The sequence below is a fragment of the Mycobacterium sp. NPDC050551 genome (assembly GCF_040674075.1).
Taxonomy (GTDB): Bacteria; Actinomycetota; Actinomycetes; order Mycobacteriales; family Mycobacteriaceae; genus Mycobacterium.
In genome coordinates this window covers 55,323-282,316 of record NZ_JBFARC010000003.1, presented here as the reverse complement: position 1 = coordinate 282,316, position 226,994 = coordinate 55,323, and the positions used below count along the sequence as shown (strand labels likewise).

The window sequence follows — 226,994 nt, the reverse complement described above, 5'->3', positions numbered from 1 at the left end:
GGCCCGCTCCGCGGGACTGCCGGCCTTGACCTTCTGGATCTGTGCGCCGCCCTCGGCCTCGTCGCCGACAGACTTCGCTTCGACCCCGATGGTGGGGTGAGCGATGAACCCGTCCCGCATCAGCGCCGAGGCGACGCGGGCGACCTCGTTGACCGGGATGGCGAAGCCCAGACCGCTGGAACTGCCGGACGCCGACTTCGCGGCGGAGTTGATGCCGATCACCTCGGCGTTCATGTTGATCAGCGGTCCGCCCGAGTTGCCCTGGTTGATCGACGCGTCGGTCTGCACGGCGGCGATCACGGTGGACTCGTCGCCGGATTCGTCCCGCGGCACCGCCACCGCACGATCCAGCGCGCTGATGATCCCCTGGGTGTCGGTGCTGCGCAGGCCGAGTGGCGCGCCGGCGGCGATGACCTCCTGGCCCACCCGTAGGGCGTCGGAATTGCCGAGCCGGGCGACGGTGAGCTTGTCGACGTTGTCCACCTTGAGCACCGCCAGATCGGTGTCGGGGTCGTGACCGACGAGGTTCGCCGGCACCGTCTTGCCGTCGTTGAAGATCACCGTCAGCTTGTATTCCTTCGGCTTACGGGCGGCGTCGGCGATGACGTGGGCGTTGGTGACGATGTAGCCGCGGCCGTCGACGACCACACCCGAGCCCTGATGGCCCTGTGACTCGCCCATCGCCTCGATGGTCACCACGGAATCCGCGACCGCGGCGGCCACCCGCGCGAAGCGGCCCTCGGGCGCCTCGTCGGGATCGGCCTGGGACAGCTCGACCTTCGGGGTGGTGAAGGCCTCGATGATCGACGTCGTCTTGCTGCCGATCCAGCCGCCGAGGAGTCCGAAGCCGATCGCCAGGACGGCGACGAGGACGAGCGCGAAGCGCGACACCTGACCGCTGAACAACAGGTCCCGCACACCCAACTTGGGTCCGCGGACTTCGGACGGAGCCGGTGCGGGCGGCGGTGCGACGGCGGGAGTGGCCTCGTCGTAGGCAGGCTGAGTCGGCACCGTCTCGGACGCGTCGTCGGACCGCCCGTCATCGACGTCGGTGCGGCCGAACGCCGCTGCGAGCACCGGCTCGGGCGACTGATTCGTCGGGGCGTCGGCGCCGTCGGCGGGCGACCGGTCGGGTCCGGCGAATGCGCCCTGGACCCCCTGGGGCCGACCGAACACCCGGCGGGTGGCCGGATCGGGTTCCGAAGGCGAGCCGGAACGCGACGTCGGGCCATTCGCGGCGGACTGGTCCTCATCGGTCACGCGGGCATCACCTTCTTCCTGACACGGCGCAGCCCAGCCTACCGACGTCCCGCTCTCGCCTCGGACATGCAGGTGAGCGCCGCCTCCACGACGGCGATGCGATGAAGCAAATCTGCAGTCGAACTGTGAAGATTAGAATTGCTGAGGTGAACGTCGACGGTCAGCAGCTCGCCGCCTTCGCCGCGGTGGTGGAACTCGGCAGTTTCGACGCCGCGGCCGGACGTCTGCACGTGACCCCGTCCGCGGTGAGCCAACGCATCAAGGCCCTCGAACAGCGCGTCGGCCAGGTACTCGTCATCCGGGAGAAGCCGTGCCGGCCCACGCCGTCGGCGGCTCCGCTGCTCCGCCTGGCCGCACAGTCGGCGATGCTGGAGGCCGAGGCGCTCGCGGAGATGAGCGGTGGCTCCGCCGCCCCGCGGGTCGCGCTGGCCGTCAACGCGGACTCCATGTCGACGTGGTTCTCCGCCGTGCTCGGCGCGCTGCCCGACGTGCTGCTCGACATCGTCATCGAGGACCAGGATCACTCCGCCCGGCTGTTGCGTGAGGGCGCGGCGATGGGCGCGGTGACCACGGAGCGCACGCCGGTGGCGGGATGCCGCGCCGTGTCACTCGGCGTGATGCGCTACATCCCGGTCGCGGCGCCGGGGTACGTGCAGCGCCGGCTACCGGCGGGATTCACCGCCGACGCGGCCGCGACGGCCCCGTCGCTGGCGTGGAACCGCGACGATGCACTGCAGGACATGCTGGTGCGCAAGACATTTCGGCGCAACATCAGTCGCCCTGTGCACTACGTGCCCACCGCGGACGGATTCGGTGCGGCGGTGCAGGCCGCCCTCGGCTGGGGGATGTATCCGGAGCAGTTGGCGGCGCCCAGACTCGAGGACGGCGCATTCGTCCGCATCACCGACGTGCATCTGGACGTGCCGCTGTTCTGGCAGTGCTGGAAACTCGACAGCCCGCTGGTCGACGCTGTGACCGCCGCGGTCCGGTCAGCGGCGGGGAGCCTGCGCTAGCGGGGGCTCAGCCACGCGGACAGCTTGTCGTACACCCGCGGATGGTTGAGCAGGTCGAAGTGGTGCAGGCCCGTCAGCACCAGGCCGTGGTGTTCTTCGAACGGAATCCGTCGGGTTCGGCCACGCCCCGAGGCGCTCGACGGGCGCACCAGGTGGTCGCCGAGCACCGCGCCGAAGGCGGCGGGGGCGATCGACGTCGCCACGAAGTGATACCTCGCGTGCGGTAGGAACGGCACCTCGTTGCAGCGGTCGCGCAGGAACTCGTCGGGGTCCGCGTCGGACCAGTCGGTGTCGGTGAGGGCGCCGAATCGCAGGTCCTTGATGCCGTCGCTGCGCAGGTTGAGGAACTCGGCGACGGCCCGGGTCTCACGGAGCTTCGCCAACAGCCAGGACGCGGCGTTGACGCCCTTCTCCAGGTCCGCGCCCAGGTGCGGCGAACCCAGGCAGACCACCTGTCGCACCGCCCGCGTCCACTCGTGGTCCGCCTGGTCTCCGTAGTGGCAGGCGCTGCGCACCACCAGACCACCCATGGAGTGGCCGACCAGGCTGATGTCCCGCACGGGCACCGGCCACACCTCGACGAGCCGGGTGAGCAGCTCGTCGAGCTCGTGGCCGTTGGTCGAGATGTGCAACCCGGTGTTGTACCGGATGTCGACCGGAGTGAAGCCGAGGTTCTCGCGCAACCGGTCACCGTAGGAGCGGGGGTCGGCGTCCTCCACGGGACGCGGCGGACGCCGCCACGACGCCTCCGTCTGGCACAGCCCGTGCACGAAGATGACGATGCGGTCGGTCGGTCGGGCGAATGCCGCAGCCACCCCGTCGGGGGTCAGCTCGACAGGCCGGCCGTCGACGCGAATCGACAGAGGTGCGGCGAACTGGTTGCCGCGCTCGGCGAGCTCGTCGCCGTAGATCCCGTTTAGAGCGGCGATCGCTTCGGCCACCCCCGCGCGTTCGTCGAGGGGACGGTCGTCGTCGAAGGCCACGCCGGCCGCGGCGAACGAGCCGATCGCCGGGGGTAGTCGGTGCCCCGCCGCGTCGATGGTGTTGTAGACGGCGCCCGCGATGACGTCGTGGACAGCCTCGACGGGTCGGGCCACCGGGCCGATCGTGCTGAACACCCGCCCGGCGATTCCGGTGTGGACGCCCCTCACCACGCTGTTGAGCACCGTCAATCCTTCGGTGACGACGCCGCCGAGTGCCTCCATGTCTGCGGTACGCATGTCCTGGTTGTACCCGTCCTGTCCCGCGATGTGCAGGTGAAGCGCCGGGATGTGACGCGACGCCGACGTGCGGTCCCCGTGCGCCTCGCGGCACAATCGGACCGCAGTTGTGACCATCGGCATATCCGCTGCGTATTCGCTTCCACCCGACCCGGGTGTCCAACACACTGACAGAGGAGGGTGACGATGTCAGAGGTGGCGGAGGACGCGGCGGGGCCCGATGAGGTCCTCGATTCCGGCGATGTGGCGATACTGAGGCCGGGGGACACGTGTTGGCGCACCGGGCATGCGGACCGGTTCGCCCGCGTCGTCGACGGCGCGGACTACCTGCGCCACGTCAAGGCGGCCATGCTGGGTGCGCAACACCGGATCATGGTGATCGGCTGGGATCTCGACTACCGGACCTTCTTCGAGCGGGAGCCGACGCTGCCGGGACCCAACAAGCTGGGCCCGTTCCTGCACTGGCTGGTCTGGCGGCGGCCGGAGCTCGAGGTGTACCTGCTTCGGTCCAACCTGCGGCTGCTGCCGGCGTTCGACGCGTTCTGGTACGGCATCACGCCGGTGTCGCTGCTCAACAGGGTGACGTCGCGGCGGATGCACTTCGCGGTGGACGGCGCTCACCCGACCGGCGCGGTGCACCACCAGAAGATCGTGGTGGTCGACGACGCCGTCGCGTTCTGCGGCGGCATCGACCTGACACTCGGGCGGTGGGACACCCGCGCCCACGCCCAGGACGACCCCGTGCGTTCCATGGCCGGCGACAGCTACGGACCGCGCCACGAGGTCGCGGCCGCGGTGGACGACGATGCCGCGGGCGTCCTGGCCGAGCAGGCCCGGCAGCGGTGGGAGGCCGCGACCGGGACGACGCTCGAACCGGTCACGTCCGACCGGTCGATCTGGCCGGCCCTGCTGCGACCGATGCTGCGCGACGTCGAGGTGGCCGTCGCCCGCACTCAGCCGGCCCTGCCCGAGCGCGACGAGATCCGGGAGGTGGAAGCGCTCAACCTGGCCGCGATCGCCGCAGCCCGCGACGTCATCTATCTGGAGAACCAGTACCTGGCCGCCCGCAGTCTCACCGAGGCGCTGGCGGCCCGCCTGTCCGAACCCGACGGCCCCGAAGTGGTCATCATCCTGCCGCGCAGCGCGGAGAGCCGGCTCGAACAGGAATCGATGGACAGCGCCAGGGAACGGATGCTTCGCGTGCTCTGGGCCGCCGACGATCACGACCGCCTCGGTGTCTACTGGCCGATGGCCCCCGGCGGGGTGTCCACGTACGTGCACTCCAAGGTGATGGTGATCGACGACCGGCTGCTGCGCATCGGGTCGTCGAACCTCAACAACCGCTCACTGGGCTTCGACAGCGAATGCGACGTGGCGATCGAGGCGATCCCCGGCGACCCGGCGGGCGATCGCATCCGCCGCGAGATCCTCTACACCCGAGACGATCTGGTGGCCGAACACCTCGGCTACTCCGTCGAGGCGTTCCGCGCCGAGCTGGCCAGGTGCGGTTCGTTCCGCGCCGCGGTCGACGCGTCGCGCACCAGCGGTCGGTCACTGCGCAGCTTCAGTCGCCTCATGGTGTCCGCGGATGTGGGCCCGTTCGCCGAGAACGATCTGATGGATCCGGACCACGTGCCGCCGTCGCTCACCGAGAGTGCGCGCACGCTGCTGGGCCAGGTGGCGTTGTGGCCGTTGCGGAAGGTGCTGCGGCGCGATTGACGGCCTGGTGTCAGTGCTTCTCGCGCTTGCCGAACGGCAGCACGTGCACGATCGCGACCACGACGGCGCCGACCACCAGGCCGATCACGGCGGACGCCGCGGTGTTCGTCAGCCACGCCAGCACCGCGCCGACGCCGGCGACCGCGTGGTGGACGGCCTCCTCGGCGTGGTGGACCAGTTCGTAGGGCGTGTGCCAGCCGAGCGTGTTGGTGCCGAGGAGCAGGATGTGCCCGCCGACCCACAGCATCGCGACCGTGCCGATCAGCGCCAGCGCGCCGAGCAGTTTCGGCATGAACGCGACCAGGCCGCGGCCGATGCGCTGGGCGAACTTCGACGAGCGCTGCGCCAGCGCCAGCCCGACGTCGTCCATCTTCACGATGCCGGCGACGACCCCGTACACCGCGGCGGTGATGACCACGGCGACGATGGCCAGGATGACCAGGCGCGGCCAGAACGACTGGTCGGCCACCTCGTTGAGCGCGATCACCATGATCTCGGCGGACAGGATGAAGTCGGTGCGGATCGCTCCTGTCACCATGAACTTCTCGGCGTCCTGACCGGCGGCGATGACCGGTGCGGCGCCGGCGTCGTGTCCTCGGATGCGCCCCCAGACCTTCTCGGCGCCCTCGAAGCACAGATACGTCGCGCCGAGCATCAGGATCGGGGTCAGCAACTGCGGCAGGAACTGGCTGAGCAGCAGCGCCGCGGGCAGGATGAACACCAGCTTGTTGCGCAGCGACCCGATCGCGATGCGCTTGATGATCGGCAGTTCCCGCTCGGCCGCCAGACCGTGCACGTACTGCGGCGTCACCGCGGTGTCGTCGACGACGACGCCGGCGGCCTTCACGGTGGCGCGCCCGGCGGCCGCGCCGATGTCGTCGATCGATGCCGCCGCGAGGCGGGCGAGCACGGCCACGTCGTCGAGAAGGGCGAACAGACCGGCGCTCATCGGGTCTCCGTCATGGTGAGCAGATTACCGGCCACGGCCTGGTTCAACCGTTCCGATCACGCACCGACGAGGGACTCGATCCAGTCGCGGGCGAAGTAGAGCAGGAAGCCGGCGGCGACGACCCACAGCAGCGGGCTGACCTCGCGCGCCTTGCCGACGGCCGAGCGCAGCACCACCCAGGCGATGAAGCCGACGCCGATGCCGTTGGCGATCGAGTAGCTGAACGGCATCGTCGCCACGGTCAGCACGACGGGCAGCGCCACCGAGAATTCCGACAGGTCGATGTGGCGCAGGTGCGAGACCATCATCGCGCCGACGACCACCAGTGCGGCCGCGGCGACCTCGGTCGGCACGATGGAGGCCAGCGGGGTGACGAACATGGCGGCGAGGAACAGCGCGCCGGTGATCAGGTTCGCCAGCCCGGTGCGCGCGCCCTCCTCGATACCGGCGCCCGACTCGATGAACACCGTGTTCGACGACGCCGACGTCGCACCGCCGACCGCCGCGCCCGCGCCCTCGACGATCAGCGCCGACTTCAACCGCGGGAAGGTGCCGTCGTCGTCGGCCAGGCCTGCCTCCCGGGACAGGCCGGTGAACGTGCCCATCGCGTCGAAGAAGTTGGTGAAGACCAGGGTGAACACCAGCATCAGCGCGGCCAGCACGCCGATGCGGCCGAAGCTGTCCAGGCTGAACGCGCCGACCAGCGACAGGTCCGGCAGGGCGAACGGCGAACCCGATAGCGTCGGCACCGACAGGCTCCAGCCGCCCGGTCGCTCGGTGGCCTTCCCCAACTCCCAGATCGCCTCCACCGCGACGGCCACCAGGGTGCCTGCGACGAGCCCGATGAGGATGCCACCGCGCACCCGCCGGGCCACCAGCACGGCGGTCACCAGCAGGGTGAACACGAAGATGACCGTCGGGACGGTGTTGATGGAGCCGACGCCCCCGAAGCCCAGGCCCACCGGCGGCGACGGCGCCCCGGTCGACCCGATGAAGCCCGCGTCGACCACCCCGATGAAGAGAATGAACAACCCGATGCCCGCGGTGATCGCCAGCTTCAGCTCCATCGGCACGGCGTCGAACACCAGCCTGCGCAGGCCGGTCGCGGCGAGCAGCACGATGATCAGGCCGTTGATGACGACCAGTCCCATCGCCTCCGGCCAGGTGAGCTCGCCGACGACGGTGGTCGCCAGGAACGAGTTGATGCCCAGCCCCGCGGCGAACGCGAACGGCATCCGGGCGATGACGCCGAACAGGATCGTCATCACGCCGGCGGCCAGCGACGTCGTCGCCGACACCTGGTCGAATTCGAGGCGACCGCCGGTCACGTCCTCGGAGCTCGACAGGATGATCGGGTTCAGCACGATGATGTAGGCCATCGCGATGAACGTGACGACACCGCCGCGGATCTCGGTGCCTACCGTCGACCCGCGCGCCGAGATCTCGAAGAAGCGGTCGAGACGATTCATTGCTCGACCCTAAAGCGATCCGGCGCTGCCGTCCTGTTCATCGGGCGGCCTCGTACCGTCGGTGCAACGGTAAGTGGCCCACTAGGGTGAGGGCAGACCGTTCGACGGAGAGAGGTCCGATAGTGATCAAGGTGATGGACGGCGTGCGGGTCCTCGAGGTCGCACAGTTCACGTTCGTTCCGGCCGCGGGGGCCATCCTCGCCGACTGGGGCGCCGATGTGATCAAGGTGGAGCATCCGGTGCGCGGTGACACCCAGCGCGGGTTCATCAACATGGGCGGCAAGCAGCTCGACCCGAACCGCCATCCGCTGATCGAGCACCCGAACCGCGGCAAGCGCAGCGTCGGCATCGACGTGTCCACGCCGGGCGGTCAGGAGGTGCTCTACGAGATCGCCAAGACCTCCGACGTGTTCCTGACCAACTACATGCCCGCGCAGCGCCAGAAGAACAAATTCGACATCGAGCACATCCGCGCCGCCAACCCGAACATCATCTACGCCCGCGGCAGCGCATACGGCGACAAGGGAGCCGAACGCGACACCGGCGGCTTCGACGGCACCGCCTTCTGGACCCGCAGCGGCGTCGGGCACGCGCTGACACCCGAGGGGCTGGGAGGCGCCCTGTCGCAGGGGATTCCGGCGTTCGGTGACTCGATCGGCGGGATGAACATCGCCGGCGGCATCTCGGCGGCGCTGTTCCACCGCGAACGCACGGGCGAGGCGGTCGAACTCGACGTGTCGCTGCTGAGCACCGCGTGGTGGGCCGCGGGAGCCAGCGTCACGCAGGGTATGGAGACCGGCGAGACCATGCGTTCGCTTCTGCCCGACGCCGTAGGGCCGACGGTCAACCCGTTTCTCGGGAACTACCTGACCTCCGACGGCGGCACCATCAACCTCTGCATCGTCAGCCCGACCGGGTACATCCGCGACGCGTTCGAGCATCTCGGACTGCCGGAACTGGCCGACGACCCACGGTTCAGCGATGTCCTGCCGTTGATCGAGAATGCCGCTGCCGCAGCAGAACACATCGCGGACTCGATCCGCAGCAAGCCGTTCGACTACTGGCGTGAGCACCTCAAGACGATGAAGGGGCAGTGGGCGCCGTTCCAGAGCCTCGTCGACCTGGGCGCCGACGAGCAGGCGCTGGCCAACGACATGATCGTCGAGGTCGAGGCCAACGACGGCGGCGCGCCGTTCAAGGTCGTGCGCGGCCCGGTGCAGTTCAACCACGAACCGCTGGAGACCACCCGCGCTCCGCAGGCATCGGAGCACACCGAACTGGTGCTGATGGATATCGGCATGGACTGGGACCGCATCGACGCCCTCAAGGCGGCCGGCGCCATCGCCTGACCCTTGACCCGCGAAGAACGGAGAGACCATGACCGACGTGCAGGATCGCCTCGACATCAGTGACGTCCTGGTGCGCTACGCGACCGGTATCGACCGGCGGGACTGGCCGCTGTTCCGCACGGTCTTCACCGACGACTGCGTCCTCGACTACGGCGAGATCGGCAGCTGGGACGGGGTCGACGCCGTCAGCGATTTCATGAAGCAGACGCACGCGATGGCCGGCCACACGCTGCACCGGATCACCAACCACGCCGTCGCGGTGGACGGCGACACGGCGTCGGCGCGCAGCTACGTCGACGCGCTGATCATGTCTGCCGACAACACCTCTGGGGTGAACGCCGCCGGGTTCTACGACGACGAATTCGCCCGCACCGCCGCGGGCTGGCGGATCTCGCGGCGCCGCTTCACCGTCGTGCGGGTGGTCGCGGTCGCCGCGGGGTGAGCTCCGCCGATCGTCACTGAGCCTGCGGGTGCGGAGGCGACCAGCAGACCCCGCTGGTGCCGCGGACTCAGTGCGGCCAACCGGATGTCGCCGCCGTAGTGCTGCACCACCCGCCAGTCCATCACCCGGCGCCACAGCGGCGGCACCAAGGCGAGCACGAGCATGGTGGCGTAACCGCCGGGCAACTGCGGTGCCTCGTCCGCGTGGCGCAGCGACTGATAGCGCCGCAGCGGATGCGCGTGGTGGTCGGAGTGGCGCTGCAGGTGGAAGAGGAACACGTTGGCGACGACGGTGTTGCTGTTCCAGCTGTGCGCGGCGCGCACCCGCTCGTACCGACCGTCGGGAAGCTTCTGCCGGCGCAACCCGTAATGCTCGAGGTAGTTGACCGCCTCGAGGAGGCAGAAGCCGATGATCGCCTGCCCGATCAGCCACGGCAGCACCGTGATTCCGAACCACGCGACCAGCACGACGAACAGCACGGCACTCATCAGCCAGGCGTTGAGCACATCGTTGCGCAACGTCCAGCGGGACCGGCCGAGGCGCTCGTACCGTGCGCTCTCGATCCGCCACGCGGAGAGGAGGCTGCCCAGCACCGAGCGCGGGATGAACGCGTAGAGGCTTTCGCCGAATCTCGCGCTCGCGGGATCCTCGGCGGTGGCCACCCGCGCGTGGTGACCGCGGTTGTGCTCGATGTAGAAGTGGCCGTACCAGGTCTGCGCGAGAGCCACCTTGCTCAGCCGCTTCTCCGCGGGTGCGCGCTTGTGGCCGAGCTCGTGGGCGGTGTTGATCGCGATGCCGCCGATGATGCCGACCGTGACCATCAAGCCGACCTTGTCGGCGACAGACATCGTCAGCCACCCACCGCCGGCCCAGAACCAGCACGCGAGCAGAACCGACCCGTACTGGTTGGGTAGGTACAGATACGTCGCCCAGCGGTAGAGCCGGTCGTGCTCCAGCCACGCCAGCGCACTGTCGGGCGGGTTCTCGGCGTCGTCGCCCACCACCCAGTCCAGGACGGGCACGGCGACGAACGCGAGTGCCGGGGTGAACCACCAGAACAGGCCGTTACCCGTGAGGTACACGGCGAGCCAGGACGCGGCGACGTTGGCGGGCACGACCGCCCCCAGCAGCCAGAGGTACCGCTTCGGGTCGTGCCATCGGGGAATGGGGATCTCGCCGCGCTCGGTGTGCACGGTCCGGGGGCGACTGGGCGATGCAGTGGATCCCATGGACTACCTATCTACCTTGCTGTTACCAACTCTGCAAATGTGGTAACACGTTCGTAACATAACTCTGTTTACAGTCTCGCGCGGCCCGCACGTGGTCGGCCCGCGCGAGAGGAGAGCAACAGTGGGTTCGGCGTTCTGCCCGGAATGCGGCTATCGGTACGACGAAAATGCAGGCCACGACCGTGAGGGATTCCCGCCTGGCACGCCGTGGACCGTGGTGCCACCGGACTGGAACTGTCCGGACTGTGGCGTGCGGGACAAGTCGGACTTTGTCTTCAGGGCATGAAGGACACACAGGATTGCATTTTTAGTTAAGTATTGTAGATTCGCTCTAGTCCGAGTCGACGAAGGATCGGAGGGCCGGGGATGACGGTGCTGTCGCGACGACGGTTCCTTCAGGCCGGCGCGGCGGCCGTGGCGGCCACCGCCGGCGCATCGGTGTGGCTGGAATCAGGTGCACGCCCGACGCGCACGCGAAGCCACTTCCCGGCGATCGTGGTCGGCAGCGGTTACGGCGGCGGTGTGTCCGCGCTTCGGCTCGGGCAGGCGGGCGTGCAGACGCTCATCCTCGAGATGGGACGGCTCTGGGATGCCGCCGACGACGACGGCAAGCGGTTCTCCCGGATCCTGCCCGCCGACACCCGGGCGGGCTGGTTCACCGAGACCCCGCCCAGCCTCGTTCCGTCTTTCCAGGGCATCTCGATGGAGATGGTGGCTCAGCGGACGCCGTCGGCCCAGCCGGTGCAGGCAGGCATCTGCGAGAAGGCGGTGCACGGCGCCCACAACGTCTTCCGGGGAATCGGGGTGGGCGGCGGGTCGATGGTCAACGCAGCGATCGCCGCGATCCCCACCACGGCGCAGCTGCGGGAGGCATTCCCCGACATCGACCCCGCCGAGTTCCTCGGCACCTACGTCGAGCGAGCGAAGTCCACACTGCGCATCAACTACCGCGACATGGACTGGTTCGAGCGCACGCCCTACTACCAGTACGCCCGGGTGGGCCGGCAGTATGCCGCGGCGGCGGGTTACTCCGTCGACTACAACGGCAGCGCCTACTCCTTCGACTACATGAAACAAGAAGAGGCGGGGCAGGTTCCGCGATCCGCCCTGGACTTCGAGCAGCAGTTCGGCAACAACCACGGGCGTTTCGGCAGCGTCGATCAGACCTACATCGCGGCGGCGCTGGCCACCGGCAACGTCAGCCTTCGCCCCCTCACCGAGGTCACCGACATCCGTCGCGAGCGCAGCGGCGAGTACGTGGTGTCGGTGCGCGAGATCGACCGATGGGGGACCGAGGTGGCCCGCGAGGAGATCGGCTGCGATCAACTGCATCTCAACGCGGGAGTGCTGGGCACCACGAAGCTGCTGCTGAAGGCTCGCGACACGGGCACGCTGCCGAATTTGAGCTCCGAGATCGGCGGCGGCTATGGCAACAACGGCGACATGATGGTCGCGCACATGCTCAGTGACAACACACCGGCGGGCACGCAGCAGTCGATCATGGGCATGATCAACCTCGACGGCCGCGACGATCCGGACAACCCGGTGTACGCGAGCATGTTCTCGATTCCGTTACCGGTGGAGACTTATGCGCTGGGCTACTACGTGATGGTCAAGACCGGTGACCGCGCCGCGATCACCTACGACAAGGGCTCCGACTCGATCGACATCCTCTGGCCCCAGGGCCATACCGAGCATCTCACCGCACGGGCCCGCGCGGTGTTCGACCGGATCACCCAGGCCAACGATGTCGAGTACCGTGACGACATCTTCGACGGAGAGGTGTTCGCGCCCAACACCGTTCACCCGCTCGGCGGATGTGTGCGCGGCCGCGCCACCGATGGCTACGGCCGGGTCAACGGATACGACGGCCTGTACGTCAACGATGCGTCGCTGCTGCCCGGTCACCTCGGTTGCAACCCGTTCATGTCCATCACCGCGCTGGCCGAGCGCAACATCGAGGCTGTGCTGCAGGGACGCAGGTGAATCGACCCGCCGGACGACGAAAGCCGCGGAGCCTGGTGGCTCCGCGGCCTTCGGGTCGTCTGGAGAACCGCACCGCCGGTGTTCGGCGGAGGCGATCGGATCGATCAGTCGCCGCTACGCGGCGGCGGGATGGCTCTGGTGGTGGCGGCGCTTCAGCAGGAACGACAGCCAGCGGACGTCAATCAACATGGTTATCTCGACTTTCTCTAGGCGGTCTTGGTCAGCAGCGGCAGCAACCGGCGGCGAGCCAGAATGCCCTCGCGGAAGTGGTGCATGGCTTCAGGCACCGAGCCGACGAGCGGGAAGTCGGACTCCGGGCCGGTGGCCCGCAGCGCCTGCAGAACCGGAGGGCTGGCGATCAGTGCCCACTCGACACCGGTGCGGTAGCAGTCGTCGTCCAGATCGAACAGCAACTCGACGGCCTGCACGGAGAAGGAGGTCACGCTGCTCATGTCGATCACGAGCGGCTTCTCGGCGAGGATGTTGCGCTTGGCGTAGGCGCGGACGCAGTTGGCGTTGCTGGTGTCGATGTCGCCGCTGACCGTCACCACGGTGGCCAGCTGGCGGCAGCATGCCCGCATCCGCACACCGTCGCAGTCGGTCGCCGGGTTGCCGTACCGAAAGGCAACACCGGGGGTTGAGTCGACGCTTCTCAGTGCCATGACCTGCCTCCCTCCGTTGGTTCGCTGTAGCGGCGTTTCGTGCGCCGCCGCTCGAACATGTCCCCAAAGCTAAGCGGCCAATCTAAGGCGGCTGGGTGGTGAGCGCTAAGCCTTTGGTAAGAACAGGATTTCGGCAGGTCTCGGCGGCTTTTGTTACTCACCGGTTTCACATGAAGGTCTTAGACTCCGGCCGCATATCCTTAACGTTCGGTGGGTACCGCGACGTTTCTCCGAGTTCTCGACAGGTGTTCGCTCAGCGATCCCGCATCTGGCCGCCGGAGTAGTTCTCCCACGGGTTGTAGTCGGCGAGCAGTTCTTCCTGCGGTGGCCGCTGATCCCGCGGAACGTGCTGGAGGTTGATCCGGATCCGGTACCAGATGGAGCTCGGCCCACGCATGCCGTCCACCAGCACGTCGGCGGGCTCCAGGCGTTCGGCGACCGCGGGATGCCGACCGCGCCAGGTGTCCAGCGCCGCCATCGCCTCGTCCTTGGTCTTGGTCCTGGCGATCTCGATCAGCGGCATCGTCGAGTGGCGCCGTCCGGTCCCCGCAGTCGATCCGCGGGCGGCCCCCCGCGGCGCCTTCTCCGCCGGCCCCAGCCGGTCCGCCAGGTCGAGCAGCCCGTCCAGGGCGCCCGGGTGGTCGTCCATGCCCTCCCACGGGTCGCCGAGTTCGGCGAACCGGGCAGGCACGGTCACGACGGTGAACGCCTCCGGCCGGCACCCGGCCACCTCGTCCCACCGCAGCGGCGTGGACACCCGGGCGTCGGGAAGTGCGCGCACCGAGTACGCCGAGGCCACGGTGCGGTCGAACGCGTTCTGGTTGAAGTCGACGAACACGCCTTCGCGCTCCTCCTTCCACCACCGCGCGGTGGCGAGGTCGGGCGCTCGCCGCTCCACCTCGCGGGCGACCGCCTGCGCGGCGAGCCGGACGAACTTGAACGGCCAGCGGCGGTGGATGCGCGCATAGATGTGGAAGCCGCGAGAGCCGGACGTCTTCGGCCACGCCGTGAGTCCGTGGTCCTCGAGCACCTCGCGGGCGACCTGGGCGACGGCGACGATCTGGCGCCAGTCGACGCCGGGCATGGGATCGAGGTCGACGCGCAGCTCGTCGGGATGGGCGAGGTCGTCGGCGCGCGTCGGATGCGGGTTGAGGTCGACGCAGCCCATGTTCACCGCCCACGCCAGGCCTGCGGCGTCCCGGATGACCGCTTCCTCGGCCGAGGTGCCCGAGGCGTAGCGGAGCTCGGCGACGTCGACGAAATCCGGACGGTTCTTCGGGGCGCGCTTCTGGAACACCGCTTCCTCGGAGATGCCCTTGACGAAGCGTTTCAGGATCATCGGCCGGCCCTCGACGCCGCGCAGCGCACCGTCGGCGACCGCGAGGTAGTAGTGGATCAGGTCGAGCTTGGTGACCGCCGGACGGCTCTCGAATGCCTCGAAGACGACCTTGTCCGGATGGGTGATCGACACCTGCCGACCGGCCACCTCGAGCGACTGACCCTTCGACGCGGATCCGGCCATACCAGCAATGGTAGGGACTGGCGATACCGCCCTCCGGTGCGACATGGAACACATAAGGTGTGGTCATGCCGAAGCTGACTGATCTCCCGTTGCAGGCTGCCGCGAAGGCCAAGCAGTATCTCGACCGGGGCTCGGCCGAACTGCACTACGCGCGCAAGATGTTCGAGGCGGGGGCCTTCAAGGTCGAGCCGCCGCAGAACGTCGCCGCCATGCTGGCCGACATCCGCCGATGGGGCGAGTTCGGCATGATCCCGGCGCTCAACGCACGCCGCACGCCGCACCGCGCGGCCGTGATCGACGATGACGGCGAGATGACGTTCGGCGAACTCGACGCCGCCGCGCATGCGGTCGCCAACGCCCTTCTCGCGAAGGGCGTCAAGGGTGGCGACGGAGTCGCGATCCTGGCCCGCAACCACCGCTGGTTCCTCGTCGCGGTGTACGGCGCCGCACGTACCGGGGCCCGCATCATCCTGCTCAACAGCGAGTTCTCCGGCCCACAGGTCAAGGAGGTGTCCGAGCGCGAAGGCGCCAAGGTCATCATCCACGACGACGAGTACACGAAGGCGATGGCGCAGGCCGAGCCCGAGCTGGGCTTCCTGCGGGCGCTCGGCACCAACCCCGACAACGACGAACCCTCCGAGAGCTCCGCGGAGACGCTGGCCGAGATCGTCGAGCGCAGCAGCAAGACCCCGGCGCCCAAGGCGTCGAAGCACTCGTCGATCATCATCCTCACCAGCGGGACGACCGGCACCCCGAAGGGCGCCAACCGCAGCACCCCGCCGTCGCTGGCGCCCATCGGCGGCGTGTTGTCGCATGTGCCGTTCAAGGCCGGTGAGATCACGTCACTGCCCGCACCGATGTTCCACGCGCTGGGCTTCCTGCACGCGACGATCGCGATGATGCTGGGCTCCACGCTGGTGCTGCGGCGGCGGTTCAAGCCGGCGACCGTGCTCGACGATCTGGAGAAGCACGGCGTGACGGCGATGGTCGTCGTTCCGGTGATGCTGTCCCGGATCCTCGACCAACTGGAGAAGACGGACCCCAAGCCCGATCTGTCGAAGCTGCGGATCGTGTTCGTGTCCGGTTCGCAGCTCGGCGCCGAACTCGCGACACGCGCGATGAAGGACATCGGGCCCGTCGTCTACAACCTCTACGGGTCCACCGAGATCGCGTTCGCCTCCATCGCCCGCCCGCAGGATCTGCAGAAGAACCCGGCCACGGTCGGCCCCGTCGTCAAGGGCGTCAGAGTCAAGCTCTACGACGAGAACGGCAAGGAGGTGCCCAAGGGCGAGGTGGGCCGCATCTTCGTCGGCAACACCTTCCCGTTCGAGGGCTACACCGGCGGTGGCCACAAACAGATCATCGACGGCCTGATGTCCTCCGGGGACGTCGGCTACTTCGACGAGCACGGACTTCTCTACGTCAGCGGCCGCGACGACGAGATGATCGTCTCCGGCGGTGAGAACGTCTTCCCCGCCGAGGTCGAGGACCTGATCAGCGGCCATCCAGAGGTCGTCGAGGCCACCGCGCTCGGCGTCGAGGACAAGGAGTGGGGTCACCGGCTCCGGGCGTTCGTCGTCAAGGTCGACGGCGCTAGCGTCGACGAGGAGACCATCAAGACCTACGTCAAGGAGAACCTCGCGCGCTACAAGGTGCCGCGCGAGGTGATCTTCCTCGACGAGCTGCCCCGCAACCCCACCGGAAAGATCCTCAAGAGGGAGCTCCGCGAGATCGACGTGGAGAGCTGACGGAATAGTCCGGCAGCGCAGGCCGTCGTAAACCAGTGTGAACATCGATCTCGGCGGTAAGACAGCACTCGTCACCGGTTCCACCCAGGGCATCGGCCTGGCGATCGCCCGCAGCCTGGCGGCCTCCGGCGCCCGCGTGGCGGTGAACGGCCGCAGCCATGACCGGGTGGACGAGGCGGTGGCCGCGCTCGACGGCGACGTGGTCGGCATCGCGGCCGACGTCAGCACCGACGACGGGGTCGCCGAGCTGCTGCGCGAACTGCCTGCCGTCGACATCCTGGTCAACAATCTCGGCATCTTCGGCGCGGTGCCTGCGCGGGAGATCACCGACGACCAGTGGCGCACCTACTTCGAGGTGAACGTGCTCGCCGCGGTGCGACTCATCCGGAGCTATCTGCCCGGGATGACCGACCGCGGCTGGGGCCGGGCGATTCAGATCGCCAGCGACTCGGCCATCGTCATCCCCGAGGAGATGATCCACTACGGGGTGTCGAAGACGGCGCTGCTGGCGGTGTCGCGGGGCTTCGCCAAGGATGCCGCGGGGACTGGCGTCACGGTCAACTCGGTGATCGCCGGGCCGACGCACACCGCGGGTGTCGAGAAGTTCGTCTACGAGTTGGTGGACCCCATGCTGCCGTGGGACGAGGCGCAGCGCGAATTCATGCGCCTGCACCGGCCACAGTCGTTGTTGCAGCGCCTCATCGAACCCGAGGAGATCGCGAATCTGGTGACGTACCTGGCATCTCCGTTGGCGTCGGCCACCACCGGCGCGGCGGTGCGGGTGGACGGCGGGTACGTCGACTCGATCCTGCCGTAGGACTACGCCACGGCCTGCACCGCCATGATGGCCGCGCCGGGTATCGACAGCGCCACCAGCATCAGCGCGAGCAGGAACCACCCGGCGCCCTGCCAGGCCGGCCAGGCGCCACGCGCCTTCCACACCCGGTAGGTCTTCACGAAGGCACCGATGCCGCCGAGCAACAGGATGGCCGGCACCGTCGAGGCCACCACCAATGAATCGCGCGCAGCAAGCGCGTAGATCGCGAACGCGATGCCCGCCACCGCGACGACCACGGCGGTGTAGGTGATCGCCGCCCGGAAGGTCGGCGGATCGTCCCACCGCTTCTCCACATCGTTGGTCATGGACACCGGCTACCCGGACCAATCGCCTCGAACCGTCTCGCGGGGCAGGCTGGGGACATGACGGCGCTCGAGGACAGGATCCGCGCGGGGCTCGTGGCGTTCGCCGTCGGGGACGCCACGGGTGTGCCCTGGGAGGGTTACCGGCCTGCGGCCATCGACCCCGACGCGGTGCCGGAGGTCCCCCGTCGCGCGGGGTGGCCGCCGGGCGCCACCTCCGATGACACGGCACTGATGCTGCTGACGGCCGACTACCTCGCCGACCGTGGCGCCGAGGTGGATGAGCGGGACTTCCTGACCCGTCTCGCCGACGCGGTGCCCGGCATCCGCGGGATCGGTCCGAGCACCCACGCCGCCGTCGAACGATTCGGTCGCACCGGAGGTCTGCGTGCGCCTACCGGCGACACGAACGGCGCGGCCATGCGATCACTGCCGATCGGCTGGGGCATCCCGACGGCGGCGGCCGGGCTGCGGCGCCGCGTCGTGACGCGGTTGTCCCGCACCACCCATGGCGCCGCGGGGGCGGTCGGCGCCGCCTGCGTGGTGACGGCGATGGCCGCGGCGGCCGTCGAGGCGGCCGGCATCGATCACCTCCTCGACGCGGCGTCCACCGAGATCCGTTATGTCAAAGGCCGGTTCGCCAGGCCGGACACCGTGTGGGCGCCGTTGTCCGACGCCCTCACCGGCCGGTGGCAGCCGGGTCACGACGGTGTGTCGCTCGACGGGATCGAGACGGCGGCCGCGGTCATCACGGTGGTCCGGCGATCCGGACAGCACCGCTGGGGTCTGGCCCACGCCGCGCGCGATGCCGTCATGCTCGGCGGCGACACCGACACGGTGGCTGCGCTCGCATGCGGAATCGTCGGCGGACTGGGACACCTCGACAGGGACGTCCCCTGGCTTCCCGAGCTGGCGCTGCCGGAGCCCGGCCGGCTGGATCGCAGTGCTGCGGCGCTGGCGGCGCTTCGTGCGACGCTCGCCTGACGGCGCGGGCCGTGCGCTCCCGCCGCCTCAGTACTCGATGGCTTCGATCAGTGGGCCGGGCTCGTCCATCAGGCCCCAGAACCGGTCCCGGATCGCGACGGTCATCGGGCCGGGCGCGCCGTCGCCCACCGGCTCACCGTCGAGCGAGTTGATGGGGGTGACGCCACCGGCGGTGGTGACGGCCATCAGCTCGTCGGCGTCGTAGAGCTCGTGGCTGGTGACGTCGCGCAGCGTGGCCTCGATGCCCATCGCGTCGGCGAGCTCGAACACCGTCTTACGGGTGATGCCCGGCAACGCGTTTCGCGACGGCGACGCCAGTACGCCGTCCTTGACGACGCAGACGTTGAAGCCCGGGCCCTCGGCGACGCAGTTGTCGGAGTCGAGCAGGATCGCGGTGCGCGCGCCGCGATCCTTGGCCTCGAAGCTGGCGGCCGTCAGGTCACCCCACTGGTAGTTCTTGATCGTCGGGTCGACGGTGTTGCGCCCGGCGCGGCGCACATGGCGGGGGACGATCGCGGTGGTGCCGAAGATCTGCTCCTGGGGAGGGAACGCCCACAGGTACGGGATCGCGTAGATGTACACCTGGTGGGTGAGCTTCGTCAGGTCCTTCTCGCCCTTGCGTTTTCCGTAACCCCGGGTGACCGTGAGGTTCACGAACGACTCACGGAGTTGCGAGAGGCTGACACAGCGCTTGGTGATGTCGGCGAGTTCGTCCTTGGTCATCCCCGGGTCGAGGCGGAGCTTGCGGGCGCCGTCGAGCAACCGGTCGAGATGGTCGCCGAGCCGGAAGATGTTGCCGTGCCAGACATGCGCGACCGTATAGGTCAGGTCGGAGTGGCCGAATCCGGTGTCGAAGATCGAGATCCTGGCGTCCTCGGCGGGCATGTACTCGCCCTCGATCCATGCCACGCCGCCGGCGAACGGACTCGAGGTGTCGAGTTCGTAGTCGCTGTACTGGATCACCGAACCGGGCGGAGTGGCCTCGCGGATGGCGCCGGGTTCGACGGCGACGAGATTGCTGGTGCCGAGAGTACTGGTCATGATGTGTCCTTTCGTGATTGCGATGAGACTGCATCCCTGGCGCGCACGGCCGAGTGGCCGGTGCCGTGGACGCGGAGTCGGCGGGGGTTCGTCAGATACCGTGGGTCTTGGCGTAGGTGGCGCCGGCGGATCCGTTGCGCAGCCGCGACTTCAAGCCGGTGGCCCACCACACGGCGGCCAGCGCCACGATGCCGAGGAAGATCCACTTGTTGCTGGTGAACTGCGGGAGGAACAGCAGCGCGACGGCGACGCCGACGAACACAACCAGTGCAGTGACGTAGAGCGGCAACCGGAACCGGCCGAGATCGAAGGTGCCCGGTTCGCCCTGCGGGATGGTGCCCCTGCGGTAGCCCACCAGCAGTCCGATGGTCTGCAGGATGTAGACGAAGAAGAACAGCAGCGACGCGATGCCGATGATGTAGTTGAACGCCTTCTCGTTCACCAGCGCCGAGAGCAGCAGCACCGTCGACAGGCAGCCCAGCCCGAGCACGGCGTAGGTGGGCGCCTTGCTCTTCGGTGACACGTGCCGCCACACCTGGGAGAACGGCAGCATGTTGTCGCGGGCCATCGAGTAGGTGAGCCGGGTGGCTACCAGGATGTTGGCCAGCAGGCAGGCGAGGATGTTCGTCAGAGCGATGGCGACGACGATCTTGGTGACGAGGGGGCCCGCCTGCTGGGTGATGATCTCCTCGATCGGCGCCGCGGCGTTGGCCTCGACCGCGGCCGTGTCCTTGATCGCGAGCACGTACACGACGTACATCAGCAGTTCGATGACGATCGAGGTGGCAAGCGCGTAGAACATCGTCCTCGGCACGACGCGGCGCGCGTCCTTGGTCTCCTCGGCGACGTCGGCTCCGGACTCCACACCGATCAGGCCGAAGAACGGGCCGAGCGCGGCTGCGAGCCAGGCCAACATGTAGGAGTCCTTGTCTCCGGACTCGCCGCCGGTGAACAACACCGAGATGGGCTGGTGGTTCTCCGGCGCGGAGAAGGCGATGATCGCGATCAGCGCGGTGGCGCCGACGGTGATGACGAGTTCCAGGCTGACGCCGATGTTGTTGACCATCGTGGCGAACCGGACGCCGTAGATGTTGATCAGCACGCAGACGAACACGACGGCGATGGCGAGCAGGATCTGGGTGCTCTGGGTCATGCTCCAGCCGAACAGACCGCCGAGATAACCCGAAAGGATGAAGCCGACGCCGGTCATGCCGCACACCCAGCCCATCAGCGCAATGAAGCCGGTGAACCAGGCGAGGTCAGGGCCGTTGATGCGGCTGATCCACTGGTAGGAGTAACCCGCCAGCGGCAGCTTCGCGGTGAGGTCGGCGGCGATGAACGTCCACAGTGTGAACACCGCCCCGGCCAGCAGCAGCGTCCACACGAAGGGTGCGCCCGCGGTGAAGTAGCCGGCGCCGAAGCCGGTGAACACCGCGGTGGTGGCGCTGATGGTCGCGAACCCGATGGCGAACGAGGCCAGCGTGCCGACCGAACGGTCCAGCTTCTGCGTGTAGCCGAGTTCAGCGAGTTTGGCGTCCTCTGCGTTGGGCGCGGGCGGTCGCTGTTCTGAATGAGTGGGTGATGTCATTGCGTCTGTCATGGTCGCTCCAGGTCAAGCCAATGGGAAGAACACCTGAAGACAGAAAAGCGTCATCGGCCGGACACCGGAAGTTCGAGGTTTTGATGTACTCATAACGACGGCTTATGAGTGATCGGCGTCGGGCGCCGACTCGCCGAAGCTCCACTGCGACTGCACGTGCCTGACCAGCGCATCCGCCTGGGGCGACAGCTTCTGCGGGTGCCACGCCAACGCCGTGTAGCTGGGCGGCCGATCCGTTATCGGCACGTAAACGATGCCCGGCCGGTCGTAGAACCTGGCCACCGACGAGGTGGTGAAGCTGATGCCGAGACCACGCGCGATCGACGTCGTCTCGGCTTCGTAGGTCGCCGCCACCGCGGCGATCGCCGGCGGCCGGTTGCCGCGGGCGTCCATCGCCAGCCAGTAGTCGCGCCATGTGCCTGCCGTCAGCGGCGCGCACACGATGGGGTCGTCGAGCAGTTCGGCGATCTCGACCTCGTGGCGGTCGGCCAGCGGATGGTCGCGCGGCAGGCACGCCATCCACGACTCGGAGTCGAGCACCAGCATCCGGTGCTCCGGCAAATCGACCGGTGGCCGGATGATCGCGACCTCGGTGCTGCCGTCGGCCAGACCCGCTGTCGGATCGGCGAAGTCGTACTCGATGGGCTCGACGCTGACCTCGGGGTAGGCGGCCTCGAAGTGTCGGACCACGCGGAAGAGCAGGTCCGCGCCGGTGCCGATGAGGTAACCGACCCGCAGGACCCCCTGCCTGGTGCCCGACAGGATGACCAGGTTGTCGACGACGGCGTCGACACCGGAGATCGCCTGCTGCACCTGCGGCAGCCACGCCGCGCCGAGGTCGGTCAGCGCGACCTCGCGGGTGCTCCTGTTGAACAGCAGCACGCCGAACTGGTGCTCGAGCTGTTTGATCGCCGTCGACAGAGCGGGCTGTGTGATGAACAGGCGTTCGGCGGCGCGCCGGTAGTTCAGTTCCTCGCCGAGCACGACGAAGTACCGCAGCTGCCTCAGCGTGACGTCCGTGGTGGTCCTCCTCGCGAGCGGCGGCCTACGGGTCGCGCGGCAGTCCGAGCAGCCGTTCGGCGATGATGTTCAGCTGCACCTCGGTGGTGCCGCCGTAGATCGTGGTGGCCCGGCTGCCGAGGAGGTACTCGACCCACTTGCCCGGCAGCGTCTTCGGGTCGCCGATCACGCCGTCGGTGCCGAAGGAGGAGACCGCGAACTCCGCGTAGCCCTGGCCGGTGCGCATCGAGAGCAGCTTGGAGATCGCCGCCGACGGCATCGCGTCGCCGCCGGCGAGGGTGAGCAGCGTCGAGCGCAGGTTGAGCAGCTTGGCGGCATGGCCCTCGGCGATCAGCTGGCCGGCGCGGTGCTGCGCGATCTGGTCGAACTGCCCCTCGCGCACGAAGTCGACGAAGCCCTCGAGGTTGGCCAGGAACGGCGGCTCACTGCTGCCGATCGACACCCGCTCGTTGGTCAGCGTGTTGCGGCTGACCTCCCATCCGCGGTCGACCTCGCCGAGCACCAGATCGTCGGGCACGAACACGTCGTCGATGAAGACCGTGTTGAACATCGCGTTGCCGGTCAGCTCGCGCAGCGGTTTGACCTCGACGCCGTCGCTGGCCATATCCAGCAGGAAGTAGGTGATGCCGTTGTGTTTCGGCGCGCTCGGATCCGTACGCGCCAGCAGGGCGCCCCACTGCGAGTACTGAGCGCCGGTGGTCCAGATCTTCTGGCCGGTGATGCGCCAGCCGCCGTCGACCTTGGTGGCCTTGGTGGTGAGGCTCGCGAGGTCCGAACCCGCGCCGGGCTCGGAGAACAGCTGGCACCAGATCATCTCGCCGCGGAACGTCGGCGGGAGGAAACGCTGCTTCTGCTCGTCGGTGCCGAACGCGACGATCGACGGGATCAGCCAGGCGGCGATGCCCATCTGCGGGCGCTTCACCCGCCCGGAGGCGAATTCCTGGGCGATGAGGATCTGCTCGACCGGGGCGGCCGCGCGGCCCCACGGCCTGGGCAGGTGCGGTTGCACCCAGCCGCCCTCGACGATCGCGGTGATCCGCTCGCCTCGCTCCATGTCCTTGAGCGCGGCGACCTCGGCGCGGATCTCCTCGCGCAGCTTCTCGGTGTCGGGGTCCAGGTCGATGTCGATGCTGCGCATGCCGGTGGCCGTCGCGGTGTCGACGACCTGCTGGGTGTAGTCGGCGGTCCGGCCGAAGCTCGCCGCGAGCGCAAGCGCCCGCCGGTAGTACACGTTGGTGTCGTGTTCCCAGGTGAAGCCGATGCCGCCGTGCACCTGGATGCACTCCTGGGCGCAGTGCTGACCGGCTGCGGGCGCCAGGGTGGCGGCCACCGCGGCGGCGAATTCATAACTGTTGTGGGGGTTCTCGCGCGCCTCGTCGATCGCGCGGGCGGCATCCCACACCGCGGCGGTGGCCCGTTCGGTGTCGGCGACCATCTCGGCGCACTTGTGCTTGATCGCCTGGAACTGGCCGATCGGCCTACCGAACTGTTCGCGGATCTTGGCGTAGCCGGTGGCGGTGTCGGTGGCCCACCGCGCGGCCCCGATGGCTTCGGCGGACAGCAGTGTCGAGATGAGCGCGCGGGCCAGGGTGCGGCTGACGTTCGACAGCACCCGGTCCTCGGACACCTCGACGGCGTTGGCGCGGACGTCGGCGACCGGTCGCAGCGGGTCGACGCTCTGGACGGGTTCGATCTCGAGCGCGTCGGCGTCGAGAACCACCCACTCCTCACCGCTTTCGATCGCGACGGGCAACACCAGCACGGAGGCCTGGGCGGCCGCGGGGACGGCGCGCACCTCGCCGCGGATGACCAGGCAGTCACCGTGGCGGGTGGCGGTCAGGCCGGAGTCGATGGCGTAGGAGGCGATGACCTCACCCGAGGCGAGTCCGCTCAGTGCGTCGGCCTCGGCGTCATGCGCGGCGATGAGCGCACTGGCGATCGCCGACGGGACGAACGGGCCGGGCACCGCGCCGTAGCCGAATTCCGCGACCACGATCGCCAACTCGAGGATCCCGAACCCCTGGCCTCCGACGCCCTCGGCAAGGTGCACCCCCTGCAGACCCTGCTCGGCAGCGGCCTTCCAGAACGGCGGCGGATTGGGGATCGGGTTCTCGAGTGCCTCGTGCAGCACCTCCGACGGCGCGACGCGCGCGACCAGAGACCGCACCGATTCGGCGAGGTCAGTGTGTTCGGGGGTGATCGCAATGGGCATGCCGTGCCTCCTGGGGCGCCGTCCCTATTAACCGGTCGGTTGGGAGCCAGGTTACCCCGGCTGGTTCACCACGTTCACCAGGTCCCGGCCCTCGTGCAGGCGCAGGCAGTTCTCCACGCCTTCTGCCAGGTCACGGCGCATGGTGTCTGCCGTGTACCAGGCCACGTGCGGCGTCACGACCACGTTGGAGAGGCCCAACAGCGGATGGTCGGCGGGCGCAGGCTCCTCGCCGAAGACGTCGAGGCCCGCAGCGGCCAGCCGTCCGGAGCGCAGCGCATCGGCCAGGGCGGCCTCGTCGACGATCGGCCCGCGCGAGGTGTTGACGAGCACCGCCCCCGGCTTCAAGCGGGCAAGGGCCGCCCGGTCGAGCAGTCCGGCGGTGTGTGCGGTGAGCGGAAGATGCAGGGAGACGACGTCACTGGCCGCCAGCAGATCGGGCAGTGTCCGCCAGCCCGGACGGCCGTCCTCGCGAGTGCTGGTGTGCAGCACCGTCGCCCCCATCACGGCGACGACGGCGGCCACCCGCTGGGCGACGTTGCCGTAGCCGACCAGACCGACTGTCGCACCGCCGATGTCACGCACGGTCTCGCCCAGACTCGGATCCGTCGGCCAGCCCTCGCCGGCTCGGGTGGCGCGGTCGAGCTCCGGCAACCGGCGTAGCGCGGCGAGCATGAGCAGAACGGTGCCCTCTGCCACCGAGGGGGCGTTGGCGCCCGGCATGTTGGCGACCGCGATGCCGCGTTCGGTCGCCGCGTCGACGTCGATGGTGTTCACCCCGGCCCCGAGCTTGTGGATGAGGCGGCAGCGGGTGGCCCGCCGGACGTCGTCTGTCGACAGCGGCCGAAGCACATGCCAGATCACGTCGGCGCTGGGCAGCTCGCGGTGCAGGGTGGCGTCGTCGTCCTCGGCGCAGAATCGCACGTCGAGCCAGTCGGACTCGGCGGCGAGGAGATCGAGCACCTTCTGCCCGGGCGTGAAGTGCGCCAGCACCCGCACGGTCACAGCACCTCCCGTGCCGGCGATGCGCATGCGGCGTCGCCGACGAGGGAGTCTAACGCCAGTGCTTGCCGATCCACTTGGCGATGAGATCAGCCTTCTCGCTGCGTGCACCCGGGGTGGTGAAGTAGTGATCGGAGTCGATCGAGCGCATCGTCTTGTCCTCACTCGCCAGTGCGCCGCAGATGCGCTGGGCATCGGACGGGAAGACGCCGGTGTCCTGCTCGGCGTTGATGATCAGGGCGGGACAGGTGATGCGCGCGAGGTGCGGTTCTGCCCGTGTCTGGGAATGCCGCAGGCTCCACATACTGAGCCAGTTGCGCAATGTGCATGCCGAAGCGACGCCGTGCGCCGAGCGGTTCGCCTTCGCCGGCGGTCCGACGTAACACATGTTCGGCGGCCGCTTGCTCGCATCGAGGGTGGGGTCGACCATGCGCGGGTCCGCCCAGGTGCGCATCACGTTGAACGGGCGGTCGGAGAAGCCGGCGGCCTGCACTCGTTTCAACTCGGCCTCGGCCCAGTCGGTGATCGCCTCGTTGCGTGCCACCTGCGCCGCGCGGTATCTCTTCACGAACTCGGCCGAGTAGGGCGGCCCATTGCCCATGTCGAACAGGTCGAGATCGGGATCGGTTGCCACCGGGTCCTTCTCGTCGATCACAGCGGCGTCCATCCAGGCGGTGAGCACGTCGGGCCTGCCGGGATGCGCCGCGCTGGCGATGTAGCCGTCGGCGGGCGGCAGGTCCATGAAGCCGGCCGCCGGGCGCATCCCGTCCAGCGGTGTGATGTGGCGGTCCAGCGCCTGCGCCTGATATGCGGCCATCAGCGACCCACCGCCCGAATTGCCGAGCAAAACAACAGTTTCGATGTTCTGCACCTCACGCAGATATCGCACACCGACACCGATGTCGACCAGTGCGTGATCGAGCAGGAAGCTGCTCTCGAATCCGCGGAATCGGGTGTTCCAGCCCAGGAACCCGATGCCGCGGGTGGCCATGTACTCCGCGAGGTAGTGCTCGGAGAAGTCGATCTGGTAGTGCGCGGCGATCATCGCGACCTTGGGCTTACGGCCAACGCCCCGGTAATAGATGCCCTGACAGGGGTGCCCGCCCGAGCCGGCCCGGCGCGCGGTGGGCGAGTCGAGCCCCACGAACTCGCGGGTGACCCCCGGTGTTCCTGCTGTCCTGGTCATGTTCCCCCAGCCCCCTGGTGGTAGATCGCCCGACGGAGGACGTCGGCGGGGGTGGAGGCGCACGCATCGTCGTCGGCGTTGCACGCGGCCTCGCCCCCCGACCATCGTGTGTAGCAGAAGTGGTCACGCATCGACAGCACCGCCACGGCACATCGGCAGTTCGCGCATGTCGGAACGGTATTCGGCGAGGCGATCGTGGACCAAGGCCAGGCTTCCCTCGCGGATGGGCGCCGTGGGCGCCGACCAGTCGGTGGCCGCACGGATATGCCGGCCACCGGCGGTGGGCAGGGCGTGGCGGGGCGCGGTCGTCACAGCCGGTGAACCCCTCTCCGGGCATTGAGCGGGTCTGAATGCGATGTTAGATTCAGTTCTGCCGCTTGACCGGTTTTTCGCCATAACCGCAGGAGCCGAGCATGATCAAGCCGCACAATCCGAATCGCGAATTCGAGCTCGGCAGAATCAATCACTGGCACTGGTTTGTTCGGACATGGAGAAGACGGTCGACTTCTACAGCAATGTGCTGGGTATGCCCCTGATCAAGTCGCTCCATCTGCCGGGTGGCGTGGGTCAGCACTTCTTCAGTTCGGCGACTTCTTCGATCCCGACGGCGTCACATTCGAGTTCGCCTGCTGGACACGTGAATTCACCGGTGAAGAGGCGCAGACTCCGCCGAAGACGGCGGCCGACCGGTCGCTCAGTCGCGGAACAGCCGCGGCGCACTGAGGTCGTCGATGATCGCCGTCAGCTGGTCGGCGAGCTGATCGGGAGCCAGCGCCAGCTCGCCGTCCAGCCAGGCGCTGATGGTCTGCCCGACGCCACCGACGACGAAATGTGCTGTCGCCTTGATGCGTTCGTTCTGGTCGCGACGAAGCGCGGCACTGACGTGCTGGCCGGAGAGCATGGCGAACAGGGCGCCTGATTCAGCCCGCTTGCGCACCACGACGGCGTTGGACAACTGCGAGCTGAACAGCAGGCGGCCGATGCGGGCGTCGCCGTCGACCGTGCGCACGATCTCGGCCATCACCGCCCGCGTCCGGTCCTTCGGTGTCGCGGCGGCCGCCGCGGCCTGCGTCGTGGCCGCGATGTCGGCGATCACCCAGTCGAAAACAGCGCCGACGAAGTCGTCCTTGTCGGTGAAGCCCTCGTAGAAATACCGGACGCCGACACCGGCCTGCCGGCAGATGGCCCGCACCGTCAGGTCCGCCAGGTCGTCGCCGGCGGAGCCGAGCAGGGCGAGACCGGCCTCGAGGAACCGGCGCCTGCGCTGGGCCAGCCGCTCGGGCGCCTCGACGCCGCGGTAGGGCCGGACCTGTGCCATCCAGCCATCTTGACACCTGTCAGCGGGGCAGGGCAATATCAGGAAACATTCGTTATCACTTTTATCGACGAGGAGTGCCCGATGACGGTCACCGAGCCGGTCCCGCACGTCGAGCGCCCGGTGAGCGAGCCCGCGCGGCCGCGGGCGGCGGCCCGCCCGTCGCTGCTCTCCAAGCGCAGGGCCACCCGCGACGACGGCCTGATGGGGGTGGCGCTGCTGGCCGGCGCCGCGAACGTGATCATGCAACTGGCGCGGCCCGGCGTCGGCTACGGCGTCTACGAGAGCCGCGTCGACAGCGGCCGTATCGACCTGCATCCGATCAAGCGGGCCCGCACCACGTTCACCTACCTGGCGGTCGCCACCCGCGGCACCGAGGCGCAGAAGGCGGCCTACCGGCGCGCGGTGAACACGGCGCACGCGCAGGTCTACTCGACCGACGAGAGCCCGGTGAAGTACCACGCGTTCGACAAGGACCTGCAGCTGTGGGTGGCCGCATGCCTGTACAAGGGCGGCGTCGACATCCAGCGCATCTTCATCGGCGAGATGGACGACGAGACCGCCGACGAGCACTACCGCGAGAGTGCGACGCTCGGCACGACCCTGCAGGTGCCACTCGAGATGTGGCCGGCCGACCGTGCGGCGTTCGACAAGTACTGGCAGGAGTCGCTCGACCAGGTCCACATCGACGACACGTTGCGCGAGTACCTGTTCCCCATCGCCGCGGGCCGCGTCCGCGGCGTGAAGCTGCCGCTCGCCGTCCAGCGCCGCCTCGATGCGGCCAACCTGCTGATCACCACCGGCTTTCTGCCGCAACGGTTCCGCGAGGAGATGCGGTTGCCGTGGGACGCCGGACGCCAGCGCCGGTTCGACCGCCTGATGGCTGTGCTGCGGACGGCGAACGACCTGGCGCCGGGCTTCATCCGGCAGTTCCCGTTCAACGTCCTGCTCAAGGACCTCGACCGGCGCATCCGCACCGGCAAGCCGCTGGTCTAGCTCGGGCGAGTGCGCCGACACTACGGTTGTTGACGGAAATCGGCCGAAACCCGTCAACAACCGTCGTTTCGGCGGGCAGGATCCTGTCAGCGAGGCGGCGTAGCCTCACTCGCGTGCGCACCGACGACGACTCATGGGACATCACCACCTCGGTCGGCTCCACGGCCTTGTTCGTCGCCGCGTCGCGGGCATTGGAGGCGCAGAAGGCCGAGCCGCTGGCTGTCGACCCCTTCGCCGAGGTCTTCTGCCGCGCGGTCGGCGGTGACTGGTCCGCCCTACTGGACGGCAAGGCGCCCGACCACCCGCTCGCCTCGGAGTTCGGCGCGGCCTTCGTCGACTTCCAGGGCGCACGCACCCGCTACTTCGACTCGTACTTCACCGCCGCCGCCGAAGCCGGTGTGCGGCAGGTCGTCCTGGTCGCGGCGGGCCTGGACTCGCGGGCCTACCGGCTGCCGTGGCGGGACGGCACCGTCGTCTACGAACTTGACCAGCCCCAGGTGCTGCAGTTCAAGCGGGAGGTCCTCGCGGCCCACGGTGACACCCCGCGCGCCGAACGCCGCGAGGTGGCGATCGATCTGCGCGGTGACTGGCCGGCCGCGCTCACCGACGGCGGATTCGACCCGGCGGCGCCGTCGGCGTGGCTCGCCGAAGGGCTGCTGATGTACCTGCCCGGCACCGCGCAGGAGCAGTTGTTCACCGGCATCGACAGGCTTGCCGCGGCAGGCAGCCGGGTCGCGGTCGAAGAGGCCACGCCGATGCCGCCGTCAGTGTTCGAGGCGAAGCGCGCCGAGGAGCGGGCAGCCGGTGCGGACAACTCGTTCTTCACGCTGATCTACAACGAGCAGCACGCGCCCGCTCAGGACTGGTTCACCGCCCGCGGGTGGACCGCCGAAACCACCCGGCTCGCCGACTACCTGCGGCGAGTCGGCCGTCCGGTGCCGGCGGCCGACACCGACGCGGGCCCGATGTTCCAGACGATCTCCCTGGTCAGCGCCGTCAAGCGGTGACCGGGCTCACGTTTGTGGGCGAGACCGTGAGTCTCGACAGTGAGGCTAGGTAATGCTAACTTTCTGCAAAAGTTAGCTTTACCTACATAAGGGGAGAAAACGGGGGCTGCCCGGCGGACTGTTCCGCCCGGGGTGCGCTTCCCGTGCACAGACATGGGTAATGACACGCTTGCCGCTCTCTCGCACGGAGCGCCCCGAATCGACCGCGACGTGGTCAGTCGGTTCGCCACCTGCTGCCGGGCGCTCGGCCTCTCGGTCAACGATCGCCAACGTCCCGCGGATCTGACCGGCGCGCGGTCGGGCTTCGCCGCGCTGGCTCACGTCGCCCACGATCACTGCGACGCCTGGACGGGTCTTGCCGCCGCGGGCGACGTCTCGGGGCATGTCATCGAATCCATCTGGCGCACCAGGCGCTCGGCGGGTCTGCTGCAGCGCGCGATCGACCTCGCGCCGGGCGCACTGGCCTTCATCTACGACACCGGGCTGTATCTACAGTTCCGGGCGTCTGATCCCGACGACTTCCAATTGGCATGGGCGGCAACTCTGGCCGACAACGAGGCCTACGCCGACGCCGACGAGCTGGTGGGCGAACTGCTCGACCGGCGACCCGGCTGGGTGCAGGCCCGGTGGGTGCGGGTGGCGATCAACTATCGGGCCGAACGCTGGTCCGACGTGATGCGGCTGCTGACACCGGTGGTCAACGACAGCACTCAGGACGAGACCTTCTCGCACGCAGCGCGGATCGCGCTCGGCATCTCGCTGGCCCGGATCGGCATGTTCGCCCCGGCGCTGTCCTACCTCGAGCAGCCTGCGGGCCCCGTCGCGGTGGCCGCCGTGGACGGCGCGCTGGCCAAGGCGCTGGTGCTGCGCGCCGAGGGTGAGGACGAGGACGCCGCCGACGTGCTGCAGGAGCTGTATGCGGCGAATCCGGAGAACGCGCAGGTCGAATCGGCGTTGACGGACAGGACGTTCGGGATCCCCACCACCACCGCCGCCCGGATCGAGGCGCGCAGCAACCCGTGGGATCCCGCCACCGAGCCCGGCGAGGCCGACTTCATCGACCCCGGTGCCCAGGACCGCAAATCGCACCTGCTCGTGGAGGCCGAGGCAGAACTCGCGGAGTTCATCGGCCTCGAGGAGGTCAAGTACCAGGTCGCCCGGCTGAAGAGCTCGGTGGCGATGTCGCTGCGCCGCCAGGAGCGCGGGCTCACCGTCGCGCAGCGCACCAACCACCTGGTGTTCGCCGGCCCACCCGGAACCGGTAAGACGACCATCGCCCGGGTGGTCGCCAAGATCTACTGCGGACTCGGCCTGCTGCGCAAGGAGACCGTCCGCGAGGTGCACCGCGCCGACCTGATCGGCCAGCACATCGGTGAGACCGAGGCCAAGACCAACGCGATCATCGACAGCGCACTCGACGGCGTGCTGTTCCTCGACGAGGCATACGCGCTGGTGTCGACCGGCGCCAAGAACGACTTCGGGCTCGTCGCCATCGACACGCTGCTGGCCCGGATGGAGAACGACCGCGACCGGCTCGTGGTGATCGTCGCGGGCTATCGCAAGGACCTCGACAATTTCCTCGACACCAATGAGGGCCTGCGCTCGCGCTTCACCCGCAGCATCGACTTCCCGTCCTACTCGGGCGCCGAGCTCGTCGAGATCGCCATGCGGATGGCCGAGAAGCGCGACAGCGTGTTCGAGAAAGCGGCGCACGACCACATGGAGGACCTGTTCGAGAAGCTCGCCCGGTCCACCACGCCCGACGGCAACGGCGTGGACCGGCGCAGCCTCGACATCGCCGGTAACGGCCGTTTCGTGCGCAACCTGGTCGAGCGTTCGGAAGAGGAGCGGGAGTACCGCCTCGACCACTCCGACGTCGACGACTTCACCGACGAGGAACTGATGACCATCACCGCCGAGGACGTCCGCAACTCCGCCGTGCCGCTGCTCAAGGGGCTGGGCCTGACCGTGCCGGAATTGTCGGTGCAGGCATGACGTCTCCCGAGGACCGGCGCTCCTTCACGTCCCGGACCCCCGCCAACGAGAACCCCGACCGTGTCGAGTACCGCCGCGGCTTCGTCACCCGTCACCAGGTGTCAGGTTGGCGATTCGTCATGCGCCGCATCGCCTCCGGCGTGGCTCTGCACGACACCCGCATGCTGGTCGACCCGCTCCGCACCCAGAGCCGCGCCGTGATCACCGGGGCGCTGATCGTGATCACCGGGCTGATCGGCTGCTTCCTGTTCTCCTTCATCCGGCCGTCGGGGTCGGCGGGCACGGACTCGATCCTCGCCGACCGCTCGACCGCCGCTCTCTACGTCAAGGTCGGGGACCAGCTGCACCCTGTGCTCAACCTGACGTCGGCCCGCCTCATCGCCGGCCGCGCGGACAACCCCACCACCGTCAAGACCAGTGAGATCGACCAGTTCCCCCGCGGCAACCTGATCGGCATCCCCGGCGCACCGGAACGCATGGTGCAGAGCACCGCCGCGGACGCGGACTGGACTGTCTGCGAAGCGGTCTCGGGGCCCGACACCGGCGTCACCGTGATCGCCGGTGCCACCGGCGCAGGCGGTGAGCGCGCCGCGACGCTGGCCGCGGACCAGGCCGTCCTGGTGCAGAACACCGAAGGCACCAACGCGGGCACCTGGCTGCTGTGGGACGGCAGGCGCAGCCCGATCGACCTGGCCAACCGCGCGGTGACCGACGCGCTCGGCTTCGGTGGCGACATCCCGTCGCCGCGCCCCATCGCCGCCGGTCTGTTCAACGCCATTCCGGAGGCTCCGGCGCTGGCCGCACCGCCGATCGCGGGTGCCGGTGCGCCACCGCAGTTCCCGCTGTCCGCCCAGGCTCCTGTCGGCGCCGTGGTCGCGGCGTTCGAGGCGGACAACTCCATCCGCTACTACGCCGTGCTGACCGACGGCCTGCAGCCGGTGTCGCCGGTGCTGGCAGGAATCCTGCGCAACACCAATTCGTACGGCCTGGCCCAAGCGCCGAGGCTGGGCGCCGACGAGGTGGCCCGCATGCCGGTCGCGCGCGGCATCGACACCGCCGCCTACCCCGATTCGACGGTCGACCTGGTCGACAGCTCGGCCGATCCGGTCACCTGCGCACGGTGGACGAAACCGTCAGGCGCCACCGAGAGTTCGCTCGCCCTGCTGTCCGGCGCCACCCTGCCGCTGCCCGAGAACCAGCGCACGCTCGCCCTGGTCGGTGCGGGCAGTGGCACGACGGCGAACCGGGTGGCGATCGCCCCCGGCAGCGGCTACTTCGTCCAGACCGTCGGCCAGGCCCCGGGCTCGCCGACCGCGGGTTCGCTGTTCTGGGTCGGTGACACCGGCGTGCGCTACGGCATCGACGCCGGCGCCGACGACGATGCCGTCGCCGCTTTGGGCCTGACCTCCCCGCCGCTGCCCGTCCCGTGGTCCGTGCTGGCGCAGTTCGCCGCGGGCCCGACCCTGTCGCGCAGTGACGCGCTGCTCGCGCACGACACCCTGCTGCCCGACCCGAGCCCCGCGCGACTGGAGAACCGATGAGCCGCTTGATCTTCGAGGCCCACCGGCGGCTTCCGCAGCCGATCACCCGCAAGGGCACCATCACCATCGAACCGCCGCCCGAACTACCGCGGCTGGTGCCGCCGTCGCTGCTGCGCCGGGTGCTGCCGTACCTGATCGTGATCCTCATCGTCGGCATGATCGTCGCGCTCGTCGCGACCGGCATGCGGCTGATCTCGCCGCAGATCCTGTTCTTCCCGTTCGTGCTGCTGCTCGCCGCCACCGCGCTCTACCGCGGCTCGGACAACAAGATGCGCACCGAGGAGGTCGACGCCGAGCGCGCCGACTACCTGCGCTACCTGTCGGTGGTCCGTGACAACGTCCGCGCGCACGCCGCAGAACAGCGTGCGGCACTGGAGTGGTCGCATCCCGATCCCGAGGTGCTGGCGACCATCCCCGGCACCCGCAGGCAGTGGGAGCGCGATCCGCGGGACAACGACTTCCTGGTGCTGCGGGCGGGCCTTCACGACACCCCGCTCAACGCGACGCTGCGGGTGAAGGACACCGCCGACGAGATCGACCTGGAACCGGTGTCGCACAGCACCCTTCGCGGACTGCTCGACGTGCAACGCACGGTCCTCGACGCCCCGGCGGGCATCGACATCGCCAAGCTGGCCCGCATCACGGTCTTCGGTGAGGCCGACGACGTGCGTGCCGCGGTGCGCGCCTGGCTGGCGCAGGCGGTCACCTGGCACGACCCGGCCGTGCTCGGGGTCGCCCTCGCGTCGCCCGACGTGGACGGCGACGACTGGTCCTGGCTGAAATGGCTGCCGCACGTCGACGTCCCCGGTGAGACCGACGGCGTCGGCCCGGCGCGCTACCTGACCACCACCGCAGGTGAACTGCGCCAGCTGCTCGCCCCCGCGCTGGCCGGCCGGGACGCCTTCCCGGGCAACAACGACGGTGCGCTCAAGCACCTCCTGATCGTGGTCGACGACCCGGAGGCCGACCTCGACGCGATCGTGCGGCGGCCCGGATCGGCCGGCGTCACCGTCATCCAGCGCACCACCACGCCGCCGAATCGCGAGCAGTACCCCGACCCCGAGCGGCCGATCCTCAAGGTCGCCGACGGCCGGATCGAACGGTGGCAGAGCGGCGGCTGGCAGCCCTACGTCGACGTCGCCGACGGCATCGGCGCCGACGACTGCCGCCACATCGCGCGGCGGCTGTCCCGCTGGGACTCCAACCCCAACCACGCGCGGTCGACGACCACCGGTGGCTCCACGTTCACCACCCTGCTCGGCATTCCGGACGCGTCCGCACTCGACGTGGCCGCGCTGTGGGCGCCGCGCAACCGCGACGACGAACTGCGGGTGCCGATCGGCGTCACCGCCACCGGCGAGCCGCTGTACTTCGACCTCAAGGACGAGGCCGAGGGCGGCATGGGCCCGCACGGCCTGATGATCGGTATGACCGGTTCGGGCAAGTCGCAGACCCTGATGTCGATCCTGTTGTCGCTGTTGACGACACACTCGGCTGATCGGCTCATCGTCATCTACGCCGACTTCAAGGGCGAGGCGGGCGCCGACATCTTCCGCGACTTCCCGCAGGTCGTCGCCGTCATCTCGAACATGGCCGAGAAGAAGTCGCTGGCCGACCGGTTCGCCGACACCCTGCGCGGGGAGGTGGCCCGCCGCGAGCAGCTGCTCAAGGAGTCGGGCCGGCGCGTGCAGGGCAGCGCGTTCAACTCCGTCACCGAATACGAGGCGGCCATCGCAGCAGGACATGACCTGCCGCCGATGCCGACCCTGTTCGTGGTCGCCGACGAGTTCACGCTGATGCTCGCCGACCATCCCGAGTACGCCGACCTGTTCGACTACGTCGCCCGCAAGGGCCGGTCGTTCCGGATCCACATCCTGTTCGCGTCGCAGACGCTCGATGTGGGCCGCATCAAGGACATCGACAAGAACACGTCGTACCGCATCGGCCTGAAAGTGGCCAGCCCCAGCGTCTCCCGACAGATCATCGGAGTGGAGGACGCCTACCACATCGAGTCGGGTCGCGAGCACAAGGGCGAGGGCTTCCTGGTGCCCGCCCCGGGCGCGGTGCCGGTCAAGTTCCGCAGCACCTACGTCGACGGCATCTACGAGCCGCCGCGGGTGGAGAAGGCCATCGTGGTGCGGGCGCTGCCGCAACCCCAGGAGTTCACCGCGACGCGGGTGGAGCCCGAGCCCGACACCATCATCCCGTCCGCGGACGCCGACATCGAGGTGCTGCCGCCGCGCAAGCTGATCGCCACCATCGGCGAGCAGCTGGCGCAGTACGGCCCCAAGGCGCCGCCGCTGTGGCTGCCGCCGCTGGAGGACTCCATCCCGCTGTTTGACCTGCTCCAGCGTTCGGGCGTGAACGCCCGGCAGTGGCGCTGGCCGCTGGGCGAGATCGACCGACCCTTCGAGATGCGGCGTGACGCACTGGTGTTCGACGCCAACTCGGCCGCAGGCAACATGGTGATCCACGGTGGCCCCAAGTCGGGCAAGTCCACGGCACTGCAGACGTTCATGCTGTCCGCCGCCGCGCTGCACTCACCTCGCGACGTGACCTTCTACTGCCTCGACTACGGCGGCGGCCAGTTGCGCCCGATGGCCGAACTGGCCCACGTCGGCAGCGTCGCCACTCCGCTGGAGCCCGAACGCATCCGGCGCACCTTCGGCGAACTGGAACAGCTGCTGCGGGCCCGTCAGGAGCGCGGAGCGGTCTCCCGGTCCGAGGACATCGCAGACGGCTACGGCGAAGTGTTCCTGGTGATCGACAACCTGTACGCGTTCAGCCGCGACAACACCGACACGTTCAACACCCGAAACCCGTTGCTCGCGAAGGTCACCGAACTGGTCAACAGCGGACTGGCCTACGGCATCCACGTGGTGATCACCACGCCGAACTGGCTCGAGGTGCCGTTGAACATGCGCGACGGTCTCGGCCTGCGACTGGAACTCAAGCTGCACGACGCCCGCGACAGCAATGTGCGGATCGTCGGCGGGCTGCGCAGGCCCGCCGAGAGCGTGCCCGCCGATCAGCCCGGCCGTGGCCTGACGATGGCCGCCGAGCACTTCCTGATCGCCGCGCCGCAACTGGATGTGATCCGGGCGATCAACAACCGGCACCCCGACGTCACGGCTCCGCGGGTACGGCTGCTGCCGACCGACCTGCGGCCGGAAGTGCTCGCCCCGCTGTACACGCCGCCGGAACGGGTGGTCATCGGTCAGCGGGAACAGGACCTGGCACCGGTCGCGCTGGACTTCGAGCGCAACCCGCTGCTGATGGTCTTCGGTGACGCCAGGGCGGGTAAGACCACCCTGCTCCGGCACCTGATCCGGACCGTGCGGGAGAACTCGCGGCAGGACGACGTGGCGTTCACCGTGATCGACCGGCGACTGCACCTCGTCGACGAGCCGCTGTTCCCGGACAACGAGTACACGCCGAACATCGACCGGATCACTCCGGCGATGCTCGGGCTGTCCGCGCTGATCGAGAAGCGGCGCCCGCCTGCGGGTCTCACGCCACAACAGCTGAGCAGCTGGGGATACAAGGGCCACACCCACTACCTGATCATCGACGACGTCGACCAGATCCCGGACAGCCCGGCGGTCAGCGGCCCCTATGTGGGTCAGCGGCCGTGGACGCCGCTGCTCGGTCTGCTCGGCCAGGCCGGTGACCTCGGGCTGCGGGTGATCGTCACGGCGCGGGCGACGGGTTCGGCGCACGCGATCATGACGGCGCCGTTGCTGCGCAGGCTCAACGACCTGCAGGCGACGACGCTGTTGCTGTCCGGTAATCCCCAGGACAGCGGAAAAATCCGCGGCCACAGGTTCAGCCGCCTGCCCGCCGGTCGCGGCATGCTGCTGGACGACGGTGACCTCCCGACGTTCGTGCAGCTCGTCAACCCACTCGTCGGCGAGGCCGCCACCCAGGGCGGCCGAGGGACGGACAGCAACGGAAAGGAATACAGCTGATGACGCTTCGTGTCGTACCCGAGGGCCTGACCGCGGCCGGCGCCGCGGTGGAGAGTCTGACCGCGCGGTTGGCGGCGGCGCACGCTGCGGCCGCACCCGCAGTGACGGCGGTGCTGCCGCCAGGAGCAGACGTGGTCTCGCTGCAGACCGCGGCGGGCTTCAGTGCGCACGGCAACCAGCACGCCGCGACCGCTGCGCTCGGCGTCGAGGAACTCGGCCGTTCGGGCATGGGCGTGGGCGAGTCGGGTGTCAGCTACGCCACCGGTGATGCGATGGCGGCGTCGTCGTACCTGATCGCACGCGGCGGCTGAGATGACCGCCCCCATCTTCATGGCCGTGCCACCCGAGGTGCACTCGACGCTGCTGAGCAGTGGTCCGGGCCCCGGATCGCTGCTGGCCGCCGCGGGGGCATGGCAGTCGTTGAGCGCCGAGTACGCCTCGGCCGCAGCGGAGTTGACGGCGCTGCTGGGGACGGTGCAGGCGGGCTCGTGGCAGGGACCCAGCGCCGAGCAGTATGTGGCGTCGCACCAGCCCTACCTGGCGTGGTTGGCCCAGCAGAGCGCGAACAGTTCGGTGACGGCGGCGCAGCACACGACGGCCGCCGCTGCGTACACGACGGCGTTGGCGATGACGCCGACGATGCCGGAGCTCGTCACCAACCATGTGGTGCACGGGGTGTTGGTGGCGACGAACTTCCTCGGCCTGAACACCATCCCGATCGCGGTCAACGAGGCCGACTACGTGCGGATGTGGATCCAGGCGGCGACCGCGATGAGCACCTATCAGGCGATCGCAGGCGCGGCGATGGCCGGCACGCCTGCCGCACTGCCGTCGCCGTTCATCCTCGCCCCCGGCGTCGGCGAGGCCGGCACCGCCATGGCCGGCCTGCAGCAGACCGGCGCCCAGGCACAGGCAACGGAATCCGGTTCGGCACTCAATAATTCGGACTGGCTCTCGGATCTGCTGAACCTCTTCCCCGGTGGTCAGGAGATCGCGGACTTCCTGCGGGATCCGATCGGCAACACGATCCAGCTGATCACCGACTTCCTGACCAACCCGGCTGCGGCGCTGCAGACCTGGGGACCCTTCCTGTTTGCCGTCGCCTATCAGGCGATCTCGTGGATCGGGGCCTCGCTGACGTATCCGCAGCTGCTGATCCAGCCGCTGCTCGCGCTGACGCTGGGGATCATCGGCGGCGTGCTGCAGTACCTCAAGCAGCTGCCGGTGCCACCGGCCGACGTGCCGGCCGAGGCCCCCGCCGCGCCCGCCCCGCAGGTGCCGGCCCGCGCCGACCAGCCCGGCTCCTTCACCGCGGCAGGCCTTCCGCCGGGCAGCGTGTCCGCGACCGCAGGTGGTGGTGCAGGCACCGGCGGGACCGCCGCGCCGTCCACGTCCGCACCGGCCCCCGCGGCGGCGCCGATCGCGCCGTACGCCGTAGCCGGATCCGACCCGGAGGAGGGGTTCTCCCCGACCTTCCGGGAAGGCTCGAGTGCCAAGGCGCCCGCGTCGGGTATCCCCGCCGCGGCCGCCGCTGCGGCGCTGACGGCCGCGGAGCGCCGGAAACGGCGGCGCAAGAACGTCGCCGAGGTCAAGGGACGCGGATACGCCGACGCATACATGGACTACGAGGACGAGCCCGACGGCGAATCTCCGTCGGCCGACGAGCCGCGGGTGAGCGCGTCGACCCGCGGTGGCGGACCGATGGGGTTCAGCGGTACCGCGGGCCGTCCGGATGCCGCGGCGACGGGGCTGACGACGGTGTCCACCGACGCCTTCGACGGGGGTCCGGTGGTGCCGATGCTGCCCACGTCGTGGGAGTCCGAGCGGGACGACCCGGAGGGGGGAGCGCGCAACTGAGCAACGTGCTGGGGGACAGTCTGTTTCGAACAAGGGTGAAGGGAAGCAATAGATGAGCATGTTGGACGCGCATATTCCGCAGTTGGTGGCCTCCGAGGCCGCGTTCGGCGCCAAGACCGCGCTGATGCGGTCGACCATGGCGCAGGCCGAGCAGGCGGCGACGTCGGCGCAGGCGTTTCACATGGGTGAGTCGTCGGCGGCGTTCCAGGCCGCGCACATGCGGTTCATCGAGGTGTCGGCGAAGGTGAACGCACTGCTGGACATCGCACAGGTGAACCTCGGCGATGCGGCAGGCACCTATGTGGCCGAGGACGCCGCGGCCGCGTCGACCTACACCGCGATCTGACCGGAATTTCGAAGGCGAACGAGAGGCTTTGTGATGTCACAGATCATGTACAACTACCCGGCGATGATCGCTCACGCCGGCGAGATGTCGACCTATGCCGGTGCGATGCACGCGGTGGGCGCGGACATCGCCAGCGAGCAGGCGGCGCTGGCCGGCGCGTGGCAGGGCGACACGGGTATGACCTACCAGGCGTGGCAGGCGCAGTGGAACATGGCGCTCGAGGAGCTGGTGCGCGCCTACCGGGCGATGGCGTCGACCCACGAGATGAACACCACGTCGATGAACGCCCGCGACATGGCCGAAGGCGCCAAGTGGGGCTGAGCCCCTCGAGCGGCGTCAGGCTCAGTGAGTCCTAACGCCGTCGAACTGACCGTCGAGCAGGCGTGGTTCGTCGCCGACACCCTCGGTGCGGGGTCCTTTCCGTGGGTGTTGGCGATCACGCCGCCGTACAGCGACCTGTCTCAACGGTCTGAGTTCGAAGCCGAACGCACCGCCGAGTTGACCGCACTCGGGGTGATGGACGCCGACGGGACGATCAATTCCGTGGTGGCACAGTGGGTCCGGGTGACGACGCGTGCCGAGCAGTGGCTCGATCTGCGCTTCGTCTCCGGGCCGGGCGATCTGCTGCGCGGCGTGATCGCGCGCCGTGAGGGCCGCACCGTGGTGGTCCTGCGCAACGCCCACCTCGTGACGTTCACGGAGATGGCGATCGACCATCCGCATGCGCTGGTACCGGTGCTGGCCGTCGGACTGTCTGGGCGCAGACCCGCTCACTTCGACGAGTTCGCCCTGCCCGCGGCGCTGGGCGCCCGATCCGATCAGCAGATCCGCGACGGTGTGCCGCTGGCGGAGGTGCTCGACTTCCTCGGGATCCCGGGGTCCGCGCGGCCGGTGGTCGAGGCCGCGTTCTCCGACACCAGGACCTATGTGGAGATCGTCGCGGGTGAACACCGTGACGGCCACCGCGTCACCACCAGCGTCGGCGTGAGCATCGTCGACACCGTCGCAGGCCGGGTGCTGGTCAGCCCGGCCAAGGCGTTCGACGGGGAATGGGTCTCGACCTTCGCTCCCGGCACCCCGTTCGCGATCGCCGCCGCGGTCGAACGACTGACCGGCTCGCTGCCCAGCGGACCCTGGTTCCCCGACCTCAACCTCACCCGCGACTTCGACGCGGAGACAACCGAAGACACAACGAGAGATCCGAGAAACGAGCAATGTCCGACAACACTGTGATGCCGATCGTGCGCGTGGCCGTCCTCGCGGCCAGTGACGACGGAGGCCGGCTGACGGAGGTCGCGCTGCCGGCCGACCTGCCGCTGCGCGAGATCCTGCCCGCGGTCCAGCGCCTGGTGCTCCCGGCCGGCGGTTCAGACGATCCCGACGCCGAGGTGCCCGACCCGGTGCGGCTGAGCCTGGCGCCCATCGGAGGGGCGCCGTTCAGCCTGGACGCCACGCTGGACACCGTCGGCGTCGTCGACGGTGATCTCCTTGCGCTGCAGCCTGTTCCGTTGGGCACGCCGGCACCGCGGATCGTCGAGGACATCGCCGACGCGGCGGTGATCTTTTCGGCGGCACGCGCCAAGCCGTGGGGCATCGAGCAGATACAGCGCGGTGCGACGCTGGCGGTGCTGGGTCTGGTGCTCGTCGCCACGGCGCTGTCCGTCACCCACCGGGTGGCGACCGGCGAACTGGTCGGCCTCTTCACCGTCTGCGGGCTGGCCCTGGCCACCGCGCTGGCCGCGCTGCTCGCCCGCCCGGGTGCCGCCCGCTTGGGCACCGCGCTGTCGGTGGTGGCACTGGCGCCGGTGGCGGCCGCGTTCACACTGTCCGTACCCGGCGAGTTCGGGGCGCCGCAGATCCTGCTCGGCGCGGCGGGCGTGGCGGCATGGTCGGTCATCAGCCTCACCACCGGGGCCCGCGCCATCGGCCTGTTCACCGCGACGGCGACCGTCGGGGTCGGCCTCCTGCTGGCTGCGGGCGCGGCCACCGTCTGGCAGCTGAACCCGGTGAAGATCGGCTGCCTGCTGATCGTCATCGGCCTGCTGGTCACCGTGCAGGCGGCGCAGCTCTCCGCGACGCTGGCCCGGTTCCCGTTGCCGAACATCCCGGCGCCGGGCGACCCGACGCCGTCCGCCCAGCCGCTGCGGGTGCTCCAGGACCTGCCGCGCCGGGTGCGGATCAGCCAGTCCCACCAGGTCGGCTTCATCGCGGCCGGTGTGCTGCTGGCGGTCACCGGCTCGCTGTTCCTGGTCGCGCCGTCGGACGCCTCGCCGTGGGCGTGGTACGTCGTCGCGGCAGCCGCCGCGGGGGCCGCTCTGCGTGCCCGCGTGTGGGACTCGGCACCGTGCAAGGCCTGGCTGCTCGGTCACTCCTACCTGGTGACCACCGCGCTGCTGGTGACGTTCGCGGTGACCGACCGCTACCAGGCGGCGTGGTGGACGCTGCTCGCACTGACCGTCCTCGTCCTGGTGTGGGTGATCGTCGCGCTCAACCCGAAGGTGGCGTCACCGGAGAGCTATTCGCTGCCGATGCGGCGTCTGGTGGGCTTCGCCGCGGCCGGCGTCGACGCCTCGCTGATCCCGGTGATGGCCTACCTGGTCGGGCTGTTCACCTGGGTCCTCGAACGATGACGCCGCGGTGATGCACAAGGTATTGGCATCGCTGACCGCGACGTGCACGGTGCTGCTGATCAGCAGTCCGCCGGCCGCCGCCATCAGCCCGCCCGAGGTCGATCCGCTGCTGCCACCGCCGTCCGGCAGCGCCGGACCCGCGCAGCCGATGGAACAGCGCACCGAATGCGTGGCGAGCGGCGTGATCGGCGGCAGCGACCCCGACGCGGTCAGCCCGAACACCGTCGCACTCGACCTGGCCGGCGCATGGAAGCACAGCAGGGGTGACGGGCAGACCGTCGCGGTCATCGACACCGGTGTGCAACCCGGCCCGAGGCTGCCCGACGTGCAGCCGGGTGGCGACTTCGTGGAGTCGACCGACGGCCTGACCGACTGCGACGGGCACGGCACCCTGGTGGCCGGCCTGATCGCGGGCAAGCCCGGCGCCGACGGCTTCTCCGGGGTGGCGCCGAACGCCCGGATCCTGTCCATCCGGCAGAACTCCGCGGCGTTCTCCCCGCGGAACCCGGGGGAGGACCAGGCCACCGCGCGGGCGGCCGGCGACGTGACCAGCCTGGCCAGGGCGGTGGTGCGGGCAGCCGACCTCGGGGCCCGCGTCATCAACATCTCGGTGGTGACCTGTCTTCCGGCGAACAGGTCGGTGGACCAGGCCGAACTGGGCGCCGCGCTGCGGTATGCCGCCGTCGACAAGGACGTGGTGGTCGTGGCGGCCGCGGGCAATCAGCGCGGCGGTCTGACCACCGGGACGGCATGCGAGTCGAATCCGGTCGCCGACGCGGGCAATCCTGCCGACCCGCGCAACTGGGCCGGCGTCACCTCGGTCTCGATCCCGTCGTGGTGGCAGCCGTACGTGCTGTCGGTCGGATCCCTGACCCCCGGCGGGCAACCGTCGGACTTCACCATGGCCGGACCGTGGGTCGGGATCGCGGCGCCCGGCGAGAACATCACGTCGGTGAGCAATGCGCCCGGCGGCGGACTGGCCAACGGCCTGCCCAACGAGCGGCAGGAGTACAACCCGATCAAGGGCACCAGCTACGCGGCGGCCTACGTGTCGGGTGTCGCGGCGCTGGTCCGCAGCAGGTATCCGCAGCTGTCGGCCGAGCAGGTGGTCCGCAGGCTGACCACCACCGCCCACGGTGGCCCACGGACGCCGTCGAGCGTGGTCGGTGCGGGCAGCGTCGACCCGGTGGCGGCGCTCACCTGGGATGTACCCGAAACCGCGACGGCGGCAGCCGTTTCCAGCAAGCCGGTGGCCGCGCCACCGGAACCACCCGCGAAGGACGACACCCCGAGGATCGTGGCGTTCGCCGGTGCGGGCGCGCTCGCCTTGATCGTGGCGGCCGTCGCGGTGTTCGGCTCGGACCGACGAAAGGATTCCGCATGACGGTTCGGACCACGCTGGCGGCGCTCGTCGTCGCCGCGGCCGCGCTGGCCTACCCGTGGCAGACCACCCTCGACTGGTGGGTGCTCGGCGTCGCCGCCGCGGTGCTGATCATTGTCTTCGCTTGGTGGCGTGGGCTCTTCGCCACGACAATCGTCAGCCGGCGGCTCGCGGTGTGGCGCCGCAACCATGGCAAGCGGCACGCCAAGCGGTCCGGCCGGGATGCGGCCTACGCGACCGTGGTGCTGCGGCTGGATCCATCGGAGCGGCGCGCAGTGCCGTTGCCGCTCGTCGCGGGCTACGTCGAGCGCTACGGGATCCGTGCCCACAAGGTGAGGGTCGTCAGCCACGATGCAGGCGGCACACGCACCACATGGGTGAGCCTGACGCTGGGAGCGGCGGACAACCTGGCGGCGCTGCGAGCGCGGTCGACGAGCATCCCGCTGCAGGAGACGGCCCAGATCGCCGGCCGCAGGCTGACCGACCACCTCCGCGAGGCCGGCTGGAACGTGACGCTGGAGGAGCGGGCGGACACCCCCGTCCCTCCCGCCGCCAAGGAGACCTGGCGGGGCCTGCGCGACGAGTCCGGCTTCGTCGCGGCATACCGGGTCGCGTTGCAGGACAACCTGTCTGACACACTTGCCGCCGTTCCCGCGCTGTCGTCGGACACCTGGACCGCGTTGGAGATCACCGGCAGCGCCGCGCGTCCGACCATCACCGTCGGGTGCGCGGTCCGCACCGTGGAGCGGCCGGGCGCCGGTGCACCCGTCGCCGGCCTCACCCCGCAGCGCGGCCGGCACCGCCCGGCGCTCGAGGCGCTCGCCCCGGCGTCCGGCGAGCGGCTGGAGGGCGACCCGACCGCGCTGCCGGACGGCCTGCTCGGCCGGCTGTGGTGGCCGACGGAGCAGCCGCGCCGCGATGAATCCGTCGCACAGGAAGCCGTTGCCGCTCAGGCCAGCATGTAGCCGCTCATGAACCGGGTCATCCGGCGCAGATAGTCCGGCTGGCTGACGTGCAGCAGGTGGTTGCCGGGGAACCAGTGGAACGCACAGCGATCCCAGTGTTCCCAGAGCATCTCGGCCTGCTCCGGCGGGGCGAGCCGATCGCCGAGGCCGGTGATGATGAGCCGGCGCTCCCTGGGCACCAGCGGAGTGTAGTTCAGCGGCGAGGAGTACCTGGCGGCGGCCTCGGCGATCTGCGGGTCGGTTTGTGCGACAGCGCGATTCAGCGCGACCAGCTTGCTGGCGGGGAACCACTCGTCGACCGTGCGATCCGGCGTCACGACGGGAACGTTCGGGATCACCACCTGGATCCGCTCGTCGACGGACGCGAGCAGCGCCGAGGTGTAGCCGCCGAGTGAGATGCCGGTCAGCGCGATGCGGTCGACGCCGGTGAACTCGAGATAGTCCAGCAGCGAACGGAAGTCGTGCACGGCCTGCGCCATCGCCTCTGCGAATCCGGGGGCGCCGCCGGCGAAGTAGCCGTAACCGCTGAACGGCGACCACTTCTCGGCTCGCCTGCCGTGAAAGGGCAGGGTGTAGAGCAGCACGTCGTAGCCGGACCGGTAGAACCACGGCAGCGACAGGAACAAGCCGTTGGCGAGGTACGCCGAGCCGAGGAACCCGTGGATCACGCACAGCGTCGGGTGCGGGCCGTCGTCGTGGCGCCAGTGCTGTGCGTGCACCACGTTGTTGCGCTGGAAGCCGCTGCACCGCTCCCGCATCGCCGGGTTCACCGCCTCGAAGCTGCTCGTGAACCTGATGTTGTGCACACGCCCGTGTGCGATCCACTCGGCGACGGGATTGGCCGGGCGCGACGAGATCCGCGGCGGCGCCTTCGGCGCCGGAAAGGACACCGCAGGGTCGCGGGCCGCCGCCAGTTCGCCGTAGAACCGCAGGTTTTCCTGTTCGATGCCGGCCTGTTCTGGGCGGAACAACGAACCGATCACCGACGGCAGCATCGCCGCGCCGACCATCGACGCCAACCCGGTCCGCAGCGCGATGTCGGCGACGGCGGACGAGTCGACGATCAGCCGCTGGCGGACGGTGAGGTCTTCGCGACGGGGCAGCCCGCGCGCGCCTGCCTCACCACCGGGCACGTCGGGGACGGGGATGGGAGGATCGACCGGGTCGGCGCTGGACGGCTCCACGGCTTCCGATGGTAGCGAAGTGGGACACTGGCGGACATGTGGAATCCCGACACCTACCTGGCGTTCGCGGACCACCGCGGGCGGCCGTTCTTCGACCTGCTGGCGCGGGTGGGTGCGCAGGATCCCCGCCGGGTCGTCGACCTGGGCTGCGGGCCGGGCAATCTGACCACCACCCTCGGCGAGCGGTGGCCCGGCGCGGTGATCGAGGCCTGGGACAGCTCGCAGGAGATGGTGGACGCCGCCCGCGGGCGTGGCGTCGACGCCCGGGTGGGTGATGTGCGCGCATGGACACCGGCGCCGGACACCGACGTCGTGGTGAGCAACGCCACCCTGCAGTGGGTGCCCGAACACCGCGAGGTGCTGGTGTCCTGGACGCGCGCGCTGGCCGCGGGCGCGTGGATCGCCTTCCAGGTGCCCGGCAACTTCGATGCGCCGTCACACGTCGCGGTGCGTGACCTCGCGAGCAGCGCCGAGTGGCGAGACATGCTGAGCGACATCCCCTTCCGAGTGGGGAAGGTGGTCGACGCGCCCGACGGCTATGCCAAACTGCTCACCGGGGCGGGTTGCACCGTCGACGCATGGGAGACCACGTACCTGCACGAGCTGACCGGTGAACACCCGGTGCTGGACTGGATCACCGGCACCGCGCTCACCCCGGTGCGCAGCCGTCTCGACGACCACCAGTGGCAGCGGTTCCGTACCGAGCTGATCCCGCTGCTGGACGCGGCCTACCCGGCCACGCCCGACGGGCGGACGTTCTTCCCGTTCCGCCGGGTGTTCGTGGTGGCACGCGTGCAGTGAATCGCCCTACGGCGAGCGCTTCTGGTCGAGCAGTTCGAGAACCTGGGCGACCAGCGAGTTGATGTCGGCGCCCGTGGTGTCGAGTACCAGATCCGCGTCCTCGGGCGCCTCGTAGGGCGCGTCGACACCGGTGAGCCCCTTCAGCTCTCCGGCGCGGGCCCGCTTGTAGAGGCCCTTGGGATCGCGCTTCTCGCACTCCTCGGCGGGCGTCGACACGTACACCTCGATGAACGGCAACTTCGCCGCGTCGTTCAGTGCGCGGGCGATGTCGCGGTCGGACTTCAGCGGCGACACCAGCGACGCCAGCGCCACCACACCCGCGTCGGCGAACAGCCGGGTGAGATGCCCGACCCGGCGGATGTTCTCGGCACGGTCGCCGGCGGAGAAGCCCAGATCGTCGGACAGGCCGTGCCGGATGTTGTCGCCGTCGAGCAGGTACGCGACCTGACCCGATTCCACCAGGGCCCGCTCCACCGCCACCGCGATCGTCGACTTGCCCGACGCAGGCAGTCCGGTGAACCAGATCGTGGCACCGCGCTGCCCGGTCGCCGTCCACCGGTGGTCGCGATCGAGAGACGAGGAATGCCAACGGATGTCGTTGCGCGTCTGCTCGCCGGGCTTGACCTCCCGCGCTTCGTTGATGGTGCCGGCGCCGACGGTGTCGTTCGTCGTCTCGTCGATGAGGATGAACGCGCCGCTGTCACGGTTGTCGACGTAGGCGTCGGCCACCACGATCGAGCTGGTGCGCAACGTGACCAAGCCGATGTCGTTGAGCGACAGCTCGACCGGGTTGTCGAGCTCCTCGAGGGTCTCGGGGTCCAGCCTGCTGTGCAGGGCCTGCACGGTGGCCCGCACCGTCCGGGTGCCCTGCTTGAACGCCAGCCGGTCGCCGGCCCGCAGCGGGGTGTCGCGGAACCAGCACACCGTGCCGTCGACCTCGCGGGCCAGCACGGGCAGGGTGGCGTCCTCCTCGCCGCTGACGAAGACGTCGCCGCGGCCGACGTCGATGTCGTCGGCCAGTTCGATCGACACCGACAGCGGCGCAACCGCCACCGGCCGGTCGTCGTCGAGGGTGTCGACCACGGTGACCGTCGACCTGGTGCCCGACGGCAAGCTCACGACGGTGTCACCGACACTCAGCGTGCCCGCCGCGAGTCGGCCGGTGTAGCGGCGGCGCTGCTCGGCGGTCGGTCGCGACACCCACTGCACGGGCAGCCGCAGCTTGCTCGCCTCCGGTTGCGGGGCAGCGAGTTCGACGTTCTCGAGGTACTCGAGCAGTGTCGGCCCCTCGTACCAGGGCGTGTTGTCGGAGCGGTGCACCACGTTGTCGCCGAGCTTCGCGGCGATCGGGATGACCGTGAGGTCGAGGCCGCCGAGGCGGGCCGCCACCTGATGCAGCTCCTCCTTGACCTCCTCGAAGCGGTTGCGGTCGAAGTCCACCAGGTCGATCTTGTTGACCGTCGCCACGAAGTGCTTGATGCCGAGCAGCTTCGCGATGCGGGCGTGCCGGTTGGTCTGGCGGAGCACACCGGCGCGGGCATCCACCAGCAGCACGGCGGCGTGCGCGTTGGACGCGCCGGTGAACATGTTGCGGGTGTAGCGCTCGTGGCCGGGGGTGTCGGCCAGGATGTAGCTGCGGGTCTCGGTGGAGAAGAACCGGTAGGCGACGTCGATCGTGATGCCCTGCTCGCGCTCGGCGCGCAGCCCGTCGGACAGCGCCGCCAGGTCGGCGACCCCCTCCTCGTCCTTGACCGCCTCCAGATGGTCCAGCGGGAGACTGTCGGTGTCGTGCAGCAGCCGCCCGATCAGCGTGCTCTTGCCGTCATCCACCGATCCGGCGGTGGTGATCCGCAGCAGCTGGCGGGTGACCGGGGTGGTCGGTGCGGTCACAACGCTGGTCATCAGCTGGGCCCTCTCTTCTTCGCGCGAGCGCTCATCAGAAGTAACCCTCTCGCTTGCGGTCCTCCATGGCGGCCACCGAAGTGCGGTCGTCGGCGCGGGTCTCACCGCGCTCGGAGACGGTGGCCGCGGAGATCTCCTCGATCACCTTCTCGATGTCGACGGCGCGCGAGCGCACCGCACCGGTGATCGTCAGGTCACCGACGGTGCGGTAGCGCACCCATTCGACCGCGGCGGTCTCGTCGCCCTGGGGTTGCACGTACTGCGACACCGCCAGCAGGATGCCGTCGCGGGCGACCACCTCGCGCTCGTGGGCGAAGTAGATCGACGGCAGCTCGAGGTTCTCCAGCTGGATGTATCGCCAGATGTCGAGTTCGGTCCAGTTGCTCAGCGGGAAGACGCGGACCTGCTCACCCTTCTTGATGCGGCCGTTGTAGAGCGACCACGGCTCCGGGCGCTGCGCGCGGGGGTCCCACTGGCCGAACTCGTCGCGGAAGCTCAGGATCCGCTCCTTGGCGCGGGCGCGCTCCTCGTCGCGCCGCGCGCCGCCGAAGGCCGCGTCGAAGCCACCGGCCTCCAGCGCGTCGAGCAGCGTGCGGGTCTGCTGCCGGTTGCGCGACGCGGTCGGCCCGGGGTCGGGGACCCGGCCGCTGTCGATCGACTCCTGGACCGACGCGACGATGAGCTTGTGGCCCTCGCCGGTGGTCCGGCGGTCGCGGAACTCGATGACCTCGTCGAAGTTGTGGCCGGTGTCGACGTGCATGATCGGGAACGGCAGCGGCGACGGCCGGAAGGCCTTCTCCGCCAGCCGCAGCAACACGATGGAGTCCTTGCCCGCCGAGAACAGCAGCACCGGCCGCTGCAGTTCGGCGACGACCTCGCGGATGATGTGGACGGCCTCCGCCTCGAGCAGGCGCAGTTCGTCTACCCGCAGGTCCTCGATGGTGGTGGTCATGTCGGAAGTCCTTCTCTCTGCGCGTCGGCCTTGTAGCGGTCGACCCATTCGTCGGAGCGCTGATCGGCCTGGCGTTCGAGCACCGGTGACGGCGCCAGCCGGGGGTCGAGGCCGAGCCGTTCGAGGATGTCGCCGACGACCTGGGTGAGGTTGCGCCACAGCACCGGGTACGGCACGTCGACGTAGTCGACGTTCTCCTCGGCGAACCAGGCGTGCCAGCCCTGCTCCTGGTCGCGCAGCATCTTGACGACGTAGGCGATGGCGCCTGCGTGGTATTCGGCGCGGGCGTCGCGCACCGGGTCGGGCCTGCCGCGCCAGACCCTGGTCTGCACGGCCCGCCAGAACGACACCGCCTGGGAGATGACGTCGGGTCGGTACACGTGCACCAGCAGCGGGTCGGAGCCGACGACGTCACGGATCGCCGCGAGCAGGCCGTCGCCCGACCGGTCGGGAAGATCCTTGGCGCGGTCGAGCAGCAGCGGTGTCTGGTTCCACATCAGCTTGCCGCCCCAGACGCCGTTGGGGGTGCGTCCGACGGTGCGGATGTAGTCGCGCCAGATCGTGGCCGGGGCGAGGTCCGGTGTGCCGGCGTCCAGCGGGTCGAGCAGTTGCAGGATCGTCTCGTCGTCGACCTCGGCGAACCACTCGCGGGGCTGGGGCGCCTGGCTGGTGCGGGGCAGATACTGGAAGAACTCCTGCGGTTCGCCGGCGACGCCGGTCGCCCGCAGCGACTCGACGAGCAGCGTGCTGCCGCTGCGCTGCGACGCCAGGACGAGATACGCCGTGGGATGGGCAGGCATGCGCGAGAGCCTAACTGGCGCCGTATTGCGTTGCAGAACGGGCTATTTGAATCACGATGATCCTGACTATTGTGTGGCGCTGTGCTGATCTTCGATGCCGCGCTCGGCCGCGAGTGCCGACCTGCTGGTGATCCTTCCGCCGTGGATGCGCAGGTAGGTCTCGGTGAAGCGCTCGGAGATCCGGGTACCCGCGAAATCGGAGGGAATCACGTCGTTGGTCTTCTGTCGCCAGTCGTGCAGCAACAGGGCGAGGTCGTTGGCCACCGCCTCGGCCTCCGCGGTCGCGTCGGGGCCGAGCAGATTGTCCCGCTCCGCCGGATCCGTGCGCAGGTCGTACAGCTCACGTTGCGGCCGTTCGGAATTCACCAACGGCGCCACCGCCCGCCCCGGTGCACTGGCGGCGATGTCCCATGGCAGGTCGAGCAGCGGCCGCGCGGCGTAGTTCTCGATGTAGCTGTACTCCTTGGTCCTGATCGCGCGGATGGGATCGAACGAGTCGTGGTAGGTCTTCGTGGAGAAGAGGTGGGTGCGGGTCTGGTCAGCGTGCGCCGGCGGCGCGACCAGGTTCGCCGCATGGCTCATGCCGTCGATCTCCTGGGGCACCTCGAGGCCGAGCAGCTCGAGCAGCGTCGGCACCAGGTCGACACCGCTGAACAGGTCGTCGTACGCCATCGGCGCGATGCCCGCGTCCCGGGGAGGCCGGATGATCATGGCGATGCCGGTGCCGGCGTCGTAGAGCGTCGACTTGGCGCGCGGCAGAGCCGGGCCGTGGTCGGTCATGAACACCACCCAGGTGCTGCGGTCCAGGCCGGTCTCTTCGAGGGTGTCTAGCAGCCGGTCCACCGCGGCGTCGGCCACCGTGATCGATCCGTAGAAGTCGGCCAGGTCCTGGCGGACCTCGTCGCTCTCGGGCAGGAACCCCGGCACCGCCACGCTGTCGGGGTCGGCGGGGGTGTAGCGGTCGTGCGGATACGGCCGGTGCGTCTCGAAGAACCCGGCGGTGAGCAGGAACGGCCGGTGCGGGGACTGCCGCAGCCAGTTGGCGGCGTGCTCGACGACGTACTCGCAGAACGAGTTGGACACGTCGAACTCGGTGAAACCGAGCCTGGCCGGGAAGGATGTCTCGTGCTGCATGCCGAAAAGGGCGGTGTGGTAGCCGGATTCAGCCAGGATGTGCGGCAGGGTGCGGATACCCGAGCGGTACTCCCAGCCGTGGTGGGCCAGGCCGACCAGCCCGTTGGTCTGTGGATAGCGGCCGGTGAACAGCGACCCGCGCGACGGTGAGCACAGCGGCGCGGTGGCGTGGGCGCGGGTCAGCAGGATGCTCTCCGCGGCGAACGCGTCCAGGTGCGGGCTGGTGACGTCGGGGTGGCCGTAGACGCCGAGGTAGCGGCCCAGGTCGTGCCAGTGCACGATCAGGACGTTGTCTCGACGGGTGCCGTCTCGGCGTGGCTGGGTCACCGAACTCCTCTCGCTGGTGTGCTGTCACCGCACAGCGTCCGGTGTCGATGCGCAACCCTTTGCCTCATCCAAAAGATTCCAAACCCGTCGCCCGTCGGACGGCGCGGAGGGGTTACCTGGTGGAAGGCCGAGGACCGGCGCCCTGCTGCACGTGGCGTGTCACCCACTGTGCGGCCAGCTTGACCAGACCGGACTGCGGATAGCGGACGTGGGCGTCGAAGTCCTGTCCGAGCGAGCAGACCGGGTCGTTCTTGTTGCACAGGTCGGCGGTGCGTGCGCCGAAGTCGGGGCTCATGCGGGTCAGCGGTTGGCCCACCCGCGCCGAGGGATTGCCGAAGACGGTGATCGCGGCGATGTGCGGGACGACCGCGGCGGGAAGTGGCGCGCTGTAACCGAGCCCCGCGATCGGCGATGTGGCCACGACGTCGATGACGGCCGCTCCCTGCGAGTAGCCGCCCAGGACGATCTTCGTGTCCGGGCACTTCGCCGCCGTCGACTGGACGCGTCGGCTGGCGTCGTTGGCGCCGGCGGCAACCTGGACGAAGTCCCACGATGCCGGGTATTCGACGGCGTAGGTGCCGATCGATTTCCCCTTCACCATCGGACGCAGCGCGCCGACCAGTGCCTTGCCGACCACCCCGAGGCCGGGCGGTTCATCGGTGCCGCGGGCGAAGATCACCTCGATGTCGGAGCACTTGGGGGCGGCGGACGCCGTGGGGGCGCCGGGCATGGCGAGGATGGCGAGCACAGTCGCCGATGTGGCGACCGAGACCGCCCATCGTGCGAACCGGCTGTCGACGGACACGAAGACTCCTCGGTAGGAAGATCTTGATTTTATACCCAGAACTCACAGAGATCACTCCCGTCACAGCTGACCTGGCGTTGAGCGGTTCAGCCCGCGGGGCGCCACCCGTGCATCGCGGCGTCCATCTGTTTCTCGTCCAGCGCCTCGACGTCGAGGGGATCCTGCCCCTGGCGCCGGCGCATGCCGTCGAGCAGCAGCGCCACATACCGCCGCCAAAGTCCGGGCTCGACGTGCCCGGCCCACTCGCCGACGGTGCCGGCCAGCAGTCCGAGGCAGGGCACGTCGGTGGGCTCGATGTCGGCCCGCAGATGGCCGTCGTCGCGTGCCCGCTCGACCAGTTTCGACGTCAGCGGGGCGATGCGCTCGCGGGCGCAGTCCACGCCGTAGCCGCCGTAGGCCGTGCTGTAGACCATCTGGCGAAGGCCTCGGTCGGTGGCCGTGAGTTCGCAGAGCTGTTCCACGAACCAGACAAAGCCCTCCCATGAATCCTCTTGCTGCAGTGCAGCTTCCGCGAGGGCGACGACCTGCTGGATTCCGTGTTCGAAAATCGCGTCGACGAGTTCCTCTTTGGTCGCGAACCGCCGGTAGACGGTGCCGACGCCGACGTTCGCATGCTGGGCGACGTCGTTGAGGGTGGCCTCCATGCCCTTTGTCGCGAACAGTTCGCGCGCGGCCTCGAGCACGCGTTGCCGATTGCGTTCGGCGTCCTTGCGCAGCCCGCGGCATGGTTTGTCAATCATCACGGCCACTTTAGTGATGTGCGTAACGGGCGTCCATAAGTGGATTGACGCTATCCACTTAGCGGCTTAGATTGCCTTTCTAGATCAATCGCCGCTGCATCCGCGGCAGGGACCTCCCCGAAAGGCCGACGTGACCGCAGTCTTCGTGATGCTCAAACGCGTTTGGCTGCCGCTGCTGTTCGCGGTTGCCATCGCGGTCGGCGTCGTCAGCGTCGCGCACCTGCGTTCGGTGTTCGGCTCGGACGGCGCAGTGGTGACCCCGGTCGGCACGGACACCGCGGACAACTTCAACCCGAAGGTCGTGGTCTACGAGGTCTTCGGATCGGGCGGCACCGCGGTGATCAACTACACCGACCTCGACGGGCTGCCGCAGCGGACCGGCGAGGTGACGCTGCCGTGGTCCCTGCGGCTCGAGACGACGGTGCCCTCGGTGACGCCGAACCTCCTCGTCCAGGGCGACGGTCAGTCGATCGGATGTCGCGTCACCGTCGACGACGAGGTGAAGGACGAAAGGACGGCCCAGGGAGTGAATGCCGCGACGTACTGCTTGGTGAAGGCGGCATGAGCAGCCCCCACGGCTGGGACGCAGGAGCCGGGACCGACGACACGCCGACCGACGCCATGCCGCCCGCGCGGCACGCCGCGCGCCCAAGAGTGGCGAGATTCATCCGCGCCTTCGCCGTCCCGATCGTGCTGGCCTGGGTGGTGATCGTCGGCCTGCTCAACACCGTGGTGCCCCAGCTCGAAGAGGTGGGCAAGCTGCGCGCGGTGTCGATGAGTCCGAACGACGCTCCGGCGCTGGTCGCGACCAAGCGGGTCGGCGAGGTGTTCGGTGAGTACGACACCAACAGCAACGTGATGATCGTGCTCGAAGGCGACGACCCGCTGGGGGCGGACGCGCACATCTTCTACGACGAGATGGTGCGCCAGTTGCGCGCCGACACCGCCCACGTCCAGCACGTCCAGGACTTCTGGGGCGACACGCTGACCGCGGCGGGTGCGCAGAGCGTCGACGGCAAGGCCGCCTACGTGCAGGTGTACATCGCAGGCGATCAGGGCGAGGCGCTGGCCAACGAATCGGTGGAGGCGGTGCGCGCCATCGTCGCCGGCGTCCAGCCGCCACCCGGCGTGCAGGCCTACGTGACGGGTCCGGCGGCCACCACCACGGACCAGAACGCCGTCGGCGACGCCAGCATGAAGACCATCGAGGCGCTGACGTTCGCCGTCATCATCGTGATGCTGCTGCTCGTCTACCGGTCGGTGGTCACCATGCTCGTCACGATGGTGATGGTGGTCGTCGGCCTGCTGTCGGCTCGCGGCATCGTCGCCTTCCTCGGCTATCACGACGTGTTCGGCCTGACCACCTTCTCGACGAACATGGTGGTGACGCTGGCGATCGCCGCCGCCACCGACTACGCGATCTTCCTCATCGGCCGTTATCAGGAGGCGCGACGGTCGGGTGAGGATCGGGAGTCGGCGTATTACACGATGTTTCACGGCACGGCGCACGTCGTGCTGGCCTCCGGGCTGACGATCGCCGGAGCCACGCTCTGCCTGCACTTCACCCGGCTGCCGTACTTCCAGACCATGGGCATCCCGCTGTCCATCGGCATGGCGATCGTGGTCGCCGCCGCGCTGACGCTGGGTCCCGCGCTGATCTCGATCGCGAGCCGGTTCGGCCGGGTGCTCGAGCCCAGGCGGTGGGGACGCTCACGGGGATGGCGGCGGGTCGGCGCCGCCACCGTGCGGTGGCCCGGCGCGGTGCTGGTGATGGCCGTCGTGCTGGCCCTCGTCGGGCTGCTGACCCTGCCCGGCTATCACACCACCTACAACGACCGGATCTTCCAGCCCGACGACGTGCCCGCCAACATCGGTTACGCGGCGGCCAACCGGCACTTCTCCGAAGCGAAGATGAACCCCGAACTGGTGATGGTCGAAGCCGATCACGACCTGCGCAATCCCGCCGACTTCCTGGTGATCGACAAGATCGCCAAGGCGATGGTGCGCGTGCACGGTATCGCGCAGGTGCAGACCATCACCCGCCCGGACGGCAAGCCGGTCGAGCACGCGTCGCTGGCCTACACGATGAGCCAAAGCGGCACAGGGCAACTCATGAACAACGACAACCAGCAGCGGGTGCTGGAGAACACGCTGAAGCAGGCCGACGAGATGCAGGTGACCATCGACTCGATGGAGAAGATGCAGTCGATCACGCTGCAGATGGCCGACGTCACACGGCGGATGGCCGACAAGTTCAACTCCACCTCACTGACCGTCGCCGAGGTGCGCGACCACCTGGCCGACTTCGACGACTTCTTCCGCCCGATCCGGAACTACTTCTACTGGGAGCCACATTGTTTCGACATCCCGGTCTGCTGGTCGCTGCGGTCGATCTTCGACAGCCTCGACGGCATCGGCGCACTCTCCGACGACTTCCAGGACCTGGTGCCCGACATCGAGCAACTGGCTGATCTGACGCCGCAACTGGCGGCCTTGATGCCGGCGATGATCCAGACGATGAAGAACCAGAAGCAGATGATGCTGAATCAGTATCAGGCGCAGAAGGCGCAGCAGGACCAGAACATCGCCACCCAGGAGGACGCCACCGCGATGGGCAAGGCGTTCGACGCCGCCCAGAACGACGAGAACTTCTACCTGCCGCCGGAGGCGTTCGAGACGGCCGACTTCCAGCGCGGCATCAAGTTGTTCCTCTCGCCCGACGGCCATGCCGTCCGGTTCACCGTCTTCCATCAGGGCGATCCGCTGACCGAGGAGGGCACGTCGCACATCGAGCCGCTGCGCATCGCGGCCGCCGACGCGATCAAGGGCACCCCGCTGGAGGGCTCGACGGTCTACATCGGCGGCAGCGCAGCGATGTTCACGGACATGCAGCAGGGCGCCGACTACGACCTGCTGATCGCCGCGATCTCGGCGCTGATCCTGATCTTTCTGATCATGGTGGTGCTCACCAGGGCCGTGGCGGCCGCGGCGGTGATCGTCGGGACCGTGGTGCTGAGCCTCGGCGCCTCGTTCGGCTTGTCAGTCCTGTTGTGGCAACACCTGATCGGGATACCCCTGCACTGGATGGTGCTGCCGATGTCGGTCATCGTGCTGCTCGCGGTCGGCGCGGACTACAACCTGCTGCTGGTGTCCCGGATGAGGGAGGAGATCCACGCCGGACTGAGCACCGGCATCATCCGGTCGATGGCCGGGACGGGATCCGTGGTCACCGCCGCGGGACTGGTGTTCGCCTTCACCATGATGTCCATGGCGAGCAGCGAGCTGATCGTCATCGGTCAGGTCGGCACCACCATCGGCCTCGGGTTGCTGTTCGACACCCTGGTGGTGCGGTCGTTGATGACACCGTCGCTGGCGGCGCTGCTCGGACGCTGGTTCTGGTGGCCGCAGAACGTCCGTCGGCGTCCGGTGCCGCAACGCTGGCCGAGCCCGCGGCAGGCCGACGCTTCGGAGCACGTGCCCGAGAACGCCCTGTCGTGATCAGGGCAGCAGTCGCTGCAGCACGCCCTTCGAGACCTCCTCGGGTCGGTACTGCTCGGCCGCATACGAGCCGATCGCGACGATGCCGCCGGTGAGTGCGGGCACCGTCCACTGCAGGATCTTCAGCTGCTTCTGTGCCGCGGCGACGTCCGGCGGGGTGGCCGCCGCGGGAGTGGTGCCGTCGGCGGCCGGGACCGCCCGGTGCTCGGAGACCTTCTTGCCGAGCACCCTGCTGTAGGCCGTGACGCCGAGCGCCGCGGCGGTCAGAGCGATCTTGGTGGCAGCCATGGTCGGTACGCCCTGCTGTGCCCGCAGTCGGCCGAGGTCGTGCTTGAGCAGTCCGACGGCGCCGGCGAGGTGAACGCCGATCGCGGCCGCATTGACCGGGGTCCAGCGGTCCCAGCCGGCGTTGGCGACCGCGCCGACCCGGGACGGGTCACCGCTTGCCGCGGCGGCGGGATTGAGTGCGACGGCGTTGGCGAGGGTGCCGCCGAACCAGGCCGCGAGGCCGAGATCGTGAAGTTGGTGCGAGAGAGTGGCGCGGGCCATGTGAACTCCTGGGGACGTCGAGCGGTCGAGTGCCCGGCTGGTACCCCGGGACCCGGACGCCAAACGGCGACCCCGCCGACGCCTCAGGGGTGGTAGGGGACGCCGACGGCGCGGAACACCCACTCCGGCGGCACGTCGTAGGCCAGCGTCCGTGCGGGCAGGCGGCTGAGCACCTCGTCGGGGATGTCGTGCTTGTAGTACAGCGAGAGGCTGCCTTCGCAACGCTCGTCGACGGCCGCGATGTCGACGTCGAGTTTCAGCCCGGAGGGCGAGATCTCGGCGGTCACGGCGCCGGCCTGCGGCGCCGACCACGGCTGGTCGATGGTGCGGCCCGCGAGCTTGGGCACCGTCGACAGTGTCGCCAGCACCCGCTGGTCGGTCAGGGCGAGCGAGCCCGCGTAGCCGGCGACGCTGCCGGTGGCGCGCTTGCCCGGGATCGACCCGCTGAACCGCCGGGTCACCGGGACGTATTCGGCGAGCAGGAGCACACCCTCGGACTCGACCTGGGTGCGCAGCTCACCCGGTAGCTTTCCGATGCGCAGCAGCTTGCGGACGATCACGGCCATCTCTGCACGGTAGCTCAGCCGCGGGGGATGCCGAGAGCGCTGTAGACGAACTTGGGTGGAACATCGAAACCGATGGATCGGGTGGGAATCCGGGTGAGCACGTCGGCGGGCAGGGCGGTCTTGTAGATCAGCGAGAACTGGCCGGAGAAGTCGGGATGGACGACGGCGAGGTCGGCGATGTCGAGGAGCAGGCCCGTTTCGGACAGAGTGCCGGCGACCATGCCGCTCTGGACGGCGGTCCACGGCTGGTCCACCGACCGCCCGGCCTTGCCCGGGATGGCCGAGAGCGTCGCAAGGACGCGCTGGTTGGTCAGCACGAGTGCGCCGCCGTAGCCGCGGACCAGTCCGACCGACCGCCGGCCCGGCACCTGACCGGTGAACCGCACCACCGCGCTGAGGAATTCGGCGGAGAAGATGACGCCCTCGGCCTCGACCTGCGCGCGCATGTCGTCGGGGAGTTTGCCGATCCGTAGCAATTTGCGTAGCAGCGCCATGATCAAAAGGTAGCTGAGCGCCCGGCGTGATACAGCTAATGAGATGAATCGGCGCGCGGTGCTCATCGCTTCTGCCCTCGTCGCCGTGGCGATTTACGCGGCGTTGTGGGTGGGCTTCGCGCAGGGCTGGCATTGGCAACAGGCGATGGATTCGGCCGCGCTCGGCCCGCTGCACCGGTTCGGCTCGGCCCATCCGGCCTGGGTGACCGGATGGGACGTGTACTGCACGGTGGTCAACCCGGTGGTGATCAGGATCCTGTCGGTGTTCGTGATCGTCTGGGCGTTCGTCCGGCGGCGGCATCGCGTCGCCGTGTTCCTGGTGTTCTCCGTCGTGTTGAGCGGCCTCGTCACCGAGCTGGCGAAGGCCGCAGCCGACCGCCCGCGGCCAGCGTCCGCCTTCGTCGGCGCCAACTCGACGTCGTTCCCCTCCGGACATGCGCTCGGGCTGATGGTCATCGTGCTCGCGGTGCTCACCGTCGTCTGGCCCGCGGTGCGGCCGGGACATCGCGTCCCGCTGGCGGTGTTCGGCGGCGTGGTCGTGGCGACCATCGGCGTCGGCCGTGTGGTGCTCAACGTCCATCACCCGTCCGACGTGCTCGCCGGCTGGGCGCTCGGCTATGCCTGGTTCGTACTCTGCCTGCTGCTGGTGTCGCCGCGGGTCAGGGCAGCGGACGAAACACCTGAAGTGCCCGGTAGCGAACGCTGAAGCTCGCTTTGTCGCAGACGGTTCCGATCTCGCCGTCGCGGGCCAGCTCCGTCGGCCCGTCCACCGCGGTGAAGGTGAACTCGGGCACCCGCATCTCGTGGTAGAGCGGGCTGCGGGTGAGCCGGCCGAGCATCAGGGCCACCAGGATCCGCAGTCGGCTGAACCGCCTGCCGGTCTCGAGGATCCGCACATCCATCAAACCGTCATCCATCTTGTGTCGCCGGGCGGGTGCGAAGCCCGATGGCAGATATGTCGAGTTGCCCAGGAAGAACAGCGACGTCTGCAGCGTGTGGTTGTCGTACTCGATGCGTACGGGTACGCCCCGCCGCAACGTGTAGAACATCGCGTAGACGCCGGCCAGCGGTTTGCCGATGCGGTGCTCGAACTTCTCCCGGGTCTGGACGAACATCGGGTACGCCCCGATGCTCGCGGTGTTGATCACCGTGTCCTTCTCGTTCAGGCACACCAGGTCCACGCAGGAGACGTGGCCCCGTCGGATGGTGTCGACCGTCTTCGCCACGGTGTCGCAGCCGATGTCCCTGGCGAAGTGATTGAACGTGCCGCCGGGAAACACCGCCAGCGGCATCTCCATTTCGACGGCGATCTCGGCCGCACACGCCACCGTCCCGTCGCCGCCGCCGACGGCCAGCACCTCGGCGTTCTCGGCGGCCGACCGCATCACCGTCTTCAGGTCCTCGTCGCCGCTCAGTTCCACGATCTTGGCCTGGGGCAGCGCCTCGCGGACCTCGTCGACCACCCGGGCTCCGGTTCCGCTGCCCGACGCCGGGTTGATCACCAGCGTCACGCCTGCGCCGTCGGGGCGCGGATCGGTCTCGACACGTAGAGGTGCCGCCGTCGGCATCTTCGTCGGCACCGCGGTCGGCACGATGCGGCCGCCGAGGACGGCCAGACCTGCGCCGAGACCCAGGCCGGCGAGGACGTCGCCCGGATAGTGCGCCCCGACCGCGATGCGCGACATGCCGACGAGGCCGGCCAGCAGCGCCAGCCCCAGCCCCACCGGGGGGCTCTCCAGCCCCACGCCGACCGCGAAGGCCGCCGCACTGGCGGAGTGACCCGAGGGCAGCGAGTTCGATGTCGGGAACCGCCGGGACCGCCGGGCCAGCGGCACGATGATGTAGTTCGGCCGGGCCCGCTTCCAGATCTTCTTGGCGCCCTGGTTGGTCACCAGGCTGGTGGCCGCCAGGGTGATCACTCCTCGGGCGGCGCCGCGTTTCACCGACGCGCTGCCGAACGCTCCGAGCGCGGCCGCGAGGGCGAACCACAGCTTCGAGTGGTCCGCGGCCCGCGTCAGCCGGGGCATCACGGAGTCGAGCAGTGGGCTCGGGGATTCGGCGATGGCTTCGAAGACCTCGCGGTCGAGTGTCCCCAGCCCACGGCCGATCTGGCGGAGGCCTTCACGGCGGCGGCGGATCGGCAGTTCCATGGCATCAACGTAACCGCTCCCCTTGACAACAAAACCTGTCAAGGGGACGCTGGCGACCGTGTTGGACGTCGAGGTGATCGCTGACCCGGCCGCGGCCGTCAGCGCGCTCGACCCGATCCGGAGCCGGTTGCTCGCCGAGCTCACCGAACCGGCCTCGGCCGCGACGCTGGCCACCCGGGTCGGGATCAGCCGCCAGAAGGTCAACTACCACCTGAAGGCCCTGCAGGAGCACCGGTTGGTCTCCCCGGCGGGCGAGCGGCGCTGGGGTGGACTGACCGAACGCCTGCTGGTCGCCACCGCCTCGTCGTACGTGGTGTCTCCGGGCGCACTCGGTCCCGTCGCCGCCGACCCCGCCCGTACCGCCGACCGGCTCTCCGCCGGCTATCTGATCGCGGTTGCCGCGCGCGCGGTGCGTGAGGTCGGCGACCTGTGGCGTTCGGCTCGTGCCGCCGACAAGCGCCTGGCGACGCTGACGATCGACACCGCGATCCGGTTCCGCTCACCCGCCGACCGGGCCGCGTTCACCGAGGACGTCTCCGCTGTCCTCACCGCCCTGGTGGCGCGCTACCACGACGAGTCCGACCCGCGCGGCCGCACGCATCGGGTGCTGCTCACCGCCTATCCCGCCCCGCCCGAGGAGGATTCCCATGCCCGTGAGAAGTGATGATTCCGGCCGCCGCTGGGTCGAGATGGAGCTGCTGGTCCCCGGCACCCCCGAACAGGTGTGGCAGGCCATCGCGACCGGACCCGGCAACAGCGCGTGGTTCACTCCGACCACCATCGAGGAAAAGCCGGGCGGGGACATCGAATTCGACTTCGGTGGCGGGACCGTGCAGCGCGGCACCGTGACCGGCTGGGAACCGCCGTACCGCTTCGCCTACGAGGAAGGTGACTGGAGCTCGACCGTCTCGCCCGGCCCGCTGGCCACCGAGATCACGGTGACCGCCCGCTCGGGTGACCGCTGCGTGATCCGGATGGTGCACAGCCTGTTCACCGAGAAGGACGACTGGGACGACGAACTGGAGACCTTCGAGCAGGGCTGGCCCGGCTTCTTCGAGGTGCTACGCCGCTACCTGCGGGACTTCGCCGGGCAGCAGCCCGCGACGGTGCACGCGATGGCGCCGCTTGCCGGTGACATCCGCCCGACCTTCCGGCGGCTCACCGATGCGCTCGGCCTCGCGGGCGCCGACGTCGGTGACCACTGCCAGACCACCGGCGCCGCACCGGCATTGGCCGGCGTGGTCGATCTCATCCACCAGGACGCGGCCTTGCGCGACGTGATCGTCCGGCTCGAGCAGCCCGCGGCGGGCCTCGCCGTGGTCGGTGGATTCACCGCAGGCGACGCAGGCCGGATGATGGTCACCATCTACTTCTACGGTGCCGGCGCCGCCGACACTGCCGCGACCGAACAGCCGAAATGGTCGGCGTGGTTGGCGGACCTGTTCGCCGATCAGCCGGTTGCGACCTGATCGTGTCCCAACGTTGACAGGACCGAGAGCGGCGGCGTCGACGATGGGTGTGTGCGCCGGTTGTCGATCCTGCTCTGTGCGGCGGCGGTGCTCTCCGTGCTGCCTGGGGCGCCTGCTGCTGCCGCAGCGCCGTGGTTCGCCCGCTCGGTCGGGGCCGCCACCCAGGTGATATCCGTTGTCGGCGTTGGTGGTTCGAAGGCGAAGATGGACGTCTACGAGCGCACGGCGGCGGGCTGGCAGCCGGTCGGTGCCGGGATTCCGGCGTTCATCGGCGCCAACGGGATGGCTCCGCAGACCCACGACGGGCAGATGAAGACGCCGATGGGGGTGTTCACCCTGGACTTCGCCTTCGGCACCGAACCGAATCCGGGTGGGGGACTGCAGTACGTCCAGGTCGGACCGGACCACTGGTGGGACGGCGACATGAAGAGTCCCACCTACAACACCATGCAGGTGTGCAAGAAGGACCGGTGTCCGTTCAACACGTCGCCCGCCAGCGGCACCGAGAATCTCCAGATCCCGCAATACGCCCACGCCGTCGTGATGGGTGTCAACAAGGCCAGGGTGCCCGGGAACGGCGGCGCGTTCTTCCTGCACAGCACCGACGGTGGACCCACCGCGGGCTGCGTCGCCATCGATGATCCGACCCTGGTGCGCATCATGCGCTGGCTGCGCCCCGGCGCGCTGATCGCCATCGCCCAGTAGGGCGCCCGGCGGTGTCTACAGGTGCAGCGCGCGGCCCTTCTTGAGTTTGAAGTTCAGGTTCTCCAACGACATGCTCGCGTCATACGTGCGGTCGTAGCCGGTGGCGCTGATCTTCCAGCCGTCGGAGGTGCGCCGGTAGCGGTCGCGGTAGAACGCGGCGCCGATCAGCATGAAGTTGAAGTCGGCCGCGATCACCCGGTCCTGCAGATACCAGGTGCCCGACGCCTCGTCGCCGTCCACCGTGATCTCCGGGTGGCTGACGCGGTGCTCGGTGACGATCTCCGGCCCCAGCGACGTGCGCATGAACTCCACGAGACCGTCCCGGTCGGTGAAACGGTGGTCCTCGCCCAGTGATTCGCCGTAATCGCCGGAGACGTCCTCGGTGAGGGTGGCGGCGAACGTCTCCCAGTCCTTGGTGTCCAGCGCTCGCAGATAGCGGTACTTGACCTGCTTGATGTCGTCGATGTCACCCATGCGCTGACTGTACGGATGCAGTCAGCCCCCTGGTCGCAGGACCCTCCAACAGCGTGCCGTCCGGCGCGAACCGCGAGCCGTGCAGCGGGCATTCCCACGCCTCGTCGGCGTCGTTCCAGTTGACGATGCCGCCCAGGTGCGGGCACACCGGTGAGACCCGGTGTTCGACGCCGTCGACCACGCAGCGGGCCTCCAGGTGCCACGGTGGGCCGCTCACCACACCGCCGGACTCCGGCGACCGGTCCGAGATGCGGGTGACCGGCGTGATCCAGCCCTTGGCCAGGTTGAAGCCGACCTCGAGGTTGGCCTGCAACGCCTTCGGGATCCCGGACAGCTCGTGCGGACTCCAACTGGCGAAGGCGTCGGCCCAGTCCATCCGGCCCCCGAGGATCCGTCCGGCCAGCGCCAGCGCCGCGGCGATTCCGTTGGTCATCCCCCACTTGTCGAAACCCGTTGCCACGAAAATCTTGTCGTCGCCGGGCAGGATCGGCCCGACGTAGGGCAGCTCGTCGGCGGGAGTGTAGTCCTGCGCGGACCAGTAGTGGGTCTGCATGGCGCCCGGGTAGTGCTGCTTGGCCCAGGAGTCGAGCTCCTGCACCGAGGACGACGGACTCTTCTCGCGGCCGACCGGATGGCCCGCCCCGCCGACGATCAGGCGGTCGCCGTCGGGGGTGGGCGCGTAGCGCACCGACCGGGTGGGCGAGTCGACCGAGAGGTACATCCCGCGGGTGAGGCTGCCGGGCACCTTGTAGGCCATGCAGTATGACCGGCTCGGCTTGAGCCGGGCGAAGAAGCCACCGCGGTCGAGGATGGGAATCCCGGTCGCCAGCACGCACTGTTTGGCGTGCACGTCGAATTCCTCGCCTGCCGATGTGCGCACGCTCAGCGCGAGCCCGTCACCGTGCCCGGACACCTTCTGCACCCGTGTGCTCTGCACCAGCCGGCCGCCGCGTTCGTCGAGTTCGACGACGAGGCTGTCCAGGTACGGCATCGGATCGAATTGAGCCTGATCGGCAAGGCGCACACCGCCGTTGAACTCGAACGGCACGTCGGCGTCGTCGACCCAGTCCGCGGCGAGCCCGGCAGCCTGACAGGCCTCGAGTTCCTGCCGCGCGGAACTGACACCCTTCTCGGTCTGGGCGTAGGTGTAGGCGTCCTCGCGCTGTACCGAGATGCCGCGCGCCTCGCAGTACCCGAGCAGCCACTCCTGCCCCTCGCGATTGCCCTGGGCGTACATCTTCGCGATCTTCGGCCCGTGCTTGCCGACGATCTTCGACATCTTGCTGCCCTGCAGCAGGCTGATCTTCGCGGTGGTGTTTCCGGTGGCGCCGGCACCCACGGTGAACGCCTCGAGGACGAGCACGTTGCGGCCGGCGCGGGCCAGCAGCACTGCCGTGGTGAGCCCGGTGATGCCCGCGCCCACCACCACGACGTCGGCGTTGCGGTCGAAGTCCGAGGACACCGATGAGGGATGTGCCGCCTGTTGAACGCGGTCGGCGAGCCAGAGTGACGTCATGGACACGAGATACCCAGCGGCGCTGTCGCCAAACGCGCCCACCCCGTGCGCCGAGCGGTTGCCGCGCACGCGTCAATTACCGGTGACACCGTTGGTGAAGCGTTGCTGAGGATGCCAAAACCTTGTTGGCCGAACGCGGTTGGCGCAGCTCGGCGCGGAGTGTCTGGCGGCCGAACCGGTTCCGGGGCGCTAGGGTGTGGGGCGTTATGAGCGACCCCCTGGGGTTGTCGATCGGCACCACCAACCTGGTTGCGGCGCGAGTCGGCGACCGACCCGTGACGCGACGTTCGGTGTTGACCCTGTTCGGCGACCGCACGCCCCAGGTCGGCTCGACTCCCGAACACGGTGCCGGCCCTGGCGTCGTGCTCAGCGGGTTCGTGGAGCGGGTCGGCGATCCGGTGCCGCTGGTCGCCGCCGACGGTTCGTCCTACCGGGCGGAGGCGCTGCTCGTCGAGGCGCTCGACGCGATGATCGACGTCGCAGGCGGGACCGGCTCGCCGGAAGTGTCGATCGCCGTGCCCGCGCACTGGGGCGCCTCCACGCTGTGGGCGTTGCGCAGCGCATTGCGCACCAACCCGCGATTCGCGCCGGGCGGCACGCCGGTGCGGTTGGTGCCCGACGCCGTCGCCTCCCTGTCGGCACTGAACGCCGATCCGGGGCTGCCGTCGCAGGGCGTGGTGGCACTGCTCGACTTCGGCGGCAGCGGCACCAGCATCACCCTGGCCGACGCCGGGGCGCTGTTCGAGCCGATCGACGAGACCACCCGGATCGCCGACTTCTCCGGCGACCAACTGGACCAGGCGTTGCTCACCCACGTGCTGGAGGGCGTGGCCGCCGCGGGCGGCGTGGATCCGGCCGGCACCGCGGCCGTCGGATCGCTGAGCCGGCTGCGGGATGAGTGCCGCGGGGCCAAGGAGCGGCTCTCGGCGGTCACCGCGACCGAGCTGCCCGTCGAGCTGCCCGGCTTCGGTTCGACGGTCCGGGTCACCCGCGCCGAGCTCGACGGCATGGCCGACATCCCGCTGAACGGCGTGCTGTCGGCGCTCGACGATGCGTTGCAGCGCAACAGGATCGGGTGGGCGAATGTCTCCGCGTTGGTCACCATCGGTGGCGGGGCGAGCATTCCGCTGATCACCCAGCGGCTCTCCGAGTACTCACGGGCGCCGGTGGTGACCACACCGCAACCGGCGCTCGACGCCGCGGTGGGCGCCGCACTGTTCGCCGCCTACGGGCCGACGTCGGACGCGCAGACCGGCGTGGCCCCGACGGTCGTCGTCCCGCCGGTGGTGGAGGGTGCAGCGGACGCGCCCGGTTCGGCGACGTTCCGGGCACTCGCCTGGTCGCAGGACGACGACAACGCCGCCGAGCCCGTGGCGTACACCGGCGGCGAGGCGTACGACAGCCCCTACTCCAGTGGCTTCGACAGCGGATTCGACAGCGGCGCGACCGGAGCGCGACCGCCCGTTCAGTACGTGCCCGGCACCGGACCGATCGAACAGCGCCGACCGTGGCTCGGTTTGCCGCAGATCGTGATCGGCCTGGCAGCTGTGGTGGCCCTCGTCGCGGTCGGCGGCGTGGCCTACGGGCTGACGAGTTCGAGCAGCACCACGCCGAGCCCGCAGGTGGAGACCACCAAGGTGCCTGCCGGCGCGCCGCCGCCCCCGAGCGCGGCGCCACCGCCTCCGGCGCTCACGGTGATCAGCGAGCCGCCGCCGCCACCCCCGCCGCCGCCCACGACGCAGGCCCCCGCGCCGCCGCCTCCGCCGCCGCCGGCGCCGACGACGACTCAGGCCGTCACCACCACCACCACGGCGCCGACGACCACCACGACGACCACGACCACCACCACGACCACGACGACGCCGTCCACGACGACGACACCGCCGACCACCACCACGACGCGGACCACCACGACGAACCCGATGACGACGACCTACGTCACGGTGCCGTTCGTCCCCGTGCCGATCCCGATCCAGGTGCCGGCTCAGCCCCAGAATCCCTATCAGCCCCAGAATCCGTACGCGCCGAACCCGTATCAGCCGTCACCGTTCGGGCCCTGACGCTCGAGCTCGCGCGGCACGCGGGCCTCGACCTCGGAAATGTCACGTCAGGATCTCGTTGCCCTCCGGATCCGTCTGCGGCAGGTCCGCGTCGTCCGCCGCGAGGACGAGGTGGACCCGGTTGCGCACAGTCTTGGGCGTATCGACGCGAATGAACTCCACCCAGAAACGCCCCTCCTGACGCAGCGACGCGTACTGCGGATGTGACCGGGTGACAGGCAGCCCGGTCAGTCCGGCCCAGACCTCGGCCTGCGCAGGGGGATCGAGCGCATCGATCACGACCGCGGCGACGGGTCCGACACCGCGGTACACCTCGCGCGGTTCCAGCACGCAGAACTCGTTGCCGCCGGGATCCGCCAGCACCACCCAGGGCACATCCGACTGGCCGACGTCGACCGGTTGCGCTCCGAGTCCGCGGGCGGTGCGAACCAGGTCGGCCTGATGCTCGGCGGACATGGAGGCCAGGTCGAGGTGCAATCGGTTCTTCACCCGCTTGGATTCAGCCGTGGCGGCGAACCGCAGCGCCGCACCGTCGCCGAGGGTGACCGCCTCGTCGTCGACCACCGGCAGGTCCAGCAGGGCCGACCAGAACTGCAGGAGCGCCGCGGGATCGGCCGACTCCACCAGGATGTGGCGAATGAGGTGGGGCATCGGCGCCACCCTAGTGGCCGGTACTGACATCACTGTGCTCGAGCCACTTCGGTCGTTCGGGCCCATTCAACCGGCGCCGATGCCTATGGTTGAATCGGGGCAATTTGCTGGACGGCGGGAGGCGAATGGCCGGTGGGTTGCGTTTCGGGGTGAGCACGCAGGGCGGGCCGCTGGCCGCGCAGGAGCTCGCGGAGGTGGGTGACGCGGTGGGCACTCCTCCCGAATTCGAGCTCTGGTACGAGGATTTTGCCTCTCCACCGCCGGTGGCGAAGATCGATGCGGTGATCGGCCGAGCCGCCGAGCCCGTCATCACCTGGGAGCCCCGGCTGTGGCACGACGCGTCCGCGGAGACTTCCGGCGCCATTCTCCCCAAGATCAATTCGGGTTGCTACGACGATTACCTCCGAGGGTGGGCCGACGAACTCGCCGGTGCGTCCCACGCCGTCCTTCTCAGATTTGCCCATGAATTCAATGGCACCTGGTATCCGTGGTCCACCGGGGCAGGAACGTCTGCCGAGGATTACGTCGCGGCGTGGCGGCACGTCCACCGCATCTTCTGCGAGCGCGGCGCCACCAACGTCCGATGGGTGTGGGCGCCGGACGCGGGGCCGATCTCCGATGAACCGCTCGCCGCCTGGTACCCGGGCGACGAGTGCGTCGACGTGCTCGGGATCGACGGCTACAACTGGGGCACCACCCTGCCCGGCAGCCGGTGGACCGGACCGAAGGAGATCTTCGGCCACGGACTGTCCGAGTTGCGCCGGCTCTGTGACGCCAAGCCCATCCTGGTCACCGAGGTCGGTTGCGCCGAGGCGGGCGGCGACAAGGCCGAGTGGATCGGCGAGCTCGTGCGCATGGCGGCCGCCGAGCCGCAGGTGATCGGCTTCATCTGGTTCCACCACGACAAAGAGACCGATTGGCGACTGACCAGCACCGCGGCCGCGGCCGCGGCGATGGCTGCATCGCTGGATGAGGTGGCGGCGTGAACACCGATACGTTGAGTCAGCGGTACGCGCTGCCGCCGGAGGTGGAGAACGAGAGGGTGCGTTCCCTCGAGCAGATGCACATCCTCGACACGCCGCCAGAGGATCGGTTCGCCCGCATCACCCGGATGGCGCGCTGCGTGTTCGGCGTGCCGATGGCATCGGTGAACCTGATCGATCGCGACCGCCAGTGGTTCAAGCAAGCCGACGGGCTCTCCCTTGGCCCCCAGACGACGCGGCGCAACTCGGTGTGTCAGGCCACCATCGCACGCACCTACCAGCACCCGGAGGAGCCGGCGTTGATCCTCGAGGACGCCGCCGACACCGAGTTCGCGTGCGTGCCGGGCGTCGGCGGTGACGGCATCAGGTTCTACGCGGGCTACCCGCTCTACGGCCCCGGCGGTCATCCGGTGGGCACCTTCTGCATCTTCGACAACAAGCCGCGGGCGCTGGCGGGCTCGGAACTGGAGGCTTTCAAGGAGCTCGCCGCATGGGCACAACGTGAGCTGGAGAGCACCGACGATCTGGAGCGGGCGTCGGCGGTCCAGCGGCAACTGCTTCCCCGGCCGCTGGGTGACCTGCCGGGTTACTCGGTGTGCGCGATGTGCCTACCGGCCTACGCGGTGGGTGGCGACTTCTATGACCACTACCGCGTGCAGGGCGGCGCCATGTTCACCGTCGCGGACGTGATGGGCAAGGGGCTGGGTGCTGCCATCCTCGCGGCCAGCGTGCGATCGTCCCTGCGGGCGGCCTCACGCGCAGTCGACCGGCTCACGGCGACCGCTGTCGACGTAGCGGACACGGTGAATTCCATTGCGGCGCAACTGAGTGAGGACCTGGCCAGTACTGACACCTTCGTGACGCTCTTTCATGCCAAGCTCGATACCGACAGTGGACGGGTGGACTTCGTCGATGCGGGCCACGGCTTCGCGGCGGTGATCCGCGACGACTCCCGGGTGGAACCCCTCAACAGCGCGGACCTCCCCGTCGGCGTGCTGCCCGGATACAGCTGGACACGCGGCGAGGTGACGCTGCAACCCGGCGACACGCTGGTCATCGCCTCCGACGGCGTCCTCGATCTGGTCGGCGACGGCAGTGACGTCCGGCCCGCGCTGCAGTTGGTGGCCCAGTACCGTGACCCGGCCGAACTGTGTGACTTCGCCCGCAGCCTGCATGCGAGGACCCCGCCGCTGGACGACGTCACCCTGGTGGCCGTACGCCGCGAGCTGCCATGAGGCACCAGATGCCGCACGCCGCCTCCGGGCGGTATCCCTCCCTGTGGCTGCGAGGCCTGATCCTGGCGACGGTGATCCTGGGCGTGAACTACATCGTCTGGCGCTGGGTGGCCTCGGTGAACTGGACGGCGTGGTGGATCGCCGTTCCGTTGGTGGTGGCGGAGACCTACAGCGTGATCGACTCCCAACTCTTCGGGTTGACGATGTGGCGGATGCTTCGCCGGAATCCACCGGAGCCGCCGCCTGACGGCGCCACCGTCGACGTGTTCATCACCACCTACAACGAACCGATCGACATGGTGATGGCGACTGCCAAAGCGGCGCAAGACATCCGGTACCCGCACAGCACCTGGATCCTCGACGACGGTGACCGTCGCGAACTGGCCGACGCCGCCGCGGAGAAGGGTGTCGGCTACATCACCCGGTCGGCGCACTGGACTCAGGACAAGCCTCGCCACGCGAAGGCCGGCAACCTGAACAATGCGCTGTTCGAGACCGACGGCGAGTTCATCCTGATGCTCGACGCGGATCAGGTACCGGTTCCGGAGATCCTGGACAACACGCTCGGCTATTTCCGGGACCCGTACATGGCGCTGGTCCAAACGCCGCAGTTCTTCCACAACGTCCCGATGAGCGACCCGCTGGGCAGTCAGGCACCGTTGTTCTACGGTCCGATCCAGCAGGGCAAGGACGGCTGGAACGCCGCGTACTTCTGTGGCTCCAACGCGGTGCTGCGCCGGGAAGCACTGATGCAACTGGGCATTCGCGGGTACGTGCGGGCGATCGAGGAGGGCATCAAACGCACGCTGTACACCGCGGACAAGATCCTCAAACAGACGGCAGGGCAGATCGGATCCGACGAACGCGAGGCCCAGACCGCGCTCGACGCGGTCCGCGACGCGGTCCGCGACGCCCGCCGCGAACTGCGCGACAAGCGACCACTCGCCGACATCACCTACACGTTCCAGCAGCGGGTCGACGCCGCGGCCCGCACCCTGGTGGATTCCGACATCATGACGATGCGCGCAGATCTCGAGATGATCGCGGCCATGAACGCCGACCTCGAAGACCCGTCGGCCGATCTCGTGTTCGACGACGAGGCCCTCGCCACGCTGGCGGATCGTGAGTGGTCGCCGCTCGGCGCGATCGAGTCGATCCGCGCCATGATCCGGGCGGTGGACGTCGACCGTGACGACGAGGCGCAACCGGTGCTACCGATGGCGACCATATCGGTCACCGAGGACATGGCGACGTGCATGCGACTGCACTCGATGGGTTGGCACTCGGCCTATCACCACGAAAAGCTCTGCGAAGGACTGGCACCGGAGGACGCCGGCACCATGCTGACGCAGCGCCTGCGATGGGCGCAGGGCACGATACAGGTGATGCTGCGGGAGAATCCCTTCGTGCAGAAGGGCCTCAGCCTGGGCCAGAAGTTCATGTACTGGTCGACGATGTACAGCTACCTCGCCGGTTTCGCCGCCCTGGCCTACATCGCGGCGCCGGCCATCTACCTGATCACCGGCATCATGCCGGTGCAGGCCTACAGCTGGGACTTCTTCGGGCGGCTCATTCCCTTCCTGCTCCTGAATCAACTGATGTTCATCATCATCAGCCGGGGCACCCCCACGTGGCGGGGCCAGCAGTACAGCCTGGCGCTGTTCCCGGTGTGGATCCGGGCGTGTGTGACCGCATTCCGCAACGTCTACTTCGGGCGCCCGCTCGGCTTCGCGGTGACGCCGAAGACCCGTCAGTCGGTCGGCGCCACGCCGTGGCACCTGGTCAAGTGGCAGCTGGCGGCGATGGCGATGCTGGTGGTCGCGTCGGTGATCGGGATCATCCAGCTGTACTTGGGCGCCATCTCCGTCCTCGGCGTCGGGGTGAACCTCTTCTGGGTGCTGTTCGACCTGCTGATTCTCAGCGTAGTGATCCAGGCGGTTCGCTACCGCGGATATCGATCGGAAGGAGCGCTATGACTCAATATCCCACGCGTACAACGGCATCCGATACAACGGTGATAAGGCCGGAGGGTCGGCTCAACATGGTCGCGGCACCCGGTCTGCGCAAGCAGCTGCACTCCCTCGTCGAGGCGGGCAGCACGAAGCTGGTCGTCGACCTCAGCGGAACCGAGTTCATCGACTCGTCGGGCCTGGGCGCGCTGATCTCCGGACTCAAGGCCGCACGTCAGGCCGGGGGTGACCTGCGCATCGCGGCGCCGACGCGGCAAGTGGTCACCGTGCTGGAACTGACGAACCTCAATCGCGTGCTGCGCGTCCACGATTCAGTAGACGGTGCGTTCGATGGCGCAACCTGACGGGCCCTACGTCCTGCACACCACCACCGGACCGGAGACGCTGGACGCGATCCAGCAGACCCTCGACGGTGTGTGGTCCGCGCACGACATCCCGGAGATGGTGCGCATGCACATGGATCTCGCCGCCGGCGAGATCGGGGCCAACATCATCGAACACTCCGGTGGCGGCAGGCCCGTGCACCTCCGGATGGAGGTGCACGTGCTCCCCGAGTCGGTGCGCGCTGTCTTCACCGATGACGGCCGTCCGGCTCCGGTCGACCTGTCGCAGGCCGAGATGCCCGACGGACTGTCGGAGCGAGGTCGCGGTCTGGCGATCGCCCACCGGGTGCTCGACGAGTTGTCCTACCGGCGCGACGCCGACGGCAACCATTGGACGTTGGTGCGTAGCCGCGCGGAGTGAGCCGGAAATGAGTTGACGCCTGCGAATATTTTCGTCGAAAGTGGTGCCGGTGTGGCTGTGGGGGTCTAGTTTGGGGCGACCGGCGGCCGTGCGCCGCCGGAACTCTTTCCGTCGGGGGATGGCTTCGAGGGCGGAACAATGGGTGCATCGGCGTACGTGGGGCGTGTCGGCGGACTGGCAGTGGCGTTGGGGGTAGGCATCGCCGTGGTCTCCGGCGGTACTGGGGTGGCTTGGGCGGAGGAGTCCTCCGCATCCGACACCACATCGAAAGACACGTCGCAGGACGAGTCGAACGACACCGCGAAAGACAGCTCGAAGGACGCGGCGAAGGACGCGTCGAAAGACACAGCGAAGGACGCGTCCACGGCAGCGGATGACGAGACGCCCGCTGCAGATGTGAAGAAGAAGAAGTCGTCGTCATGGCCGTCGCGTCCGGCGAGGCGCTCGGGAGTGTTGAAGACGTTGGACGCCATCGGTGTTCAGATCACCCCCAAAGTCAGCGGGAAGAAGGCAGGCGAGGACGCCGAACGCGCCAAGGGGGACGACGTCGTCGACGTCGACGCCGAGGGCATCGAGAAAGTCACCGGCGATCCGACCACCCCCGCGGGGGGCGGAAGTCCGGTGGCGGAGGCGCCACGTGAGCCGTCGTCCGCCTCGATCCGGCCCCGGACGTCGGCACGAGACGCCCGCGCGCCCAAGATCCAGGTCGAGATCGCGCGCCCGACGGTCTCCGCACGCGCGGTGGTCGTCGACAAGGTCGCGTCCGGGCCCGCGCTGGAGACCAAGGCACTCACCGCGGTGAGCGAGAGCCGTTCCGTCGCGACGACGTTCACCACGGCGGTGACGTCGGTGGAGTCGGCCGGTGCGCAGGTCGCTTCGGCGCTGGCTGCCGCGCCCACAGCTGCGGTGCCGGCACCGGCGCCCGCGACGCGCATCGTCAACCGGTTGCTCGCGGCCTTCGGTCTCGGATCACTGTCCAATCTGCCCGCCGCGCCGACGTCGCCGTGGGCGCTCGGGGCGCTGATGGCGGTGGCCGCACGACGGGAGACCGAACAGGTGACGTCGGCCGCCGCCGTCACGTCGAAGACCGCCGCGGTCACGACGGCCGCCACCTCGCTGACGACGGCCGCCACCACCCCCACGGCGCTGGTCGCCACCCCGGACCCCGCCACCAGCAATGTGGTCACACCGGTTCCCGTGAGTGCCAACACCGATTTCATCACCGCCGTCACCGGCCGCAACAGTTTCAACAAGACCTACGACCGATTCGGTATCGGCGGCACGGATCTGGGCATCATGTGGGACAACGGGATTCGCGACAATCCGCTCACGCCGGTCAACGAACACCAGGTGCTGATCGCCTTCGGTGACACCTTCTACGGCGACAACCCGGTGCGGCAGACCGGCTGGCGGATGAACACCCTGTTCCGCAGCTACGACACCACGCTGTCCAACGGGATGTACGTGCAGGACGGCATCATTCACGACCCCGGCACGTACAGCGGATCGCCGATGTCGGTGGACAGGTACTCGCGCGAGATCATCGGGAAGTACGGCTACGCCGTCGGACCCGAGGTGACGATCATCCCCACGGCCGCGATCTCCGTTCCCGGCGCGGGCGTCAACGGGGCGACCCGGCAGTACATCAACTTCATGTCGGTCCGGTCATGGGACACCCCGGGCCGGTGGACCACGAACTACTCGGCGATCGCGTATTCCGATGACAACGGCCAGAATTGGCGCACCGTTCCGGTGTCCTCGGTGCGGCCCGCCGCCTGGGGACGCTCTACCCAGCCGTTCGTCGCGGGCAACGAGAACTTCCAGCAGTTCGCCTACGTCAAGGGCGCGGTCGTCGACGCCAACGGTGTGCCGGTGACCGATCCCGCGACCGGGGAACCGAAGACGGACGGGTTCGTGTACGCCTTCGGCACGCCGGCCGGCCGCGGCGGCACCGCCTACCTGTCGCGGGTCAACGAGAAGGAGATCCTCGACCAGACCAAGTACCAGTACTGGAACGGCTCGTCGTGGGTGAACAACAACCCGGCGGCGGCGAAGCCCATCCTGCCGGGGACGACGACGACATCGTGGTTCGGCCTGGTCAAGAACACCACGTACCCCACCGTGGGCGAGATGTCGGTGCAGTACAACGCTTACGAGAAGAAGTACGTGATGCTCTACACCGACCAGAACAACAACGTCGTCATGCGCAAGGCGGACCGGCCGGAGGGCGTGTGGTCGGCGCCCACCACGCTGGTGACCTCGTCGAAGATGCCCGGCCTCTACGCGCCGATGATCCACCCCTGGTCGTCGACCGCCAACGTCTCCGCCAGCGATCAGCAGTACCTCTACTGGAACATCTCGACGTGGGACGACTACCAGGTCAAGACGATGCGGACGGATCTGAGCAAGGTGTGAGCTCGCCGCTCAGCGGCGAGTGCCTCGGGCAGCGGACGCCCTGACCCGCAGGGCGGCGATCACCAGAGCCGCCAGGCTCGCGGCGATCAAACCGGCCACCAGCATGGCGCCTGCGCCGAACTCCGGCGTCCGGCCGATCATCGCCGCCCGCCCCCACGCCACCCAGCCGATCAGCACGACCTTGGCGATCAGGATGATCGACACGATCGCCGACACCCTCCGAAGCCTCATTCTCTCAGGGTAGCCGCGCATCGCCGCAGGTAGCGGGCTCGGCGAAGCCAGGGATTGCACCAACCCGGGTGGACGACGGTAATCTCGGTCCGACTGACAAGCAGATCGGGAACGTATCAGTGGACCTAGTACTCGGCCTCTCGATAACGTCGGCTGCCATTCGTTTCGTGCTGGTCGAAGGGGCGACCGGCGAGGGAGCCACGATCGACAAGGGCACCCTGGAACTCGGCGGCGCCGACGACGGCCTCAATGACCTGGTGGACGCGGTCCTCGGCGAGGGCCCCTTCGCCGCGGTCCCGGGCCGCCGACCACGCGCGATCGGGGTCACCTGGCTCGGTAGCGCAACCGCTGCCGCTTCGACGGTGCTCGAACTCCTCGCCGACAAGGGCGCGGACAACGTGATCGCGGTGTCGGAGTCCGATGCCGCGGCCGCCCTGGCGACGGGGATCGGCGACATCGCGGGCCTCGACGACGTCGCCGTCTGTGTGGTCGAACCGGATGCGGCCGTGGCCGCGGTCGTCGATGCACACGAGGTGGTGGTCGACGTCGTCGAACGCTTCGGTGCGGGTGACGCCGCCGACCTTGCGCACTGGCTGACCGCGCTGGTCGACGGCTGCGCGTCCGAACCGGCCGACGTCTACGTGCTCGGCTCGGCAGGCGACCTGGACGATGTGGTCGTAGCACTTGGCGCGACGGGACTCGCGGTGATCTCCGCCGCGGAAGCCGACCTGGCGCTCGCCCGCGGTGCTGCGCTCGCCTCTGCCCGCAGCACCTACGACCTCGACCTCGGCTTCGCCGCCGCGCCGGCCCCCGCCGGCACACGACGGTTCGTCACGCCGCGGGTGGCTGCGGTGGGCGGGGTGCTCGTCGCCGCGGTCGTCACCTTCGTGGTCTCGCTGTCGGTCGCCCTCACCCCGAGCTCCACGCCCGAGCACGAGCAGACCGCCAGTGAGTCCGAACAGACGGCCAAGGCCGCCCTTGTCCAGGAGCCGGTGGAGCAGCTGCCATCGCGGCCCCAGAAGCTGCCGCCGCGCCCCGCGCCTGCCGCACCGCCCGTCGACATCGACCCGCCCGCGGCGGCTCCGGCGCCGCCCGAGGTGCTGCCGGTCGAACCGGTGGAAGCGGCGCCGGCACCCGAAGCGCCTGCCTGGGAACCGCCGGCCGCCGATCCCGCGCCGCAGGGCTTGCCCGAACCGGGCGTGCCGGCCTATGTGCCGCCCGCACCGCCGGCCTACGTGCCGCCGGCCGCTCCGTCGGTGCCTGCGGTCGAGGGCACGCCGCCCGGGTTCACGCCCGGCAACCCGGCCTACGTGCCGCCGCGCCCCGACGGCACCGTGCCTCCGGTTCAGCAGCCTCAGCCACGCCTTCGCGACCGCATCATCGGCAGGCTGCCGCTCATCAACCGGTTGCAGGGCCCCGGAGGCTGACGGATCTGTCGGTGGCCTTCGGCAGGATCGCCTGCCATGAGCCGGCCACGACGGTCACTGACCCTCACCCGATCCGCCGCGGTGCTGATCACCGCGAGTATCGGCATCGCGAGCTTCGTCCTGTCCTTCGCCGCGCTGCGTGACCTCGCGGCCCGGGCCGGCATCCCCGCGCAGCTCGCCTGGCTGTGGCCGCTGATCGTCGACGGGACGATCCTGCAGGCGACGATGGCCGTGGTGGTGCTCGCCGGGATTCCCGACCAGGCCCGCAGCCGCCGCTACTTCTGGGCCGTACTGACGTGCGCGGCCGCCGTGAGCGTCGGCGCCAACGCCCTGCACGCCGTCATCCCGGCAGGCGCGCCGATGAATGCCTGGCTGGCGGCGGCGATCGCCGTTGTGGCGCCGGTGAGCCTGTTGGCGGCCACGCACGGCCTGAGCCTGCTCAGCCGCATACCCGGGCAGTCGGAGTCCGACGACGTCGAAACCGACGACGGTGGCGCGGCCATCGAGGCCGACGCAACGATCACCGAACTCGCAGAGGAACCCGGCCGCCGGGTCGCGGCGGACATCGGCACTGCGGCCCGTCAGCCCTGGGAGACCATGGCGGAGGCGATCGCGTCACGCGACAGCCTGCGCGGGCTCTCCGCCGACGACGTCGCAGGCGTGCTGCATCTGAGTTACGAACGCGAGCTGACGCCCCAGGCCATCGCCCGCCAGCTCGGGTTCGACCGTCGGACGGTGCTGCAGATCATCGACGCGAGCGCAGAGCTCCTGCGGTCGGGTGACGTCAGCGTCGAGCGTCTGGCGGTGTGACCTTCACGCGCCGAGGCTGAGGCGGTCGAACACCGCGTCGAGGCTGACGACCTCGTCGGCAACCCTCTTCAGTTCGCGAGCGGTTGCGTGATCCCAGAACGCGACAGTGGTGGGGAAGCCGCGCGACGACAGCGACTGCAGCGCAGGCGCGAGTTCGCAATCGCCGGCGACCAGCACCGCCCGGTCGCCCGGTTCCATCCCCGCGAAGGAGTGCTCGACGAGGCGGGTCGCAATCATCACGTCGAACTTGTCGGCGGCTTCGCTCTGCGGCTCCCGCTCGACGACGACCGCGTCCACGCCGCCGAGTGACCAGATGGTGTCGACCTGGTGTGGACGTACGCCGAAGAGCGAGGTGAAGCCGCCGCGCTCGGGCAGCGGGCAGACCGACTCGTGCACACGGCCGTAGTCGAGCTTCCAGGCGCCGTCGACGATGTCGCGGCTGATCGCGTCGTGCAGGGAGGAGGCGAACCCACACCGGACGGCGGCGAGCCGCTGACCCTCCCAGCAGACCGAGGGTCCGTCGATGTACACGAATCGGCGCATGGCGATCGTGACGTTACCCGGACCGATCGCACTAAGAATTCATTGAGAGAAAATTCGGGCGTGCTCAGCGGTGATCATCGAGGTCACGCCTGTGAGCTGCGGGTTTGCGGTCGATACTGGTGAATCGGCCGAAAGGTCCGATTCGTTGCCGTGACAACTCCGTGACTCGACCGTGACATTCGCGGGAATCTGCCTCTATGGTGCATCGGGTGGGTAGGCATTCGCAGACCGCCGACCGCCGACGGATATCGGTTCTCCTCGGCGCGTTCGCTGCCCCGGCTGCCGTCTTCATCGCCGCGGGTGCCGATGTCTCGCCCGACGCCAAACGGCCCGAGGCCCAGGTGGCTCCCGCTCCCGACCAAGGTTCGCCGTGTTGCGTGGAACTCGTCGCCGGGGCCGCGCCCGCACTGGCGTGGATGCCGGCGTCCGCCGACCCCATTCCCGTGCAGGCGCCTCCCGCGTCGAGGTACCGGATCGTCGAGACGGCCAAGGCGGAACGGATTCTGCAGGCCGGCGACGCGCCTGAGAGCGGTCTACAGGTCAAGACGATCCTGACCGCGCGCAGCATCAGCGCCGCCTTCCCGGAGATCAACGAGATCGGCGGCGTGCGATCCGACGCCCTGCGCTGGCATCCCAACGGTCTGGCCCTCGACGTGATGATCCCCAACCCGACGTCGGACGCGGGCATCGCGCTGGGCAACGAGATCGTCGCGTTCGTGCTGAAGAACGCCGAGCGGTTCGGTATGCAGGACGCCATCTGGCGCGGGCGCTACATCACACCGAGCGGCGTGCGCGGCGGCGGGTACGGCCATTTCGACCACGTCCACATCACCACCACCGGCGGCGGCTTCCCGACCGGTGACGAGCTCTACTTCCGCTGACGGCCGGCTCACCGCGGCTCATGGTCGACCGAGTTCACGGGCTCGGCACGGGCAGCGTCCCCATCGGCCGGGCGTAGGCGGATTCGACAGACATTCGACTGACGCCGAATCGACATTGCGCGTCGGAAACACGACGGCCCCCTCGTCGCCGAGGGGGCCGTCGCTATTACGGGTCTCGAGTCAGCTCTCGGAACCTTCCGACTTGTTGTCGTCGGACTTGGGCTTGTCGTCCTTGCTGCCCGTGTCTGCCGAAGCCTTGTCGTCGGCCTTCTTGTCCTCCGACTCGGTGGTCTTCTTCTTCTTGGGCTTCAGCGAGTCCGTGAAGCTCTTGACGCCCTTGTTGAAGTCGTCCCCGGCCTTCTTCAGCGCCTTGAGACCGTCACCGGGCTTGTAGCCCTTCTTGACCGGCGTGGTCGCGGCGGGAGCCTCGCCCGCGTCGTCGACCTCGACGATCTCCGTGACCTCACCGGTGGTGGGCACCTTGGTGTTGCCTGCCAGCACTGCCGTGTCCTTGACCGGGTCGATGGCCGCACCCTCGTCGATGTTGGTGGGCACCTCAGGCGTCTCGACCTTGACGTCGACGGTGCCTGCGGACGGACCGAAGGTCGACAGCACGTCGGCTCCGGACCGTGCCCCGGGTGCCGTCGGCGCCGGCGGCACTTGCGGTGTCACAGGCGTTCCGCCGAGGGCGGTGATGATCTGGTTGGGCAGATCCACCGCCAGGTACTTGAACAGACCGGCTTGCTGCTGTCTCGGGTCGAGCAGGCTGGGCCATTCCTCGCCACCGGGGCTGAAGCTGGGCGCGAAGCCGTTGACGAACGCGTTGACCGTCCGGATGGGCAGGTTGGTCAGCTCGTTGATCGCGAGTTCGGTGTCGCCTGCCTCGTAGGCCGCCATGGCGTCGTCCAGGACCTGCGCGACCTGGAAGAACGACGTCTGGAACGGACCGACGGCGGCACGGACCAGAGTCTGCTCGTTGAGCACGTTGATCAGGTTGTCGAGACGGTCGAAGCCGGGCAGGGCACCCTCGAATCCACCGGCCACCTCGCCGCCCAGGAAGTCGCCCGGGATGGAGAACAGCGGGACGATGCCCGCAGGCGTGCCGCCGATCAACGGGCGGAGGTTGTCGAGGACGCCGAACACGAAGAAGCTGTTCAGCTCGAACGCCATGTTGGTGAACTGGCCCTGGGTGGGGTCGTCCGCCGGCGGGTCGTACACCTGGAGATCGGCCAGCAAGGTCTGGAACTCCGTGAACGACAGCTGCATGCGCTCGAAGAGGCCGTCGTAGTTCTCGTTGACCGGCGTGGCGGGGTTGTCTTCGCGGCCGAAGAACGCGATCTGCAGGTCGTCGCCGTAAACGGACTGGAACTGCGACAGGCGGGTGAACAGCTGCGTCGGGTCCGAGAGGTTACCGACGAGGATGTTCGACAGTTCGCCGGGCAGGTCGGCGTCCGCGAACGCCGCCGCCACCGCGGCATAACTGTTGGTGGCGTTGCTGCCGAGGTAACCCAAGTTGAGCTGCGACTCCGCGAAGAAGTTCTGCAGCAGAACGAGCGGGTCCGCGGCGGCCGTCAGTGCGACCGCGCGCTCCTGCGCCTGGGCCTTGATCTTGATGTCGTCGTTGACGGGCGACACCGGGGCGGCCGCGATGGCTGTGGCCCCGGCGACGGCGATGCCGGCGGCGAGGAACTTGCTGACGCGCGAGGGCGAAGCGGCGGCATGCCGACCCGACTCTGCGCGATGGGCTTTGTGCACTTGATCTCCTGGTCTAAGTAACTGAGGGTTGCCTTATCAGGCAGACGGACAGTAGCTGAGCGTTACCTGAGGAACAATGCCTACGTCTCACCTGCGGAGACGATCTCGACTCGAAAATCGGCTGTGAGGAACCTGAGACAAAACTGTCAGCGGATCCCTTAGCTGTCACCGTGTCGGCAACTTGACGCAGAATTGCCTGCCGCGTCAATGAGGCGGCTGTCCGATCGGCGAAAGGTAGCGCCCCACGGCGGCATGGTCGGCCGTAATCTGAGCGAACTCGGCGGTATCGACGGCAACCAGCCTGACCGTTGCTTTTAGGGCAGGCTAGCCTAAATAAGCTACCCTAAGTATGGTGTGATCTGGCGGGCGCCTTGTGAGCGATGCAAAGGCCGGTATTCGCTTCAGGAGGCAATAAAAGTGAATAGTGGTTCGCGCAGGAATTCGCCTACGCTCGGCCCTCGCGGAGGCGTCCATGTGATCCCTGTCACAGCATCGCCCTGAGAGAAATCTCAGCTCGCGCGGTCGCGGGTCAGGCCGGGTTACAGAGCTTCCACACGCCGTCCTCGCGCAGGAGCTTGAGCGTGACGAGCGGCGCGGGCGGACGGGTGACCTCGACGGTGGCGTTGTCGCCGTCGACGGAGATGGCGCCGAAATTCACGGCACGGCGGTCATCCGCTTTGATGGGACCGCCCTCGTCGGTGCCCTCCATGCCGTCGGCGAACTGCTCGGCTTCGGCCTCGCACATGAGCGCCGACATCTTGTCGGTGTCGGCCGTGTCCGATGCCTCGGCGAACTGGTTGACCGTGTCGCGGATGCCGGCCAGCTGCTTCTCGCTCTGGTGATGCAGGTAGCCCCAGACGCCCCCGGCGATCGCCGCCACGGCCAGCACGCCGACGACGACGGCGATCACCCACGTCCGACCCGAGCGTTTCGGCGGCGGCCCGCCGTAAGGAGGTCCGCCGTGCGGGGGTCCGCCGTAGGGAGGTTCGCCGTACGGCGGCACGCCAGGAGGTCCCCACTGCGGCGGCGGAGGTGGTGGCCCCCAGCCCGGCGGTCCTGTCCACTGCTGTGGCGGCGACGGTTGCTGCGGGTGCGAGAAGGGGTCCGGCTGGGGGCCCGGCCATGGTCCTGGGAATGTCATGGTCACTCTTCCAACGGCATGGTCATGAACAGGTCGAGGGACTCGCCGAACGGCTTGAGCTCGAAGTCGGGTTCGAAGTAGGTGACCGCACTGCCGGCGGGCAGGTCCGGGGACGTCAGGAGGTCACCGTGCGGTCCGCGACCGGTGACCCGCAGTAGGCGGCGCATCTCGGGCGGATCCGCTTCCGTCTCGTACCAATCTATCCGGGAGGAGTCCTCGGGATCGCCCCAATGCGCCGCGAGCGTGGTCATGATCGAGGGCGGGGTGAGACCGCACGACTCCCGGTCCCAGGTGGTGAAACCGGCGTGCACCCGGCGCAGGAAGGTCTGCACCGGCTGCGGCAGCGAGTCGAACAACGGCGGATCGTCGTCGCCGAACGTCGCCGGGTCCTCGCCCATCCACACGGCGTACCCCTCACCGGCGCTCGCGGCCACCACGTAGTCGAGCGACGGAGCACCGATCCAGGGGTGTTCGACGACGCGGACGTCGACGAGATCTTCGCGCAACGCCTGCCCGAATTGTGGTATCAGCGCGAGGAATTCGTCGTTCCACAGGGCGAGCGCGGCATGCTTGCGCTCGTCGGGATCGGCCGATTCGGTGATCGACCACCATTCCTGCGGGATCACTGCCCGAGTCTGTTCGCCGGGCTCGAGGATCGTGAACGGATCTGTCTCCCACGGCATCGCCGCGGCGAGTGCCTCGTGGTCCATTCCGGCCATCGGTGGAAGCTCCCGCCGCTAGGGCTGCTGGCTGTCGGCCAGTTGCGCGATCAACTCGGTCAGTTCGCGACGCTTCTCGTCCTGCAGGGCGACCTGCTCGTCCTGCCATTGCGGATCGACACCCTGCATGTCGGCAGCCGAGCGCGAGTTCTTGTTCTTCGCATTCACCACGGTGGGCAGCCATTGCAGGTTGACCGGCGCGTTGAGCACGAGCCACATGTTCTCGGGGGTCAGTTCGGTGAACCGCGGCAGGTACATGATCTCGACCTTCGGCACGATGTGATCGGCTGAGACCGCCGGTCCGCCTTTGGCATTGGTACCGATGGGCCTGTCCGGTTGCGACGGGTGCCTGTCGGTGCTCGCCGGCCGCGGCGCGCCCTGCAGTGAGACGTTCGGATAGGGATACTCCGGGCTCTTCTGCTTGTTGACGGCATCCCAGAGCGGCTTGAGCGGGCTGTTCGGCGGGATCGTGATCCGCGTGCCGAGCGTGGGCAGCGGACTGGGCGGGGTCCATCCGCTCGGGATCTTGGTCTTGCCGTCGCCGATGTTCTCCAGCGCAGCCTTGTTCAGCGGTCTTGTGGGCGGACCCCCGGCGCGGAGCTTGTCGGTGACCGCGGAACAGGCCTGCAGCTGGCCGAGTTTGGCGGCCTTCTCCGCGTTGAGTTGATCGGCTTCACGGTTGTACGGGCCGACGATCTCCGGCGGACCGACCCCGCCGGGAAGCCCGCGGGCATTGTGGTCGTCGATCTTGGCCATGGTCGCTTGGAGCGAGGCGACCTGGGCGGGGCACGCAGCCTCGTCGGCGTGGGCCGGGGGAGGCGACCAGCCACCGAGCACCACCGCGATCAACACGGCCAGGGCCGTCATCAGTGCGCGGACGGACTGCCGTGTGGCCATGACTGATCTCCCCGTGACAGCCGAAGGTGTGGATCGATCCTAAGGCCGTCGCGCGGCCCGGGGGGACAGCATTTCTGGTGCCGGGCCAGACCCGTCGCCGGCCATTCGAGAAACACTGGGGGGGTTTGCACCCAGTTTCTCGCCCCTTCCGTTTACGGTTTGGGGGTGTCGAGCATGGATCGTCGAAGCGCAATGTTGATGTTGGGGTTCGGTGTGGCGGCTGCCGCGCTGCCCCTACCCACGGCTGGGGCTCAGCCGGTGATCGGCGATGCGCCGCCCGGGCCGCCCCCCGGTGTGCCGGGCCTGCCGGTGGGCGCCGCGGACCCCGGAACTGGGCTTTTGTTCTCCGACGAATTCGACGGACCGGCCGGTGCACCGCCGAATCCCGCGTCGTGGTTCATCGTTCCGGCCCGCGAAACCATCCGGAACCCCGTCGAATGGGACAAGCCCTTCAACATGGGCCGTTACGTCACCGACCAGGAGCACGTGTTCCAGGACGGAGAGGGGAACCTGGTCATCCGGGCTACCCGCGGTGAGGGCGCCACCATCCAGGAGAAGTACGCCAGCGCGAAGGTCATCGGCAATTGGCGCGGCGGTGTCGGGACGACATGGGAAGCCCGGATCAAACTCAACTGCCTGACCGACGGCGCGTGGCCGGCCTTCTGGCTGCTCAACGACAACCCCGCGCGGGGCGGTGAGGTCGACCTCGTGGAGTGGTACGGCAACCGGGACTGGCCGTCGGGCACCACGGTGCATGCGCGATTGGACGGCACCCAGTTCCAGACCAACAAGCACCCGGTCGACTCGGACTGGCACACCTGGCGCATGACGTGGCTGCCGACCGGGATGTACTTCTGGAAGGACTACCAGCCCGGGATGCAGCCGTTCTTCGAAGTGCCGTCGAACTCTTTGCCGGAGTGGCCTTTCAACGACCCGGGTTACACGATGGCGCCGGTGTTCAACATCGCCGTCGGTGGATCCGGCGGTCGTGAGCCTGCCGGAGGTAATTACCCCGCCGACATGCTGATCGACTGGATCCGGGTGTTCTGACGGGCCGGTGCCGCCACCACGAGTTCTCTTCGGAGCACGACGGCGGTCACGTCATCGCGATCGAGCTCGACATTCGCGCCCGCACAGAGCGCGTCGACGAGGGCCTGAGGACGTGCGCCACACTCCTGCGCGCATCGGGACACAGCGTCGGTGAGTTGCTCGAGCGACCCGCCCCACATGTCCATCACGCCGTCACTCACGAGCAGGATCGCGTCTCCGGGATTCAGGGCGCCGCGCTTCTCGTGCCAGCCACTCTCCAGCCCCATCGGGAGATCGGAGGAAGCCACGCGCTCGACGCGGTTTGACCCGCTGCGGACGATGAAGTGCAGTCCGTGGCCGGCGTCGGCGAACCGGAAGTCACCGGTGGCGAGGTTCACCAGCACGTAGGTCAGGGTGACGAACGCGCTGCTGCGCTGGAGGTCGTTGTCGATGACCCGAGCGGCACGGCTCACCGCCGCGGAAGGACTGACATCGAGATCGTTGGCGCGCAGGGCCGCCCGCGTCGCCGCGGCGAGCATTCCGGCGCCCATGCCCTTGCCCATCACATCGCCGAGACTGAGGACCGCGTGCGGCGCTCGCACCCGGATGTCGTAGAAGTCTCCACCGACCTGCCGGGCCGGAATCGACGCCGCCCCTGAGCTCCAGCCCGGCGTGCTCGGGAAGGTGCCGGGCAGCAGTGCCCGCTGAACCTCGGCGGCGCGATCCAGCTCGGCTTGTTCGAGGCGGCGCGCCCGCACGGCTTCGGTGATGTCGTAGAACTGGAGGGCCACGGTGCGGCTGTCCGACTCACTGCTGATGAGGGACATGCTGACGTTGAGGATGCAGCCTGTGCCGGTGGTCAGGGTGAGGCGTGCGTTTCCGTCGGTCAGCGCGTTCACCATGGCGGAGAGCGCGTTGATCGCGTCGTCACCCAACAGGGCGCTCAGCGAAGTCGACGGGTCGCGCAGGCCGGGGAGGATGGCCGTAGCGGACGCGTTGGCCCTCGACACCTTCCACCCTGTGGCGTCGCGCGTGGCGATCAGCATTCCGGCGACGGACGTCTCGAAGATCGTCCTGAACAGTTCCTCCCGCTCGGCCAGGCGTCGGGAGGTGCGCTGCTCGAGTCCCACCGCCAGCGAGAGCAGGAGGAAGACCACCACGATGGACAGCTCGAAGGTCTGCAGAACGACGACGCCGGTGTCCTCGCCCAGCCGATCGAAGGCAAAGGGGCCGCGGTTCAACGCACTACCGGCGTAGGCGATGACCGCGACGCCCAACATCAGCCAGATCAGCTGTCGGGTCGAGAGGCGCACCGCCGCCCACAGCAGGGGGATGAACGGCAGGAAGGACAGTGGCATCCCAGGGTGGAACCCGAACACGAACACCGTCACGCCGAGCACCGTGGCCACCTCGGCGCAGATCTCCGGCAGTCTCGCCTGCCGGGGGCGCCCGGGGAGATTCATGAACAGCGGCGCCAACAGCAGCATCCCCGCTGCGTGCTTGGGCACCGCTGTCACCAGGCGCGTCCAGGCCTGCGATGAATCGGCGACCAGGTAGGTGGCGGCGGACCCGATCATGTCGTAGACGACCGCGGCTGCCAGGACGGCGATCAGCAGACGCCCCAGATCTCGCGGGCTGGCCAACGCGGGCAGTGTGTCCGACCGGCCGCGCAGCACCAGGGCCCCGACCGCCATCTCGATTCCGCCGGCCACCGCCAGCGCCACCGCCAGCGCAAGTGGTCGTCCTGCCCAGAGCAGAAGTGGCAGCGTGATGGCGGCGACCAAGACGGCGAGCATCCAGGTGTAGCGACGGGGGATGCGAAGGCCCATTCCGAGGGCTATTCCGGCCGCCGGCCACCATGCTGTCGAGACCAGCGCAGTCGGCTGGGTCACCAGCGAGAGCCAACCGGCGATCAGGACCGCAGCGAGGGAGCCGGCGACGAACACGGTGGTCGGTGCTCGCCGGCTCGACGGCGGCACGGCCTGCTCACTCGGGTCAGCGACCATTCGCTCACTATCCCCGACGGGTGCGCAGCAAACTCTCGAACGACAGATCTGGTGTGTCGCCGCATTCGTTCAGTCGATGACGCGTGTCTCCTCCGTCGAACAGCCACATCTCTTTCTGCAGCGGGAGCTTGTGAACGATTCAAGCTGCCTTGGTGATTCGCGAAAAAAGCTGAGAACTCGCGTGATTCCCCGACGCGGGTCGCGGCCGGGCGCCGATTCGCGTGCTGATCGTCTGGCTGATGGCAGCGGTGACGGCGTGCGCGGCCTCGTCGAGGAGCATGTGTCCCGCCTCGGGCAGGTGCACGTGTGTGGCGCCGGGGATGGCGGCGGCCATCTCGTGCCCGTGGGCCGACGGGGTGAGCACGTCGACGCCGCCACTGAGCACGATCGTCTCGGCGCGGATCGAGCCGAGCGTCGAGAGCTGGTCGAAGGACTTCAGGCCGGGCAGGAAACCGGCGGCGGTGTCGACGGACGTCGCTGCGGCCGAGGTCTCGGCGAACAACCTCGAAAGTGTCGATCGTGCGTCGGCATCACACCGCAGCGCCAATGCCGCGAACACCGGCTTGCTGAGCAGAGAAATGGCGCGGTGAGGCGTGACGGCGGCGAGCCCGCACAGGATGTTCGTCGCCGGATTGGCCAGCAGGCGGGGGATGCCGCGTTCGGTGAGGCGGCCGGCGGCCGTGGCGGCGAGGACAAGCCCCGTCGGCTCGACGGGCCGATCAGCCCGGGGCCGGCCGAGGTAGGCCAGGGCGACCATCCCGCCCATCGAGTGCCCGGCGAGGGTGAGCGGGCCGGTGACGCGCAAGGCTGTCAGCACTTCGCCAAGGTCGTCCGCGAGCTGGGCGACCGTGTAGGTCCGCTTCGGGGCCGAATCCGATAGGCCGTGGCCGCGGTGGTCGTAGCTGATGATCCGGACGCGATTCCCCCACTGCCGAGTCAGGTGGTCGATCTGGCCGGCCCACGACTCTTGGTCGAGGCACAGCCCGTGCAGGAGGACGACGGTGGACGCGGCATCGGCGGGTTCCTGGTCCCGCACCGCCAGCTTCACGCCGCCGCGGACGGTCACGGTCCGTTCGGTGACGACGGGATGGCGGCGCCCGGTGCATGCGGTGCGCGGGTGGCGACGCACGGACCTCGGGGCGCCCGTGGAGATCGGGGCGGTGGGTGCCGAGGTCGCTGTAACCATGAAGAAATGGTCACGGATGCGGGGGTGGCTCCGTAATCGACGGTAGGCCAGAGTTCACCGCGGGACGGCAACAGTTTCCTATCCGCGGGGTAAGGCTGGGGGTGGCGCCGTGAGCGGGATCTTTCTCGCAGCTGCTCTTACCTACAGCCAATGACAGGGATCGACCCGCGTGGTCAGCGATCCTCTTCAACGTCCCGACCGGTGAGTGATAATTGCTCGTCGGCGGGCTGGAAGTACCGACGTTTGCAGTCAAGTGCGACTTCGGTACGCCACCGGACGCCGTCGGTACGGCTCCGGTTCACCCTGCAGTTCGGCTGGTCCGCGGGCTTTGAGGAATCAAGAGAACACGCTAGCGGTGCCGATGGCTGCGTCGGTCTGGCGATCGACGTTGCTAGCCCCGTCGCGCGGTGGGGCGCGCTCCATGCCGAGGGCACCGGCGCCGGACACACGAAGCTCGCTCGGACGTCGTGGCTGCCCTAGAGGAACGGTGCTGAGCTATTCCACTTCGTATCGAAGCTCAATGCGATGGTCCACCGATCATGACGCCTTGTAGTTGGCGTCTCCGTGATGTGCAACTGCCACCGTTGAGGCAATGGGCGAACGCCGATGCCGACGACCGTGCAGGAACGACGTCTCCAGGGGAGGATCGACGCAGGAGACATTCGCAGCCCGCTATCGGCGAGACTGATGCGCTTGCGGAAACCGGCAGGGTCGACTCGCTGCTGGGGCCACCGGTTCCAGCTCAAGTACCAATGTCGGGCTCAATGAGCAGCGCCAGGCCACACGAGCCCCTGACCTCAACAATCGTTCGTAGCGCGCATGGAGTTGGAGGGGCCAGGCTCGCCAGTACTGTCTCGAACTCGCAGTGGGTGTCGCTCGATGTTCGCCGCTTGGGCCGAGCGCTCGACCTCGATAGCATCGCAGCTCGGTGTCGTCCTATCTCGCAACCATCCGGCTGCCGCTCATTCTTCGCCGCCACCTCGCAGTGCAGCGCGACGTTGGTAACTCGGATCCGGCTCATCGGTGGTGCCGTCGCGGCAGACCACAAGCATTCCGTCCGTGAACCAAGGTGCGCACTCCATCCATTCGAAGACTGCCGACTCCGCCTGCGGGCTATCCGGCGATGGAGCTGTGGAGGCGTGTCACCACCGCGCCTCGCTTACGTGATGCATTACTCCGTGGGTCGGCCAGCCACTTCTCTCCGAGCACGTGCAGATCACGCTTCCTCGTACAAGCCGAGTCGAACATGCGCACCCACACCCCGCCCCAGGCCAAGTTGTCAAAATGCTCCTCGCACCAGTTGATGCCGTAATCCACCATCAGGACGCGGTATTCACTCTCGGCATTACCCCACAAGTGTTTCCACACTGGCGCGAAAAATTCGGACTCCAGGTCTTGGATGTAATCCGACAGCACGTCGAACAGCTTGGCGTCGCATCCTGGGATGGATGAAGCCTCCAAAGAGGTCATGATGGCAGCTCGGGAACGCTGCCTTTCCCGGCCTTCCGACAGTAGGCACACCAAGACGTTCGCGACTTCTGGGTCGGCCCTGGCGCTCTTGCCCAATTGATTGGCAACCCCGTGCGACCGCTTCAATGGCAGATCGGCTGACAGCCCGATCTTGATGGGCCACGAGGCAGTTGGGATCGCGCGATGGATCCAGGACCAGACATGCCACCACGCGTCCTGGTTCCCGGCTCGCATCAGCCAGGCCTCCAGACTGGGCCGGAGATCTGCTTCCAGGGGAAGCGTGGGGAACAGCTCGTCGTCGACGATGACCTTCCAGAGATATCCGATGGCGTAGTGAGTGACATCAGATCCGACCGCGAACCATTCAGTGAGCAGAATCACTACTTGCTCGCGCGTCATCGATTCCGCGGTTAGCCCGAAGATGGCGGGCCAGAAGCGGTTGGAGTGGGAGTGCGACAGCCAATCGAAAGCCAGCGTTCGGAGGCGCGCCTCGGGTCCTTGCTCTCGCCACAGCGCTCTGAGCACTCCGGGCCACTGATCGTCATTGCGGGCAGCCTCCGAAGTGAGCCAATCCATTGCAATCTCGGTGAGAGTTCTCTTACTTGTGGCCCGAGCGAACGTTGCAATCCATACGTAGCGCCACGCCGCCGCGCGTGGGTTGTGACGCAACCATGGAATGGCGACGTCATCGACAATGCTGGTCAGCTCCGAATCGCCGCAATCCGACACTATCTGGGTGAAAAGATAGCCCCAGCCGCCTGCACTGCCTTGATGGACTTCCAGCCACTCCATGGCACGGTCAACGCGTTCGGCACGCTCATCCGGCCCACTCAGCATTATGATCAACCGCATGGCGATCGGCCATGTCTCGGAGTCTGTGACGAGGACGAGTTCGGAATCTCCTAGGTCGGCCAGTTCGGGATCAACACCATCGGTCACATTGGCCACTGCCGTCCATGTCCCGTACCAGGCACGGTTCCCGCGATGGTGATCCAACCATTCCCGGCCGATGGTGCGGATGCGCGCCGACGACGGGAGGCTCGCGAGGCACTCTTGGTACGCATACGACCAGGGGGTGTGGTGTTGATTCGCCGCCAAAATGTTGGCGATCTTAGCGACTAGCGGCGATGCATCGGAAAGGTCGCGTCGCGCGAGGTGCTTGGTCAGCGCGGCACGAAACACCCGGTCGGATAGGTTCGTCCAAGTCAGTGTCGCCGTGAAAAGATCCTCTGCGGTCGGTTGCTCGGGATGTTTCAGGAGCCACTTGCGGATCAGATCCAGCACTGCGATGGGGGCATTCCTCAACCTCTGCACGGCCGCGAGCACCGGCCCGTTCTCGCGGCGGTCGCTCACCAACAACCAATCGATGACTGCGATGCGGTCCTGCGTGGGACCGTTCACTACGGCGAGTGCAAGCCGTCCGAGGCTAACCTTCGACGAGACGTCGGCGTCGAGTAGCAGATGTCTGGCGAGCGCCCGCAATTCGGGGTGTCCCGGGTGGTTCGCTAAAGCGCGTTCGAGCAGATCGATCCGGCCTTGATCGGTTCGTGACGCCTCGACACCGATGACGAGGGAGTCGATCAGCCCATCGACGTCTTTGTCGAGTAGCGGACGCATCATGTCGGACCATCTCTCCGACAGCGGGTTTCGTGCCGCGAACTCGTGGACCGCGGTCAGCGCGTCCGGTGATGCCGACGCCAGCAGCGCGCGGATGGTGAGCATCATCCCGTGGCCTTCGGATTCTGCTTCACGGATCCGCGAGATGGCCTCCGCGCGCGGTGACCACTCGGTGAAAGCGCGACCGACTGCCGTTTCAAGTCGAATCCAGCCAGCCAGTGCGGCCATCCCAAGTGTGGCAACGTCTCTGGCGGCCTCCTGAGCCGCGCTGTCTGCCACCAACTCCAGTTCGCCTGCCGCCAATCGGCCAACGCCGCGGTGGCCGTCGGTGTTACCTTCAGCAGTGCCGGCGAGAGCGAAGAGGATGCGGGGGTAGCGACGCCCCTCGACGTCGAAAGCGATGAGGTCGCCCAGGACGGCGGTCAGGTGACTCGCCCGCTTATTGAAGTGCTGTTCGGGCGGAAACCACGTGTTGTAGAGCAGGTTCGCTAGGTGTGGATGGGATAGCCAGTATCCCATCCGCCCGCTGTCGCGAAACCCGAAGTGCAGGTCTTCCTCAAGGCGATGGAGGTCGTCGCGGACCGCCGGCGACAGTTCGGCCATCGATGCGCTTGGATAGCCGACGTAGATTCGATTCAACGCCAGCACCGATTCGACGAACTGTATCGTTTGGTCCGACATCTCGCTCAACCTGGTACGGAAGCGACGTGCAAAGAACCTGACGCCTTCGCGTTTCGACCATTCAAAGAACAGTTGTGCGGGCAGCACGGAGTCGCCGTCTTCGTAGAGATTCGCCTCAAAGCCGGTTCTGTTGGTGAACCAACGGCGTAGCGAAACCAACCCACTTCGGCTTGGCGGCCCCTGCATTCGCTCGTAGCAGGTGACGTCTTCAGAACAGCTTTGCCGAAATCGCTCAAATTGCTCTGCCGTTCCGCAGCACACGATGATCGGCAGCATGTCAAGGTCGCCCTTGTGGCGGAGTTTCGTCAATTCGGCCATGGCTGACTTCCAGTGGGCAACGCCATCCTGCGCGGATACGAACGGGTCATCCACGCCGATGATCACCGTGCGCCGCATCGCGAACTGCTTGGCGAATCGCATTGCTTCTTGTAGCTTGTCCACTGCCCCGCCAAGCCACAACACGGTGGTGTTGGCGGACGCATTCAGTCGTGAGAGCAGTTGCAGTGTGAGGATGCTCTTGCCAGACCCCGACGAGCCGCCGATCCAGTAGACCGGCACGAATCCACCGACGGCGATGTCAGAGTCGTCGGTCGTCTGCTCATACCACGACCAGAACTGATCCTCGATCTCATCGATGTCCTCGTGAGGCGCGAAGTACCCGTTCCGCAGATGCTTCAAGGTCGGCTGCTCGCCGGTAAGGAAGCCGGTCGCATTCCGGACTACCTCGGCTCTGGCTTGGTCCTCGGCGGATAGGATGACGAACGGGAAGTCCTCGTGGTCGGCGTCACTGAGGGAGTTGACGATTTCGGTACTGATTCGACTGCGGCCCGATACGTCGTCGACGATGTGCCGCACCCAGGTGTCGACGGTACGTTGCGGATTTACCACCCGAAAGTCGGATGCGAGTATCGCATACAGGGCACCAAGCGGATCGGACACGGTGTCTATCGCCAAGTGCGCAACGACGGCGGCGGCCGCGTCACTCTGGTCCGTGAGCGCCCACTTCTGGGCGCTCCCAATGGGATCAGCGAGCGTGGACCGCCAACAGGAAATTTGAAAGCGCAAGTTTTCGGCGAGATCCGGGTCAACGTTGGTAGCGGTGACGTAGACGTCCTTGAGTACCCTGAGCGCGGATTCGAGCGTGTTTCGGCTCAGCGATCGCTTTGCCTCAAATGTGTAAAGCAGCCCTTGGTCTTCGATCGCGAAGTCGGCCAACGACTCGTAATTTAGTTGCGGTGCGGAGCTCAGATCCGCGGGCGACAGGGTCTTGACGTAGTTCAGTAGTGCGGAATGCACCTGAAAGACAAAGCCGTGGAAACTTAGGCGGCCCGAATGCGCCCGCCTGGGATTCGAGTTCTCGAGCGCGGCAGCCAGGCGCAATCGGTCGGCGGCCCAGCCCTTGTGGGGAGAGCCGCCCGCGACGCCACCCAATTCAACCTTCGCAACCATCGTTTCTGAACGCCCATCCAGTTAGCCGACGGGATGTAATCCGGACTCGTCATCTTTCCAAAAGTTAGCCGTGAAGTGTAACCATCGAACCGTTACTAGTGCGATGGCTATACGCGCCGCGTCACATCGCCGCCCTGGACGCGCTCGCAGCGACGCCGAAGGTGACCGACACGGGAAATTTGATCCCGCTGCATGCTTAAGGCGCTTTGAGCGCACCGCCGTGTCGCACGAAACCATTCAGTTGACTCGGGACGTTGTTTACCTGCACGTACGCCGCATAGAGACGAATTATCGTGGCGACGAACAGCACGCCAATGAACGTCAACGCCGCCGCTGTTGTGCAGCTGAATCCACGGTTGATCGTCGGATCGCCAACGGCAAGCGGATAATTCATCGCCACGATGATCACTGTCGCGGCAGCCAGGCAAGCGAGAGCAGCGGTTAGAACGTGGGGCACTGCTTCGTCGAGATTCCGCTTCGCTTCCTCGGCGACTCTGTGTGCTTCATCCCTATCCGTCAGCTTCAGCCGGAGTGCTGAGAGCACCCCGGCTGTACTAAGTAGTCCGCCCATGAGAAGCGCCACACCGGCGAGCACCGCCGAAGGTGCCGTGAATCTCCAGCTCGTCCCGTAGGCAAGACTGCCAACTGCGATCGGTGCGCCCCAAATAATAGCCCGGGCCACCCAGTCGACACGAGCTTCATTCGTCAGCGTGCGCACGTGTGCACGGATGACGGGCATCGGATTGATCCGTGCTGCTGCACTCATTCGAGCACCACCCCCCTGGAGCGTCGAGCGCGGCCTCAAGCCGTCGTGGCGAAGAGTTCCGGCAGGCCGGTGGGCCAATTCGCCAAGTCTAGGCTCATCGTCCTCGCCAACCCTAGGGAAGCAAACTTTTCGTTCACCCGCCGAAAAAAGGCGTCGGTCTCACGCTGACTGCTTCTGTTGTCGTATGTGAATAATTCACTGTAAGCGTCGGGTCTGACGTGTTGAGTCTGTCCCTCGTGCTTCACAGAAACGTAGGCGTCGTCGAAGTCGACATGGGCGATGGCGGGTCCGACGAGGGCTCGTGCTTCGTTGATGCCCTCGGCCTTGCTCGTGCCGGTTCGCACCCAACCTCTCAACGTTTCCATGACGGTTACTGTCTGGCGCACCGGCGCAGCAAGGCGGTACTGGACGTGGTCGGGCAGCCCATTGCCAGGCGATGTGTGTTCGATGAGCACAATCTCTTGCGGGTCGCCGCTGCTCAACAGCGAGGTCACCTGAGCGCTGTCCGTCAACTGCTCGAAGCGCATTCGGCAGTGTTTGGACTCCGTCCCGGCGGCCTTATCCGCAATCACGAGCTCCTCTGACCATCGGCTGCTCCACTGGCGAAGTACGGTTACTGGGCACGAACGGGAGATGGTTTCTAAGGCCAGCACTCCCTCTAGTTCGCCCGGAGGCAGGGTGAAGACCCCGCGGTACTGACGTCGAGGCGCAAGGTGCTTGATCGAGACGTCCGGCGCGCCTTCCGCCGCGTTCATGGCGTCGACAAAGCCATCGTTCTTCCCGGACGACAGGCCGAAGAACACAGACATGCCCGAGCGTCTAACCCAGTCGAGCCGCACGATACGGCTGTTGGGGTCGAGCGGGACCGGCCGCCCGTCGTCGCCCCACGCTTCGAGGGGCGATTCGTGCCATTTGCGGCCGAGTTGCGCTTGGTAAGAACGGTGAAGGTGATCCGGGAAGTCTCCCCAGTCGTCGTTTACGAACGGTACGGCGGTGTTCCCCGTGCCGTTCATCCGCTCGATCTTGAAAATCCGATAACCGTACTGCGCCACCGTTTCGCCCCCACCGCTGCACCAACTGTCGTCAACCGATGTACCACAGTTCCCGAAGCAAAGGGGGAGGCGTTCCGGCCCGCCGCAATTTTGGAGTATGGGGATCACGGGACCGTTACGGACCGTCGGTCCGCGCGTCGGGTGTTCCGGGTGCTTAAGCCCTGCTCATCGTGGAGCCGATGACGGGAATCGAACCCGCGTATTCAGCTTGGGAAGCTGATGTTCTGCCATTGAACTACATCGGCGGTGTGGCTAGTGAGGTTAGCACCACGGGCCGATACGCTCGGCGAGTGCTCCTTTCCGATCGCGACATCCGCGCCGAGATCAATGCCGGCCGGATGGGCATCGATCCGTTCGACGACACCCTGGTCCAGCCGTCCAGCGTCGACGTGCGCCTCGACAACCTGTTCCGGGTGTTCAACAACACCCGCTACACCCATATCGACCCGGCGCTGCGCCAGGACGACCTCACCACGCTCGTCGAACCCAAGGAGGGCGAGCCGTTCGTCCTGCATCCGGGGGAGTTCGTGCTCGGGTCGACACTGGAACGCTGCACGCTGCCCGACAACCTCGCGGGCCGCCTCGAAGGCAAGTCGTCGCTGGGCCGGCTCGGCCTGCTGACTCACTCGACCGCCGGCTTCATCGATCCTGGCTTCACCGGCCACATCACCCTCGAGCTGTCCAATGTGGCCAACCTGCCGATCACGCTGTGGCCGGGCATGAAGATCGGCCAACTCTGCCTGCTGCGGCTGACCAGTCCCGCCGAGCACCCCTACGGCAGCAGCAAGGCCGGCTCCAAGTACCAGGGCCAGCGCGGCCCGACCCCCTCGCGGTCGTACCAGAACTTCATCAAGCACCCCGATCCCCGCTGACTCAACGCAAGAGGGAATGAACCGAACATTCCTCGTTGTCGTTGATCCGAGTAGGGTCGAAGTACCGGCGTCCGCGGGCATTCGGTGCGTCGCGATCCGGCCAGGGCTCCACCGCGCACAGCTAACAACGTCGGAATGTAACGACCACGCTGCTCGCGACGATGAAGTTCTAGTTGGAGACTCGTGACGGTCGACTGCGCAACGGCGAACGAGCAGGCGTAGCAAACACATTGGAGGATCTGGTGGACATCGTACTGGGTGTGTCGATGACACCTACGACGGTCCGCATGGTGCTGGTCGAAGGGGAGAAGGCCGACGGTGTGACCGTCGACCACGACGTCTTCGACATCACCGCAACCGAGGGCTCGGCAACGTCGAGCGCGGCCGACCAGGTCGTCGCCGCGGTGCTCGGCACCAAGGAGAGCGCCACCGAGGGCGGCCACGATCTGAAGTCGATCGGCGTCACGTGGAGTGACCACGCCGAGGCGTCCACACTGCGCGACACACTGACCGCCCGCGGCATCGACGACGTCATGCTGGTGTCCGAGGGGCACGCCGCCGCCGCGCTCGCGCAGGCCGTCGGCCGGACTGTCGGATACGCGACCACCGCGCTGCTGTTCATCGACCGGGACACCGCCACCCTGTCGGTGGTGCAGACCGACGACGGCTCCGTGGTCAAGGTGCTCAGCCGCAGCCTGCACAGCGACGACGCGATGGCTGTGCTCACCGAGATGGCCGCAGCGGTCGACGCCCAGGACTCCCCGCCCGACGGCATGTTCGTGGTCGGCTCGGGTGTCGACGTCAGCTCGGTCAAGGCCCACCTGGAACACATCGTCTCGCTGCCCGTCAGCGCACCCGACGAGTCCGCCATGGCGCTGGCGCGCGGCGCTGCGCTCGCATCGGCGCACGCCCCCGCCCTCGAGGCCTCCACCGTCGGACTGGCCTACTCACAGGATCCCGACGACGGCCCGACCGCGGGCGGTGCCTACGCGGCGCTGGCCGCGGCTGCCACCCAGATGCGACCGGTCAGCGAGCCGGTGCCCGCGCCCGAGGACTTCGTGGCCGCCGGGGCCGACCTGCCTCACGACGAGAGCCGCAAGCCGTTCCTGCTGGTCGGCAGTGCACTGACGTCGGTCTTCGTGGTGGGTGTGGTGGCACTCGCGATCTCGCTGGCCGTCAGCATCCGGCCGACCGCCGATCAGCGGCCCAGCCCGGCGCAGAGTGCGATCGTCCCGAGCATCACCCAGGCCCCTGCGGCGCCCGCCCCCGTCCGGGAGGCTCAGCCCGTGCAGGCTCCGCCGGCCGCGCCGCCGCCGGAGACCATCAAGGCTCCCGTGCAGGTGGTGCAGCAGGCACCGGTGCAGCAGGCACCGCCGCGCCAGGTGTACGTCGAACCCGCGGCACCCCCGCCCGCTCCGGCGCCCGCCGCTCCGCCTCCCGCTCCCGCGCCGCCGCCGGCCGCGCCCGCACCGGTGATCGCGCCGCCAGCGGTGGTGCCGCCGCCGGTCGCCGTCTATCCGCGTCCGCGTTATCCGGTCTTCCAGCCGCCACGCGTCTACGAACCGCCCAAGTCGCCCTGGAAGCCACCGTGGACGCCCCCGTGGCAGAACGACGATCCGCCGAAGAGTGACTCGGACTGGCCGCAGGTTCCTCAGCAGCCGCAATACCCGCAGTATCCCCAGTACCCGCAGTATCCCCAGGTGCCGCAGACCCCTCGGCAGCCGTCGTTCCCGTTCCCGGGTTCCGGCTCGGATTCGGGTGGCCGGGGCGATTATGGGGATTCCGGGTCACGTGGCCGTGGCGACTACGGGTCGGGCTCGGATTCGCGTGGTCCCTCGGGCGGGGACCGCGGGTCCTCGGGCGGCAACGGCGGGTCGCCGTTCTGGCCGTTCCCGTCGCTGGGCTGATCACCCACGTCTGTTCGTCATCTGGTGTTGGGCTGCCGATCAGTGTCGCGTAGCGGTTAGCTCATCGCGCCCGCCTATTCAGGCAGTATGCGATGCACCGTATTCGGTACGGGATACCTCGGCGCGACCCACGCGGCCGGGATGGCGGCACTCGGCCACGAGGTGATCGGTGTCGACATCGACCCGGGCAAGGTCGCCAAGCTGGCGGCGGGTGAGATCCCGTTCTACGAGCCCGGCCTGGCGGAACTGCTCAACGAGAACCTGGCAGCCGGCCGCCTGCAGTTCACCACCGACTACGAGCAGGCCGCCGAGTTCGCCGACGTGCACTTCCTCGGCGTCGGGACTCCGCAGAAGAAGGGCGAATACGGCGCCGACCTTCGGCACGTGCACGCCGTGATCGACACCCTGGTGCCGCGACTGCGCCGGTCCGCGGTGATCGTCGGCAAGTCGACCGTGCCGGTGGGCACCGCCGCCGACCTCGCCGAGCGGGCCCGCAATTTGGCGCCCGATGGCGTGGACGTCGAGGTGGCCTGGAACCCCGAGTTCCTGCGCGAAGGCTTCGCGGTGCACGACACGCTGCACCCTGACCGCATCGTGCTCGGTGTGCAACGGGACTCGGTGCGCGCCGAAGCGGCGGTTCGCGAGCTCTACGCGTCGATACTCGCCGAGGAGGTGCCGTTCCTGCGCACCGATCTGCAGACCGCGGAGCTGGTCAAGGTGTCGGCCAATGCCTTTCTGGCCACCAAGATCTCGTTCATCAACGCCATCTCCGAGGTGTGCGAGGCCGTCGACGGCGACGTCACCCTGCTCGCCGACGCGCTGGGCTACGACCCCCGCATCGGCCGGCGCTTCCTCAACGCCGGCCTGGGTTTCGGCGGCGGCTGCCTGCCCAAGGACATCCGCGCCTTCATGGCCCGCGCCGGCGAACTGGGCGCCAACCACGCGCTGACCTTCCTGCGCGAGGTCGACAGCATCAACATGCGGCGCCGCACCCGGATGGTGGAACTCGCCACATCCGCCTGCGGCGGCTCACTGCTCGGCGCCAACGTCGCCGTCCTCGGCGCCGCCTTCAAGCCGGAGTCCGACGACGTTCGTGACTCCCCGGCGCTCAACGTCGCCGGCCTGCTGCAGCTCAACGGGGCGACCGTCAACGTCTACGACCCCAAGGCGATGGAGAACTCGCGGCGGGTGTTCCCGACGCTGAACTACTCGACGTCGGTGATCGAGGCCTGCGACCGCGCAGACGCCGTTCTGGTGCTCACGGAGTGGCCCGAATTCGTCGACCTCGACCCCCATGAGCTGGCCGCCACGGTGCGGGCGAAAGTCGTTGTCGACGGCCGCAATTGCCTGGATCCGGAGCGGTGGCGCGCCGCCGGGTGGCGGGTGTATGCGCTGGGCCGACGCATCGCGGAACCGCCTGCGGCGTAGCGTCGGGGTGTATGACGGTATACGCGCTCAACCTGTTCGACGTCGCGAACGCCGACGAGTACCGGGCCTACTCCAAGCGCTCCCCGCAGGAGGTCGCCAAGCACGGTGGCCGGGTCGTGGCACTCGGAAAGTTCCGCGAATCGATGATCGGTGAACTCGAGCCGCGCCAGGTGCTGATCCTGGTGGAATGGGACTCCCGCGAAGCCTTCGAGGGCTATCGCGACGAACCGGCGCTGGCCGACCTGCACGCCCACCGCGAGAACGGCACGTCGTCCTACATCTGGCACCTGTTCGACCGGTTGGACGACCTGCGACCCGTGCTGGGGCTCGACCGATGAGCACTCATCTCAGACAACGCATCCGGTGGGTCGCCCTGCACGGCGTGATCCGCGGGCTGTCGACGCTCGGGGCGCGGCGCGGCGACCCGCAGGCCCGCCTTATCGCCGACCCCGTCGTCCGGGAGAACCCGGCCGCCTTCGCCGACGAACTGCGGCCGCGCGGCCCGGTCATCCGCGGCAGAGCCGCACTGCTGACGTTCGACCACGCCGTCATCACCGACCTGCTGCGCAACGACGACTTCCGCACCGTCCCGCAGGGCAGCAACCTGCCCGCCCCGCAGCGCTGGATCACCCGCAAGACCGAGACCGGACTGATGCACCCGATCCAGCCGCCGTCGCTGCTGTCGATCGAACCGCCCGACCACACCAGGTGCCGGAAGCTGGTGTCGTCGGTGTTCACGGCCAGAGCCGTTGCCGCCCTGCGGGACCGCGTGCAGCAGCGGGCCGACCTGCTGCTCGACGACCTGGCCGGCGACGGCGCCGTCGACGTGGTGCAGCGCTACTGCGCGCAGCTGCCGGTGGCGGTGATCAGCGACATCCTCGGTGTGCACGAGCGCGACCGGCCGCAGATCCTGCGCTTCGGCGAACTGGGCGCACCCAGCCTCGACATCGGGCTGTCCTGGCAGCAGTACCGGCAGGTGCACGAGGGCATCGTCGGATTCAACACGTGGCTGCGCGGCCACCTCGCGGAGTTGCGCCGCAGTCCCGGCGACGACCTGATGAGTCAGCTGATCCAGGCCAGCGCGGCCGCCGACGCCGAAAACCGGCTCAGCGACCCCGAACTCGAGGCGCTCGCCGGACTGGTGCTGGCCGCGGGATTCGAGACCACGGTGAACCTGCTGGGCAACGGCATCCGGATGCTGCTGGACACCCCGGAACACCTCGACACCCTCGCCGCGCGCCCGGAGTTGTGGCCTACCGCGGTGGAGGAGATCCTGCGGCTCGACCCGCCGGTGCAGATGACCGCAAGGGCCGCCCTCAGGGACGTCGAGGTGGCGGGCACGGCGCTGCGCCAAGGCGAGACCATCGTGCTGCACCTGGCCGGCGCGAACCGTGATCCGGCGGTGTTCGCCGATCCGCACAGGTTCGACATCGAGCGCGACAACGCGGGCAGGCACCTGTCGTTCTCCGGTGGCAGGCACTTCTGCCTCGGCGCCGCCCTGGCCAGGGTGGAGGGCGAGGTCGGCCTGCGGACGTTCTTCGAGCGATTCCCCGACGCGCGGCTGGCCGGCTCCGGCAGTCGCCGCGACACCAGGGTGCTGCGGGGGTGGTCGAGTCTGCCGATCACGCTCGGCACCGCGCGTGCGGCGCTAGGTTCGTGACGTGGATTTCCGTGCCGCACTGCTCGAACAGACCGATGCCTTCGGCGCAGTGATCGCCACCGGCGAGCCCGACGCGCCGGTGCCCACCTGTCCCGACTGGACCCTGACGCATCTGTTCCGGCACGTCGGCCGCGGAAACCGGTGGGCCGCACAGATCATCGCCGACCGGCGCAGCGAGGCCCTCGACCCGCGCGAGGTGCGCGACGGCAAGCCGCCGGCCGAACCCGACGCGGCACTCGACTGGCTCATCGCCGGCGCGCAGCTGATCGTCGACGCGGTGGAGCGGGTGGGCAGTGCCAGGGTGTGGACCTTCGCCGGACCGCGGCCGGCCGGCTGGTGGATCCGGCGCCGCCTGCACGAGGTGCTCGTGCACCGGGCCGATGCGGCACTGGCCGTCGGCGGCGTCTTCGAGGTGCCCGCCGACCTCGCCGCGGACGCCATCAGCGAATGGGTGGAGCTGATGACCAACCCGACATTGATCACCGGCGCGCTGGACCGCGGACAGACGATGCACCTGCACGCCACCGACAACGGCCTGGGCGTCGCCGGCGAATGGACCGTCGTGCACGACCATGAGGGCGTCTCGTGGACGCACGACCACGGCAAAGGCGATGTGGCCCTGCGTGGTCCGGCCCGGGACCTGCTGCTGGCCATCACCCGGCGCCGCACCGCCGCCGAACTCGGCCTCGAGATGTTCGGGGAGGCCACGGTCTGGGACACCTGGCTGCAGCGCACGCAGTTCTGAGCCGAAACGGCTCGGGCAGTGCGATCCCGGGGCGATGAGCTCATCGGCGTCGCGCCGTAGGCTACCGTGCGAGCATGAGCACTTCCGAGATCGCGACGGTGCTGGCATGGCACGACGCGCTCAACGAGCAGGACTTCGACACCCTGGTCACGCTGTCCAGCGACGACATCGAGGTGGGCGACGCCAACGGTGCGGGCCAGGGGCACGCGGCCCTGCTCGACTGGGCACGATCGGCGGGCGTCACCGCCGAACCCGGCAAGCTCTACGTGCGCGACGGCGTGGTCGTGGTCGAACAGCGGATCGCGACGCCCGACGGGAGCAGGGCTGCCGCGTCGGCGTTCCGGGTGGTGCACGACAAGGTCACGTCGGTGTTCCGGCACGACGACCTGGCATCGGCGCTGGCCGCCACCGAGCTCACCGAAGAGGATCTGAGCGGCTAGGAGGCTTCGTGTGAAGGGCATCATCCTGGCCGGTGGATCGGGCACCAGGCTGCATCCGATCACGCTCGGCGCGAGCAAGCAGCTCATGCCCGTGTACGACAAGCCGATGATCTACTACCCGCTCTCGACGCTGATGATGGCGGGCATCCGTGACATCCTGGTGATCACCACGGCCGCCGACGCGCCGGCCTTCCACCGCCTGCTCGGCGACGGCTCGGCGTTCGGGATAGATCTCACCTACGCCGTGCAGGACCGCCCCGACGGACTCGCCCAGGCGTTCGTGATCGGCGCGTCGCACATCGGCACCGACTCGGTGGCACTCGTGTTGGGCGACAACATCTTCTACGGTCCCGGCCTCGGCACCAATCTCAGCCGGTTCGGCGGGGTGAAGGGCGGAGCGATCTTCGCCTACTGGGTGGCCAACCCGTCGGATTACGGCGTGGTGGAGTTCGACGACAACGGTGTCGCGCTGTCGCTCGAGGAGAAGCCCGCCACCCCGAAGTCGCACTACGCCGTGCCCGGGCTGTACTTCTACGACAACGACGTCGTGGACATCGCCCGGTCGCTGAAGCCCTCCGCCCGCGGGGAATACGAGATCACCGAGGTCAGCCAGACCTACCTGGAGCAGGGCCGGCTGTCGGTCGAGGTGCTCGCGCGCGGCACCGCGTGGCTGGACACCGGCACCTTCGACTCGCTGCTGGACGCCGGCGATTTCGTCCGCACCATCGAGCGTCGCCAGGGTCTGAAGATCAGTGTGCCGGAGGAGATCGCCTGGCGCCTCGGCCTGATCGACGACGACCAGCTCGCCGCCCGTGCCCAGGAATTGCTCAAGTCCGGCTACGGCGGCTACCTGCTGGAGCTGCTGGAGCGGTAGGCGTCGCCAGCACCGCCGCGATCCCGGTGGTGAGCGGCACCGAAAGGGCGAGTGCGATGCCGCCCACCGCCGACCTGGCGATCTCGATGGCCACACTCTCACTGGTCAGCACGTCGCCCAGTGCGCGGTTGGCGACGCTGAACAACAGCAGCAGCGGCAGTGCGCTGCCTGCGTAGGCCAGCACCAGGGTGTAGACGGTGCTGGCGATGTGGTCGCGACCGACCCGCATGGCGCCGACGAAGATGTTGCGCCGGGTGGCGCCCTCGAGCTCGGCGAGCTCGAACACCGTGGAGGCCTGCGTCACTGTCACATCGTTGAGCACGCCGAGCGAGCCGATGATGAAGCCGGCGAGCAGCAGGCCGGTGATCGACACGTTGCCCAGATACGCGGCGACCTCGTTGTTCTGATCCTCCGACAGTCCGGTCAGATGCGCGAGTTCGATTGCCAGCCAGGACAACAACGCCGCCAAGAGAAGTGCGGTGAGGGTGCCCAGCAGCGCCGCACTGGTGCGCAGGCTGACCCCGTGCGCCAGGTAGATGACCGCGTACAGGATCACCGCGGACGCCACCAGCGATACCGGCACGGCTGACGCGCCGTCACGCAGGGCCGGCAGCAGGAACACCACCAGCACCCCGAACGCCACCACGATGCCGATCAGCGCCCGCAATCCGCGCCACCGCGCGACGGCGACCACGACGACGGCGAACACCGCAGCCATCCCGAACAGCGGCCACGCCCGCTCGTAGTCGTAGAACGAATAGGTGGTGGTGCCGCCCTGATCGACCTGGCGGATGATGCGAATGTCATCCCCGGCCATCAGATTCGGCTGGCCCGGGCCGCCGCCGAACTCCACCAGCGTGTTCGCGCCCTTGTTCGGTCCCGAGTCGATGGCGATGAGGGTCTGCACGCATTCGGCGCCCTCGCCCTGCGCGGGCACCGGGTCCGCGGTCAGTACGGCGCCCGCCGACGGGCTGCCGCAGGTGCCGAGGCTGGTGGACACCACGTGGCCGCCCTCGGTGGTCACCGCACCGCCCTGAGCGTTCTGGAACGGCAGCGGGATGTCGACCTTCTGCTGGCCGGGCCACAGCAGCGCCGCGCTCGCGAGCACCGCGATGCCGATCGCGATCAGCAGGCCGACGACGATCTTCGCGGCCAGCGGGCCCAGTGGGGCCGGGCCGCTCAGGGAATGGGAGTGGGCATGGGAGTGCGTCACCCGGTCAGGGTAGAGGGCGACACTGGCGGCTCACTGCCGGTAGCTCACCAGGAAGTTTCCGAGCCGTTCGATCGCGTTGGACAGGTCCCGCGCCCACGGCAGCGTGACGATGCGCAGGTGGTCCGGAGCCGGCCAGTTGAACCCGGTGCCCTGGGTGACGAGGATCTTCTCCTGCAGCAGCAGGTCGAGCACCAACTGCTCGTCGTCGACGATGTCGTACACCTCGGGGTCCAGGCGCGGGAACGCGTACAACGCGCCCTGCGGCTTCACACACGACACTCCGGGGATCTCGTTCAGCTTCTCCCACGCCACATCTCGCTGCTCGAGCAGCCGGCCACCCGGTAGCACCAGGTCGTCGATGCTCTGATGGCCACCGAGGGCGACCTGGATGGCGTGCTGCGCGGGCACATTCGGGCACAGCCGCATGTTGGCCAGCAGGCTGATGCCCTCGATGAAGCTGCCCGCGTGCTCCTTCGGGCCGGTGATCACCAGCCAGCCCGCCCGGTAACCGGCGACGCGGTAGGCCTTCGACAACCCGTTGAACGTCAGCGTAAGCACGTCCGGCGCCACCGAGGCCATCGCGATGTGCTCGGCGTCGTCGTAGAGGATCTTGTCGTAGATCTCGTCGGCCAGCAGCAGCAGTTGATGCTTGCGGGCCAGTTCGGCCATCTGCTCGAGGACCTCCCGGCGGTACACCGCACCCGTCGGGTTGTTCGGGTTGATCACCACCAGTGCCTTGGTGCGGTCGGTGATCTTGGACTCCAGGTCGGCGATGTCGGGCTGCCAGCCCTGGGTCTCGTCGCAGATGTAGTGCACGGGGGTGCCGCCGGCCAGCGACGTCGACGCCGTCCACAGTGGATAGTCCGGCGCGGGGATCAGCACCTGGTCGCCGTTGTCGAGCAGGGCCTGCAGCGTCATGGTGATCAGCTCGGAGACGCCGTTGCCGAGGTAGACGTCGTCGACGTCGAAGCGCGGGAAGCCGTCGACCAGTTCGTAGCGGGTGAACACCGCGCGGCGCGCGGGCATGATGCCCTTGGAGTCCGAGTAGCCCTGGGCGTACGGCAGGGCCGAGATGATGTCGCGCATGATGACGTCTGGCGCCTCGAAGCCGAACGGCGCGGGGTTGCCGATGTTCAGCTTGAGGATGCGGTGGCCCTCGGCCTCCAGCCGGGAGGCGTGCTCGTGTACCGGGCCACGGATCTCGTAGAGCACGTCCTGCAGCTTCGAGGACTGGTTGAACGTCCGCGGCCGCGGCGTGTGGCTGGTGTGCCACATCTTCTCCGCGGGCACCTGTTGGCTGGTCACGTCTCCCATGGTCGCACCGGCGTCCAGTGAATTAGAAATTTCGGCTGGTTATTGCGTCCACGGTCGTGACACGAGCCGGACCACGACCGTGGACGCAAAAACGCCGCTGCGGCTACCGCTTGCCCGGGCGGCGGGCGCCCTTGGCGATGCCGAGACCCTTCACCGGGGCTTCGTCGCCCACGACGCGCGCCTCGCCGCCGTCCGATTCGTTCGCGTCCGATCCGTTCGACGACGGCTCGGCAGGCGCCGGGTCGGCATGGGCCTCGCCGTTGGTCTCCGGCGCCGGTTCCGGCGTCGCCTCAGGCGCGGGCGTGCTGGGAGCAGCCTTCTTGGCCGGCGCCTTCTTCGCCCCCGGCCGACGGGCGCCGGCAGCGATGCCGAGTCCCTTGACCTCGGGCTCCGGACGGGCTTCGTGCTCCTCGAGGCCGCGATCCGAGTCGGCGGTGTCGTCCGGTTCCGTGCCGGCCTCCACCTGATCCGGGTCGACGTTGGCGGGCTGCACGACCGTGGCCTCGCCCTCGTTGGGCGATACCTTCTTCGCGGGCGCCTTCTTCGCGCCCGGGCGGCGTGCGCCCGCGGCGAGGCCGAGACCCTTGACCTCGGGCTCCGGCGTGGCAGGCGCCTCCGCCTCGGCAGGCGCCGCGGCGATCGGCTCGGCCTTGGCCTCTGCGGGTGCGGCGGCGGTCTTCTTGGCGCCGGGTCGCTTGGCGCCGCCGGCCAGGCCGAGGCCCTTCACCGGTGCGGCGGCCGGCTTGTCGGCGGCGGGTGCGTCGGCCTTGGCCTCTGCGGGTGCGGCGGCGGTCTTCTTGGCGCCCGGTCGCTTGGCGCCGCCGGCCAGGCCGAGGCCCTTGGCCGGTGCGGGCGCGGGCTTCGTCTCGGTCTTGGCCTCCGCGGGTGCGGCGGCCGTCTTCTTGGCGCCGGGCCGCTTGGCGGCACCGGCCAGGCCGAGGCCTGTCACCGGCTTGACCTCGGCGGCGTCGTCCGCCTCGGCCGGTGCGCCGGCCTCCTCGGCTTCCTCCTCCTCGACGGCAGGCGCCTCGGTGACCGTCTTCGCGGCGACCTCGGCGCGCTCCTCGGCCTGCTTGGCCGCGGTGCCCTTCTCGGGCAGCGTGACCGAGCTCTTGTCGATCGAGCCCAGCAGCAGCTGCGCGACGTCGAGCACCTCGACCTTCTCGATGTCCCTGGCGGAGGCGACGTCGTCGACACCGTCGGTGATCATCACGCGGCAGAACGGGCAGCCGGTGGCGATCGCCGATGCGCCGGTGTCGATGGCCTCCTCGGTGCGCTCGGTGTTCACCCGCTTGCCGATGTGTTCTTCCATCCACATCCGTGCGCCGCCGGCGCCGCAGCACAGGCCGCGGTCGGCGTGCCGGGGCATCTCGGTGAGCTTGGCTCCCGAAGCCCCGATCAACTCGCGCGGAGCGCTGTACTCCTTGTTGTGCCTTCCGAGGTAGCACGGGTCGTGGTACGTGATGTCCTGCCCGCTCGGGCTGCCGTCGACACCCGTGACCGGCACCAGCTTCTTGTCCCGTACCAGCCGGTTGAGCAGCTGGGTGTGGTGCAGCACGGTGTACGTGCCGCCGACCTGCGGATACTCACGGCCCAGGGTGTTGAAGCAGTGCGGGCAGGTGACGACGACCTTGCGGTCCACCCGCTCGACGCCCTCGAACAGGCCGTTGAGCGTCTCGACGTTCTGCGCGGCGAGCTGCTGGAAGAGGAACTCGTTGCCCGAGCGACGGGCCGAGTCGCCGTTGCAGGTCTCGCCCTCGCCGAGGACGAGGAACTTCACGCCCGCGGTGGCGAGCAGTTCCGCGACGGCCTTGGTGGTCTTCTTCGCCCGGTCCTCGTAGGCGCCGGCGCAGCCGACCCAGAACAGGTACTCGAAGCCCTCGAAGGTCTCGACGTCCTTGCCGAACACCGGCACGTCGAAGTCGACCTCGTCGATCCAGTTGGTGCGGTCCTTGGAGTTCTGTCCCCAGGGGTTGCCCTTGTTCTCCAGGTTCTTGAACAGCACGCCGAGCTCACCGGGGAACTCCGACTCCATCATCACCTGGTAGCGGCGCATGTCGACGATGTGGTCGATGTGCTCGATGTCGACGGGGCACTGCTCGACGCACGCGCCGCACGTGGTGCACGACCACAGCACGTCGGGGTCGATGACGCCGCCCTGCTCCAGCGTGCCGACCAGGGGCCGGGTCGCCTGCAGCGGGCTGTCGGCGGGGATGCGCTCGAAGCCGGATTCGGGAACGTGCTCGTGGGAGTGTTCCTCGCTGTGCTTCTCGCCGCGCGCCTCTTCGCCGAGGCCGCCCTCCGGGGTGTTCTCGAGCGGGCTCTCCTTGCCGTCGAGGAAGTACGGCGCCTTGGCGAACATGTGGTCGCGCAGGTTCATGATCACGAGCTTGGGCGACAACGGCTTACCGGTGTTCCAGGCCGGGCACTGCGACTGGCAGCGGCCGCACTCGGTGCAGGTGGTGAAGTCGAGGAAGCCCTTCCAGGTGAAGTCCTCGATCTTGCCGCGGCCGAGCACGGCGTCCTCGGCGGGATCCTCGAAGTCGACCGGCTCGCCCTTGGACTCCACCGGCAGCAGCGGGCCGAGGCCGTCGGGCATCCGCTTGAACGTGACGTTGATCGGCGCCAGGCCGATGTGCAGGTGCTTGGAGTGCAGCACGATCAGCAGGAACACCAGCATGACGGCGATGTGCCCGAGCAGCGCGATCGTCTCGATCCACTCGTTGGCGGTGTGGCCGAGCGGGCGCATGATCCAGCCCATGAACTGGGAGAAGAACGCGCCGTTGCCGTAGGGCAGGTTGCCGACGACGGCCGCCGCGCCGCGGACCAGGGCGTAGGTCCAGATGACGTTGAAGATCATGAACAGGATCAGCCACGCGCCACCGGTGTGCGAGCCGTAGAACCGCGAGTCGCGGCCGTGCTTCTTCGGCTCGCGGACGATGCGGATCACGGCGAAGGTCGCGATGCCGGCCAGCACCATGACGGCGAAGAAGTCCTGCAGGAAGCCCAGCGCATCCCAGCGACCGACGAAGGGGATGTGGAAGTCGTGGTCGACGAGCAGGCCGAACGCCTCGACGTAGACCGAACCGAGGATGAAGAAGCCCCACATCGTGAAGAAGTGGGCGATGCCGGGGATCGACCACTTGAGCAACCGGGTCTGCCCGAACACCTCTTCGAACTGCGTGGTGATGCGCTTCTTGAGGTTGTCCTTGCGGTTGTTCGCCTCGCTCGTCGGCTGGCCGGAACGGATCAGTTTCGTGAGCCAGAGGAACCGCTTCACCGCGAGCGCGCCGACCACGGCGATCATCAGAGCCCCGGCGATGATTCTGATCAGCATCTGCGTGTCCACGCGCGCCTCCCCGGCTAGGTAAGTTACTCAACAGTAACTTAGACGATGTTACTCGTCAGTAACTTAGGCTATGTGCCTGCTCATAGTGACACCCCGGTCCTGGGCGCCGCCACGAAGGTTGACCTAACTAGTCGGTTGGTTACCCCTGCGGCGCCAGCATCGCCCGCAACATCGAGAGCATCTCCGAGCGCGACTCGGCGCCGAGGCGGCGACGGATCCGGGCGACGTGATGCTCGACGGTCTTCGCCGAGATGAAGAGTTGGGCGCCGATGTCGCGGTAGGGCATGCCGAGCAGCAGGAGTTCGGCGACCTCCCGCTCGCGGTCGGAGAGCCGCGAGGACGCGGGCGCCGATGCCGGCGTCGACGACGGTGTCCGCAGCGGTTGAGGCAGGTCGGTGGCGTGGATCTCCACATCGTCGCCCGCGACGGACTGCTTCAGGTCTCGGGCCAGCTGCAGCATGGCCTGAGAAATTCGGCCGTCGGGTGTCTGCAGCGCCGCCTGCCCGGCCAGCCTGGTGGCATCCCAGGTCAGACCGAACTGCGACAGCGACCGCGCCGCCGCCGTCACCTCGGTGACGTCGACGTGATTGGCCAGCACCCGCAGCCAGGTGCGACCCGCCGTGGCCAGTGACTTCGCGAAGGCACTGCTCCCGGCCGCCGCGGTGAGGGCCTGGCCGTGTGGGGCCACCGCATCGGGAGCATTGGCCAGGATCCCCGCATGCACTCCGGACCAGTGCAGCGGCGTCGACCACAACACCGGATTGCCGAGCGACTCGAGCAGCCCGAACGCCTCCGCGAGCGGATGCGCCAGCCGGTCCACCTGACGCATCCGGGCGGCCGCCACCCAGAGCTCACCCAGCGGAAGCAGCGTGAACAGGTCGACCGAGTACTCGGCGAGCACCTCCATCGCGGCGTACCAGTGCTTCTGCATGGCGCCGCTGTCGCCGCTGCGCCGGGCGATCGCCGTCTGCAGCGCCGCCGACCACAGCGCGTCGCGCCGATGCAGGGTGGCGTTCGCCGTGCCCGCCACCCCGGCCGCCGCCGCGCCGAGCTGGCCGTCCTGCATCCGCACCCAGCCCGCCAGCAAGCGGTGTCGGTGGGTGACGAAGATCTCACCGTCGGCGCCGTCGGTTTCCCGGATCGCGCGGCCGATCACGCTTCGCGCCCGCACGGGATCACCGCCGTGCATCGCGGCCAGGGTGACCAGCGCCGCCGGGGTGTCGGGCGCGACTGCGGGTGAACCGCGCTCGGCGGTGATCGCCTGGCTCAGCCGTGCGACCGCGACGGGATACGGCTGGTCCAGCGACTGCATCAGACCTTCGGCCAGGCTGCGCGCCGCCCGCGCCGTCGACGTCGGTGGCCCGGCGCTGTCGGCGGTCAGCACCGTGCGCGCCGTGGCCGGATCACCCGCGGCCACCGCGACGACGGCGCCTGCCGCACTGATGACCGCGTCGGGGTAGGGGCCCAGCCAGCGGAACAGGTCGGCGGCCTGTGCGGCGCCGCCGTCGTGCACCGCGATGCTGGCTGCGACACGCACCGCGGCGGCCCGTTCGGCCGGGTCCTCAGAGGCCAGCAGTTCGTCGGCGAGGCGACCCGCGGTGGAGCAGTCGCCGGTGAGTGCCAAGGCGTCGGCCAGGCGGGCGTCGAGCGCGGTGGCGCCCGCGTCGGCGGCGGCCCGGTAGAGCCGCGCGGCGCGGGCCGGTTGGCCACGGACCCGGCCCGCGAGTTCGGTGAGTGCGGCGGCCAGCCGCTCGTCCCGCAGCCCGTGTTCGGCCAGTTGAAGCGCGAGATCGGCTGTCAGCGTTGACATCTCGATCTGGGTGCCGAGCAGCGAGATCTCGATCTCGTGATGACGCGCCGCGCCCGCGATCTGCGCGGCGCCGAGGTGCACCGAACGCAGGAAGGCCGGGTGGTGCGACGGGTCGATCAGGCCGCTGGCGCGAGCGCCGTCGACGAGGTCGAGCGCGGCGGCCTGGCTCACCCGCAGCGCCGCCGCCACGTCGTCGGGCCCGAGGTCCGCGCTCAGCGACGACACCAGCAGGGTGTCGAGGACCGGCCCGTCGACCCGGCGCAGGCGCTCGGTCAGCGCGACGGCGCCTGCCCTGCGGATCGCAGCGGGAGCGGTGGCCGGAACGGTCAGCCCGTCGGCGGCCAGCGCGGCGCGCAGCAGGAACGGCACTCCGCCGGTGGCGGCGGACAGCGCCCGCACCAGCTGTGCCTGCGGCGGCACGCCCAGCGCGGCGGCTGCGGCGCGGTGCACGTCGGCCGGACCGAGTGGGCCGAGCGTGACCACCGGGTTCTCCCGAGCGAGCGCGGTGCTCAGCGACTGCAGCGCGGCATGCCGCAGGCGCGCCTCCGCCGACACCACCACCGTGGAGGCGGGATCGGCCGCCCGGTCGGCGATCAGGTCGAGTTCGGCGTCGCCGAGCAGGTGCGCGTCGTCGACGACAAGCGCCGCGTCGGCCGGGTCCTCAGGACGGGGCGGGCGGGTGAGCACCGTGCGGCCCGCGTCGCGCAACGCGCCCCGCACCGCGGCGAGGACAGCACTCTTCCCGGTGCCGATCCCGCCGGAGACCAGCACCTTGACCGGCGTGGTCGGGGCGGCGAGCAGTGCGGTGACGAACGCGCTCGCGGCCGGCGGAACGTCGGTCAGGCGGTCCGGCGCCGGGTTGGGCATCGGCGGGTCAGGCGCCGTCGCCCGGCACGATCACCGTGGTCGGCGGGTCCGGGGGATCGGGCGGGTCCGGAGGATCGGGCACCACGGATGTGGTGGGCGGCGGCTGGGTGGTCGTCGGTTGGGTCGTGGTGGGCTGCGTCGTCGTGGTCGTGGTCCGCGTGGTGGTCGTCGTGGTCGCAGTCGTGGTGGTGGTGGTCGGCGACGTGGTGCTCGTCGGCGACGTGGTGGTGGTGCTGCTCGGTGGCGGCGGAGGCGGCGGCTGGCTCACCGTCGTGGTGGCACGGCCGTCGGGCCCGACGGTGACGGTGGTGACCGGCGGCGGCAGCGGAGCAAGCGATGGCTCCATCGAATAGGTGGTGCTGGTCTCGGTGACGGGGCCCGAATCGCCGGAGCTGCCGGTCAGCGTCACCGCGAGGCCACCGATCGCCGCGAGCGCGGCCACCGCGGCGGCGCCGAACAGGATCGGCGGCCGCTTGTACCAGGGCAGCGGTTCGGGTTCGGGCGGATACTGCTCCCGCTCGCCGCCGGGGGCGAAGGCGATCGGAGGTCGTGCGGCGCCGGTGCCGGCGTCGACGGTGTAGTCCTCGCCCGCGTAGGGCACCGGCTCCTCGGTCGGTGCGTCGTCCTGGGACCAGGCCAGGGCGCGGAAGGTGGCCGACGACGCTCCGTCCGATGCGGACTCGGCCGCCGCCAGTCCCGCCGCGCCCGCGGCCCATGCCGCCGGCGCCATACCCGTGGGCGCATCGGCGGCCGGCGCCAGTCCGGTCGGCGCATCGGCGGGGATGGGCGCCATCCCGGTGGGCGCGTCGGCGCTGAGCCCGCGACCGGCCACCAGCGCCGCGCCCGCCGCGATGTTGAGCTGGGACTGCGGGGTGGTGACGACGGGTGCGCGCAGTCGCTCCGAGAGCTGCTGGGTGACCAGCGGGATGTGGGCGCCCCCGCCGACAGTCGCCACCGCCGAGACGTCTGCGGGCGCGATGTTGTTGCGCCGCAACGTGTCCTCGACAGCGGCCAGCACACCGGCGAGCGGTCCGGCGATGAGTTGCTCGAGTTCGGCGCGCGTCACCCGGAAGTCCGTGCGCACACCGGGCAGCTCGGCGGGCACCACCGTCGCGGTCTCCGCGGACAGCCGCTCCTTGGCCTGCCTGCACGCGTCGCGCAGACGGGCCAGCGAACTGACCGCCGCGGTGCCTGCCGGGTCGGCGTCGTTGGCGTCGGCGAGACCGGCGATGACGTGGTTGAGCAGCAGCTGATCCACGCGGTCGCCGGAGAAGTCGGTGTGACGGACGGTCTGGCCGACGGCGTCGAGGTTGGATGACGCGTCGGCGAGCGTGATGTTGGTGCCACTCCCGCCGAAGTCGCACAGCACGACGACGCCCGCGTCGGGCAGTCCGGGTGCGGCCTGCAGCGCGGCCAGTGCGGCCACCGAGTCGGGGATGAGTGCTGCCGGGGAGCCGTCGGAGGCGAGCCCTGGATGGTTGCGCAGCGCCCCGCGCAGCGCGCCGACGGTCGCGGGACCCCAGTGCGCGGGAACCGCGATCGCGACCGGGGCGCCGCCGCCCGCGGTGCGGGCCATCGCGTCCAGCGCCTCTGCCAGCACCTGTTCGCCGCGGTGAGCCGAACCGTCGGCCGCCACCAGCGGCACCGGATCGCCGACGCGGTCGACGAACCCGCTGAGCACCATCCCGGGGGAGGTGCGAGGCGGGTTCTCGGCGGCCAGCCCGACCTCGGGCGGGCGGTCGTCGAAAACGGTGAGAATCGATCGGCGCATGACCGGGTCGCGGCCGAATCGGGCCGCGACGAGATTGGTCATTCCGATCGACAACCCCAGCGAGTCGGTCATCTACTGTCACTCCTGCTGTCTCGGCCGGTGTTCACCTTAGCGGCTCGGCCCCCGAAGTCGCGGAACATCCCCCTAGTGGCGCGAATCCCCTAACGCGCCGTCCCCTAACGGCCGCTCCGCGAGGCTGGGTTCGGCACCGATCCCGGGGCGCACCTGCGCCGATAGCATCGTGGGACATCGGCGAACCGCCGAAGGACATCGACATCATCAAGGGGGACGGGCAGTCATGGCCAACTCGCTTCTCGACTTCGTCATGTCGCTGGTGCGAGACCCCGACGCCGCGGCACGCTACACCGCCGACCCGGCCGGTGCCATCGCCGACGCGAACCTGACAGACGTGACGAGTGTCGACGTCGACAACCTCATCCCGGTGGTGTCCGAATCGCTCTCGATGACCGGTCCGACCAGCGGCTTCGATGCCTTGGGCGCCGAACCGGCGGGCAACGTCTGGGCGAGTGGCGCGGCCACCGCGGCGTTCGACGCCTTCGGCGATCCGGGCGCAGGCCCCGCGATCCACGACACCGGGACCGTGATCACCGACGTCGCCGACGACTCGGCCGGTCAGCTGACGGATGCCGGGCTGGACGACCTCGACAGCACGATCGCCGATCCGGCCGTGCAGTTCGACACCGCCTTCGCCGACGTGCCTGCCGGCACCGCCGCCGACTTCGCCGCCGATTGGGGGCAGGCCCCCGCCGACGATCAGCTGCCCGGCGCCGACGGCCAGGGATTCGACCTCTTCGACTGACCCGACCGATATCTCCCCTTCACCCGCATGGACGTCTGTCCGTGCGGGTGAAGTCGTTTGAGCAGCGAAAACATGGCGTAGCCGACCGGCTGTGCCATCCACCCCCAGGTATCCCCTAATCCCCTAACGGGGCTGATGCGGGGAACCCGGTACGGAGGCTTTGGGGGATGGGAGGCGACCCCGTTCCCCGGTGGCCCCGGAATCCATAACGTTGTCGCCAGAACGCCGGAACGCCCGGCGGGCAACCACCTCCCAGAGTTCGCAAGGACACGCCGGGAAAGACAGAAAGGAAGTTCCATGAACCTCATCGACTTCATCCTCGACCTCTTCCGCAGCCCGGTCGAGGCGGCCCGCTTCGTCGCCGACCCGGACAGCGCACTGCGCGACGCCGGTCTGCCGAACGTGACGGCCCAGCAGCTGGCCTCGGTCGCGGCCACCGCCGCTCCCGCCGGCTACGCCCTCGGCGGCGGCGACCCGATCGTCGGCCTGCAGCGCGCGGTCGCCGACCACCACCAGCTGGCCAGCAACATCGCCTCGCCGTTCTCGCCGCAGACCTCGTTCGCGCCGACCACGGAGTTCGCCAGCCGCAACGACACCGACCTGCTGAGCGGCAACAACGTGCCGATCGCCAGCCCGGATCAGAACGCCGGCGCCAACGCCCAGAACGGCGCGTTCAACCTCGGCTTCGGTGACATCACCCTCGGCGACAAGACCAGCAACACCGCCACCAACGGCGGCGTCGTGGTCGGCGGCGACAACGACGGCGACATCGTCAGCGGTGACGGCGCAGTGCTCGGCGACGGCAACACCATGAACAACGGCGACATCCTCGCCGGGTCCGGCTCGAACGTCGTCGTCGGCAAGGACAACGAGGTCGAGGACAACTCGCAGACCGCGGGCGGCGACCTGATCACCGACAACGACGCGCCGGTGATCAACGACGTCGACATGAGCGGCGGCAGCGGCGGCGGTGCCGTCGGTGGCGGCGACACCCTGCTCGGCGTCGGGGTCGGCAACGGGAACGCGGCCGGCGGCGACGGCGGCTCGGCGGGCTCGATCATCATCACCGACACGAGCACCAACACCGGCAACACCGAGGTCGGTGGCGACTTCGGTAGCGACAACACCGAGGACAACTCGACCAACACGTCGGTGCAGACCGAGGTCACCACGTCCACGGAGAGCTCGATCGAGGACAACTCGTCGACCTACGAGTCGAACATCGGCTCGGGCAACGACACCGCGATCGGCTCGGGCAACACCACCGAGTTCGAGACCAACACCGACATCGCCTCGAACAACGACGTCGCCTCGAACAACGATCTGGACGCGTTCTGATCGACATGACCGCATGACGCAGCTGGCGGGGACCGCAACGGTCCCCGCCAGTTCGCGCGTCTACCGTGAGATCGACCGAGGGAGAAGGGCCCCATGACGCAACCGAACGACCCGCGCAAGGTCAAGGTGATCGTCGAGCTCATCGACCACACCAGCAAGATCGCCGCGACCTATGAGCGCGGCGACCTGGTCGACCGGCTGGCCCGGGCCAAGGGGCGCATCAGCGATCCGCAGATCCGGGTGGTGATCGCGGGCCAGCTCAAGCAGGGCAAGAGTCAGCTGCTCAACTCGCTGCTCAACATGCCGGTGGCACGGGTGGGTGACGACGAGTCGACCGTGCTGGCCACCGTGGTGTCCTACGGCGAGCAGGCCTCCGCCCGCCTGGTGGTCGCCAATCCGGACGGCGAGGAGCCCGACCTGGTCGAGATCCCGCCTGCGGACCTGCGCAACGACCTGCGCCGGGCGCCGCAGGCCGGCGGCCGCGAGGTGCTGCGCGTCGAGGTGACCGCTCCCAGCCCACTTCTCAAGGGCGGCTTGGCCTTCGTCGACACCCCGGGGGTCGGCGGGCACGGCCAGCCGCACCTGTCCGCGACGCTGGGCTTGCTGCCCGACGCCGACGCGATGCTGATGGTCAGCGACACCAGCCAGGAGTTCACCGAACCCGAGATGACGTTCATCCGGCAGGCCGTCGAGATCTGCCCCGTCGCCGTCATCGTCGCGTCCAAGACCGACCTCTACCCGCACTGGCGGCAGATCGTCGACGCCAACTCCGTGCACCTGCGGCGCGCGGGCATCTCCACGCCGATGATCCCCGCGTCGGCGCAGTTGCGCAGTCACGCCATCCAGCTCAACGACAAGGAGCTCAACGAGGAGTCGAACTTCCCGGCGATCGTCAAGTTCCTGTCCGACCGGGTGCTCAGCCGCGAGAACGACCGGGTGCGCGACCACGTCGTGGACGAAATTCGGGCCGCCGCCGAGCATCTGGCGATGGCCGTGGACTCCGAGCTGTCGGCGTTCAACGATCCGCAGGCCCACGGCAGGCTGACCGAGGAGCTGGAACGGCGCAAGCAGGAGGCCCAGGACGCGTTGCAGCAGACCGCCCTGTGGCAGCAGGTGCTCAACGACGGCATCACCGACCTCACCGGCGACATCGACCACGATCTGCGGCACCGGTTCCGCAACATCGTGGCGCACACCGAGAAGGTGATCGACTCCTGCGACCCGACCCTGCAGTGGGCCGAGATCGGCGCCGAACTCGAGAACTCCGTCGCGACCGCCGTCGGCGACAACTTCGTCTGGGCCTACCAGCGGGCCGAGGCGCTGGCCGCCGAGGTGGCCCGCACGTTCATGGAGGCCGGACTGGACGCGGTGCAGATGCCCGCCATCGACGCCCGCGACATGGGCGCCGGGTTCGGCGAGTTCAAGTCGCTGGCGCGGCTGGAGGCCAAGCCGATCAAGACCGGGCACAAGATCGTCACCGGCATGCGCGGTTCCTACGGCGGCGTGCTGATGTTCGGCATGCTCACCTCGTTCGCCGGGCTCGGGATGTTCAACCCGCTGTCGCTGGGTGCCGGCTTCATCCTCGGCCGCAAGGCCTACAAGGAGGACATGGAGAACCGGATGATGCGGGTGCGCAACGAGGCCAAGACGAACATGCGCAAGTTCGTCGACGACGTCGCGTTCGTCGTGTCCAAGGAGTCCCGGGACCGGCTCAAGGGCATCCAGCGCCAGCTTCGCGACCACTACCGCGACATCGCCAACCAGACCACCCGTTCGCTCAACGAGTCGCTGCAGGCCACCCTCGCCGCTGCCAAGCTCGAGGAGAACGAGCGCAACGCCCGCGTCAAGGAACTCGAGCGTCAGCGCAACATCCTGCGCCAGGTGATCGACCACTGCGAGAAGCTCGGCGCCGTCGGCGAGCCGGTCGGCGCGCCCAGCAACACCTAGCCCCGGCACCGCGTCGACCGCGTGCCTGCACTGCGCGCCGGGCGGGTGCCTAAGCTGGACAGCCGACATGAGCACGAGCGATCAGGTGCGGGCGATCCTGGGCGGCACCATCAGTGCCTACCGGGCCGATCCGGCGTACCGCGACCGTCCCGACGTGCACAACGAGCTCGACCGGATCGGCCGCAGACTCAACCAGCCGATCCGCATCGCCTTGGCCGGGACGTTGAAGGCGGGCAAGTCGACGCTGGTCAATGCGCTGGTGGGGGAGGACATCGCGCCCACCGACGCCACCGAGGCCACCCGGATCGTCACCTGGTTCCGGCACGGGCCCACTCCCAAGGTGACCGCGAACCACCGCGGCGGCCGCCGATCGAACGTGCCGATCGGGCGCGGCGCGCAGGGCTCCCCCGACCATCGTGGCCTGACGTTCGACTTCGCCCGGCTCGATCCCGAGGACGTGGTGGACCTCGACGTCGAGTGGCCCGCCGCCGAACTGATCGACACCACGATCATCGACACCCCCGGCACGTCGTCGCTGTCGCGGGACGTCTCGCAGCGCACGCTGCGGCTGCTGGTGCCCGACGACGGCGTGCCGCGGGTCGACGCCGTGGTCTTCCTGCTGCGCACCCTCAATGCCGCCGACATCGCGCTGCTCAAGCAGATCGGCGAGCTGGTCGGCGGTTCGTCGGGCGCACTCGGCGTCATCGGCGTGGCGTCTCGGGCCGACGAGATCGGTGCGGGCCGCATCGACGCGATGATGTCAGCCAAGGACGTCGCCAAGCGGTTCACCACCGAGATGGACAAGACGGGCATCTGCCAGGCCGTGGTGCCGGTGTCGGGCCTGCTCGCGCTGACCGCGCGAACCCTGCGGCAGAGCGAGTTCGTGGCGCTGGAGAAGCTGGCCGGTGTCGACGCGGCCGAGCTGGCCAAGGCGATGCTGTCGGTGGACCGTTTCGTGCGCGAGGACTCCTCGCTGCCGGTGGACGCCGCCACCCGCGCGGCGTTGCTGGACCGGTTCGGGATGTTCGGGGTGCGGATCTCGATCGCTGTGCTGCGGGCCGGTGTCACCGACTCGGTGGCGCTGGCCGACGAGCTGCTCGAGCGCAGCGGACTGGTCGCCCTGCGTGACGTCATCGACCAGCAGTTCGCCCAGCGGTCCGACCTGCTCAAGGCGCACACCGCGCTGATCTCACTGCGACGCTTCGTCGAGCACCATCCGATCTACGCGACGCCCTACATCGTCGCCGACATCGATCCGCTGCTGGCCGACACCCACGCCTTCGAGGAACTCCGGCTGCTCAGCCAACTGCGTTCGCGGCCAACCACGTTGAACGAGGACGAGATCGTTTCGCTGCGACGCATCATCGGCGGGTCGGGCACCGACGCCGCCAGCAGGCTGGGCCTGCAACCCGACGCCCCCTACGACGGACCGAGGGCCGCCTTCGCCGCCGCCCAGCGGTGGCGCCGCCGCGCCGATCACCCCCTCAACGACCCGTTCACCACCAGGGCCTGCCGGGCCGCCGTGCGCAGCGCGGAGGCCATGGTCGCGGAGTTCGCCGCCCGCGGCCGCTGAGCCGGTGAAATCGGTCGCCCGACCCGCATAACGAAACGCGGTCCCGCGGCGACATACAGGTATGCGCAGCTTGCTGGGATTGTCAGTCGGCGTCACGAACCTGGTCGCCGTGCCGCTGGCCGGGCCCGCCGACCGCCCCGTCGTCCGCCGGTCGGTGCTCACCTTGTTCGGGCACCGGCCGCCCGAGGTGGGCCTGCCAGCTGAGAACCCCGCGCTCGGCGAACGGGGCCTGGTGTTGTCGGCCTTCGTGGAACGCGTCGGCGACCCCGTTCCCATCGTCGCCGCCGACGGTTCCGCCCATCGCGGCGAGGACCTGACCGTGACGGCGGTGACGGCGCTCGCCCGCTCCGCCGGCCGGGCCGACGTCACGGGCCTGGCGCTGCCCGCGTACTGGCCGGCCGCCGCGGTGGACGCCGTACGGGCCCGGATGCCGCACGCCGTCGTGGTGTCCGACGCCGTCGCTGCGCTGACGGCGCTGCAGTCGCGTCCCGGCCTGCCCGCCCGCGGCCTGGTGCTGCTGTGCGACGTCGGCGCCACCGGCACGACGCTGACACTGGCCGATGCCGGCGCGGGCTTCGCGCCCGTCGGCAGCAGCGTCCGCTGCGACGAGTTCAGCGGTGAGGTGATCGACCGGGCGGTGCTGACGCACGTGCTCGCCGACCTCGACGCCGAGGAGTCCGGCACGTCGGCGGTCGCGTCGCTGTCCGCATTGCGTGACGAGTGCCGGATGGCCAAGGAGCGGCTGTCCTTCGACACCGCGACGGGATTGACCGGTCCGCACTCGGCGCTGCGGCTGACCCGCGCCGAGGTCGAGGCGCTGATGCAGGAGCCCGTCGACCAGATGCTGGCCGCCGTGTTCGACCTGCTGCACCGCAACCGGGTGGCACCCGCCGCACTGGCCGCCGTCGCCACGGTCGGCGGCGGCGCCCGCATTCCGCTTGTCACGCAACGGCTTTCCGAGGAACTGCGGTTGCCGGTGACGACGATCGCGCGGCCCGAGCTGGCCGCCGCGATCGGCGCGGCGCTCGTGGCCCGCCGCGTTCAGGAGCAGGAGCCCGTCACGGCGCTGGCCGCGGTGGCACCCGCAGCCGCGGCCGCCACGGGCATGGCCACCGTCGCCGCCGCGGCTGTCGCCCCGCTGGCCTGGTCGGCCGCGACCCCTGTCGGCGACGACGCCACCGATGAACACGGGATGTACCGGGAACCGTTCGACACCGGGATGGCGCGACCCGACGTGCTGTTCGACCACTCCGGCTACGACGCCGCAGACGCCGAGCCGGCGGCGTGGTACCGACGGCCCGCGGTGCTGTTCGCCGGGGCGGCATGCTTCGCCGCGCTGGCCGTCGCCGGTCTGGTGTTCACCTCGAGCAGTGGCGGCGCAGGCACCGCCCCCGCCGCGGCGACGGCCCCGGTCGCTCCTGCCGCGCCGGCTCCGGCGTCCGGTATGCCCGCGGCCGCGCAGCTTCCCGCGCCCGCGCCGGTGACCCGGACCGTGGTGGCGGATCGTCCGCCCGTCGCCGCGCGCCCCGCGTCGCCCGAAGCGGCTCGGCGCGTGGCCGCCGGGGCGTCGCGTCCCGCCGCGCCGCGGCCTGCAGCGCCCCGGCCCGCGCCGCGCGCCGTTCCGCGCCCCGCGCCCGCGCCCGCCGCCCCGGCGCCGGCCCCCGCACTGCCGCAGGTGCCGATCGCGTGGCCGCAGATCCCGATGGATTTCCCGTCGCTGCCCGCACCGCAGGACCCGGCGCCCCAGGAGCCCGCGCCCCAGCCGGAACCAGAACCCGCGCCCGAGCCCGCGCCGGAACCTGAACCCGCACCCGAGCCTGCGCCCGAGCCGGCACCTGAGCCCGCTCCTGCGCCGGAACCTGAGCCTGAGCCCGCGCCGGCACCCGAGCCTGAAGCGGCACCGGCACCCGCGGCGGAGCCGCCGGCCGAGTGTGTCCCGTCAGCCGAGGCGACCTGCTGACGCGACGCGCACCGGAAGGCACCTACTCGCCGGCCGCCTGCACACGACGGTGCTCATACGGCTGTGCACAGCCCTCAGTGCGCTCTCGCCCGTAGGGACCGAACGAGCCCGCTGACCGCGGAACCGGCGGTGCGACCGCCGGCGCGAAATCGGATCAGCCGCCCGGCGGGACCAGCGTCGGCACGGTGATCGTCACCGTGCTGGTGCTCGTGCTGGTCTCCACCGACGTCGTGGTCGGGGGCGTCGTCGTGGTGGTCGTGGTGGTCGGAGCCGTGGTGGTGGTCGTGGTTGTCGGCGCCGTCGTCGTGGTCTCCGGTGCCGACGACGACTCGGTCACCGTCTCCGTCGGCGGCGGGCCCACCGGCGCCGACGTCTGGTCGGTCGACGTCGTCGTGGTGGTCGTCGTGGTGGTCTCGCCGGACGGGGAGTCGTCGGACGTCAGCTGGACCACCAGCCAGATGATCACCGCGATCAGCAGCGCGACCAGCGCGCCGAGACCGACGAGGGCAGCCGGCTTGCGGTACCAGGGCAGCGGTTCCTCCGGCGGTGGCGCACCACCGCCGGGCGGTTCGCCGTAACCACCGCCGTAGTCGCCGTACTGCGTCGGCTCATTGCCGTAGGCCTCACTGCCGTAGGCCTGGCTGCCGTACTGCGTCGGATCGTCGTCGCTGTAGTTGTTCGGATCACGCGCCACGGGCATCGATAGTAGGCCCTCAGTTGGGTCCCGGGTACAGGGAGCGGGTCTCGTTGAGGCGCGGCCGACGGCGCGTCGAGGTGGGTTCGTCGTCCTCGCTCTCCCTCGTGCGGGGTCCGCGGGTCCGGGTGTTGGAGGACTCCGGTGCCGACGTCGGAGGCGGCGGCGCCAGCGCCGGGTCACCGGGGTTGATCTCAGTGGTCTGGATCGATCGGGTGGTGGTGATCGTCGAGGTGGTCGAGGTCGTCGAACCCGAGGGGGCCGCGCTCGAGAACGTCGAATCCACGAACTCGGCGGGCGTGTTGTCGGGTTCATCCCGGGACACCGCCGTCACGCCCCAGACGACGAGCGCGATGGCGGCCAGACCGGCGGCACTCGCCCCCAGCAGCTGGGAGGTCGACTCGTGCCACGGCGGCTCCGCAGGGTCCTGCCCGTCGCGGTCATCGTCGTCGCCGGTCACGGGCACCGATCCTATCCATGCCCGGCCGTCCGGTCAGTTCAGCTGCGGGACGACCTCGGCCGCGAACTGCGCGAGATGGTCGAGATCGGACATGTCGAGCACCTGCAGGTACACCCGCTCCACACCGGCATCGAGGAACGGGCCGAGCTTGTCCACGATCTCCGCGGGCGTCCCCGCCGTCGGTGAATTGCCGCGCAGCTCGTCGACCTCCCGCCCGATCGCGGCCGCCCGCCGGGCGACCTCCGCATCGTCGCGACCGGCGCACAGCACGAATGCCGCCGAGTAGGTCAGCGAGTCTTCCGGCCTGCCCGCCTCGGCGAGCGCCGTGGCGACTCGGCCGTACTGGGTCTTGAGCGTGTCCAGCGGCACGAACGGGATGTTGAACTCGTCGGCGAACCGGGCGGTGAGCGCCGGGGTCCGCTTCGGTCCGCCGCCCCCGATGATGATCGGCGGCCGCGGCGACTGCACCGGCTTGGGCAGAGCAGGCGAATCCGCGACGGTGTAGTGCTCGCCCGCGTAGTCGAATGTCTGGCCAGACGGCGTCGCCCACAGTCCGGTGATCACCTCGAGTTGCTCGGTGAGCCGGTCGAAGCGCTCGCCCAGCGGCGGGAACGGGATGGCGTAGGCGCGGTGCTCGGCCTCGAACCAGCCGGCGCCGAGCCCCAGTTCGATTCGCCCGCCGCTCATCTCGTCGACCTGGGCGACGGAGATCGCGAGCGGGCCGGGGTGGCGGAAGGTGGCGGAGGTGACCATCGTGCCCAGCCGGATCGAGGTCGTCTCCCGCGCGATCCCGGCGAGCGTCACCCACGAGTCGGTCGGCCCGGGCAGGCCGTCTCCGCTCATCGCGACGTAGTGGTCGGAGCGGAAGAAGGCCGAGTAGCCCAGCTGTTCGGCGGTGCGGGCGACTGCGAGTTGGTCGGCGTAGGTCGCCCCCTGCTGGGGTTCGACGAAGACACGGAAGTCGGCGAGGTCCACGTCGGTCGAACCTACAGACCCTTGGGCGCGTCGCGCAGCGCCTGCACCGCCTGCGGATCGCCGTCGAGGTCGACGCGCGCCTCCCGGCCCGCCGCGAACAGCAGCAGCTCCTCCGGCCGGCCCGTCACCGTGACCGCCGCACCCTTGCCCGCGGTCACCAGCGTCTTGCCGTCCGGCGTGCGCAGCGCGGTGCGGGTGGGCGCCTTGGCCAGGGTCAGGCGCGCGAAGAGTGACAGCGTGCGGGTCAGTCCCCTGACCGCGTCGGCGTCGAGGTCGCGCGGCTCCCAGCCGGGGTGCGCCCGCCGGACGTCCTCGTGGTGGATGAACATCTCGGCGAGGTTGGCCACCGGGTCGAGCAGCTTGAACGGCGACCAGACCGGCGGACCCGACGCGATCTTGTCGAGCAGTGTGTCCCAGTCGGTGGAGTGCGCCACCTCCTCCTGGATCCTGTCGGTCCGGCCGGCGAAGTAGGGGATCGCGATGCCTGGCGCGGCGTCGAGCCGGTACTCCCGGATCACCAGGTGTGCGGCGAGGTCGCGGGTGTCCCAGCCCTCGCAGAGGGTGGCGTCGCCGGGCGCGGTGGCCCGCATGGTCTCGACGAGGGCGGCGCGTTCGCGCTGTGCAGCGGTCATGGTGTCATTCTCCGTCCAAAGCGCGGTCGAGGTTGATGGCGGCGCTGATCAGGGCCAGATGGGTGAACGCCTGCGGGAAGTTGCCGACCTGGTCGCCGGTCTCGCTGACCTGTTCAGCGTAGAGCCCGACGTGGTTGGCGTAGGTGAACATCTTCTCCAGCGCCAGCTGGGCGGCCTCCAGCCGGCCCGCGCGGGTGAGCGCCTCGACGTACCAGAACGAGCAGATCGAGAAGGTGCCGTCTTCGCCGTCGAGGCCGTCGGCGCCGGGTTCGTAGCGGAACACCAGACTGTCGTTGACGAGGTGCTCCTCGACGGCGTCCAGCGTCGACAGGAAGCGCGGGTCCGCCGGCGACAGGAACTTCAGCATCGGCATCAGGAGAACCCCTGCGTCGAGGGTGGCATCGCCTTCGACGCGGGTGAACGCCTGCAGGTCGGCGTTCCACGACTTCGTCATGATGCGTTCGTAGATGTCGTCCCTGGCCTTCGACCAGGCCACCAGATCGCCTGGCAGCCCACGCGCCCGGGCGATGCGGATGGCGCGTTCGATCGCCACCCAGCACATCAGCCGCGACACCGTGTAGGGCCGGTATTCGTCGCGGACCTCCCACATGCCCGCGTCGGGTTGATCCCAGTTCTCGGCGACCCAGTCGACGATGCCCGAGACGTCGGTCCACCCGTCATGGCTGATGCCCGGACCGTGTTTGTTGAACAGGTACACCGAGTCGATGATCTCGCCGTAGATGTCGAGCTGTAGCTGGTCGGCGGCGGCGTTGCCGACCCGCACCGGCGAGGAGCCGCGGTACCCCGACAGGTGGTCGAGCTCGACTTCCTCGGGCAGGTTTCCGTCGATGTCGTAGAGCACGCGCAGCGGTCCGAGGCGCTGGTCGTCGGCACCGCCGGTCTCGTGGTGTCTGCCCATCCGTTCGGACAGCCAGCGGATGAATTCCCTTGCCTCCTCCAGGAATCCGAGCCGCAGCAGTGCGTACACGCTGAACCCGGCATCGCGTATCCAGACGTAGCGGTAGTCCCAGTTGCGGTTGCCGCCGATCGGGGCGGGCAGGCTGGTGGTCGGGGCGGCGACGATCGCCCCGCTCGGCTCGTGGGTGAGTAGTTTGAGGGTGATCGCCGAGCGGTGCACGGTCTCGCGCCACCGCCCGGTGTAGGTGGACTGGGACAGCCACCCGCGCCAGAACGACGTGGTGGCGTCGAACAGGGCGTCGGTCTGCTCGATCGACCCGGCGTCGACCTCCTCGTCGTCGCCGAGCAATTCCAGCACGAAGTGTGCGGTGTCGCCGGTACCGACCTCGAATTCGGCGGTGACGACGCTGTTTTCGGCGCTGTGGTCGATGTGCAGGTCGGTCGACGCGACCAGGCCGAGGCGGACACCGTCACCGGTGATGAGCACGCCGTCGCCACTGCGTTCGGCACCGCACGACTCGCGGGCGTAGTCCGGCCGGGCGTCGAGTTCCATCCGGAGGCGTAACCGGCCGCGCACGCCGGTGACCCGCCGGACGAGTCGCTGGCGATGCGTGAGGTCTCCGCGGGCCAGCACCGGCATGAAGTCGTGCACCTCGGCCACACCGTCGCCGGTCAGGAACCGGGTGATCAGCACGGCGGTGTCGGGGTAGTAGAACTGCTGGGTACGGGTCACCTCGGTGGTCGGCCGCAGGTGCCACGCGCCGCCCTTCTCCCGGTCGATGATCGACCCGAACACACTCGGCGAGTCGAATCGCGGCGCGCAGAACCAGTCGATGGTGCCGTCGGTGCCGACCAGTGCGCAGGTGCGCAGGTCGCCGATCAGGCCGTGCTCCGCGATCGCGAGGACGTCCTCACTCATCCGGCAGCCGCCAGCCGGAGTCACCCGGCAGGGCCAGCGCCTCGTCGGGTCCCCAGCTTCCCTTGGCGTAGGGGCGAACCGGCGGTCGTGCGTCGAGTACCGGTTGGCACACCTGCCACAGCCGGTCCACCTCGTCGGCGCGGGTGAACAGCGTCTGGTCGCCGCGCATCACGTCGAGCAGCAGCCGCTCGTAGGCCTCGAGCGGGATGTCGCCGTCCGGGTCGGCCTCGGCGAGGTCGATGTGCAGGCTCACCGGCATCAGCGACAGGTCGGGACCCGGTCGTTTGGCCATCAGGTGCGCGCCGACGGCGGCGTCGTCGCTGAGTTCCAGCACCAGCTGGTTCGCCCCGTAGGTCTGGTCGCCGAAGCGTCCCATCGGCGGGCTGCGGAATGTCAGCGTGACGGTGCGGCGGGTGCCGCCCATCGCCTTGCCGGTGCGCAGGTAGAACGGCATCCCCTGCCAGCGTTCGGTGTCGACGTAGGCCTCGAGGGCGACGTAGGTCTCGACGTCGGAGTCGTCGGCGACGTCGTCCTCGTCGCGGTACCCCTCGTACTGGCCGAACACCACGCGCTCCGGGTCGAGCGGCCGCATCGCCTGGAACACCTTGGCCTTCTCGTTCCGCAGTGCCGTCGCGTCGAGGTGCACCGGCGGCTCCATCGCGACGAACCCCAGCACCTGGCACAGGTGGGTCGAGATCATGTCCCGGAAGCAGCCCGTCGACTCGTAGAAGCTGCCCCGTCCCTCGGCGGTGAGCTCCTCGGGCACGTCGATCTGCACCGACTCCAGGTGCTCGCGGTTCCAGGCCGGCTCGATCAGGCCGTTGGCGAAGCGCAGCGCCAGGATGTTCTGCACCGCTTCCTTTCCCAGGAAGTGGTCGATGCGGTACACCTGCTCCTCGCTGACGACCTCCTTGAGCGCCGCGTCGAGTTCGCGCGACGACTCCAGATCGGTGCCGAACGGCTTCTCCACCACGATGCGGGCGTCGTCGGTGAGGTGCTCGCGGCCGAGCATGCCGATCATCGGCCGCATCGCCGTCGGCGGCACCGACAGGTAGATCAGAATGCGGGCGTCCTCGCCGAGCTTCTCGCGGGCCTGCCGGACGGCGCCGGCCAGGTCGCTGCCGTCGTCGGCGTCCGACGTCTGGAAACTGATGCGCTGCAACAACTCCGACAACACATCGTCATCGACGTCCTCGACACTCTCGCGCAGGCCATCGCCGACGGTGTCCCGAAATTCCTCGTCACTGCCGGGCGAATGGCGCCCGGACCCGATCACCGCATAGTCGGCGGGCAGCCGCGACGCCGCGGCCAACTTGTACAGGCCGGGGAAGAGTTTGCGCTTGGCGAGGTCGCCCGTCGCGCCGAACAGCACGAACACCTGCGGCGGTGGCCGGTCGTCTGTGGTCATGCGGCTCTACCGATGCTGGCTTCGAGGGGATGCACGTCGGTGAGTTGCCCGGAGGCGTCGCGGCAAAACAGGTGTGATGAAGAACGTCAGAAAGTGTCGACCCGTTCGACGGCGACGAACATGCCGTGCCGGGTGCCGTCGTTGGTGAAGCGGGTGCCGTCAGGGGTGGCCTCGATCGTCCAGCCGACGGCCCGGTAGCTGCGGTAGTCGAGCGTGACGGCGGGGATGTCGCCGAGGTTGCCGACCACCCATTCGATGCCGCCGCCCGCGCTGACACGGACACCGTTGGCGGGGGCGCCGTCGACCGCCGGGGCGTCGGTGAACGGCGCTTCGCAGCCGACCTCGCCGGTGTCGAGCTGGCAGCGGGTCTTGCCGGACTTCGTCTGGATGAACACGTAGCCGTTCTCGGCGGGCAGTTCCTGGGCCGGCGGCGGCGCCGGTGGCGTGGACGTCGGCGGCTTCGCGGCCGGGGTCCGACTGGGCCTCGGTGTGGGGAACGTCGGCTCGGTCGGCGAGATGGGCTTGATCCGCGGAGGCGCCTCGGGGGCGCTCTGGCAGCCCGTGACGAGCGCACCGATGGCCAGGACGGCTGCGATGGCCGGGGCGAGCCTCATCCGCTCAGGCTACCGAGTGTGGGGCGGCAGTGACGGAAGTGACGCGCGTGGATCGAGTCAGAGTCGGGTGGCCAGGTACGGCGCCGTCCTGCTCCGTCGGGAAGCGGCCACCGCATCCGGGGTGCCCGCGGCGACCACGCGGCCACCGTCGTCTCCGGCGCCGGGGCCGAGGTCGATCACCCAGTCGGCGCCCGCGACGACGTTCATGTCGTGTTCGGCGACGACGACCGTGTTTCCCGCGTCGACCAGCTGGTGCAGCTGTTGTTCCAGCCGCTCGACATCGGCGGGGTGCAGGCCCGTGGTGGGTTCGTCGAGCACGTAGAGCGTGTGGCCGCGCCGACTCCGCTGCAGTTCCGACGCCAGCTTGATGCGCTGGGCCTCGCCGCCGGACAGTTCGGTTGCCGGCTGCCCGAGCCGCAGATAGCTCAGCCCGACATCGCGCAGCGTGGCGAGGCTGCGGGCCGCGCCGGGCAGGTCGGCCAGGAACTCGCCGGCCTCGTCGACGGTCATCTGGAGGACGTCGGCGATGGTGTGGTCGCGGTAGGTGACCTCGAGCGTCTCGTCGGAGTAGCGGGCGCCGTCGCAGGTGGGGCACGTGGCGTAGGTGCCGGGCAGGAAGAGCAGTTCGACGGCGACGAACCCTTCGCCCTGGCAGGTGGGGCAGCGTCCCTCGGCGACGTTGAACGAGAACCGGCCCGCCGACCACCCGCGCCGTCTGGCCTCCTCGGTCTCGGCGAACGCGCGCCGCACGGCGTCGAACATGCCGGTGTAGGTGGCGAGGTTGGACCGCGGCGTGCGACCGATCGGACGCTGGTCGACGCTGATCAACCGGTCGATGAGCTCGACGCCGTCGGCACCCACCCCGGCGCTGGCGTCGAGGTCGATGTCGAGCATCTGGTCGGCGTCGTCGATCTCGTCGGCGGATTGCATTGCCGCACCGCCGGATCCGAGGTGACGTGCGACCACGTCGCCGAGGACCTTGCACACCAGGGTGGACTTGCCCGATCCGGAGACGCCCGTCACCGCGGTGAACACGCCGAGCGGCACGTCGACGTCGAGGTCGTGCAGGTTGTGGAAGTCGATGCCGCGCAGCTCCAGGGTGCTCCGCGGCGTCCGTCGCTTCCCGGTCTCGCGTGCGGCTTCGTCGAACAGGTAGCGGCGCGTGGTCGATGCGGCGACATCGGCCAGCCCGGCCACAGGTCCGCTGTAGAGCACCTCGCCGCCGTGCTCACCCGCGCCCGGTCCGACGTCGACGATCCAGTCGGCGCGGCGCACCACGTCCATGTCGTGCTCGACGACGAAGAGCGAATTGCCCGCGCGGCGGAGCCTGTCCAGCACCTCGAGCAGCGGTTCGGCGTCGGCCGGGTGCAGCCCCGCCGACGGTTCGTCGAGAACGTAGAGCACGCCGAACAGTCCGGACCGCAACTCCGTGGCGAGCTTGAGACGTTGCAGTTCACCCGGCGAGACCGTCGGTGTGCGGCGGTCCATGCTCAGGTAGCCCAGCCCGAGGTCCACGAGGATCGCGATCCGGGCGACGAGATCGGCGGCGATCATGGTGGCCACCTCGGTGAGCTCGCCGGACTCCGTCGACTCGTAGGCGGGTGCGAAATCAGTGCGAACGGCCGTGGGCCGCAACGCCTCGGCGAGGTCGGCCAGCGGCATGGCGATGTAGTCGGCGATGGAGCGGCCCGCGAAGGTGACGGCGAGCGACTCGGGGCGCAGCCCGGCGCCGTGGCAGACCGGGCACTCGGCGCTGTCGACGTACTGCAGCACCCGGCGGCGCATGGTGGCGCTCTGCGAGTTGGCCAGCGTGTGGCGGACGTGGCGTTCGGCGCTGGAGAAGGTGCCGTTGTAGTAGTAGTCGGCCGTCACCGGGTGCTCGCCGGGATCGATCTCGACGGTCGGCTGGTCGTCGGTGAACAGGATCCAATCGCGTTGCCGCTTGGGCAGTTTGCGCCATGGCCTGTCGATGTCGTAGCCGAGCGTGATGAGGATGTCGCGCAGGTTCTGCCCCTGCCATGCGCCCGGCCACGCCGCGACCGCGCCCTCGCGGATACTCAGCGACGGATCGGGCACCAGCGTTTCTTCGGTGACTCGGTGAACGCGGCCGAGGCCGTGGCATTCCGGACACGCGCCGACCGCGGTGTTGGGGGAGAAGGCGTCCGAGTCGAGCCGTTCGGTGCTCCCCGGCGGATACGTACCGGCCCGGGAGAACAACATGCGCAACAGGTTCGACAATGTCGTCACCGTGCCGACCGTCGAGCGCGAGGACGACGAACCCCGCCGCTGCGCAAGCGCCACCGCCGGAGGGAGGCCGGTGATGTCGTCGACCTTCGGAGCGCCGGCGGGCAGCAGCAGCCGCCGGGCGTACGGAGCGACGGACTCGAAGTACCTGCGCTGCGCCTCGGCGTAGATGGTGCCGAACGCCAGCGAGGACTTGCCGGAACCGGACACGCCGGTGAAGGCCACGAAGGCGTCGCGTGGTGCGGCCACGTCGACCGACCGCAGGTTGTGCACCCGCGAGCCCCGGACGCGGACGTACGGATCGAGTCCATCGCGATCGGGACCGAGCGTCATGTCAGCCACCCTGCCACGGCGTGGTTGGCGCGGGACGAGATGCGCATCCGTCGTGGGTGTCAGGCCTCCGGATGCCAGCGACTGATCCGGCAGGCGAAGGCGTACCACCCGTCGTCGACCCTGATCCTGGCCACACCGGAGATGCGGCCGTCGAGACCTTCGTCGAGCACCGTGAAGCCAGGGGTCGTCGCGGCGTCGGCCACCGGTGGGATGGAGCCCGTGCCGACGTCGTTGTCGTCGATGTCGTCCTCTTCGATCACCGACACCTCGACCCCGTCGAGATAGGGCGTGATCGGCGCGGGGAACTTGTCGCCGACGGTGCGCACCGCGTCGTCCTCGAAGTCACCGATCTTCGAGTTGGGGAGGTCGACGATCATCTTGCCGTCGGCGCGGACCTGCAGGGCGATGTCGTCGGCGCCCCAGCCCGAGGTCTCCTGCTGGCAGGTCAGAGTGGTCTCGATGGCAGGCGAGGTGAGGAGCAGATTGATCGGCGTGCGCAACACGATCTTGAACTCGACCTTGCGTGACGGGTCCGTCGTGCGTTGCACCAGCACGAAGAAGTGTTCGTTCTCCTTGGCCGCCCACCCGACGTTCGGTTGGCTGCCGGGCCCGGCGTCGATGATGCGCTTGGCGGACGGGGTGACGCCGTTCCAGCGGCCCACGGTCAACACCACGTCGGTGGGATATGCACCGTCCACGACCGCGTACTCGACGTCGACGAACAGTTCGACCGGTCGCGGCAGTGCGATGCGCGGCGTCTCCACCAGGAACCACTTGCTCTCACTGACGTCCCAGTCGGCGTCGCCGGTGTTGATGTTGAAGGGCTGCTCCGGAAACCATTCCGTGCGCGCCTTCTCGGGGACCAGCACGATCGCGTCGCGCCACGTGCGCCCTTCGTGGCGGTGCATGTGGAGTGTGAAATTCCCTTCGCTGCGCCGGTTTCGGAGGAACACTTTGATGAAGAACGGCGCCATCAGCACGAACCGCTCACCGAGTTCCGGGTCGCTCGGGTTGCGGTACGGCGGCTGCGGCGTCGAGAAGTCGTCGCCGAGGTAGATTGCGAACCCCATCTGGGTGCGGTGCACCTCCAGCCTGATGTCGTAGGTGCCCGGCACGTCCACGCGGAACCACTGCACGGAACCCTGCTGCAGGGTCCCGCTGCCGGTGTAGTCCACCTGGCTCGGCACGTCGACCGCGGTCGCCGGTGTCCGGAACGGCTTGGCCTCGTGAAAGTCTGCGCGCAGCGGATGGTGGTCGCTGAGGTACGGAACGAGCCCGTGGGGATCGGCCAACTCCCGGTCGATGCGCAGGTGCTGCGCGGCCAATCGGCTTGTCGCCGAGGTGAACACATAGTCCAGTCGCTGTCGGTACGGCGGGTACACGGCGTCGGCGGTGAACCCCCGGTCGGTGCGCCCACTTCCACCGCCCGGGCACTGGTCGCGGCCCCACCGGTCGACGAGCTGGTCGTGCAGCGGCGCACCGGGCTTGCCGAACAGGGACCTCCACTCGTCGCCGGCCGCGCCGGGAGCCGGCGCGCCATCCTGGTCGCGATGGCCGACGACGTTCAGGTCGCCGAGGAAGAACACCTCCTTGCTGAACGGCGGCGATTCCCCGACGCATCGCGAGATGAACTTCGCCACGTCCTGCATCTGCTTGCGGCGGTCGCCGGTGTTCTCGCCGATTTTGTCGGTGTCGGCCTGGGTGTGGCTGATGAAGACGTGCCGCTCGTCGGTGCCGGGCGGTTTCAGCCGCGCGTAGAGCACACCCTTGGCGGCGAACTTGTCGTTGTCGGATGCCGCGGCATACATCAGGAAACGCACCACGGGGACCTTGCCGGCGAACGCCGGGTCGAGCAGGTCGGCGGCACCGGGCGGCGCGGGCACCGTCGCGAACGGGTAGCGGCTCGCCAGGAAGAGGCCGCTGTCCTCGAACTTCAGCGCAGCCAGGCCGGCGAGATCCGCCAGCGGGCCCATGGTGATCTCCCACACCGCCTCCTCCAGATCGCCGGCGAATCCCGGTCTGACGATGCGGGTGTGAAACGTGTCGGCCTTGGCCACCTGGTAGGGGAACTTCGCGCGCAACTTTGCGCTGAGCACGTCGCGGGCGGGCTCGTCGAAGACCTCGTTGAGGCAGACGACGTCGATCTCCTCCGGGTTGTTCAAGATCGCCTTCGCGATGAGCGCGGCGCGCTGCGGCGCGGTGTAAACCGGCGGGATCGACGGCGGGAAGCCCATCTCCATCAGCGCCGAGCGCATCTGGACGTTGTAGGTGAGGATTCGTATCGAGTCGCTCACGATCCGAGCCCTCCTATCGAGTCGAACAGCGGCACAATCACATCGGGTGGACTGCCACGTAGCCGTGCCACCTCGTCGAAGTCGTCGCCTGCCGGTTGCAGCAGCCGCAGCTCGTTGGCCCGCAGATCGGCGACCACCAGGTTGTCACCGGCCGCCGTGACGAAGGTGGGGGCCGGCCACGCCGAACCGTCGAGTGCCACCGCCCGCGTCCCGGCGTCGTTGACGATGAGCAGCCGGCGGTTGCCGACGTCGATGACCGCGGCGCCGTTCAGATAGGCGCAGACGCCGTACGGCACAGTGGGTTTCGCGCCGCCCGGCAGCGGGATCTGCGTCCACCCGCCGAGATCGCCGTCGATGCGGGTGAGCCGGCGGGCGCCGGGGTCGGTGACCCAGATGCGGTCGCTCGTGTCGACCGCCAGTCCGCGGGGATCGGCGTACGCCCCTTCCGCCGGATCCGCGGCGGTGGGCGCACCGAGATGCCCGTAGGTCGTCCAGCCACCGCCGCCGATGTCATCGATGAACACCAGCCGGGAGTTGCCGCCGTCGAGGACCACGATCCGCCCACCGCTGTACGCCGTCGCCACAGGTCGTCGGAACTCACCGGCCCCGCTGCCGGACGACCCGAAGTGGGTCCACCCGCCGCCGAAGTCCGCTGCGGCGACGCTGTCCGCGGTCAACTCGGCGACCGCGACGGTGCCCGCGCCGTCCCGCGCGGCCCCCGACGGACCGGACAGCGCGGCGCCGCCGAACTCCGTCAGCGTCCCCGGATCGAGGGTGTCCGCGTCGACCTCGAACACCCGGCCGCCCAGGAACTCCGTGAACAGGACTGTCATCGGCTCAGTCTGTCGCCTCGGCCGCCGCGGTGGGGGTGATCTTGACCGGTGGGGTAGTCGGCTACCCGTCGCGCGGAGACGGAGTTTCAATGCGTGATCTTGGGGTAACGCCGTCTACCAAACACAACGGCAAGGGAGTTTGAGCGTGGACACTACGAAATTCGCCGGAGTCGTCGCTGCCGGCGCAGTGATGTTCGGCATCGGCACCGCGTCGCCGGCGGCGGCAGAGAGCATCCAGGTGGCGGGAAGCGAGGCGACAGCGAATCAGAACGGCACTCAAGTCGCGTACACGGTGAGCAGGATCGTGCCGAGCTCGGCCCCCATCGCACCCCCGGTCGGCGGCCAGCTCTACGAGGCCACGGTGATGGCCAAGGCACTGCAGGGCACGGTCATCCCGGCGGTGCCGTCCTTCACCGCCCGCTCGGCGAGCGGTGCCAGCTATCCCGTGCGGTCCGACGTCTCGAATCTCAGCACATTCCCTCTGCTGCAGGGCGATACGAGAAAGGGCCAGATCTACTTCGACGTCGTCGGGGAGGCGCCGAACAGCGTGGTCTTCAACAACGGGGCCGGGGATGTGCTGACCTGGGTGCAGGCCGGTCAGCCGCTGCCCGGCAGCGAAGGCGAGGGCGGCGCTCCGGCGGGCGGCGAGGGTGGCAGCTCGCAAGGAGTGCCCGATGAGACCGACGAGGAACTCGGCCTCCCGTACCTCGAAGGAGAAGCCGTGGACACCGACGAAGGCGGCGAAGAGGACTCCGGCTAGATCACCCCGGCCTCTGAGGCGGCGGTCACCAGCCATCGTGGCGGTTTCCGGTCGGAGCGGACCCACGGAGCCGTAGATTCGACGCCGACCGCCCGACGGAAGGGGCCGCCATGTCCAAGAGCGGACTGCTGCTCGATCCCAACGCCTATGACCCGCAACATTTCGACGCCGAGACGCGCAGGCTGCTCCGGGCGCTGATCGACTGGTTCGAGACGCGCGGGAAGACCAGGCTCCTCGACGACGATCTGCAGGCCGCCTGGGTGTCGGATTTCCTCGACTTCATCAAGAGGGAGCGGCTGTTCGCGACGTTCCTGACCCCGTCCGAGTACGGCGGCGGCGACCCGGACAAGCGCTGGGACACCTCCCGCAACGCCGCGTTGAGCGAGATCCTCGGCTTCTACGGCCTGGCCTACTGGTACGCCGAGCAGGTCACGATCCTCGGGCTCGGGCCGATCTGGCAGAGCGACAACATCAAGGCCAAGGAGAAGGCCGCCGCGCAGCTCGAGGACGGCGGGGTGATGGCGTTCGCGCTCTCCGAACGTGAACACGGCGCCGACATCTACAACACCGACCTGCTGCTGACGCCGGCGAGCGCCGACGACGACGAGGGAGTGGTGTTCCGGGCGTCGGGCGAGAAGTACTACATCGGCAACGGCAACGTGGCGGGCATGGTGTCGGTGTTCTCACGCCGCACCGACGTCGAGGGGCCCGACGGTTACGTGTGGTTCGTCGCCGACTCCGGGCACGAGAACTACGAGCTGATCGGCAACGTGGTGCACGGCCAGATGTTCGTGAGCAACTTCCGGCTCAACGAGTACCCGGTGCACGAGGAGGACATCCTGTGCACCGGGCCCGACGCCTTCTCCGCCGCCCTCAACACCGTCAACGTCGGCAAGTTCAACCTGTGCAGCGGCTCGATCGGGATGTGCGAACACGCCTTCTACGAGGCGATCACCCACGCCAACAACCGCATCCTGTACGGCAACCCGGTCACCGACTTCCCGCACGTGCGTGCGGGTTTGGTCGAGGCCTTCGCCCGCCTCGTCGCGATGAAACTGTTCAGTGACCGCGCCATCGACTACTTCCGCAGCGCGAGTCTCGACGACCGCCGCTACCTGCTGTTCAACCCCGTCACCAAATCGAAGGTGACCTCGGAGGGCGAGAAGGTGGTGACCCTGCTGTGGGACATCCTCGCCGCCAAGGGTTTCGAGCGGAACACCTACTTCTGCGAGGTCGCCCGCCTCATCGGCGCCCTGCCGAGGCTCGAGGGCACCGTGCACGTCAACGTCGCGCAGATCCTCAAGTTCATGCCGAACTACATGTTCAACCCGGCGAGCTATCCGGAGATCGGCACCCGCCGTGACCCTGCCGACGACGTGTTCTTCTGGTCTCAGGGTCCGGCCCGGGGCGCGTCGAAGGTCCAGTTCGCGGATTGGGCGCCGGTGTACGAGAGGCACCTCGGCGTGCCCAACGTGGCGGTGTTCTACGAGCAGGTGCAGGCGCTGAAGGACCTGTTGACGACGTCACCGCCGGACGCCGACCAGCAGCGCGACCTGGACTTCGTGCTCGTCGTCGGGCACCTGTTCTCCCTGGTGGTCTACGGCCAATTGATCCTCGAGCAGGCCGAGATCACCGGCCTCGACGCCGACCTGCTCGATCAGGTCTTCGATGTCGCCGTCCGCGATTTCTCCGGCTACGCCGTCGCGCTGCACGGCAAGCCGAGCTCGACCGACGCGCAGCAGAGCTGGGCGGTGTCGGCGGTGCGCAAGCCGGTGGCCGACGCCGACCGGTTCGACCGGGTGTGGACGCAGGTAGTGTCCTACGACGGCGCCTACGAGATGCGGCCCTGACGGCGGGGACGTCCGCCCGTCACGCGCGCGCCATCGCGGCGTACCCGTCGGCGAGCGCGTTCAGCTGCGCTGCGCCGTCGCCGGCGAACGAGGCGCCGTGCATCGTCGCCAGCGTCGTCGGATGCAGGTCTGCCAACGCGGTCAGCGTCGGCCCGAGTGTGTCGGTCAGGCCCGTCGCGCGGAAGAACTCCTCGGCCTGCAGGGCGGGCCCGACCAGGTCGGACTCGGCGAGCGGCGCACATCTTCCGACGTGAGTGAACAGGTCGCCGGTCAGCAGCGTGCCGGTGCTCTCGTCGAACCAGAGGCCGGCCTCCCAGTTGTGCGGGACGTGAGGTGTCGGCAGGAACCGGAGGCGATGCCCCCCGGTGTCGAGCGGCTCGTCGGTGGCCGCCACGGGCGGGCGGTCGCACATGTCGTTGAGCGACAGCATGCATGCCAGCGGGCCTTGGATCACCTCGGCGTGCGGCGCGGCCGCCAGCCAGTGGTTCACCGCTCCGCACTCGTCGGCCTCCATGTGGCCGAAGGAGATCCACCGCAGGTCCTCGACGGGCATGACGCGGCCCAGGGCCGCGGACACCAGCGGGAACAGCTGGCGCTGGCCGCAATGGAAGAGAAACGGTTCGTCGCCGGTCAGCAGGAACTGGTTCATCGTGAAGCCGTGCTCGGTGATGTCCGGTATCCAGGTCGACAGCCGGAAGACGCCGGGTGCGATTTCGTCCACAACGGTGTCCATTCCTCGATGGTCCGCCGACCGGGACCGTTTCGGACCGAAAACGCCGTCGGGAACAAATCGGCGGGCGGCCCCGTTGAGGCTTTCGAACAAGTTGAGTGAATCAGGCTCAAGTCTGGGTTGACACGAAGCGGTCAGCGGTTGCAGTCTTGAGTGCGGTCCGCTCAGACCCTACGTATCTAATCAGGAGGCAACACCATGGCTCGTGCGGTCGGAATCGACCTCGGGACCACCAACTCCGTGGTCGCGGTGCTCGAGGGCGGCGATCCCGTCGTCGTCGCGAACTCGGAGGGCTCGCGCACCACACCGTCGGTCGTCGCATTCGCCCGCAACGGCGAGGTGCTGGTCGGCCAGCCCGCCAAGAACCAGGCGGTCACCAACGTCGACCGGACCATCCGTTCGGTCAAGCGCGAGATCGGCACGGAATGGTCCGTGGAGATCGACGGCAAGAACTACACGCCCCAGGAGATCAGCGCGCGCATCCTGCAGAAGCTCAAGCGCGACGCCGAGAGCTACCTGGGTGAGGACATCACCGACGCGGTCATCACCGTGCCGGCGTACTTCAATGACGCCCAGCGGCAGGCCACCAAGGAGGCCGGCCAGATCGCCGGCCTGAACGTGCTGCGCATCGTCAACGAGCCCACCGCGGCCGCACTGGCCTACGGCCTGGACAAGGGCGAGAAGGAACAGACCATCCTGGTCTTCGACCTCGGCGGTGGCACGTTCGACGTGTCCCTGCTGGAGATCGGCGAAGGCGTCGTCGAGGTGCGTGCCACCTCAGGTGACAACCACCTCGGTGGCGACGACTGGGACGACCGGATCGTCGAGTGGCTCGTCGACAAGTTCAAGGCTTCTGCGGGCATCGACCTGACCAAGGACAAGATGGCCATGCAGCGGCTGCGTGAGGCCGCGGAAAAGGCCAAGATCGAACTCAGCTCGAGCCAGAGCACGTCGATCAACCTGCCCTACATCACCGTCGACGCCGACAAGAACCCGCTGTTCCTCGACGAGCAGCTCAGCCGGGCCGAGTTCCAGCGCATCACCCAGGATCTGCTGGACCGCACCCGCAAGCCGTTCCAGCAGGTGATCAAGGATGCCGGCATCTCGGTGTCCGACATCGACCACGTGGTGCTGGTCGGCGGCTCCACCCGGATGCCCGCGGTCTCCGAGCTCGTCAAGGAGATGACCGGTGGGCAGGAGCCCAACAAGGGCGTCAACCCCGACGAGGTCGTCGCGGTCGGCGCGGCCCTGCAGGCCGGTGTGCTCAAGGGTGAGGTGAAGGACGTCCTGCTGCTCGACGTCACCCCGCTGAGCCTCGGCATCGAGACCAAGGGCGGCGTGATGACCAAGCTCATCGAGCGCAACACCACGATCCCGACCAAGCGGTCGGAGACGTTCACCACCGCCGACGACAACCAGCCGTCGGTGCAGATCCAGGTGTTCCAGGGTGAGCGCGAGATCGCCTCGCACAACAAGCTGCTCGGCAGCTTCGAGCTGACCGGTATCCCGCCGGCTCCGCGCGGCGTGCCCCAGATCGAGGTGACGTTCGACATCGACGCCAACGGCATCGTGCACGTCACCGCGAAGGACAAGGGCACCGGCAAGGAGAACACGATCCGCATCCAGGAGGGCTCCGGCCTGTCCAAGGAGGAGATCGACCGGATGATCAAGGACGCCGAGGCACACGCCGAGGAGGACCGCCAGCGCCGCGAGGAGGCCGACGTCCGCAACCAGGCCGAGTCGCTGGTCTACCAGACGGAGAAGTTCGTCAAGGAGCAGCGCGAGGCCGAAGGTGGCTCGAAGGTCCCCGAGGACACGCTGACCAAGGTGGACTCCGCAGTGGCCGACGCGAAGTCGGCGCTGGCCGGCACCGACATCTCGGCGATCAAGGCCGCGATGGAGAAGCTGGGCGAGGAGAGCCAGGCGCTGGGCCAGGCCATCTACGAGGCCACCCAGGCCGAGCAGACCGCGGGCGGCGCTGCGGGCGGCGCCACCAACAGCGATGACGACGTCGTCGATGCCGAGGTCGTCGAGGATGACCGGGAGAACAAGTGAGTGAGAACGATCCGCACGAGCCGGTGACCATCACCGACAAACGGCGCATCGATCCCGACACCGGTGAGGTACGCGAGGCGCCGGCTCCCAATGAGCCGGCGCCCGCCGCCGGCGCCCCCGAGTCGGACTCCGACGAGGTCGCCGAACTCAAGGGCACCCTGCAACGGGTGAAGGCCGAGTACGACAACTACCGCAAGCGGACGCTGCGCGATCAGCAGCTCATCGCCGAGCGGGCCAAGGTCGCGGCCGTCACCCAGCTGCTGCCCGTGCTCGACGACCTCGACCGGGCGCGCAGCCACGGAGATCTGGAGTCCGGTCCGTTGAAGTCGGTCGCCGACAAGCTGGCGACCGCGCTGGAAGGACTGGGGCTCTCCGGATTCGGCGAAGAGGGCGATCCGTTCGACCCGGCGCTGCACGAGGCCGTGCAGCACGAGGGCGAAGGCACGCACCCGATCGTCGGCACCGTGATGCGACGTGGTTACCGGGTGGGCGAACAGGTGGTGCGCCACGCGCTCGTCGGCGTGGTGGACACGGTGCCCGAGGCACCCGCCGGCGGTGCCGGTGAGCAGGCCGGCCCCGCCCAGGACGCGGAATGAGCACCGGCGGTCGGGGGTCGATGGGCTCCCGGCCGCCGCTCTTCCGGCGGGCAGGAGCGACGACACCTGCGGCACGTCGGCCCGGAAACCCGGCCGGCGGGCCCGCCAGGCAGCACAATCGAACAACACCCGACTTCAGAAAGGTGAGGGGGTGACGCGGTAATGGCCCAACGAGAATGGGTCGAGAAGGACTTCTATAAGGAGCTGGGCGTCTCCTCTGACGCCAGCGCCGACGACATCAAGCGTGCCTACCGCAAGCTGGCCCGCGACCTGCACCCCGACACCAACCCCGATCCGGCCGCCTCTGAGCGGTTCAAGGCGGTGTCGGAGGCCCACAGCGTGCTGTCGGATACGGCCAAGCGCAAGGAGTACGACGAGACCCGAAGGCTGTTCGCCGGAGGCGGTTTCGGACGCGGCGGCCGGTACAGCGGCAGCACGTTCGGCACCGGCGGTGACGGTGCAGAGTTCAACCTGAACGACCTCTTCGACGCGGCAGGTCAGACCGGCGGCGCCAACATCGGCGACCTGTTCGGCGGGCTGTTCGGCCGGGGCGCCGCCCAGCCACGGCCGACCCGGCCGCGGCGCGGCAACGACCTCGAGACCGAGGCCGAACTGTCGTTCCTGGAGGCCACCAAGGGCGTGGCGATGCCGCTGCGGCTGACCAGCCAGGCGCCGTGCACGAATTGTCATGGCAGCGGCGCCCGTCCGGGCACTAGCCCCAAGGTGTGCCCGAACTGCAACGGCTCGGGTGTGGTGAACCGCAACCAGGGGGCGTTCGGCTTCTCCGAGCCGTGCACCGAGTGCAAGGGCAGCGGCTCGATCATCGAGCACCCCTGCGGTGAGTGCAGTGGCTCCGGCGTGACGACCCGCACCCGCACCATCAACGTCCGGATCCCACCGGGTGTCGAGGACGGTCAGCGCATCCGGCTGGCCGGCCAGGGCGAGGCCGGGCTGCGCGGGGCACCGTCGGGTGACCTGTACGTGACCGTGCATGTCCGCCCGGACAAGGTGTTCGGCCGCGACGGTGACGACCTGACCGTGTCGGTGCCGGTGAGCTTCCATGAACTCGCGCTCGGCACAACACTTTCGGTGCCGACCCTGGAAGGAAAGGTCGGCGTGCGGGTGCCTCGCGGCACCTCCGACGGCCGCATCCTGCGGGTGCGCGGACGCGGCGTGCCGAAGCGGTCGGGTGGCCACGGCGACCTGCTGGTCACGGTGAAGGTCGCGGTGCCGCCGAATCTCGAGGGCGAGGCTGCCGAGGCACTGGAGGCGTACGCGAAAGCCGAGCGCGCCAGCGGATTCGACCCGCGGGCGGGATGGGCGGGTGCGTGATGCCCAAGCGTGCCGACGACGCTCGCACGTTCCTGATCTCGGTGGCCGCCGAACTGGCCGGCATGCACGCGCAGACGCTCCGCACGTACGATCGGCTCGGTCTGGTCAGTCCGCAGCGCAGTTCCGGTGGGGGACGGCGGTATTCGCAGCGCGACGTCGACCTGCTGCGTGAGGTGCAGCGACTGTCCCAGGACGAGGGCGTCAACCTGGCCGGGATCAAGCGCATCATCGAGCTGACCAATCAGGTGGAGGCGCTGCAGTCTCGGCTCAAGGAGATGGCCGCCGAGATCGACGAACTGCGCGCCGGTCAGCGGCGCGATGTCGCGGTGTCGTCGAAGGCGCTGGTGGTCTGGCAGCCGCGCCACAAGCGCTAGCCGATGGCGATGGTGAACGTGGCGGTGTCCCCGGAATGGGGCCCGTCGCCGGGCTCCGCCGTCCTGTAGCCGCCGCGTCGCAGTGCGTCGGTCGGCGCGGTCATCGGCTCGATGCCGACCACGGCGTCGCTGCCCGGCGCGAAGAGCTGGGCGGCGGGGTACCCGCGCACGTAGGTGACCTCGATCCGCCGGTCGCCGCCGGACAGCGCGAACACCGCGCCCTCGGGCACCTGGTCGAATCCGTCGTCGAGTTCGCGGCGGCCGAGCGGCTCCGATTCGGCCGCCCACTCGGCGTGCTCCCCGGTCGGAATGCCGCGGTCGTCGGTGGGCAGCCGCCGCATGGCCGGGGTCTGCAGCTCCCACTCCTCACGCGGCACACCGGGCACCGTGAGGTAAGGGTGGTAGCCGTAGCACAGCGGCACCGGGGTGTCGGTGGACGCCGTCACGGTGGTGGCCACGGTGAGCCTGCGGTCCTCCAGTGCCACAGTCATGGTCAGCACGTGCGGGAACGGGAACGACTCCATCAGCCGCGGCGTCGCGCCCCAGTCGAGGCTCGCGACCAGCCGGTGGCCGTTCTGTTCGACGACGTCCCAGCCGGGATCGGCGGCCAGCACGCCGTGGATGGGCGTGCCGTGTTCGTCGGTGCGCACCCCCGCTTCGCCGGGGGTCAGGGTGACCTGCACGCCGTCGACGTCGTAGGTGTTGGCGCCCAACCGGTTCGCCCACGGGTACAGGATCGGGATGCCCATCGTCTTGCCCGCGTCGATGTAGGCCTCGACCCCGCGGCGCTGGCCGAGGAACTCTTCACCGTCGTCGGCCAGGGACGTGCAGATCATGCCGGCTGACGGGACGTAGGTGGCGGTCAGCGAGGACGACGGATCGCGCAGGGTGACGGGAGTGTGGTCAGGCATCGTCCGAGTCTTTCACGGACGGTCAGCTCGCGAGCGGGTCGTGTTGGATCCGTTCGGCCGGTGCGCCTTTGGCGATCAGCGCCGATTTGGTCGCCTCGATCATCCGCGGACCCCCGCAGACCAGGATCTGCCGGTCGCCCCAGTTGCCGTAGCGGGTCACCACGTCCGGCAGCAGGCCCGTCTGCCGGACGTGCAGGCCACGTGGGGGTCGCACGTCGGGGAAGTCGGCCGCCCACGGCGGATCGGTGCTGAACTCCGACACCGGCGTCACCGAGAGCCACGGGTTCGTCGACGCGACCTGCCACAGCGTGTTCAGATCGTAGAGGTCGCAGGGGAACCGGGCGCCGAAGAACAGGTGCACCCGCGGGTTGTCGCCGAACCGGGTCATGTCCATGATCAGGGTCCGTAGCGGCGCCAGCCCGGTGCTGCCCGCGACCATCAGCACGTCACCGCCCGCCCGGTCCACATGCAGGCCGCCGTGCGGACTGGACAACCGCCACCGGTCGCCTTGTTGCGTCTCGCCGATGATGGCGGTGCTCACCATGCCGCCGGGCACCGACCGGATGTGGAACTCGATCGCCCCGCCGCGGTCCGCGGGGATGGACGGGCTCAGGTAGCGCCAGCGCCGGGGCCATTGCGGCACTTGGACGGTCACGTACTGGCCGGGGTGGTAGAACAGCGGCTGGTCGAGCTGCAGCCGTACCACCGACACGTCCCGGCAGGCGCGGATGTGTTCGATCACCGTGCCGTCGCGGTAGGCCGGCGCCGCCTCGGCGTCCGCGGCGCCGCGCATCACGCCGGTGACCAGCGTGACCGCGTCGTGGGTGGCCTCGGCGAGCCGGTCGTCCCACTGGTCACTGAGCCGGTCGCGCAGCGCGGTGGACAGCGCGTGCGCCATCGAGTCGTAATGCGCCTGGGTGACACCGTATTTGCGGTGGTCACGACCGAGCTGAGCGAGGAACGCCACCGGCTCCTCGGCGCGCTGGGCGATCAGTTCCCCGAACAGCCAGGTCATCGCCTCGGCGAAGACCCTGCGCTGCTGCTCCATGTCCGGGGGGAACAGGTCGCGTGCCGAGAGGTCGATGGCGAACCAGTGCGTGTAGAACCGGCGGATCGTGTCCTCGGAGCCGAGGGCGGGGTCGACGGCATCGCGCAGCAGCATCAGCGCGTCACGGTCGTCGAGTCCCACGCCGTTCGAGTCTAAGTGACCCTGTTGCGGCGCATCGCGGCGATGACCACCAGCGTCGCCCCGAAGACGGCCCAGCAGGTCAGGACGGCGATCGCGGTGCCGGCGCCGTGGCCCGAGAAGAATGCCGTGGACCGCAGCAGCGTGGCGGTGGCCCCCTGCGGCAGCAGCTGGCCCAGCTCACCCCAGGGCCTGGGCAGTAGTTCCGGCGCGGCGGCCAGGCCCGACAGCGGGTTGCCGAGCAGCACGGCCACCAGGGCGCCGGCGATCAGGCCGGGCCTGCCGAACAGCGATCCGAGGCCGAGCAGCAGCAGCCCGGAAGCCAGCACGCCGAGCGTGAGTCCGGCGGCCACGCCCCAGAGGTTCTGGTCGATCGAGCCGAAGGCGTAACGCAGCAGGGCGGCGACGGTGAGGCCGGCCACCGGCGCGTACAGGACGACGGCCGCCAGACGCGTCCACACCTCGCGGCGCAGCACGAGCACCAGCGCGATCGCCGGCAGCATGCCGGCCAGGGTGATGGGTAGCGCCGAGGCCGGCAGCCCGACGCCGCGGGGGTCGTCGGTGGTGGGTGGGGCGAGGTCCTCGGTCTGCAGGGGCGCACCGGTCTGCTGGGCGAGGCCGTTGCCGAGCTGGGTCAGCATCTGCGCGACGGCCGGGCCTGCGCCGGTGGCGATGAGCAGGCGCGGGCCGTCGGGTCCGAGGGCGATGCCGCCGTACACGTCGCGGTGCAGGATCGCGTCCCGCAGCGCGGTCTCGCCGGGGAAGTAGGTCACCGCGAAGGCGCCGGGCGCCTGGCGGTCGAGTCGTTCGGTGAGCTGTCCGTTGGCGGCCTGCGGGCCGGCGATGCCGATCGGGACGTCGTGCGGGGCCGACTTGGTGGCGGGCAGCGCGAAGGCGATCGCGATGGTGGCCAGCACGACCGTGAGGACGGCGAGGATCCCGGCGGCGCGCATCGCGGCCGGCGGTTCGTGGGTGGGCACCGCGTGCTGGGCGTGCGGTGCGGAAGTCGTCGCCATGACCGCTCCTTTTCATTGAGTGTTGAATTCGATGCGTGGAGCGTATCGCTGCGCGGGCAAGTTTTCAACGGCTATTGAAATGATATCGTCGTCGAATGGCTCCACCAGCGAAGACGGTGCGCCGCCGAGGCCGGCGGCAGGGTGAGCCGGTGTCGCGGGACGCTGTGCTGGCCGCGGCCAAGAAGCGGTTCGCCAGCGAGGGGTATGAGCGCACCACGTTGCGTGCGATCGCCGACGACGCCCACGTGGACCCGTCGATGGTGCTGTACCTGTTCGGCTCGAAACTCGACCTGTTCCGCGAGTCGCTGCGCCTCATCCTCGAGCCGCAGATGCTCGTCGACGCGCTGGCCGACGGCGACGGCGACGTCGGCACCCGGATGGTGCGGGCGTATCTGCGGATCTGGGAGTCGCCCGACACCGGGCCGAGCATGGTGACGATGCTGCAGTCGGCGACGTCGAACACCGACGCACACGAGGCGTTCCGCAGCTTCATGCAGAACTACGTGCTGACCGCCGTGGCCGGCGTGCTCGGCGGCGACGAATCGGCCCGGCTGCGTGCGATGCTCGCCGCGACCACACTGGTCGGCACCGCGATGCTGCGCTACGTCATGAAGATCCCGCCGCTGGCCACGTTGACCGGCGACCAGCTCGTCGGTCTGCTCGCACCCACCGTGACGCGTTACCTCACCGCCGACGCCGACGTCCTCGGGCTGCCATCGGCGTGATCAGCCGTCCGGGTCCCCGCGAACTGCCCGAATGCACCGTGATTCGGCACGCTCTGGGCAGGCCCGCGGGATAACGTTCTGCGACGAGCCGGGTTCGACGGCTGTGCACATTCTGTGGGGGTCGCCGATGAGTCGCGCTGCGGTGGATTCAAAAGGCGGCGTGGCCACGCTGATCATCGGTCAGCGGGTGCGTGTCGGTCACGACGAGGAGTACCGGCGGTGGCAACAGGACGTCAACGCCGCGGCCGCGCGGTTCCCCGGGTACCGGGGATCGGACCTGCGGCCGCCCACCGAGATCCAGCAGGACTGGCTGGCCGTGTACCAGTTCGACTCGGTCAGCCACGTCCAGAACTGGCTGAACAGCGCCAGGCGGCTCGATCTGCTCGACGAGGCCACCGCATGGTTCGACGGCCCCGGCACCGCGCAGGTGATCGCGGAGGGCAGCAGGGAACCCGACACGCTTGTCACCGTCGTCGTCACCCACCGGGTCGCCGAGGACAAGACCGACGACTTCCTGGCATGGCAGCGCCGGGTCGACGAGGCGGAGAGCGCGTTCCCGGGATACCGCGGCTCGGAGGTGTTCCGGCCGGTCGAGGGTGTGCAGGACTCGTGGACGATCTCGTACCGCTTCGACACCGCCGGGCACCTCGACGCCTGGCTGACATCCGACCAGCGCAGGCGCCTGCTCGATGAGGCGGAAGACTTCAGCGACTACACGCTGAGCACGATCGACCACTCGTTCGGCAGCTGGTTCTCGTTCGGCGACAAGGCCGAACCGCCGCCCTCGGACTTCAAGACGTCGATCGCGGTATGGGTGGGCCTGTATCCGACGGTGGTGTTCCTCACCCTGCTCATCGCGCCGGTGGGTATGCCGCTGTGGCTGGAGATGCTCATCGGAAACCTGGTATCCAGCTTCGTCATGAGCTACTTCACCATGCCCCGGTACGTGAATCCGCTGCTCGGCTGGTGGCTCTCGCCGCGGCGGGGGGCGCGCCAACCGGCGACCGACCTGCGCGGTCTGCTGGTGGTTCTCCTCGTCAACGCCGCCTGGATGCTGGTCTTCTACCTGATCACCGTGCAGTTCTGGTCCCTGCCGTGAGGCCGGTCCGGTGACGGCGGGGGGTGTGGCGGCGCCGCCGCGGCACCTCCTCGCGGTGCTGCTGTGCGTGGTGCCGCTGAGTCAGATCCCGTTGGACATCTACACACCGGCGCTTCCCGAAATGGTCGTCGACCTGCAGTCCACGTCGACGGCCATGCAGAACACCGTCACCGCCTACATGCTGGGCCTGTCGCTGGGGTTCATCCCGGTCGGGGTGCTCGCCGACGCGTGGGGCCGGAGGCGGGTGCTGCTGGTGTGCCTCGGCTTGGTGATCGTGGCCAGCCTGCTGTGCGCGAGTGCGGGCAGCGTGCCGGTCCTGCTCGCCGGGCGATTCCTGCAGGGCCTGGCGGCATGTGCCTGCATGGTGCTGAGCTACGCCGTCGCCGCCGATTGCTTCCGGGGCGCCAAGCTGACATCGGTGTCCGGAGTGCTCGGCGCCGCTTGGGGTCTGGCGCCGGTGCTGGCCCCGGCCGTCGGCGGTGTGCTCGTCCAGTTCATGTCGTGGCGGGCGATCTTCGTGTTGATCGCGGTGATGGTCGCGCTCGTCGGCATCCTCGTCGCATTCGCGCTGCCCGAGACACTCGCACCGGAGAAGCGCACGCCGGTCGCCGTGGGCGCGACGTGGCAGACGGCCACCGCCACCCTGGGTCATCCGCTGTTCCTGTGCTTCGTGCTGGTGTTCGGCTTGATGGCCGCGGCCCAGTTGACGTTCGGCGTGGCCGGGCCGTTCCTCTACCAGGACGGGTTGGGCTTCGCGCCCGCTGCCTACGGCGCGGTGGCCCTCGCCGTCGGAATGGCCAACCTCGCAGGTGAATTGGGCTGCGGGTACTTCGCGCTGCGGACCACCACACGCCGGCTGGCGTTCGCCGCACTCGCAGTGTTCGGTGCCGGGGCCGCGGTGCTCGTCGTTTCGGCGGCAATGATCGGCATGAACGCGTGGGCGCTGACCATCGGGGCCGCTCTGGCGCTGGCCGGCTGCGGGGTGTTGTGCCCGCAGGCGTACGGCCTGGCGCTGGGTCTGTTCACCCGCAACATCGGTCTCGTCGGCGGGATCGCCACCACGGTGTCCTATCTCGTCGTCAGTGGTGCGATGGCATTGGTGGGCGTGCTACCCGAGAATTCCCAGGCGACCCTGGGCTGGCTGTACGTCGGCTGCGGCGCGGCCGCCCTGGCTCTGCTCGGCTGGGCGACATCCAGCCGGCGGGAGGTGGCGAAGCGACCGTCACCCGACCCGCGACCATCTCCAGAAGGATCGACGAAGGATGCTCATGACCACTGATGTCCACTACGGCCACATCTTCCATCTGACGGGCCGCCCGACGGTGACCGAGGCGGCCGACGCGCTCGTGTCCGTCCCTGACGGGGCCCTGGTGGTGGGTGATGACGGCAAGGTGCTCTTCGCCGGTGAAAGAGCCGCAGTGCCAGTCGAGTTCGAGTCGGCGACCGTACACGACCAGCGCGGCGGGTACCTGCTGCCGGGGTTCGTCGACACTCACATCCACTTCCCACAGACGTACGCGGGGGACTCCTATGGCGGTGGACAACTGCTGGAGTGGCTGACCAACTGCATCTTTCCCTCCGAGTCCAAGTACGCGGACCCGGAATTCGCACAGGAGGCGGCGCTGGAGTTCACCCGGCGCCGGATCGCGGCGGGCACCACTGCCGCGATGGTGTTCGGCTCGGCCTTCCCGCACGCCCAGGACGCCTTGTTCACCCAGACCCGGAAGGCGGGCCTGCGGATCGTGTCGGGCCGCGGCATCCAGACCCGCGGCCCGGACAGCGCCGAGCTGCTGATCACATCCGAGGAGGACGCGATCCGGCTGACGCGCGAGGAGATCGAGAAGTGGCACGCCGCCGACACCGGCGACGTGGACACCGCGCTGCTGCACGTGGCGATCGTGCCCAGGTTCTCGCTGGCGGTGACCACCGAGACCTTGAAGAACCTCGGCGAGCTGTACGACGAGTTCCGTGACCGCGGTGTCTACGTGCACAGCCACCTCAACGAGAACAACCGCCCCGGCACCGGCGAGGTCGACTCCACCAAGCAGGAGTATCAGGTGGATTCCTACCTCGACACCTACGACGGGAAGTTCCTGCCGGGCTCACAGGTCGGCGGGAAGAGCCTGCTGGGCAGGCGCACCATTCTCGCGCACTGCGTGCACTGCCAGGACGCCGAACTGGCGCGGATGGCCGAGACCGGCACCTCGATCTCGCACTGCCCGGTGTCGCAGCTGTTCCTGGGTTCAGGCACCATGCCGTGGAAACGGACCATCGCCGCCGGCGTGAACGTCGCCGCCGGAACGGATTTCGGCGGAGGAGACGAATGGCTGGTGCCGCGGGTGCTCGGTGATGCGTTCAAGCAGCACATCGGCGAGGACGGCGCGGCCGGCGTTTCACTGCATCCCGCCGAGATGCTGTTCCTCGGCACGCTCGGCGGTGCGCGGGCCCTCGACATGGAGGACAGGTTCGGTAACTTCGACGAGGGCAAGGAGGCCGACTTCGTGGTGGTGCGGCCCGCCGATGCACTGGAAGGATTGCTGCGCAACGCCTTCCGGGCGGACGATACGCGGCTCGCTCGTGACCAGACGCTCTTCGCGCTGCTGATGGGGCTGCGGGAATCGTCGATCGCCGAGGTGTACGTGCAGGGCCGGCGCGTCGTCGCCTAGGTCGCCCGAAACCATGGACCAGGTGACAGCGGTGTCGGTGTTCCACCCGGATGGCGGCGCGCCGTTCGGCGAGTGGGCCCGTTCGCTGACGGCGTGCGCGGCCGACGCCGACGGGTGCGTTTCGACGCGGATCGCCGTGGAGGGAGGGCAGTTCGAGCCCGCCGTCGCCGTCACCTTCGCCGACGAAGCACAGCTGGACCGGTGGCTGGACAGCGCCGCACGGGCCGAGGTGCTGCAGGCGGGCAGGGAGCAGGGTTGGTGGCCGTCGGCGCCGGTGCTCGTGCTGGCCGCCGACTCGCCGCCGCCACCGGGTGTCGCGGCCTTCCGGCACCGGCTCGCCGCGGGCAGACGCGCCGAATTCCTGACCGCGCAGGGCCTACTCACCGATGCGGCGGCCCGATTCAGCGGATACGAGGGGACGTCGCTCTTCCTCGACGACGCGGGCGGCGAATCATTGTCGGTGCTGCGCTTCCGCACCGACCGGCAGCTCGCGGCGTGGACGTCGTCGCCGCAGCGCGTCGCCGACCTACCCGATCTGCGTTCCAGCCTGAGCCGGGACTTCGTGCCGATGACGAGCACCACCCCGCTGGGCACCACCGTGCGCAACGAACACGGACGCATCGTGATGACGCCGAACTGGAAGTCGGCGATGCTCCTGCTGCTGGTGCTCTACCCGACCGTGATGACGCTGTCGCGGTATCTCGGGCCGGTGCTGGACCGGCTCTTCGCGCCGCCGTGGCTGGCGTTGTGGCTGAGCCAGGTAGTCAGCGTGTCGCTGATGCAGTGGTGGTTGATGCCGTGGGTGTCCCGGCCGTTCCGGCGGTGGCTCGACCCGGTCGAGGGCACCGGCTGGCGGAGCAACCTGGCCGGTGCGGCGGCGATCGTGGTGCTCTACGCCGTGACCCTGTTGCTCTTCGAGACGCTGGCCCGACGGTGACCGCCGACTAGATCACGCCGTGAATGCCCTTGTACAGCAGCAGAAGACCGATGATCACGAGGATTCCGGCCACGAGTACGGCATGCCTGCGCTCCATCCAGTCGCCGACCCGGCGCAACGTCGCGTCGAGGCGGTCGGTGAAGAGCGAATACGCCACGATGGGCAGCAGCACCGTCGACCCGGCGACGAGCGCGAAGTAGACGACGGCCGACCACGCGCCTGCGACGCCCAGCCCGCTACTGCCGATCGACATACCCGATGCGGCGCTGATGAAGAACACCTTCGGGTTGACGACCACCAGCGTCAGCGCGGTGACGAATGCGCGGGCGGGCGACAGCGTGGTGAGCGAGGTCATCCACTTAGGAGTGTGCGTCTCGCCGCGCCGAGTCCAGCGGTACACACCGAGCCCGATCAGGACGACGCCCACGACGATCCGCAGCCACGACGCCCACGCCGGCGGCTTGTCGAAGTTGCCGATCAGACCGGACAGCAACAGGAAGGCCGCCGCGAGGGTGAAGATCCCGAGCAGCCAGCCGGCCAGGAAAGACAGGCCGGTGGGCCGCGGTCGCGTGGAGCGCAGTACCAGCACCGCCGGGATGATGGACAGCGGTGAGAGCGCGATCACGAGCGCCAGGGGGATCAGTTCGACCAGTTCCGACACCCAACGCCCGGTCATGGTCTCGAACCTAGCAAGCGAGCACGCCGAATAGGGGGTCGACGGCGCGCGTCGTCAGCCCGGGATTCGCAGCGCTTCGGAGACCGCGGCGTACATGGTCGTCTTGATCGCGCCGAGTGTGCCGGGATCCTTGCCGAGGATCGGTTGCAGCCGTTGCGCCGCGGCCTCGACGATGCCTGCCTCGGGTGCGGTGTCGTCCACCAGGGCCGCGGCCAGGGCTTCGCGGCCGCCGTAGCGGTGCCCGGTGGTCATGGCGGTGACGGCGGTCTGCGGAGGGAGCTTCGCCTGGATGAGCGCGGCCATCCCGGGAGTGAAGGGGATGCGGATGTCCACCTCGGGGAAGCAGAAGTAGCCGCGGTCGTCGCGCATGACGCGGTAGTCGTGGGCGACAGCGAGCATCGAGCCTGCGCCGAACGCGTGGCCGTTCACAGCCGCGACCGTCGGCAGCGGGAAGGTCAGCACGCGGTCGAGGAGTTCCTGCACCCGGCTGACGTACCAGCTCAGCCGGTCGCCGTTCGCGGCCAGCCAGTCGAGGTCGAGGCCGTTCGAGTAGAACTTGCCGATCCCGGTGGTGATCAGCGCCTGCGCCTCGGTCAGGACCTCGTCGAGCTGGGTGTGCACGGTGTCCAGCCAGTCGACGGAGAAGCGGTTCTCGTCGTCGCCGAGGGTCAGCACGGCGATCGCGTCGCGGTATTCGAGTGTCGGGGGCATCGGGGTCGTCCTTTCAGGGTGGTGGAAATCCGTTGGTCAGGCCGCGGCGGGTGGAACGGCCAGCACGGCGCGCACCGCAACGGCGAGGCGTTCGCAGGCGGCGGGGTCGGCGGTGCGGTCGCCGTGCAGCAGCAGTGCGGTCGGCAGTTCGACGACGCAGTCGCGGATGAGGGCGACGGACTGCCTGTCCGCGCGGCCCCACAGGCTGCGCGACAGTCGCACGAAGAGCTCGCCGAGCGCCGTGTCGAGCCGGCGCAGCTGATCGGCGACGCCGTCCGGTATCTCGCCGGACCGGAGGAGTTCGTCGCGCGGAACGGTGAGCAGGAAACGCGCCGAGGTCGGTCTGCGGTCGAAGAACAGCGCCGGGCAGAGCGCCGCCACGACAACGGCCTCCACCGCGCTCGCGTCACCGCCTGCGCCGGAGAGCGCCTGCTCGACGACATCACGTTGAAGCTGCAGAAAGCTCTCCGCGGCACGCACCCACGCCCGGCCGAGCAGGCCGGCCCGTGACCCGAATGCGTGGTACAGCGCCCCGTTGGACACCGACGTCGCCTCCGACAGCGCGCGGATCGTCACCGCGGCGGGCCCCGCGGCGACCGCGAGTTCCTCGGCGGCGTCGAGCACCAGGTCGAGGTCGTGCACGCGGGGCCGAGGCATGGCCGCCACAATAACAGAGCGTGTGCTCTGTAACGCAGCGTGATGAGTCCGGCAGGGTCGAGGGGTCTACACCTAGACGGACGAATACGAGTGAAGGGAGTGCTCATGTCGATCGAGCACGTGCTGGCCGTGGTCCCGGTATCCGACCTGCAGAGCAGCCGGGAGTGGTACGCCACGCTGTTCGGGCGCCCGGCGGACAACGACCCGATGCCCAGCCTCACCGAGTGGCAGGTGCTGCCGGGCGGGTGGGTGCAGGTGTTCGTGGACCCGGAGCGGGCAGGCAAGGGGCAGCTGAACCTGGCCGTCGACGACCTGGAGGCTCACCTCGACGAGGTGCGTGGCCGCGGGATCGAGCCCGGCGAGATCGTCGAGGCGAACAAGGGCGTGCGGTTCTCGCAGATCGCCGATCCGGACGGCAACGTCGTCGGCTTCATCGGGGGCTTCCGGCCCGACTATTGAGTCGCGGCCCATCGTCGCGCCGACGTTCGCAGTCCGTGTCGACATTCAAGTCGCTGATCACCGATTTCGATCGGGAACCGACAGTACGATCGGACGTGCGTCGACACTGCTGCGACGAAGGGGGCCGGTCATCGATGTTGTTGCATCGCAGGGCTTCCCGCTCGGGCAACCGGTCCTGCGGTTCCAGGCGAAGCCCAGGCTGGGTGACATCGCCTGCGAGGTGGTCGGCGGAGACGGAGAGCTGATCGGCCTGATCCGGGCACGGTCCAAAATCCCCGACTACTTCGGCCGTGAGACACGGACGCGGCCCGCCTGCTGATTCCCAGCCGGAAAGTTTCTGGACTTGAGCGGAACAGACTCAACCTTGACGACGTTGAACATGCCGACAAGCATTTTGACCACCTCATAGAGACTGAATCGGAGGTTGTGGTGGATTCGTTCAACCCGACGACCAAGACGCAGGCCGCGCTGACGTCGGCCCTGCAGGCGGCCACCGCCGCAGGAAACCCGCAGATCGCACCCGCGCATCTGCTGATGTCGCTGCTCACGCAGAACGACGGCATCGCCGCCCCGCTGCTCGAGGCCGTCGGCGTCGAACCCGCGACGATCCGCGCCGAGGCGCAGCGGCTCGTCGACCGGCTGCCCCGCGCCAGCGGCGCCAACAGCCAGCCCCAGCTGAGCCGCGAGTCGCTGGCCGCGATCACCGCCGCCCAGCAGCTGGCCACCGAGATGGACGACGAATACGTCTCCACCGAGCACCTGCTGGTCGGCCTGGCCACCGGCGACTCGGACGTCGCCAAGCTGCTGACCGGCGCGGGCGCATCACCGCAGGCCCTGCGCGAGGCGTTCACCAAGGTCCGCGGCAGCGCCCGGGTCACCAGCCCCGACCCCGAGGGCACCTACCAGGCGCTGGAGAAGTACTCCACCGACCTCACCGCCCGCGCGCGGGAAGGCAAGCTCGACCCCGTCATCGGTCGCGACACCGAGATCCGTCGCGTCGTGCAGGTGCTGAGCCGTCGCACCAAGAACAACCCGGTGCTGATCGGCGAGCCGGGCGTCGGCAAGACCGCGATCGTCGAGGGCCTGGCCCAGCGCATCATCGCCGGCGACGTGCCGGAGAGCCTGCGCGACAAGACCGTCGTCTCGCTCGACCTCGGCTCGATGGTCGCCGGCTCGAAGTACCGCGGTGAATTCGAGGAGCGGCTCAAGGCCGTGCTCGACGACATCAAGAACTCGGCCGGGCAGATCATCACGTTCATCGACGAGCTGCACACCATCGTCGGCGCCGGCTCAACCGGCGATTCGTCGATGGATGCGGGCAACATGATCAAGCCGATGCTGGCCCGCGGCGAGCTGCGGCTGGTCGGCGCCACGACGCTCGACGAGTACCGCAAGTACATCGAGAAGGACGCCGCGCTGGAGCGCCGCTTCCAGCAGGTCTACGTCGGCGAGCCGTCGGTCGAGGACACCGTCGGCATCCTGCGTGGCCTCAAGGAGCGCTACGAGGTGCACCACGGCGTGCGTATCACCGACTCGGCTCTCGTCTCCGCTGCCACCCTCTCCGATCGCTACATCACCGCCCGGTTCCTGCCGGACAAGGCCATCGACCTGGTCGACGAGGCCGCGTCGCGGCTGCGGATGGAGATCGACTCCCGGCCCGTCGAGGTCGACGAGGTCGAGCGGCTGGTCCGTCGCCTCGAGATCGAGGAGATGGCGCTGGCCAAGGAGGAGGACGACGCCTCCAAGGACCGGCTGGTGAAGCTGCGGTCCGAACTGGCCGACAAGAAGGAACAGCTCTCCGAGCTGACCACCCGCTGGCAGAACGAGAAGCACGCCATCGACGCGGTCCGCGAGCTCAAGGAGCAGCTGGACGCGCTGCGTCAGGAATCCGAGCGCGCCGAGCGCGACGGTGACCTGGCCAAGGCCGCGGAGCTGCGCTACGGCCGCATCCCTGAAGTCGAGAAGAAGCTCGACGCGGCGGTTCCCCAGGCGGAGGCCCGTGAGGACGTCATGCTCAAGGAGGAGGTCGGCCCCGACGACATCGCCGAGGTGGTGTCCGCGTGGACCGGGATCCCCGCCGGCCGCATGCTCGAGGGCGAGACCGCCAAGCTGCTGCGCATGGAGGACGAGCTGGGCAGGCGCGTCGTCGGCCAGAAGAAGGCCGTGCAGGCCGTCTCCGACGCCGTCCGCCGCAGCCGCGCCGGGGTCGCCGACCCCAACCGGCCGACGGGCTCGTTCATGTTCCTCGGACCGACCGGCGTCGGTAAGACCGAGCTGGCCAAGGCGCTGGCGGAGTTCCTGTTCGACGACGAACGCGCGATGGTCCGCATCGACATGAGCGAGTACGGCGAGAAGCACTCGGTGGCCCGCCTCGTCGGTGCGCCCCCCGGCTACGTCGGCTACGACCAGGGCGGTCAGCTGACCGAGGCGGTGCGGCGGCGGCCGTACACGGTGATCCTGTTCGACGAGATCGAGAAGGCCCACCCGGATGTGTTCGACGTGCTGCTGCAGGTGCTCGACGAGGGCAGGCTGACCGACGGCCAGGGCCGCACGGTCGACTTCCGCAACACCATCCTGATCCTGACGTCCAACCTGGGCGCCGGTGGATCGGAGGAGATGGTGATGGCGGCGGTGCGTTCGGCCTTCAAGCCGGAGTTCATCAACCGCCTGGACGACGTCATCATCTTCGACGGGCTCAACCCCGAAGAGCTGGTCTCGATCGTCGACATCCAGTTGCAGCAGCTGGCCAAGCGGCTGGCGCAGCGCCGCCTCACCCTCGAGGTGTCGCTGCCCGCGAAGAAGTGGCTCGCCCAGCGCGGATTCGATCCGCTCTACGGCGCCCGGCCGCTGCGCAGGTTGATCCAGCAGGCCATCGGCGACCAGTTGGCGAAGCTGCTGCTCGCCGGCGACGTGCACGACGGAGACGTGGTGCCGGTCAACGTGAGCGCCGACGGCGACGGGCTCGTGCTCGGCTGAGCTGATGCGCCGAGACTGCGGTCAGATCGCGAATCCCCGCTCGGGGGCGATCTGGCCGCAGTTTCGCGTTCGGGGTCGATGCTGATGTGACTGGAGGGACGCATGACAGTCGCTGAGACGCGGTTGTGACCAACTTGAGTTCGGGCGAAAGCGGTACCAGCAAGTAGGCTAGGACCAATGGTCCCGCTCTGGTTCACGCTGTCCGCGCTCTGCTTCGTGGGTGCGGCCGTGCTGTTGTACGTCGACATCGACCGTCGACGCGGGCTCGGCCGCCGCCGGAAGTCCTGGGCGAAATCGCACGGTTTCGACTACGAACACGAGTCGGGTGACATCCTCAAGCGCTGGAAGCGCGGGGTGATGTCCACCGTCGGCGACGTCAACGCCCGCAACGTGGTGCTCGGCCAGATCCGCGGCGAGGCCGTCTTCATCTTCGACCTCGAGGACGTCGCGACGGTGATCGCGCTGCACCGCAAGGTCGGCACGAACGTCGTCGTCGACGTGCGCCTCAAGGACATCAAGGAACCGCGCGAGAACGACATCTGGCTGCTCGGCGCGATCGGGCCGCGGATGGTCTACTCCACCAACCTCGACGCCGCCCGGCGCGCCTGCGATCGCCGGATGGTGACGTTCGCCCACACCGCGCCGGACTGCGCCGAGATCATGTGGAACGAGCAGAACTGGACGCTGGTCAGCATGCCGGTCACCAGCACCCGCGCCCAGTGGGACGAGGGCCTGCGGACCGTGCGGCAGTTCAACGACCTGCTGCGTGTGCTGCCGCCCGTACCGCAGCCCGCCGCCAGCCAGCCGGCACCCAGGCGCAGCGGCTCGCCGAGCCGTCCCCTCAAGCCGGCCCCCGCGCCCCGCGCCGAGGTGGCCGCCGGCCGTGCCGACGCGGCGCCCGGCCGCGCCGACGTCACCCGCTACCCCCAGCGGCCCGAAGCCGCACGCGCCGAAGGCCCCCCGGCCGGCCGCGCCGGCGGTCCGTCCCCGATGCGTGCCGAGCCGTCGCGCCGTCCGCCGCAGGCCCGCAACGCCAGGCAGTCGCCGCACTACCAGCGTTGACCTTCCGCGGTTGTCGGGCGGCACACGCCGCCAAGTAACCTGTCGGCATGGCCCGCCCCGTCGCACTGATCACCGGACAGACGTCCGGACTGGGTGCGGGGTTCGCCCGCCGCTACGCCGTCGACGGCTATGACCTCGTGCTCGTCGCCCGTGACGCGGGCCGTCTGGAGCAACTCGCATCGGAACTGCGAGCCGAGGCGGGCGCCACCGTCGAGGTGATCCCCGCCGATCTCGCCGTCGCCGGCGACCGTGCCAAGGTCGCCGACCGGCTCGCCGCCGGGGTCCAGGTGCTGGTCAACAACGCCGGATTCGGCACCGCGGGCGAGTTCTGGACCGCCGACCTCGCGCTGCTGCAGTCCCAGCTCGACGTCAACGTCACCGCGGTGATGCAGCTGACGCACGCAGCACTACCGCCCATGCTCGCCGACGGGCGCGGCACCGTGATCAACGTCGCCAGCGTCGCGGGGCTGCTGCCCGGCCGCGGGTCGACGTACTCCGCGTCCAAGGCCTGGGTGATCGCGTTCAGCGAGGGACTGGCCAACGGGCTCGGCGGCACCGGCGTCGGCGTGCACGCACTGTGTCCTGGCTTCGTGCGCACCGAGTTCCACGCCCGCGCGGGCATCGAGATGGCGGGCACTCCGTCGTTCCTGTGGCTCGAGGTCGACGACGTGGTGCGGGACTGCCTGGCCGGCGTCGCCAAGGACAAGGTCGTCATCGTGCCCGGCGTGCAGTACAAGGCCCTCACCACCGGTGGCCGGGTCGTCCCGCGAAACCTGGTGCGCGCCATGACCAAAGTGGTGGGCAAGGGCCGTGGCAGGACCTGACGCCGACCGTGAACACCAGTGCGTAGGCTGATCGCGGCCGTCGCGGCCGTGGTCCTCACCGCGGTGTCCGGCTGCTCGGATGACGCCGCCACCGACGAGAACCACTACGGCGCAACGGCTGTCGCCATCGGTGAGTCGCAGTCAGTGCTGGGCTGGAACCTCTCGGTGGCGAACCTGCGGTTCGACGGCGACCTCGTGCTGGTCGATGTGGACGCGGCCCGCAACGCCGACGATGCCGCCCCCGCGGACAGCCTGCGCTTCGGCCTCTACGGCGCGCTGTATCACCCCATCGAGGCCAACGCGGTCGGCGGATGCCGGGACGCCGAGACGCTGGACATCCGGCCCGCGGCGGCGCCGACGCCCGACCGGCTCAGCGGCACTGTCTGTCTCGGCCCGATGCGCGACCAGAGCCAGGTGCGGGGCGTCTATGTCTATTCGCCGAAGGACCGGGTTCCGGGCACCACCGTCGCCTATCCCGCCGCATTCCCGGTCGGGATGGTGGCCACCCCCGGCACGGACACCGGTCTGAGCCTCAAGACCACCAGCGTCGACGCCTTCGACGCCGAGGGTATGCAGATCGCCCCGACCGCCATCGGCGCGCCCGACGCGTTCACCGGCGACGGCTACATGCTGATGGGACTGGAGATCACCGGCGCTTCGACCCGCTACGGCGACGACGCCGTCCGGCGCGGCGGCCCGCTGATGGTGGTCGTCGGGCCGACACTCCCGCCGCCGGGGCTGAGCTATGCGTGCTCCACCTACGGGTCCTCGGTGCTGGTGCTACCCGACACCTCACGGGACGCCGTCGCGCTCAACGCGTCGCTGTGTACGCAGGGCGACATGAACGCCGCGCTGCTCTACGCCACGGTCTCGGTGGTCGGTACCCACGCCGCCCTGTGGACCACCCGTGACTGACCAGGACGCGCCGGGTCCCACCGAGTGGCACGCGACGCCGGGGGTCGGACCGTGGCCGGGGCCTGCGCCCTCCGACCCGCGCTTCGATCCGGACCTGTTGCGCGACGGGGACACCCGCAACGTCGTCGACGCCTACCGGTACTGGACGCGGGAGGCGATCGTCGCCGACATCGACCGGCGTCGCCATCCGCTGCACATCGCGATCGAGAACTTCGGCAACGACGCCAACATCGGCGCGGTGGTGCGCACCGCCAACGCGTTCGCCGTCGACACCGTGCACATCGTCGGCCGCCGGCGCTGGAATCGCCGCGGCGCCATGGTGACCGACCGCTACCAGCGGCTGTGCCACCACGACAGCACCGCCGAACTGCTGGCGTTCGCGGCGGACGCCGGCCTGACCGTCGTCGCGGTGGACAACGTCCCAGGCGCGACCCGCCTCGAGCAGACGACCCTGCCCCGGCACTGCCTGCTGATCTTCGGGCAGGAAGGACCCGGTATCACCGAGGACGCGAAAGCCGGTGCGACGTCAACGGTTTCGATTGCACAGTTCGGTTCGACCCGCAGCGTCAACGCCGCCGTGGCCGCCGGCATCGCCATGCACGCCTGGGTCGTCCAGCACGCCGACCTCGGCCTGGCCTGGTAGCGGTGCGCTGCGCAGCAGCAGCCACACGCCCAGCGCCGACACCAGCATCAGCACCGCTCCTGCGCCGGAGGCGAAGGCCAGCCCGGAGGTGAAGGCCTCCTGCGCGGCGGTGCGCAGCGCATCACCCTGGTCGGCGGGGAGTCCTTCGGAGACCTGGACCGCGGCGGCCAGCGAGTCCTGGGCGTGCGCGGCCGCTTCCGCCGGAGTGCCGGGCGGCACGGTGAAGCCGCGGTAGACACCGGTGACGATCGATCCGAGCACGGCGATGCCAAGGGCCATGCCGAGTTCGTAGGCGGTCTCGGACACCGCGGCCGCCGCGCCCGCTCGCTCCTTGGGCACGCTGGCCAGGATGACGTCGCTGGCGACGGTGAAGGCCAGCCCGAGTCCGACGCCGACGATGAACAACGTCACGCCCAGCTGCGGATACGGCGTGTCGGGGCGGATCAGCGTCAGCGTCGCCATCGCCAGCCCGACCATCGTCAGGCCCGCGGTGAGCACCGCCCGTTGGCTGAGGTAGCGCACCGCGACGCCGGCCAGCACGCCGAACACCGTGGCCGCCAGCGCGGCAGGCACCTCCGCCAGCCCGGCCTGCAGCGGGCCGTACCCCTTCACCAGCTGGAAGAACTGCGAGAGGAAGAACACCAGGCCCGAAAGGCCGAGCACGGAGAGCAGATTCGCGCCGACCACACCGGAGAAGGCGCGGTTGGCGAACAGCCGTACGTCGATCAGCGGGCTGGGCAGCCGCAGCTGGCGCCGGACGAACCAGGCCAGCGCCGCGGCGCCGACCACCGCCGCGACGGCACCGTCGACGCGGAAGCCGTGTGCCGCGGTCTCTTTGACGGCGTAGACGACGGCGAGGATGCCCGCCATCGACAGCGCGACCGACGGCAGGTCCCACGGACCCGGGTGCGGATTGCGGTGCTCGGGGAGCAGTAGCAGGCCACCGGCCACCAGCACGACCATCACCGGCACGTTGATCAGGAACACCGAGCCCCACCAGAAGTGCTCGAGCAGCACACCGCCCAGCACCGGGCCGAGCGCTGCGCCCGCGGAGAACGTCGCCGCCCAGATGCCGACGGCCAGCGACCGTTCGCGGGAATCGGCGAAGATGCTCCGGATGAGCGCCAGCGTGGCAGGTGCGAGCGTCGCCCCGGCCACACCCTGCAGCGCGCGGCCCGCGATCAGCAGTTCGGCGGTCGGCGCGTAGGCGGTCAATGCCGAGACGGCGCCGAATCCGATCGCACCGAACAGCAGCAGCTTCCGCTGGCCGATCCGGTCGCCGAGGCTGCCCATCGTGATGAGGAGGCTGGCCAGGACGAAGGAGTAGATGTCACCGATCCAGAGGATCTCGGTGGCGGTGGCGCCGAGGTCTCGGCTGATGAAGGGGGTGGCCAGCGCCAGCACCGTGCCGTCGATGCCGATCAGCAGCACCGCCAGGGTCAGGATGCCCAGGGCGAACCAGCGGCGGCTCATGGTGTCTGTACTCCGTTCAACAGCAGTTCGGTGATCATCCGGTTGAAGTCGCGGGCCGGCACCCGGCCCACCTGGCTGGCCCAGCCGTATCCGGCGACCAGGCTGTAGAGGGCCTCGGTCAGCCACGCGGCGGTGAGATCGGGACGGAACTCCCCGGCGCGCTGGCCGCGCTCGAACAGCCTCGTCATCTCAGCGTCGACCTCGGCCCAGCCCTCGAGCGAGGCGTCCATGTCGACGTCCTGGCTCTGGCTGTACAGCAGCGCGAGGTAGGGCGACACCGGCTCGCACGCGGCCACCAGCCTGCGTAGCGCTTCGGTCGCCGAATCCTCCTGCAGGCGCGCGCTGTTCAGGGCGCCGCGCATCTCGGCGATCGCGAGGTCGTCGAGCGCGGCGAGCAGCGCCGGCTTGCCGGCGAAGTGCCGGTGCAATGTGGCGCGGCTGACGCCGACGGCCGCGGCGATCTCGTCCTGGGTGGCGTTGGGCCGGCGTCCGAGGAAGTCCGCGGCCGCCCGCAGCAGGTGTTCGCGATCGACGGCCATGAGACGACTATAACCCTGATGAGACAAAAGTGTCTCATGGCTTTCCGCCCAGCGACCCTCCCGCATGCCGCCCGGTGAGGCAGGATCAAGGCCATGGATCAGCTGTGGGCCAATCGCGCGGCCAGCGCCGAAGCCGCGATCACCAAGCGCCATCTCAAACGGCTGTGGGGCCTGCCCGGCACCCAGCTCGGCGTGGTGGCCTGGCCGTCGGCGCGGCGCCACTCGTGGTTCGGCACCTGGCACTACTGGTGGCAGGCGCACCTGCTGGACTGCCTCGTCGACGCGCAGGTGCGCGACCCGCAACCGGAGCGGCAGAGCCGGATCGCCCGCCAGGTCCGGTCACATCGGCTGCGCAACAACGGCTCCTGGGTCAACGAATACTACGACGACATGGCGTGGCTGGCCCTGTCCCTGGAGCGGGCCTGCCGGCTGGCCGGGGTGGAGAAGCCGCGGGCGCTCAAGAAGCTCGCCGATCAGCTGGTCAACGCGTGGGTGCCCGAAGACGGCGGCGGCATCCCGTGGCGCAAGCAGGACCAGTTCTTCAACGCACCGGCCAACGGCCCGGCCGGGATCTTCCTCGCGCGCTACGACGACCGGCTGCGGCGCGCCCAGCAGATGGCGGACTGGATCGACGAGGTGCTCATCGACCCCGAGAGCCACCTCGTCTTCGACGGCATCAAGGCCGGCTCCCTGGTGCGTGCCCAGTACACCTACTGCCAGGGCGTCGTACTCGGGCTCGAGGTGGAGCTCGCCGCACGCACCCAGGACGACGACCACGCGCCCCGGGTGCACCGGCTCGTCGCGGCCGTCCGCGAGCACATGGCGCCCGACGGGGTGCTCAAGGGAGCGGGCGGCGGCGACGGTGGCCTGTTCCACGGCATCCTCGCGCGCTACCTGGCCCTGGTCGCCACCGACCTGCCGCAGCGCACCGCGGAGGATGCCGCCGCCCGTGACACCGCCCGCGACCTGGTGCTGACCTCCGCGCAGGCCGCCTGGGACAACCGGCAGACCGTCGACGGCCTCCCACTGTTCGGTGCGTTCTGGGAGCGCACCGCCGAGGTGCCGACGCTCGCAGGCAAGGAGGCGGAGTTCGTCGAGGGCGCCGTCAACGCCTCCGAGATACCCGAGCGCGACCTCTCGGTGCAGCTGTCGGGATGGATGTTGATGGAGGCCGCGCACACCGTCGCCGAATCGCAGGCCGCCACGACGTGACGACGGCCTTTCCCCGGATCGTCCGCCTGCTGCCGACCCGGTTCAGCCGGGACCCCAGCACACCGCGGTCCACCGAGAACACCGCCGCCGCGCTGCTGCTGCTGTTCACCCTGCTGGCCATCGGGTGGGCGAATTCGCCGTGGGCCGAGACGTATTCGGTGTTCTGGGACACCGACATCGGGTTGAGCTTCGGCGAATACCACACCGAGATGTCGGTCAAGCACCTCGTCAACGACGGCCTGATGGCGTTCTTCTTCTTCATCGTCGGGCTCGAGGTCAAGGCCGAGTTCGCGATCGGCGAGCTGACCGACCGGTCGCGTGCCGCGGTGCCGGTGGTCGCCGCCGTCGCGGGGCTGATCCTGCCCGCCGTGATCTTCCTGGCGTTCAACCCCTCCGGCGACGACGCCCAGGCCTGGGGTGTGGTGATCTCCACCGACACCGCCTTCCTGGTCGGCGCGCTGGCGGTGATCAAGCCGAAATTCCCGGCGCGGCTGCGCATCTTCCTGCTGACCCTGGCGGTGGTCGACGACGTCGGCGCGCTCGGGGCGATCGCCCTGTTCTACACCGACGACCTGCGGGTGACCCCGCTGATCGTCGCCATCGTCCTGATCGGCGCCCTTGCCGGGGTGCGGTTCCTGCCCAGGCTGCGCGGTCCGGCATACGCGGCGCTGGGCTTCGCGCTGTGGATCGCGCTGTACATCGCCCATGTGCATCCGACCCTCGCCGGGGTCGCCGTCGCGCTGCTGATCCCCGTGTTCACGCCCGAACGGCGCCAGGTGGAACAGACCGTCGACCTGATCCGCGCGTTCCGCCAGTCACCCAACCCCGAGTACGCCCGCGCGGTCACCCGCGGCCTGCGCGAGTCGATCTCGATCAACGAGCGCCTGCAGACCGCCGTCGGCCCGTACGTCTCGTTCCTGGTGCTGCCGATCTTCGCGCTGGCCAACGCGGGCGTCCGATTGGACGAGCCGACCGTCATGGCCGCGCTGGGCTCGACCCTGACGTGGGGCATCGTCGCGGGCCTGGTGCTCGGCAAGTTCGTCGGCATCACCGCGGCCACCGCCCTGATGCGGGCCACCGGCCTCGGCCAGCTCTCGCCGGGGATGTCGCTGCGCCGGGTCGCAGGCGGCGCGCTGCTCTCCGGCATCGGGTTCACCATCTCGCTGTTCATCGTCGACCTCGCCATCGACGATCCGCTGAAGCAGGACGAGGCGCGGGTCGGCGTGTTGATCGCCTCGGTGCTGGCGTTCGTGCTGGGCTGGGCGTTCTTCCGGATCACCGACCTGATCAGCCCTCCGGAGGCGGTCGGGATGAAGCTGGTCCGCCCGATCGACCCCGACCGGGACCACGTCAAGGGACGACCGGACGCGGCGCTCTCTCTCGTCGAGTACGGCGACTACGAATGCCCGTTCTGCAGCAGGGCCACCGGGGCGATCGACGAGGTGCGGGCACACTTCGGCGACCGGCTCATCTACGTGTGGCGGCACCTGCCGCTGGAGCGGGCCCATCCACGGGCCTTCGACGCCGCCCGCGCGGTCGAGGGCGCCGCGCTGCAGGGCAAGTTCTGGGAGATGGGCCGCGAGCTGTTCGCCCACCAGGACGACCTGGAGTGGTCCGACATCTACCGCTACGCGGTCGGCGTCGGCCTCGACATCGAGCGCTTCGACCAGGACGTGCGGGTGCACGCGTCGAAGGTGCTGCACCGGGTGCAGGACGACGCGCAGGACGCCGAGGTGATGGACCTCAACTCCACGCCGACGTTCTTCGTCAACGGCAAGCGGCACAAGGGCCCCTGGGACGCCGCCAGCCTGATCCGCGCGCTGGAGGCCGGCCTCCCGGGCGATGCGACCGAGGTCCCGCGCTGAGCACCTGCCCAGTACCGTGGTCGGCGTGAGGGACGTGTTCGCCGACCTGCTCGCGGTCTGGCGCGACGGCGGCACCGCGGGGGTGGCGACGGTGGTCCGCACCTTCCGCTCGGCGCCGCGCCCGCCCGGCGCGTCGATGGTGGTCGCGCCGGACGGCACGGTCAGCGGGTCGGTGTCGGGCGGCTGCGTCGAGGGGGCGGTGTACGAGCTGGCCGGTGAGGTCGTCGCCGACGGCACGCCGCGGCTGCAGCGCTACGGCGTCAGCGACGACGACGCCTTCGCCGTCGGGCTGACGTGCGGCGGCATCCTCGACGTGTTCGTCGAGGCCGTCTCGCAGCGCACGTTCCCCGATTTCGACGCGGTGGTCGAGGACATCGACGCCCACCGCCCGGTGGCGACCGCGACCGTCGTCACCCATCCCGACCCGTCTTGGGTGGGACGGCGGCTGGTGGTGCGTCCCGACAACGCGGGCACTCCCGTCACCGGCACACTGGGTTCGGCGCGGGCGGACGCGGCGGTCACCGACGACGCCCGCGGCCTGCTGGATGCCGGCCGCAGCGAGGTGCTGACCTTCGGCCCCGACGGCGAGCGGCGCGGCGTCGGCATGGAGGTGTTCGTCGCCGGCCACGCGCCGCGGCCGCGCATGCTGGTGTTCGGGGCGATCGACTTCGCCGCGGCGGTGGCCCGGCAGGGGTCGCTGCTCGGCTACCGCGTCACGGTGTGCGACGCCAGGGCGGTGTTCGCCACCCCGGCGCGCTTCCCGACCGCCGACGACGTGGTGGTCGAGTGGCCGAACCGCTATCTGGCGGCGCAGTCCGAGGCGGGCGCCGTCGACGGCCGCACCGTGATCTGCGTGCTCACCCACGACCCCAAGTTCGACGTGCCGCTGCTCGAGGTGGCGCTGCGGCTGCCGGAGATCGGCTACATCGGCGCGATGGGGTCGCGGCGCACGCACACCGACCGGCTCGACCGGCTGCGGGCGGCCGGGCTCACCGACGCCGAGCTGATGAGGCTGGCCAGCCCGATCGGCCTCGATCTCGGCGCGCGGACCCCCGAGGAGACCGCGGTGTCGATCGCGGCCGAGATCATCGCGCGGCGCTGGGGCGGCACCGGAAGGCCGCTCGGCGCCACCGGCGGCCCCATCCACCACGAGCACGACGAGGCCGGCGTCTTGCCTTCATGATCGGCCAGGGACGACACTGACGGTATGGAAAAGTACCGGCGCGGCGACCTGGTGTTCGACGTCAAGGACGTGGGTCCGCCGGACGGGCCGGTGGTGGTGCTGCTGCACGGCTTCCCGCAGCACAACGACAGCTGGGACGCCGTCATCGCCCGGCTCAGCGCGCAGGGTTTCCGCTGTCTGGCGCCCAATCAGCGCGGCTACTCGCCCGGCGCCCGCCCGCGGCGGCGGCGGGACTACAAGACCACCGAGCTCGTCGCCGACATCGGCGCGCTGATCGACGCCAGCGGCGCCGACAAGGTGCACGTGGTCGGCCACGACTGGGGCGCCGCCGTCGCCTGGGGCGTCGCGTCGGAGTACCCCGACCGGCTCGCGACGGTGTCGCCGGTGTCGGTGCCGCACCCCGCGGCGTTCCTCAAGTCCATGCCGACCAGCAAGCAGGGCCTGGCGTCCTGGTACATGTACGTCTTCCAGTTGCCGTGGCTGCCGGAGTTCCTGCTCACCCGCAACGGCGGCGAATTCTCGACGAAGTCGCTGCAGCGCATCGGTCAGACCCGGCAGGCCGCCGAACGCGACACCCGCGCGATGCTCGAGCCGGGCGCGATGACTGCAGGCCTGAACTGGTACCGGGCCATGCCGCTGACCGACCTGCGGCGGGCGGCCGGCAAGATCACCGTGCCGACGATGTACGTGTGGAGCGACAACGACGCGGCGCTGCTGCCCAAGGCCGCCTACGAGACCGAGCGGTACGTCGCGGCGGACTACCGCTTCGAGGTGATGCCCGGCGTCTCGCACTGGATTCCCGAGGAGAAGGCCGACGAGCTGTCGGACCTGCTGCTGGAGTGGTTCGCCGCCCACCCGATCACCTGACTCGACACCCGTCGAGTTAAGTTGAGCGGGTGACTGATTCCGGTAAGCCCGAGATCGCCTTTCCGTCCCGCGTCGGTGTCTGGTGGGCCAGCGAGACATGGTCGATCACCGAGGCCCAGGACGTCGCCCGCGAGATCGAGGCGCTCGGCTACGGCTCGCTGTTCATCCCCGAGGTGACCGGCAAGGAGTGTTTGACCCAGTCGGCGGCATTCCTCTCGGCGACCGACCGCCTGGTGGTGGGCACCGGGATCGCGAACATCCACATCCGGCTGCCGTCGGCCGCCGAGACCGGCGGTCGCACCCTCAACGCGCAGTATCCCCACCGCTTCGTGCTGGGCCTCGGCGTGAGCCACGCGCCGCTCGTCGAACACGGGATGGGCGGTACGTACTCGAAGCCGTTGGCGACGATGCGCACCTACCTCGACAAGATGGCAGCGGTGTCCGAGATGATCGAGCCGGGCGCTCCCCGCCCCACCCGGCTGCTCGCGGCGCTCGGCCCGAAGATGATCGAACTCTCCGGCACCCACGCCGATGGCGCCCACCCGTATCTCGTCACCCCGGCGCAGACCCAGACCACCCGCGACATCCTCGGGCCGGACAAGTGGATCGTCTCCGAGCAGGCCGTCGCCTTCGGTGGCACCGACGAGGACCAGCTGCAGCGCGCGCACCAGCATCTCGACGTGTACAGCGGGCTGCCGAACTACCGCAACTCGTGGCTGCGGCAGGGCTTCGAGGAATCCGACCTGGTGCGCGGCGGCTCGGACCGGCTGGCGCGCGGCGTCGTCGGCCTGGGTTCGGTGGCCGACGCGGCGGCCTCGGTCACCGCCCACCTCGACGCCGGCGCCGACCACGTCGTGGTGCAGGTGCTCGGGGACAACCCGATGGCCGACCCGCGGCCGGCTCTGCGGGAACTGGCCAAGGCGCTCCCGCTGGGGTGAGCCCCCTAGTCGTAGATGACGTCGAGCCCCTTGCGCCTCAGATCGGCGAGGCCGTCGCGCATGGACTGCAACTGCTCGGCTGAGTGGCCCACCCAGTCCGTCAGTTCGCCGACGATCTTCACCGGCTCGCGGGTGCGGTAGGAGCGGGTCGGATTGCCGGGCAGCTTCTTGTCCGTGACGTTCGGGTCGTCCTCCAATTCGCCTTCTGGTTCCACGATGTAGATGCGGCCCCGGCCTTCGCCGGCGGCCATCTCGGCCCCCCACACCGCGGCGTCGAGTGTCTGCGTCACGTAGACGTGGTTCATGATCCGTCCCGCTTCGTAGTTCGATTCGCGCCCGGGCACCAGGAGATCACCCACCGACAGGTCGGCCCTGGTGCCGTGCAAGTACGCGCCGCTCGGGTGAACCTCGAACGGTTTCGGCGTGTTCGTCACTCTCAACCCCCATGGATCGTTACTGGCCGGAGGATTGTGCAGCACGTACCGGGCCTTGCGGCAAGCCCCCACCCCTGCCTTAAAGTGAGAGCGGGAAGAGGCGTGAAGCTGTCCCGCGAGTGTGAATTTGGCGACGAGTTTCGGCGCACATCGTCGTCACGTTCACGCTCGCGCGACGCTTCAGCGGTCGATCATCGCCATCTGCGCTTCGTTGTGGTGATCGCCCGCGGGCGGAGTGAGATCGTTCAGCTTCTCGAGGTGCGCGGCAGTGAGTTCGACGGCGTCGGCGGCGACGTTCTCCTCCACCCGGCTCACGCGCTTGGTGCCCGGAATCGGTGCGATATCGTCGCCCTTGGTCAGCAGCCAGGCGATGGCTACCTGGGCAGGTGTGGCGCCCACTTCTGTGGCGATCGCCTGCACCTCGTCGGCGATCTGCAGGTTGCGGTCGAAGTTCTCGCCCATGAACCGGGGACTGGTCTTGCGCCAGTCGTGGTCGTCGAGGTCGTCCATCGACCGGATGGCGCCGGTCAGGAAACCGTGCCCGAGAGGCGAATACGGCACGAAGCCGATGCCCAGTTCGCGCAGTACCGGAAGGATGGCGGGCTCGGGGTCCCGCGTCCACAGCGAATACTCGGACTGTAGAGCGGTGATCGGATGCACCGCATGGGCACGGCGGATGTTGTCCACCCCGGCCTCGGATAGGCCCAGGTGCCGCACCTTTCCTTCGGTCACCAATTCCGCCATCGTGGCCACGGTGTCCTCGATCGGGGTGTTGGGATCGACGCGGTGCTGGTAGTACAGGTCGATGTAGTCGGTACCCAGCCGGCGCAGGGACCCCTCCACGGCGGTGCGGATGTTGGCCGGGCTACTGTCCAAAGTGCCTGGGCCGCCGCCGGTATGCGACACCATGCCGAACTTGGTGGCCACCACCACCTGGTCGCGCCGACCCTTGAGCGCCTGCCCGACCAATTCCTCGTTGATGTACGGGCCGTAGATCTCCGCAGTGTCGATGAACGTGACGCCGAGGTCGACAGCCCGATGAATGGTGCGGATCGACTCCGCGTCGTCGGTGCCGGCTCCGGTGTACCCGAAAGACATGCCCATGGCTCCGAGGCCGATTCGCGAGACGTCGAGGTCCCGCAGATTCGCGTGTTTCACGTTGGTCTCCTCATGCTGATCTGGTTGTTCGCGCGACGTTTCAGAGGCCGACCATCGCCATGCCGGCCGGGTTGTATCGGTCGCCCTGCACGCCGACCCGTGCGGCCAGGACATCGAGCTCTGCGACATCGTCGGCCGACAGCGCAATCTCTGTGGCACCGGCGTTCTCGTCGATGCGGCCACGGCGGCGGGTGCCGGGGATGGGCACGATCCACGGCTGCTGGGCGAGGAGCCAGGCCAGGGCGATCTGCCCCGGCGCGGCGCCCTTGGCCTCAGCGAGCGTGCGCACCTGGGTCACCAGCGCCTCATTCGCGGCAATGTTCTCCGCGGTGAACCGCGGGATCGTCGCCCTGACGTCACCGGTGGCGAAGTCCGTTGTCTGCGAGATGGTTCCGGTGAGGAACCCCTTGCCGAGCGGGCTGAACGGGACGAACCCGATGCCCAGTTCCGCGCATGTGGGCAGTACGTCTGGCTCGGGATCCCGGGTCCACAGCGAGTATTCGCTCTGCACGGCCGTGACGGGATGCACGGCGTGGGCGCGCCGGATGGTGGCGGCCCCGGCCTCCGACAGCCCGAAGTGCCGCACCTTTCCGGCCTGCACCAGGTCGGCGACCGTGCCTGCGACGTCCTCGATGGGCACATTCGGGTCGACCCGATGCTGGTAGAACAGGTCGATCACGTCTGTCCGGAGGCGGCGCAGCGACGCGTCGGCGACGCGCCTGATCTGTTCGGGGCGCGAGTCGGTGCCGACCATCTTGCCGTCCTGGATGTTCCAGCCGAACTTGGTGGCGATCACCACCCGGTCGCGCAGTGGCGCCAACGCCTCGCCGACGAGTTCCTCGTTGACGTAGGGCCCGTAGACCTCGGCCGTGTCGAAGAACGTCACCCCGGCTTCTTCGACCGCATAGCGCAGTACGCCGATCATGTCGTCGCGGTCACCGGGGTTGGGCCCGTAGCTCTGCGACATCCCCATGGCGCCGAGCCCTACCGCCGAAACGCGAAGTCCCTGGCCGAGTGTGCGGGTGTGCATGCCTCAGGCCTCCGGAATCTTGACGCCGTAGTTCTCGCGGGTGACGGCCTCGGGCTCCGGGCCGCCGCGCACACCGGTGTCCAGCGCGTCGATGGCGGCCAACTGCTCGGCGTTCAGGTCGAAGTCGAAGACGTCGAAGTTCTCGGCGATCCGTGACGGCGTCACCGACTTCGGGATCACCTGGCGGCCCTGCTGCAGATGCCATCGCAACATCACCTGAGCCGGAGTCTTCGAGTGCGAAGCCGCGATCTCGCCGATGACCGGGTTGTCGAGGGTCGAGGTGTGCGGCCCCTCGCGGTAGAACGTGATGCCGCCGATCGGTGCCCAGGCCTGGTTGAGGATGCCGTGTTCGTCGTCGAACGCGAGCAGCTCCGACTGCCGGAAGTAGGGATGGACCTCGATCTGGTTGATCGCAGGCACCACCTCGGTTTCGGCCAGCAGCTTCTCCAGGTGGGGAGGCATGAAGTTGGAGACGCCGATCGCGCGGACCTTGCCGTCGGCGTAGAGCTTCTCCAGCGCCTTGTACGCACCGATGGTCAGGTCGAACTCGCCCGGCAGCGCCTGGTGCAGGATCAGCAGGTCGAGCTGCTCGACGCCCAGCTTGCCGACGGCCTTGTCGAAGGCGTGCAGTGTGGCGTCGAAGCCGAAGTCGGTGATCCACACCTTGGTCTCGATGAAGATGTCGTCGCGGGCCAGCCCGGACCGGCGAATCGCCTCGCCGACCTCGCGCTCGTTGCCGTACGCCGCGGCGGTGTCGATGTGCCGGTATCCGGTCTGCAGCGCCGTCTCGACGGCGGCGATGGTCTCGTCCGGCGCGGTCTGGAAGACGCCGAAGCCCAGCACGGGAATCTCGAGGCCGTTGTTGAGGGTGAAGGTGGGGATGCTCATGTCATCGACGCTAAACCTCGCCGACCACACCTGGGAGTGCCTGATCAGCGGGGTACCGGCAGTACCTCCCAGCCGCCTCCGCGCCTGCCTACCGTGGAGCCATGACCGCGATCGACCTGCGCAGCGAAGTCCGTGAATTCCTCAGCTCGCGGCGTGCGCGCATCAGCCCCGAGCAGGCGGGACTCCCGGCCTACGGCGGCAACCGTCGGGTCAAGGGACTGCGGCGCGAAGAGGTCGCGATGCTGGCGGGGGTGTCGGTCGACTACTACGTGCGCATGGAGCGCGGCAGTCTGGCCGGCGCGTCGGAGGGCGTGCTGGACGCGCTGGCATCCGCGCTGCAACTCGACGAGGCGGAGCGTGAGCACCTCTATGCGCTCGCCAGGCAGTCCGGGACCGGGAGCAGCCGTCGCAAGCGCAGGACACCGGGGACCGTCCGGCCGGCCCTGCAGCAGGTCCTCGACGCCATCGGCGACGCGCCCGCCTGGATCCGCAACGGGCGCCACGACGTGCTCGCGATGAACCAACTGGCCCGCGCGCTCTACGCGCCGGTGCTCGCCGACCCGCGCCGCCCCGCGAACACCGCGCGGTTCGTGTACCTGAATTGCGAGGCTGCCGAGCAGTTCTTCGTCGACTACGACAAGATCGCCCGCGATGCGGCCGCGATGCTTCGCCTCGAAGCGGGCCAGAACCCGCACGACGAAGACCTGATCGCCTTGGTCGGTGAGTTGTCGACGCGCAGCGAGCTCTTCCGGAAGCAGTGGGCTTCTCAGGACGTCCGCTTCCACCGGTCCGGCCGAAAGCGGTTGCGCCATCCCGTCGTCGGTCAGCTCGATCTGGACTTCGAGGCGATGCAGCTGCCCGCCGACCCCGGCCTTCAACTCAACATCTACACGGCGCCGGCGGACACACCCACCGCCGACGGACTCAAGCTGCTCGCTTCGTGGGCGGCCAGCCAGGACGGTCTCGCCACGGAACGGGCCGCAACCAAGGGATGAGGCGCTGCCGGCGACGGTCCTACTGGGGCTCACCCTCGGGTCGGGCTGTTGTCGACCGGAGCCTCGGCGGGACATCGGAGTCGCCGCTGTCGGTCGCCGCCCAGCTGGCCAGGAGCGTGAGGTTGTCGGCGGACTTCGATGCCGGTTCGGCCGTGTATGCAGTCAGCGAAAGGCCAGCGCCACCAGGGATGTCCATGACGTCATAGGCCAGCTCCAGCTCGCCGACGGCGGGGTGACGGAAGGTCTTGGTGCCGCTGTAGTGGGTGCGGACGTTGTGCGTCGCCCAGCGTTGGCGGAACTCGTCCGACTGGGTCGACAGCTCCCCGACGAGGGCGGACAGCGCGGCGTTTCCGGGAGTCCGGCCGGCTTCGGTGCGGAGCAGAGCGACCGCGACGTTGGCCGCGCCGTCCCAGTCGGGGTAGAAATCGCGCGCCGCGGGATCCATGAATGCGAAACGGGCGAGGTTCGGGACTTCGGGTTCGGCGTCGTAGGCCGGTGAGTAGAGCGCCCGGCCCAGCATGTTGGCGGCCAGCAGATCCATGCGGCCGTTCCGCACGATCGAGGCCACCCCGGTCATTCCGTCGAGCACCCGCTGAATGCTGGGGCTCAGGCGTGGTCGTTTCACGCTCGCCGTCCTGCTGCGCGGTGAGGAATTGGCGGCACGGGCCAAGCGGTGCAGATGCAGCCGTTCGGCTTCATCCAGCTGCAGGGCGTTGGCGATCGCCTCGAGCACCGTCTCCGACACCCCGGCGAGGTTGCCCCGTTCGAGGCGGTTGTAGTAGTCCACGCTCACCCCGGCCAGCGCGGCCACTTCTTCGCGGCGCAGCCCGGGCACGCGGCGGGTGCCGTAAGACGGCAGGTTGACCCGCTCAGGGGAGATCCTGGCGCGCCGGGTCACGAAGAACTCCCGGATGTCGCTCCTGCTGTCCATGAGCCCAGGGTAGGCAGTCACGACGCGGTCAGGGGTGCCCTGTCAGTACATGGAACAGCCGAACCTGTTACCGGCCCTCGCGAACGGGTTTCGTGGTCATCGGAAGAAGTCGAGCATCACCCCGGAAACCGAGGAGTCGAACCCGCCATGAACCCCTCCCGCAGCGACGGCAGCACCCGATTGCCGCTGTTGGTGTACGTCCTGGCAGCAGGAATCTTCCTCATGGGCACAACCGAGTTCATGCTCGCCGGCGTTCTTCCCGAGGTGGCCGCCGACCTCGGCGTCAGCGTCGCCCAGGCAGGACTGCTCATCACCGCGTTCGCGGTCGGCATGATCGTCGGCCCGCCGGTCATGGCGTTGGCCACGCTACGGATGCCCGCGCGCGCCACCCTGGTCGGCGCACTGACGGTGTTCGCCGTCGGGCATGCGGTGGCGGCGGTCAGCGAGTCCTTCGCCGTGCTGACCGTTGCGCGCGTCATCACCGCGCTGGCCACCGGAACCTTCTGGGCGGTCGGAGCGGTGGTGGCCACCGCGGCGGCCGGTCCCGCAGCCGGTGCGCGAGCGCTGGCAGTGATGTCGGGCGGCTTGAGCCTGGCCGTGGTGGCAGGTGTGCCCCTGGGCACCTTCGCCGGCCTGCTCACGGGGTGGCGGGGTCCGTTCTGGCTGCTGGCCGGGCTGTCGGTGATCGTGGCTGTCGCGGTGCAGCGACTGGCACCCGCCACGAACGGCGACCGATCCGCCGAGCTGTCCGTCCGGGGTGAGGTCGAGGCGATCCGGCCCTGGCGGGTGTGGGCGGTGCTGGCGGCGATCGTGTTGGCCCAGGCCGGTTTCCTGGGCACCTACAGTTTCATCAGCCCGTTGTTGACCGGTCGCTCCGGTATCCCGGAGGCGCTCGTCCCCGTCGTGCTGGCGGGGTTGGGGATCGGCGCACTGGTCGGTACCGCCGTCGGGGGTCGCTTCGGAGACCGTCATCCGCTGGCCGTCATCGCCCTGGCGACGACGTCATCGGCAGCGGCGATGCTGACTCTTGCGGCCTCAGCCGGCCACACGACGATCGCGGTGGTTCTCGTGGTGCTGCTGGGCGCGTTCGGACTCGGCGCCAACCCGGTGTTGATCGCGCAGGTCCTCCGTCACGCCGGCGGTGGTTCGACCCTGGCCTCGTCGCTGGCCACTGCCGCGTTCAACATGGGCACGGCGGCCGGATCCGCACTCGCGGGCGCCATGCTCTCGACACCGCTGGGGCTGACCGGACCCGCCGTCCTCGGTGCGCTGATCACCGGTTCGGCACTGATGCCGCTGACGATCCTTGCCGTCGCCCACCGCCGAGCCGGACATGGTCGCGGCCTCCGCCGAACACCGAAGTCACTGCCGGACAGGCAATTCGAATTCCAACGATAGGAGTGGACATGACGATGGATGTCAATCAGGACCGTGAAGCGCAGAACCACAGGGGCTTCGGCCGCCGCGGACTGACCGTTGCCGCATCGGTGGTGGCGATTCTGGCCGCTGCCGGTTGCACGGCCTCCCAGCCGGGCGGCGCACCGGCACCCCCGGTGCCCGCGGCCGCGACGCCGGATCTGCCCCCCGGTGACATCGGCCGAGGCGCGGACAACTTCTACAGCAGCGACCAGGTGACGGTCCAGAAGGTCACGTTCAAGAATCAGTATCAGATGAACGTGGTGGGAAATCTGTTCGTGCCCAAGAACATGGCGCCGGACGCGAGTGCTGCCGCGATGGTCGTCGGTCACCCGATGGGAGCGGTCAAGGAGCAGAGCGCCAACCTGTACGCCACCAAGATGGCGGAACAGGGATTCGTCACGATGTCGTTGGATCTGTCGTTCTGGGGTGAAAGTGACGGCCTGCCACGCAATGCCGTGTCGCCGGACATCTACGCCGAAGACTTCAGCGCGGCCGTCGATTACCTGCGCACCAAACCATTCGTCGACCGCGAACGCATCGGCGCTCTGGGCATCTGCGGCAGCGGCAGCTTCGTCATCAGCGCGGCGAAGATCGATCCTCGCATCAAGGCCGTCGCCACGGTCAGCATGTACGACATGGGCGCCGCCAACCGCGACGGGCTGCGCAACGCCGTCAGCCTCGAACAGCGCAGGCAGGTCCTCACGCAAGCCGCACAGCAGCGCGACGCCGAATTCGCCGGTGCCCCGACAGAATTCACCGGCGGCACACCTGAGGAGCTGTCCGCAGCGTCGTCGCCGATCGACCGCGAGTTCTACGACTTCTACCGCACCGCACGCGGACACAGCCCCGACACCAGCACCCATCCCACGCTCACCAGCAACGTCAAGTTCATGAACTTCTACCCGTTCTCCGACATCGAGACCATCTCACCCCGGCCGATGCTGTTCATCTCCGGTGACCAGGCCCATTCGCGCGAGTTCAGCGAGGACGCCTATCGGCTCGCCGCCGAACCCAAGCAGTTCGTGCTCGTTCCCGGGGCCGGGCACGTCGACCTGTACGACCGGGTCGACCTCATTCCCTTCGACACGCTGACCACCTTCTTCCGGACAAATCTTTCCCCTGCATGAGGACACCCGAGAGGACGACACAGATGAAGCCGATCCTGGCGATGACTGCCCTGCTGGCCGCGGCCACCTCGTTGACCCTGGCGAAGGCAGGGCCCGCCGGCGCCGACGACGGCATCCAGATCTCAACCGATCAGGAGCGGCCGACCGCAGCAGGGCCCGACGAGAACTTCACCGGTCAGGTCGGGGTCAAGCCGCTGTTCGACCCGAACGACGCCCGCACATTCGGCGCGGCCGAGGTGACCTTCAGCCCGTGCGCCCGAACGGCCTGGCACACCCATCCCGGCGGGCAGACGCTCATCGTCACCTCGGGCACCGGTTGGGTGCAGCAGTGGGGCGGTCCCAGGCAACCGATCAACTCCGGCGACGTGATCTGGACCGAGCCCGGCGTCAAGCACTGGCACGGCGCCCAGCAGGACACCGAGATGACCCACATCGCCGTCCAGGCCACCGTCGACGGGCGTCCCGTCGACTGGATGGAACACGTCACCGACGAGCAGTACCGCGGATGACCGACCGGCCATCGACGACAGTTCACGAGAGGAAGGGATCGCCATGCGTGGCGTAGTGATGCACACCCCCGGCGATGTACGGGTCGAAAACCGGGACGACCCGGAGATCATCGAGGCGACCGACGCGATCATCCGGGTCGCCGCAACCTGCATCTGCGGCTCGGATCTGTGGCCGTATCGCGGCGTCGAATCCGCCGACCATCAGGTCATGGGACATGAGTACGTCGGCGTCGTCGAGGAGATCGGCAGCGCGGTGAGGACCCTCGACGTCGGAGACTTCGTCGTCGGGTCCTTCTTCGCGTCCGACAACACCTGCGAGATCTGCCGCGCCGGATATCAGAGTCGCTGCGTGCACGCCGTACTCATGGGCGCGGCGATCGGCACCCAGGCCGAACGCGCCCGCATCCCCCTTGCCGACGGCACCCTGGTCGCCACGCCCGGCCACCCCGACCCCGAACTGATCCCCTCGCTGTTGGCGGCCTCCGATGTGCTCGGCACCGGTTGGTTCGCCGCCGTGGCCGCCGAGGCGGGGCCCGGCAAGACGGTGGCCGTCGTCGGTGACGGCGCGGTGGGCCTGATGGGCGTGCTGGCCGCCAGGCAGCTCGGCGCCGAGCGCATCATCGCCATGTCGCGACACCCCCAACGGCAGGAACTGGCGCGCTTCTACGGTGCCACCGACATCGTCGAAGGACGTGGCGACGAAGGAGTCGCCAGGGTCAGGCAACTCACCGACGGGCTCGGCGCCCACAGCGTCATCGAGGCCGTCGGCACCCAGGAGTCGATGTTGCAAGCGATCCGGTCCGCCCGGCCCGGCGCACACGTCGGCTACGTCGGGGTCGCCCACGACGGTGTCACACTGCCCGCCGATGAGCTGTTCTTCTCCGCGGTGCATCTGCACGGCGGCCCGGCACCGGTGCGCCGGTTCCTCCCGGAGCTGATCCAGCTGATCTGGGATCGGACAATCGATCCAGGCAGGGTGTTCGACCTGTCGCTGCCCCTCGACCAGGCCGCCGACGGGTACCGGGCCATGGACGAACGCCGGGCGGTCAAGGTGCTGCTCACCTGCTGACCGATCGACCTAGTCGGCGGCCGGCTCGATCGGCGGGGCCGGGATGCCGGCGCGGCGGGCCGCGCGGCGCCGCTTGATGAACTCGATCAGCATCGGCAGCACCGACGCCAGCACGATCGCGATGAAGATCGGCTCCAGCAGCTTCTGGATGATCTCGAACTGGCCGAGCCAGAAGCCGAGCAGCGTCAGGCCGACGCCCCACACCACCGCACCGAGGATGTTGTACAGCGCGAACACCGGATAGCTCATCCGGGCGGCGCCCGCGGTCAGCGGGGCGAGCGTCCGCACGATGGGCACGAACCGGGCCATCACGATCGCGAACGGTCCGCGCTGCTCGAAGAACAGGTGCGCCTCGTCGAGGTAGCGCTGCTTCAGGAAGCGCGCGTCCGGTTTGAACATCGCGGTGCCGAGGTTGCGGCCGATCCAGTAGCCGACCTGACCACCCAGGATGGCCGCGATCGGGATGAACACCAGCAGCTGCCAGAGCTGGAAGTCGGGCACCTCTTTGCCCTGTTCGGCCGCGGCGGCGGTGCCTGCGGCCAGCATGCCTGCGACGAAGAGCAGTGAGTCGCCCGGCAGGATCGGGAACAGCACCCCGGACTCGACGAAGATCACCACCAGCAGTCCGACGAGCGCCCAGGTGCCGAAGTATCCGAGCAGGGTCATCGGATCCAGGAATTCGGGCATCAGCGCCAGATGGGTGGTCGGGGTGGTCATGGCACCCCAAGATACCGGCGCGGCCGCGGCGTCCCGAAATTCAGCCGCGCGGCCCGGGCCGGTGAACTTCCTGCTAACGGGAATCCATCTAGCTATTCGCATAGCTAGGGTTGTATTCATGGCTACCCATTCCGCCGTCCAACTGGCCGCCGTCGGCGAGAAGCTGACCCTCGTCGACGTCGAGACCGCCGCCCCCGGGCGCGACCACGTCCGCATCGACGTCGCCGCGTGCGGCGTCTGCGGCACCGACCACGCCTTCGTCAACGGCGCCTTCCCCGGCATGACGTGGCCGCTCACCCCGGGTCACGAGGTGGCGGGCACGATCGCCGAAGTGGGCGACGGCGTCGAGGGCTTCGAGGTGGGCGACCGGGTGGCGGTCGGCTGGTTCGGCGGCAACTGCAACCGCTGCGTTCCCTGTCGCAAGGGCTTCTTCATGCAGTGCGAGCGGGGCCAGATTCCCAGCCTGAGCTATCCCGGTGGCTATGCAGAGTCGATCACCGTCCCCGCGACCGCGCTCGCCCGCATCCCCGACGAGCTGTCGTTCGCGGAGGCCGCACCGATGGGCTGCGCCGGGGTGACCACCTTCAACGCGCTGCGGCAGACCCGGGCCGTCGCCGGGGACCTGGTGGCGGTGCTCGGCATCGGCGGGCTCGGCCACCTCGGTGTGCAGTGGGCCAGGGCGATGGGCTTCGAGACCGTCGCGATCGCCCGCGGCGCGGGCAAGGCGGACGACGCCAAGGCCCTCGGCGCGCACCACTACGTCGACTCCACCGCCGGTGACGTCGGCGAGGCGCTGCAGAAGCTGGGCGGGGCCGCGGTGGTGCTCGCCACGGCGGCGAACTCGAAGGCCATGGCCGACACCGTCAGCGGACTCGCCCCGCAGGGTGAGCTGGTCATCGTCGGCGTCACCGCCGACCCGCTACCGATCAGCCCGATGCAGCTGATCACCCCGGGACTCAGCGTCACCGGCCATCCGTCGGGCACCGCCCGCGACGTCGAGGAGACCATGCACTTCGCAGTGCAGTCCGGCGTGCGGGCGATGATCGAGGAGCGGCCGCTGGCCGAGGCCGCCGAGGCGTACGCGGCGATGGACGAGGGACGCGCGCGCTACCGCATGGTCCTCACCATGTGACGACTCGCCATGTGACGCCGGCCCGATCGGCGCATACTGGCTCCCATGCCGATCGCCACGCCCGAGGTGTACGCCGAGATGCTCGGCCGCGCCAAGGAACACTCGTTCGCTTTTCCCGCCATCAACTGCACGTCGTCGGAGACCGTCAACGCGGCGATCAAGGGCTTCGCCGACGCGGGCAGTGACGGCATCATCCAGTTTTCAACCGGCGGTGCGGAATTCGCGTCCGGCCTCGGTGTCAAGGACATGGTGACCGGCGCCGTCGCGCTGGCGGAGTTCGCGCACGTGGTCGCCGAGCGCTACCCGGTGACCGTCGCACTGCACACCGACCACTGTCCGAAGGACAAGCTGGACACCTACGTCCGCCCGCTGCTGGCGATCTCCGCCGAACGGGTGGCGGCCGGTCGCAATCCGCTGTTCCAGTCGCACATGTGGGACGGGTCGGCGGTGCCGATCGACGAGAACCTGTCGATCGCGCGGGAACTGCTAGCCCAGGCCGTCGCCGCGAAGATCGTGCTGGAGATCGAGATCGGCGTGGTCGGCGGCGAGGAGGACGGCGTCGAGGCCGAGATCAACGACAAGCTCTACACCTCGGCCGAGGACTTCGAGAAGACCGTCGACGCGCTCGGCACCGGCGAGCACGGGAAGTACCTGCTGGCCGCCACCTTCGGCAACGTGCACGGCGTGTACAAGCCGGGCAACGTCAAGCTCAAGCCAGAGGTGCTCGCCGAAGGACAGCGGGTGGCCGCCGCGAAGCTCGGACTTGGCTCCGACGCAAGGCCTTTCGACTTCGTCTTCCACGGCGGCTCGGGCTCGCTGAAGTCGGAGATCGAGGACTCGCTGAAGTACGGCGTGGTGAAGATGAACGTCGACACCGACATGCAGTACGCGTTCACCCGCTCGGTCGCCGCGCACATGTTCACCAACTACGACGGTGTGCTCAAGGTCGACGGCGAGGTGGGCAACAAGAAGGTCTACGACCCACGCAGCTACCTGAAGAAGGCCGAGGCGTCGATGTCGGAGCGCGTCGTCGAGGCCTGCCGGGACCTGCACAGCGACGGCAAGTCGGTCACCGCCTAGTTGGCGGGCGCTTGGCAGATCTTCCACTGGTCGTCGCGGAACTGCAGGTCGAAACTCCGCGTCGAGCGGGTCTGCGGCGCGAACGCCATGAAGGTGGTGACGTTGGCCTCGGCGTGATCACCGTTGACCACCACCTGGTCGATGCTCGCGACGACGGGATACTGCTTGGCCGCCGACACCCGGGCGTGGGTGTCGGCCCACGTCCGGTCGTTGTACTTGACGTAGCTGTCACGGGTGGCGCCGCAGGTGATGCTGCGCAGCGTCGCGAGGTCGCCCTTCTGCATCGCGGTGTCGTAGTTCTGGATGGTCGTGCGGACCTGTTCCTCCTGCGACACCCCGCCGTCCGAGCCGCGGGTCAGCAGCAACGTGCCGAGGATCGCGATGGCCGCCAGCGCGGCGATCACCAGCACGACGGCCGCGACCCAGCCCCAGCTGCGCTTCTTCGTGGGCTGCGGTGGTCGCGGCTGCTCGCCGCGTGGCGGGATCAGTTGCGGGGTGGCCGCTTTCGGCTGACCCGCCGAGTCGCCGCCTGCCGGAGCTGCGGATGTCGCGAACACCTCGGTGGCCGGCTCCTGCGGGCTGTCGATCTTCTGCGTGGTGCCCGCGTCGAAACCGGACGGCGCGGTGAACCGGCGCTCGCCCGCCTGCGATTCGGCCTGCGGATCGGTGGGCTGTGAGGTGGAGGCGAAGACCTCGGTCGCCGGTTCGTGATCGTGCTCGACCGGCACCAGGACTGCGTCCTCGGGTTCGGCGTCGTGCGGTTCGGGTTCCCGCGGCGTCGCCGCGATCGCCTCGGTGGCCGGCTCGTGCCCGCCGTCCGCCTGCTGGACGTCGATGACCTCGGTCTCGGCGGCGGACTCGGGGGTCGGCTCCGATTCTCCGGATTCGGCCGTCGGAATCTGCTCCTGCGCGTCGGCCGTCGGCTCGGTCGGCTCTTCGCCTCGTTGCGGCCCTGGTGGGTTCGACATCCCTGCTGCTTTCCTCCTCCGCGCGTCCTACGCCGGAAGCTTATCGACCCGGCTCGGGTGGTGCGCTGGAGTGCCACGCCGAACCGCACGGCACAATGGCCTCATGACGCGGATGGGCGACCTCCTGGGACCGGAGCCGGTGCTGCTGCCCGGAGACAGCGAGGCCGAGGCCGAACTGGACGCCGGCGAGAATCCGTCCATCGTCGCCGCGGCGCATCCCTCGGCGTCGGTGGCGTGGGCGACGCTGGCCGAACAGGCCTTGGCCGCCGACCAGGCGGTCGCCGCCTACGCCTACGCCAGGACCGGCTATCACCGGGGCCTGGACCAGCTGCGCCGTAACGGCTGGAAGGGCTTCGGCCCGGTGCCGTTCCGGCACGAGCCCAACCGCGGTTTCCTGCGCTGTGTGGCGGCGCTGGCCAAGGCCGCCGACACCATCGGCGAGACCGACGAGTACGCCCGCTGCCTGGATCTGCTCGACGACTGCGACCCCTCGGCGCGCGGCGAGTTCGGGCTGGCCTGACCTCACGGCGCCGGCCGCGGCTACCAGTTGCTGTTCTCGCAGTTGCAGTCCGCAGCGCCCGCCGGCGGCTCCACCTGCACGGTCGCGTGGTCGAGTCCACGCGCGGTCAGCACCGCGCGGGCGTCGTCGAGCACCCGGGCCGAGTCGGCCTCCGACGTCAGGTGCGCGGTGACCATGTCCTTGCCGGGCACCAGGGTCCACACGTGCAGGTCGTGCACTTCGGTGACGCCGTCGACCGCGCACAGCGCCGAGCGCAGTTCCTCGACGTCGATGTGCTGGGGTGAGGACTCCGACAGGATGCGCAGGGCGGCCCGGGCCAGCGCGAACGCCCGCGGCAACACCCACAGCGCGACGAACACCGCGACCACCACGTCGGCGTAGGGCCAGCTGGTGGTGACGGTGACGATGCCGGCGATCAGCACCCCGATGCTGCCGACGGTGTCCGCCACCACCTCCATGTAGGCGCCCTTGACGGCCAGGCTCTGCTCGGACTGGGAGCGCAGCAGCAGCACCACCACCGCATTGGCGAGCAGGCCGGCCAGCGCGACGATGATCAGCGGGACGCCCGGCACCTCGGGTGCGTCACCGAGCCGCTCGAACGCCTCGTACAGGATGAACGCGGCCACGCCGAGCAGCAGCACAGCGTTCGCGACGGCGGTGAACACCTCCGCTCGGTGCCAGCCGTAGGTACGCGCCGGCGACGCGCTGCCGTGCCGGGCGAGCAGGACCGCCGTCAGCCCCATGAACATCGCCACGAGGTCGGTCAGCATGTGCCCGGCGTCGGCGAGCAGCGCGATCGAGTCGATCCACAGCGCGGTGACGAGTTCGAGGACGAAGAACGCCGACAGGATCGCGGCGGCGATGATCATCCGGCTCACCCGGGTGTCGCCCCCGCCGTGACTGTGGTCGTGCCCGGCGCCCATGCCAGCAATCTATGCGCAAAGACGCATATATCGCAAGGGTTCCCTACAGCCAGGCCGACCAGAATCGGGTCAGCTGATTGCCGACCGCACTCAGCCCCGACGGCACACCCGAGAGCTCGAAGAGCCAGTACACCCCGCCGAAGAACCACTGGTTGAGCTCCGGCACCAGCAGCAGCACCAACAGGATGAGGAAGCCCCAGCCCTTGACGGGCTCCAGCGAGCGCTGCGTGTCCGGGCTCAGGTGCGGCTCCAGCGCGCCGTAGCCGTCCAGCCCGGGCACCGGCAGCAGGTTGAGCAGCGCACCCGTCACCTGCAGGAAGCCCAGAAACGCCATGCCCGCCCAGAACACCGCGTGCGCGGGGTCGTAGAAGAGCCGGGTCGACGTCAGCAGCAGGATGGCGAGCGCCACGTTGGCCGCGGGCCCGGCCAGGCTGACCAGCGTCTTCTGCCGGGCCGTCATCCACGACGTGCGCAGGTAGACCGCACCGCCCGGCAGCCCGATGCCGCCGAGCGCGATGAACAGCACCGGCAGGCCCAGCGACAGCAGCGGATGGGTGTACTTCAGTGGGTTCAGCGTCAGGTACCCGCGCATTTCGACGCTCTTGTCGCCGAACCGCCACGCCGTGAAGGCGTGCCCGAACTCGTGCAGGCACAGCGACACCAGCCAGCCGGAGATCACGAACACGAACACGCCCGCATAGGCCAGCGGCTTCACGGTGTCGGCGGCCAGCCACGCCAGCACACCGCCCGCCGCGGTGAGCGCGACGATGGCCAGGAAGACCGGGCTGGGCCGCACCGACTGGCGCGGCGAACGAATGCTCACGATTCGACGCTACCGATCTTCGGTAAGAAGGACCCATGACGACGATCGCTCCTCCCGCGCCACCTCCTGCGCTGCCGCCGCCGGTCCCGGCCGGTCCGCCGCCGTCCACGCCGCTGCGCACGGCGGCCCGGCTGCTGCTCGCGGGCGCGATGGTGTTCGCCGGGCTGAGCCACCTGTTCTGGGGGCGCAAGGACTTCCAGGCCCAGGTGCCCGACTGGGTGACGAAGACGGCGCCGATCGACACCGACGGCGTGGTGGTGGCGTCCGGCGCCGTGGAGATCATGCTCGGGGCCGGGCTGGCCGTGCTGCGACGCGACCGGGTGCTCGTCGGGCGGCTGCTGGCGGCGTTCTTCGTCGCGGTGTTCCCCGGGAACATCGCGCAGTACCGCGGCAAGCGCGACGCCTTCGGCCTGGACTCCGACCGCAAGCGGCTGGTGCGGCTGGCGTTCCAGCCGGTGCTGGTGGCATGGGCGCTGTGGTCGACGGCGGTGCCCAGGTCGCGCTAGGGACGCCGAGTCAGCCGACGCGCAGCCAGCCCGTGGTGTGCCGGTAGAACGTCGAGCGCTTCACCGGCCGCGGCGCCGCGACGCCGTCGCGAGTCAGCGTCGCCGCCGGGGTGCCGAGCTGCACGGCGCGCCCCGAGACCCAACCGCGCGGCCGCCCGCGCGGCGAGAGCACCGCGGCCCGCAGACCCGGCAGTGACGCCGTCGGTTCGATCCGCACACCGTGCACGTCGCCGTCGAACAGCACGGTGTCGTCGACGACGGCCTCGCCCGTCAGCGGTGTGCCCTCCGGGGAGCCCGTCCAGGACGCCGTCCCGACCAGCGCGGTCCCGGTGTCGTCGCGGATCAGCGGCACCTGCCTCGCCGGCGCGGTCACTGCCCGTCCCGCCCCGAACCGGCCTGCGAGGGCGACCTCGACGTCGAGCCGGTCGGCGCGCAGCAGCCGGGTCAGCACGGCCGCCAGCTGCGCGGGGTCCCCGGTCACGACGACCCGCCTGCACCGGTCGACCTCGTCGAGCTCGACGGTCGGCAGCATCCGCAGCGGCCGCGGCGCCGGGCGGTCGCCACAGCGCAGCACCGCGACGTCGGTGGTGGTCAAGGAAAGCTCCTCGCAAACGGGTATGTGTCCGGTCGGATAAGGTAGCTCACCGGCTGCACACGTCATTTTCACGCACTGAAGCGGAGAAGCCATGCCGGCAATCGTGCTCATCGGCGCCCAGTGGGGCGACGAGGGCAAAGGAAAGGCCACCGATCTGCTCGGTGGGCGCGTCCAGTGGGTCGTGCGGTACCAGGGCGGCAACAACGCCGGCCACACCGTGGTGCTGCCCACCGGCGAGAACTTCGCGCTGCACCTGATCCCGTCCGGGATCCTGACGCCCGGCGTGACGAACGTGATCGGCAACGGCGTCGTCGTCGACCCCGGCGTGCTCCTCACCGAACTGCGCGGGCTCGAGGACCGCGGCGTCGACACCGACCGGCTGCTCATCTCGGCCGACGCGCACCTGCTGATGCCCTATCACGTGGCGATCGACAAGGTGGTCGAGCGGTACGCAGGCAGCAAGAAGATCGGCACCACCGGCCGCGGCATCGGACCCTGCTACCAGGACAAGATCGCCCGCATCGGCATCCGGGTCGCCGACGTGCTCGACCCCCACCAGCTGACCGAGAAGATCGAGGTGGCACTGGAACTCAAGAACCAGATGCTGGTGAAGATCTACAACCGCAAGGCTCTCGACGCCGCCGAGGTGGTGGACAACCTGCTGGCCCAGGCCGAGGGGTTCACCCACCGCATCGCCGACGCCCGGCTGCTGCTCAACGCGGCCCTCGAACGCGGTGAGACGGTGCTGCTCGAGGGTTCGCAGGGCACGCTGCTCGACGTCGACCACGGCACGTATCCCTTTGTCACGTCGTCGAATCCGACGGCCGGTGGGGCCTCGGTCGGATCGGGGATCGGGCCCACCCGCATCACCACGGTGCTGGGCATCCTCAAGGCCTACACCACCCGCGTCGGATCGGGCCCGTTCCCCACCGAACTGTTCGACGAGTACGGCGCCTATCTGGCCAAGACCGGCGGCGAGGTCGGCGTCACCACCGGACGGCCGCGGCGCTGCGGCTGGTTCGACGCGGTGATCGCCCGCTACGCCACCCGCGTCAACGGGATCACCGACTACTTCCTGACCAAGCTCGACGTGCTGTCAAGCCTGGAGACCGTGCCGGTGTGCGTGGGTTACCGGGTGAACGGCAAGCGCACCGACGACATGCCGATGACGCAGTCCGACATCGCGATCGCCGAGCCGATCTACGAGGAGCTGCCGGGGTGGTGGGAGGACATCTCCACCGCGCGCGAGTTCGATGACCTGCCCGCCAAGGCGCGCGACTACGTGTTGCGGCTCGAAGAGCTTGCCGGAGCGCATGTTTCGTGCATCGGCGTCGGTCCCGGCCGTGAGCAGACGATTGTGCGCCGCGACATCCTGGCGGCGAAGGCATGACTTCCCGAAGACGATCGCGAGTGAGGATCGCAGCGAGGTACGAGCGAGGACCGGAGCGAGTGGGAGTCGAGGCATGACAGACGACCCGCGGCTGGTCGATCCCGAATACGACAGGCACGGCGGGTTTCCCAACTTCGAGCGGGCGGACCCCGGCCCCGGCTTCGCGCGGTTCCTGACCGCGATGCGTCGCGCCCAGGACCTGGCGGTGTCGGCCGCTCCGGACACCGAGACGTGGGAGAAGGCCGCTGAGCACGTCGAAGCGCTCGTCGCGCTGCTCGACCCGTTCGAGGCCGCCGAGGGCGTCGGCCCGGCCAACCGGGTTCCTGAACTGCCGGGCGCGGGCAGCCTGCTGATGGCGCCGTACCGGGTGACGAAGTTCGACGCCGAAGCCGTCGAACTGACCGTGCAGTTCAGCCGCTTTCACGTCGGCGGCAACTACGCGGTGCACGGCGGGGTGCTGCCGCTGATGTTCGACTCGGTGTTCGGGATGGTCATCCACGCCACCGGCAGGCCGATCAGTCGCACCGGGTTCCTGCACGTCGACTACCGCAAGGTGACGCCGATCGACACCACGCTGACAGTGCGTGGCTGGGTTCGCGAGGCGCAGGGCCGTAAGTCGTTCGTCAACGCCGAGATGCGCGATCCCGAAGGCAATTTGCTGGCCGAGGCGAACGGCCTGATGATCAGATTGCTGCCCGGACAGCCCTGAGCGTGACACCATGACCGCGTGGTCGAACATCATCTGCGCAGGCTGACGACGCCCAAGGCCGCGGCAGTGGCGGGGGTGCTGTTCGCCCTGTTGTTCGGCGCCGCATTGATTCTCATCCGTACCGCACTACCCGAGGGTGGCGCGCCGGGCTCGCAGTGGGTCGACGGAGCCAGTGGCCGGCTGCGGTGGGCGTCGGTGCTGATGCCGTTCGCGGGCATCGCCTTCCTGTGGTTCATCGGCGTCGTCCGCGACGGCCTCGGCCGTTACGAGGACAAGTTCTTCGCGAGCGTTTTCATCGGCAGTGGACTGCTGTTCCTGGCGATGATGTTCACCACCGTGGCGGTCGGCGAGGGCCTGATCGCCACCAGGGCGGTGTCGGAGAATTCCGCGGTGCACGCCGAGGTGGTGGCGTTCGGGCAGTCACTGCTCAACGCGCTGAGCAAGACCTACGGCGTGCGGATGGCGGCGGTGTTCATGATCTCGCTGGCGACGATCTGGCTGCGCACCGGGCTCATGCCGCGTCCGCTGGTGTACGCCACCTACCTGGTCGCGGTGGCGCTGCTGCTCGCCGGTGACGTGAGCGCATGGCTGGTGCTGGCGTTCCCGGTGTGGGTGCTGCTGGTCAGCGTGCTGCTGCTGGCCCGCGCCGGCGTGGTGCACTGGGGCGACCACGAGGCGGGCGAGAGGCGCTAGCCGCCGGCGGCCAGCCAGTCGTCGAAGCTCGTGGGGGCGATGCGCGCGTCCCGACCGGGCAGCATGATCTTGCCGGCCATCGACTGATCGAATACGCCGTCCCAGGTGGGGATCAGTTTCACCTCGCGTCCGCGCAGTGCGAGGGTGCGGCGGGCCATGTCGACGAGATCCTGCGGGTCGGGTCCGGCGACGTCGACGTAGCGGCCTCGCGGCTTGCCGACGGCGACTTCGGCCAGCACCTCGGCGATGTCGTCCGGCGCGATGGGCTGGACGAGCAGTGGTGCGATGGTGGCCGCGCCCTCGTGCTCGGTCCACCCGACCGCGAGTTCGGCGAAGTCGTGGAACTGCGTGGCGGGCACCACCGTCCACGGCACCGTGACCCCGTCGACGCCCTCGGCGATCAGCCGCTCCTGTTCCCGCTTGCCCGCGTAGTGCGCGTTGCCCTCGAGTCGGTGCACTCCGACGATCGACAGCAGGACGTGGTGGCCCACGCCGGCGCGGGCCTCGGCCCGCAGCAGGTTCGCGGTGATGGTGCCGAAGTAGGCGACCGTCTCGGCCGCACTGACCGGCGGAGAGCTGACCGTGTCGATCACCGCGTCGACACCCGCCAGGGCGGCGTCGAGACCGTCACCCGACAACAGATCGACGCCGAGTGAACGGCTGATCCGCACCGCCTCATGGCCGTCGCGCTCCAGGGCGGTGACGGTCCGGGCTCCGATGTTGCCGGTCGCGCCGGCTACGGCGATCCGCATGGGACACCTCCTCGAACGAACGTTTTCGACCTTAGAAGCCGGTGTCCGATCGGACAAGAACACGTCACGGTGCCAGCTGCACCACCGGCGCGGGGTCGAGAACCGGCGGCGCGAGCGGAGCCAGCGGCTGCAACACCGGCTCGGCGGGCGGGTCGGCCGGCGCAGGAGCGGGTTCGGCCGGGGCGGGGTCGGCCGGCGCCGGGTCGGCGGGAGCGGCCGGTGCCGGATCCGCGGGAGCGGGAGCCTGGGGCAGCGGCGGCAGCTGCGGCACCGGGATGTTGAGGATGACGACCGGGGGCGGCGCGACAGCCGGGGCGGGCGCCGGTGCGGGTGCGGCCGGTGCGGGGGCGGGAGCCGCGACCGGCGCGGGACGCACCGGAGCCTTGACCGGGACCGCCGGGCGGTTGTTGCTGACGCGGACCGGGACGGGCTGGTGGTTCGCGGGGGCCGTCACCACTGTCGGGACGGCGGCGACCGACGGAGCGGCCGGCGCCGCGGCCGGGGTCGCGGGCACGACGACCGCGCCGGGTGTCACCGCCACGGGCGCCGGCGGATGCGGCTCGGTGTAGTACTGCGAGACGACCACGCCGAGAACCGCGAAGGCGCCGACGGCACCCGCTATCGCCGCTGCCACCACGCCGTTGCTGAACGCCTTCGACCGGCCGGGCCGGATGTGGTCGTCGATCGGGTCGTGGCCGTCGATCGAGTCGTCGATCGGACCGTGGAGGTCGGCGAGCGCGTTCGACCACGCCGACGCCTGCGTGCTCTCGGCGGAGAGCACCGCGAGGTCGGCGGAGCGGATCGTCTCGTGGTCGACCGCGCCGGTGTGGGCTGCGGTGTCGAGGTTGTCGGCGGCGTTCATCGGGTGCTCCTCGGTGGTCTCGTCCTCGGCCGTGTCGGCCGTCGTGGGACAAGTACAGAGGGGGACCGGGACTACCGATCCCAAGAAATCGCCGAGCTAATCCTCCGCGGCGATCCGCAGCGCCGAGGCCGGGCACAGCTTGACGGCCTCGCGGGCGTGGTCCTCCTCGCCGGCGGGCACCTCGTCGACGATCACCTCGACGATGCCGTCGTCGTCCTGGTCGAACACCGCGTCCGCGACCATGACGCAGTTTCCCGACGCGATGCACGCGTCCTGTTCGGCTTCGACCCTCATCCGCTCATCACCACCCCTGCTACCAACTCACTGCCAGCGACCGTAGTCCGTAGATGAAGTGGAACGACCGGAACTGCACATCCTCGAACGGTTCGGCGAGCGCGAGCCGCGGGAAGCGGCGCAGCAGCGCGGGGAAGGCGATCCGCATCTCCATCCGGGCCAGCGGTGCGCCGAGACAGTGATGCACACCGTGGCCGAAGGCCAGGTGCCCCATCGCGCCGCGGGAGATGTCGAGCTTCTCGGGTGCGTCGACGAAGTTCGGGTCCCGGTTGCCCGTCGGCAGCGATACGAACACCAGCTGGCCGGCGGGGATGTGCACCCCCGCCACGTCCACGTCGGTGGTGGTGATGCGGGGGATGGCACTGTGCACGATGGACAGCCAGCGCAGCAGCTCCTCGACCGCGGGCGCCACCGCATCGGGATCGTCGCGCACCGCCGCCAGCTGATCGGGATGCCGCAGCAGGGCAAGGGTGCCCAGCCCCAGCATGTTCGACGTGGTCTCGTGGCCGGCCAGCAGCAGTAGGCTCGCCACGCCGACGAGTTCGTCGTCGGTCAGCTCGTCGCCGTGCTCGCGCACCAGCATGCCGAGGATGTCGTCGCCGGGCTGCACCCGCGCCCGGGTGACCAGTGAGTGCATGTAGTCGCGGCCCTGCCGCTGCAGCTCGAACCGGTCGGCGATCGGGATGGACAGGTCGAGCTGGCGTGCGGACCGGCGCTGGAAGTCGGCGCGGTCCTCGTACGGCACGCCCAGCAGTTCGCAGATCACCAGCGATGGGATCGGCAGCGCGAATCCTTCGACGAGATCTGCTGGCGCGCCTGCCTTTTCCATTGCGTCGAGGTGTTCGTCGACGATCGCGACGATGCGGGGTTCGAGCCGCTTGATCCGCCGGATGGTGAACTCGGGTGTGAGCATCCGGCGCAGCCGCTGGTGGTCGGGCGGGTCGAGGCCGAGCAGGTTCCCCGCCCGGTTGCGCTGCTGTTCGTCCTCCGACAGCGTCGGGGCGCCCGGGATCGCGAAGCCCGGCGGCCTGCCGTTGGCGAAGCGCTGGTGATCCGACAGCACGGCCTTGGCGTCCTCGTGGCGGGTGACCAGGTAGACGTCCATGCCGAAGGCGCTCTTGGCAACCCGCACACCCGTGGACTCGCGGATCTCCCGCAGTTCGGGGGTGGGATCGAAGTCGTTGCGGCGCATGTGCAACGGCGGCAGCGGCTCCGCCTCGACGTCGGTCATCTCACGACGCTACCCGCGTGCGAGGAAGTCCCCGGTCAGCGTGTCGACGAGGGTCGCCGCGGTGTCACGGTTGCGGCCGCAGCGCGGGCCACCAGATGCGCGGTCCGATCAGGGTGAACAACGCGGGGATGATCACGGTGCGCACCAGGAAGGTGTCCAGCAGGATGCCGAGCCCGACGATGATGCCGACCTGGGTCAGCACGATCAGCGGCAGGACGCCCAGCACGCAGAACACCGCGGCCAGCACGATGCCTGCGCTGGTGATCACGGCGCCGGTCGCGGACACCGCGCGCACGATGCCCTGCCGGGTTCCGTGTTCGGGCGTCTCCTCGCGGGCGCGGGTGACGAGGAAGATCGTGTAGTCCACGCCGAGTGCCACCAGGAACAGGAACGCGAACAGCGGCGTCGAGTTGTCCAGTGCGGGGAAGCCGAACAGGTGCACGCTGGCCCAGCCGCCGAGGCCGATCGCGGCGAGTGCCGACAGCACGGTCACCGCCACCAGGACCAGCGGCGCCAGCGCGGAACGCAGCAGCGCGTACAGCACGAGCAGCACGACCGCCAGGATCGCCGGGATCACCACCAGTCGGTCGCGCGTGGCGGCGGCGCCGATGTCGCGGGCCTGCGCGTCCGATCCGCCGACCAGCGCCGCGGGATCCGCTTCGTGCACCGAATCTCGGAGCCGGTCGACGATGTCGAAGGCCTGCTCGGAGGCCGGTTCGGCGTCGAGCACCACCGACCACTGCGTCAGACCCGACGGCGACTGGCCGGCAGGACTCACCGACACCACCCCGTCGGTGTCGTCGATGGCCCGTTGGATCGCAGGGGCCTGTGTCGTCGGGCCGATCACCCGGGTGGGATCGGTGACGCCGCCGGGGAAGTGGTCGGCCAACCGCTCGTAGCCCGTGACCGATTGGGCCTGCACCCGGAACTGTTCGGTCTGCGACAGCCCGAGCGGGGTGCTCAGCAGGCCGGTGCACAGCAGTGCCAGCGCGGCGATCGACACCACCGCGACGCGGCCCGGGCGGCGCGCCACCCCGTCGGCGATCCGGTGCCAGACACCGCTGTCGGTGAGCGGTGTCGCGCCGGTGCGGGGGATGAACGGCCAGAACAGGCGCTTGCCGAAGAGGCGCAGCAGCGGTGGCAGCACCAGCAGCACGAACACCGCGGCCACCACCAGACCGGACGCGGCCTGCACGCCGAGGCTGCGGGTGCTCGGTGCGGACGCGAACACCAGCGTCAGCAGTGCCAGCACCACGGTGGCGTTGCTCGCGACGATCGCCGGGCCGGCGCTGCGCACCGCGGTCCGCAGCGCGTTGCGGTGGTCTTCCTCGCGGCCGAGTTCCTCGCGGTAGCGCGAGATCAGCAGCAGCGCGTAGTTCGTGCCCGCGCCGAACACCAGCACACTGGTGATCCCGGAGGTGGAACCGTCGGGGCTCATACCGAGGGCTTCGGCGACGGCGGTGCCCGCCACGGCGGCCACCCGGTCGGCGAAGCCGATCACGGCCAGGGGCACCAGGAACAGCACCGGCGACCGGTAGGTGACGATCAGCAGCACGGCCACCACCGCCGCGGTCACCGCGAGCAGGGTGATGTTCGCGCCGGCGAAGGAGTTGGCGATGTCGGCCCCGAACGCCGGGCCGCCGGTCACCTCGGCCCGCAGGTCGGCGGGCAGGCCGTCGGACGCGGCGGTCCGCAGTCCCTTCACGGCGTCGTTGAGGGCGAATCCGGACAGGTCGCCGCTCAGCGGCACGGTGGTCACCGCGGCGAGGTCGTCGTCGGAGACCACCACCGGCGGGCCCGCGGCGCCGTCGGTACGGGCGACGGCCAGCATGCGTTGGCGGGCCTGTCCGGTGGCGTCGACGTCCGCGGGCGTCAGGGCGGTCCCGTCGGTGCGGGTGACGACGAGGACGGCGGGCACCAGGTCGCCGTCGGGGAAGTCTGCGCGCAGGGCGGTGACTCGCGCCGACTCCGCGTCGGACGGTACGGACACGGGCGACTGGCTGCCGGAATCCCCGCTGCCGACCAGGCCGAGCAGCGCACCGGAGAACGCGACGACGATGAGGGCGAGCACCCAGGAGAAGCGACCGGACATCGTTCGAATATTTCAGATACTGAAATATTAATCAAGTGAACGAACAGCGGTTACGCTGTCGGGGTGGACCGGGCGGAGCTGGAGGCGGTGATCGCCGCGGACGTGCGGGCGCTCACCGCGGAGTCCGAACGCGTCGGCCGGTTGTTCGCGGCGCGGCACGACGTCTCGGTGAACGACTTCCGCGCACTTCTGCACGTCATGGTGGCCGACACGGCGGGCGCCCCGCTGACCGCGGGCGAGCTGCGGCAGCGGATGGGACTGTCCGGAGCGGCCATCACCTACCTGGTGGAGCGGATGATCGCGTCGGGGCACCTCGAACGCGAGTCGGATCCGACCGATCGGCGCAAGGTGCTGCTGCGGGTGGCCGACCACGGCATGGCCGTGGCGAAGGGGTTTTTCGCGCCGCTGGCCGACCACAACCACCGCGCCATGTCCGGCCTCTCCGATCGCGATCTCGCCGCCGCGCACCGCACCTTCGCGGCTGTGCTCGAGGCGATGCTGGCCTTCCAGCGCGAGGTGGACGGTTAGCTTGACCCTCACGCGACGTGAGGCCTCAGCCTGATTGGCGTGACGCAGGAGATGCAGGTGGACGAACTCACCGTGGGCGACGTCGCGGAGCGGTATGGCATCACGGTGCGGACGCTTCACCACTATGACCACATCGGGTTGTTGACCCCTGGTCGGCGTACCGCTTCCGGGTATCGGGTGTACACGGCGGCGGACCTGACGCGCTTGTCTCAGGTCATCGTCTACCGCCGGCTCGGGTTGTCGCTGGAGGAGATCGCGAGCCTGCTGGACGAGGGTGACGTGGTCAGCCACCTGATTCGCCAGCGCGAACGCGTCATGTCTCAGCTCGATGAGATGAAGGACCTCATCGAGGCCATCGATCAGGCATTGGAGAAAGCAATGACGAACACCCCCATGACCGACGACGACATGCGCGAACTGTTTGGTGAGGGCTTCGACGACTATCAGGCAGAGGCCGAGCAGAAGTGGGGCGAGACGGCTGAGTGGAAGGAATCGCAGCGCCGAACCAAGTCGTACGGCCGCGACGATTGGATCCAGATCAAGTCGGAGGGTGAAGCTGTCGAGAAGGCCCTGTCCGACGCCTTCCGTGCCGGGCTCCCTGCCGACTCCGAAGAGGCGATGAATGCGGCGGAGAAGCACCGGCTGCACGTGAATCGCTGGTTCTACGACTGCCCGCCGGCCTTCCACCGCAAGCTGGGCGACATGTATGTGAGCGACCCCAGGTACGTCGCCACCTACGACGAGTCGTTCGGGCTCCCGGGCCTCGCGGCCTACTGCCGCGAGGCGATCCACGCGAACGCGGATCGAACGGGCAACTGACGAGTCGCGGCGCGACGGGTTTGGGTTACGTGGCTCGGTGTGCGCACCGGGTGGGGGTGAGGATGCGCGGGCCGGACTCGGTGACGGCGATGGTGTGTTCGGAGTGCGCCGCGTTCGACCCGTCCGCTGAGCGCAGCGTCCAGCCGTCGGCGTCGATGACCAGCCGGTCGCTGCCGCGTGCCCACCACGGCTCGAGTGCGAAGGTCATGCCCGGCCGCAGCAGCAGGCCGCGGCCGGGGCGTCCCCGGTTGGGGATGTGGGGGTCCTCGTGCATCGTGCGACCCAGGCCGTGCCCGCCGAATTCGACGTTGACGCGGTAGCCGTTCTCTGCGGCGACGCGGCCGATCGCTGCGGAGACGTCGCCGAGCCGACCGCCGGGCACCGCTGCCGCGACGCCCGCGTCGAGAGCTCGCCGCGTCGACTCGATCAGCGCCGTGTCGTCGGCGTCGGCGGTCTCGCCGACGATCACCGTGACGGCCGCGTCGGCCACCCAGCCGTCGATCGACACCGCGAAGTCCAGGCTCAGCACGTCGCCGTCGCGAAGGATGTGGTCGCGTGGCATGCCGTGCAGCACAGCGTCATTGACCGAAAGGCAGATGACGTTCCGGAACGGCCCGCGACCGAACGACGGCGCGTAATCCCAGTAGCACGACGTGGCGCCGCGGTCGGTGACCAGCGCGCGGGCACGGTGCTCGAGATGCAGCAGGTTCATCCCGGGTTCCGCCTCGGCCGCCAGCGTCGCCAACGTCTCGGCGACGAAGTCGCCCGTCACCGCCATCTTGTCGATCTCTGCGGCGGTCTTCAGTTCGATCACGTGCGTGCCTCCGTGCACCCTCGGTATTTTTATACCGTCACGACGGTACCAGCTCCGGTATTTGAATACCGGCTATGCTGACCGGCATGGTGCGCGTACCCCTGAGCCCGGAGCAGGTGAAGGCCGGACAACGCCTCGGTGCGCTGATCAGGGCGGCCCGCGCCGGACGCGACCCGGAGACGATCGCGCGTGACGCGGGCATCTCACCGGAGACGCTGCGCAAGATCGAGGTCGGGCGGATGCCCAGTCCCAGCTTCGGCACGGTGATCGGGCTCTGCAATGCGCTCGGCCTGCCTCTGCAGGACGCCGTCGACGCGTGGCACGGGGCCGACGACCGACGGGTGGCCATCTAGATCGCGCTCGTTTGCCGCATGTGTCAGTGGGCTGCGGTAGTCTCGAACACATGTTCGAAGAGTTGGTCATGGTGCCTCCCGGTGCCGATGAGGCGCGGTTGCGGGCACGCCTCGAGGAGTTGGAGGCGGCGAAATCCGCTGCCGCGGCCGGTCAGGCCCGGGTCACCGCCGAACTGGACCGGATGCGTCGCGCCGCCGAGGCCGCCGCCGGAATGCCCGCCGCCAAGCGGGGCCGCGGGCTGGCCGCCGAGATCGCGCTGTCCCGCCGCGACTCCCCCAACCGTGGTGGCCGACACCTCGGATTCGCCCGCGCCCTGGTCCACGAAATGCCCCACACCCTGCGCGCACTGGAACGCGGGGCACTCTCGGAGTGGCGGGCCACCCTCGTCGTGCGGGAATCGGCCTGCCTGAGCATCGCCGACCGCGGCACCCTCGACGCCGAACTATGCGGGAACATGCGGCAGTTGCACGGGTGGGGCGACAAGCGGATCACCGCCGAGGCCAAGAAGATCGCCTGTCGCCTCGACCCTCAGGCCGTCGTGGACCGGGCCGCCAAAGCCGTCGGCGAGCGAACGGTGACCATCCGCCCCGCACCCGACACCATGACCTATGTGACCGCGCTACTGCCCGTCGCCCAAGGAGTCGGTGTCTACGCCGCGTTGAAGAGGGCCGCCGACACCACCTTCGACGACCGCTCCCGCGGACAGGTCATGGCCGACACCCTCGTCGAACGCATCACCGGCACCCCCGCCGACGTCGCGGCGCCGGTCGCGGTCAACCTGGTGATCTCCGATCAGACCCTGCTCGGCGGCGACGAGACACCGGCCCATCTGCAGGGCTACGGCCCCATCCCGGCCGCCGTGGGCCGGGGCCTGGTCAACGCCGCCGTGCGAGACAAACGGTCCAAGGCCACCCTGCGCCGGCTCTACCGGCACCCGCGAAGTAATGCGTTGGTGGCGATGGAGTCCCGATCCCGCTGCTTCCCCAAAGCACTCGCGACGTTCATCGACCTGCGCGACCAGACCTGCCGCACGCCGTACTGCGACGCCCCGATCCGCCACCACGACCACGCCCAGCCCCACCACAGCGGCGGACCCACCAGCGCACTCAACGGCCTCGGCGAATGCGCGGCCTGCAACTACACCAAAGAAGCCGACGGCTGGCAGGTCACCACCACCGAACGCGACCGCATCCACGGCGCCACCTTCAAAACCCCCACCGGCGGGACCTACCACTCCACCGCACCACCACCCCCGGGCACCATCGAGATCTACGACAGCCACGTCGAACTCCACATCGCTGTCGCCATCGCGAAGGCTGCTTAGATCGCGAAGCGACCCGCGAACCCGCGCAGCGGCACGTCGGCGCTGGTGAGCAGTCCGGGCGGCGCGGCCACCACCGAGCGGATCGCGTTGAGCGCAGGCAGGCCGGTGACTGTCATCCCGATCGACGCGAAGTTCTCCGGATTCGACAGGTCGACACCGGGTTTCGGGAAGATCATGTGCTTGTTGTAGACACAGGGATCGCCCTTGATCTGAGTGATGTAGCAGCCCCTGATGTCCCAGCTCGGATCGGTGTGCGGGGTCATCTGCCATTCCAGGTGGGTCTCCACCCGTGGCACGCCGCCGATCATGCCCTGGTACTTGATGTAGTTGCCGCCGAGCGAACCCTTCGGCAGTCGGTACCAGCCGAGGTCGACGTCTTTGGTGCAGGCGCCGAGTTCGTAGCTGAACGCCACCTCGTCGAGTTCGAGGCCGAAGCAGTCGGCCATCATCAGCACGCTGTCGGCGAAGACCCGGGTGTACTTCTCCAGCTTGCCCGGAATCGACGGGTCGTCGACGGGCAGGCCGTAGCCGACCTCGATCCAGGTGTCCTTGGAGTGGTGGCACGACACGTCGACCGACTCGATGGTGGTGACGTTCTCGATCTCGGCGACGTCGGCAGAGCAGGCCACCCCGAGGATCTGGTTGACACCGGGATTCATGCCGGTGCCGTAGAACGTCGAGCCGCCCTTCGCGCAGGCCTCCGAAAGCAGTTGTGACACCGGCTTACCCGACGGTTGCGGGTGGTTGGTGTCTCGGTGCCAGCCGGTGATCCAGTCGGCGGTGGTGACGATGTCGATGCCGGCTTCGAGCACCGCGACGTAGAGATCCTCGTCGGGGAACACGCCGTGGAATGTGAGCACGTCCGGCTTGGCGGCGATGATCTCGTCCACCGTGCCGGTCGCTGTCACCCCGATCGGGTCGATCCCGGCGATCTCTCCCGCGTCGCGACCCACCTTCTCCGGTGTGTAGCAGTGCAGCCCGACCAGTTCCAGGTCTGTCCGGTGCTGCAGACGGCGAATCATCTCGGAACCGACGTTGCCCGTCGCCACCTGGAACACCCGGATCGGTGATGTCATGTCGCTGAACCCTTCTCGGTCATCGAGGCGAGGTCCGCGGCACTGCCGCCGCGGCCGTCGGGATAGAACTGCATCGCCCACTTGCGGATCGCGGTGAATCCCTCGTACTCGGCCGTGGCCAGTGCAGGCGGATCGGAATAGCGCTGGTGCGACCAGATGTGGATGTCCTGGGCGAACTGGCGGATCACCTCGTCGCCGAACGCCTCGGCCTTGACACGGGCCCGTTCGATATCCCGCACGGGCTTGCCCGGCCTGCCGATGTAGACCATGAACCGGACGTCGGAGGTCGAGTCGTCGACCGGGGTGACGGCCGAGATGGTGCGGTTGTCGACCATGCCCCAGCTCTTGGTCACCGCGATGCCCAGCCCGCCGTTGATCGCCTCGACCCCGCTGCGGACGTCGTCGATCGACTGCTTGTCGTCGCCCTCGAAGGTGATCGTGAAATCGACGTAGGAGACCGGTTCGGCGAAGTCGTGGCGGGTGAACACCGGAACGATCGGCGTCTCGTGCACGTACTTGAAGTGCGCGAAGTCGACCCCGTTCTCGAGCACGTACTGCGGGTGCATCTCGAGCCCCTGCCGGAACAGCCGCTGCTGCGGGAAGTAGTCGGCGGCGCTGCTGCCGTCGGCGAACGACGCGAACACGTCGGGGGCTTCGAAGAACGGCTCCCGGCCCTCGACGTCGTGCCAGATGTAGACGGCCTCGTTGCGTTCGGTGACCGGGTAGGTCCGCATGCGGCGGCCCCGGTTGGGCCGGTCCTGGTACGGGATGCACACGTTGCGCCCGTCGGCGTTCCACTGCCAGCCGTGGAACGGACACTGGATCACCTCGCCGACGACGTGACCGCCGAAGCCGAGGTGCGCGCCGAGGTGCTCGCAGTAGGCGTTCATCACCACCACCCGGCCGGTCTCGGACCGCCAGGCGACCATGTCCTCGCCGAAGTACCGCATCGTGTGCACGTCGCCGACGCCGACCTCGTCGGACCAGGCCACCTGGAACCAGCCCGTCGGCTTCATCGAGAGCGGCGGTTTCGCCATGTGGACGAGAATCACAGAGGGCTCTACGATTCGTCAAGTGTCGGCATCGCGGACCGAGAGCCCTCGGCGAACCAACCGGCGTGGCCAGGCCACCCGTGACGGGATGCTCGACGCGGCGCTGCACGCGCTGGCGACCGGCGATACGGCCGCCGCCTCGGGAAACCGCATCGCCAAGGACGCAGGCGCGACATGGGGCGCGGTCAAATACCAATTCGGCGACATCGACGGGCTGTGGGCTGCCGTGCTGCGCCGCACCGCCGAGCGCCGCGGCAGGCTGCCGTCCGGGGCGACGCCCGGCGCGCCGCTGCGCGAACGCGTGGGCGCCATCATCGACCTGCTCTTCGACGGCCTGTCCGCCCCGGACTCCCGAGCGATCGAGACGCTGCGCGCCGCGCTGCCCCGCGACGGCGCCGAGCTGGAACGGCTCTACCCGCAGACCGCGGCGGAGCTCCAGTCGTGGGGACGCGGCTGGATCGAGGCCTGCCAGGCGGCATTCGCCGACGTCGACGTCGATCCCGAACGCATCCGCGAGGTGGCGTCGTTCATCCCCGGCGCCATGCGGGGCCTGGTGTCCGAACGTCAGCTCGGCTCGTACTACGACCTCGACGTCGCGCGGCGCGGCCTGACCAACGCGATCGTCGCCTACCTCGAACCGCAGGCCTAACGGCGGTTGAGCGTCGCCTCCTCCAGATCCAGCCCGCGCAGCACCGAGCGCAGCACCTCGTCGTCGATGCGTCCGGCGTCGCGCTCGGCGATGAACGTCTCGCGCTCGGCCGCGAGCATCTCCAGCCGCAGCCGCCGGAAGGCCGACGCCGGGCTCTCGCCGATGTCCTCCTCGTCGCGGCCCAGCCGCTCCCACGCCGAATTAGCCCTGCGGTTGTTCCAGCCCCGCAGCACCTCGGCGGCGCGTTCGTGCACATCCGAGCCGGGTTCTTGTTCGGCCATCAGCTCGTCGAGCCGGTCGGCGGCCGCCTGGGCCGCCTTGGACTGCGCGGCGGCGGCCGCCAGCGCGTCCCGCTGCGCTTCGTCGCCCTGCACCCCGAGCACCCGGATCAGCCACGGCAGCGTCAGACCGTGCAGCAGCAGCGTGCCGACGACCACGACGAAGGTGAGGAACACCAGCTGCGGGCGACCGGGGAACTCCGCCCCCGACAGCGTGGTCATCGGGACGCCGAAGGCGGCGGCCAGCGACACCACCCCGCGCATCCCGGCCCACGCGACGACGAACACCTGCGCCGGCGGCGGCGCAGGCTCGTCGTGCCGGACATGCGGCGACACCCACCGCGGCAGGTAGGCGAACAGGAAGACCCACACCAGCCGCACCACCAGCACCGTCCCGAACACCGCCGCCGAGGCGACCACCAGTGTGCGAGCGGAGATCCCGGTGAGCTCGCCGACGACCTTCGGCAGCTGCAGCCCGATCAGCAGGAACGCGAACGACTCCAGCACCAGCTGCACGGCGCGCCACACCGCGTCGTCCTGCAACCGGGTCGCGTAGCTCGCGCGCACCGAGCGCTGCCCGGAGATCAGGGCGGCCACCACCACCGCGATCACCCCGGAGCCGTGCGCCTCCTCGGCGAGCAGGTAGATCGCGAACGGCGCCATCAGCCCGATGGCGCTCTCCACCACCGGATCGCTCAGCCTGGCGCGGATGGCGACGATCAGCGCTCCGAGCAGACCCCCGACCAGCACACCGCCGACGGCGGCGAGTGCGAACGTGCCGAGCCCGTCGCGCCAGCTCACCGCCGTGCCGACCGCCGCACCGAGGGCCACCTTGTACGCCGTCAGCGCGGTGGCGTCGTTGAGCAGGCTCTCGCCGCCCAGCAGCGTCATGGTCTGCCGGGGCAACCCGAGGCGCCGGCCCACGGCGGTGGCCGACACCGCGTCGGGCGGCGCGACGATGGCGCCGAGGGTCAGTGCGGCCGCCACGGTCAGCTCGGGAACGGTGTGGAAGGCGACGAAGCCGACCGCGAACGTGGTCGCCAGCGGCAGCCCGACGGCCAGCAGCCCGATCGGCCGGACGTTCCTGCGCAGCGCCACAGAACTGCTCTCCAACCCCGCCGACCACAGCAGCGGCGGCAGGATCACGAACAGCACCAGCTCCGGGTCGAGTTGGATATCGGGCAGGCCGGGGATCAGGCCGACACCGAGGCCCGCCACCACGAGCGCCAGCGGCGCCGACACGTCAAGGCGGCGGGCCACCGCGGCCAGCAGCAGCGACATCACCAGCACCGCCAGCAGCACGGCATTCACGTCGCGACCTCCGGGTAGTGCGTCCGTATCGTTGTCCAGCATGCTTGGCAGAACATGTTGAGGAGATCACGATCCCGCGACCGCGGACACACCGCACGCCCGGGCTCGCGCTCCGCGACGCTGTGCGAGCACCTGGCCGACGACGACTCGGCACACGTGCCGCCGGCGTCGGGCCGCTGCCAGGGCTGCGCGGCGCTCGGCGAGACGCTGTGGGCGCACCTTCGGGTGTGCGTGACCTGTGGCCACGTCGGCTGCTGTGACTCCAGCCCGCACCAGCACGCCACCGAGCACTTCCGCGCCACCGGCCATCCGGTGATGCGTTCGGCCGAGCCGGGGGAGAGCTGGCGGTGGTGTTACGTCGACTCGTGTCTGGGCTGAGCCCGTCGCGCCGCGGACCGATCTGGCAGGCTTGACGAGCGATGACTGAATCACTCGAAGGCGAATCGACAAGCGAGCCCGTCACGCCGGTGGAGGGCGTCGCGCCTGAGGCGTCGTCGCAGCAGGCCACCGCCGCCGAGCCCGCGGACCACCGCGCCACCGTGATGCTGCTGGGTTCCGGCGAGCTCAGCCGCGAGCTGGCGCTGGCGTTCCAGCGGCTGGGCGCCGTCGTGATCGCCGTCGACCGGCACTATGCCGCGGCGCACGGCGTGGCCGACCGCTCGGCGGTGGTCAAGATGAACGACGCCGAGGAACTCACCGCGCTGATCCGTCGGGAGAATCCGCGCTACGTGGTCGCCGAGTCCGGCGTCATCGCCACCGATGCGCTGCTGGCGGTCGCCGAACGCGACGACGTCGAGGTCTTCCCCACCCCGCGCAGCACCCGGCTGGCGCTGGACCGCGAGGGCATGCGCCGGCTGGCCTCCGACGAACTGGGGCTGCCCACCGCGCCGTTCTGGTTCGCAGGTTCGGCCGAGGAGCTCGGCGCCGTGGCCGAGCACGCGGGCTTCCCGCTGGTGGTCAAGCCGGTGTCGGGGGTGCTGCGCGACGGTCAGTCGGTGCTGCTGCGCCCCGAGGATGTCGAGCCGGCGTGGCAGCGGGCCATCGCCGCGGGCCGCATCGCGCACAGCCGGGTGATGGCCGAGACCGTGGTCGAGGTGGACTACGAGGTCACCCTGCTCACCGTGCGCACCACCGGGCCGACCGGGCCGGCACTGACGTTCTGCGAGCCGATCGGGCACCGCCAGGGCGACGGCGACGAGGTGCTCGAGGTCTGGCAGCCCCAGCAGATGAACCCCGCCGCGCTGGACGCGGCCAAATCGATCGCGGCCCGGATCGTCAACTCGCTGGGCGGACGCGGTGTCTTCGCGGTCGAGCTGCTGGTCCGCGGTGACGAGGTGTACTTCTCCGATGTCCGGACCCGCCCGCACGACACCGGCCTGGTGACGCTGCGCTCCCAGCGGCTGTCGGTGTTCGAGCTGCACGCGCGGGCGATCCTCGGCCTGGCCGTCGACACGATCATGATCTCGCCGGGCGCCGCGGAGATCCGCTACGGCGGCGCGGAGGCGCCGGTGACCGAACCCGCCGCCGCCGACGTCACCGCCGTGCTGTCCGAGGCGCTGGAGACCCAGGAGAGCGACGTGCGGCTCTTCGGCCGCCCCGACGAGACCGAGGACCGCCGCAGGCTGGGCGTCGCGCTGGCCACCGCACCCGACGTGATCATCGCTCGGGACCGGGCCCGCCGGGTGGGCGCCGCGCTGCGCAAGCTCTGGTGATGGCCGAGCCCACCGACCCTTCCGTAGCGGACGGCGAACCAGACCGGGACCGGCCGACGGTCGCGCCGTTCCTGGGGGCACTGGCAATCATTGTCCTCGTGGTGATCACAATCGGGCTGGTCAATCTGTTCGAGGGCGGCGGGGAACTGACCGCCGAGCAGCAGGTCGCCCGCGCGGCCGTCGCGCAGAACGACGCCCTGCAGCGGGAGGCCTATCCCGACTTCCGTGACAACACCTGCGCCGCCCAGCAGGGCGATGAGACCGATTTCCTTGCCCGGCACCGTGACTCGAAGGACAAGAAGGGTGCCCGCTTCGTCGACGACGTCACCGGTGTGGCCGTCGACGGGGACCGCGCGACCGCCACGGTGACCTACTACTTCGAGAAGGCGCCGGACACCAAGACCGGGGTCCCGACCACCTTCGCGCGGCAGGACGGCACGTGGAAGGTCTGTTCGACCGGTCCCAGCTAGATATGGGAGACTCGCGGCCGTGAGCTACGCCGGAGACATCACGCCTGAGGAGGCGTGGAAGGTCCTGAACGACAACCCCGACGCGGTGCTGGTGGACTGTCGCACCGACGCGGAGTGGAAGTTCGTCGGCGTGCCCGATCTGTCGTCGCTGCAGCGCGACGTGATCTTCATCGAGTGGAACCGGGTCGACGGTTCGCACAACGAGGACTTCGTCACCGACCTCCGGTCGGCCGGGGTGTCCGGCGAGCGGCCGGTGGTGTTCCTGTGCCGGTCCGGCAACCGGTCCATCGGGGCCGCCGAGGCGGCCACCGAGGCCGGCATCGGTCCGTCGTACAACGTGCTCGACGGCTTCGAGGGCAATCTCGACGAGCATCGCCGCCGCGGGAGCACCGGCTGGAAGGCCGTCGGCCTGCCCTGGGTCCAGTCGTGAGCGAGGGCGACTCCGAGGACCAAGTCCCGTCTGTCCGGATCCCCACGCCGCTGCCGGACGGTGTCAGCCAGGCCACCCTCGGGGTGCGCGGCGGCCTGCTGCGGTCGGGCTTCGACGAGACGTCCGAGGCGCTGTACCTCACGTCGGGCTACGTCTACGACAGCGCCGCTGCGGCCGAGAAGGCGTTCACCGGCGAGATCGACCGTTACGTGTACTCGCGCTACGGCAACCCCACCATCTCGATGTTCGAGGAGCGGCTGCGTCTGATCGAGGACGCACCCGCGTGTTTCGCGACGGCGACCGGGATGGCGGCGGTGTTCACCTCACTGGGCGCGCTGCTCGGCGCCGGCGACCGGCTGGTGGCGGCCCGCAGCCTGTTCGGCTCGTGCTTCGTGGTGTGCAGCGAGATCCTGCCGCGCTGGGGCATCGAGACCGTGTTCGTCGACGGTGACGACCTCGCGCAGTGGGAGGAGGCGCTCTCGGTGCCCACCCAGGCGGTGTTCTTCGAGACGCCGTCCAACCCGATGCAGTCGCTGGTCGACATCGCCGCGGTGTCCGAGCTGGCACACGCCGCCGGCGCGAAAGTGGTGCTGGACAACGTCTTCGCGACGCCGCTTCTGCAGCAGGGGTTCCCGCTCGGCGTCGACGTGGTGGTCTACTCGGGCACCAAGCACATCGACGGTCAGGGCCGGGTGCTGGGCGGGGCGATCCTGGGCGACAAGGAGTACATCGACGGCCCGGTGCAGAAGCTGATGCGCCACACCGGCCCGGCGATCAGCGCGTTCAACGCCTGGACCCTGCTCAAGGGCTTGGAGACGCTCGCGGTGCGGGTGGACTATTCGAACCGGTCCGCGCACCGCATCGCGGAGTTCCTGGAGCAGAACTCGTCGGTGTCGTGGGTGCGCTACCCCTTCCTGGAGTCGCACCCGCAGTACGACCTGGCCAAGCGGCAGATGACCGGGGGCGGCACGGTGGTCACCTTCGCACTCGACGCGCCCGAGGGCCGTGCCAAGGAGCGCGCGTTCGAGGTGCTCGACAAGCTGGCGCTGATCGACATCTCCAACAACCTGGGTGACGCGAAGTCGCTGATCACCCACCCTGCCACCACCACCCACCGCGCGATGGGCCCGGAGGGCCGGGCGGCCATCGGCCTCGGCGACGCGGTGGTGCGCGTCTCCGTCGGCCTCGAGGGCACCGAAGACCTGATCGCGGACCTGGACCGGGCGCTGGGCTGACGTGTCCCGGCGGTCGGAGGCGAAGAAGGCGCGCAGGCGCAAACGCCGGGCCGTCCGCGACGAACACCGGGTCGGCGGCGACCCGCTCAGCCTCGAGAGCGTCGACGAGGTGCTCACCGACCGGGGCTGGGAGTTCGACGTGGAGAACTCCACCGAGGACATCGCGACGTGGTTCTTCCCGCCGTCCGGAGTCGAGATCACCGGTGACACAGTCGAATCCGTGACGAGGATCTGGCTCGGCGCCGACGACGAGGACACCTGGCACGTGATCTTCGTTGGCGCGGACGCGGAATCGGTCGACTACGTGTTCACCGCCGAAACGCTGCTGGAGCACATCGAGGCGGTCGAAGAGTTCCGCCACGGCGATCCTGCGCCGGCGTTCGACTAATTCGTGCCCGGCCCCTCGACCACGCCCTGTGCGGCCTGCGCGCGCTGCTCGTAGCTCTGCCGCTTGGTGGTGTCGAACTCCAGGAACACGTTGTCCAAGCCGAGTTTCCGGTTCATCCACCGGCGTCCGCGGGGGCCCAGCAACTGGGCGGCCTGGGCGGTGAACCGCAGGAAAGGCGGCACCGCCACGTGGGTCTTCGGCTTGTCCAGCGTCTTGACGATCGCGGCCGCGATGTCTTCGGGCTCAACGGGTTTGGTGCCGATGGTCTCACGGGTGCCCGAGATGAGGTCCGTGTTGGTGAACGGCGGCATGACCACCGACACGTGCACGCCGTGCGGGGCCATCTCGTCGGCCAGCGCCGCCGAGAGGCCGACGACGCCGAACTTGGCGCCCACGTAGACGACCTGGCCGGGCACCGGGATCACACCCGACAGCGAGGCGATGTTGATGATGTGGCCGCGACGCCGCGAGATCATGTCCGGCAGCGCCAGCTGGCACCCGGCGATCACGCCGTAGAGGTTGACCTCGATCGAGGACCGGATCGACTGCTCCGACTGCTCGAGGAACGGCCCGATCGGCATCACGCCCGCGTTGTTGATCAGCACGTCGATGTGACCGCCGCCGTCCGTGCGCGCCTTGTCCAGAAACGTCGCGAACGACTCACGGTCGGTGACGTCGAGCGGGTAGCCCGACACCTGGCCGAGATTGGTCAGCTTGGCCACCGAGGATTCCTGCAGTGCCACGTCACGGTCGCCGATCACCACGCGGGCGCCGCGCTTGAGCAGCGCCTCGGCGGTGGCATAACCGATACCGCGGGCGGCGCCGGTGATCGCGATGGTCTTGCCCCGGATGTTGTCCATGGCGACGAACTTTACACGTGTCAAGTTTTGATCGGAAGTGGGTGGGCGTCCAAGGTGGGTACCGCCTGATTTCGCGCTCGTCTGCGGGGATTTTTGCTCACGGTGAGTAGATGTGCGGCGGTGGAATGCGCGCCGCCGCCGCGCGTTGGACAGTGAGGTGATGACCGTGCCGACAGTGCCGCCACTGCGTTTCGTGGCCGTGGGCCAGGACGATCCGCTGGCCGTGCCGCTGCTCGCGGAGCTCGCGACGGAGTACGCCGAACGCTATGGCGGCACGCCCGACGCAGTGGCCCGCTGGCTGCGGTCCTACCCGGCCGCGGAGTTCACACCGCCTGACGGCGCCATGCTGGTCGGGCTGGCTGACGGGGTCCCGGTGACCGGCGGAGCCTTCCGCCGCTTCGGTGTGGTGGACGGGATGCCCACCGCCGAACTCAAGCGGATCTGGACCGACAGCGGCCACCGCAGACGCGGTCACGCCCGGGCCCTGCTGGCGGCCCTCGAGTCCCAGATCACCGCCGCGGGCTATCGCCGGGTGTACCTCACCACCGGTGACCGGCAGCCCGAGGCGGAGGCGCTGTACCTCGCGGCCGGCTACACCCGGCTGGCCGAGCCGCTCCCCGCCGAGGGCGAGGTCTATCCCGTCGCGTTCGAGAAAGCACTGCCATGACCGATCATCTGCACCTCGGGGTCGCGCTGGACGGCTACGGCTGGAATCCGCAGGCCTGGCGGCACACGCCGGACCTGCCGTCGGTGCTCAGCGGCCGGTACTGGGCCGGACTGGCCGCCACCGCCGAGCGCGGTCTGCTCGACTTCCTCACCGTCGACGACTCCCTGATGCCCCAGCCGGGGCGAGGGCAGCGCATCGACCCGCACCGGCACGCCGGCCGCGCCGACGCCGTGCTGGTGGCCGCGCGCATCGCCGCGGCCACCCACCACATCGGCCTGATCCCCGTCGCGACGGTCACCCACACCGAGCCGTTCCACGTCTCCAAGGCCATCGCCACCCTCGACTTCGTCTCGCACGGCAGGGCCGGATGGCAGCCGCGGGTCAGCGTCACCGCGCACGAGGCGGCGCTGTTCGGCAGGCGGTCCTGGGCCGGCGCCGATGACCCCGGGTTCGTCGACGGACTGTTCGACGAGGCCGCCGATGCGGTGGAAGTGGTCCGCAGGCTGTGGGACTCGTGGGAGGACGACGCCGTCATCCGTGACGTCGCGTCCGGCCGCTTCGTCGACCGGGACAAGCTGCACTACATCGACTTCACCGGTCCGCACTTCTCGGTGAAGGGCCCGTCGATCACGCCGCGACCACCGCAGGGGCAACCCGTGGTCGCGGTGTTGGCCCATGCGCCGCGGGTCTATGAATTCGCGTCGCGCAGTGCCGATCTGGTGTTCGTCACACCCGCCGACGAGGCAGTGGTGCCCGCTCTGCTCGACGAGGTCACGGCCGCGGGCGGAACCGACCTCAAAGTGTACGCCGACCTCGTCGTATCGCTCACCGGCGAGACCGACTTCCGTTCCGACGCAGCCATTTTCGGCGGCAGCGCGGATGAGCTGACGGACCTGCTGCTGGCCTGGCACGACCTCGGGCTCGACGGCGTCCGGCTGCGCCCGGCGGTGCACGCCACCGACCTGCCCGGCATCGTCGACGAGGTGGTGCCCCGCCTGCAGCGGGCGGGCCGCTTCCGCACCGGCTATGCCGACGAGACGCTGCGCCGGCGGCTCGCGCTGCCGGTGGCCGACAACCGATACGCCGCGGTGCGGGCATCATGACCGTCCCACTGTCCGTGCTCGACCTGTCGCCGATCCCCGAGGGCGGCGACGCGGCGACCGCGCTGCGCAACACCGTCGACCTGGCCCGGCACGCCGAGCAGTGGGGCTTCCGGCGGTTCTGGGTCGCCGAGCACCACTTCGTGGCGGTGGCCAGCTCGTCGCCCGCCGTGCTGATCGGCCAGATCGCCGCGGCCACCGACCGGATCCGGGTCGGTTCGGCAGCCGTCCAGGTGGGCCAGACCACCGCGATCGCGGTGGCGGAGAGCTTCGGCACGCTCGACGCCTTCCACCCCGGCCGCATCGATCTCGGGCTGGGCCGCTCGGGTCAGCGCCGCCGCGATGCGGGCAAGCAGCCTGCGGCGGACAAGCCCGCCCCGCGCCGCGGCTGGCTCGACGTCGACGGGGTGGTGGTGCCCCCGCCGTTCGACACGCGAGCGCTGCTGACCAAGCCGCGCTTCACCGCCCGGATGGCGGCGTTGCAGCAACCGGGCGCGGAGTCCCCCGACTTCGCCGAGCAGGTCGACGACATCCTGGCGATGCTCGCGGGCAGCTACCGCGTCGGCGACGTCGAGGCCCACGCGATCCCCGGTGAGGGTGCGGGCTTGACGCCATGGGTGTTCGGCAGCAGCAAGGGCGAGAGTGCCCAGGTGGCAGGCGCGCGCGGACTGCCGTTCGTGGCCAGCTACCACATCACGCCCGCGACGGCGCTGGAGGCGGTCGACGCCTACCGCGACGCGTTCACCCCGTCAGCGTGGCTGGCCGAACCCTACGTGGTGGTGTCGGCGGACGTGCTGGTCGCCGACGACTCCGAGACCGCGCACCGGCTGGCGGCCGGCTACGGGCACTGGGTCTACTCGATCCGCGCAGGCGACGGCGCCGTGCCGTACCCCGATTCCGCGCGGTGCACACCGCTCACCGACGAGCAGCGCGCCGTGGTCGCCGACCGGATCGCCACGCAGTTCGTCGGCGACGCCGACGAGGTGGCCGACCGGCTGGCGGCGCTGCAGCGGGTCACCGCCGCCGACGAGCTGGTGATCACATCGGTCACCCACCGCCACGACGACCGGCTGCGCTCTCACGAGTTGCTCGCCAAGCGCTGGGGACTGAGCGGATGAACGTCCGTAACGGCAAGCACCGCAAGCCCATTCATCTGGCCGCGCACTTCCCGGGGGTCAACAACACCACGGTGTGGACCGATCCCGACTCGGGCAGCCAGATCGAGTTCGACTCGTTCGTGCACCTGGCCCGCACCGCCGAACGCGGGAAGTTCGACTTCTTCTTCCTGGCCGAGGGGCTGCGCCTGCGCGAACACCGCGGCCTCATCCACGACCTCGACGTGCTCGGCAGGCCGGACACCTTCACCGTGCTGGCGGCGCTCGCCGGTGTCACCGAACACCTCGGCCTGGTCGGCACCATCAACACCACCTTCAACGAACCCTTCGAGGTGGCACGGCAATTCGCGTCGCTCGATCACCTCTCCGACGGCCGGGCCGGCTGGAACATGGTGACGTCATCGGATGCGTTCACCGGCGAGAACTTCCGTCGCGGCGGCTATCTCGACCATGCCGACCGTTACCGCCGCGCCGCCGAGTTCATCTCGGTGGCCCGCGAATTCTGGCGGAGCTGGGCGCCCGGCGCGGTGATCGCCGACCGGGACACCGGCGTCTACGTCGACCCGGCAGCGATACGCGACGTCAGCTACCGCGGAACGCAGTTCGACGTGCGAGGTGTCGCGACGCTGCCCGCGGGCCCGCAGGGGGAGCCGCTGCTCCTGCAGGCCGGCGATTCCGCCGACGGCCGTGAATTCGGTGCGCAGCACGCCGACGCGCTGTTCACCCTGCACTCCGCACTGGAACCGGGGCAGCGCTACTACGCCGACGTCAAGGCACGGGCGGTCGCCGCGGGCCGGGACCCCGACCGGCTGAAGGTCTTCCCGGCCGCCACCTTCGTGCTGGGCGACACGGCCGCCGAAGCCGCCGAGCGGGCGCGCCACATCCGCCTGCAACAGGTCAGCGGGCCGACGGCGATCGCCATGCTCGAGCAGGTGTGGCAGCGCGACCTGTCGGATCACGACCCCGACGGCCCGCTGCCCGACGTGGAACCCGCTGACGACCCCACATTGACCCAGGGCCGGGTGCGGCATGCGGACCCGAAGGCGATGGCGGCCGCCTGGCGTGAGCGCGCCGAGGCCGAGAAGCTCTCCATCCGCGAACTGGTCATTGCCGTCACCAACCGGCAGCAGTTCGTCGGGACACCGGCCGAGGTGGCCGACGAGATCGATCTGCACGTGCAGTCCGACGCGTGCGACGGGTTCATCCTGGTGCCCCATCTGACGCCGCACGGGCTCGACGAGTTCGTCGACCGGGTGGTGCCGCTGCTGCAGGAGCGTGGGGCGTTCCGGACGGAGTACAGCGGACACACACTGCGCGAGCACCTGGGGCTGCCTGCCGGCGGATAGGCTGTACGGCACGCGAGACCCGTGGGGGTGGTCAAGGGTGTCTCAGGCGGCCGTGGGATGGCTGATGCTGGCGGCGGCGATGTTCCTGCTGGTCGGCGGTCTCCTGCTGCGGTCGTTCGTCGGCCGTCGGGCCGATCGCAGCGCGCTCGGCCGGATGCTGCGGCGGTTGCGGACCACCCGCTTCGGTCGGCTGTTCTTCGGCCCGGTGCACGGCGACGCGCTCGAGCCCGAGGAACTCGATCAGATGATCCTGATGCCGGTGATCGTCGTGGCATGCGGGATCTGCCTGACGGCGCTGTTCCTGCTCGGCTACGTACTGCTGGCGCCCTGAGCGCAGAGTCAACGGGACGGGCGGGCCTGCTCGACCAGGTCGCTGATCGGGCCGCGCCACACCGGGCCGTGGCCGGGCAGCAGCACCTCGGTGTCGAGCAGGCCCAGCGCGGCCAGGCTGCGCACACAGCCGTCCTGGTCGTGATTGAACACATCGGGCAGCAACTGGGGCCGGTCGTGGCGGAGCAGCGGGTGGCCGGTCACCAGCGCGTCGCCGCTGACGAGCACGCCGTCCACCACGAAGGAACAGTGACCGCCGGTGTGGCCCGGTGTAGGGACGGCCCGCGGCGCACCGGGTAGTCCCGCGGCGACGTCGTCTGTCAGGGCCTGGGCGGTCGGGATGCCGTCGTGCACCATGCCGCCTTTCCGGGTGATCGCCACCGTCCAGGCCAGCCACCGCGGCTGCCAGATGTGCCGCGCGACGTCGACCGGCGCGACCTGTTCGAGGTAGTCCCGCCTGGCGTGGCCCACCTCGTCGGCATGGCAGAACACCGGGATGCCAAGGTCTTTCGCCAGCCCGATGGCCGATCCGAAGTGGTCGACGTGGGCGTGGGTCAGCAGGAACGCCCGGATGTCGTCGTCGCCGAATCCGACGTCGCGCACCGACTGCAGCACCTCGTCGCGCTGCCCCGGGAAGCCGGCGTCGATCACCAGCACACCGCCCGAACCGGTCACCAGTGTCCAGTTCACCAGCTCGGTGTGGGCGAAGTGCACGTGCTCGGTGATCTGCGTCAGAGCCGCCGCCATGCCGCGAGTGTAGGCAAGAGAGTAGAAACGAACGCGTGGCTGAAACCAAACATGGACTGAAACTGGGCTACAAGGCGTCGGCGGAGCAGTTCGCGCCGCGCGAGCTCGTCGAACTGGCGGTGGCTGCCGAGGCGCACGGCATGGACAGCGCCACGGTCAGCGACCACTTCCAGCCGTGGCGGCACGAGGGCGGCCACGCGCCGTTCTCCCTGGCGTGGATGACCGCCGTCGGTGAGCGCACCAAGACACTGCAACTGGGTACCTCGGTGCTGACGCCGACGTTCCGCTACAACCCGGCGGTGATCGCGCAGGCGTTCGCGACGATGGCGTGCCTGTACCCGGACCGCATCTTCCTCGGTGTCGGCACCGGTGAGGCACTCAACGAGATCGCCACCGGCTACGAGGGCGAGTGGCCGGAGTTCAAGGAACGTTTCGCGCGGCTGCGCGAGTCGGTGAAGTTGATGCGCGAGCTGTGGCTCGGTGACCGCGTCGACTTCGACGGCGAGTACTACCGCACCAAGGGCGCCTCGATCTACGACGTGCCCGAGGGCGGGGTGCCCGTGTACATCGCCGCCGGCGGCCCGGTGGTGGCCAAGTACGCCGGCCGCGCGGGCGACGGCTTCATCTGCACCTCGGGCAAGGGCGAGGAGCTGTATAAGGACAAGCTCATCCCCGCGGTCAAGGAGGGGGCGGAGAAGGCCGAACGTGACTCCGACGACATCGACCGGATGATCGAGATCAAGATCTCCTACGACACCGATCCCGAACTCGCGCTGGAGAACACCCGCTTCTGGGCGCCGCTGTCGCTGACCGCGGAGCAGAAGCACAGCATCGACGACCCGATCGAGATGGAGAAGGCCGCCGACGAGCTGCCGATCGAGCAGGTCGCCAAGCGCTGGATCGTCGCCTCGGATCCCGACGAGGCCGTCGAGAAGGTCAAGGACTACGTGGACTGGGGGCTCAACCACCTGGTGTTCCACGCGCCAGGGCACGACCAGAGGCGCTTCCTGGAGCTGTTCCAGCGCGATCTCGAGCCACGCCTGCGCCGGCTGGGCTGATCCGCCGCGCCGCGGATGCGGATGCTCCTGACCGTCCTCGGCGTGCTGGCCCTGGGCACGGCGGCGCTCGGCCTGGCGGGCCGGTACGTGCCGATCGACGGGCACGCCGTGCTCATCGTCGCGTCGGCGGCGCCGTACCTGATGCTCGCCGCGCCCGTCGCCGTGGTGCTGCTGGGCATCGGCAGGCGTTGGGTGTTCGCAGGCCTGGCGGCACTGCTCTCGGTGGCGTTGCTGGTCGTCATGCTGCCCCGCTACCTCGGCCCCGAACGCGCCGCCGAACCGTCCACTCAGCTGCGCGTGCTGACGGCCAATCTGGGCATGGGACGGGCGGATCCGCGTGCCCTCGCGTCAGCGGCAGACGCGTCCGCCGATGTGCTGGTCGTCGAGGAGATGACGCAGGAGGCGGCGACCGGGCTGTCGCGGGCCGGTCTGGACCGCGCCTTCCCGCACCGCATGCTCGACCCGCATCCGATGGCGGGCGGCATCGGCGTGTGGAGCCGCCACCCGATCACCGACTCCGGCTTCGTCGAGGACTTCACGCTGTCGACGCTGCGGGTGCGCATCACGGTGCCAGGGGTGGTCACCGACCCGACCGTGGTGGCGATCCACCTGCCCGCGCCGTGGCCGATGCCGATCGAGGACTGGCGGCGTGATCTTGCCCGGCTGCCGACGACGCTGCGTGGTCTCGGCAGCCAGGCCGGGCCGGGCGCGGTCATCGTGGCGGGCGACCTGAACGCGACGATGGACATGGCGCCGTTCCGCCGCCTGCTCGACGAGGGCTACCGCACCGCGACCGAACAGGCCGGCGCCGGTCTGGGCCGCACGTTCCCCGGCCAGCGCCGCCTCCCGCCGGTGCTCGGCATCGACCATGTGCTGGTGCGCAACTGCATCGCCGCGTCGGCCCGCACCGTCGGCCTCCCGGGCTCGGACCACCTCGGCCTGCTGGTGGGTGTGGAGCTCCCGCTCGATCCGTAGGCTTTGACTCGTGCCCGAGGCCCGAGAACCCCGAGTGTCCGCCATCTACGTCGCATCCCCGGAAGGCGACACCGGGAAGTCGACCATCGCGCTCGGCATCCTGCACCGCCTGGCGGCGACCGTCGCCAAGGTGGGTGTGTTCCGGCCGATCGCCCGCATTTCAGACGAGTCGGAGCGCGACTACATCCTGGAACTGCTGCTGGCGCACACCACCGCAGGGCTGTCCTACGAGGACTGTGTCGGGGTGAGCTATCAGCAGCTGCACGAGGACCCCGATGCCGCGATCGGCGAGATCGTCGACCGCTACCACCGGGTGGCCGACCAGTGCGACGCGGTGCTCGTGGTCGGCAGCGACTACACCGACGTGGCCGCCCCCAGCGAGCTCAGTGTCAACGCGCGGATCGCGGCGAACCTCGGCGCCCCGGTGGTGCTCGCGGTCAAAGCCAGGGACCGCAGTCCCGCCCAGGTGGCACAGGTGGTCGAGGTCTGCCTCGACGAGATCGCCGGCCAGCACGCACTGACCGCCGCGGTGGTGGCCAACCGCTGCGACCCCGACCAGTTGACGGCGGTCGCCGATGCGCTGCGCAGCGTCGGACCGCCTGCGTACGTGCTGCCCGAGGAGCCGCTGCTGGTCGCGCCGTCGGTGGCCGAACTGCAGGTCGCCGTCGACGGCACGCTGATCCTCGGCGACGAGGCCCTGCTGCACCGCGAGGCGATGGACGTGCTCGTGGCGGGCATGACCGCCGAACACGTGCTCGAGCGGCTCACCGAAGGCGTCGCCGTGGTCACGCCGGGCGACCGCTCCGACGTGGTGCTCGCCGTGGTCAGCGCCCATGCCGCCGAGGGCTTCCCGTCGCTGTCGGGCATCATCCTCAACGGCGGGCTGGAGCTGCACCCGTCGATCTCCGACCTGGTGTCCGGGCTCGGGTTGCGGCTGCCGATCATCGCCACCCCGTACGGTACGTTCGAGACGGCCAGCCGGGTCGCCGCCACCCGCGGCCGGGTCACCGCCTCCTCGCAGCGCAAGATCGACACCGCGCTGACGCTGATGGACAGCCACGTCGACACCGCCGATCTGATTGCGCAGCTGTCGATCTCGGTGCCGACGGTGACGACGCCGCAGATGTTCACCTACCAGCTGCTCGACCAGGCACGTTCGGACCGCAGGCACATCGTGCTGCCAGAGGGCGACGACGATCGCATCCTCAAGGCCGCCGGGCGACTGCTGCAGCGCGGGGTCGCCGACCTGACGATCCTCGGCGAGGAGACCCAGGTGCGATCGCGCGCAGCGGAACTGGGTGTCGACCTGTCGGCGGCCACGGTGCTCGACCCGCAGACCAGCGACCTCTGTGACCGGTTCGCCGAGCAGTACGCCGAACTGCGCAAACACAAGGGCGTCACGGTCGAGCAGGCCCGCGAGACGATCCACGACGTCTCCTACTTCGGCACCATGCTGGTGCACAACGACATGGTCGACGGCATGGTGTCGGGTGCCCGGCACACCACCGCACACACCGTGCGTCCGTCGTTCGAGATCATCAAGACGCTGCCCGACGTGTCCACCGTGTCCAGCATCTTCCTGATGTGCCTCGCCGACCGGGTGCTCGCCTACGGCGACTGCGCGATCGTGCCGGACCCGACGTCCGAGCAGCTCGCCGACATCGCGATCTCCTCGGCGCGCACCGCCGCGCAGTTCGGGATCGACCCGCGGGTGGCCATGCTGTCCTACTCCACGGGCACGTCGGGCACCGGCGCCGATGTCGACAAGGTCCGCGCGGCAACCGAATTGGTGCGGCAACGCGAGCCGGACCTGCTGGTCGACGGTCCGATCCAGTACGACGCCGCCGTCGAACCGTCGGTGGCCGAGACGAAGATGCCCGACTCGCCGGTCGCCGGCCGGGCGACGGTGCTGATCTTCCCGGACCTCAACACCGGCAACAACACCTACAAGGCGGTGCAGCGCAGCGCAGGCGCGATCGCCATCGGCCCGGTGCTGCAGGGCCTGAAGAAACCGGTCAACGATCTGTCCAGGGGGGCGCTCGTGGAGGACATCGTCAACACCGTGGCCATCACGGCGATCCAGGCGCAGGGCAAGTGAGCGCCGAGCGCACCGTCCTGGTGCTGAACTCCGGCTCGTCCTCGGTGAAATTCCAGCTGATACAGCCTGATTCCGGAGCCTCACTGGCCGACGGCATCGTCGAGCGGATCGGTGAGGAGTCGTCGTCGGCGAGCCTGACCGTCGGCGAGCGCGAGGTCAGCCGCGAGGATCCGGTGGCCGACCACGACGCCGCGCTGCGCACCGCGTTCGAGCTGTTCGACGAGGCCGGTGCGCAACTCGGGTCGATGGGGCTGATCGCGGTCGGGCACCGCGTGGTGCACGGCGGCCCTGACCTCTACCGGCCCACCCTCATCGACGACGGACTGGTCGCCGAGCTCGAGGAGCTGGCACCGCTTGCGCCGCTGCACAACCCGCCCGCGGTGCTCGGCATCAACGTCGCCCGCAAGGCGTTGCCCGACCTGCCGCACGTCGCGGTGTTCGACACCGCGTTCTTCCACGACCTGCCGCCTGCGGCGGCGACCTATGCGATAGACCGGGAGATCGCCGAGCAGTGGCACATCCGGCGCTACGGCTTCCACGGCACGTCACATCAGTACGTGAGTGAGCAGGCGGCCGCCTACCTCGGAACGCCGCTCGCTTCGCTCAACCAGATCGTGCTCCACCTGGGCAACGGCGCATCGGCGTCGGCGATCGTCGGCGGGCGCCCGGTGGACACGTCCATGGGATTGACGCCGATGGAAGGGCTGGTGATGGGCACCCGGTCCGGGGACATCGATCCAGGCGTCGTCATGTACCTGTGGCGGACCGCAGGCATGAGCGTCGAGGACATCGAGACCATGCTCAACAAGCGCGCCGGCGTGCGCGGTCTCGGTGGCGAGGTGGACTTCCGGGTGCTGCACGAGCGCATCGAATCCGGCGACGAGCAGGCGCAATTGGCCTACGACGTCTACATCCACCGCTTGCGCAAGTACATCGGCGCCTACCTGGCACTGCTGGGCACCACCGACGTCATCAGCTTCACCGCCGGTGTCGGCGAGAACGATGCCGCCGTCCGGCGCGACGCCCTCTCCGGGCTGGCGCCGCTGGGGGTGGAACTCGACGAGCATCTCAACGCGAGCCCGGCAAAGGCCGCGCGCCGCATCTCCGCCGACACGTCGCCCACCACGGTGCTCGTCGTGCCGACCAACGAGGAGTTGGCGATCGCGCGGGCGTGCGTCCAGGTCGTCGACGGATAGCGGCGGTGCTGCGCCGAGACGTCAGGCCTTCAGAGCCGGTGCATCTCGCGCGACATGGCCGCTTGCTCCATGAAGCTCTCCCGTCGCGCCGGCCGCTGCTGCTTCGGCTGTGCAGTCAGGCCGGACAGGTAGTGCGCGAGCGCACCGGCGATGGCCGCGAACGGCTTCCGGTGAGGCCGCGAGCGCGTCACTGGTGTGGTGCCGGCATGGAATCCGGCAAGGGAACCGATCGGTGGGCGTGCGCCCAGGTCTGCCGTTGTCATGATGCAACGCTATGAACCGCGGGGTGCCGCACGCATCGCCCCGCAGTTCGATCTTGTAATCCGACCCTGGACGGGCGCGGACTCATACCCCGGCATGATGCCGGCGGCCCTGCGGTGGGGTCAGAAGGTGCTCATCGGCCGGACGCTGTTCGCCAGGTCCACCAGCGCGTAGCGGTGCGCCTGGGTGGGGGCCACCCTGGCGAGACTGCGCAGCGACGCCTCCACACCCAGCTGCAGGCCGTGCTCGGTGAACGGGAAACCGAGGATGTGGTTGGTGCTCGCGGTGTTGTCGGCCAGCCAGTCCATGGCGGTGCCCAGCACCAGCGCCCGGATCTGCAGCACCCGTGGCTCGGTGTCGGGCAGCGCCTCCACGCGCCGCGCGGCATCGCGGATCTGCTGTTCGGTGATCTCGGCCGCTGACCGTCCGGACAACAGTGTCACCGCGCTCGTCAGCCGGGCGGTGGTGAAATGCCGCGAGGTTGCGGGCACCTCGTCCAACGTCCGGACGGCCGCATCGCGGTTACCCGCAACCGAATTCGCACGCGCCAGCCCGAACCCGGCCGAGATGACCCCGTTGTCGGTGCCCCACACCGTGTCGTAGAACCGCTGCTCCTCGGCGCCGCCCGCGAGTTCGGCCGTCGCCGCCAGTGCCAGTTTCGGCGCCAGCTCACCGGGCTGGGTGTCCAGCACCTCGGTGAAGTGCTTCATGGCCGACTCGTAGTCGGCCGACAGCAGTTCGGCGACCGCCCTGAACCACACCAGCCGCCATCGCCAGCCCACCCGCTCGGCGAGGTCGTCGAGCTTGCGGTTGGCCTTCGCGACGTCACCCAGGTCGAGCAGTGCGCGCGCCTCCATCAGCGGAAGCTCAACCGATTCGGCGAGGTCGATGCCCTCCGAGTCCAGCGCGCCGTGCCGCGCCGCGCGGAGTTGATCGAGCGTCTGCACCGGCTGGCTGAGCACGCTCGCCGACAGCACCGCCGCCCCGACGTCGGCAGGGTCGACCAGTGGCACCGGCAGCGCCTTGACGATCTCCTGTGCGGTGAGCTTCTCCGAATGCACCTGACCGTCGACATAGACGTCGGTGTGCGCCACCAGCAGGTCGATCCCGAACGTCGAGCGCGTCGGCGAGAACACCGTCGACAGGCCGGGTCTCGGCGAGCCCGTGTCGAGCGCCACCACCTCGCGCAGCACGCCGAGAAGCTGCGCCGACATCTCCTCGGACGATCCGAACCGGCGGCGCGGGTCCGGGTCGATCGCCCTCCGCAGCAGCCGGCCGAACGAATCGTATTGCACGAGAATGGGATCGTCGTCGGGCAGACCGTCGACGTAGCGGCCCTTGCGGGTACGCAGGTCCAGCGTCAGCGCCGCGAGCGTCCGCCCGACGGTGTAGATGTCGGTCTGCACCGTCGGACCGGTGCGCACGATCTCCGGCGCCTGGTATCCCGGCGTGCCGTACAGGTATCCGAACGAGTTGATCGTCGACACCGCACCGAGGTCGATCAGCTTCAACTGGTCCTCGGTGAGCATGATGTTCTCGGGCTTGAGGTCGTTGTAGGTCAGGCCGATCGAATGCAGATAGCCCAGCGCGGGCAGGATCTCGAGCATGTAGCCGATCGACTGCGCCACCGGAAGACCCGATCCCTTGGCCTGCTTGAGCGACGTTCCGCCGACGTACTCCATCACGATGTAGCCGACCGGGTTGCCGTGCTTGTCGTTGTGCTCGACGAAGTTGTAGATCTTCACGATGCCGGGATGGGTCACCTCGGCCAGGAACTGCCGCTCGGCCATCGCGATGGCCTGGGCCTCGGCGTCGCCGGTGTGCACCAGGCCCTTCAGCACCACCGGCCGGTCGTTCACGTTCTTGTCGAACGCCAGGTACACCCAGCCCAGCCCGCCGTGCGCGATGCAGCCCTTGATCTCGTACTGCTCGGCGACGATGTCGCCGGGGTTGAGCTGCGGCAGAAATGAATACGGGCTACCGCAGTGCGGACAGGAGCCCTCCGAGCGCGCCTTGCCGTCCTTCGACGACCTGCCCACCGGGCGGCCGCAGTTCCAGCAGAACCTCTTCGACTCCGCCACCACCGGGTTGACCATCAGCGCGTCGAGCGGATCCTTCGCAGGCACCCGCGGCATCTCCACCAATCCACCGCCGAGCCGCCGGATTGGTGAGAGCGTGCGCGTCACGGTCGTCGGATGATCGTGGCCTTCGGTGTCCTCGGTGCGCACCGAGATGCTGTCCGTGTCGTCGAAGTGCGGGCGGAACACCGCCTGTGTCGCCATCGGCCGCAGCGTCGCGACGGAGTCCATGTCGAGATCGTCGAGCGACGCGGGCTGGGTGCCCGGGCCTTCGTCCTCCTCCACGGCGGGCATCAGTCGACGTACCTTGCCACCGGGGGTGCAGGCGCCGGACCGAGCACCGTCAACCACTTGCGGTACAACGTGTTCCATGTCCCGTCGCGGCGCACCCGCTCCAAGGTGCCGTTGACGAAGCGCACCAGTCCGGTGTTCTCCAGGTTGATGCCGATGCCGTAGGGCTCCTCGTTCATGCTCGGCCCGACGATGTGCAGGTAGGGATCTTGGGCCACCAGCCCGGCGAGGATCGCGTCGTCGGTGCTGACGGCGTCGACCTGTCGTTGCTGCAGCGCCACCAGGCAGTCCGCCCACGTCACCACGGAGACGATGATCGGTGACGGGCTGATCTGCTGGATCCGCCGCAGCGACGTGGTGCCCTTGACCACACACACCCGCTTGCCCGACAGGTCGGACGCCTGCGAGATGGCCGAGCTGCGCGGGGCCAGGATCCGCTGGTTGGCGGTCAGGTAGACGGTGGAGAAGTTGACCAGCTTCTTGCGCTCGCAGGTGATGGTCATCGTCTTGACCACCACGTCGACCTGGTTGTTCTGCAGCGCCGCAATGCGGTCGGCCGAGGACATGATGCGGTACTCGACCTGCGCGGGCGAGCCGAAGATGTCGCGGGCGATCTCGCCGGCGATGTCGACGTCGAAGCCGGTGATCTCCCCGGTGATCGGGTCGCGGAAGGAGAACAGATTGCTGCCGATGTCGAGTCCCACGATCAGCCGGCCCCGGTCCCGGATGTAGCGGACCGCCGCGTCGGCCTCGTCGCGGTCCCCGAACGGGCGCAGGCTCGCCCTGCGGTTGCAGTCGTCGTCCGCGGTCGTGGGCAGCCGCACCGGTTCGGGCGGCAGTTCCTGCATGCCCGCGGGAGTGGGCGGCGCCAGGGTCACTCCCGGCGCGGGCGTCGAGGACGTCGCCTGTGCGCACCCGGTCAGCATCGCGGCGACGGCGATCAGAGCGAGCAGGACCCTCATCAGCGGTACTCACTGAGTCGTGGCCACAGCCCCAGCGCCACCGCGATCGCCGCGATCACACTGAGCACCGCGGCGCCCGCGGTCGCTCCCGACAGCACCCGGCGGGCATTCATGATGTCGCTGCGCAACTGGCCGCGGCTCTCCTCGATGCCCTTGTTCAACGCGTCGTTGAGCTTGTCGAACGCCGGGGTGGAATCGTCCTCGCCGGTGCCGAGCGCCACCTGTGTCGCGGCCTGGTAGTTGCCGACCGCGATGTAGGAGTTGATCCGGTCGTCGGCGGCGCGCCACCGGGTCAGCAGGCTCTCGGCGTCGGCCAGATCGGTGGTGTCGATCGTGTTGTCGCGGGCGAGGTAGTCGGACAGTTCCTGCTGCATCATGTCGATGCGCTGGTAGTAGGACTGCTTGCGGACGTTCTCGTCGCCGCGCCGGATCAGCGCCAGCGTCTCGTCGGCGCGCGCCTGCTGGGCGGTGATGGCCAGGGTCGTGATGGTCCGCAGCGATTCCGCCCCGGCGCCCTTCGCGCTGCGGCTGTCCGCGGTGGAGATCGCGAGCGCCGTTCCCACCCACACCACCATAATCAGCACCGCCAGACCGCCGGCGACGAAACCGATGTTGACCCGGCGCCGGGTCCGGCGGGCCAGCCAGCGGTTGGCGAATGCGCCGAACAGCAGCGTTGCCAGCACCACCAGGATCACCGGGTTCGGGATCCGGGTCGACGCCGTGGTCTCCTCGTCCACCCGCGCCGAGGTCTCCTGATAGAGCCGCTGCGCGTCGGGCAGGATCTGCGTCTGCATCAGCGACGACGCCTCGGACAGGTAGGACGAGCCCACCGGGTTGCCCGCCCGGTTGTTCGTGCGGGCGGTCTCGACGAGCCCGGTGTAGACGGCCAGTCGCGCGTTGATCCGGCCGAGCAGCTGCACCAGCGGCTCGTCGGTCAACCCGCTCGAGGCGCGGGTGAGGGCGACGGCGGCGTCGGTGATCGCCTGTTCGTAGCGCTGCCGCACGTCGCGCGGTTCGGTGCCTGCGATGAACGCGGTGGCCGCGGCGGCGTCGGCGACCGAGAGGCGGGTGTAGAGCTGGCCCGCGGCGAACGACAACGGCTCGGTGTGGTCGAGCACCGTGGTGAGCGCCTGCTGGCGGTCGTTGATGCTGGTCGACGTGGCGAAGGCGCAGGCGATGGCCAGCGCGGAGAGCACCATTCCGATCGTCAGGATGCGGCCGGGAGTGGTCCACAGGAACCACCATCGCGGATGCGCCGGCGTCGTCGGGGACCGTGACGCCAGCGGCTCGGTTGACGGGTGCGCCAACTCCACAGTCACCTGTGTGCGGTCCTCATCTATCCGGCTGCTTCCACGACTCGGCCAACTCTATAAAAGAATCCTAAGAGGTCGGGGGAGGACGCGCGCCCGATCGGGGACGGCCGTCTAAGGTCGGGCAGTCCTATCCTGTACGGATGCGCGGCGACGGTGACGGTTGGGTGTTCTCCGACAACGGCCGCTTCTGGGGCAGACACGGCGCGGCCGGGTTGCTGCTGCGCGCGCCCGGGCCGGACGGGACGCCCGCGGTGCTGCTCCAGCACCGCGCGGTGTGGAGCCATCAGGGCGGCACCTGGGGTCTGCCCGGCGGCGCGCGCGACAGTCACGAAACCGCCGAACAGGCCGCGGTGCGCGAGGCGCACGAGGAGGCCGGCCTCACCACCGACCAGCTCACCGTGCGGACCACCGTCGTCACCGCCGAGGTGGCCGGCGTCGGCGGCGCGGCCTGGAGCTACACCACCGTGATCGCCGACGCGCCGGAACTGCTGGACACCGTGCCCAACCGGGAGAGCGCCGAACTGCGCTGGGTTGCCGAGGAGGAGGTGGCGGCGCTGCCGCTGCACCCCGGGTTCGCCGCCAGCTGGGAGCGCCTGCGGTCGGTGACGGCGTCGATTCCGCTGCTGGTCAACGGGCAGCCGTAGGGCTCAGCTACTCAGGTAGTCGACTACTCGTGTGGTGACCACCCGGGCGGTGGTGTCGTTTGAATTGTGACAGCCGCCGGTTCACCGACCGCCGAGCAGATCCGCGAACTGCTCGGCGCGTATGGCCGTGCGCTCGACGCCGCAGACGCGCTACCTCCGTTCGTGCGGATCGCCGCCCGCCCCCGGCGCTGGACGGCCTTGGACGGCTGGCGGCGCCTTCCGCGGCCGACCTTCGGGGTGTCGACCATGCTCGTGCACCACGTGCACCGGTCGACCGACACGCTCGGCCGGCGCTACGACCGACTCGCGGCCACGCGCGGTCTCAACGAGGATGAGCAGCGAGCCGGCGACTTGGTGAAGGCGTTTCACGCATCGCTGCCGACGGTGCGGTGGAAGGCGATCATCGCGGTCGCTGTGATTGCCGTCTTCGTCGTGGCGCAGGTCGTCCTGCCGCTCGTTGCCGGGGCGATCGCGAGCAGCGTCGAGAAGATGAGTGCCGACACCACGGACCTCTCGAAGGTTGAGGCCCTCCTTCGGAGAGTTATCCCGCTGATGTCAAGCGTGCCCAGTGCGGAGTCCGTCGTCAGCTCCTCGACCGAATTCCGCGCTGCCGGCGTGGAGGAATTCGTCGTGTTGCTGGCTATCCTCGCCATCGCCGTCTACATCGTGGTGCGGCCCCTGATGTCGGCCTTCCGGATCAAGCGCATACTGCTCAACCTCGGGACCGCCGCGGACGTGTCCCTAGAGCGGACCACGACGAGCTGGAACGTGTCCCGCGGCGACGGCGTCTACCGGCTCGAAGCCGAGTTGTTCTCCAGGCTGGGCGCCAGAGCGCCTCACGAGGTCGCGGTGGATCTGTGGCTGAGCACCGTCACGGTCGCCGTGCTGGCATGGGCGATGCGGCCGAACTACTTTCTGTTTTCCGAGACCCGCGCCGCCTTCGTCGGCATCATCGCCTTCGGCGCCGCCCTCGTGGGCCTGCGTGCGGCCTGGTTGCTCCGGACGGCTCGTCTTCGCCGTCTGCCGGCAGGGCCTACCGAGCCCGCGTGCGGGCTGCGCACCGGTTCCGGCGCCCTCCTGGAGAAACGTGCGGTGCTCGAGACCGCCGGACTGGGCCTCGTCTCCTTCATAGTCCTATGCGTCCTGGCGCCGCTGCCGCTGGTGTTCATTGGGCCGTCCCCCGTTTGGATGCGGCTCGTGCGTGAGCACATGCAAGTCGTGAAACCCGACGGCGCCGGCTGGTGGCCCGCGCTGGGGTTCTCGCTGCTGCTGTGGGTGGTGCCGCCGGTGCCGCTGGCCGTTCACCTAACCCGGCTGGCCCGGCTGCAGGGGCCCGCGGGCGGTTCGGCACGCCGGACCCGCGCTTGGCTGGTCCCGCTGTCGACTGTCGTCAATCTCGCGGTCATCGTCGACTACGTAGCGCTGCCCGAGCATCTCGTCGCTGATTGGCGGGGCGTCACCATGATGGCGGCCGGCGCGATGTTCGCGATCGCGTTCGCGGTCGTGCAGCGCGAGCAGAACGCTGTGGCCGAGACACTCGGTGCGCCCGTCCCTTTCGACGAACCGGAACAGCGCCTACGAGGCACGTCGCCCGAGAGGTCCTACGTGCCGTGGCTTCGCCGGGCGGCCGCCGCGACGGTCGATGCGCTGTTGCCCACTGCGCTGATCGGCATAGGAATCGGATATCGATTGTGGACAAGCCAATACTGCGTGTACGACGAAGAGGGGTTCTGCTTGCCGGTCTCGACGACGGCGGGCATGTCGGTTTTTCACGCAGCAATCGCCGCGACGTCGGTTTACGTGCTGTGGAACTGGGGTTACCGCCAGGGCAGGAGCGGTGCGACGCTCGGCAAGTCGGTGTTGCACTTCGTCGTCGTCAGCGAGAAGACCGGGGCCCCGGCTGGTTTCGTCAAGAGCGTCGCGCGGCTGGTGCTGCACCTGGTCGACGCGCTTCCCTTACTTGTCGGCTTCCTGTTTCCGCTGTGGTCGTCCAAGCGGCAGACGCTCGCCGACATGCTGGTCGGCACCGTGTGTCTGCCGGCCGCCCGGCCGGGCACCGATCACGAGCCCGACGTAAGCGCCGCCTTCAATCGCCGCGCCGCCGCCTGCGGGTCCTCGGCGGCGGTGATCGCCCGCACGACGACGATGCGCTGAGCGCCTGCGGCCAGCACCTCGGGCAGCCGCTGCTCGTCGATGCCGCCGATCGCGAACCACGGTTTGGCCGGCCGCAGCTGCGCCACCTCGCGGACCAGGTCGAGTCCGGGGGCCGGCCGCCCCGGCTTGGTGGGTGTCGGCCAGCACGGACCGACGCAGAAGTAGTCCACCTGCTCGGCGACGGCCGCCCGGGCCTGCGCGAGATCGTGGGTGGACCGGCCCACCACCGGACCCGGCCGCAGGATGTCGCGGGCCATCAGCAGCGGCAGGTCGTCCTGGCCCAGATGCAGGCCGTCGGCGCCGGCCGCCCGCGCGATGTCGGCGCGGTCGTTGACCATCAGCAGTGCGCCGTGCCGTCGGGCCGCCTCGCCCAGCACCGCGAGCGCCTCGATCTCCTGGCGCGCCTCCAGCGGGCCGAACCGCTGTTCACCGGGCGACCCCTTGTCGCGCAGCTGGATGAGGTCCACCCCGCCCGACAGCGCGGCGTCGGCGAACTCGGCGAGATCGCCGCGCTCGCGGCGGGCGTCGGTGCACAGATACAGCGAGGCGGTGGCCAGACGTTCACGCGAAGTGAGCACATCGCGACGCTAGCCGAAGGCAGGTAGCGGACTACTCTAGGCGGCCGCCAGGCCCGGGGAGATCATCCATGAGCAGGTCAAACCCCGAAAATTAGGTGGCGATATGAACAGAATCGGTGGACACGCGGTAGTGCTCGGCGCGAGCATGGGCGGGCTGCTGGCCGCCCGGGTGCTCGCCGATCTGTACGACGCCGTCACCGTGGTGGAACGTGACGTGCTGCCGCAGGTCAGCGCCAACCGCCGCGGGGTGCCGCAGGGCCGTCATGCGCACGCCCTTCTGGCGCGGGGCAGGGCCGCCCTGGATGAGCTGTTCCCCGACTTCACCGCCGACCTCGTCGCCGCCGAGGTGCCCGCATTCGACTACCGGGACATGTCCCGGGCGTACACGCATCTCGCGGACCACGAGGGCATCCGCAACGGAGCACTGCCGAACGTTCCGCCGCTGTTCGTGCCCAGCCGGCCGCTGCTGGAAGGTCTGGTGCGGCAGCGCCTGCAGGCGATGGCCAACGTGACCGTCCTCGACGGCCACGACATCGAGGGGTTCACCTCGTCGCCCGAGGCCGACCGGGTGACCGGCGTCCGGGTACGCGCCCATGGCTCCGGCGCCGAGGCCGCCCTGACAGCCGATCTGGTGGTCGACGCCTCCGGCCGCGGAGCGCGCACACCGGCGTTCCTCGAGAGCCTCGGATACGGGCGGCCGGTCGAGGAGAGCGTCGCCGTGCGGCTGGTCTACTCCAGCCAACTCCTCAGGATTCCGCCGGGGACCCTGCGGGAGATGCTCGCGCTGGTGAGCCCGACGCCCGGTCGTCCGACCGGGATGGCGCTGTTCGGATACGAGCACGACGCCTGGATCTTCACCGTCTTCGGCATGGCGGGCCATGAGCCGCCCGGTGAGCTGTCCGAGATGGTGGACTTCGCGACCGGCCTGGTGCCCGACCACATCCTGTCCGCCGTCCGGGCCGCCGAGCCGCTGACCGACGTGTGCCGCTTCCGCTACCCCGAGAGTCGGTGGCGTCGCTACGACCGGATGCGGCGCTTCCCCGCCGGCCTGGTGGTCCTCGGCGACGCGCTGTGCAGCTTCAACCCGATCTACGGCCAGGGCATGACGGTCGCGGCGCTGCAGGCGCTGGCGCTGCGGGAGTGTCTGCGCCGCGGTGACCACGACCTGGCTCGCCGCTACTTCCGGGCCGCGGCCAAGCCGATCGGCGTGGCCTGGCAGTTCGCGGTCGGTTCCGATCTGCGGCTCCCCGGGATAGAAGGGCGCCTGCCGCTGTCGATGAGGCTGACCGGCCGGTACGTCGAGCGGTTGCAGAACGTCGGGGAGTACGACCCGGAGGTCGCCGCGCAGTTCCTGCGGGTGGTCGGCTTCCTCGACCCGCCTCAGGCGCTGATGCGCCCGAAGGTTGCGCTGCGGGTGCTGGCGCCCCGGCGGCGGCCATCGGCACAGACGCGGCGCGTTCGGGTTGCGGAGGTCAGCGCCGGGTAGTCTGGGGGCTCGACACGGGAGTCCCGGCACCGGGGACTGAGAGTGGGCGCGTGCCGCCCTTACCGTCGGACCTGATCCGGATCATGCCGGCGAAGGGAGCAGAAATGCCTCAGAGATCGCTCGCCGTCATCGGCGGCGGCGTCATCGGACTCGCCGTGGCCCGCCGGGCCGCGCTAGACGGCTGGCAGGTGACGGTGCACCGGGCCGACGCGCACGGTGCGTCCTGGGTCGCCGGTGGCATGCTGGCCCCGCACAGCGAGGGCTGGCCGGGCGAGGAGCAGTTGCTGCGGATCGGCCTGGAGTCGCTGCGGATGTGGCACGAGGGCTTCCTCGACGGGATGCCCGACGGCGTGGTGACGGCACGCGAATCGCTGGTTGTCGCCGTCGACCGGGCCGACGCCGCCGATCTGCGGACCGTGGGTCAGTTCCTCGCGGAGCAGGGTCACCCCGTGGCGACGACCACGTCCGCACGCGACATCGAACCGATGCTGGCGCAGGGCATCCGGCACGGATTCATCGCGAAAACCGAACTGGCGGTTGACAACCGGCTGGTGGTCGACGCCCTGGCCGCGCACTGCGAGCGGCTCGGTGTCCGGTGGGAAGGCCCGGTCGACCAGCTGTCCGACGTCGACGCGGATGTCCGGGTGATCGCCAACGGCATCGACGCACCCGCCCTCTGGCCCGGGCTGCCGATCCGGCCGGTCAAAGGCGAGGTGCTGCGGCTGAGATGGCGACGCGGATGTATGCCGGTGCCGCAGCGGGTGATTCGTGCCCGGGTGCACGGACGGCCGGTCTATCTGGTGCCGCGGGCCGACGGTGTGGTGGTCGGCGCCACCCAGTACGAGCACGGTCGCGACACCGCGCCCGCCGTCGCCGGGGTGCGTGAACTGCTCGACGACGCGTGCGCGGTGATGCCTGCGCTGGGGGAGTACGAGCTCGCCGAGTGTGCGGCGGGGCTGCGGCCGATGACACCCGACGGGGTGCCGATCGTGGAGCGGCTCGACGGGCGCACCATGGTGGCGGCGGGTCACGGCCGCAGCGGGTTCCTGCTCGCGCCGTGGACCGCGGAGCGCGTCGCGGCCGAACTGAACGTCATGGCAGAGGTGAGGGCATGAGAGTCACGGTGAACAACGAGGACGTCGACCTGGACGGCCGGCCAACGGTGGCCGACCTGCTCGATCGGATGGGCTTCCCGGACAAGGGTATCGCGGTGGCGGTGGACTGGTCGGTGCTGCCGCGGTCGGAGTGGGAGACCCCGCTCGCCGACGGCGCCAGGGTCGACGTGGTGACGGCGGTGCAGGGTGGCTGATCCGGTGGGCAACAGCAACGCGACCGGGGATTCGGGCAAGCTGACCATCGCCGGGCGGGAGTTCGGCTCGCGGCTGATCCTGGGCACCGGCGGCGCGGCCAACCTCGCGGTGCTCGAGCAGGCGCTCGTCGCGTCGGGCACCGAGCTGACCACGGTTGCGATGCGGCGGGTGGACGCCGAGGCCGGCACCGGCGTCCTCGATCTGCTGAACCGGCTGGGCATCACGCCGCTGCCGAACACCGCGGGCTGCCGCGGCGCGGCAGAGGCGGTGCTCACCGCGCAGTTGGCGCGCGAGGCGCTCGGCACCGAATGGGTGAAGCTCGAGGTGATCGCCGACGAGCGCACCCTGCTGCCCGATGCCATCGAATTGGTCCGGGCCGCAGAACAACTCGTCGACGACGGATTCACGGTGCTGCCCTACACGAACGACGATCCGGTGCTGGCCCGGCGGCTGGAGGACACCGGATGCGCGGCCGTGATGCCGCTGGGTTCGCCGATCGGCACCGGTCTGGGGATCGCCAACCCGCACAACATCGCGATGATCGTCGAGCAGGCAGGCGTCCCGGTGATCCTCGACGCGGGAATCGGCACCGCCAGTGACGCGGCCCTGGCGATGGAACTGGGCTGCGACGCCGTGCTGCTGGCGACCGCCGTCACCCGCGCCGCCGACCCCCCGGTGATGGCCGCGGCGATGGCCGCCGCCGTCACCGCAGGGCGCCTCGCCCGGCAGGCCGGCCGGATCCCCAAGCGGTTCTGGGCGCAGGCGTCGAGCCCATCGCTGTGAACGGGCGCTACGTCGCACTCGGCAGTTCGATGGCGGCCGGGCCCGGGATCCGCCCGTCGGCCGACGGTGCGCCGTTCCGGGCCGGCCGGTCTGCGCGCAACTATGCCCACCTGGTGGCCGCGGCGCTCGATCTCGACCTGGTCGACGTCACCTACTCCGGCGCCACCACCGCCCATGTGCTCGACGAGCGACAGAACGGCGAGCCGCCGCAGATCGATGCGCTCGACGGGGACGAGCGGCTGGTGACCGTGACGATCGGCGGCAACGACGCCGGCTACGTGCCACTGCTCACCGTCGCCGCACTGCCGCGGTTCACCCGCTCGGTGCCCCTGCTGGGCGGCCGGATCCGCGACCTGCTCGACCCGACGGCG

At 69.3% G+C, this 226,994-nt stretch carries 205 protein-coding genes, 1 tRNA gene, 1 pseudogene and 1 riboswitch (2 of these 208 cut by a window edge); of the genes and pseudogenes, 115 read left to right on the top strand and 92 right to left on the bottom strand.

Annotated features, from left to right (window positions below; translation table 11 throughout):
• A protein-coding gene (locus AB0K11_RS13820; protein ID WP_364977312.1) for a trypsin-like peptidase domain-containing protein crosses the window boundary here: on the bottom strand, positions 1–1,260 show its 5' portion. It extends 183 nt beyond the left edge of the window; only the first 1,260 of its 1,443 coding nucleotides appear in the window; the start codon lies at positions 1,258–1,260; its stop codon lies beyond the left edge, outside the window.
• A gap of 137 nt (positions 1,261–1,397) precedes the next feature.
• Between AB0K11_RS13820 and AB0K11_RS13815 the strand changes: the two genes are divergently transcribed.
• Complete coding sequence (locus AB0K11_RS13815) at positions 1,398–2,273, top strand: LysR family transcriptional regulator ArgP (RefSeq protein ID WP_364978436.1); 876 nt, start codon at positions 1,398–1,400, stop codon at positions 2,271–2,273.
• Here the strand turns inward: AB0K11_RS13815 and AB0K11_RS13810 are convergent.
• Complete coding sequence (locus tag AB0K11_RS13810; RefSeq protein ID WP_364977310.1) at positions 2,270–3,610, bottom strand: hypothetical protein; 1,341 nt, start codon at positions 3,608–3,610, stop codon at positions 2,270–2,272. The genes AB0K11_RS13815 and AB0K11_RS13810 overlap by 4 nt on opposite strands.
• Positions 3,611–3,679: 69 nt before the next feature.
• On the opposite strand from AB0K11_RS13810, the gene AB0K11_RS13805 reads away from it, so the two are divergent.
• On the top strand, positions 3,680–5,212 hold the full coding sequence (locus tag AB0K11_RS13805; RefSeq protein WP_364977308.1) for a phospholipase D-like domain-containing protein: 1,533 nt from the start codon (positions 3,680–3,682) through the stop codon (positions 5,210–5,212).
• Between the two features lie 10 nt (positions 5,213–5,222).
• On the opposite strand, the gene AB0K11_RS13800 is transcribed toward AB0K11_RS13805, so the two are convergent.
• Together AB0K11_RS13800 and AB0K11_RS13795 are read right to left on the bottom strand one after the other, a co-directional pair.
• Entirely contained in the window at positions 5,223–6,161 is a 939-nt protein-coding gene (locus tag AB0K11_RS13800) for a DUF808 domain-containing protein (protein WP_364977306.1), read from the bottom strand.
• A 56-nt stretch (positions 6,162–6,217) separates the two neighbouring features.
• Positions 6,218–7,630, bottom strand: coding sequence for an NCS2 family permease (locus AB0K11_RS13795; protein WP_364977304.1), 1,413 nt, complete (start codon positions 7,628–7,630; stop codon positions 6,218–6,220).
• A gap of 134 nt (positions 7,631–7,764) precedes the next feature.
• Between AB0K11_RS13795 and AB0K11_RS13790 the strand changes: the two genes are divergently transcribed.
• Both AB0K11_RS13790 and AB0K11_RS13785 read left to right on the top strand, forming a co-directional pair.
• Complete coding sequence (locus AB0K11_RS13790; protein WP_364978433.1) at positions 7,765–8,979, top strand: CoA transferase; 1,215 nt, start codon at positions 7,765–7,767, stop codon at positions 8,977–8,979.
• A 28-nt stretch (positions 8,980–9,007) separates the two neighbouring features.
• Positions 9,008–9,421: a nuclear transport factor 2 family protein gene (locus AB0K11_RS13785; RefSeq protein WP_364977302.1), complete on the top strand. Its 414-nt coding sequence runs from the start codon at positions 9,008–9,010 to the stop codon at positions 9,419–9,421.
• Here AB0K11_RS13785 and AB0K11_RS13780 read toward each other — a convergent pair.
• A complete protein-coding gene (locus AB0K11_RS13780; protein ID WP_364977300.1) occupies positions 9,328–10,650 on the bottom strand; it encodes an alkane 1-monooxygenase in 1,323 nt (440 codons plus the stop codon). The two genes, AB0K11_RS13785 and AB0K11_RS13780, sit on opposite strands and share 94 nt — an antisense overlap.
• A 91-nt stretch (positions 10,651–10,741) precedes the next feature.
• Between AB0K11_RS13780 and AB0K11_RS13775 the strand changes: the two genes are divergently transcribed.
• Both AB0K11_RS13775 and AB0K11_RS13770 read left to right on the top strand, forming a co-directional pair.
• Positions 10,742–10,936 (top strand): rubredoxin, encoded by a 195-nt coding sequence (locus tag AB0K11_RS13775; protein WP_364977298.1) that lies wholly within the window; start codon positions 10,742–10,744, stop codon positions 10,934–10,936.
• 80 nt (positions 10,937–11,016) lie between these two features.
• Positions 11,017–12,636: a GMC oxidoreductase gene (locus AB0K11_RS13770; RefSeq protein WP_364977296.1), complete on the top strand. Its 1,620-nt coding sequence runs from the start codon at positions 11,017–11,019 to the stop codon at positions 12,634–12,636.
• A 206-nt stretch (positions 12,637–12,842) separates the two neighbouring features.
• Here AB0K11_RS13770 and AB0K11_RS13765 read toward each other — a convergent pair whose 3' ends face one another.
• Both AB0K11_RS13765 and AB0K11_RS13760 read right to left on the bottom strand, forming a co-directional pair.
• Positions 12,843–13,298: an STAS domain-containing protein gene (locus AB0K11_RS13765; RefSeq protein ID WP_364977294.1), complete on the bottom strand. Its 456-nt coding sequence runs from the start codon at positions 13,296–13,298 to the stop codon at positions 12,843–12,845.
• 253 nt (positions 13,299–13,551) lie between these two features.
• Positions 13,552–14,820 (bottom strand): DNA polymerase domain-containing protein, encoded by a 1,269-nt coding sequence (locus AB0K11_RS13760; RefSeq protein WP_364977292.1) that lies wholly within the window; start codon positions 14,818–14,820, stop codon positions 13,552–13,554.
• A gap of 65 nt (positions 14,821–14,885) precedes the next feature.
• Here AB0K11_RS13760 and fadD2 point away from each other — a divergent pair, with 65 nt between their 5' ends.
• Together fadD2 and AB0K11_RS13750 are read left to right on the top strand one after the other, a co-directional pair.
• Positions 14,886–16,568: a long-chain-fatty-acid--CoA ligase FadD2 gene (gene fadD2 / locus AB0K11_RS13755; RefSeq protein WP_364977290.1), complete on the top strand. Its 1,683-nt coding sequence runs from the start codon at positions 14,886–14,888 to the stop codon at positions 16,566–16,568.
• Positions 16,569–16,605: 37 nt separating this feature from the next.
• On the top strand, positions 16,606–17,385 hold the full coding sequence (locus AB0K11_RS13750; protein WP_364977288.1) for an SDR family oxidoreductase: 780 nt from the start codon (positions 16,606–16,608) through the stop codon (positions 17,383–17,385).
• A gap of 2 nt (positions 17,386–17,387) precedes the next feature.
• On the opposite strand, the gene AB0K11_RS13745 is transcribed toward AB0K11_RS13750, so the two are convergent.
• Positions 17,388–17,711 (bottom strand): hypothetical protein, encoded by a 324-nt coding sequence (locus AB0K11_RS13745; RefSeq protein WP_364977286.1) that lies wholly within the window; start codon positions 17,709–17,711, stop codon positions 17,388–17,390.
• A gap of 57 nt (positions 17,712–17,768) precedes the next feature.
• Here AB0K11_RS13745 and AB0K11_RS13740 point away from each other — a divergent pair, with 57 nt between their 5' ends.
• The gene (locus tag AB0K11_RS13740) at positions 17,769–18,692 is read left to right on the top strand and encodes an ADP-ribosylglycohydrolase family protein (protein ID WP_364977284.1); all 924 of its coding nucleotides are present in this window, start codon (positions 17,769–17,771) and stop codon (positions 18,690–18,692) included.
• Between the two features lie 27 nt (positions 18,693–18,719).
• Here the strand turns inward: AB0K11_RS13740 and AB0K11_RS13735 are convergent, their stop codons facing one another.
• From AB0K11_RS13735 to AB0K11_RS13705, 7 genes are all read right to left on the bottom strand, one after another.
• Complete coding sequence (locus AB0K11_RS13735; RefSeq protein WP_364977282.1) at positions 18,720–19,733, bottom strand: aminotransferase class IV; 1,014 nt, start codon at positions 19,731–19,733, stop codon at positions 18,720–18,722.
• Between the two features lie 91 nt (positions 19,734–19,824).
• A complete protein-coding gene (locus AB0K11_RS13730; protein ID WP_364977280.1) occupies positions 19,825–21,321 on the bottom strand; it encodes an APC family permease in 1,497 nt (498 codons plus the stop codon).
• Positions 21,322–21,435: 114 nt separating this feature from the next.
• Positions 21,436–22,332, bottom strand: coding sequence for a LysR family transcriptional regulator (locus AB0K11_RS13725; protein WP_364978430.1), 897 nt, complete (start codon positions 22,330–22,332; stop codon positions 21,436–21,438).
• Positions 22,333–22,378: 46 nt separating this feature from the next.
• Positions 22,379–24,565, bottom strand: coding sequence for an acyl-CoA dehydrogenase (locus AB0K11_RS13720; RefSeq protein WP_364977278.1), 2,187 nt, complete (start codon positions 24,563–24,565; stop codon positions 22,379–22,381).
• Between the two features lie 51 nt (positions 24,566–24,616).
• A complete protein-coding gene (locus AB0K11_RS13715; protein WP_364978427.1) occupies positions 24,617–25,561 on the bottom strand; it encodes an NAD(P)-dependent oxidoreductase in 945 nt (314 codons plus the stop codon).
• Between the two features lie 55 nt (positions 25,562–25,616).
• Positions 25,617–26,750 (bottom strand): alpha/beta hydrolase, encoded by a 1,134-nt coding sequence (locus AB0K11_RS13710; RefSeq protein ID WP_364977276.1) that lies wholly within the window; start codon positions 26,748–26,750, stop codon positions 25,617–25,619.
• A 123-nt stretch (positions 26,751–26,873) separates the two neighbouring features.
• Positions 26,874–27,062: a hypothetical protein gene (locus tag AB0K11_RS13705; RefSeq protein ID WP_364977274.1), complete on the bottom strand. Its 189-nt coding sequence runs from the start codon at positions 27,060–27,062 to the stop codon at positions 26,874–26,876.
• A 101-nt stretch (positions 27,063–27,163) separates the two neighbouring features.
• Between AB0K11_RS13705 and AB0K11_RS13700 the strand changes: the two are divergent.
• A pseudogene (locus AB0K11_RS13700) lies at positions 27,164–27,473 on the top strand (VOC family protein).
• Here the strand turns inward: AB0K11_RS13700 and AB0K11_RS13695 are convergent.
• Positions 27,445–28,068 carry a TetR/AcrR family transcriptional regulator gene (locus AB0K11_RS13695; RefSeq protein ID WP_364977272.1) on the bottom strand — a complete coding sequence of 208 codons (624 nt, stop codon included), beginning with the start codon at positions 28,066–28,068 and terminating at the stop codon, positions 27,445–27,447. The pseudogene AB0K11_RS13700 and the gene AB0K11_RS13695 overlap by 29 nt on opposite strands.
• 81 nt (positions 28,069–28,149) lie before the next feature.
• On the opposite strand from AB0K11_RS13695, the gene AB0K11_RS13690 reads away from it, so the two are divergent.
• The 13 genes from AB0K11_RS13690 (at position 28,150) to eccE (ending at position 44,751) form a co-directional block, all read left to right on the top strand.
• Positions 28,150–29,061, top strand: coding sequence for an oxygenase MpaB family protein (locus tag AB0K11_RS13690; RefSeq protein WP_364977270.1), 912 nt, complete (start codon positions 28,150–28,152; stop codon positions 29,059–29,061).
• 113 nt (positions 29,062–29,174) lie between these two features.
• Complete coding sequence (locus tag AB0K11_RS13685; protein ID WP_364977268.1) at positions 29,175–30,068, top strand: class I SAM-dependent methyltransferase; 894 nt, start codon at positions 29,175–29,177, stop codon at positions 30,066–30,068.
• Positions 30,069–30,221: 153 nt separating this feature from the next.
• Entirely contained in the window at positions 30,222–32,063 is a 1,842-nt protein-coding gene (eccA, locus tag AB0K11_RS13680; protein WP_364977266.1) for a type VII secretion AAA-ATPase EccA, read from the top strand.
• Positions 32,060–33,604 (top strand): type VII secretion protein EccB, encoded by a 1,545-nt coding sequence (gene eccB / locus AB0K11_RS13675; RefSeq protein ID WP_364977264.1) that lies wholly within the window; start codon positions 32,060–32,062, stop codon positions 33,602–33,604. The genes eccA and eccB overlap by 4 nt, the downstream gene beginning before the upstream one ends.
• Positions 33,601–37,572 (top strand): type VII secretion protein EccCa, encoded by a 3,972-nt coding sequence (gene eccCa, locus AB0K11_RS13670; RefSeq protein WP_364977262.1) that lies wholly within the window; start codon positions 33,601–33,603, stop codon positions 37,570–37,572. Before eccB ends, eccCa begins: the two co-directional genes overlap by 4 nt.
• Positions 37,572–37,883 carry a PE family protein gene (locus AB0K11_RS13665; RefSeq protein WP_364977260.1) on the top strand — a complete coding sequence of 104 codons (312 nt, stop codon included), beginning with the start codon at positions 37,572–37,574 and terminating at the stop codon, positions 37,881–37,883. The genes eccCa and AB0K11_RS13665 overlap by 1 nt, the downstream gene beginning before the upstream one ends.
• A 1-nt stretch (position 37,884) precedes the next feature.
• The gene (locus AB0K11_RS13660; RefSeq protein ID WP_364977258.1) at positions 37,885–39,429 is read left to right on the top strand and encodes a PPE family protein; all 1,545 of its coding nucleotides are present in this window, start codon (positions 37,885–37,887) and stop codon (positions 39,427–39,429) included.
• 52 nt (positions 39,430–39,481) lie between these two features.
• Positions 39,482–39,775, top strand: a complete 294-nt coding sequence (locus AB0K11_RS13655) for a type VII secretion protein EsxS (protein WP_264011213.1) — start codon at positions 39,482–39,484, stop codon at positions 39,773–39,775.
• 33 nt (positions 39,776–39,808) lie between these two features.
• Positions 39,809–40,096: a WXG100 family type VII secretion target gene (locus AB0K11_RS13650; protein WP_364977255.1), complete on the top strand. Its 288-nt coding sequence runs from the start codon at positions 39,809–39,811 to the stop codon at positions 40,094–40,096.
• Positions 40,097–40,120: 24 nt separating this feature from the next.
• The gene (locus AB0K11_RS13645) at positions 40,121–41,008 is read left to right on the top strand and encodes an ESX secretion-associated protein EspG (RefSeq protein ID WP_364977253.1); all 888 of its coding nucleotides are present in this window, start codon (positions 40,121–40,123) and stop codon (positions 41,006–41,008) included.
• Positions 40,990–42,405, top strand: a complete 1,416-nt coding sequence (gene eccD, locus AB0K11_RS13640; RefSeq protein WP_364977251.1) for a type VII secretion integral membrane protein EccD — start codon at positions 40,990–40,992, stop codon at positions 42,403–42,405. The genes AB0K11_RS13645 and eccD overlap by 19 nt, the downstream gene beginning before the upstream one ends.
• Positions 42,406–42,415: 10 nt before the next feature.
• Positions 42,416–43,789 carry a type VII secretion-associated serine protease mycosin gene (gene mycP / locus AB0K11_RS13635; protein WP_364977249.1) on the top strand — a complete coding sequence of 458 codons (1,374 nt, stop codon included), beginning with the start codon at positions 42,416–42,418 and terminating at the stop codon, positions 43,787–43,789.
• Positions 43,786–44,751 carry a type VII secretion protein EccE gene (gene eccE / locus AB0K11_RS13630; RefSeq protein ID WP_364977247.1) on the top strand — a complete coding sequence of 322 codons (966 nt, stop codon included), beginning with the start codon at positions 43,786–43,788 and terminating at the stop codon, positions 44,749–44,751. Before mycP ends, eccE begins: the two co-directional genes overlap by 4 nt.
• Here the strand turns inward: eccE and AB0K11_RS13625 are convergent.
• Positions 44,736–45,935 (bottom strand): alpha/beta fold hydrolase, encoded by a 1,200-nt coding sequence (locus AB0K11_RS13625; protein ID WP_364977245.1) that lies wholly within the window; start codon positions 45,933–45,935, stop codon positions 44,736–44,738. The genes eccE and AB0K11_RS13625 overlap by 16 nt on opposite strands.
• A gap of 36 nt (positions 45,936–45,971) precedes the next feature.
• Here AB0K11_RS13625 and AB0K11_RS13620 point away from each other — a divergent pair, with 36 nt between their 5' ends.
• The gene (locus AB0K11_RS13620) at positions 45,972–46,736 is read left to right on the top strand and encodes a trans-aconitate 2-methyltransferase (RefSeq protein ID WP_364977243.1); all 765 of its coding nucleotides are present in this window, start codon (positions 45,972–45,974) and stop codon (positions 46,734–46,736) included.
• A 6-nt stretch (positions 46,737–46,742) separates the two neighbouring features.
• Here the strand turns inward: AB0K11_RS13620 and cysC are convergent, their stop codons facing one another.
• The 6 genes from cysC to AB0K11_RS13590 form a co-directional block, all read right to left on the bottom strand.
• A complete protein-coding gene (cysC, locus tag AB0K11_RS13615) occupies positions 46,743–48,638 on the bottom strand; it encodes an adenylyl-sulfate kinase (RefSeq protein ID WP_364977241.1) in 1,896 nt (631 codons plus the stop codon).
• A gap of 34 nt (positions 48,639–48,672) precedes the next feature.
• The gene (cysD, locus tag AB0K11_RS13610) at positions 48,673–49,590 is read right to left on the bottom strand and encodes a sulfate adenylyltransferase subunit CysD (RefSeq protein ID WP_364977239.1); all 918 of its coding nucleotides are present in this window, start codon (positions 49,588–49,590) and stop codon (positions 48,673–48,675) included.
• Positions 49,587–50,390 (bottom strand): Stf0 family sulfotransferase, encoded by an 804-nt coding sequence (locus AB0K11_RS13605; protein WP_364977237.1) that lies wholly within the window; start codon positions 50,388–50,390, stop codon positions 49,587–49,589. Before AB0K11_RS13605 ends, cysD begins: the two co-directional genes overlap by 4 nt.
• A 66-nt stretch (positions 50,391–50,456) precedes the next feature.
• Entirely contained in the window at positions 50,457–51,851 is a 1,395-nt protein-coding gene (locus tag AB0K11_RS13600) for a sulfatase (protein ID WP_364977235.1), read from the bottom strand.
• Between the two features lie 112 nt (positions 51,852–51,963).
• Entirely contained in the window at positions 51,964–52,581 is a 618-nt protein-coding gene (locus AB0K11_RS13595; RefSeq protein ID WP_364978424.1) for a cutinase family protein, read from the bottom strand.
• A 161-nt stretch (positions 52,582–52,742) separates the two neighbouring features.
• Positions 52,743–53,396 carry a TetR/AcrR family transcriptional regulator gene (locus AB0K11_RS13590; protein WP_364977233.1) on the bottom strand — a complete coding sequence of 218 codons (654 nt, stop codon included), beginning with the start codon at positions 53,394–53,396 and terminating at the stop codon, positions 52,743–52,745.
• A 148-nt stretch (positions 53,397–53,544) separates the two neighbouring features.
• Between AB0K11_RS13590 and AB0K11_RS13585 the strand changes: the two genes are divergently transcribed.
• A complete protein-coding gene (locus AB0K11_RS13585) occupies positions 53,545–53,961 on the top strand; it encodes an MmpS family transport accessory protein (protein ID WP_364978421.1) in 417 nt (138 codons plus the stop codon).
• Positions 53,958–56,894, top strand: a complete 2,937-nt coding sequence (locus AB0K11_RS13580; RefSeq protein ID WP_364977231.1) for an MMPL family transporter — start codon at positions 53,958–53,960, stop codon at positions 56,892–56,894. Before AB0K11_RS13585 ends, AB0K11_RS13580 begins: the two co-directional genes overlap by 4 nt.
• On the opposite strand, the gene AB0K11_RS13575 is transcribed toward AB0K11_RS13580, so the two are convergent.
• From AB0K11_RS13575 to AB0K11_RS13565, 3 genes are all read right to left on the bottom strand, one after another.
• The gene (locus AB0K11_RS13575; RefSeq protein ID WP_364977229.1) at positions 56,895–57,443 is read right to left on the bottom strand and encodes a hypothetical protein; all 549 of its coding nucleotides are present in this window, start codon (positions 57,441–57,443) and stop codon (positions 56,895–56,897) included.
• An 83-nt stretch (positions 57,444–57,526) separates the two neighbouring features.
• Positions 57,527–58,009: a hypothetical protein gene (locus tag AB0K11_RS13570; protein WP_364977227.1), complete on the bottom strand. Its 483-nt coding sequence runs from the start codon at positions 58,007–58,009 to the stop codon at positions 57,527–57,529.
• 14 nt (positions 58,010–58,023) lie between these two features.
• A complete protein-coding gene (locus AB0K11_RS13565; protein WP_364978418.1) occupies positions 58,024–58,506 on the bottom strand; it encodes a hypothetical protein in 483 nt (160 codons plus the stop codon).
• A gap of 40 nt (positions 58,507–58,546) precedes the next feature.
• Between AB0K11_RS13565 and AB0K11_RS13560 the strand changes: the two genes are divergently transcribed.
• On the top strand, positions 58,547–59,209 hold the full coding sequence (locus AB0K11_RS13560) for a phosphatase PAP2 family protein (protein ID WP_364977225.1): 663 nt from the start codon (positions 58,547–58,549) through the stop codon (positions 59,207–59,209).
• Here the strand turns inward: AB0K11_RS13560 and AB0K11_RS13555 are convergent.
• The gene (locus AB0K11_RS13555) at positions 59,163–60,653 is read right to left on the bottom strand and encodes a diacylglycerol kinase family protein (RefSeq protein ID WP_364977223.1); all 1,491 of its coding nucleotides are present in this window, start codon (positions 60,651–60,653) and stop codon (positions 59,163–59,165) included. The genes AB0K11_RS13560 and AB0K11_RS13555 overlap by 47 nt on opposite strands.
• Positions 60,654–60,711: 58 nt before the next feature.
• On the opposite strand from AB0K11_RS13555, the gene AB0K11_RS13550 reads away from it, so the two are divergent.
• From AB0K11_RS13550 to AB0K11_RS13540, 3 genes are read left to right on the top strand one after another with little or no spacing between them, the layout of a single operon-like run.
• Positions 60,712–61,317 carry a helix-turn-helix domain-containing protein gene (locus AB0K11_RS13550; RefSeq protein ID WP_364978415.1) on the top strand — a complete coding sequence of 202 codons (606 nt, stop codon included), beginning with the start codon at positions 60,712–60,714 and terminating at the stop codon, positions 61,315–61,317.
• A complete protein-coding gene (locus AB0K11_RS13545; protein WP_364977221.1) occupies positions 61,301–62,122 on the top strand; it encodes an SRPBCC domain-containing protein in 822 nt (273 codons plus the stop codon). The genes AB0K11_RS13550 and AB0K11_RS13545 overlap by 17 nt, the downstream gene beginning before the upstream one ends.
• Positions 62,123–62,173: 51 nt before the next feature.
• Positions 62,174–62,827, top strand: a complete 654-nt coding sequence (locus AB0K11_RS13540; RefSeq protein WP_364977219.1) for a L,D-transpeptidase family protein — start codon at positions 62,174–62,176, stop codon at positions 62,825–62,827.
• Between the two features lie 15 nt (positions 62,828–62,842).
• Here AB0K11_RS13540 and AB0K11_RS13535 read toward each other — a convergent pair whose 3' ends face one another.
• Both AB0K11_RS13535 and AB0K11_RS13530 read right to left on the bottom strand, forming a co-directional pair.
• Complete coding sequence (locus tag AB0K11_RS13535; protein ID WP_364977217.1) at positions 62,843–63,301, bottom strand: nuclear transport factor 2 family protein; 459 nt, start codon at positions 63,299–63,301, stop codon at positions 62,843–62,845.
• On the bottom strand, positions 63,294–64,817 hold the full coding sequence (locus AB0K11_RS13530; protein ID WP_364977215.1) for an FAD-dependent oxidoreductase: 1,524 nt from the start codon (positions 64,815–64,817) through the stop codon (positions 63,294–63,296). The genes AB0K11_RS13535 and AB0K11_RS13530 overlap by 8 nt, the downstream gene beginning before the upstream one ends.
• Positions 64,818–65,023: 206 nt before the next feature.
• Here AB0K11_RS13530 and AB0K11_RS13525 point away from each other — a divergent pair, with 206 nt between their 5' ends.
• Entirely contained in the window at positions 65,024–66,877 is a 1,854-nt protein-coding gene (locus tag AB0K11_RS13525) for an Hsp70 family protein (RefSeq protein WP_364977213.1), read from the top strand.
• 42 nt (positions 66,878–66,919) lie between these two features.
• Here AB0K11_RS13525 and AB0K11_RS13520 read toward each other — a convergent pair whose 3' ends face one another.
• Complete coding sequence (locus AB0K11_RS13520) at positions 66,920–67,528, bottom strand: VOC family protein (protein WP_364977211.1); 609 nt, start codon at positions 67,526–67,528, stop codon at positions 66,920–66,922.
• Positions 67,529–67,677: 149 nt separating this feature from the next.
• Here AB0K11_RS13520 and AB0K11_RS13515 point away from each other — a divergent pair, with 149 nt between their 5' ends.
• The 6 genes from AB0K11_RS13515 to AB0K11_RS13490 all read left to right on the top strand — a co-directional run bounded on the left by AB0K11_RS13515 (position 67,678) and on the right by AB0K11_RS13490 (position 74,875).
• Positions 67,678–68,514, top strand: a complete 837-nt coding sequence (locus tag AB0K11_RS13515; RefSeq protein ID WP_364977209.1) for a glycosyl hydrolase — start codon at positions 67,678–67,680, stop codon at positions 68,512–68,514.
• Positions 68,511–69,746 (top strand): SpoIIE family protein phosphatase, encoded by a 1,236-nt coding sequence (locus AB0K11_RS13510; protein ID WP_364977207.1) that lies wholly within the window; start codon positions 68,511–68,513, stop codon positions 69,744–69,746. The genes AB0K11_RS13515 and AB0K11_RS13510 overlap by 4 nt, the downstream gene beginning before the upstream one ends.
• Positions 69,743–71,722, top strand: coding sequence for a glycosyltransferase (locus AB0K11_RS13505; RefSeq protein ID WP_364977205.1), 1,980 nt, complete (start codon positions 69,743–69,745; stop codon positions 71,720–71,722). Before AB0K11_RS13510 ends, AB0K11_RS13505 begins: the two co-directional genes overlap by 4 nt.
• A complete protein-coding gene (locus AB0K11_RS13500; RefSeq protein ID WP_364977203.1) occupies positions 71,719–72,060 on the top strand; it encodes an STAS domain-containing protein in 342 nt (113 codons plus the stop codon). The genes AB0K11_RS13505 and AB0K11_RS13500 overlap by 4 nt, the downstream gene beginning before the upstream one ends.
• Positions 72,047–72,460, top strand: a complete 414-nt coding sequence (locus AB0K11_RS13495; RefSeq protein WP_364977201.1) for an ATP-binding protein — start codon at positions 72,047–72,049, stop codon at positions 72,458–72,460. Before AB0K11_RS13500 ends, AB0K11_RS13495 begins: the two co-directional genes overlap by 14 nt.
• Before the next feature lie 138 nt (positions 72,461–72,598).
• Positions 72,599–74,875 (top strand): DUF4185 domain-containing protein, encoded by a 2,277-nt coding sequence (locus AB0K11_RS13490; RefSeq protein WP_364977199.1) that lies wholly within the window; start codon positions 72,599–72,601, stop codon positions 74,873–74,875.
• A 9-nt stretch (positions 74,876–74,884) separates the two neighbouring features.
• On the opposite strand, the gene AB0K11_RS13485 is transcribed toward AB0K11_RS13490, so the two are convergent.
• A complete protein-coding gene (locus AB0K11_RS13485; protein ID WP_364977197.1) occupies positions 74,885–75,106 on the bottom strand; it encodes a hypothetical protein in 222 nt (73 codons plus the stop codon).
• 167 nt (positions 75,107–75,273) lie between these two features.
• Here AB0K11_RS13485 and AB0K11_RS13480 point away from each other — a divergent pair, with 167 nt between their 5' ends.
• On the top strand, positions 75,274–76,533 hold the full coding sequence (locus AB0K11_RS13480) for a hypothetical protein (protein ID WP_364977195.1): 1,260 nt from the start codon (positions 75,274–75,276) through the stop codon (positions 76,531–76,533).
• A 36-nt stretch (positions 76,534–76,569) separates the two neighbouring features.
• On the top strand, positions 76,570–77,343 hold the full coding sequence (locus tag AB0K11_RS13475; RefSeq protein ID WP_364977193.1) for a DUF2637 domain-containing protein: 774 nt from the start codon (positions 76,570–76,572) through the stop codon (positions 77,341–77,343).
• A gap of 3 nt (positions 77,344–77,346) precedes the next feature.
• Here AB0K11_RS13475 and AB0K11_RS13470 read toward each other — a convergent pair whose 3' ends face one another.
• Positions 77,347–77,886, bottom strand: a complete 540-nt coding sequence (locus AB0K11_RS13470; protein ID WP_364977191.1) for an NYN domain-containing protein — start codon at positions 77,884–77,886, stop codon at positions 77,347–77,349.
• Positions 77,887–78,095: 209 nt separating this feature from the next.
• On the opposite strand from AB0K11_RS13470, the gene AB0K11_RS13465 reads away from it, so the two are divergent.
• Positions 78,096–78,767: a hypothetical protein gene (locus AB0K11_RS13465; protein ID WP_364977189.1), complete on the top strand. Its 672-nt coding sequence runs from the start codon at positions 78,096–78,098 to the stop codon at positions 78,765–78,767.
• A 180-nt stretch (positions 78,768–78,947) separates the two neighbouring features.
• Here the strand turns inward: AB0K11_RS13465 and AB0K11_RS13460 are convergent, their stop codons facing one another.
• From AB0K11_RS13460 to AB0K11_RS13445, 4 genes are all read right to left on the bottom strand, one after another.
• The gene (locus tag AB0K11_RS13460; protein ID WP_364977187.1) at positions 78,948–80,522 is read right to left on the bottom strand and encodes a hypothetical protein; all 1,575 of its coding nucleotides are present in this window, start codon (positions 80,520–80,522) and stop codon (positions 78,948–78,950) included.
• A gap of 529 nt (positions 80,523–81,051) precedes the next feature.
• A complete protein-coding gene (locus AB0K11_RS13455) occupies positions 81,052–81,432 on the bottom strand; it encodes a hypothetical protein (RefSeq protein WP_364977185.1) in 381 nt (126 codons plus the stop codon).
• Between the two features lie 233 nt (positions 81,433–81,665).
• Positions 81,666–82,382: a hypothetical protein gene (locus AB0K11_RS13450; RefSeq protein ID WP_364977183.1), complete on the bottom strand. Its 717-nt coding sequence runs from the start codon at positions 82,380–82,382 to the stop codon at positions 81,666–81,668.
• 18 nt (positions 82,383–82,400) lie between these two features.
• Positions 82,401–83,279 carry a hypothetical protein gene (locus AB0K11_RS13445; protein ID WP_364977181.1) on the bottom strand — a complete coding sequence of 293 codons (879 nt, stop codon included), beginning with the start codon at positions 83,277–83,279 and terminating at the stop codon, positions 82,401–82,403.
• A gap of 174 nt (positions 83,280–83,453) precedes the next feature.
• On the opposite strand from AB0K11_RS13445, the gene AB0K11_RS13440 reads away from it, so the two are divergent.
• Positions 83,454–84,329, top strand: coding sequence for a glycoside hydrolase family 16 protein (locus AB0K11_RS13440; RefSeq protein ID WP_364977179.1), 876 nt, complete (start codon positions 83,454–83,456; stop codon positions 84,327–84,329).
• Here the strand turns inward: AB0K11_RS13440 and AB0K11_RS13435 are convergent.
• From AB0K11_RS13435 to AB0K11_RS13410, 6 genes are all read right to left on the bottom strand, one after another.
• Entirely contained in the window at positions 84,287–86,314 is a 2,028-nt protein-coding gene (locus tag AB0K11_RS13435; RefSeq protein ID WP_364977177.1) for a SpoIIE family protein phosphatase, read from the bottom strand. The two genes, AB0K11_RS13440 and AB0K11_RS13435, sit on opposite strands and share 43 nt — an antisense overlap.
• Positions 86,315–86,453: 139 nt before the next feature.
• A complete protein-coding gene (locus tag AB0K11_RS13430; RefSeq protein WP_364977175.1) occupies positions 86,454–87,500 on the bottom strand; it encodes an alpha/beta fold hydrolase in 1,047 nt (348 codons plus the stop codon).
• 1,113 nt (positions 87,501–88,613) lie between these two features.
• Positions 88,614–92,717 (bottom strand): hypothetical protein, encoded by a 4,104-nt coding sequence (locus AB0K11_RS13425; RefSeq protein ID WP_364977173.1) that lies wholly within the window; start codon positions 92,715–92,717, stop codon positions 88,614–88,616.
• Positions 92,718–92,913: 196 nt separating this feature from the next.
• On the bottom strand, positions 92,914–93,483 hold the full coding sequence (locus tag AB0K11_RS13420; protein ID WP_364977171.1) for a hypothetical protein: 570 nt from the start codon (positions 93,481–93,483) through the stop codon (positions 92,914–92,916).
• A gap of 35 nt (positions 93,484–93,518) precedes the next feature.
• Complete coding sequence (locus AB0K11_RS13415) at positions 93,519–94,535, bottom strand: hypothetical protein (protein WP_364977169.1); 1,017 nt, start codon at positions 94,533–94,535, stop codon at positions 93,519–93,521.
• Between the two features lie 171 nt (positions 94,536–94,706).
• Positions 94,707–94,780, bottom strand: a tRNA-Gly gene (locus tag AB0K11_RS13410).
• A gap of 45 nt (positions 94,781–94,825) precedes the next feature.
• Between AB0K11_RS13410 and dcd the strand changes: the two genes are divergently transcribed.
• The 8 genes from dcd to rfbA all read left to right on the top strand — a co-directional run bounded on the left by dcd (position 94,826) and on the right by rfbA (position 102,461).
• Complete coding sequence (gene dcd, locus AB0K11_RS13405) at positions 94,826–95,407, top strand: dCTP deaminase (protein WP_302914182.1); 582 nt, start codon at positions 94,826–94,828, stop codon at positions 95,405–95,407.
• Between the two features lie 242 nt (positions 95,408–95,649).
• Positions 95,650–97,314, top strand: coding sequence for a hypothetical protein (locus AB0K11_RS13400; RefSeq protein ID WP_364977166.1), 1,665 nt, complete (start codon positions 95,650–95,652; stop codon positions 97,312–97,314).
• 87 nt (positions 97,315–97,401) lie between these two features.
• On the top strand, positions 97,402–98,742 hold the full coding sequence (locus tag AB0K11_RS13395) for a UDP-glucose/GDP-mannose dehydrogenase family protein (RefSeq protein WP_364977164.1): 1,341 nt from the start codon (positions 97,402–97,404) through the stop codon (positions 98,740–98,742).
• A gap of 11 nt (positions 98,743–98,753) precedes the next feature.
• The gene (locus tag AB0K11_RS13390) at positions 98,754–99,080 is read left to right on the top strand and encodes a DUF1330 domain-containing protein (RefSeq protein ID WP_364977162.1); all 327 of its coding nucleotides are present in this window, start codon (positions 98,754–98,756) and stop codon (positions 99,078–99,080) included.
• Positions 99,077–100,402 (top strand): cytochrome P450, encoded by a 1,326-nt coding sequence (locus AB0K11_RS13385; protein WP_364977160.1) that lies wholly within the window; start codon positions 99,077–99,079, stop codon positions 100,400–100,402. Before AB0K11_RS13390 ends, AB0K11_RS13385 begins: the two co-directional genes overlap by 4 nt.
• A gap of 1 nt (position 100,403) precedes the next feature.
• Entirely contained in the window at positions 100,404–101,147 is a 744-nt protein-coding gene (locus AB0K11_RS13380) for a maleylpyruvate isomerase family mycothiol-dependent enzyme (protein WP_364977158.1), read from the top strand.
• A 74-nt stretch (positions 101,148–101,221) separates the two neighbouring features.
• The gene (locus AB0K11_RS13375; protein WP_364977156.1) at positions 101,222–101,587 is read left to right on the top strand and encodes a nuclear transport factor 2 family protein; all 366 of its coding nucleotides are present in this window, start codon (positions 101,222–101,224) and stop codon (positions 101,585–101,587) included.
• Positions 101,588–101,597: 10 nt separating this feature from the next.
• Positions 101,598–102,461, top strand: coding sequence for a glucose-1-phosphate thymidylyltransferase RfbA (gene rfbA / locus AB0K11_RS13370; protein ID WP_364977154.1), 864 nt, complete (start codon positions 101,598–101,600; stop codon positions 102,459–102,461).
• Here rfbA and AB0K11_RS13365 read toward each other — a convergent pair.
• The 5 genes from AB0K11_RS13365 to AB0K11_RS13345 all read right to left on the bottom strand — a co-directional run bounded on the left by AB0K11_RS13365 (position 102,415) and on the right by AB0K11_RS13345 (position 112,857).
• Positions 102,415–103,674: a YibE/F family protein gene (locus AB0K11_RS13365; protein WP_364977152.1), complete on the bottom strand. Its 1,260-nt coding sequence runs from the start codon at positions 103,672–103,674 to the stop codon at positions 102,415–102,417. The two genes, rfbA and AB0K11_RS13365, sit on opposite strands and share 47 nt — an antisense overlap.
• Before the next feature lie 30 nt (positions 103,675–103,704).
• Positions 103,705–105,006, bottom strand: coding sequence for a pyridoxal phosphate-dependent aminotransferase (locus AB0K11_RS13360; RefSeq protein ID WP_364978412.1), 1,302 nt, complete (start codon positions 105,004–105,006; stop codon positions 103,705–103,707).
• Positions 105,007–105,091: 85 nt separating this feature from the next.
• A complete protein-coding gene (locus AB0K11_RS13355) occupies positions 105,092–108,337 on the bottom strand; it encodes a heterodisulfide reductase-related iron-sulfur binding cluster (RefSeq protein WP_364977150.1) in 3,246 nt (1,081 codons plus the stop codon).
• 139 nt (positions 108,338–108,476) lie between these two features.
• Positions 108,477–111,014 carry an isoniazid response ATPase/transcriptional regulator IniR gene (gene iniR, locus AB0K11_RS13350; protein ID WP_364977148.1) on the bottom strand — a complete coding sequence of 846 codons (2,538 nt, stop codon included), beginning with the start codon at positions 111,012–111,014 and terminating at the stop codon, positions 108,477–108,479.
• A gap of 7 nt (positions 111,015–111,021) precedes the next feature.
• Entirely contained in the window at positions 111,022–112,857 is a 1,836-nt protein-coding gene (locus AB0K11_RS13345) for an Hsp70 family protein (RefSeq protein ID WP_364977146.1), read from the bottom strand.
• A gap of 226 nt (positions 112,858–113,083) precedes the next feature.
• On the opposite strand from AB0K11_RS13345, the gene AB0K11_RS13340 reads away from it, so the two are divergent.
• From AB0K11_RS13340 to AB0K11_RS13320, 5 genes are all read left to right on the top strand, one after another.
• Positions 113,084–113,605 (top strand): Rv0340 family IniB-related protein, encoded by a 522-nt coding sequence (locus AB0K11_RS13340; RefSeq protein ID WP_364977144.1) that lies wholly within the window; start codon positions 113,084–113,086, stop codon positions 113,603–113,605.
• Between the two features lie 297 nt (positions 113,606–113,902).
• Entirely contained in the window at positions 113,903–114,943 is a 1,041-nt protein-coding gene (locus tag AB0K11_RS13335) for an IniB N-terminal domain-containing protein (RefSeq protein WP_364977142.1), read from the top strand.
• A 93-nt stretch (positions 114,944–115,036) separates the two neighbouring features.
• On the top strand, positions 115,037–116,890 hold the full coding sequence (iniA, locus tag AB0K11_RS13330) for an isoniazid-induced dynamin-like GTPase IniA (RefSeq protein WP_364977140.1): 1,854 nt from the start codon (positions 115,037–115,039) through the stop codon (positions 116,888–116,890).
• Positions 116,891–116,957: 67 nt separating this feature from the next.
• Positions 116,958–118,463 carry a dynamin-like GTPase family protein gene (locus AB0K11_RS13325; RefSeq protein WP_364977138.1) on the top strand — a complete coding sequence of 502 codons (1,506 nt, stop codon included), beginning with the start codon at positions 116,958–116,960 and terminating at the stop codon, positions 118,461–118,463.
• Between the two features lie 61 nt (positions 118,464–118,524).
• Complete coding sequence (locus AB0K11_RS13320; RefSeq protein ID WP_364977136.1) at positions 118,525–120,423, top strand: Hsp70 family protein; 1,899 nt, start codon at positions 118,525–118,527, stop codon at positions 120,421–120,423.
• A gap of 154 nt (positions 120,424–120,577) precedes the next feature.
• Here the strand turns inward: AB0K11_RS13320 and AB0K11_RS13315 are convergent, their stop codons facing one another.
• The 10 genes from AB0K11_RS13315 to AB0K11_RS13270 all read right to left on the bottom strand — a co-directional run bounded on the left by AB0K11_RS13315 (position 120,578) and on the right by AB0K11_RS13270 (position 132,747).
• Complete coding sequence (locus AB0K11_RS13315) at positions 120,578–121,117, bottom strand: hypothetical protein (protein ID WP_364977134.1); 540 nt, start codon at positions 121,115–121,117, stop codon at positions 120,578–120,580.
• Positions 121,118–121,136: 19 nt separating this feature from the next.
• On the bottom strand, positions 121,137–121,577 hold the full coding sequence (locus AB0K11_RS13310) for a hypothetical protein (protein ID WP_364977132.1): 441 nt from the start codon (positions 121,575–121,577) through the stop codon (positions 121,137–121,139).
• A gap of 33 nt (positions 121,578–121,610) precedes the next feature.
• Positions 121,611–122,552, bottom strand: coding sequence for an LLM class F420-dependent oxidoreductase (locus tag AB0K11_RS13305; RefSeq protein WP_364977130.1), 942 nt, complete (start codon positions 122,550–122,552; stop codon positions 121,611–121,613).
• A gap of 11 nt (positions 122,553–122,563) precedes the next feature.
• On the bottom strand, positions 122,564–123,184 hold the full coding sequence (locus AB0K11_RS13300; RefSeq protein ID WP_364977128.1) for a TIGR03085 family metal-binding protein: 621 nt from the start codon (positions 123,182–123,184) through the stop codon (positions 122,564–122,566).
• Between the two features lie 4 nt (positions 123,185–123,188).
• Positions 123,189–125,021 carry a glycoside hydrolase family 15 protein gene (locus AB0K11_RS13295; protein ID WP_364977126.1) on the bottom strand — a complete coding sequence of 611 codons (1,833 nt, stop codon included), beginning with the start codon at positions 125,019–125,021 and terminating at the stop codon, positions 123,189–123,191.
• On the bottom strand, positions 125,014–126,429 hold the full coding sequence (gene zwf, locus AB0K11_RS13290; protein ID WP_364977124.1) for a glucose-6-phosphate dehydrogenase: 1,416 nt from the start codon (positions 126,427–126,429) through the stop codon (positions 125,014–125,016). The genes AB0K11_RS13295 and zwf overlap by 8 nt, the downstream gene beginning before the upstream one ends.
• Positions 126,430–126,515: 86 nt before the next feature.
• Positions 126,516–127,043, bottom strand: a complete 528-nt coding sequence (locus AB0K11_RS13285) for a hypothetical protein (protein ID WP_364977122.1) — start codon at positions 127,041–127,043, stop codon at positions 126,516–126,518.
• A gap of 57 nt (positions 127,044–127,100) precedes the next feature.
• A complete protein-coding gene (locus AB0K11_RS13280; RefSeq protein WP_364977120.1) occupies positions 127,101–129,620 on the bottom strand; it encodes an excinuclease ABC subunit UvrA in 2,520 nt (839 codons plus the stop codon).
• A gap of 59 nt (positions 129,621–129,679) precedes the next feature.
• Entirely contained in the window at positions 129,680–131,914 is a 2,235-nt protein-coding gene (locus AB0K11_RS13275) for an endonuclease/exonuclease/phosphatase family protein (protein WP_364977118.1), read from the bottom strand.
• Positions 131,911–132,747 carry a hypothetical protein gene (locus tag AB0K11_RS13270; RefSeq protein ID WP_364977116.1) on the bottom strand — a complete coding sequence of 279 codons (837 nt, stop codon included), beginning with the start codon at positions 132,745–132,747 and terminating at the stop codon, positions 131,911–131,913. The genes AB0K11_RS13275 and AB0K11_RS13270 overlap by 4 nt, the downstream gene beginning before the upstream one ends.
• Before the next feature lie 145 nt (positions 132,748–132,892).
• Between AB0K11_RS13270 and AB0K11_RS13265 the strand changes: the two genes are divergently transcribed.
• Positions 132,893–133,507 carry a DUF1942 domain-containing protein gene (locus AB0K11_RS13265; protein ID WP_364977114.1) on the top strand — a complete coding sequence of 205 codons (615 nt, stop codon included), beginning with the start codon at positions 132,893–132,895 and terminating at the stop codon, positions 133,505–133,507.
• A 110-nt stretch (positions 133,508–133,617) separates the two neighbouring features.
• Entirely contained in the window at positions 133,618–135,357 is a 1,740-nt protein-coding gene (locus AB0K11_RS13260) for an acyl-CoA dehydrogenase family protein (protein WP_364977111.1), read from the top strand.
• A 19-nt stretch (positions 135,358–135,376) separates the two neighbouring features.
• Here AB0K11_RS13260 and AB0K11_RS13255 read toward each other — a convergent pair whose 3' ends face one another.
• On the bottom strand, positions 135,377–136,090 hold the full coding sequence (locus tag AB0K11_RS13255; RefSeq protein WP_364977109.1) for an MBL fold metallo-hydrolase: 714 nt from the start codon (positions 136,088–136,090) through the stop codon (positions 135,377–135,379).
• Positions 136,091–136,285: 195 nt separating this feature from the next.
• Here AB0K11_RS13255 and dnaK point away from each other — a divergent pair, with 195 nt between their 5' ends.
• The 4 genes from dnaK (at position 136,286) to AB0K11_RS13235 (ending at position 140,444) form a co-directional block, all read left to right on the top strand.
• Positions 136,286–138,142: a molecular chaperone DnaK gene (dnaK, locus tag AB0K11_RS13250; RefSeq protein WP_364977107.1), complete on the top strand. Its 1,857-nt coding sequence runs from the start codon at positions 136,286–136,288 to the stop codon at positions 138,140–138,142.
• Complete coding sequence (grpE, locus tag AB0K11_RS13245) at positions 138,139–138,738, top strand: nucleotide exchange factor GrpE (protein WP_364977105.1); 600 nt, start codon at positions 138,139–138,141, stop codon at positions 138,736–138,738. The genes dnaK and grpE overlap by 4 nt, the downstream gene beginning before the upstream one ends.
• Positions 138,739–138,900: 162 nt before the next feature.
• Complete coding sequence (gene dnaJ, locus AB0K11_RS13240) at positions 138,901–140,070, top strand: molecular chaperone DnaJ (protein WP_364977103.1); 1,170 nt, start codon at positions 138,901–138,903, stop codon at positions 140,068–140,070.
• A complete protein-coding gene (locus tag AB0K11_RS13235; RefSeq protein ID WP_364977101.1) occupies positions 140,070–140,444 on the top strand; it encodes a helix-turn-helix domain-containing protein in 375 nt (124 codons plus the stop codon). Before dnaJ ends, AB0K11_RS13235 begins: the two co-directional genes overlap by 1 nt.
• On the opposite strand, the gene AB0K11_RS13230 is transcribed toward AB0K11_RS13235, so the two are convergent.
• From AB0K11_RS13230 to AB0K11_RS13220, 3 genes are read right to left on the bottom strand one after another with little or no spacing between them, the layout of a single operon-like run.
• Positions 140,441–141,355, bottom strand: a complete 915-nt coding sequence (locus AB0K11_RS13230; protein ID WP_364977099.1) for an aldose 1-epimerase — start codon at positions 141,353–141,355, stop codon at positions 140,441–140,443. The two genes, AB0K11_RS13235 and AB0K11_RS13230, sit on opposite strands and share 4 nt — an antisense overlap.
• Positions 141,356–141,377: 22 nt before the next feature.
• Positions 141,378–142,544 (bottom strand): FAD-binding oxidoreductase, encoded by a 1,167-nt coding sequence (locus AB0K11_RS13225; RefSeq protein WP_364977097.1) that lies wholly within the window; start codon positions 142,542–142,544, stop codon positions 141,378–141,380.
• 11 nt (positions 142,545–142,555) lie between these two features.
• The gene (locus tag AB0K11_RS13220) at positions 142,556–143,557 is read right to left on the bottom strand and encodes an ABC transporter permease (protein WP_364977095.1); all 1,002 of its coding nucleotides are present in this window, start codon (positions 143,555–143,557) and stop codon (positions 142,556–142,558) included.
• Between the two features lie 95 nt (positions 143,558–143,652).
• Here AB0K11_RS13220 and AB0K11_RS13215 point away from each other — a divergent pair, with 95 nt between their 5' ends.
• The 5 genes from AB0K11_RS13215 to AB0K11_RS13195 all read left to right on the top strand — a co-directional run bounded on the left by AB0K11_RS13215 (position 143,653) and on the right by AB0K11_RS13195 (position 148,984).
• Complete coding sequence (locus AB0K11_RS13215) at positions 143,653–144,282, top strand: TetR family transcriptional regulator (protein WP_364977093.1); 630 nt, start codon at positions 143,653–143,655, stop codon at positions 144,280–144,282.
• A 127-nt stretch (positions 144,283–144,409) separates the two neighbouring features.
• Positions 144,410–145,381, top strand: a complete 972-nt coding sequence (locus tag AB0K11_RS13210; protein ID WP_364977092.1) for an antibiotic biosynthesis monooxygenase — start codon at positions 144,410–144,412, stop codon at positions 145,379–145,381.
• A gap of 10 nt (positions 145,382–145,391) precedes the next feature.
• The gene (locus AB0K11_RS13205) at positions 145,392–146,660 is read left to right on the top strand and encodes a multidrug effflux MFS transporter (protein WP_364977091.1); all 1,269 of its coding nucleotides are present in this window, start codon (positions 145,392–145,394) and stop codon (positions 146,658–146,660) included.
• The gene (locus AB0K11_RS13200; protein ID WP_364977089.1) at positions 146,650–148,047 is read left to right on the top strand and encodes an amidohydrolase family protein; all 1,398 of its coding nucleotides are present in this window, start codon (positions 146,650–146,652) and stop codon (positions 148,045–148,047) included. The genes AB0K11_RS13205 and AB0K11_RS13200 overlap by 11 nt, the downstream gene beginning before the upstream one ends.
• A gap of 13 nt (positions 148,048–148,060) precedes the next feature.
• Positions 148,061–148,984, top strand: a complete 924-nt coding sequence (locus tag AB0K11_RS13195; protein WP_364977087.1) for an antibiotic biosynthesis monooxygenase — start codon at positions 148,061–148,063, stop codon at positions 148,982–148,984.
• 7 nt (positions 148,985–148,991) lie between these two features.
• Here the strand turns inward: AB0K11_RS13195 and AB0K11_RS13190 are convergent, their stop codons facing one another.
• The 3 genes from AB0K11_RS13190 to AB0K11_RS13180 are packed head-to-tail and all read right to left on the bottom strand — an operon-like array spanning position 148,992 to position 151,028.
• Positions 148,992–149,660, bottom strand: coding sequence for a GAP family protein (locus tag AB0K11_RS13190; RefSeq protein WP_364977085.1), 669 nt, complete (start codon positions 149,658–149,660; stop codon positions 148,992–148,994).
• Between the two features lie 54 nt (positions 149,661–149,714).
• Complete coding sequence (locus tag AB0K11_RS13185; RefSeq protein WP_364977083.1) at positions 149,715–150,371, bottom strand: enoyl-CoA hydratase-related protein; 657 nt, start codon at positions 150,369–150,371, stop codon at positions 149,715–149,717.
• 36 nt (positions 150,372–150,407) lie between these two features.
• Positions 150,408–151,028 carry a helix-turn-helix domain-containing protein gene (locus AB0K11_RS13180; RefSeq protein ID WP_364977081.1) on the bottom strand — a complete coding sequence of 207 codons (621 nt, stop codon included), beginning with the start codon at positions 151,026–151,028 and terminating at the stop codon, positions 150,408–150,410.
• A gap of 105 nt (positions 151,029–151,133) precedes the next feature.
• On the opposite strand from AB0K11_RS13180, the gene AB0K11_RS13175 reads away from it, so the two are divergent.
• From AB0K11_RS13175 to AB0K11_RS13150, 6 genes are all read left to right on the top strand, one after another.
• Entirely contained in the window at positions 151,134–151,487 is a 354-nt protein-coding gene (locus AB0K11_RS13175; RefSeq protein WP_364977079.1) for a VOC family protein, read from the top strand.
• Positions 151,488–151,916: 429 nt separating this feature from the next.
• Positions 151,917–154,463: an ATP-dependent chaperone ClpB gene (gene clpB, locus AB0K11_RS13170; protein ID WP_364977077.1), complete on the top strand. Its 2,547-nt coding sequence runs from the start codon at positions 151,917–151,919 to the stop codon at positions 154,461–154,463.
• 177 nt (positions 154,464–154,640) lie between these two features.
• Positions 154,641–155,525 (top strand): trehalose monomycolate transport factor TtfA, encoded by an 885-nt coding sequence (gene ttfA, locus AB0K11_RS13165; protein WP_364977075.1) that lies wholly within the window; start codon positions 154,641–154,643, stop codon positions 155,523–155,525.
• Positions 155,526–155,572: 47 nt separating this feature from the next.
• The gene (locus tag AB0K11_RS13160; protein ID WP_364977073.1) at positions 155,573–156,349 is read left to right on the top strand and encodes an SDR family oxidoreductase; all 777 of its coding nucleotides are present in this window, start codon (positions 155,573–155,575) and stop codon (positions 156,347–156,349) included.
• Between the two features lie 18 nt (positions 156,350–156,367).
• Entirely contained in the window at positions 156,368–157,264 is an 897-nt protein-coding gene (locus AB0K11_RS13155) for a hypothetical protein (protein WP_364977071.1), read from the top strand.
• Positions 157,257–157,907 (top strand): RNA methyltransferase, encoded by a 651-nt coding sequence (locus tag AB0K11_RS13150; RefSeq protein ID WP_364977069.1) that lies wholly within the window; start codon positions 157,257–157,259, stop codon positions 157,905–157,907. Before AB0K11_RS13155 ends, AB0K11_RS13150 begins: the two co-directional genes overlap by 8 nt.
• Here AB0K11_RS13150 and AB0K11_RS13145 read toward each other — a convergent pair.
• Complete coding sequence (locus AB0K11_RS13145) at positions 157,791–159,380, bottom strand: MFS transporter (RefSeq protein WP_364977067.1); 1,590 nt, start codon at positions 159,378–159,380, stop codon at positions 157,791–157,793. The genes AB0K11_RS13150 and AB0K11_RS13145 overlap by 117 nt on opposite strands.
• Entirely contained in the window at positions 159,377–159,919 is a 543-nt protein-coding gene (locus tag AB0K11_RS13140; RefSeq protein WP_364977065.1) for a TetR/AcrR family transcriptional regulator, read from the bottom strand. The genes AB0K11_RS13145 and AB0K11_RS13140 overlap by 4 nt, the downstream gene beginning before the upstream one ends.
• 93 nt (positions 159,920–160,012) lie before the next feature.
• Between AB0K11_RS13140 and AB0K11_RS13135 the strand changes: the two genes are divergently transcribed.
• Genes AB0K11_RS13135 through AB0K11_RS13115 form a run of 5 tightly spaced genes read left to right on the top strand, consistent with a single transcriptional unit; the run spans position 160,013 to position 165,984 of the window.
• On the top strand, positions 160,013–161,131 hold the full coding sequence (locus tag AB0K11_RS13135; RefSeq protein ID WP_364977063.1) for a glycoside hydrolase family 76 protein: 1,119 nt from the start codon (positions 160,013–160,015) through the stop codon (positions 161,129–161,131).
• Positions 161,074–162,996, top strand: coding sequence for a Na+/H+ antiporter NhaA (nhaA, locus tag AB0K11_RS13130; protein WP_364977061.1), 1,923 nt, complete (start codon positions 161,074–161,076; stop codon positions 162,994–162,996). Before AB0K11_RS13135 ends, nhaA begins: the two co-directional genes overlap by 58 nt.
• Before the next feature lie 25 nt (positions 162,997–163,021).
• A complete protein-coding gene (locus AB0K11_RS13125) occupies positions 163,022–164,179 on the top strand; it encodes an XdhC/CoxI family protein (protein WP_364977059.1) in 1,158 nt (385 codons plus the stop codon).
• Between the two features lie 24 nt (positions 164,180–164,203).
• Positions 164,204–165,046: an alpha/beta fold hydrolase gene (locus tag AB0K11_RS13120; RefSeq protein WP_364977057.1), complete on the top strand. Its 843-nt coding sequence runs from the start codon at positions 164,204–164,206 to the stop codon at positions 165,044–165,046.
• A gap of 29 nt (positions 165,047–165,075) precedes the next feature.
• A complete protein-coding gene (locus AB0K11_RS13115; RefSeq protein ID WP_364977055.1) occupies positions 165,076–165,984 on the top strand; it encodes an LLM class F420-dependent oxidoreductase in 909 nt (302 codons plus the stop codon).
• Between the two features lie 5 nt (positions 165,985–165,989).
• On the opposite strand, the gene arr is transcribed toward AB0K11_RS13115, so the two are convergent.
• The 4 genes from arr to AB0K11_RS13095 form a co-directional block, all read right to left on the bottom strand.
• Positions 165,990–166,418 (bottom strand): NAD(+)--rifampin ADP-ribosyltransferase, encoded by a 429-nt coding sequence (gene arr, locus AB0K11_RS13110; protein WP_364977053.1) that lies wholly within the window; start codon positions 166,416–166,418, stop codon positions 165,990–165,992.
• A 180-nt stretch (positions 166,419–166,598) separates the two neighbouring features.
• Complete coding sequence (locus AB0K11_RS13105; RefSeq protein WP_364977051.1) at positions 166,599–167,576, bottom strand: aldo/keto reductase; 978 nt, start codon at positions 167,574–167,576, stop codon at positions 166,599–166,601.
• A 40-nt stretch (positions 167,577–167,616) separates the two neighbouring features.
• Positions 167,617–168,606, bottom strand: coding sequence for an aldo/keto reductase (locus AB0K11_RS13100; RefSeq protein ID WP_364977048.1), 990 nt, complete (start codon positions 168,604–168,606; stop codon positions 167,617–167,619).
• A 3-nt stretch (positions 168,607–168,609) separates the two neighbouring features.
• The gene (locus AB0K11_RS13095) at positions 168,610–169,494 is read right to left on the bottom strand and encodes an aldo/keto reductase (protein ID WP_364977046.1); all 885 of its coding nucleotides are present in this window, start codon (positions 169,492–169,494) and stop codon (positions 168,610–168,612) included.
• Positions 169,495–169,595: 101 nt separating this feature from the next.
• Here AB0K11_RS13095 and AB0K11_RS13090 point away from each other — a divergent pair, with 101 nt between their 5' ends.
• Positions 169,596–170,489: a helix-turn-helix transcriptional regulator gene (locus AB0K11_RS13090; RefSeq protein ID WP_364977044.1), complete on the top strand. Its 894-nt coding sequence runs from the start codon at positions 169,596–169,598 to the stop codon at positions 170,487–170,489.
• A gap of 19 nt (positions 170,490–170,508) precedes the next feature.
• Here AB0K11_RS13090 and AB0K11_RS13085 read toward each other — a convergent pair whose 3' ends face one another.
• The gene (locus tag AB0K11_RS13085; protein ID WP_364977042.1) at positions 170,509–171,420 is read right to left on the bottom strand and encodes a helix-turn-helix transcriptional regulator; all 912 of its coding nucleotides are present in this window, start codon (positions 171,418–171,420) and stop codon (positions 170,509–170,511) included.
• Positions 171,421–171,567: 147 nt separating this feature from the next.
• Between AB0K11_RS13085 and AB0K11_RS13080 the strand changes: the two genes are divergently transcribed.
• Genes AB0K11_RS13080 through AB0K11_RS13065 form a run of 4 tightly spaced genes read left to right on the top strand, consistent with a single transcriptional unit; the run spans position 171,568 to position 175,544 of the window.
• Positions 171,568–172,818 carry an MFS transporter gene (locus AB0K11_RS13080; RefSeq protein WP_364977040.1) on the top strand — a complete coding sequence of 417 codons (1,251 nt, stop codon included), beginning with the start codon at positions 171,568–171,570 and terminating at the stop codon, positions 172,816–172,818.
• Between the two features lie 8 nt (positions 172,819–172,826).
• On the top strand, positions 172,827–173,966 hold the full coding sequence (locus AB0K11_RS13075; RefSeq protein ID WP_364977038.1) for an alpha/beta hydrolase: 1,140 nt from the start codon (positions 172,827–172,829) through the stop codon (positions 173,964–173,966).
• Between the two features lie 23 nt (positions 173,967–173,989).
• Positions 173,990–174,475 carry a cupin domain-containing protein gene (locus AB0K11_RS13070; RefSeq protein ID WP_364977036.1) on the top strand — a complete coding sequence of 162 codons (486 nt, stop codon included), beginning with the start codon at positions 173,990–173,992 and terminating at the stop codon, positions 174,473–174,475.
• A gap of 43 nt (positions 174,476–174,518) precedes the next feature.
• Positions 174,519–175,544, top strand: coding sequence for a zinc-dependent alcohol dehydrogenase family protein (locus AB0K11_RS13065; RefSeq protein WP_364977034.1), 1,026 nt, complete (start codon positions 174,519–174,521; stop codon positions 175,542–175,544).
• A 9-nt stretch (positions 175,545–175,553) separates the two neighbouring features.
• On the opposite strand, the gene AB0K11_RS13060 is transcribed toward AB0K11_RS13065, so the two are convergent.
• Complete coding sequence (locus AB0K11_RS13060) at positions 175,554–176,261, bottom strand: VTT domain-containing protein (protein WP_364977032.1); 708 nt, start codon at positions 176,259–176,261, stop codon at positions 175,554–175,556.
• A 118-nt stretch (positions 176,262–176,379) separates the two neighbouring features.
• On the opposite strand from AB0K11_RS13060, the gene AB0K11_RS13055 reads away from it, so the two are divergent.
• Together AB0K11_RS13055 and fbaA are read left to right on the top strand one after the other, a co-directional pair.
• Positions 176,380–177,393 carry an alcohol dehydrogenase catalytic domain-containing protein gene (locus AB0K11_RS13055; protein WP_364977030.1) on the top strand — a complete coding sequence of 338 codons (1,014 nt, stop codon included), beginning with the start codon at positions 176,380–176,382 and terminating at the stop codon, positions 177,391–177,393.
• Between the two features lie 45 nt (positions 177,394–177,438).
• Positions 177,439–178,473: a class II fructose-bisphosphate aldolase gene (gene fbaA, locus AB0K11_RS13050; RefSeq protein ID WP_364977028.1), complete on the top strand. Its 1,035-nt coding sequence runs from the start codon at positions 177,439–177,441 to the stop codon at positions 178,471–178,473.
• Here the strand turns inward: fbaA and AB0K11_RS13045 are convergent.
• On the bottom strand, positions 178,470–179,441 hold the full coding sequence (locus AB0K11_RS13045) for a DUF4878 domain-containing protein (RefSeq protein ID WP_364977026.1): 972 nt from the start codon (positions 179,439–179,441) through the stop codon (positions 178,470–178,472). The genes fbaA and AB0K11_RS13045 overlap by 4 nt on opposite strands.
• 103 nt (positions 179,442–179,544) lie before the next feature.
• On the opposite strand from AB0K11_RS13045, the gene AB0K11_RS13040 reads away from it, so the two are divergent.
• Complete coding sequence (locus AB0K11_RS13040) at positions 179,545–179,961, top strand: DUF3151 domain-containing protein (RefSeq protein ID WP_364977024.1); 417 nt, start codon at positions 179,545–179,547, stop codon at positions 179,959–179,961.
• Between the two features lie 20 nt (positions 179,962–179,981).
• Here the strand turns inward: AB0K11_RS13040 and AB0K11_RS13035 are convergent, their stop codons facing one another.
• Together AB0K11_RS13035 and AB0K11_RS13030 are read right to left on the bottom strand one after the other, a co-directional pair.
• The gene (locus AB0K11_RS13035) at positions 179,982–180,884 is read right to left on the bottom strand and encodes a cation diffusion facilitator family transporter (RefSeq protein WP_364977022.1); all 903 of its coding nucleotides are present in this window, start codon (positions 180,882–180,884) and stop codon (positions 179,982–179,984) included.
• 43 nt (positions 180,885–180,927) lie between these two features.
• Complete coding sequence (locus AB0K11_RS13030) at positions 180,928–181,707, bottom strand: site-2 protease family protein (protein WP_364977020.1); 780 nt, start codon at positions 181,705–181,707, stop codon at positions 180,928–180,930.
• 149 nt (positions 181,708–181,856) lie between these two features.
• Here AB0K11_RS13030 and AB0K11_RS13025 point away from each other — a divergent pair, with 149 nt between their 5' ends.
• Positions 181,857–182,213 carry a hypothetical protein gene (locus AB0K11_RS13025; RefSeq protein WP_364978409.1) on the top strand — a complete coding sequence of 119 codons (357 nt, stop codon included), beginning with the start codon at positions 181,857–181,859 and terminating at the stop codon, positions 182,211–182,213.
• Positions 182,214–182,223: 10 nt separating this feature from the next.
• On the opposite strand, the gene AB0K11_RS13020 is transcribed toward AB0K11_RS13025, so the two are convergent.
• Positions 182,224–182,745, bottom strand: a complete 522-nt coding sequence (locus AB0K11_RS13020) for a hypothetical protein (RefSeq protein WP_364978406.1) — start codon at positions 182,743–182,745, stop codon at positions 182,224–182,226.
• Positions 182,746–182,899: 154 nt separating this feature from the next.
• Here AB0K11_RS13020 and AB0K11_RS13015 point away from each other — a divergent pair, with 154 nt between their 5' ends.
• From AB0K11_RS13015 to AB0K11_RS13005, 3 genes are all read left to right on the top strand, one after another.
• Positions 182,900–184,198, top strand: a complete 1,299-nt coding sequence (locus AB0K11_RS13015; RefSeq protein WP_364977018.1) for an adenylosuccinate synthase — start codon at positions 182,900–182,902, stop codon at positions 184,196–184,198.
• Positions 184,199–184,271: 73 nt separating this feature from the next.
• Complete coding sequence (locus tag AB0K11_RS13010; RefSeq protein WP_364977016.1) at positions 184,272–184,907, top strand: PaaI family thioesterase; 636 nt, start codon at positions 184,272–184,274, stop codon at positions 184,905–184,907.
• A gap of 18 nt (positions 184,908–184,925) precedes the next feature.
• The gene (locus AB0K11_RS13005; RefSeq protein WP_364977014.1) at positions 184,926–185,600 is read left to right on the top strand and encodes a hypothetical protein; all 675 of its coding nucleotides are present in this window, start codon (positions 184,926–184,928) and stop codon (positions 185,598–185,600) included.
• Here the strand turns inward: AB0K11_RS13005 and AB0K11_RS13000 are convergent.
• The 5 genes from AB0K11_RS13000 to AB0K11_RS12980 form a co-directional block, all read right to left on the bottom strand.
• Positions 185,597–186,352: an NAD(P)H-binding protein gene (locus AB0K11_RS13000; RefSeq protein WP_364977012.1), complete on the bottom strand. Its 756-nt coding sequence runs from the start codon at positions 186,350–186,352 to the stop codon at positions 185,597–185,599. The two genes, AB0K11_RS13005 and AB0K11_RS13000, sit on opposite strands and share 4 nt — an antisense overlap.
• 64 nt (positions 186,353–186,416) lie before the next feature.
• Entirely contained in the window at positions 186,417–187,214 is a 798-nt protein-coding gene (locus AB0K11_RS12995) for a hypothetical protein (RefSeq protein WP_364977010.1), read from the bottom strand.
• A gap of 96 nt (positions 187,215–187,310) precedes the next feature.
• Entirely contained in the window at positions 187,311–187,508 is a 198-nt protein-coding gene (locus AB0K11_RS12990) for a ferredoxin (protein WP_364977008.1), read from the bottom strand.
• 19 nt (positions 187,509–187,527) lie between these two features.
• Entirely contained in the window at positions 187,528–188,739 is a 1,212-nt protein-coding gene (locus tag AB0K11_RS12985; RefSeq protein ID WP_364977006.1) for a cytochrome P450, read from the bottom strand.
• A 64-nt stretch (positions 188,740–188,803) separates the two neighbouring features.
• Positions 188,804–190,831 carry an MMPL family transporter gene (locus AB0K11_RS12980; protein WP_364977004.1) on the bottom strand — a complete coding sequence of 676 codons (2,028 nt, stop codon included), beginning with the start codon at positions 190,829–190,831 and terminating at the stop codon, positions 188,804–188,806.
• A gap of 63 nt (positions 190,832–190,894) precedes the next feature.
• Here AB0K11_RS12980 and AB0K11_RS12975 point away from each other — a divergent pair, with 63 nt between their 5' ends.
• Together AB0K11_RS12975 and AB0K11_RS12970 are read left to right on the top strand one after the other, a co-directional pair.
• Complete coding sequence (locus AB0K11_RS12975) at positions 190,895–191,359, top strand: MarR family winged helix-turn-helix transcriptional regulator (protein ID WP_364977002.1); 465 nt, start codon at positions 190,895–190,897, stop codon at positions 191,357–191,359.
• 57 nt (positions 191,360–191,416) lie between these two features.
• Positions 191,417–192,178: a MerR family transcriptional regulator gene (locus tag AB0K11_RS12970; protein ID WP_364978403.1), complete on the top strand. Its 762-nt coding sequence runs from the start codon at positions 191,417–191,419 to the stop codon at positions 192,176–192,178.
• Positions 192,179–192,203: 25 nt separating this feature from the next.
• On the opposite strand, the gene map is transcribed toward AB0K11_RS12970, so the two are convergent.
• Complete coding sequence (map, locus tag AB0K11_RS12965) at positions 192,204–192,992, bottom strand: type I methionyl aminopeptidase (protein WP_364977000.1); 789 nt, start codon at positions 192,990–192,992, stop codon at positions 192,204–192,206.
• Positions 192,993–193,078: 86 nt separating this feature from the next.
• Here map and AB0K11_RS12960 point away from each other — a divergent pair, with 86 nt between their 5' ends.
• Entirely contained in the window at positions 193,079–193,345 is a 267-nt protein-coding gene (locus AB0K11_RS12960; RefSeq protein ID WP_364976998.1) for a helix-turn-helix transcriptional regulator, read from the top strand.
• A 50-nt stretch (positions 193,346–193,395) separates the two neighbouring features.
• Positions 193,396–194,670 carry a DUF222 domain-containing protein gene (locus AB0K11_RS12955; RefSeq protein WP_364976996.1) on the top strand — a complete coding sequence of 425 codons (1,275 nt, stop codon included), beginning with the start codon at positions 193,396–193,398 and terminating at the stop codon, positions 194,668–194,670.
• On the opposite strand, the gene AB0K11_RS12950 is transcribed toward AB0K11_RS12955, so the two are convergent.
• Positions 194,667–195,746 (bottom strand): dihydrodipicolinate reductase, encoded by a 1,080-nt coding sequence (locus tag AB0K11_RS12950; RefSeq protein ID WP_364976994.1) that lies wholly within the window; start codon positions 195,744–195,746, stop codon positions 194,667–194,669. The genes AB0K11_RS12955 and AB0K11_RS12950 overlap by 4 nt on opposite strands.
• Complete coding sequence (locus AB0K11_RS12945; protein ID WP_364976992.1) at positions 195,743–196,783, bottom strand: Rieske 2Fe-2S domain-containing protein; 1,041 nt, start codon at positions 196,781–196,783, stop codon at positions 195,743–195,745. The genes AB0K11_RS12950 and AB0K11_RS12945 overlap by 4 nt, the downstream gene beginning before the upstream one ends.
• Positions 196,784–196,886: 103 nt before the next feature.
• Here AB0K11_RS12945 and AB0K11_RS12940 point away from each other — a divergent pair, with 103 nt between their 5' ends.
• Entirely contained in the window at positions 196,887–197,447 is a 561-nt protein-coding gene (locus AB0K11_RS12940) for a TetR/AcrR family transcriptional regulator (RefSeq protein ID WP_364978400.1), read from the top strand.
• On the opposite strand, the gene AB0K11_RS12935 is transcribed toward AB0K11_RS12940, so the two are convergent.
• A complete protein-coding gene (locus AB0K11_RS12935) occupies positions 197,444–199,036 on the bottom strand; it encodes a Na+/H+ antiporter (RefSeq protein WP_364976990.1) in 1,593 nt (530 codons plus the stop codon). The genes AB0K11_RS12940 and AB0K11_RS12935 overlap by 4 nt on opposite strands.
• A gap of 54 nt (positions 199,037–199,090) precedes the next feature.
• Between AB0K11_RS12935 and AB0K11_RS12930 the strand changes: the two genes are divergently transcribed.
• From AB0K11_RS12930 to AB0K11_RS12905, 6 genes are read left to right on the top strand one after another with little or no spacing between them, the layout of a single operon-like run.
• Positions 199,091–199,414: a UBP-type zinc finger domain-containing protein gene (locus tag AB0K11_RS12930; RefSeq protein ID WP_364976988.1), complete on the top strand. Its 324-nt coding sequence runs from the start codon at positions 199,091–199,093 to the stop codon at positions 199,412–199,414.
• A 41-nt stretch (positions 199,415–199,455) separates the two neighbouring features.
• Positions 199,456–200,748: a formate-dependent phosphoribosylglycinamide formyltransferase gene (gene purT, locus AB0K11_RS12925; RefSeq protein ID WP_364976986.1), complete on the top strand. Its 1,293-nt coding sequence runs from the start codon at positions 199,456–199,458 to the stop codon at positions 200,746–200,748.
• Entirely contained in the window at positions 200,748–201,218 is a 471-nt protein-coding gene (locus AB0K11_RS12920; RefSeq protein WP_364976984.1) for a lumazine-binding protein, read from the top strand. The genes purT and AB0K11_RS12920 overlap by 1 nt, the downstream gene beginning before the upstream one ends.
• A 19-nt stretch (positions 201,219–201,237) precedes the next feature.
• On the top strand, positions 201,238–201,648 hold the full coding sequence (locus tag AB0K11_RS12915) for a rhodanese-like domain-containing protein (protein ID WP_364976982.1): 411 nt from the start codon (positions 201,238–201,240) through the stop codon (positions 201,646–201,648).
• Complete coding sequence (locus AB0K11_RS12910) at positions 201,645–202,883, top strand: O-succinylhomoserine sulfhydrylase (RefSeq protein WP_364976980.1); 1,239 nt, start codon at positions 201,645–201,647, stop codon at positions 202,881–202,883. Before AB0K11_RS12915 ends, AB0K11_RS12910 begins: the two co-directional genes overlap by 4 nt.
• Position 202,884: 1 nt before the next feature.
• Positions 202,885–203,271 carry a hypothetical protein gene (locus AB0K11_RS12905; protein ID WP_364976978.1) on the top strand — a complete coding sequence of 129 codons (387 nt, stop codon included), beginning with the start codon at positions 202,885–202,887 and terminating at the stop codon, positions 203,269–203,271.
• Here the strand turns inward: AB0K11_RS12905 and AB0K11_RS12900 are convergent.
• The gene (locus AB0K11_RS12900; protein WP_364976976.1) at positions 203,268–204,131 is read right to left on the bottom strand and encodes an SDR family oxidoreductase; all 864 of its coding nucleotides are present in this window, start codon (positions 204,129–204,131) and stop codon (positions 203,268–203,270) included. The two genes, AB0K11_RS12905 and AB0K11_RS12900, sit on opposite strands and share 4 nt — an antisense overlap.
• A 160-nt stretch (positions 204,132–204,291) precedes the next feature.
• On the opposite strand from AB0K11_RS12900, the gene AB0K11_RS12895 reads away from it, so the two are divergent.
• The 5 genes from AB0K11_RS12895 to AB0K11_RS12875 are packed head-to-tail and all read left to right on the top strand — an operon-like array spanning position 204,292 to position 208,690.
• A complete protein-coding gene (locus AB0K11_RS12895) occupies positions 204,292–204,798 on the top strand; it encodes a GNAT family N-acetyltransferase (RefSeq protein WP_364976974.1) in 507 nt (168 codons plus the stop codon).
• A complete protein-coding gene (locus AB0K11_RS12890; RefSeq protein WP_364976972.1) occupies positions 204,795–205,901 on the top strand; it encodes an LLM class flavin-dependent oxidoreductase in 1,107 nt (368 codons plus the stop codon). Before AB0K11_RS12895 ends, AB0K11_RS12890 begins: the two co-directional genes overlap by 4 nt.
• Complete coding sequence (locus tag AB0K11_RS12885; protein ID WP_364976970.1) at positions 205,898–207,016, top strand: LLM class flavin-dependent oxidoreductase; 1,119 nt, start codon at positions 205,898–205,900, stop codon at positions 207,014–207,016. The genes AB0K11_RS12890 and AB0K11_RS12885 overlap by 4 nt, the downstream gene beginning before the upstream one ends.
• Entirely contained in the window at positions 207,013–208,359 is a 1,347-nt protein-coding gene (locus tag AB0K11_RS12880) for an NtaA/DmoA family FMN-dependent monooxygenase (protein WP_364976968.1), read from the top strand. Before AB0K11_RS12885 ends, AB0K11_RS12880 begins: the two co-directional genes overlap by 4 nt.
• Positions 208,360–208,396: 37 nt before the next feature.
• The gene (locus tag AB0K11_RS12875; protein WP_364976966.1) at positions 208,397–208,690 is read left to right on the top strand and encodes a hypothetical protein; all 294 of its coding nucleotides are present in this window, start codon (positions 208,397–208,399) and stop codon (positions 208,688–208,690) included.
• Positions 208,691–208,698: 8 nt separating this feature from the next.
• On the opposite strand, the gene AB0K11_RS12870 is transcribed toward AB0K11_RS12875, so the two are convergent.
• Positions 208,699–209,436 carry an MBL fold metallo-hydrolase gene (locus AB0K11_RS12870; protein ID WP_364976964.1) on the bottom strand — a complete coding sequence of 246 codons (738 nt, stop codon included), beginning with the start codon at positions 209,434–209,436 and terminating at the stop codon, positions 208,699–208,701.
• Positions 209,437–209,492: 56 nt separating this feature from the next.
• On the opposite strand from AB0K11_RS12870, the gene fgd reads away from it, so the two are divergent.
• From fgd to AB0K11_RS12850, 4 genes are read left to right on the top strand one after another with little or no spacing between them, the layout of a single operon-like run.
• A complete protein-coding gene (fgd, locus tag AB0K11_RS12865) occupies positions 209,493–210,494 on the top strand; it encodes a glucose-6-phosphate dehydrogenase (coenzyme-F420) (protein WP_364978397.1) in 1,002 nt (333 codons plus the stop codon).
• A 21-nt stretch (positions 210,495–210,515) separates the two neighbouring features.
• Positions 210,516–211,469 (top strand): endonuclease/exonuclease/phosphatase family protein, encoded by a 954-nt coding sequence (locus AB0K11_RS12860; protein WP_364976962.1) that lies wholly within the window; start codon positions 210,516–210,518, stop codon positions 211,467–211,469.
• 34 nt (positions 211,470–211,503) lie between these two features.
• Entirely contained in the window at positions 211,504–213,567 is a 2,064-nt protein-coding gene (pta, locus tag AB0K11_RS12855; protein ID WP_364978394.1) for a phosphate acetyltransferase, read from the top strand.
• Complete coding sequence (locus AB0K11_RS12850) at positions 213,564–214,763, top strand: acetate kinase (RefSeq protein WP_364976960.1); 1,200 nt, start codon at positions 213,564–213,566, stop codon at positions 214,761–214,763. The genes pta and AB0K11_RS12850 overlap by 4 nt, the downstream gene beginning before the upstream one ends.
• Positions 214,764–214,792: 29 nt before the next feature.
• Here the strand turns inward: AB0K11_RS12850 and AB0K11_RS12845 are convergent, their stop codons facing one another.
• From AB0K11_RS12845 to glnX, 4 genes are all read right to left on the bottom strand, one after another.
• Positions 214,793–215,026, bottom strand: coding sequence for a hypothetical protein (locus AB0K11_RS12845; RefSeq protein WP_364976958.1), 234 nt, complete (start codon positions 215,024–215,026; stop codon positions 214,793–214,795).
• A gap of 120 nt (positions 215,027–215,146) precedes the next feature.
• A complete protein-coding gene (locus tag AB0K11_RS12840; protein WP_364976956.1) occupies positions 215,147–217,396 on the bottom strand; it encodes a serine/threonine-protein kinase PknG in 2,250 nt (749 codons plus the stop codon).
• Positions 217,396–218,355 carry a glutamate ABC transporter substrate-binding protein gene (locus AB0K11_RS12835; RefSeq protein ID WP_364976954.1) on the bottom strand — a complete coding sequence of 320 codons (960 nt, stop codon included), beginning with the start codon at positions 218,353–218,355 and terminating at the stop codon, positions 217,396–217,398. The genes AB0K11_RS12840 and AB0K11_RS12835 overlap by 1 nt, the downstream gene beginning before the upstream one ends.
• Positions 218,355–219,674, bottom strand: coding sequence for a protein kinase G-activating protein GlnX (glnX, locus tag AB0K11_RS12830; RefSeq protein ID WP_364976952.1), 1,320 nt, complete (start codon positions 219,672–219,674; stop codon positions 218,355–218,357). Before glnX ends, AB0K11_RS12835 begins: the two co-directional genes overlap by 1 nt.
• Positions 219,675–219,808: 134 nt before the next feature.
• Here glnX and AB0K11_RS12825 point away from each other — a divergent pair, with 134 nt between their 5' ends.
• Both AB0K11_RS12825 and AB0K11_RS12820 read left to right on the top strand, forming a co-directional pair.
• Entirely contained in the window at positions 219,809–220,312 is a 504-nt protein-coding gene (locus AB0K11_RS12825) for an NUDIX hydrolase (RefSeq protein ID WP_364976950.1), read from the top strand.
• 66 nt (positions 220,313–220,378) lie between these two features.
• On the top strand, positions 220,379–222,466 hold the full coding sequence (locus AB0K11_RS12820) for an RDD family protein (protein WP_364976948.1): 2,088 nt from the start codon (positions 220,379–220,381) through the stop codon (positions 222,464–222,466).
• Here the strand turns inward: AB0K11_RS12820 and thiE are convergent.
• Entirely contained in the window at positions 222,373–223,044 is a 672-nt protein-coding gene (gene thiE / locus AB0K11_RS12815; protein ID WP_364976946.1) for a thiamine phosphate synthase, read from the bottom strand. The two genes, AB0K11_RS12820 and thiE, sit on opposite strands and share 94 nt — an antisense overlap.
• 103 nt (positions 223,045–223,147) lie before the next feature.
• On the opposite strand from thiE, the gene AB0K11_RS12810 reads away from it, so the two are divergent.
• The 5 genes from AB0K11_RS12810 to AB0K11_RS12790 form a co-directional block, all read left to right on the top strand.
• Positions 223,148–224,530, top strand: a complete 1,383-nt coding sequence (locus tag AB0K11_RS12810) for a 2-polyprenyl-6-methoxyphenol hydroxylase-like oxidoreductase (RefSeq protein WP_364976944.1) — start codon at positions 223,148–223,150, stop codon at positions 224,528–224,530.
• Positions 224,531–224,534: 4 nt separating this feature from the next.
• Positions 224,535–224,645, top strand: a riboswitch (TPP riboswitch).
• On the top strand, positions 224,614–225,645 hold the full coding sequence (gene thiO / locus AB0K11_RS12805; protein WP_364976942.1) for a glycine oxidase ThiO: 1,032 nt from the start codon (positions 224,614–224,616) through the stop codon (positions 225,643–225,645). It overlaps the preceding riboswitch by 32 nt.
• The gene (thiS, locus tag AB0K11_RS12800) at positions 225,642–225,839 is read left to right on the top strand and encodes a sulfur carrier protein ThiS (RefSeq protein ID WP_264013607.1); all 198 of its coding nucleotides are present in this window, start codon (positions 225,642–225,644) and stop codon (positions 225,837–225,839) included. Before thiO ends, thiS begins: the two co-directional genes overlap by 4 nt.
• 40 nt (positions 225,840–225,879) lie before the next feature.
• On the top strand, positions 225,880–226,623 hold the full coding sequence (locus AB0K11_RS12795) for a thiazole synthase (protein ID WP_364978391.1): 744 nt from the start codon (positions 225,880–225,882) through the stop codon (positions 226,621–226,623).
• On the top strand, positions 226,620–226,994 hold the 5' portion of the coding sequence (locus tag AB0K11_RS12790; protein WP_364976939.1) for an SGNH/GDSL hydrolase family protein. Its footprint extends 390 nt past the window's final position; 375 of the gene's 765 nt are visible here — the first part of the coding sequence; the start codon lies at positions 226,620–226,622; its stop codon lies beyond the right edge, outside the window. The genes AB0K11_RS12795 and AB0K11_RS12790 overlap by 4 nt, the downstream gene beginning before the upstream one ends.

What these genes read in the sequence shown, in the direction of transcription:
- AB0K11_RS13810 (WP_364977310.1), bottom strand. Translation starts at nt 3,610, where the DNA reads ATGGTCACAACTGCGGTCCGATTGTGCCGCGAGGCGCACGGGGACCGC.
- AB0K11_RS13805 (WP_364977308.1), top strand. Translation starts at nt 3,680, where the DNA reads ATGTCAGAGGTGGCGGAGGACGCGGCGGGGCCCGATGAGGTCCTCGAT.
- AB0K11_RS13800 (WP_364977306.1), bottom strand. Translation starts at nt 6,161, where the DNA reads ATGAGCGCCGGTCTGTTCGCCCTTCTCGACGACGTGGCCGTGCTCGCC.
- AB0K11_RS13795 (WP_364977304.1), bottom strand. Translation starts at nt 7,630, where the DNA reads ATGAATCGTCTCGACCGCTTCTTCGAGATCTCGGCGCGCGGGTCGACG.
- AB0K11_RS13790 (WP_364978433.1), top strand. Translation starts at nt 7,765, where the DNA reads ATGGACGGCGTGCGGGTCCTCGAGGTCGCACAGTTCACGTTCGTTCCG.
- AB0K11_RS13785 (WP_364977302.1), top strand. Translation starts at nt 9,008, where the DNA reads ATGACCGACGTGCAGGATCGCCTCGACATCAGTGACGTCCTGGTGCGC.
- AB0K11_RS13780 (WP_364977300.1), bottom strand. Translation starts at nt 10,650, where the DNA reads ATGGGATCCACTGCATCGCCCAGTCGCCCCCGGACCGTGCACACCGAG.
- AB0K11_RS13770 (WP_364977296.1), top strand. Translation starts at nt 11,017, where the DNA reads ATGACGGTGCTGTCGCGACGACGGTTCCTTCAGGCCGGCGCGGCGGCC.
- AB0K11_RS13765 (WP_364977294.1), bottom strand. Translation starts at nt 13,298, where the DNA reads ATGGCACTGAGAAGCGTCGACTCAACCCCCGGTGTTGCCTTTCGGTAC.
- AB0K11_RS13760 (WP_364977292.1), bottom strand. Translation starts at nt 14,820, where the DNA reads ATGGCCGGATCCGCGTCGAAGGGTCAGTCGCTCGAGGTGGCCGGTCGG.
- fadD2 (WP_364977290.1), top strand. Translation starts at nt 14,886, where the DNA reads ATGCCGAAGCTGACTGATCTCCCGTTGCAGGCTGCCGCGAAGGCCAAG.
- AB0K11_RS13745 (WP_364977286.1), bottom strand. Translation starts at nt 17,711, where the DNA reads ATGACCAACGATGTGGAGAAGCGGTGGGACGATCCGCCGACCTTCCGG.
- AB0K11_RS13740 (WP_364977284.1), top strand. Translation starts at nt 17,769, where the DNA reads ATGACGGCGCTCGAGGACAGGATCCGCGCGGGGCTCGTGGCGTTCGCC.
- AB0K11_RS13735 (WP_364977282.1), bottom strand. Translation starts at nt 19,733, where the DNA reads ATGACCAGTACTCTCGGCACCAGCAATCTCGTCGCCGTCGAACCCGGC.
- AB0K11_RS13730 (WP_364977280.1), bottom strand. Translation starts at nt 21,321, where the DNA reads ATGACATCACCCACTCATTCAGAACAGCGACCGCCCGCGCCCAACGCA.
- AB0K11_RS13720 (WP_364977278.1), bottom strand. Translation starts at nt 24,565, where the DNA reads ATGCCCATTGCGATCACCCCCGAACACACTGACCTCGCCGAATCGGTG.
- AB0K11_RS13710 (WP_364977276.1), bottom strand. Translation starts at nt 26,750, where the DNA reads ATGACCAGGACAGCAGGAACACCGGGGGTCACCCGCGAGTTCGTGGGG.
- AB0K11_RS13695 (WP_364977272.1), bottom strand. Translation starts at nt 28,068, where the DNA reads ATGGCACAGGTCCGGCCCTACCGCGGCGTCGAGGCGCCCGAGCGGCTG.
- AB0K11_RS13690 (WP_364977270.1), top strand. Translation starts at nt 28,150, where the DNA reads ATGACGGTCACCGAGCCGGTCCCGCACGTCGAGCGCCCGGTGAGCGAG.
- eccA (WP_364977266.1), top strand. Translation starts at nt 30,222, where the DNA reads ATGGGTAATGACACGCTTGCCGCTCTCTCGCACGGAGCGCCCCGAATC.
- eccB (WP_364977264.1), top strand. Translation starts at nt 32,060, where the DNA reads ATGACGTCTCCCGAGGACCGGCGCTCCTTCACGTCCCGGACCCCCGCC.
- eccCa (WP_364977262.1), top strand. Translation starts at nt 33,601, where the DNA reads ATGAGCCGCTTGATCTTCGAGGCCCACCGGCGGCTTCCGCAGCCGATC.
- AB0K11_RS13665 (WP_364977260.1), top strand. Translation starts at nt 37,572, where the DNA reads ATGACGCTTCGTGTCGTACCCGAGGGCCTGACCGCGGCCGGCGCCGCG.
- AB0K11_RS13660 (WP_364977258.1), top strand. Translation starts at nt 37,885, where the DNA reads ATGACCGCCCCCATCTTCATGGCCGTGCCACCCGAGGTGCACTCGACG.
- AB0K11_RS13655 (WP_264011213.1), top strand. Translation starts at nt 39,482, where the DNA reads ATGAGCATGTTGGACGCGCATATTCCGCAGTTGGTGGCCTCCGAGGCC.
- AB0K11_RS13650 (WP_364977255.1), top strand. Translation starts at nt 39,809, where the DNA reads ATGTCACAGATCATGTACAACTACCCGGCGATGATCGCTCACGCCGGC.
- eccD (WP_364977251.1), top strand. Translation starts at nt 40,990, where the DNA reads ATGTCCGACAACACTGTGATGCCGATCGTGCGCGTGGCCGTCCTCGCG.
- mycP (WP_364977249.1), top strand. Translation starts at nt 42,416, where the DNA reads ATGCACAAGGTATTGGCATCGCTGACCGCGACGTGCACGGTGCTGCTG.
- eccE (WP_364977247.1), top strand. Translation starts at nt 43,786, where the DNA reads ATGACGGTTCGGACCACGCTGGCGGCGCTCGTCGTCGCCGCGGCCGCG.
- AB0K11_RS13620 (WP_364977243.1), top strand. Translation starts at nt 45,972, where the DNA reads ATGTGGAATCCCGACACCTACCTGGCGTTCGCGGACCACCGCGGGCGG.
- cysC (WP_364977241.1), bottom strand. Translation starts at nt 48,638, where the DNA reads ATGACCAGCGTTGTGACCGCACCGACCACCCCGGTCACCCGCCAGCTG.
- cysD (WP_364977239.1), bottom strand. Translation starts at nt 49,590, where the DNA reads ATGACCACCACCATCGAGGACCTGCGGGTAGACGAACTGCGCCTGCTC.
- AB0K11_RS13605 (WP_364977237.1), bottom strand. Translation starts at nt 50,390, where the DNA reads ATGCCTGCCCATCCCACGGCGTATCTCGTCCTGGCGTCGCAGCGCAGC.
- AB0K11_RS13595 (WP_364978424.1), bottom strand. Translation starts at nt 52,581, where the DNA reads ATGCCCGGCGCCCCCACGGCGTCCGCCGCCCCCAAGTGCTCCGACATC.
- AB0K11_RS13590 (WP_364977233.1), bottom strand. Translation starts at nt 53,396, where the DNA reads ATGATTGACAAACCATGCCGCGGGCTGCGCAAGGACGCCGAACGCAAT.
- AB0K11_RS13585 (WP_364978421.1), top strand. Translation starts at nt 53,545, where the DNA reads ATGCTCAAACGCGTTTGGCTGCCGCTGCTGTTCGCGGTTGCCATCGCG.
- AB0K11_RS13580 (WP_364977231.1), top strand. Translation starts at nt 53,958, where the DNA reads ATGAGCAGCCCCCACGGCTGGGACGCAGGAGCCGGGACCGACGACACG.
- AB0K11_RS13575 (WP_364977229.1), bottom strand. Translation starts at nt 57,443, where the DNA reads ATGGCCCGCGCCACTCTCTCGCACCAACTTCACGATCTCGGCCTCGCG.
- AB0K11_RS13570 (WP_364977227.1), bottom strand. Translation starts at nt 58,009, where the DNA reads ATGGCCGTGATCGTCCGCAAGCTGCTGCGCATCGGAAAGCTACCGGGT.
- AB0K11_RS13560 (WP_364977225.1), top strand. Translation starts at nt 58,547, where the DNA reads ATGAATCGGCGCGCGGTGCTCATCGCTTCTGCCCTCGTCGCCGTGGCG.
- AB0K11_RS13555 (WP_364977223.1), bottom strand. Translation starts at nt 60,653, where the DNA reads ATGGAACTGCCGATCCGCCGCCGCCGTGAAGGCCTCCGCCAGATCGGC.
- AB0K11_RS13545 (WP_364977221.1), top strand. Translation starts at nt 61,301, where the DNA reads ATGCCCGTGAGAAGTGATGATTCCGGCCGCCGCTGGGTCGAGATGGAG.
- AB0K11_RS13535 (WP_364977217.1), bottom strand. Translation starts at nt 63,301, where the DNA reads ATGGGTGACATCGACGACATCAAGCAGGTCAAGTACCGCTATCTGCGA.
- AB0K11_RS13530 (WP_364977215.1), bottom strand. Translation starts at nt 64,817, where the DNA reads ATGACGTCACTCTGGCTCGCCGACCGCGTTCAACAGGCGGCACATCCC.
- AB0K11_RS13525 (WP_364977213.1), top strand. Translation starts at nt 65,024, where the DNA reads ATGAGCGACCCCCTGGGGTTGTCGATCGGCACCACCAACCTGGTTGCG.
- AB0K11_RS13520 (WP_364977211.1), bottom strand. Translation starts at nt 67,528, where the DNA reads ATGCCCCACCTCATTCGCCACATCCTGGTGGAGTCGGCCGATCCCGCG.
- AB0K11_RS13505 (WP_364977205.1), top strand. Translation starts at nt 69,743, where the DNA reads ATGAGGCACCAGATGCCGCACGCCGCCTCCGGGCGGTATCCCTCCCTG.
- AB0K11_RS13500 (WP_364977203.1), top strand. Translation starts at nt 71,719, where the DNA reads ATGACTCAATATCCCACGCGTACAACGGCATCCGATACAACGGTGATA.
- AB0K11_RS13495 (WP_364977201.1), top strand. Translation starts at nt 72,047, where the DNA reads ATGGCGCAACCTGACGGGCCCTACGTCCTGCACACCACCACCGGACCG.
- AB0K11_RS13490 (WP_364977199.1), top strand. Translation starts at nt 72,599, where the DNA reads ATGGGTGCATCGGCGTACGTGGGGCGTGTCGGCGGACTGGCAGTGGCG.
- AB0K11_RS13485 (WP_364977197.1), bottom strand. Translation starts at nt 75,106, where the DNA reads ATGAGGCTTCGGAGGGTGTCGGCGATCGTGTCGATCATCCTGATCGCC.
- AB0K11_RS13475 (WP_364977193.1), top strand. Translation starts at nt 76,570, where the DNA reads ATGAGCCGGCCACGACGGTCACTGACCCTCACCCGATCCGCCGCGGTG.
- AB0K11_RS13470 (WP_364977191.1), bottom strand. Translation starts at nt 77,886, where the DNA reads ATGCGCCGATTCGTGTACATCGACGGACCCTCGGTCTGCTGGGAGGGT.
- AB0K11_RS13450 (WP_364977183.1), bottom strand. Translation starts at nt 82,382, where the DNA reads ATGGCCGGAATGGACCACGAGGCACTCGCCGCGGCGATGCCGTGGGAG.
- AB0K11_RS13445 (WP_364977181.1), bottom strand. Translation starts at nt 83,279, where the DNA reads ATGGCCACACGGCAGTCCGTCCGCGCACTGATGACGGCCCTGGCCGTG.
- AB0K11_RS13440 (WP_364977179.1), top strand. Translation starts at nt 83,454, where the DNA reads ATGGATCGTCGAAGCGCAATGTTGATGTTGGGGTTCGGTGTGGCGGCT.
- AB0K11_RS13435 (WP_364977177.1), bottom strand. Translation starts at nt 86,314, where the DNA reads ATGGTCGCTGACCCGAGTGAGCAGGCCGTGCCGCCGTCGAGCCGGCGA.
- AB0K11_RS13430 (WP_364977175.1), bottom strand. Translation starts at nt 87,500, where the DNA reads ATGGTTACAGCGACCTCGGCACCCACCGCCCCGATCTCCACGGGCGCC.
- AB0K11_RS13425 (WP_364977173.1), bottom strand. Translation starts at nt 92,717, where the DNA reads ATGGTTGCGAAGGTTGAATTGGGTGGCGTCGCGGGCGGCTCTCCCCAC.
- AB0K11_RS13420 (WP_364977171.1), bottom strand. Translation starts at nt 93,483, where the DNA reads ATGAGTGCAGCAGCACGGATCAATCCGATGCCCGTCATCCGTGCACAC.
- AB0K11_RS13395 (WP_364977164.1), top strand. Translation starts at nt 97,402, where the DNA reads ATGCGATGCACCGTATTCGGTACGGGATACCTCGGCGCGACCCACGCG.
- AB0K11_RS13390 (WP_364977162.1), top strand. Translation starts at nt 98,754, where the DNA reads ATGACGGTATACGCGCTCAACCTGTTCGACGTCGCGAACGCCGACGAG.
- AB0K11_RS13385 (WP_364977160.1), top strand. Translation starts at nt 99,077, where the DNA reads ATGAGCACTCATCTCAGACAACGCATCCGGTGGGTCGCCCTGCACGGC.
- AB0K11_RS13375 (WP_364977156.1), top strand. Translation starts at nt 101,222, where the DNA reads ATGAGCACTTCCGAGATCGCGACGGTGCTGGCATGGCACGACGCGCTC.
- iniR (WP_364977148.1), bottom strand. Translation starts at nt 111,014, where the DNA reads ATGCCCAACCCGGCGCCGGACCGCCTGACCGACGTTCCGCCGGCCGCG.
- AB0K11_RS13345 (WP_364977146.1), bottom strand. Translation starts at nt 112,857, where the DNA reads ATGACCGACTCGCTGGGGTTGTCGATCGGAATGACCAATCTCGTCGCG.
- AB0K11_RS13340 (WP_364977144.1), top strand. Translation starts at nt 113,084, where the DNA reads ATGGCCAACTCGCTTCTCGACTTCGTCATGTCGCTGGTGCGAGACCCC.
- AB0K11_RS13335 (WP_364977142.1), top strand. Translation starts at nt 113,903, where the DNA reads ATGAACCTCATCGACTTCATCCTCGACCTCTTCCGCAGCCCGGTCGAG.
- iniA (WP_364977140.1), top strand. Translation starts at nt 115,037, where the DNA reads ATGACGCAACCGAACGACCCGCGCAAGGTCAAGGTGATCGTCGAGCTC.
- AB0K11_RS13325 (WP_364977138.1), top strand. Translation starts at nt 116,958, where the DNA reads ATGAGCACGAGCGATCAGGTGCGGGCGATCCTGGGCGGCACCATCAGT.
- AB0K11_RS13320 (WP_364977136.1), top strand. Translation starts at nt 118,525, where the DNA reads ATGCGCAGCTTGCTGGGATTGTCAGTCGGCGTCACGAACCTGGTCGCC.
- AB0K11_RS13300 (WP_364977128.1), bottom strand. Translation starts at nt 123,184, where the DNA reads ATGACCGCTGCACAGCGCGAACGCGCCGCCCTCGTCGAGACCATGCGG.
- AB0K11_RS13295 (WP_364977126.1), bottom strand. Translation starts at nt 125,021, where the DNA reads ATGAGTGAGGACGTCCTCGCGATCGCGGAGCACGGCCTGATCGGCGAC.
- zwf (WP_364977124.1), bottom strand. Translation starts at nt 126,429, where the DNA reads ATGACCACAGACGACCGGCCACCGCCGCAGGTGTTCGTGCTGTTCGGC.
- AB0K11_RS13285 (WP_364977122.1), bottom strand. Translation starts at nt 127,043, where the DNA reads ATGAGGCTCGCCCCGGCCATCGCAGCCGTCCTGGCCATCGGTGCGCTC.
- AB0K11_RS13280 (WP_364977120.1), bottom strand. Translation starts at nt 129,620, where the DNA reads ATGACGCTCGGTCCCGATCGCGATGGACTCGATCCGTACGTCCGCGTC.
- AB0K11_RS13270 (WP_364977116.1), bottom strand. Translation starts at nt 132,747, where the DNA reads ATGACAGTCCTGTTCACGGAGTTCCTGGGCGGCCGGGTGTTCGAGGTC.
- AB0K11_RS13260 (WP_364977111.1), top strand. Translation starts at nt 133,618, where the DNA reads ATGTCCAAGAGCGGACTGCTGCTCGATCCCAACGCCTATGACCCGCAA.
- AB0K11_RS13255 (WP_364977109.1), bottom strand. Translation starts at nt 136,090, where the DNA reads ATGGACACCGTTGTGGACGAAATCGCACCCGGCGTCTTCCGGCTGTCG.
- dnaK (WP_364977107.1), top strand. Translation starts at nt 136,286, where the DNA reads ATGGCTCGTGCGGTCGGAATCGACCTCGGGACCACCAACTCCGTGGTC.
- dnaJ (WP_364977103.1), top strand. Translation starts at nt 138,901, where the DNA reads ATGGCCCAACGAGAATGGGTCGAGAAGGACTTCTATAAGGAGCTGGGC.
- AB0K11_RS13235 (WP_364977101.1), top strand. Translation starts at nt 140,070, where the DNA reads ATGCCCAAGCGTGCCGACGACGCTCGCACGTTCCTGATCTCGGTGGCC.
- AB0K11_RS13230 (WP_364977099.1), bottom strand. Translation starts at nt 141,355, where the DNA reads ATGCCTGACCACACTCCCGTCACCCTGCGCGATCCGTCGTCCTCGCTG.
- AB0K11_RS13220 (WP_364977095.1), bottom strand. Translation starts at nt 143,557, where the DNA reads ATGGCGACGACTTCCGCACCGCACGCCCAGCACGCGGTGCCCACCCAC.
- AB0K11_RS13215 (WP_364977093.1), top strand. Translation starts at nt 143,653, where the DNA reads ATGGCTCCACCAGCGAAGACGGTGCGCCGCCGAGGCCGGCGGCAGGGT.
- AB0K11_RS13210 (WP_364977092.1), top strand. Translation starts at nt 144,410, where the DNA reads ATGAGTCGCGCTGCGGTGGATTCAAAAGGCGGCGTGGCCACGCTGATC.
- AB0K11_RS13200 (WP_364977089.1), top strand. Translation starts at nt 146,650, where the DNA reads ATGACCACTGATGTCCACTACGGCCACATCTTCCATCTGACGGGCCGC.
- AB0K11_RS13195 (WP_364977087.1), top strand. Translation starts at nt 148,061, where the DNA reads ATGGACCAGGTGACAGCGGTGTCGGTGTTCCACCCGGATGGCGGCGCG.
- AB0K11_RS13190 (WP_364977085.1), bottom strand. Translation starts at nt 149,660, where the DNA reads ATGACCGGGCGTTGGGTGTCGGAACTGGTCGAACTGATCCCCCTGGCG.
- AB0K11_RS13185 (WP_364977083.1), bottom strand. Translation starts at nt 150,371, where the DNA reads ATGCCCCCGACACTCGAATACCGCGACGCGATCGCCGTGCTGACCCTC.
- AB0K11_RS13180 (WP_364977081.1), bottom strand. Translation starts at nt 151,028, where the DNA reads ATGCCTCGGCCCCGCGTGCACGACCTCGACCTGGTGCTCGACGCCGCC.
- AB0K11_RS13175 (WP_364977079.1), top strand. Translation starts at nt 151,134, where the DNA reads ATGTCGATCGAGCACGTGCTGGCCGTGGTCCCGGTATCCGACCTGCAG.
- ttfA (WP_364977075.1), top strand. Translation starts at nt 154,641, where the DNA reads ATGGTCCCGCTCTGGTTCACGCTGTCCGCGCTCTGCTTCGTGGGTGCG.
- AB0K11_RS13160 (WP_364977073.1), top strand. Translation starts at nt 155,573, where the DNA reads ATGGCCCGCCCCGTCGCACTGATCACCGGACAGACGTCCGGACTGGGT.
- AB0K11_RS13145 (WP_364977067.1), bottom strand. Translation starts at nt 159,380, where the DNA reads ATGAGCCGCCGCTGGTTCGCCCTGGGCATCCTGACCCTGGCGGTGCTG.
- AB0K11_RS13140 (WP_364977065.1), bottom strand. Translation starts at nt 159,919, where the DNA reads ATGGCCGTCGATCGCGAACACCTGCTGCGGGCGGCCGCGGACTTCCTC.
- AB0K11_RS13135 (WP_364977063.1), top strand. Translation starts at nt 160,013, where the DNA reads ATGGATCAGCTGTGGGCCAATCGCGCGGCCAGCGCCGAAGCCGCGATC.
- nhaA (WP_364977061.1), top strand. Translation starts at nt 161,074, where the DNA reads ATGGATGTTGATGGAGGCCGCGCACACCGTCGCCGAATCGCAGGCCGC.
- AB0K11_RS13120 (WP_364977057.1), top strand. Translation starts at nt 164,204, where the DNA reads ATGGAAAAGTACCGGCGCGGCGACCTGGTGTTCGACGTCAAGGACGTG.
- AB0K11_RS13100 (WP_364977048.1), bottom strand. Translation starts at nt 168,606, where the DNA reads ATGCACACCCGCACACTCGGCCAGGGACTTCGCGTTTCGGCGGTAGGG.
- AB0K11_RS13095 (WP_364977046.1), bottom strand. Translation starts at nt 169,494, where the DNA reads ATGAGCATCCCCACCTTCACCCTCAACAACGGCCTCGAGATTCCCGTG.
- AB0K11_RS13090 (WP_364977044.1), top strand. Translation starts at nt 169,596, where the DNA reads ATGACCGCGATCGACCTGCGCAGCGAAGTCCGTGAATTCCTCAGCTCG.
- AB0K11_RS13085 (WP_364977042.1), bottom strand. Translation starts at nt 171,420, where the DNA reads ATGGACAGCAGGAGCGACATCCGGGAGTTCTTCGTGACCCGGCGCGCC.
- AB0K11_RS13080 (WP_364977040.1), top strand. Translation starts at nt 171,568, where the DNA reads ATGAACCCCTCCCGCAGCGACGGCAGCACCCGATTGCCGCTGTTGGTG.
- AB0K11_RS13075 (WP_364977038.1), top strand. Translation starts at nt 172,827, where the DNA reads ATGACGATGGATGTCAATCAGGACCGTGAAGCGCAGAACCACAGGGGC.
- AB0K11_RS13070 (WP_364977036.1), top strand. Translation starts at nt 173,990, where the DNA reads ATGAAGCCGATCCTGGCGATGACTGCCCTGCTGGCCGCGGCCACCTCG.
- AB0K11_RS13065 (WP_364977034.1), top strand. Translation starts at nt 174,519, where the DNA reads ATGCGTGGCGTAGTGATGCACACCCCCGGCGATGTACGGGTCGAAAAC.
- AB0K11_RS13060 (WP_364977032.1), bottom strand. Translation starts at nt 176,261, where the DNA reads ATGACCACCCCGACCACCCATCTGGCGCTGATGCCCGAATTCCTGGAT.
- AB0K11_RS13055 (WP_364977030.1), top strand. Translation starts at nt 176,380, where the DNA reads ATGGCTACCCATTCCGCCGTCCAACTGGCCGCCGTCGGCGAGAAGCTG.
- fbaA (WP_364977028.1), top strand. Translation starts at nt 177,439, where the DNA reads ATGCCGATCGCCACGCCCGAGGTGTACGCCGAGATGCTCGGCCGCGCC.
- AB0K11_RS13045 (WP_364977026.1), bottom strand. Translation starts at nt 179,441, where the DNA reads ATGTCGAACCCACCAGGGCCGCAACGAGGCGAAGAGCCGACCGAGCCG.
- AB0K11_RS13040 (WP_364977024.1), top strand. Translation starts at nt 179,545, where the DNA reads ATGACGCGGATGGGCGACCTCCTGGGACCGGAGCCGGTGCTGCTGCCC.
- AB0K11_RS13035 (WP_364977022.1), bottom strand. Translation starts at nt 180,884, where the DNA reads ATGGGCGCCGGGCACGACCACAGTCACGGCGGGGGCGACACCCGGGTG.
- AB0K11_RS13025 (WP_364978409.1), top strand. Translation starts at nt 181,857, where the DNA reads ATGGTGTTCGCCGGGCTGAGCCACCTGTTCTGGGGGCGCAAGGACTTC.
- AB0K11_RS13020 (WP_364978406.1), bottom strand. Translation starts at nt 182,745, where the DNA reads ATGCTGCCGACCGTCGAGCTCGACGAGGTCGACCGGTGCAGGCGGGTC.
- AB0K11_RS13015 (WP_364977018.1), top strand. Translation starts at nt 182,900, where the DNA reads ATGCCGGCAATCGTGCTCATCGGCGCCCAGTGGGGCGACGAGGGCAAA.
- AB0K11_RS13010 (WP_364977016.1), top strand. Translation starts at nt 184,272, where the DNA reads ATGACAGACGACCCGCGGCTGGTCGATCCCGAATACGACAGGCACGGC.
- AB0K11_RS13000 (WP_364977012.1), bottom strand. Translation starts at nt 186,352, where the DNA reads ATGCGGATCGCCGTAGCCGGCGCGACCGGCAACATCGGAGCCCGGACC.
- AB0K11_RS12995 (WP_364977010.1), bottom strand. Translation starts at nt 187,214, where the DNA reads ATGAACGCCGCCGACAACCTCGACACCGCAGCCCACACCGGCGCGGTC.
- AB0K11_RS12990 (WP_364977008.1), bottom strand. Translation starts at nt 187,508, where the DNA reads ATGAGGGTCGAAGCCGAACAGGACGCGTGCATCGCGTCGGGAAACTGC.
- AB0K11_RS12985 (WP_364977006.1), bottom strand. Translation starts at nt 188,739, where the DNA reads ATGACCGACGTCGAGGCGGAGCCGCTGCCGCCGTTGCACATGCGCCGC.
- AB0K11_RS12980 (WP_364977004.1), bottom strand. Translation starts at nt 190,831, where the DNA reads ATGTCCGGTCGCTTCTCCTGGGTGCTCGCCCTCATCGTCGTCGCGTTC.
- AB0K11_RS12960 (WP_364976998.1), top strand. Translation starts at nt 193,079, where the DNA reads ATGGTGCGCGTACCCCTGAGCCCGGAGCAGGTGAAGGCCGGACAACGC.
- AB0K11_RS12955 (WP_364976996.1), top strand. Translation starts at nt 193,396, where the DNA reads ATGTTCGAAGAGTTGGTCATGGTGCCTCCCGGTGCCGATGAGGCGCGG.
- AB0K11_RS12950 (WP_364976994.1), bottom strand. Translation starts at nt 195,746, where the DNA reads ATGACATCACCGATCCGGGTGTTCCAGGTGGCGACGGGCAACGTCGGT.
- AB0K11_RS12945 (WP_364976992.1), bottom strand. Translation starts at nt 196,783, where the DNA reads ATGGCGAAACCGCCGCTCTCGATGAAGCCGACGGGCTGGTTCCAGGTG.
- AB0K11_RS12940 (WP_364978400.1), top strand. Translation starts at nt 196,887, where the DNA reads ATGCTCGACGCGGCGCTGCACGCGCTGGCGACCGGCGATACGGCCGCC.
- AB0K11_RS12930 (WP_364976988.1), top strand. Translation starts at nt 199,091, where the DNA reads ATGTTGAGGAGATCACGATCCCGCGACCGCGGACACACCGCACGCCCG.
- purT (WP_364976986.1), top strand. Translation starts at nt 199,456, where the DNA reads ATGACTGAATCACTCGAAGGCGAATCGACAAGCGAGCCCGTCACGCCG.
- AB0K11_RS12920 (WP_364976984.1), top strand. Translation starts at nt 200,748, where the DNA reads ATGGCCGAGCCCACCGACCCTTCCGTAGCGGACGGCGAACCAGACCGG.
- AB0K11_RS12900 (WP_364976976.1), bottom strand. Translation starts at nt 204,131, where the DNA reads ATGGACAACATCCGGGGCAAGACCATCGCGATCACCGGCGCCGCCCGC.
- AB0K11_RS12895 (WP_364976974.1), top strand. Translation starts at nt 204,292, where the DNA reads ATGACCGTGCCGACAGTGCCGCCACTGCGTTTCGTGGCCGTGGGCCAG.
- AB0K11_RS12890 (WP_364976972.1), top strand. Translation starts at nt 204,795, where the DNA reads ATGACCGATCATCTGCACCTCGGGGTCGCGCTGGACGGCTACGGCTGG.
- AB0K11_RS12885 (WP_364976970.1), top strand. Translation starts at nt 205,898, where the DNA reads ATGACCGTCCCACTGTCCGTGCTCGACCTGTCGCCGATCCCCGAGGGC.
- AB0K11_RS12880 (WP_364976968.1), top strand. Translation starts at nt 207,013, where the DNA reads ATGAACGTCCGTAACGGCAAGCACCGCAAGCCCATTCATCTGGCCGCG.
- AB0K11_RS12870 (WP_364976964.1), bottom strand. Translation starts at nt 209,436, where the DNA reads ATGGCGGCGGCTCTGACGCAGATCACCGAGCACGTGCACTTCGCCCAC.
- AB0K11_RS12860 (WP_364976962.1), top strand. Translation starts at nt 210,516, where the DNA reads ATGCTCCTGACCGTCCTCGGCGTGCTGGCCCTGGGCACGGCGGCGCTC.
- AB0K11_RS12845 (WP_364976958.1), bottom strand. Translation starts at nt 215,026, where the DNA reads ATGACAACGGCAGACCTGGGCGCACGCCCACCGATCGGTTCCCTTGCC.
- AB0K11_RS12840 (WP_364976956.1), bottom strand. Translation starts at nt 217,396, where the DNA reads ATGCCCGCCGTGGAGGAGGACGAAGGCCCGGGCACCCAGCCCGCGTCG.
- AB0K11_RS12835 (WP_364976954.1), bottom strand. Translation starts at nt 218,355, where the DNA reads ATGAGGGTCCTGCTCGCTCTGATCGCCGTCGCCGCGATGCTGACCGGG.
- AB0K11_RS12825 (WP_364976950.1), top strand. Translation starts at nt 219,809, where the DNA reads ATGCGCGGCGACGGTGACGGTTGGGTGTTCTCCGACAACGGCCGCTTC.
- AB0K11_RS12810 (WP_364976944.1), top strand. Translation starts at nt 223,148, where the DNA reads ATGAACAGAATCGGTGGACACGCGGTAGTGCTCGGCGCGAGCATGGGC.
- thiO (WP_364976942.1), top strand. Translation starts at nt 224,614, where the DNA reads ATGCCGGCGAAGGGAGCAGAAATGCCTCAGAGATCGCTCGCCGTCATC.
- thiS (WP_264013607.1), top strand. Translation starts at nt 225,642, where the DNA reads ATGAGAGTCACGGTGAACAACGAGGACGTCGACCTGGACGGCCGGCCA.